This window comes from Variovorax paradoxus B4 (genome assembly GCF_000463015.1).
GTDB classification, from domain to species: domain Bacteria; phylum Pseudomonadota; class Gammaproteobacteria; order Burkholderiales; family Burkholderiaceae_C; genus Variovorax; species Variovorax paradoxus_E.
This window is the reverse complement of the sequence record NC_022247.1, coordinates 902,753-1,131,891: the sequence shown is the minus strand read 5'-3', so window position 1 is coordinate 1,131,891 and position 229,139 is coordinate 902,753. Positions and strand designations below refer to the sequence as shown.

Here is a 229,139-nt window from a genome sequence, read left to right as displayed (position 1 = left end):
ACCACCTGCTCGCCCGGCTCGACACCGCTCAGTGCCACCTTCGTGCCGAAGGTATGGAGCACCTGCACCTTGCGGCGCTTGGCATTCATGGCCTCATCGACCACGTAGAGCGAAGCGCCGTCGGACAGCATCATGAGCGCCGCGGCCGGCACCACCGTGGCGCCGGAGAGCGTGCGAACCGTGATCCGCGTGCCGACGAACTGGCCCGGCCAGAGGCTCTGGTCGGCGTTGTCGAACACCGCCTTGGCGCGCACGGTGCCGATCTGCGGATCGACCGTGTTGTCGACGAAATTCAACACACCGCTGAGCGGCTCCTTGCGCCCGGCGACGAGCGCCTCGACCTTGGCCCGGCTGCGCGCCGCCGCCAGCAAGTCCTGCAGGTTGGCCTCCGGCACCGGGAAACTCACCGCGATGGGGTCGAGTTGCGTGATGGTGACCAGCGACAGCGTGGGCTGCACCAGCGTGCCGGGGTAGATGTTGACGGCGCCGATGCGCCCCGCAATGGGCGCGCGCAGCGTGGCGTAGCCCAGCGCCACCTGCGCCGACTGCACCGCGGCGCGGTCGGCCGCCACCGCGGCGCGCTGCGCCTCGAGTTGCGACAGCGTGGCGTCCGCGGCGCTCTTGGCAATGAAGTTCTGCGCCACCAGTTCCTGGCTGCGCTTGTACTGGCGCTCGAGGTCGGCCATGGTGGCCTCGTCGCGCTTCTGCTGGGCGCGGGCGCGGGCCAGGTTGGCCTGGTCGTTGCGATCGTCGAGCGTGAAGAGCAGCTGGCCCGCCTTCACGAACTGCCCTTCCTTCACGTGCACCGCCTGGACCGTGTTGGTCACCTGCGGCCGCAGGTCGACGCTGTTGAGCGAGACCACGCTGCCGTTCACCTGCACAGTGACCGGCACGTCCTGCCGCTCGGCGGTGGCGAGCGTGACGAGCGCGGCCGGTGCACTGCCTGCGGGCGCGCCGCCGGCGGCGGCCGGCCTGGCGTTCTTTGCCGCGATGCGGTCGCCCGACCCGTTCCACCACCATCCCGCGACGGCTACGATCAACACACCTGCAAGGGCGAGGACGAGTTTTTTCTTCATGGGTTCTTGTGCACTTTGGGCTGACAGCGGCTATTGGAGCAGCCGTCGACTTGCAGTGTCCATGAGTGCCGTAAAGATAAGTAAAGCCGCAATGCCAGGGCCCATCTACAACCCGCTGTGGCAAGCGCCAGGGATGATTTCACCCCGCCGCTAAAATCGCCGCTCCACAGCCTCTGGATATACCCCATGAACCGCTGCAAGAAACCCACGAATGCTCTCACTTTCATAGCGCTTTGCACAGTGGCTGCAAGCCTTTTTTCCGTTGGCGCCGCAGCCCAGTCCGACGTGCCCCGGCCGCAGACCCAGAACGAGTCGCTGGTGGGCGGGCGCACCTTCCCGGTCGGCACGCTGCGCGGCAAGTTCATGGTCATCAATGCGCCCGACGTCGAACTCGACGGCCAGGTCGACCGCCTGGCGCCCGGGGCCCGCATCCGCAGCGAACAGAACATGCTGGTGATGGCGGGCAGCATCGTCGGCCAGAAATACCTGGTGAACTACACGCGGGATGCCGCCGGCCTGCTGCGCGAGGTGTGGATCCTCACGCCGAGCGAGGCCACGGCCAGCCGCGAGTCGCTGAACAAGCCGTTCCTGAACATCTGGCCGTTCACTTCGAACGACACCGTCAATACGCAATAAAGATGCCGGCGGGCCGCGCCCGCCGCGCTGCAGGACGCGACCGCCCTGCATCGGCCCTCCCGACGAGGAGGGCCAGGAAAGCACCCCATGAGCAAAAAAGTATTTATCAAGACCTTCGGCTGCCAGATGAACGAGTACGACTCGGACAAGATGGCCGATGTGCTGAACGCCGCGCAGGGCTACGAGCCGACGCAGAACGTGGACGAGGCCGACCTGATCCTGTTCAACACCTGCTCGGTGCGCGAGAAGGCCCAGGAAAAGGTGTTCTCCGACCTCGGCCGCGTGAAGCACCTGAAGGCCAAGGGCGTGAAGATCGGCGTGGGCGGCTGCGTGGCGAGCCAGGAAGGCGAGGCCATCATTGCGCGCGCGCCCTACGTCGACATCGTGTTCGGCCCGCAGACGCTGCACCGCCTGCCCGAGATGCTGAACGACCGCGAGCGCCTGAACCGCCCGCAGGTCGACATCAGCTTTCCCGAGATCGAGAAGTTCGACCACCTGCCGCCCGCGCGCGTCGAGGGCGCCACCGCCTTCGTGTCGATCATGGAGGGCTGCTCCAAGTACTGCAGCTACTGCGTGGTGCCCTACACCCGCGGCGAGGAAGTGAACCGTCCGCTCGACGACGTGCTGGTGGAAATTGCCGGCCTGGCAGACCAGGGCGTGCGCGAAGTCACGCTGCTGGGGCAGAACGTGAACGCCTACCGCGGCCGCATGGGAGACACGGCCGAGATCGCCGACTTCGCGCTCCTGATCGAATACGTCGCCGAAATTCCCGGCATCGAGCGCATCCGCTACACCACCAGCCATCCCAACGAGTTCACGCCGCGGCTCATCGAGGCCTACGCCAAGGTGCCGCAGCTGGTGAGCCACCTGCACCTGCCGGTGCAGCACGGCAGCGACCGCATCCTGATGGCCATGAAGCGCGGCTACACCGCCATGGAATACAAGAGCACCGTGCGCAAGCTGCGCGCCATCCGGCCCGAACTCGCGCTCTCCAGCGACTTCATCGTCGGCTTCCCGGGCGAGACCGACGAAGACTTCGCGAAGATGATGAAGCTGATCGACGACTGCCAGTTCGACAACAGCTTCAGCTTCATCTTCAGCCCGCGCCCCGGCACGCCCGCCGCGGCACTGCACGACGACACGCCCCATGCGGTGAAGCTGGCCCGCCTGCAGACGCTGCAGCGTGTGATCGACGGCAACGTGCGCCGCTTCGGCGATGCGCTGGTCGGCACCACGCAGCGCGTGCTGGTCGAAGGCGCCTCGCGCAAGGATGCGAACGAGCTGATGGGCCGCACCGCCTGCAACCGCGTCGTCAACTTCGAAGGCGACGCGCGTCTGGTCGGGCAGATGGCCGACCTGCGCATCACGCGCTCGCTCGCCTATACGCTGCGCGGCGAAGTGGCCACGCGCGAATCGTCGACGGCGCCGGTTCCCACCGCGCTCGCCGCCTGATGGCGAAGCGGCCGTCGAAACGGGGCTCGTTCCAGCAGCTCCTGCTTTTCGCATTCCTGCTGATCACCGCCCTCCTGGTGGGCGTGGCGCTGCGCTCGGTGTTCCAGTACGACGCGCTCATGACCCAGAGCCGCGATGCGGCGGCCCGTGCGCTGCGGCTCTCGGGAGCGGCCCAGTCGCTGGCCGAGCGCAGTGCCGCCATGGAGCGTGCCGGGCGCCAGTCGCTGGTGCTGAACGACGCCGTGCTGCGCCGCCGCTTCGACGACGCCGCGCGCGAAGCGCACCAGGTGCTCGAACGACTCGAGAGAAACGGCCTCGCACCCGCGGGCATCGAACTGTGGCGCACCCAGCTCGGCGTGATCGAGGGCCTGATGAGCGGCAGCGCCGACAGCGCGCTCTCGCGCGAAAGCGGCATGGCCATGCAGTTCCGCGAACTCGATTCGCTGAACACGAACCTTGCGCAGCAGGCCCAGTTCCTGATCGAGCTGCAGAACGATGCCCTGGCCAAGCGCATCGAGAACGCGCGCCGCCGCCTGATGCGCGAAGTGGTGGCCGCCAGCATCCTGGCGGTGTCGCTGGCGCTGGCTTTCGGCATCTGGCTCGCGCGCCCTTTCAAGCGGCTGGAGCATGCCATCGTCGGGCTGGGCCAGAACCGGCTCGACGAGCCCATCGACATCCGCGGGCCGGCCGACGTCCGGCGCCTGTCGCAGCAGCTCGAGTGGCTGCGCCTGCGCCTGACCGAACTCGATGCCGACAAGGCACGCTTCCTGCGCCACGTATCGCACGAACTCAAGACGCCGCTGGCGGCGCTGCGCGAAGGCGTTTCGCTGCTGGAAGACGGTGTGACGGGGCCGCTGAATCCGGCCCAGCTGGAAGTGGCGCAGATTCTGAACCAGAACACCGTTTCGCTGCAGGGCCAGATCGAGGCCCTGCTGCGCTTCAATGCCGCCGCCTTCGAGGCCCGCGAGCTGCGCCGCGAACGCACCGAACTGCTGCCGCTGGTCGAGGAGCAGATCGAAGCGCAGCGCCTGCAATGGCAGGCCCACGGCCTGCGCGTTCATGCCGAGGGCGAGTCGATCACGCTCGCGGTGGACCGCACCAAGCTCGGCACGGCGGTGGCCAACCTGCTGTCCAATGCGATCCGGTACTCGGCGAGCGGCGGCGTGATCACGATCGCGGTGTCCAGTACGCCGACCACGGCATGCATCGATATCAACGATGCCGGCCCGGGTATTGCCCAGGGCGACCGGGACCGGATTTTCGAGCCTTTCTACAGGGGCGAGCGCCAGCCCGAGCATGCCGTCAAGGGCACGGGCATCGGCCTTTCGATCGTGCAGGAGTACATTGCTGCCCACGGGGGCCGCATCACCCTGCTGCCAGAGGGGCCCGGCGCGCGCTTTCGCATCGAACTGCCGCGCACGGCCTGAACCCACCGCGAAGCCCCCGGCATCCACCTGAAAACAAACACCGCCTCTTGCCTTTTCTTCAATCCATGCTTTTTCCGTTCGTCCGCAGTTCGACCCTGTCCGGGGCGGTGGCCATGCCTTTCGTCCTGCTGCTGGCCGCCTGCGCGACGCAGCCCGCACCACCCGCCGAGGCCGAGGCCCTGCCGCCGCCGCCCGCCGTGCCGCGCGTGATGCCGGTGGAGGCCGAGCCCAAGGCGCCCGCCACGCAGCCCGCGTCGCTCTTCACGCTGATGACCCAGGGTCCGGTCGCGGCCATGCTGGCGTATGCCGACAAGATCCGCCCGCTGGGCGGCGCCGAGCTGACCGCCGAAATCACCCGCGCCGGCGACCCGGGCGATTCGCCCAATGCGCAGATGCAGCTCGCGCTGCTGCTCGCGCAGACCCGCGTCCCGGCCGACCTGGCGCGCGCGCTGGGCCTGCTGCAGCGCGTGATGTCCAACCCCTCGCCCGAGGCGCAGCCGCTGCATCCGCTGGCACGCGCGCTCGCCGCGCGCTACGTGGAGCAGCGCCGCGTCGAGGACGACCGCGACAAGCAGGCGCAGCAGGTGCGCGAAAGCCAGCGCCGCATCGACCAGCTGAACGACCGCATCGAAGCGCTGCGCGCCATCGAGCGCAGCTTCGCGCGCCCCAACAACGTGCCGGCGCCGACCCTGCCCGCGCCCGGCAGCACCAGGCCGAATCCATGAACCTCCAGCGATTGCGGAAAGTGTCCCCTCGATGAGCACGACCGGCGCGCGCCTGCTGGTGGTCGACGACGACCCGGACATGCTGCGGCTGCTCTCGATGCGGCTGAGCTCGGTGGGCTACCAGGTCACGGCCGTGACCTCGGCCGAAACCGCGCTCACGCAGCTCGAGATCGAGCACCCGCAGCTGGTGCTCAGCGACGTGCGGCTGCCCGGCCGCGACGGGCTCCAGCTGTTCGACGAAATCAGGAAGCGCCATCCCTCGCTGCCGGTGATCCTGCTCACCGCCCACGGCACCATTCCCGATGCGGTCGAAGCCACCGCGCGCGGCGTGTTCACCTACCTGACCAAGCCCTACGACGGCCGCGAACTGCTCGACAAGATCGCGCAGGCGCTGGCGCTGGGGGCACCCGCCAGCACGCCCGCCAAGGCCGGCGACGAAAGCTGGCGCGCCGAGATCGTGAGCCGCAGCAACCGCATGTCCGAGCTGCTGGCCGAGGCGCGCATGGTCGCCAAGTCGGACGCCTCGGTGCTGCTGCGCGGCGACAGTGGTGCCGGCAAGGAAATGCTGGCGCGCGCCATCCACCGCGCGAGCGCCCGCGCAGACAAGCCCTTCGTGGCCGTCAATTGCGGCGCCATCCCCGAGGCGCTGCTCGAGTCGGAACTGTTCGGCCACATGAAGGGCGCCTTCACCGATGCCCACGCCAACCACAAGGGCCTGTTCCAGCAGGCCGACGGCGGCACGCTGCTGCTCGACGAAATCGGGGACATGCCGCCCGCCCTGCAGGTCAAGCTGCTGCGCGTGCTGCAGGAGCGCGCAGTGCGCCCGCTCGGTGCCAGCCAGTCGATCGAGGTCGATGTGCGCATCATCTCGGCCACCCACCGCGACCTGGACGCGGCCATGGCGGCGGGCCAGTTTCGCGAAGACCTCTATTACCGGCTCAACGTGGTCACGCTCACGCTGCCGCCGTTGTCGGCCCGGCGCGAGGACATTCCGCTGCTGGCGAACCACTTCCTGCAGAAGCTGTCGACGAAATACGGCAAGCGGCTCTCCGGCTTCGCGCCCGAAGCGCTCAAGGCGCTGGCCACCGCGGCCTGGCCCGGCAACGTGCGCCAGCTCTACAACGTGGTGGAGCAGGTCTGCGCGCTGTCGAGCTCGCCGCTGATCCCGCTGGCACTCGTGCAGCGGGCGCTGCGCGTGCCCACGGTCGAGGTCCAGACCTATGCCGAGGCCAAGCAGCGGTTCGAACGCGATTACCTCGTGGGGCTGCTCAAGCTGACCGACGGCAACGTGGCCGATGCCGCCCGCCTGGCCGACCGCAACCGCACCGAGTTCTACCGCCTGCTGCAGAAGCACGAACTCACGCCGGGCCACTTCAAGGCCGACGCTGTCGCTCCCGGCAGCGAGCCTGTCGCCGACTAGCGACGCCCCTAAGCTGTTGATTTAAAAGGATCTTTTCCGCCAGCCCTCAAGGCTTGTCGGGATTCGGCGACAAAATCGGGGGTTTCGGAGCCCTTCCAACGGCTCCAGCCCCGAAAAACGCATCCAGATCGCTCCAAGTTGTTGATCTGAAAGCGTTTTTCCAGCCTGGCACAGGGTTTGCCCCTGTACAGGCATGACAGCACTTACCAGCCCATCTTTCGCACTGCGCCAGCAGCGCGACGGCCTGCGTCAAAAGCAGTTTTCCCCCGTGCGGCCCCGTGCCGCCGGTCATTCACTGGCCGCGCTCGCAAGCGCGGGCGGCGCCGAACCGGATTGCGTGGTCAAGCGCTTTCCTGCCATTGGCGACACCCCTTCTCTCGACAAGCAACGTTGGTAAATCACACATGAAGCCAAACGACTTCTCCCAACTGAACGTGCTGACCGAAGCCGACTTTTCGCACCGCAGCCCGGTGCGCGAAGAACGCCATCCCAATTCCGTGACCGCTCCGCCGGTCAACCGCGGTTCCATGGCGCCCCGCCCGTGGCGCGGCTTCTGGAACAGCCTTGGCACGGCCCTCCTGGTCAAGCTCGGCGCCGGCGGCAAGCCGGAAAGCCAAACCGCCGAAGCCGGCGCCCAGGTCAGGCAGCCTTGGCAGCGCGCCGCGGCGCAGCGCCGCTTCGCCTTCATGGCGCTCACGCTGCTGAGCACCGTGATCGCGTCCGCACTGTTTGCCGGCGTGCAGCCCGACTACGACAACGTCTGGCTCGAATACGGCCAGATCGGCCTGTACGGCCTGCTCTCGGGCTGGGTCGTCACCGGCTTCGTGACCGCGCTCATGGGCTTCTACGTCTCGGTGCGCGGTGACAAGCACGCGCTCTCGGTCAAGCAGGTGGCCCACCACCCGATGAACCCCGAGGCACGCACCGCGATCATCATGCCGATCTGCAACGAAGACGTTGCCACGGTGTTCGCCGGCCTGCGCGCCACCTGCGAATCGGTCGCGGCCACCGGCCACGCGAAGCAGTTCGACGTGTTCGTGCTGTCCGACAGCTACTCGCCCGAAACCGCTGCCGCCGAGCGCGCCGCCTGGGAAGACCTGCGCGCCGCGCTGGCCGACAGCCCCAACCAGCCGCAGGTCGAGGTGTACTACCGCCTGCGCACCCGCCGCACGCACCGCAAGGCCGGCAACGTGGCCGACTTCTGCCGCCGCTGGGGCAAGGACTACCGCTACATGGTCGTGCTCGACGCCGACTCCGTGATGAGCGGCGACTGCCTGGCCTCGATGGTCAAGCTGATGGAAGCCAACCCCACCGCCGGCATCATCCAGACCGCCACGCAGGCCATCGGCCACGTGACGCTGCATGCCCGCGCGCAGCAATTCGCTTCCCGCGTGACGGGCCGCCTGTTCACGCTGGGCATGCAGTTCTGGCAACTGGGCGAATCGCACTACTGGGGCCACAACGCGATCATCCGCGTCGAGCCCTTCATGAAGCACTGCGCGCTGGCCCCCATCAAGGGCACCGGCGGCATGTCGGGCGGCATCATGTCGCACGACTTCGTCGAAGCCGCGCTGATGCGCCGCGCCGGCTACAACGTGTGGCTCTGCGCCGACCTGGTCGGCAGCTACGAGCAGCAACCGCCGGACCTGCTGGCCGAACTGCAGCGCGATCGCCGCTGGTGCCAGGGCAACCTGCAGAACGCCCGCCTGATGGCCGAACCCGGCATCCACCCGGTGCACCGCGCAATGTTCGTGACCGGCACCATGGCCTACGTCTCGGCACCGCTGTGGCTCGCGTTCCTGACGCTGGGCACCGCACTGTGGCTGAGCGGCTCGAGCCTGATCTCCAGCTGGAGCGTGCTGCCGGCGGAACTGGCCGGCCTGTGGGTCTGGACCCTGTGCCTCTTGTTCCTGCCCCGCCTGCTCGGCATCGCAGCCGTGCTGATGCGCGGCGAGCAACGCCAGTACGGCGGCCTCTGGGGCCTGGTGAAGAGCTCGGTGCTCGAAAGCGGCCTGGCCATCGTGCAGGCGCCGGTTCGCATGCTGGCCCACTCGCTGTTCGTGCTGGTCGCCCTCACCGGCATCAAGCTCGACTGGAAGTCGCCCCCGCGCGAAGCCGCCGCCGTGCCGTGGAAGGTCGCCGTGTCGCAGCTCGCTCCCATGAGCCTGGTGGTCGGCGCGCTGGCCCTCGGCGTTGCAATGATCGATCCGAGCGCGCTGATCTGGCTCATGCCGGTTGGCCTGCCGCTGCTGCTGGCCATTCCGTTGACCGTGCTGACCAGCCAGATCGCACTGGGCACGTCGCTGCGCGACCGCGGCTTCCTGCTGATTCCCGAGGAATCGCGTTCGCCGGCCGTGCTGCGCCGCGCCTGGATGCATGCGCTGCGCCTTGCGCGCCCGGCAGCACTGGCGACTGCGTGATGCGCTGAAGACACCGCCTCGCAAAAAGCCGGCCTCAGGGTCGGCTTTTTTTTTGGCGCGTGGCTAGAATCGCGCCTTCCTTTTTCAACCCACGGATCCCTCGATCCCCTGGAGCGCCAAGTGCCCCGATTCGCAGTCATCACCCTCTGACGCCGACAACAACCACTTCACTGGTCATGTCGGGCGCCAAGCTGCGCATCCCGCTGACCAGACACGGCCCACCGGCCGCTGAAGTCGATCCTCTTTCCAGCTTCGCTCCCGCACGTTGTCGGTTCTTCCTGATTTGCATCTGGAGAACAACGTGTTCCCTCTCTCTTCTCTTTCATCGATTCCACTGCTCAAGTACCCGCGTACTGCGCACCTGGAAGGCTCGCGCCTGCAAGCGGGCGACACTGACGACGACCAGACGCCGTTGTCCACGCTGCACGGCACGCATGTGGTCATCGAGGAAAAACTCGATGGCGCCAATGCCGCCGTGTCGTTCACCTCGGCGGGCGAACTGCTGCTGCAGTCGCGCGGCCACTACCTCGCGGGCGGGGCTGGCGAGCGCCAGTTCAACCTGTTCAAGCACTGGGCCGCCGCGCATGAAGCCGTGTTGCTGGAGCGGCTCGAAGACCGCTACGTGATGTATGGCGAGTGGTGCTTTGCCAAGCACAGCTGCTGGTATGACCGCCTGCCCGCGTTCTTCCTGGAGTTCGATCTCTACGACCGGCAGGCGCGGTGCTTCCTGTCGACCCCCGCACGGCACGCGCTGCTCGACGGCAGCCCGGCCCTTTCGGTGCCGGTGCTCTACGACGGTGAGATGCCGCGCCACGCGAAAGCATTGCGCTCGCTCGTGCAACCGTCGCTCGCGCGCAGTGCCGACTGGAAGGCAGCTTTCGAACAGGCCGTGATGCAGGAAGGGCAACCGCTCGACCTCGTGCGGCAGCAGACCGACCTGTCAAACCTGGCCGAGGGCCTGTATCTCAAGACCGAGTCGCACGGCCAGGTGACGGGCCGATACAAGTGGGTGCGTCCGGATTTTGTTCAGACCATCCTCGACTCGGGCTCGCACCACAGCCGCCGGCCGGTGCTGCCCAACCAACTGGCGCCGGGCGTGGATCTCTACGCACCGACGCCAACGACGACATGGCGCGACCTGGGACTGTGCACGCTGCACCAGCCCGCCGAACTGACAACAGCAAGGAGGTCGCGATGAACTACGACGATCTGAACGCGCTGGTGCCCGCGCTCGGAAGAGGCACCGACTGGACGCAATGCTGCGAATTGCTGCCGGACCTGCGACGCCTCGAAGAAACGCCGCAAGATCCGTACTACCATGCCGAAGGCAACGTCGGCATCCACACGCGCATGGTGCTCGACGTACTGATGCAGGACGCGCACTATCAACGCGCCGACGCCGAGGGCCGCTTCGTGCTGTTCATGGCCTGCCTGCTGCACGATATCGCCAAGCCCGACACCACGGTGATCGACGAAACCAGCGGCCGCATCGGCCAGCCCGGTCATTCGCGCCGCGGATCGGTCGACGCGCGCGTGCTGATGTGGAAGGCCCGCGTGCCGTTTGCGCTGCGCGAAGCCGTGTGCCGGATCATCGCGGTGCACCAGGTGCCGTTCCATGCTTTTGCCTCGCGCAAGGGCGTGCGGCCCGCGTGGCTGGTGCACAAGCTCTCCTGGGAACTGAGCCTGCCCGACCTGTGCTGCGTGGCGCGCTGCGACATGCTCGGGCGCCACTATGAGAAACGCGCGGACAGCATGGCTGACATCGCCCTCTTCGAGGAACTGGCGCAGGAAGAAGGCTGCTGGGAAGGCCCGCGCCGAATGACCGACGCGCACACGCGCCTGGCCTATTTCCGCGGCGCCGACACCAGCCCCGACTACCCGCTGTTCCACGCCGCGGGCTCTCAGGTGACGGTGATGTGCGGCCTGCCGGCGAGCGGCAAGAACCACTGGGTGGCGCACCATCGCAAGGGCTGGCCGGTCGTGTCCTTCGACGATGCGCGCGCCGAACTCGGGTTGAGGCACGGCGAGAACGATGGACTCGCCGCGCACCATGCGGTCGATCAGGCCAAGGCGCTACTGCGCAAGCAGGACCGCTTCGTCTGGAACGCCACGCACCTGAGCCAGCAGATGCGCACCAAGACGCTGGACCTGCTCTGGGCGTACCACGCCCAGAGCGAGCTGGTGTACCTGGAAGTGCCGCATACCGAGCTGATGCGCCGCAACCGCGAGCGCGACACCACGTTGTCGAATGCGGGCATCGAGCGGATGCTGCATCGCTGGGAGCTGCCGACGCCGATCGAGGCGCACGACACGGTCTACGAAGTGCAGACCTGAAAACGACGAAGCCCGCCGAGGCATGCCCCGGCGGGCTTCTGTTCCTCTATCTATATATATGCACGAGGCCTAGAACGGCAGCTTGGGACCGCCCGGACCACCCATTCCGCCCATGCCCTTCATGCCGCCCATGCGCTTCATCATCTTCATGAGGCCGCCGCCCTTCATCTTCTTCATCATTCCCTGCATCTGCTCGAACTCGTTGAGCAGGCGGTTCACTTCCTGAACCTGCACGCCTGCGCCGGCCGCGATGCGGCGCTTGCGCGTGGCCTTGAGCAGCTCGGGCTTGCGGCGCTCGAGCGGCGTCATGCTCTGGATGATCCCTTCCTTGCGGCGGATGTCGCGCTCGGCACGGGTCATGTCGGCCTCGGTGGCCTTGGCGGCCATCTGCTGCGGCAGCTTGTCCATCAGGCTGGAGAGGCCGCCCATCTGCTTCATCTGCTGCAGCTGGCCGAGGAAGTCGTTCAGGTCGAAGCCCGCGCCGCTCTTGACCTTGGCCGCGAGCTTCTGCGCCGCCGCCACATCGACGCCGGCCGTGACCTGCTCGACCAGCGCGACGATGTCGCCCATGCCGAGAATGCGGCCCGCATGGCGCTCGGCGTCGAACACCTCGAGGCCGTCGATCTTCTCGCTGGTGCCCGCGAACTTGATCGGCACGCCCGTCACCTGCCGCACCGACAGCGCCGCGCCGCCGCGCGAATCGCCGTCGGTCTTGGTCAGGATGATGCCGGTGAGCGGCAGCGCGTCCTTGAAGGCCTTGGCGGTGTTGATCGCATCCTGGCCCTGCATCGCGTCGACCACGAACAGCGTTTCGACCGGATCGAGCGCGCCGTGCAGCTGCTTGATTTCGGTCATCAGCACTTCGTCGATGGCCAGGCGGCCTGCCGTGTCGACCAGCAGCACATCGAAGAAATGGCGCTTGGCGTGGTCGAGCGCGGCGCGTGCGATGTCGAGCGGCTTCTGGTCCGGCGTGCTCGGGAACCATTCGGCGCCGGCCTGCTTCGTGACCATCTTGAGCTGCTCGATGGCGGCGGGCCGGTAGACGTCGCCCGACACGGTGAGCACTTTTTTCTTGCGCTTCTCGATCAGGTGCTTGGCCAGCTTGGCGGTGGTGGTGGTCTTGCCCGCGCCCTGCAGGCCGGCCATCAGGATCACCGCGGGCGGCTGGGCCGCAAGGTTGATGTCCGACACGCCCTCGCCCATGGTGGCGGCGAGCTCGCGGTTCACGATGCCGACCAGCGCCTGCCCCGGCTTGAGCGAGCCCAGCACTTCCTGGCCGAGCGACTTTTCCTTCACCCGGGCCACGAAGTCGCGCACCACGGGGAGCGCCACGTCGGCCTCGAGCAAGGCCATGCGCACCTCGCGCAGCATGTCCTGCACGTTGCTTTCGGTGATGCGCGCCTGGCCGCTCATCGTCTTGACGAGGCGGGAGAACTTTTCTGTGAGGGCGGTGGCCATGAAGGAGATGCCTTGCTGCCCGCCGCGGCGGGTCATTGGAAAGTCGTGAACTGGTATCGGCCGCTTACTGCCCCTTCGCGAAACGAAACACCGGGAACCGGCTCTGCCGGGCCTCTGGTGTCGCCCCCCGGTTGAGGGGGTTGGCGCCGCGACAAGAAGTGCGCAGGCCTGGGGGAGATAAACTCCAGCAATGATTTTAGCGATCCCCTCCCCACTTGCCGTGGCGCTGGGCATCGCCACCGCGGCTGCCTATGGATTTGCCGCCGCCGCGGGTGCCCGGCTGAGCCGGAAAGCCACCCAGTGGGCCCTCGGGCTGGCGTGGCTTCTGCATGCCGCGGTGCTGGGCCATGGCCTCGTCGGCAGCGAGCCCAAATTCGGCTTCGCGCCGGCGCTATCGGTCACGGCCTGGCTGGTGCTCACGGTCTACGCGGTCGAAAGCCGCATGTACCCGCAACTGAAGGTGCGCCGCGCGCTGGCCTGGCTGGGTGCGGCCGCCGTCTTGCTGGCCATCCTGTTTCCCGGAACGCCGCTGCACGTGTCGGCATCGCCCTGGCTGCCGCTGCATCTTGCGCTGGGCATCGCCTCCTACGGCTTGTTCGGCGCCGCGGTGGTCCACGCCTGGCTGATCACGCGGGCCGAAAAGCAGATCCGCCTTGCCACCGAGCCGCAAGGCGGCGTGCCACTGCTCACGCTCGAGCGGCTCACCTTCCGCTTCGTGATGGCCGGCTTCGTGCTGCTTTCCGCCACGCTGCTCGCGGGCCTGCTGTTCAGCGAAACGCTGTACGGCGCAAGCGTGCGCGGCTGGAAGTGGGACCACAAGACGGTGTTCTCGGTGCTCGCCTGGCTCAGTTTCGCCGTGCTGCTGATCGGCCGGGCCCGCTTCGGATGGCGCGGGCGCACGGCGCGGCGGGTGCTGTATGCCGGTTCCGCCCTGCTGCTGCTGGCGTATGTGGGCTCGCGCTTCGTGCTCGAAGTGGTGCTGGCGCGCGGCGCGACATGAAATACCTGCTCGTTCTCGCAGTGCTCTGGGTGGCGATCTGGCTCTGGCGCAAGAACCGCCGGGAGGAAATGCGCGAGACCCTGCGCGAGCAGGCGGCCCGCGCCGCCCAGCGCCCCCCTGCCGCGCCGGCGCCGCCGCAGGCCATGCTGCGCTGCGCCCATTGCGGCTTGCACCTGCCCGCGAGCGATGCGCTCGCCGGACCGGGCGACGCGGTCTACTGCAGTGCTGCGCACCGCCAGGCCGCCGAGCGCGGCTGAGCGAGCACTGCACACCCATGAGCGCAGCGCCGGGCCGCCCCAAGCAAGCTCGCTCCCGCTTGGCGGGAAGGCGCGCAGCGCCAAGGGTGCGCCAGTGAACTCTTCCCTCTGGTCGCGCGGCGAGCCCGTCACCGACTGGAACACGCTCGAGCCGGGGCGCGGCGAGAGCGCCGCGCTGCTGCGGCTGTGGCGCGGCTTCATGGCGGCACGCTGCTTCGTTGCGCTGGTGCTCGTGCTGCTGCAGGGCGTGGCCATGGCGCTCGGCCAGACGATGCAGCCGCTGGCCATGGCGCTTTCGGCCGGCTACCTGGTTGCCACCTGGCTGGGCGCCCGCTACGCGCATTTCACGCCGCCGATCCGGGCCTTCGGCACGCTCTGGTTCCTCACCATCGGCATCGACCTCGGCACCTTCACCGCGCTCCAGGTGCTCCAGGGCGGCAACATCAACTACACGCCGCTGTTCGCGCTGCCGGTGCTCATGAGCGCCGTGCTGGGCACGGTGACCGTGGGCCTGGGCACCACGGCCACGGTCACGCTGCTGCTGCTGGCCGATGCCGGCTGGCATTGGCTGCAGCAGCCCGGCGATTCCTCCACCCGCTTCGTGCAGGCGGCGCTCACCGGCACCGGGCTCTTCGTGGTGGCCCTGCTGGCGCACGAACTGGCGCGCCGGCTGGCTCGCGAGGAAGAGACCGCGCTGCGCAACCGCAGCAGCGCGCAGATGCAGGCACAGGTCAACGATCTGGTGATCGAGACACTGAGCGAAGGCGTGCTGGTGATCGACGCCGAAGGCATGGTGCATGCGGCCAATCCGGCGGCCGACGCGATCCTCGGACAAGGACTGGCCCGGCTCAACCTGCCGTTTGCATTGCATGCGCAACCCGCCTGGCATGCGCTGGCGGCGCTGGCGCGCCAGACCTTTGCGCGCCGCGCGCCGCAAAGCGAGGAAATTCCCGTGGCGCAGGCCCGCGGGGCTGCGCGCGAGGTGCGTGTGCGCACGCGGCTCACGCCCACCAGCGACCGGCACGTCGACAGCCTTTGCGTGATGTTCCTGCAGGACCTGCGCGAACTCGAGGCCCGCATCCGCACCGAAAAGCTGGCCGCGATGGGCCGCATGTCGGCCGCCGTGGCGCATGAGATCCGCAACCCGCTGGCGGCCATCACGCAGGCCAGCGCCCTGCTCAACGAAGACCTCACCGATCCCGCGCACCGCAAGCTGACCAGCATGGTGCAGCACAACGCGCAGCGGCTCGCCCGCATCGTGGACGACGTGCTCGACGTCTCTCGCGCGCGCCAGCAGCGCGTGCTCTCGCTCGGCGAGCAGGTCGTGCTCGATCCCGCCGTACAGGTGCTGGCCGAAGAGTGGGGGCGCCAGACGCAGCGCCAGGGCGTGCTGATTGCGCTGGATGCCGCCGACATCGAGGTCCGCTTCGATGTCGAGCACCTGCGCCGCCTGCTCGTGAACCTGCTCGACAATGCGGCGCGCTACGCCAGCAGCCGAGCAGGCTCGATCCAGGTCGTCACCACCACGCAGCGCGGCAGTTCCGGCCGCCCCAGCCTGCAGGTGTGGAGCGACGGCGCGCCGCTGGAGCCGGCGGTGCAGCGCCACCTGTTCGAGCCCTTCTTCTCGTCCGAAAGCCGCTCCAGCGGGCTCGGCCTCTTCCTGTGCCGCGAGCTGTGCCGGCGCCATGGCGCCACCATCGGCTACGAGCGGCGCGCGCTGGTCGCGGGCGGCCCCGAGGGCAACGAATTCTTCGTCAGCTTTGCGCCAAGCGAAAACCGGCTGACACAATAGCGCCGTGAGCACTCCCCATCCTCCCATGCAGCGTCCGGCCAACATCCTGGTCATCGACGACGAACCCGACCTGCGCACGCTGTACGAACTGACCCTGCTGCGCGAAGGCTATCGCGTCGAGGCTGCCGGTAGCGTTTCGGAAGCCTGGCAGCACCTGGAGGCCGGGCAATTCGATGCGGTGATCACCGACATGCGGCTGCCCGATGGACAGGGCATGGAAATCATCCACCGCATCCAGAAGAACCAGCGCAGCGAGCGCTGCGTGGTGATGACGGCCTACGGCTCCGCCGAGAACGCGGTCGAGGCGCTGAAGGCCGGCGCATTCGACTACCTGACCAAGCCGGTCGACCTGAAGCAGTTCCGCGCCGTGGTCGCTTCCGCGGTGCAGGCGCAGCAGGCACTGCCGGCCAAGGCCTGGCAGGCGGCGCCCGCGGGCCAGCCGCGCGCCGACACCGCCGCCGTTCCAGGCAGCGGCGTCGCTGCGCTCGACCGGCTGGTGGGCGACTCGGAACCGATGCGCCTGGTCAAGTCGCGCATTGCCAAGGTCGCGCGCGGCATGGCGCCGGTGCTGGTGCGCGGCGAATCGGGCACCGGCAAGGAACTGGTGGCGCGCGCCGTGCACGCCTGCAGCCAGCGCAGCGAAGGTCCGTTCGTCGCGGTCAACTGCGGCGCCATTCCCGAGAACCTGCTCGAAGCCGAGTTCTTCGGCGCCCGCAAGGGCTCCTACACCGGCTCGTCGCAAGACCGCGACGGCTACTTCCAGGCCGCGCGCAGCGGCACGCTTTTTCTCGACGAAATCGGCGACCTGCCGCTGGCGATGCAGTCCAAGCTGCTGCGCGCGATCCAGGAGCGCAGCGTGCGCTCCATCGGCTCGACGCAGGAAGACGCGGTCGACGTGCGCATCGTGAGCGCCACGCACAAGGATCTTCACGCAGAAGTCCTGGCCGGCCGCTTCCGGCAGGACCTGTTCTACCGGCTCAACGTGATCGAGATTGCGGTGCCTGCGCTGCGCGAGCGGCGCGAAGACCTGCCCGCCCTTTGCGCCGCGCTGCTCGCGCGCATTGCGCAGGACGGCGGGCTGCCGGTGCCGCATCTTTCCGCCGAACTGCTGCGCCGCCTTGCCCAGCACCGGCTCGACGGCAACGTGCGGGAACTCGAAAACCTGCTGCACCGCGCAGTGGCGCTCAACGACGGGGACGAACTGCATCTGGACCTGATGGCGCCAGGGCCGGGCACTGCCACGGCGCCGGCCGAGACGGCCATTGCCGCATCCGCGCCTTCTGCTTCGGCGCTCGGCAGCGAGGCGCCTCCGGCGCCCGCTCCGATCGCCGCGATCGCCGCGGCCGTTGCGGAACCCAAGTCCCCGGCGCCCGCCCTTCCCTCCGACCTGCAGGCCTACCTCGATCAGCAGGAGCGCGAGATCCTCGTGCGCGCGCTGCATGAAAGCGGCTTCAATCGAACGGCCGCCGCCGCACGGCTCGGCATGAGCCTGCGCCAGATCCGCTACCGCATCGCGCGGCTGGGCATCACCACGCCCGGCGGCGACGAAGGTGCCAGCACCAGCCATGCCGACGACTGAGGCCCCCGCGGCGAATCCGGGCAACCACGACGGGCTCTGGCGCGCCGGCTGGTACCGCTTTGCCAAGGCGCTGCGCTCGCCGAATTTCGGACCTCGTCCCGCCGGCGCGCAGACCGACCTGATCGTGCTGCACTCCATCAGCCTGCCGCCCGGCGAATACTGCGGCGAGGCGGTGCAGCAGCTCTTCACCAACCAGCTCGACTGGGACGCGCATCCCTACTTCCAATCGATTCGCGGCCTCGAGGTTTCTTCGCATTTCTATGTGCGGCGCAACGGCGAACTCTGGCAGTTCGTGAGCTGCGACGAGCGCGCCTGGCATGCCGGCGTGTCGTCGTGGCGCGGCCGCGAGAACTGCAACGACGACTCCATCGGCATCGAGCTCGAAGGCCTGGAGGGCCAGCCGTTCGAAGAGGCGCAGTACGAGACGCTGGCCAGCCTCTGCCCCGCCATTGCGCAGCACTACGCCATCGCGCACATCGCCGGCCACGAGCACATCGCACCGGGCCGGAAGCAGGACCCCGGTGCCGGCTTCGATTGGCAATTGCTGCGCGGGCACCTCGGCTGGAATCCACACATGTTTCCTCCGCAGGTGGTGCAGCGCTAATTTTTTCAATCGCGCGGCGCCTCGCGATGCGCCGATCTCGCGGCGCAGCAATGAGAAAATTGCAACCGCCGTACGCAGCAACCATGCGCCCTGCAAGCCCAAATCGGCCTGCAAGCCACGGCCCATGCGGGTTGCGACAACATAGGCCAGTATTCATGCGGCATCGACGGCCGTGTCCCGGGCCGAAAGAAAAATCGGCAGGGTTGTATCCACAGGAAAACACTACATCTAGTGGGTTGTACACCCCTCAGACCCTAGATATAGTGTCCTCCGTCCGGTCAACAACGCCGGCGCGACGCCCAACCAAGGCGTCGCCATCCAACAAGAATTGCCAACCGAGAGGAAGCGAATGCAAACAGCCCTGAACACCCCATCGACCTCGCGTGCCGTTCCCTCCACGCCCACGCAGCAGCAGCGCGACACCGCTGGCTCGCCCGCCGGACAGAACCTCGCGCACTACCAGATCATCCGCCGCAACGGCGCCGTGGTTCCCTTCGAACCCAACAAGATCGCCATCGCGATGATGAAAGCCTTCCTGGCCGTGCATGGCACCCAGGGCGCGGCTTCGGCCAGCGTGCGCGAAACCGTCGACGCGCTCACGCAAGGCGTGATCCGCGCCATGGTGCGCTCGCGTCCGGGCGGCGGCACCTTCCACATCGAAGACGTGCAGGACCAGGTCGAACTCGGCCTGATGCGCGGCGGGCACCATGAAATCGCGCGCGCCTACGTGCTCTACCGCGAGCGCCGCACGCAGGAGCGTTCCAAGCAGGTCGAGCAGGAAGCGCCGGCCACGCCGACGCTGCACGTGCTGGACAACGGCGAACGCGTCGCGCTCGACCTGAACCAGCTCAAGGGCCTGATCGAATCGGCCTGCGAAAACCTGGGCGACAGCATCACCGCCGCGCCGATCGTCGCCGAGACCATGCGCAACCTGTACGACGGCGTGCCGCTCGACGAGGTCTACAAGGCCTCGATCCTGGCGGCCCGCACGCTGATCGAGAAAGACCCCGACTACACCTTCGCGACCGCCCGCCTGCTGCTGCACACGATCTTCAAGGAGATCGTCGGCCGCGAAGTGATGCCGGTCGACCGCGCCACCGCCTACGCCGACTACTTTCCGCAGTTCATCAAGAAGGGCGTCGAGAACGAGCTGCTCGACGAGAAGCTGCTGCAGTACGACCTGCCCCGCCTGGGCGCTGCGCTCAAGGCCGAGCGCGACCTGCAGTTCGACTACCTCGGCCTGCAAACGCTGTACGACCGCTACTTCCTGCACGTGCGCAAGACCCGCATCGAGCTGCCGCAGGCGTTCTTCATGCGCGTGGCCATGGGCCTGTCGCTCGGCGAAATCGACCGCGAAGCCCGCGCCATCGAGTTCTACGAAGTGCTGTCGTCCTTCGACTTCATGTCGAGCACGCCCACCCTCTTCAACGCCGGCACGCTGCGCTCGCAGCTGTCGAGCTGCTACCTGACCACGGTGCCCGACGACCTCGACGGCATCTACGAGTCGATCAAGGAAAACGCGCTGCTCTCGAAGTTTGCGGGCGGCCTGGGCAACGACTGGACCCGCGTGCGCGCGCTGGGCAGCCACATCAAGGGCACCAACGGCGAATCGCAGGGCGTGGTGCCGTTCCTCAAGGTGGTCAACGACACGGCCGTGGCGGTGAACCAGGGCGGCAAGCGCAAGGGCGCCGTCTGCACCTACCTCGAAACCTGGCACCTCGACATCGAGGAGTTCCTGGAGCTGCGCAAGAACACCGGCGACGACCGCCGCCGCACGCACGACATGAACACGGCCAACTGGATTCCCGACCTCTTCATGCGCCGCGTGATGGAAAAGGGCACCTGGACGCTGTTCTCGCCCTCCAACGTGCCCGACCTGCACGACCTGTTCGGCGCCGACTTCGAGAAGGCCTACACCGCCTACGAAGAAAAGGCCGCGCGCGGCGAGATCAAGCCCGCGCGCACCATCCAGGCCTCGGACCTGTGGCGCAAGATGCTCACGATGCTGTTCGAAACCGGGCATCCGTGGATCACGTTCAAGGACGCCTGCAACGTGCGCTCGCCGCAGCAGCACGCCGGTGTCGTGCACTCGTCGAACCTGTGCACCGAGATCACGCTCAACACCAGCGACACCGAAACGGCCGTCTGCAACCTCGGCTCGGTGAACCTGCTGCAGCACCTGAAGGACGGCAAGGTCGACCAGGAAAAGCTCAAGAAGACGATCTCCACGGCGATGCGCATGCTCGACAACGTGATCGACATCAACTACTACGCCGTGAAGAAGGCGCGCGACTCGAACCTGCGCCACCGTCCGGTCGGCCTGGGCCTGATGGGCTTCCAGGACGCACTCTACGAGCTGCGCATTCCCTACGCCTCGCAGGAAGCCGTGCAGTTCGCCGACGAGTCGATGGAAGCCATCTGCTACCACGCCTACTGGGCATCGACCGACCTGGCCCGCGAACGCGGCAAGTACTCGAGCTACAAGGGGTCGCTCTGGGACAAGGGCATCCTGCCGATCGACACGCTCGACCTGCTCGAGAAGGCGCGCGGCGGCTACGTCGAGGTCGACCGTTCGGCCACGCTCGACTGGGACGCCCTGCGCCAGAAGATCAAGGCCGACGGCATGCGCAATTCCAACTGCGTGGCCATCGCTCCGACCGCGACCATCTCGAACATCATCGGCGTCGACGCTTCCATCGAGCCCTGCTTCGGCAACCTCTCGGTCAAGTCGAACCTGTCGGGCGAATTCACCGTGATCAACCACTACCTGGTGCGCGACCTGAAGCGCCTGGGCCTGTGGGACGACGTCATGGTGATGGACCTGAAGCACTTCGACGGTTCGCTGCGTCCGATCGACCGCGTGCCGCAGGATGTGAAGGCGCTCTACGCCACCGCGTTCGAAGTCGAAACCACCTGGCTGGTCGAAGCCGCCTCGCGCCGCCAGAAGTGGATCGACCAGGCGCAGTCGCTCAACATCTACATGGCCGGCGCATCGGGCAAGAAGCTCGACGACACCTACAAGCTCGCATGGCTGCGCGGCTTGAAGACCACCTACTACCTGCGCACGCAGAGCGCGACGCACGCCGAGAAATCCACCGTGCAATCGGGCCGCCTCAATGCGGTGTCGTCGGGCAGCGATGCCTCTTCGGGCATGAGCGCACTCGAAGCCGCGGCTGCCGCAGCGAAGGCGCAGATGAGTGCGATGCCTGCCACCGACATCGCGTTCTGCGGCGTCGACGATCCGACTTGCGAAGCATGCCAATGACGCGCCGGTGAAGTCAGAGAGGTGCATGCACGACGCGCGAACTCTCAGTCGATCACGGCATCGACTGACATCGCGCGATGCATGAGAGCAACATAACAACCACATAAATGGAGCGCGATGTGAACGAGCACTTTGCAACTCACATCGTTGCTCCGATAATTGAGCATTGGATTTTTCTATGTTGACCTGGGACGAAGAAGTCAAGCCCTCCTTATCAAAGGATATGCAACAAGGATTGCAGCAACACCACGCATCGACCAGCGGCCTGCCCGCAGGCCGATCGGTGGACGCTCCGACCTCGTCGATTGCACAGCCCGCGGCGCCCGTCGCAGCGCAGCGCGTCAAGGCTTCCGACAAGCGCATCATCAACGGCCAGACCGACGTCAACCAGCTGGTGCCGTTCAAGTACAAGTGGGCCTGGGAAAAATACCTCGCCACCTGCGCCAACCACTGGATGCCGCAGGAAGTGAACATGACGCGCGACATCGCGCTCTGGAAAGACCCGAACGGCCTGACCGAAGACGAGCGCCGCATCGTCAAGCGCAACCTCGGCTTCTTCGTGACCGCCGACTCGCTGGCCGCCAACAACATCGTGCTGGGCACCTACCGCCACATCACGGCACCCGAATGCCGCCAGTTCCTGCTGCGCCAGGCGTTCGAGGAAGCGATCCACACGCACGCGTACCAGTACATCGTCGAGTCGCTCGGGCTGGACGAGAGCGAGATCTTCAACGCCTACAACGAAGTGCCCTCGATCCGCGAGAAGGACCAGTTCCTGATCCCGTTCATCGACGCCATCAGCGACCCGCTCTTCAAGACCGGCACGCACGAAACCGACCAGACGCTGCTCAAGTCGCTGATCGTGTTCGCCTGCCTGATGGAAGGTCTCTTCTTCTACGTCGGCTTCACGCAGATCCTCGCGCTGGGCCGTCAGAACAAGATGACCGGCGCCGCCGAGCAGTACCAGTACATCCTGCGCGACGAGTCGATGCACTGCAATTTCGGCATCGACCTGATCAACCAGCTCAAGCTCGAGAACCCCGGCCTCTGGACCAACGAGTTCAAGGCCGAGATCAAGGCCCTCTTCATGAAGGCCGTCGAGCTCGAGTACAAATACGCCGAAGACACCATGCCGCGCGGCGTGCTCGGCATGAACGCCTCCATGTTCAAGGGCTACCTGCGCTACATCGCCAACCGGCGTGCACAGCAGATCGGCCTCGAAACGCTCTTCCCGAACGAGGAAAACCCGTTCCCCTGGATGAGCGAAATGATTGACCTGAAGAAAGAGCGCAACTTTTTCGAGACCCGCGTGATCGAGTACCAATCGGGTGGCGCGCTCTCCTGGGATTGAATCTTTCCGACAAGAATTAATGAATTCAAGAATTGCCCTTGCCACCGATCGCGCCGAAGAGCGCGGCATGGACGAGGGCTCAGGTGTTCATGGTGCTGGAGCTCAGATTCCAACGCCATGAATCGCTTCACGCTACCAACGTGCGTGGAGTGCTTCAATAGGTTGATTTTTTCAACTTGATCAAGGAGAAATAGAAATGGCAACTGCAAAGAAAGCGCCGGCTAAGAAAGCCGCTGCAAAGAAGGCTCCGGCAAAGAAGGTCGCGGCCGCTAAGAAGGCTCCCGCCAAGAAGGTAGCTGCGAAGAAGGCTCCGGCCAAGAAGGTCGCAGCGAAGAAGGTAGCCGCCAAGAAGGCGCCTGCGAAGAAGGTAGCCGCCAAGAAGGCAGCTCCGGCAAAGAAGGCCGCTGCCAAGAAGGCCCCTGCGAAGAAGGCTGCCGCCAAGAAGGCTCCTGCGAAAAAGGCTGCGGCCAAGAAAGCCGCGAAAAAGCCCGCTGCCAAGCCTGCCGCTGCCGCCAAGAAGCCTGCTGCGAAGAAGGCTGCGAAGGCTCCCGCCAAGGCTGCCGTAGCGCCTGCTCCTGCTGCGCAAACGACGCTGAACCCCCAGGCAGCCTGGCCGTTTCCGACGGCCAGCAAGCCCTGAGTCTCCTCAGCGGCCTTGACGGCAAAAAAACCCGGTACCTCACGGTGCCGGGTTTTTTTTATGGGCGCCTACAAGCGGGCGGCTCAGAGGCCCAGCGCCTTCAGGTCGATCTGGTAGTTCTGCGGCCCGCGCTGCGCGATCTTGAGCGCACCGATGCGGTTGCCGAGTGCCGCGCACTGCGCGAGCGGCCATTCCTTCTCCAGACCGAACAACAGCGCGCCGCGCCAGGCATCGCCGCAACCGGTAGGCTCGACCACCGCGGTCGGGGTCACGCCTGGCACATGCTCGCGCTCGCCATCGATCCAGACCTCGCAGCCTTCGGCCGCCAGCGTGACGACCAGGCCGCGCACGCGCCTGGAGATCTCGGCCAGGCTCCAGCCGGTGCGCTGCGACAGCATCTTTCCTTCGTAGTCGTTGACGACGACCCAGCTCGCCAGGTCGACGAAGTGCTTGAGCGCCTCGCCGTCGAACATCGGCAGGCCCTGGCCCGGATCGAACACGAACGGGATGCCGGCTGCGGCAAACTGCTCCGCATGCTGCAGCATCGCCTCGCGGCCGTCGGGCGCGATGATGCCGACGCGGATGTCTTCGCGCGCGGCAACCTTCGTGAGGTGCGCCTGCTGCATCGCACCGGGATGGAACGCGGTGATCTGGTTGTTGTCGACGTCGTTCATGATCATCGCCTGCGCGGTGAAGGTGTCGTCGAGCTGGCGCACGAACTCGGTGCTGATGCCCAGCGCGCGCATGCGCTCGAGGTAGTCGGCGCCGTCGCTGCCGAGGGTGGCCATCGGCAAGGCGGCGCCGCCCAGCGCATTGAGGCTGTAGGCGATGTTGCCGGCACAGCCGCCGAAGTCGCGCCGCAGGCCCGGCACCAGGAACGACACATTGAGGATGTGCAACTGGTCCGGAAGGATCTGGTCGGCGAACCGGCCCTCGAAGGTCATGATGGTGTCGAACGCGAGGGAACCGCAAATCACTGCTGCCATGGGTGAGCCGTTGGGTAGGAATGGAGAATGGATGAGAAAAAGAGCGCGCGAGCCAGGCCTAAGGATAGAACGCTTCGACGCGGTAGCCGGCGATGGGCGGCAGCGCAGCCGCCTCCGCTGCCGACAAGCTCAGCGGCAATGACGCGGCCTGATCGGAGCGCGCCGGAAGCACCGCCGGTGCGCCATAGTCCGAGGCCATCAACACGCGGCGCACCACGGCGCGTTCCTGCGTGTCGAGCAGCGAAAGCTCGACGGCCGGCATGGCCAGAGGAACGGCCGCGCCATTGCGCAGCGTGAAGCTGAGCCGGTAGTCGTTGTTGCCGGTTTTCTCGCGCGCGAAGGCCGCGCCCTCGATCACGATGTCGCCGATCTGCCGCAGCGCCGTGAGTTCGCAGCCAGCCACACGGCACAGCGAAGCGAACGCGGGACGCAGGTTCGGCTGGCGGGCGACGATGCCATCGCGCTCGTGGCGCAAGACCTGCACGACGAGCAGCAGGACGGCGAGCACGGCCAGCAGCCAGAGCCCGCGCCGTGCGCCAGGGCGCTGCCAGAAACCCGCAATGCCGCGGCCTGCGTTCTCGCTGTTGTCGGAGAAAGGAAGCCGCTCCGAATCTTCCGCATCGTCGCGGACCGATGGCAGGGGCGAAGGACGCAAGCCCGGCTCGGGCTCGCTCGCCTCCCGCACCATCGAGGCCGACACCTTTGCGGCAGCGCGCTCGTCGCGCGCCTTGGCACTTGCGATCTTGGCCGACTTGATGCGGGCCCGGCGCAGCGCCTTTTGCATCTGCACCTGATCGCGGTCTTGCTCGGGCTCGTGCTTTTCGTCCTCTTCGCTGGCGGAGGCCGTCATTTCCCGCGCCTTGAGGCGCAGGGCCGGCAAGGGAGGCGGCGGGGGCGGCGGCGAAGGCGGGGCCGCCAGATTCAGGTCGATGTTCGGAAACGGCGGCAGCGAACTCGCCGGCGGCCGCCATTCAGGCTCGTTGGCCTCGAAGTCGGTCCACAGCTCGTCGGCGACGATGCCGTGCGCCGGCAAGGCGAAGGTGGGCGCAGGTGCGGGAGCAGGTGTTGACGCAGGCTCGGGCTCTGGTGCTGGCACCGGCTCGGCCTCGGAAGGCGCGGCAGCCTCCGGCGGCTCGCGATGCTCGGGTTCGTCGTCGAAGAAATCCGCGTCCTCGGTGGCATCGGAGGAGGACGGCTCGATCGGTGCGGCGGGTGCCGATACCGATGGAGACGCAGCGCTCGCAGCCGGCGGGCCATCGGGCGCCTCGTGCAGGTCGAGCGTGGCGTCGAACACGTGGCTGCAGCGCCCGCAGCGCACCCAGCCATCCGAAATGCGAAGCTGGTCGCGCACCACCTTGAAGGTGGTGGCACAGGCGGGGCAGCGCGTGACGAGGCTCATGACGGGGCGATTGTAGGGTTGGGCCCTCGCCGCGCCAGTGGGATCAAACGCGAAACGGCAGGCGCGTGCGTCCTCAGCAGCGCGCCGTCATGAGGATCCAGCCATCCTCGCTGTCGCTGACTTCGAGCGCGGCATAAGGCGCGTAGGCCTCTTTCAGCTCGTCGGCCTGGCGCTCGAGGATGCCGGCCAGCACCAGCGATCCACCGGGCGCCACGTGGCTGCGCAGCAATGGCGCAAGCACCTTGAGCGGCGTGGCCAGGATGTTGGCCAGCACGGTGCCGTAGCTGCCCCTGGCCGCTTCGGGCAGGCCGGCGTTCAGGCGCACGCCGTTGGCTTCGGCGTTGAGGCGGGTCGACGAAACGGCCGCCTCGTCGATGTCGACGGCATCGATGTCGGTCGCGCCGAACTTCGCCGCGCCAATGGCCAGGATGCCGGACCCGCAGCCGTAGTCGAGCACGCGCTGGCCGGCGAACGAACCCTGCCTTGCGATCCAGCGCAGGCACATGCGCGTGGTGGGATGGGTGCCGGTGCCAAAGGCAAGCCCCGGGTCGAGCCGCATCACCTGCCTTGCCTGCTCGGGCGGCTCATGCCAGGTGGGCACGATCCAGAATTCGGGCGTGATCTCGACCGGCGCGAACTGCGATTGCGTGAGCCGCACCCAGTCCTGCTCGGGCACCGGCGCCACGCCGAGCACCGCGCAGCCTTCGAAGAAGTCCTGCAGCGCGAGCACCGACGCCGCCTCTTTCGCAAGCGCTTCATCGGCAAACAGCGCAATCACGCGCGAACGCTGCCAGCCTTCCTTGGGCGGCGGCATGCCGGGCTCACCGAACAGCGCCTGCTCGGCATCGGTCTGCGCGTCGGCGTCTTCCACCGACACGCTCAGCGCATCGAGTGCGTCGAGCGCGTCGCTGACCATTTCGACCCGGTCTTCCGGCGCCATGAGACGAAGTTCAAACATGACAAAGCCCCTCTTCGCCAGGAACACCGAGGAACCGGCTTTGCCGGGCCTCTGGTGCTGCCCCCTGCAAGGGGGCTGGCGAAGCGACACGAAGTGCGCGCAGCCTGGGGGTGTTCATCGTTTATGCGCCGCCAGCCACTCTTCCAGGTAATGGATGTTGGTGCCGCCGCTCATGAACTTGGCATCGACCATCAGCTCGCGGTGAAGCGGGATGTTGGTCTGGATGCCTTCGATCACGGTTTCGTTCAGCGCCGTGCGCATGCGCGCCATGGCCTGCTCGCGCGTGTCGCCGTAGACGATGATCTTGCCGATCATCGAGTCGTAGTTCGGCGGCACGAAGTAGTTGGTGTACGCATGCGAATCGACGCGCACCCCCGGACCGCCCGGCGGGTGCCACATGGTGATGCGGCCCGGCGACGGCGTGAACTTCCAGGCGTCTTCGGCGTTGATGCGGCACTCGATGGCGTGGCCGCGCATCTCGATCTGGCGCTGCGTGAACGGCAGCTTCTCGCCGGCCGCCACCATGATCTGCGTCTTCACGATGTCGATGCCGGTGGTGAACTCGGTCACCGGGTGCTCCACCTGGACGCGCGTGTTCATCTCGATGAAATAGAACTCGCCGTTTTCGTAGAGGAACTCGAAGGTGCCGGCGCCGCGGTAGCCGATCTTCTTGCAGGCCGCGGCGCAACGCTCGCCGATCTTCTCGATCAGCTTGCGCGGAATGCCGGGTGCGGGCGATTCCTCGATCACCTTCTGGTGGCGCCGCTGCATGGAACAGTCGCGCTCGCCCAGATAGACCGCGTTCTTGTGCTTGTCGGCCAGGATCTGGATTTCAATATGGCGCGGGTTCTGGAGGAACTTCTCCATGTACACGGCCGGATTGTTGAAGGCCGCGCCGGCTTCCGCCTTGGTCATCTGGATCGCATTGATCAGCGCGGCCTCGGTGTGCACCACGCGCATGCCGCGGCCACCACCGCCGCCTGCCGCCTTGATGATGACCGGATAGCCGATGGCGCGGGCAATGCGCTTGTTGGTGGCAGCATCATCCGAGAGCTCGCCCTCGGAGCCCGGCACGCACGGCACGCCGGCCTTGATCATGGCCTGCTTGGCCGAGACCTTGTCGCCCATGGTGCGGATGTTGTCGGGCGTCGGGCCGATGAACTGGAAACCGCTCTGCTCGACGCGTTCGGCGAAATTGGCGTTCTCGCTCAGGAAGCCGTAGCCGGGATGGATGGCCTCGGCGTCGGTCACCTCGGCCGCCGAGATGATGGCCGGCATGTTGAGATAGCTCAGCGACGACGGCGCCGGGCCGATGCACACGGCCTCCTGCGCGAGCTTGACGTACTTCGCGTCGCGGTCCGCTTCGGAATAGACCATCACGGCCTTGATGCCGAGCTCGCTGCAGGCGCGCTGGATCCGGAGGGCGATTTCCCCCCGGTTTGCAACCAGGATCTTCTTGAACATGGTCACTCGATGATGAACAGTGGCTGGCCGTATTCGACCGCCTGACCGTTTTCGCCGAGGATCTGGGTGATCGTGCCGGACTTGTCAGCTTCGATTTCGTTGAGGATCTTCATCGCTTCGATGATGCAGACCGTGTCGCCCTCGTTGACCTTGCTGCCGATTTCGACGAAGGCCGGAGCGCCCGGGCTGGACGAGCGGTAGAAAGTACCCACCATCGGCGACTTGATGGCGTGGCCGGCAGGCGCGGCTTCGGGCGCGGGTGGGCTGGCAAGCGCGGGTGCCGCCGGCGCTCCGGCAGCAGGAGCCGCGGCAGGTGCTGCCGCCACAGTTTGTACATACTGCACCGGGGCAGCGCCACCGCCCTTGACGATGCGGACCTTGCCTTCGGTTTCGGTGATTTCCAGTTCGGAAATATTGGATTCCGACACCAAATCGATCAGTGTCTTGAGTTTGCGCAGATCCATGGAGCTCCAGTGCCGACTTTGCCGGTCAATAGGATGTAACTTGGCTAAAAATCGGTGATTTTTAGCGATTGGCGGCTAAATGCCGAGTGTGTATCTGATTCTAACCGTGAACCAGTTCACGCCGCCAAGCGTCCAGGTCGGCCGCTTCGAGCTTGCCCATTTTACGAGCCGCCACCGCGCCTGCGCCATTGAGGACCAGCGTGAAAGGCAATCCGCCCCCCGTGTTGCCCAGGTTCTTGACCAGTTCCGTCCCCTGCAGGCCCGCCAGGCCGGTGGGGTAGCTGACCGGCGTCTTCTGCAGGAATTTACGGACTGCGCTGGGCTGATCGATCGCCAAACCGACCACTTGCCAGCCGTTCGCGCCATGTTCGCGAAAGAAGCGATCGATCATCGGCATTTCTTCCACGCAGGGGGGACACCACGTGGCCCAGAAATTGAGCAGCAGCGGTTTGCCCCGCAAATCGGAAAGAAGCAGCTCACCGCCCTCCGGCCGCTCGAAACGCTGGCTCCAGAAGCTCGCGTCCAGCACTTCGCCCTTGGGGCCGCTGCTGCGCTCACGCCACCACGCGCCGCCCAGGCCGGCCGCAGCGGCCGCGACTGCCACGCCGCCATAGAGGAGGCCTCGCCGTGTGGGCGAAGAAGTCATTCACTTGTCCTTTTCACTTTCGATCAGCCGGCGCAGCGCCGCCAGGTCGCCACGCGGCGCCCGCCCCTGGGCGTCGGGCCGAAGCGCACCGCGCAGGTCGTCGAGGTCATACACCAGCAGGTGCACCCCGATTTCCTCGCCCAATGCACGGCTTGCGGCGTGAACGCTCAGGGCTTCCACCTGCTCGCCATGAAAACCGGTGACCATCCGCGGCTCGTAGTCCACGTGGTGATCGATCAGGGCGATCTCGGCCGACTTGGAATCATCGCAGAACAATTGAATATAAATGTCTGACAGCCGCGTGGCGGTGCCGTGCCAGACCGCGCCTCCCACATGCGGGCGGAACGCCGCCATGCGCTCCATCCATTCGAGCGCGAGCAGCCGCAGCGCACGCAGCTCCTGCGGCTGGGTGTCGGCGCAATAGAGCGCGATGTAGTCGCGGACCTCGGCCTCCACCTCGTCGTTGTTCGGCAGCGCCGTGCGCGACGACAGGCCCAGGTCCCGCTGCGCCCGGCGCTTGGCCGGACCATACTCCAGCCCCTCCTCGACGACGAGGCGGGCTGCTGCGGCGGCAATCTCGTGCTTGGTGGACGTGTCCATCGAGACATTTTGCCCGCAGTACGGCGCCCCTCGCACAAACATCGGTACAAAGGGCGAGGACCGGGACGCGAACACCGCTCGCCGCCTCCCTAGAATCGGCCGATGCACATTCATATTCTTGGCATCTGCGGCACGTTCATGGGCGGATTGGCCGCCCTGGCGCGCGAGGCAGGCCACCGGGTCACGGGCTGCGACGCCGGCGTGTACCCGCCCATGAGCGACCAGCTTCGATCGCTCGGCATCGATCTGATCGAGGGCTTCGGTGCGGACCAGCTCGCGCTTTCACCCGACGTTTTCGTGGTCGGCAACGTGGTTTCGAGGGCCCGGCTGCCCGACGGCACCCCCAAGTTTCCGCTGATGGAAGCCATCCTGGACGCCGGCAAGCCCTACACCAGCGGCCCGCAATGGCTGGCCGAGCACGTGCTGCTCGGGCGCCACGTGCTGGCGGTCGCCGGCACCCACGGCAAGACGACCACCACGTCGATGCTGGCCTGGGTGCTGGAGAAAGCCGGCAAGGCGCCGGGGTTCCTGATCGGCGGGGTTCCGCTCGACTTCGGCGTTTCGGCGCGGCTCGGCGAGGGCCCGGCCTTCGTCATCGAGGCGGACGAATACGACACCGCCTTTTTCGACAAGCGCAGCAAATTCGTGCACTACCGCCCGCGCACGGCGGTCCTCAACAATCTGGAATTCGACCACGCCGACATCTTCGATGACCTTGCCGCCATCGAACGGCAGTTCCATCATCTCGTGCGCACCGTCCCCAGCACCGGGCGGCTGGTGGTGAATGCCACGGAAGAAAGCCTGCAGCGCGTGCTGGCCCAGGGCTGCTGGAGCGAGGTCGCGCGCTTCGGCGCCGGCGGCCCGAACAGCGGATGGCAGGCTCGCGGTTCGCACGATGCCTTCGATGTGCTGCACCAAGGTGAAGCCGTCGGCCGGGTGGAGTGGGCGCTCTCGGGCCTGCACAACCAGATGAATGCACTGGCCGCCATCGCGGCGGCCGAGCATGTGGGCGTCGCGCCCGCCGATGCGGCGCGTGCGCTGGGCAGCTTCAGAAACGTTCGCCGCCGGATGGAACTGCGCGGCACCGTCGAACGCAGCGGCGGCGCAATCACTGTCTATGACGATTTCGCCCACCACCCCACCGCCATCCGCACCACGCTCGACGGGCTGCGCAAGAAGCTCGATGAGGCCGGCAGGCAAGGCGAGCGCATCCTCGCGGCCTTCGAGCCGCGCAGCAACACGATGAAACTGGGCGTCATGGCGGCGCAGCTGCCATGGAGCCTGGAGTCGGCCGAACTGTCGTTCTGCCACACGGCCGGGCTCGACTGGGATGCCGCAGCAGCCCTGGCCCCCATGGGCAAGCGCGCGCAGGTGGCCGGTGCCATCGAGCCGCTGGTCGCCCGGATCGTGGCGGCGGCCCGGCCGGGCGACCATATCGTGTGCATGAGCAACGGCGGCTTCGGCGGGGTGCACGAGAAGCTGCTCGCGGCGCTGCGCGCGGCCGCCGCGCCATGACGGCCATGCGCGCCCGCGAACTGATCGAGGCCCTCAAGCTGCAACCGCACCCCGAGGGCGGCTGGTACGGCGAGGTGTTCCGCTCGGCAGCGAGCGTCCTGCCCGCCGATGGCCGGGCTGCGCGCAGCGCGCTCACCAGCATCTACTTCCTGCTCGAGGCCGGGCAGCATTCGCGCTGGCACCGGGTGCTGTCGGACGAAGTGTGGGTGCATCTCGAAGGCGTGCCGCTGGCGCTCTGGACCTGCGACGCCGCGCTGCGCACGGCGCCGGCCCATGTGCGGCTGGGCCCGGTCGATGCGCACGGCACGCGCCCCCAGCACGTGGTGCCGGCCGGCCAGTGGCAGGCCGCCCGCCCGATCCAGGGCCATACCAGCGGCGACTACACGCTGGTCGCCTGCATGGTCGGCCCGGGCTTCGATTTCGCCGACTTTTCCCTGGTGCCGCCGGACAGCGATGAGGCCGCAGCGATGCGGCACCACTGGCCCGAACTGGCCGCAATGCTTTAACGCCGGCGCTGCTTCACGGCCTGCGACAGGGTGTCGAGCACCTGCACCGAATCGTCCCAGCCCAGGCAGGCGTCGGTGATGCTCTTGCCGTATTCGAGCCCCGAGAGCTGGTCCTTGCCCGGCGTGAACTTCTGCGCGCCGGCCTGCAGGTGGCTTTCGACCATCACGCCGAAGACACGGTTCGAACCCGCGGCGATCTGGTTGGCGATGTCCTTGGCCACGTCGATCTGCTTCTGGTGCTGCTTGGAACTGTTGGCATGGCTGCAGTCGACCATCAGCGTGGGGGGCAGCTTGGCGGCCTCGAGGTCCTTGCAGGCGGCCTCGACGCTGGCGGCGTCGTAGTTCGGCGCCTTGCCGCCGCGCAGGATCACGTGGCAGTCGCGGTTGCCGTTGGTCTGCACGATCGCGACCTGGCCGTTCTTGTGCACCGAGAGAAAGTGGTGGCCGCGCGCCGCCGCCTGGATGGCGTCGGTGGCGATGCGGATGTTGCCGTCGGTGCCGTTCTTGAAGCCGATGGGCGCCGAGAGGCCGGAGGCCAGTTCGCGGTGCACCTGGCTTTCGGTGGTGCGCGCGCCGATGGCGCCCCAGGCGATCAGGTCGCCGATGTACTGGGGCGAGATCACGTCGAGGAACTCGCTGCCTGCCGGCAGCCCGAGCCGGTTGATGTCGATCAGCAGCTGGCGCGCCATGCGCAGGCCCTCGTCGATGCGATAGCTCTCATCGAGGTACGGGTCGTTGATCAGGCCCTTCCAGCCGACCGTGGTGCGCGGCTTCTCGAAGTACACGCGCATCACGATCTCGAGCGTTCCGGCGTACTTTTCGCGCTCGACCTTCAGGCGGCGGGCGTATTCGAGCGCCGCGGCCGGGTCGTGGATCGAACAGGGGCCCATGACCACCAGCAGCCGGTCATCCTTGCCCGCCATGATGTTGTGGATGTTGCGGCGGGTGCCCTCGATCAGCGTTTCGACCGGCGTGCCGCGAATCGGAAAGAAGCGGATCAGATGTTCGGGAGGGGGCAGCACGTTGATGTCCTTGATGCGTTCGTCGTCGGTCTTGCTGGTTTTTTCGACGCTCGCATACCAGCTGTCGCCGGCGGGGGCAGTGTTCGTGCTCATGGTGCTTTCCTTGTTTGAGTGGATATCGTCAGGGCATAAAAAAACCGCCGGGGCTCGAGGCGCCGGCGGTTTTGGGAGGGTGTTCGTTTGCTTTACGCGCTCGCCTCTCGTCCGCCGGAAACCGGGAACCAAAAGTAGGCAAAGAAATAAGCGCGGAGGGCGGACATGTGGGCGAAATGTAGCACGGAAAACAAAAGGCCGGGCAAAGGCCCGGCTACGAACGGCTCAACGGTAGCCGGATTCGTTGGGGTTGTGAATGATCCAGATCAGGTTGCCGCTGGAGTAGTCGCCCATGCCGCCGCCCGCGAAGACCAGGCGGCCCTGGCCCTTGTAGGTCATCTCGTAGCGATGGCGGTCGCTGCCGAAATAGAACGGGATGAAGGCCTTGCCCGTCACGTAGGCGCCCTGGTCGGTCGGCGGGCCGGCAAGGTCGGTGACCTGCCTGGCGCTCATGCCGATCTGCAGCCGGGTGAACCTGCTGTTGCGCGCCGGATTGCCGGTGATCTCGCCTTCGTAGCCATTCAGGCCCTTGACGGTGCGCCCGCTGCCGGCTTCGACCTTGGAGGAATCGATCACATTGCCCTTGGCATCCATGCCGGCCTTGGCGCCGCCACGGGCCGATGCCGCCGGCGCGGCAGCGGGTGCCGCCGCGGGCTGGCCGCCGCCCGAACCGCCGCGGGATGCGCAGCCCGCCGTCGCCAACAATGCCACCGCGGCAGTCACGGCCCACAGGGCCGCAGACGAGTTGATCCTGATCCTCATCGAATGCTCCTCTTTGTAAAAATCGAGGAGCGGAGCTTAGCAAGCCCTCAGGCCGTTCCGCCTACGGTCAAACCATCGATCCGCAAGGTGGGCTGGCCGACGCCGACCGGCACGCTCTGGCCTTCCTTGCCGCAGGTGCCCACGCCCGAATCGAGCGCCATGTCGTTGCCCATCATGGTCACGCGGGTGAGCGCATCGGGGCCGTTGCCCACGATGGTCGCGCCCTTCACGGGATACTGGATCTTGCCGTTCTCGACCCAGAAAGCCTCGCTGGCCGAGAACACGAACTTGCCGCTCGTGATGTCGACCTGCCCGCCGCCGAAGTTGGTGGCATAGAGGCCCTTCTTGATGCTGGCCACGATTTCCTTCGGGTCCTTGTCGCCGCCGAGCATGTAGGTGTTGGTCATGCGCGGCATCGGCACGTGGGCATAGCTCTCGCGGCGGCCGTTGCCCGTGGGCTTGACCTTCATGAGGCGCGCGTTGAGCGAATCCTGGATGTAGCCCTTGAGGATGCCGTCCTCGATGAGCACGTTGCGCTGGCTGGCGTTGCCTTCGTCGTCGACGTTGAGCGAACCGCGGCGGTCGGCAATGGTGCCGTCGTCGAGCACCGTCACGCCCTTGGCCGCCACGCGCTGGCCGATGCGGCCCGAGAAGGCGCTGGAGCCCTTGCGGTTGAAGTCGCCTTCCAGGCCGTGGCCGATGGCTTCGTGCAGCAGGATGCCGGGCCAGCCGGAACCGAGCACCACGGTCATCTCGCCGGCGGGCGCCGGACGGGCATCGAGGTTGGTCAATGCGGCCTTCACGGCCTGGTCGACGTATTCGGCGATCTGCGCGTCGTTGAAGTAGGCGAGGCCGAAGCGCCCGCCGCCGCCGCCGGAGCCGACCTCGCGCCGGCCGTTCTGCTCGGCGATCACGGTGACCGACAGGCGCACCAGCGGGCGCACATCGGCCGCCAGCGTGCCGTCGGCACGCGCCACCAGCACCACGTCGTATTCGCTCGCGAGGCCCGCCATGACCTGCGCCACGCGCGGGTCACGCGAACGCGCCAGCTTCTCGACCTTTTCGAGCAGCTTGACCTTGGCCGTGCTGTCGAGGGTGGAAATGGGGTCGATGCCGTTGTAGAGCGACCGGCTCGAGGCGATCTTGCGGGTTGCGGTCTTCACGCGGCCGGTGCGGCCTGCGGAGGAAATCGAGCGCACCGTGCGGGCCGCGTCGAGCAGCGAAGCCTCGGAGATGTCGTCCGAATAGGCGAAGGCCGTCTTCTCGCCGCTGACCGCGCGCACGCCGACGCCCTGGTCGATGCTGAAGCTGCCGGTCTTGACGATGCCCTCTTCGAGGCTCCAGCCCTCGCTGCGCGTGTACTGGAAGTACAGATCGGCGTCATCCACCCTGTGCGCGGTGATCTCGGCCAGGGCCTTGCTCAGGTGCGATTCGTCGAGGCCGAAGGGCGTGAGCAGGAGCTGTTGCGCCGTGGCGAGGCGCTCGATGGTGGGTTCGCGAGAGATCATTCCGCCATTCTAGGCAGCCGCCCTCTTCCGTGCCGGGCCCAAGGGCACTAAGCGCTAGTTCTGGGCGAGCTTCCTGGCCCGGGCAATCGACATCAGGATGCCCAGCCCCAGCCCCAGCGTGACCATGGCAGTGCCGCCATAGCTGATGAACGGCAGCGGCACGCCCACCACCGGCAGGATGCCGCTCACCATGCCCATGTTGACGAAGGCATAGGTGAAGAAAATCATCGTGACCGCGCCCGCCAGCAGACGCGAGAACAGGGTCTGCGCCGTCGCGGCGATGGCCAGGCCGCGGAAGATCAGCAGGATGAAGGCCCCGATCAGCGCCAGGTTGCCGACGAGCCCGAACTCCTCGGAATAGGCGGCGAAGATGAAGTCGGTGGTGCGCTCGGGAATGAATTCGAGGTGCGTCTGCGTGCCCTGCATGAAGCCCTTGCCGCCGACTCCGCCCGAACCGATGGCGATCATTCCCTGGATGATGTGGAAGCCCTTGCCCAGCGGGTCCTTGCTCGGGTCGAGCAGTGTGCACACGCGCTGCTTCTGGTAGTCGTGCAGCACGCGCCAGTCGACGCCGTCGGCGCACAGCTGCGACTCGAAGCCCACGATCAGCGTGACCGCCACGGCGCCGATCACCACCGGCGGCACGATCAGCTTCCAGGGCAGCCCGGCAAAGAAGATCACTGCCAGCCCGGCCGCCAGCACCAGCAGCGAGGTGCCCAGGTCGGGCTGCTTCATGATGAGCCCGACCGGCACCGCCAGCAGCACCGTGGCCACCACGAAGTCGAGCGGCCGCAGCTGGCCCTCGCGGCGCTGGAACCACCAGGCGAGCATCAGCGGCATTGCGATCTTGAGGATTTCGCTGGGCTGGATCACCACGCCCACGTTGATCCAGCGCTGCGCGCCCTTCTTGGTGATGCCGAACAGCGCCACCGCCACCAGCAGCGCCACGCCCATCGTATAGAGCGGCACGGCGGCCACCATCAGCCGCTGCGGCGGCACCTGGGCCACCACGAACATGATGAAGCCTGCCAGCAGCATGTTGCGGCCGTGGTCGGCGAAGCGCGAGCCATGGTCGTAGCCCGACGAATACATGGTCAACAGCCCGGCAAAGACCAGCAACAGCACGGCGAAGGCCAGAAAGCCGTCGAACCCCTGGAAGATGGGTGCGACCCGGCGCGCCAGGGAAGGCTGGTTGAACACTGCGGACATGGGGGCGGATTATCCGCGCCCCGCGGGGCACCTCAGCCGAAGCCGAGCTGAACGACCGTGCGCCCCGGTCGGCTTTCGAGCGCCAGCCGGGCGCCGATGGCGGCGGCGCGCTCCGCAAGCGCCCTGGGCACGCGCTGCGCGTCGAATCCCCGGCCGTCGTCGATCACGCGCAGCTGCACGGTGCCGGCCACCGCTTCGGCTTCGATCCGGAGGGTCTTCGCCTGGGCATGCTGCAACACGTTGGAAATCGCCTCGAACAGCAGGAACTGCAATTGCCGCATGGCCTGCGCATCGAGCCGCTTCACGTCGGGCACCTCGTCCAACGCCCATTCGAACTGAATGCCCGCGGCCGCCAGGCGCGGCTCCAGCCGGTAGCGCAGCGCCGCCAACAGGGCGCCGACGTCGCCCGGCGGCAGGTGAATGGAGTCGATGGCCAGCTTGAGCTGGTCGAGCGAGTCGCACAGCGTCCGCAGCAGTTCCTCCGGGCTGGCCTGGCCCGACTGCAACTGCCGGATGGCCGAGCTGATGTGCGAGCCCACGCCATCGTGCATGTCGCGCAGGATGCGCTCGCGCTCGTGGGTGCGCGCCTGGTCGCGCGCCACCTGTTCCAGCGCGGCGAAGGTGGATGCGAGTTCGCGCTCGCGCTGCGCGACGCGTTCGGCCAGGGCGGCGACCGAGCCGCGCGCCTGGACGCTCGCGGCATGGAAGCGCCGCAAGACGATCAGGAGCAGCGCGATGCCGAAGAACACGGAGGAATAGCGCACCCAGGTGGTCTCGCCGTAGGCGTCGCTCAGGCGGATCACAAGCCAGTCGCGGGTGCCGAAGCCCAGCGTCACCAGCGCGGCGGCAGCCACGAGCAGGCGGCCCACGTTCGGCCGCCGGATGGTTGCCACGGCGAAGGCACCGACGAACAGCGCAACGAACCCGATCTCCAGCGCGAGCCAGCCGGTGAGCCAATAGGGCTCTTCGTGGTAAAGCGCCATTGCGCTCGCCCCGAAGGTTCCGGCCACCACGCCAGCCATCGGCCAGCGCAGCCAGCGCATGCGCGGGCGGCGGTCCCAGCCTGCGAGGCGATAGCAGAACATCATGGCGGACGCGGCCCAGCCCGCATAGCAGGTGGCCATGAGCACACCCCAGGCACCCCAGGGGAGAGGCGGTTCGGCAATCACGCCGTCGGCCACCCGGATCGCCCAGCAGAACTCGGCCAGCGCGGCCCAGAAATAGAGGCTGTCGCGCCGGCGCCATCCGATGGCGGCGGCGTCCACCTGGGTGAGCCACAGCGCCAGTGCGATGCTGCCGACGATCAGGCTGAAAGCGGTCAGGAGCACCGAGCCGGTAAAGCGCCAGGCATAGGCGCTCTCGAAGAGATCGGTGCGCACCGGCGTCGCGGCTCCGATGGTCACGCGCGAAAGCCCGGCCCTGCGGGCGCTGTCGGCGCGTATGCGAACCTGCAGGCGGTTCTCGCCGGCTTTCAGCAAGTGCCCCGGAACCGGCACGTACAGAGGCGCCTTGGCGTAGTCCGCCCCATTGCCGCGGGCCAGGTCGCCGTAGACCTGCAGCAGCGCGTCGTTGAGCCACACCTCGAGAACGCTGCCTGCGCGGGGAATGAAGATGCCCCAGGGCGCCTCGGGCGCAGCCTCGAGCGTGAACGGCAGTTCGAACGTCGCGTGGCCCGGGCGGCCTCCGTGCTGGCGGTCCCAGTGGTAGGAAAGCTCGACCGGCGCCTTGTGCGTCACGCCGTCGACAGTGGTCGACACGGTGCCGCGCCGAAGTTCGATCGGGCCCTGCGCCGGTGCGGCCATCGCGGCATCCGCCGCGACCATCAGGACTGCCGCGAGCCACAGCGCAAAAAATGCCCTCGCCGGCATTCCGAACATGCGCCCGGCCACGCGACTCACCCCGGGTGGGACAACAAGCCGAGGCGCGTGGCCTCGAACACGGCCTCGCTCTTGGAATGCACGGCCAGCTTGCCGTAGAGATTCTTGATGTGTGTCTGCACCGTGTGCACGCTCAGGCCCTTGAGGCGTGCAATTTCGGCGTAGGAAAAACCGCGCGCTATCAAGGTCAGCACCTCGTGCTCGCGAGCGGACAGCAGGCTGGGCGCGGTGTTGCCGATGGCCGCCTCGGGCGGGGCGGCGGCGAGCGTTCCCGCCAGCTGCAGGCTGCGGTACTTGGCCAGCACCCGCCGCGCAATCATGGGCGAGATGGGCGAGGCACCGGCCTTCATCTCCACGATGGTCTGTGCAATGTCCTCCGGCGCGGCGTCCTTGTGGATGTAGCCGACGGCGCCGGCCTCGATGCTGGCAAGCACGTTTTCCTCATCGCCGAAGACCGAGATCACCAGCGGCTCGCAACCGGGAAAGCGCGCCACGGCCTCGCGGATCACGTCGAGCCCGCTGCCGTCGGGCATGCCGAGATCGACGAGCAGCACGTCGGGAATGATGGTGGTCTGGGCCATCCACGCCAATGCTTCGTGCACCGTGCCGGCGCTTCCAAGCCAGAAAAGGCTGGCGCTGCGCTGCACGCTCGCCTCGAAGAAGGCGCGCGCGCGGCTGTCGTCCTCGACCACGAGCACGCCCCAGCGGTGCGTCTTCCCGGGATCCATGGCCTCGATATTCATGGGCTTGAGCATAAGCTTCGGCGCATGGCAAAAGGGCCGGTGGACCTCCCGTTTTCATGGGATGCGGACACCTGCGCGGGCCCTGAAACTCGCACTGACTTGCGAGTTCGGCTGCACGCCTCAGCTGAATACTTTTGGCCTCTCGATATGGCCCATGCCGAGTCTGAAACCAGGAATCCAGAGCTTCCTCAACCGTGGCAAACCAAGACCTGCGTGCAGGAAGTCCTCATATCGAAGCCCCGTGCGCCGGGGACTGCGTCGGGCGCACGGTCCTCATGCAAAATCGACCGGCTCCTTCAACGGAGCTGTGTCGTCGACCGCACCACTTCCAGTCTCCGCCCCGCATGGACCCGCAAGCCACTCATCTGTTGTACCTGCACGGATTCCGCTCCTCGCCCCGCTCCACCAAGGCGCGGCTGATGGCCGCGCGCGTGGCCCGGGAGCACCCCGACCTGCAGTGGTGGTGTCCGCAATTGCCGCCCTCTCCGCGCGAAGCCATCGACATGGTGATGAAGGGCATCGCGGACTGGCCGCGCAAGTCGATGGCCGTGGTCGGCTCCTCGCTGGGCGGCTTCTATGCCACCTACGTGGCCGGCATGACGCGCTGCCGCACCGTGCTGCTGAACCCGGCGGTGCACCCGGCGCGCGACCTCGCGCGCTACATCGGCGACCAGACCGCGTGGCACGACCCGGCCGAGCACTTCTATTTCCGGCCCGAGTACATCCAGGAGCTGCGCACCATGGAGGTCGGCGCACTCACCCGCCCCGAGCGCGTGCTGGCCATCATCGCCAAGGGCGATGAAGCGCTCGACTGGCACGAAACCTCGGCACGCTACCCCGACAGCAACATCAAGCTGCTCGAGGGCGGCGACCATGCGCTGTCCGATTTCGAGGAAAACCACCTCGACGACGTGATCGCGTTCATCAATCCCGTCTGAAGCCCGGCAAACATCGCGCGGCGGCCGGGGCTGGGCGCTTCCCCAAGTCTGGGACAATCCGGGCATGTTTGTATTGTTTGAAGAAGCCGGCAAGTACCTCGGCGGCCGCGTGCTGTCGGAGGCCGAAGCATCGGCGCAGGTCGAGCTCGACACCGGCAAGCGCGTCAAGGTCAAGGGCGCCAACATCGTTCTGCGTTTCGAGAAGCCGGCCCCGGCCGAACTGATCGGCGAGGCGCGCGCGCTCGCGGCCACGATGGACCTCGACCTGGCCTGGGAGTTCGCCTCGGAGGGCGAGTTCGGTTTTGCCGATCTCGCATCCGACTATTTCAGCGACAAACCCACGCTCGCGCAGCAGGCCGCCGCGCTGTTCGCGCTTTTCGAGGCGCCGCACTACTTCCGCCGCGCGGGCAAGGGGCGCTTCAAGAAGGCGCCGGCCGAGATCCTGCAGCAGGCGCTGGCCGCCATCGAGAAGAAGAAGGTGGTCCAGGCGCAGATCGTCGAGTGGGCCGGCCAGCTGGGCGAGGGCATCTGTCCGCAGCCGATCCGCGAGCAGCTCTACAAGATCCTGTTCAAGCCCGACAAGAACGCGCCCGAATACAAGGCCGTGGTCGATGCCTCGCGCGCCACGCAGCGCCCCCCGCTCGAGCTGCTGGAGCGCGCCGGCGCCATCGATTCGCCCTACCAGTTCCACTGGCGGCGCTTCCTGTTCGAGAACTTTCCCAAGGGCACGGGATTCCCGGCGCTCTCCGCGCCGGCCATCGTGGACGACCTGCCGCTGGCTGACGACGTGCAGGCGTTCTCGATCGACGACTCGCAGACCACCGAAATCGACGATGCGCTTTCGGTGCAGGGCTTGGGGAGCGGCACCGTCACCGTAGGCATCCACATTGCCGCGCCCGGCCTGGCGCTGACGCCGGGCAGCGCCATCGACCAGGTGGCGCGCGCGCGCATGTCCACGGTCTACATGCCGGGCCACAAGATCACCATGCTGCCCGACGATGTCGTGAGCACCTACACGCTGCTCGAAGGCGGCGACCGTCCGGCGGTGTCGCTCTATGCGCGCTTCGACGAGGCCACGCTGGAGCTGCAATCGACCGAGACCAAACTCGAACGCGTGCCGATCGTGGCCAACCTGCGGCACGACCAGCTCGACGCGGTGGTCACGCAGCCCTGGCTCGAAGACGCCGCGTTCACGAACGGGGACACGCCCGAAGCCGCTGCGAAGCTGCGCGCGCCGCTCTCCTTCCTGTTCCGCCTCGCGAAGCAGCTGAAGGCCCAGCGCGAAGTGGTGCGCGGCAAGCCCGAGAACTTCAACCGGCCCGACTACAACTTCCGCCTCGTCGGCAACGACGGCGAACCGAACGGCAGCGAGCAGGTGCAGATCACCACGCGCCAGCGCGGCGCGCCGCTCGACCTGATCGTGTCCGAAGCCATGATCCTGGCCAACAGCAGCTGGGGCGGCTGGCTCGGCGAACTCGGCGTGCCCGGGCTCTACCGCAGCCAGGCCAGCCTGGCGCCCGGCATCAAGGTGCGCATGGGCACGCGGGCCCTGCCGCATGCGGGCCTGGGCGTGAAGAGCTATGCCTGGAGCACCTCGCCGCTGCGCCGCTACACCGACCTCGTGAACCAGTGGCAGATCATTGCCGCCGCGCGCCACGGCAAGACCGCCGCGCTGGCGGCGCCGTTCAAGCCGAAGGATGCGGACCTGTTCTCCATTCTCTCGGGCTTCGACGCCGCCTACGCAACGTATAACGCCTACCAGGGCGGCATGGAGCGCTTCTGGACGCTCAAGTACCTGGAGCAGCAAGGCATCACCGAGCTCGAGGCGACCGCCATCAAGGACATTCCGAACGGCGCACTGGTGCGCGCGGACACCCTGCCGCTGGTGTTCCCGGTGGCGGGCCAGCAGGAACGCGGCGCACGCCTGCGCGTGAAGCTCGGTGAGATCGACGAAATCGCGCTCGACGTGCACGGTACCGTGCTCGAACGCCTCGACGCGCCCAAGGCGGATGTCGCGGCCGAGGAGGAAGGCGGCGACGAGGAAGAGGAAGAAGTCGCCGGCCCCATCGCCATTGCAGTCGACCTCACCGACAGCGAGGCGGCACCGGAGAACACGCCCGCATGAGCACCGGTCATCCAATGAGCGCCGAGGAGCGTCGTCCATGAACCTCAGGGATCTGAGCACGCTGCAGATCGCACTCGGCGTGTCGGTCATCGCGCATGCCGCACTTCTTGCGGTGCGTTTCGTCGATCCCGAATCGTTCAACCGGGTCTTCAGCGAAACGCCGCTCGAGGTGATCCTGGTCAACAGCAAGACCAACGACAAGCCCGACGCCAAGGCCCGCGTGATGGCGCAGACCTCGCTCGCGGGCGGCGGCGACCTCGAACGGGGCCGCGCCACCAGCCCCCTGCCGCCGTCGAGCTTCACTGCCGTCGGTGACTCGATCGAGGAGGCCCGGCGCCAGGTCGAGGCCATGCAGGCCCAGCAGATGCAGCTGCTCGCGCAGCTCAAGCGCGACCTGGCCGCCATGCCCGCGCCCGACCCGCGCGCCTCGGGCAACCCGAAGGAAGCCGTCGCCCGCGAGGAAAAGCGGCGCCAGATGGTGGAGCTGCTGGCCGAGATCGAACGGCGCGTGAACGAAGAAAACGCGCGCCCCAAGAAGCGCTACCTGAGCCCTTCCACCCGCGAGGCGGCCTACGCCATCTACGTGGACACGCTGCGCCGGCGCATCGAGTTGCGGGGCACCGAAAACTTCCCCACGGCCGCCGGCAGGAAGCTCTACGGCGAACTCAAGATGACGATCACCATCAACCACGACGGCAAGATCCTCGACACCGTGGTCGACGAAAGCTCGGGCGACACCATGCTCGACCGCCGCGCCAAGGCCATCGTGCACAGCATCGGCAGCTTCGGAAAATTCACCGACGCGATGCGAAAAGAGACCGACCAGATCGTGCTGCAGTCGCGCTTCAAGTTCACGCGCGACGAGACCATCGAGCTCTCCTCCCAATAGCCAACAGCGGATCTACGGCGCCATGGACCTGTACTGCGTAATGGGCAACCCCGTCGAGCACAGCCGCTCGCCGCGCATCCATGCCCGGTTTGCCGAACTCTGCGACCAGCAGATGGACTACAGCCGCCGGCTCGTTCCGGTCGGCGCCTTTGCCGAAGGCGTTGCCGCCTTCCGGCGAGAAGCCGCCGAGCATGGCGACACGGCGCGCGGCTGCAACGTGACCGTGCCCTTCAAGTTCGACGCCGCCGCGCTCGCGCAGCACACCAGCGAGCGCGCCGTGCTTGCGCAGGCGGTGAACACGCTGCGCTTCGAAGCCGACGGCAGCATCCATGCCGACAACACCGACGGCATCGGGCTCGTCAACGACATCGTGCGCAATGCCGCCGTGCCGCTGGCGGGCCGCGAGCTGCTGCTGATCGGCGCGGGCGGTGCCGCGGCAGGCGTGCTCGGGCCGCTGCTCGACGCCGGCGCCTCGCGCATCGTGGTGGCCAACCGCACGGTCGGCAAGGCCATGGCGCTGGTGCAGCGCCATGCGGCATTGGCGCTGCGCCATGGCGCAGCGCTCGAAGCCTGGGCGCTCGACGAGGTGCCGGGCAATTTCGACGTGGTGGTCAATGCCACGGCTTCCAGCCTCGCGGGCGACACGGTGCCGGTGCGCGCGCAGGTGCTGCGCCCCGGTGCGCTCGCGGTCGACCTGATGTACGGGCCCGCGGCCGCCGGCTTCATGGCCTGGGCCGAAGCGCACGGCGCCGTGCCGCGCGACGGGCTCGGCATGCTGGTCGAACAGGCGGCCGAGGCCTTCGAGATCTGGCGCGGCGTGCGGCCGCCGTCCGCGCAGGTGCTGGCCGAATTGCGCGCCTCGCTCGCCACCGGCCAATGAAGCGGCTGCTGCGGCTGGTGGCCTGCCTGCTGGTGGCGGGCGTGGCGATGGAGCTTTTCTTCGTGGCGCGCATCGCGGCCATGGCGGTGGTCGCTCCGCAGAGCACCGCGTTCCAGCGCACCGAAGCCTGGCAGATCGCCATTCACCAGGGCAGCAAGGGCGCATGGCGCCAGGAGTGGGTGCCCTATGCGCAGATCAGCGACAACCTCAAGCGCGCCGTCATCGCCAGCGAGGACGCCGACTTCATCGACCACAACGGCGTGGAATGGGAAGCCATCGAGCGGGCGCGCCAGCGCAATGCCAAGGCCGAAGAGCTCGCAGCCAAGCGCGCGGCGCGTGCCATCGCACGTGGCAAGCCGGTGCGACCGGTGCAGCTGCGCGGCGGCTCCACCATCACGCAGCAGCTTGCGAAGAACCTGCTGCTCTCCGGCGAGCGCACGCTGCTGCGCAAGGGCCAGGAGCTGATGCTCGCCATGGTGCTCGAGGTGCTGCTCGACAAGCGGCGCATCCTCGAGATCTACCTCAACAATGTCGAATGGGGCGAAGGCGTGTTCGGCGCCGAAGCGGCGGCCCAGCACTACTTCAGGAAGCCCGCCTCGCGCCTGAGCGCGGCCGAAGCCGCGCGCCTTGCCGTGATGCTGCCGAGCCCCAAGTTCTTCGAGCGCCGCATCGGCTCGTCCTACCTCAGCGGGCGGGCGTCGACGATCGTGGCGCGGATGCCGTCGGCCGAACTGCCCTGAGGGCTTCGCGCAGCGCTTCGATGGCCAGCACGGCCGCGAAGCCGATCACATAGGCCAGCACGTCCCACCAGTCGGCCGTGCTGCCGAGCACGATGCGCAGGGCGCGGTTCGGAATGTGCAGGTGCCAGGCCGCCGCCAGGAACTGCCCCAGCTCGACCGCCAGGCCCACGCCAAGCGCGGCCAGCGCCAGTGGCAGCACGCGCGCGGCAACGAAGGTCTTGAAGACGACGTAGACCCACGCCACGGCCAGCACGTCGCCGAAAAAACGCCGCAGCCAGCCCCAGCGCGCGCCGACGGTGGCCAGCAGCACGAGAACAAGGAACAGGGCCACCGCCCACACCAGAGAAAGAGGATCGAAACGCCATCGCATGCCCCGTATCATCGCGCCCATGCTGGCAAAGCTCACAGGTTGGTTGCTGTTGGGGATCGTCCGTCTGCTCACGGGCGCCCAGGCGCGTTGGTACGGCTGCCCGCCGAAGGCCGAACAGCGCATCTATTTCGCCAACCACCAGAGCCACGCCGACCTGGTGATGATCTGGGCGGCCCTGCCCGAGGAGCTGCGCACCATCACGCGGCCCATTGCGGCGCGCGACTACTGGGCCAACACGCCGTTCAAGCGCTGGATCACGACCGAGGTGTTCAATGCGGTGTACGTGGAGCGTGCAGCCACGGTGCCGGCCGCGGCCGGGCAACCGACAGCACCGGCAGAACCCGAGGCACCCCCACCGCCGCCCGCACGCGCCGCCGCTGCGCCGCAAGCCGAGCGCATCGAGCCTTCGATGGAGCCCTTGCTGCCGATGGCACCGCCTATCGTCGATGTCACACCCGAAGCGTTCGACGAGGTGCAAGGGCGGCTCGACCTCCCCGCTCCGCCGCCTCTGCCGCCGGTTGCGCCGCCAGCCATGGAACCGGAGCTGCCCTCACCCGCTGCAGCCCCCGCCTCCGACCCGCTGGCACCGCTGGTCGAGGCCCTGCGCAGCGGCGACTCGATCATCATCTTTCCCGAGGGAACGCGCGGCCACACGGGAGAGCCGCAGAAGTTCAAGTCGGGCCTCTACACGCTCGCGACGATGTTTCCCGAGGTGGTGCTGGTGCCGGCGTGGATCGACAACGTGCAGCGCGTCATGCCCAAGGGCGAGATCGTGCCGGTGCCGATTCTGTGCTCGGTCACCTTCGGCGCGCCGCTGCGCGTCGAAGAAGGCGAAGAGCGCCGCCCCTTCCTCGATCGCGCCCGTGCTGCGGTGATCGCATTGCGCGACGTCTGAGCGAAACCTTGCGATGAACCAGTTCCTGCGCAGCCTCACCCCGACCCAGCAGGTCGCGGCCCTGTTCCTCATCGTCTTCGGCCTGCTCGTGATCGCGAGCACCGCGGCCCTCTTCCTGAGCTTCAAGGAACGCCGCAACCCCGTGCACGACGCCGCCTGGCAGGCCGAGCTCGCGCACTACCGCAAGCTGCTGGGCACCACCTGGTTCATGGTGATCGTGTTCTGGGTCGGCTGGGCCCTTGGCGAGACGGTGGCCACCGTGCTGTTCGCGCTCATCGCGTTCTTCGCACTGCGCGAGTTCATCACGCTCTCGCCCACGCGGCGCGGCGACCATCGCAGCCTGATCCTGGCCTTCTTCGTCGTGCTGCCAATCCAGTTCTGGCTCGTCGCCACCGCGCGCTTCGACCTGTTCACCGTGTTCATTCCGGTCTACGTGTTCCTCGCGATCCCGGTCGCAAGTGCACTGGCCGACGACCCGAGCCATTTCCTCGAGCGCAACGCCAAGCTGCAGTGGGGCATCATGGTCTGCGTCTACGGCATGAGCCATGTGCCCGCACTGCTGCTGCTGAGCTTTCCGGGCTACGAGGGCAAGAGCGCCTTTCTCGTGTTCTTCCTGGTGTTCGTGGTGCAGACCTCGGTGCTGGTGCAGCACGTGATCTCGCGCCGCACCCAGCGCAAGCCGTTCGCGCCCAACGTGAGCCGCAGCTTCAACTGGACCAGCTGGGGCATCGGCATCGTGGTGGCCAGCCTGGTGGGCGCGCTGTTCTCGTTCATCACGCCCTTCAAGTTCGGCCAGGCCCTCGCGGTGTCCGTCATCGCCTGCATCTCGGGCTCCATGGGCCACCTCGTGATGAAGGCGCTCAAGCGCGATCGCGGCATTCCCAACTGGGGCAAGAAAGGCGTGGGCGTGACCGGCGCCAACGGCCTGCTCGACCGCGTCGATGCGCTGTGCTTCGCAGCCCCGATCTTCTTTCACTCGATCCGCTGGTACTTCAACCTCTGACATGCGCATTCTCGGCATCGACCCCGGCCTCCTGACCACCGGCTTCGGCGTGGTGGACGCGGACGGCCACGCGCTGCGCTACGTGGCCAGCGGCACCATCAGCACGCGCCACCTGGGCAGCGGCAACCTGCCGGCGCGGCTCAAGGTGCTGTTCGATGGCATCGCGGAAATCACCGCGCGCTACCAGCCCGATGCCTCGGCGGTCGAGATCATTTTCGTCAACGTCAATCCGCAGTCGACGCTGCTGCTGGGCCAGGCACGCGGCGCCTGCGTGACCTCGCTGGTCAACAGCAATCTCACGGTGGCCGAATACACAGCGCTGCAAATGAAGAAGGCGGTGGCGGGCCACGGCCAGGCCGCCAAGGCGCAGGTGCAGGAGATGGTGAAGCGGCTGCTCGACCTGCCGGGCCTGCCGGGCGCCGATGCGGCCGACGCGCTGGGCATTGCCATCACGCATGCGCAGGTGGGCCGGTCGATGGCGCGGCTGGCCGAGGCCGCCGAGCTGTCGAAGACGCACGCCGGCACGTACCGGCAGGGACGTTCGCGCTGACTCAGCGCACGATGTAGCGCAGGCTGCCCAGCCGCGTGCGGCGCTCGCGCACCTCGGCTGCCACGGACGCCGTATCGCCTTCCAGCGCACGCGCGATCCACGACGCAAGCTGCGGCATGTCGTCGGGCGTGAAGCCCAGCCGCACGATCTCCGGCACGCCGAGACGCAGGCCGTTGATGTCCCCTTCCACCGGTGCGATCGGAAGGCCGATGCCGCAGGCCAGCAAACCGCCTTGCGCCAGTTTCTTCGCAGCGCGCTGCCCACCGCCCCACCGCGCGGCCTCGAGCGCGAACTGGTGCGACTGCGTGAAGCCGCGCGCCTTCGCGAACACCGGCAAGCCCTCGGCGTCGAGGGCGCGTGCCAGCGCCTGCGCGGTCTCGCGCATTGCCGCGGCATAGGCCTTGCCGTGCACCTTCCAGTCGAGCAGGCCGCGGGCCAGCGCCGCGGTGCGTCCCGCATCGGAGTTGGCCGTGAGGCCGGGGTAGGCGATGGCGTCGATGCGCTCCATCAGCGCCGCGTCGTTCGACACGATCAACCCGCCCGCCGGACCGCCGAGGCTCTTGTAGGTGCTCATGGTGATCGCATGCGCCCCCTCCTCGAGCGGCTGCGGCCAGGCCTTGCCGGCCACCATGCCCGAGAGGTGCGCGGCGTCGAACAGCAGCCTGGCGCCCACGCTGTCCGCGATCTCGCGGATCGCCGGCACCGGGTGCGGAAAGAGATTCAGGCTGCCGCCGATGGTGATGAGCTTCGGCCTCACTTCGCGTGCGAGTCTCGCCAGCGCGGCCACGTCGACCGTGTAGCCGTCGGCATCCACCGGCGCAGGCACCGTCTTCAACCCATAGAGCCCGGCCGCGCCGGCCGCATGGTGCGTGACGTGGCCGCCGATGGCCGCCGATGGCCGGCGGCGGCGCAATGATCGTGTCGCCGGGCTGGCAGGTCGCCATGAACACGTAGAGATTCGACAGCGCGCCGGAACTCACGCGCACTTCGGCGAACTTCGAGCCGAACACCTCGGCGGCCAGTTCGGCCGCAATGACCTCGATGCGCTCGATGGCCTCCAGCCCCACTTCGTACTTGTCGCCCGGATAGCCCAGCGAGGCACGCGAGCCGAGGCCGCGCGAGAGCAGCGCCTCGGCGGCCGGGTTCATCACGTTGGTGGCGGGGTTGAGGTTCAGGCCCTCGCGGTCATGGATGCGGTGGTTGTCGTCGGCGAGCCTTTCGATCTCGGCGACGATGCCCGCCGCATCGCGCGCGGCCGCATCGCCGGCGATGGCGAGCACGTGGTCTTCGCTGGCAGCAGGAACCCAGGGACGGCGTTGGAGGGCGGCGGGCATGCGGCGGATCTCTCTGGAAGTGGTGGGTGGCTGGATGGTCGCCTGCACCATCACTGCGGGCAACACGGATAATCTGGGCCCGAGCCCTAGGAAAACTTGGGGTCCACATCGCATGCCGCTCGCACCACCCCGCCCTCGCCTGCCCCCGCACACGGCCGTTCGCGCCTTCGAGGCTGCGGCACGCCACGGCAGCTTCTCGCGCGCCGCCGAAGAGCTGTTCGTCACGCCGGCCGCCGTCGCGCAGCAGATCAAGACGCTGGAGACCTGGGCCGGTGGCGCGCTGTTCGAGCGGCACAGCCAGGGCATTCGGCTCAGCGCGCACGGACGGCGCGCACTGCCCGCCCTCAGCGCCGCGGTCGACCAGCTCGGCCTCGCGGTGCAGGCACTGCGGCACGAAACGCAAACCGCCGCGCGCCGCAGCACGCTGCAGGTCGCGGCCCTGCCGGCGATGGCGCAGCTGTGGCTGTCGCCGCGGCTTTCGCGGCTCAAGGCGGCGCTGCCCGGCGTGCAGGTGTCCGTGACGGCGCTCGAGCAGCCGCCGAACTTCCGCCGCGAACCTTTCGACCTCGGCCTCTTCTATGCACGCGCCGGCGATCGCATCGAAACGGCCGTCGGCGCGCAGGGCATGCTGCTCGCACGCGACCGGCTCGTGCCGGTGTGCAGCCCGCGCCTCCAGCAGGCGCTGCCAAGCGGCCGTCCGCGCCCGCTCGGCGACCTGATCGAAGTGCTGGCGCGCTGCGGCGGATTGCACGACACCGTGTGGCACGACGACTGGGCGCGCTGGCTGCGGGCCGTGCGCCCCGGCACCACCGCGGCGGAGGCCGATGCACTGGCGGCCGGCCCGGACTTCTCGCTCTACAGCCTTGCGCTGCAGGCGGCGCTCGACGGCGAAGGCGTGCTCATGGGCCGCGAACGGCTGGTGGCGCCGCTGCTCGCGCAAGGCAGGCTGCATGCGCCCTGGGGGCGGCCGAAGGCATTGGGCGACACGCTCATGCTGCTGGTGCCCGCGCACCGCAAGGGCGCGCTGCTGGCGCAGCAGGTGCAGGCGTTGCAGACCCTGGCCGACTGAGATCGATCACTGGCCACACGGTATTTTTCGTGAAACACCGAGGAACCGGCTTTGCCGGGCCTCTGGGGGCGAGCCAGATTACGCGACGCGTTCGGCGATCAGCACCGCGAAGAAGCCGAAGGCCGCAAGCAGCGTCCACTTGAGCACGATCCAACCGAAGCGCCGGTACTTGATCTGGCCCGTTCCCGCATAGAACGCGAACGACACGCCCGCCACCAGCAGAAGCAGCAGGATGGCCCAGCGGAAAAGAAGCATTGCCGAACGCGGCCTACCAGGCCCTCGCCACTTCGCCGAAACCGCGCGGTGCGCGCTTTTCGTCTTCGAAGGTGACGACCTCATAGGCATCGCTGTGGGCCAGCAGTTCGCGCAGCAGCTTGTTGTTGAGCGCGTGGCCCGAACGGAATGCGGTGTACGCCGCGAGCAGCGGCTTGCCGATGATGTACAGATCGCCCATGGCGTCGAGGATCTTGTGCTTCACGAACTCGTCGTCGTAGCGCAGGCCCCCGGCATTGAGCACCTTGGTGTCGTCCATCACGATGGCGTTGTCGAGACCGCCGCCGAGCGCCAGGCCCTTGCTGCGCATGTATTCCACTTCCTTGGTGAAGCCGAAGGTGCGCGCGCGTGCGATGTCGCGGCTGTAGGAATCGGTGCCGAGGTCGAACTCCACGCGCTGGCCGGTGGAATTGACCACGCGGTGGTCGAAGTCGATCTCGAAGCTCAGCTTGTAGCCGTGATAGGGCTCCAGGCTGGCCCACTTCTCGTTGGCGCCCTCGCCCTCGCGCACCTCGACCTTGCGCGTCACGCGGATGAAGCGGCGCGGCGCCTTCTGCAGCTCGATGCCTGCGCTTTGCAGCAGGAACACGAAGGACGAGGCCGACCCGTCGAGGATCGGCACTTCGTCGGCCGTGATGTCGATGTAGAGGTTGTCGATGCCCAGGCCCGCGCAGGCCGACATCAGGTGCTCGACCGTCTGCACCTTCGCGCCGCCGGTCGAGACGGTGGAGGCCAGGCGCGTGTCGGTCACCGCTTCGGCGGTCATGCGGATGTCGACCGGCTCGGGCAGGTCGACGCGCCGGAACACGATGCCGGTGTCCACCGGAGCGGGGCGCAGCGTCAGCTCCACGCGTTGTCCACTGTGGAGTCCCACGCCCACGGCGCGGCTGATCGACTTGAGGGTTCGTTGTTGCAGCACGCCGACGATTTTAGGCGCGTGGCGGCCGTGCCGCCCTATTCCCCTCGCTATGGCAGCGATAGACATGGGTTCTATGCCAGGCGACCGACGATGGACGCAAAGGGCACGAAGCGAACGCAGCGCCTAGAGCCGGCAGAAGTCCCTTTCAGGTCTTCCCCGTACCCCTTGCGAACCTTCGTGCCCTCTGCGTTCGGTTGCCTTGCCGTCAATCGGCTTGACGGCGCAGGAATGCCGGAATCTCGAAGTCGTCCATGCCGCCCGACGACAGCGCATCCACCTTGGCCGCGGCCATGGTGCGGTTCGTGCGCCACACGCTGGGAACGGCCATGCCGTCGTAGTTCGGCTGGTTGCCACCGCCGTGGCCGGCGTGGCCCGCATGGCCGGCGCCGAGCGTGGGCACGTTGAACGGGATGTTGTCGGTGCCGGTGCGGATCACTTCGAGCGTCGGTGCCTGGCGGCGCGCATCAGCGCGCGAGAGGCCGGTGGCGACCACCGTCACGCGCATCTGGTCGCCCAGGCTTTCGTCGTAGGCCGCACCGTAGATCACGTGCGCATCGGGCGAGGCGTAGGCGCGGATGGTGTTCATCGCGAGCTTCGACTCGTTCAGCTTCAGCGAACCCTTCGATGCGGTCACCAGCACCAGCACGCCCTTGGCGCCCGAGAGGTCGATGCCTTCGAGCAGCGGGCAGGCCACGGCCTGCTCGGCGGCGATGCGCGCGCGGTCCGGGCCAGCAGCGGCGGCCGTGCCCATCATGGCCTTGCCGGGCTCGCCCATCACGGTGCGCACGTCTTCGAAGTCGACGTTCACGCCGCCGTACTCGTTGATGATTTCCGAGATGCCGCCCACCGCGTTCTTGAGCACGTCGTTGGCATGCGCGAAGGCTTCGTCCTGGGTGATGTCCTCGCCCAGCACGTCGAGCAGCTTCTCGTTGAGCACCACGATCAGCGAGTCGACGTTCGCCTCGAGCTCGGCCAGGCCGGCGTCGGCGTTGGTCATGCGGCGACCGCCCTCCCAGTCGAAGGGCTTGGTCACCACGCCCACCGTGAGGATGCCCATTTCCTTGGCCACGCGCGCGATCACGGGTGCCGCGCCGGTGCCGGTGCCGCCGCCCATGCCGGCCGTGATGAAGAGCATGTGCGCGCCGTCGATGGCGGCGCGGATGTCGTCCACCGCGGCTTCGGCTGCATCACGGCCCTTGTCGGGCTTGCTGCCCGCGCCCAGTCCGCTGGTGCCCAGCTGGATGATCTTGTGCGCGTTGCTGCGCTGCAGTGCCTGCGCGTCGGTGTTGGCGCAGACGAACTGCACGCCCTGCACGCCACGCTCCATCATGTGCGCCACGGCATTGCCGCCGCCGCCGCCGACTCCGATCACCTTGATCTGAGTGCCTTGGTTGAATTCTTCGACTTCGATCATTTCGATGGTCATTTCTAACTCCTTGAATTTGCAGTTGCCGTTGTGTATCTATGAATTTTTCTGGTGTCTTGACGAGTTCAACGAAGCTGTCGTCGCGGCGGTGGACCTGTGCGCCGCCATCGCTCGTTGAAATGCAAGGGCGGACCGCCGCGTGCGAGCCAGAGTGGGGAGTGGTTCATGGTCAGAAGTTCCCCACGATGAAGTCCTTGAAACGTCCGAACGCAGTCTTTACGGATCCGTTCTTCTGCGCGACCTTGAAGCCGCGCATGCGTGCGAAGCGGGCTTCCTCGAGCAGGCCCATCACGGTGGCGGCGCGCGGCTGCGCCACCATGTCGGAGAGCGCGCTCGAATACTTCGGAATGCCTCGCCGCACCGGCTTCAGGAAAATGTCTTCGCCGAGTTCGACCATGCCCGGCATCACCGCGCTGCCGCCCGTGAGCACCACACCCGAGGACAGCACCTCTTCGTAGCCCGACTCGCGCACCACCTGCTGCACCAGCGAGAAGATTTCCTCGATGCGCGGCTCGATCACGCCGGCCAGCGCCTGCTTGCTCAGCATGCGCGGCCCGCGGTCGCCCAGGCCCGGCACTTCAACCTGAGTGTCGGGGTCGGCCAGGAGCTGCTTGGCGTACCCGTTCTCGACCTTGATGTCTTCCGCGTCCTTGGTGGGCGTGCGCAGCGCCATCGCGATGTCGCTGGTGATCAGGTCGCCGGCGATCGGGATCACGGCGGTGTGGCGGATCGCGCCGTTGGTGAAGATGGCCACGTCGGTGGTGCCCGCGCCAATGTCCACCAGCACCACGCCGAGCTCGCGCTCGTCCTCTGTCAACACCGCCTGGCTCGAGGCCAGCGGGTTCAGCATCAGCTGGTCGACCTCGAGGCCGCAGCGGCGCACGCACTTGATGATGTTCTCGGCCGCGCTCTGCGCGCCGGTCACGATGTGCACCTTGGCCTCCAGCCGCATGCCGCTCATGCCGATCGGCTCCTTCACGTCCTGGCCGTCGATCACGAACTCCTGCGGCTCCACCAGCAGGAGGCGCTGGTCGCTCGAGATGTTGATGGCGCGCGCGGTTTCCACCACGCGGGCCACGTCGGCGGGCGTGACTTCCTTGTCCTTCACTGCCACCATGCCGCTCGAATTGATGCCGCGGATGTGGCTGCCGGTGATGCCGGTGTAGACGCGGCTGATCTTGCAGTCGGCCATCAGCTCGGCCTCCTTCAAGGCCTGCTGGATGCTCTGCACCGTGGCGTCGATGTTGACCACCACGCCGCGCTTGAGGCCATTGCTCGGCGCAATGCCGAGTCCCGCCAGCTTGAGTTCGCCGCCAGGCAGCACCTCGGCGACGACCACCATCACCTTGGCGGTTCCGATGTCGAGTCCGACAACCAGGTCTTTGTATTCTTTGGGCATTGAATGTCCTCGGTATTCGCTATCTATTTCTTCTTGGTCTTGGGGTCGGCAACGACCGTGGTGACGCCGCGAAGACGCAGCGCATAGGCGTCGTTGTGCCGCAGGTCGGCCCCCTCGACGTCCGCCGCGGTGCGGCGGTACTGGCCCGCGACCTGGGTCACGGTCTTCAGGAAACGCTGCGTGCGGGCCGTCACTTCCTCGGCCTGGCCGCGGCCCAGCTCGATCTCGGCGCCGGTGTCCAGCACCACCTTCCAGCTGCCCCGGCTCGACAGCGTGAGTTCTTCCACGCTGAAGTCATAGGGCTGGAACAGCGGTGCAATCACGCGGTACATGCCGAGCACCTGCCCGGCCTGCTCGATGGGACCGTCGAGCCGCGGCAGCCGGTCGTCCACCTCGGCCACGTTGGCTTCGAACACCTCGCCGAAGCCGTTGATCAGCTTCGAGGCGGCCTCGTCGCCCCAGTTGGCCACCGGCACCTGCTCGGTCAGCGTCACGCGCAGCTTGTTCGGGAACTCGCGCCGCACCACCGCCTTGCGCACCCAGGGCACCGACTCGAAGGCGGTTCTCGCGCGCGCCAGGTCGACGGTGAAGAAGTTGCCCGCGAGCTGCGGCGCGACGTTGGCGCGCAGCGTCACGGCGTTGTTGTGCGTCACGTCGCCATCGACCTTGATGCCGCCGATGGGAAAGAACGGCTGGCGCAGCACCCACCATGCGCCCGCCGCCAGCAGCATGAGCGCCACCACCACGAACGCAAGGTTCGAGACGATGTTCATGAGCTTGACGTCGAAGGGCACGGGAATGCTGTCGGCCATGGCTATTGCGCTCCCCCCGCGGCATCCAGCGAAGCCGAGGCCAGCACGCGCAGGCACAGGTCTTCGTAGGCAATGCCCGCCGCGCGCGCCGACATGGGCACCAGCGAATGGCTGGTCATGCCGGGCGAAGTGTTCATCTCGAGCAGGAAAGGCTTGCGGTCGCTCGCGCGGATCATCACGTCGGCGCGGCCCCAGCCGCGGCAGCCGAGCGTGTGGTACGCGGCCAGCGTGATGCGCTGGATCTCGTGCTCCTCGGCTTCGGGCAGGCCGCTCGGGCAGTGGTACTTCACGTCGTCGGTGAAGTACTTGTTCTGGTAGTCGTAGGCGCCTTCGGGTGCGGCAATGCGCACCACCGGCAGCGCATGCGCGTCGAGGCCGCTGCCGAGCACGGCGCAGGTCACTTCCTCGCCTTCGATGAATTCCTCGCACAGCACGTCGGCGTCGTACTTCGCCGAAAGCGCCACCGCGTCCTGCATCTGCGAATAGCCCTCGACCTTGGTCACGCCGATCGACGAGCCCTCGCGCGGCGGCTTCACGATCAGCGGCAAGCCGAGCACGTCGGGCACGGCGCGGATCTGCTCGCGGCTTTGCTGGTCGAAAGCCAGGCGCACGTACTTGGGCGTCGGCAGTCCATCGGCCTGCCAGATGCGCTTGGTCATGACCTTGTCCATGGCCACGCTCGAAGCCATCACGCCCGAGCCGGTGTAGGGAATGCCGAGCAGTTCGAGCGCGCCCTGCACCGTGCCGTCCTCGCCATGCCGGCCGTGCAGCGCGATGAAGCAGCGCGCGAACCCCTCGCGCCGCAACTCGACCAGGTCGCGCTCGGCGGGATCGAAGGCATGCGCATCGACGCCGCGCGAGCGCAGCGCCTCGAGCACGCCGTTGCCGGACAGCAGCGAGATTTCGCGCTCGGCGGAGCTTCCGCCGAACAGCACGGCAACCTTGCCGAATTGCTTTGGATCCTGAAGGCTCACGATGCCTCCCCCTTGCGCTTGGTGCGCGTTGTTGGCGGCAGCGATGCCGCGGCTGCAATTTCAACCACCTTGCCCGGCACGGCGCCAATGGAGCCTGCGCCCATGCAAAGCACCACGTCGCCGGCGCGCGCGTTGTCCAGGATGGCCTGCGGCATCGCGCCGATGTCGTCGACGAACACCGGCTCCACCTTGCCCGCCACGCGGAGGGCGCGCGCCAGCGTGCGGCCGTCGGCCGCCACGATGGGCGGCTCACCCGCGGCATACACCTCGCCCAGCAGCACCGCATCGGCGTTGCCGATGACCTTGACGAAATCCTCGAAGCAGTCGCGCGTGCGGGTGTAGCGGTGCGGCTGGAAGGCCAGCACCAGCCGGCGTCCCGGGAACGCGCCGCGCGCGGCGGCAATGGTTGCGGCCATCTCGACCGGGTGATGTCCGTAGTCGTCGATCACGGTGAAGCTGCCCGCCTGCTGCCCCTGCACGGCCACGTCGCCATAGCTCTGGAAGCGGCGGCCCACGCCCTTGAAGCCGGCCAGGCCGCGCTGCACCGCTTCGTCGGGAATGCCGAGTTCCACCGCCACCGCGATCACCGAGAGCGCATTGCGCACGTTGTGCTCGCCCGGCAGGTTCAGCACGATGGGCAGGTCGGGCAGCGTGACGCCGTTGCGCCGCTGCGCCGTGAAATGCATCTGGCCGCCCACCGCGCGCACGTCGATCGCGCGCACCTGGGCGTCCTCGCCGAAGCCGTAGCTCGTCACCGGGCAGGTGACTTCGGCCACGATGTCGCGCACCGCCGGATCGTCGGTGCACAGGATGGCCACGCCATAGAACGGCATGCGGTGCAGGAAGTCGACAAAGGCCTTCTTGAGCTTTGCGAAGTCGTGCCCGTAGGTTTCCATGTGGTCGGCGTCGATGTTCGTGACCACCGCCATGATGGGCAGCAGATTCAGGAACGAGGCGTCCGACTCGTCGGCTTCCACCACGATGTAGTCGCCGCTGCCGAGCTGCGCATTGGCGCCGGCGCTGTTGAGACGCCCGCCGATCACGAAGGTCGGATCGAGCCCGGCCGCATCGAGCACGCTCGCCACCAGGCTGGTGGTGGTGGTCTTGCCGTGCGTGCCCGCGATCGCGATGCCCTGCTTGAGGCGCATCAGTTCGGCCAGCATCAGCGCGCGCGGCACCACCGGAATGCGCTTCTCGCGCGCGGCCAGAACCTCGGGGTTGTCCGACTGCACCGCCGTGGAGGTGACGACCGCATCCGCGCCGTCGATGTGCGCGGCGGCGTGGCCCACGAAGGTACCGATGCCCAGGCCCGCGAGCCGGCGCAAGGTGGCGCTGTCGGCCAGGTCGGAACCGGTGATGCGGTAGCCCAGGTTGAACAGCACCTCGGCGATGCCGCTCATGCCCGAGCCGCCGATGCCCACGAAATGGATGTGACGAATCGCGTGCTTCATCTGGCAAGCTCCTCGCAGGCGCGGACGACGGCCTCTACGGCTTCGGTCTTCTGCATGGTTTTGGCCTTGGCGGCCTTGTCGATCAGCGCAGTGCGCCCGGTTTTCTGTAGCAAATCAGCCAGCAATTCAGGAGTGAGGTCGGCCTGCTGCACCAGCCAGCCGCCGCCCGCATCGACGAGGAAGCGCGCGTTGGTGGTCTGGTGGTCGTCGACCGCCGAGGGAAAAGGCACGAACAGCGCTGCTGCGCCGACGGCCGCGATTTCTGTGACGGTGCTGGCCCCGGCGCGCGCGACGATGATGTCGGCGTCGGCATAGGCCTGCGCAGTGTCTTCGATGAAGGGCGTGAGCTCGCCTTCGACGCCGGCTGCCGCATAGTTGGCGCGCAGCTCGTCGATCTGCCTGGCGCCGCTCTGGTGCAGCACCTGCGGGCGCGTGGCCGGCTCGATGCGGGCCAGCGCCTGTGGCACCACGGCGTTGAGTGCCTTGGCTCCCAGGCTGCCGCCAACCACCAGCAGTCGCAGCGGTCCGCTGCGGCCCGCGAAGCGCACGGCCGGCTCGGGTTGCGAGGTGAACGCCGCGCGCAGCGGATTGCCCACCCACTGCGCCTTCTTCAGCACATTGGGGAACGCCGTGAACACGCGATCGGCCACACCCGCCAGCACCTTGTTGGCAAGGCCGGCCACCGAGTTCTGCTCATGCAGCACCAGCGGCTTGTTGAGCAGCACGCTCATCATTCCGCCCGGAAAGGTGATGTAGCCGCCCAGGCCGACGACGACGTCGGGCTTGACGCGGCGCACCACGCCGATGCTCTGCCAGAACGCGCGCAGGAGCCGCAGCGGCAGCAGGAACAGCGTGAGCGGCCCCTTGCCGCGCACGCCGCCGAACTGGACCGGCTCGAAGGCAAAGCCGCGCGGCGGCACGAGCTTTTCTTCCATGCTGCCGGGCGCGCCCAGCCAGTGCACGCGCCAGCCGCGCTCGCGCAGCGCCTCTGCCACCGCGAGCCCCGGGAAGATGTGGCCACCGGTGCCGCCGGCCATGACGAGTGCGGTGCGCCCGGTCATATACGGCCTCCGCGCATCAGCACACGATTCTCGTAATCAATGCGAAGCACCACCGCCAGCGCCACCAGGTTCATCAGGATGGCCGAGCCGCCGAAGCTCATCAGCGGCAAGGTCAGGCCCTTGGTCGGCAGCGCGCCGAGGTTCACGCCCATGTTGATGAAGGCCTGGAAGCCGATCCACACGCCCACGCCCTGCGCCACGAGGCCCGAGAACACGCGGTCGAGCGCAATGGCCTGACGGCCGATGTGCATGATGCGGCGCGTCAGCCAAAGGAACATGCCGATGATCAGCAGCACGCCGACCAGGCCGAACTCCTCGCCGATCACCGCGAGCAGGAAGTCGGTGTGTGCCTCGGGCAGCCAGTGCAGCTTCTCGACGCTGCCGCCCAGGCCAACGCCGAAGATCTCGCCGCGGCCGATGGCGATCAGCGAATGCGACAGCTGGTAGCCCTTGCCCAGCGCATGCTCCTCGCTCCACGGATCGAGGTACGCAAAGATGCGCTCGCGGCGCCACGAACTTGTGGCGACGATGGTGCCGAAGGCCACCACCACCAGCGCCGCGATCACGAAGAACATGCGCGCGTTCACGCCGCCCAGGAACAGGATGCCCATGGCAATCACGGCAATCACCATGAATGCGCCCATATCGGGCTCGGCCATCACCAGCATGCCGACCACCACCACCGCGACGCCCATCGGCAGCACGGCGCGGAAGAAGCGCTCCTTGATCTCCATCTTGCGCACCATGTAGCTGGCGGCATAGAGCACCATCGCCAGCTTGGCGAGCTCGGACGGCTGGAAGCGCATGAAGCCCAGCGGCAGCCAGCGCCGCGCGCCATTGACGTTGATGCCGATGTGCGGAATGAGCACCGCCACCAGCAGCAGCAGCGAGGCCACGAAGAGCCAGGGCGCGGCGCGCTCCCAGGTCTTCATGGGAATCTGGAAGGCCAGGAGCGCCGCGACGAACGCGAACACCACCGAGGCCGCGTGTCGCGTGAGGAAGAACGACGCGCTGTAGCCCGCGCGGGCGAAGCGCGGGTTGTCCGGCAGCGCGATGGAGGCCGAATACACCATCACCAGGCCCCAGGTGAGCAGCGCGACGGTGACCCAGACCAGCGCCTGGTCGAAGCCCAGCACGCGCATCGGCGCGGCCTTGGTCTGCGTGACGCCGGCGCCGCCCAGCCGCACCGGCAGGTGCACCGGCAGCGAATCGATGCCGCTGCGCGCGCGCCTGAACCAGCCGCCGAAACGGCTGGTCTTTGCGTTGGGCGTGGCGCCGGCGGCTGTGGTGCTCACACCGGGTCTCCCGAAGAAAAATCGGAATCGTTCGACGAGGCCGCCTCGCTCGGGTCGTCCGCAAGCGCCTGCACGGCGTCGCGGAACACGGCCGCGCGGTGCTCGTAGTCCTTGAACATGTCGAAGCTCGCACAGGCCGGCGACAGCAGCACGGCATCGCCGGGATTGGCGCGCGCGGCGGCCAGCTTGACGGCCTCCTCCATCGAGCCCGCATGCATCAGCGAAGCGCCGGTGGCGGCCAGCGCCTGTTCGATCAGCGGCGCATCGCGGCCGATGAGCACCACGGCGCGCGCGTACTGCGCCACGGGCGCGGCGAGCGGTTCGAAGTCCTGGCCCTTGCCCTCGCCACCGAGGATGACGACCACGCGGCGGTCTTCGCCGAGGCCGTTGAGGGCGGCGACCGTCGCGCCGACGTTGGTGCCCTTGCTGTCGTCGAAGTACTCGACCTCGTCGATCAGCGCGATCGGCTCCACGCGGTGCGGCTCGCCGCGATATTCGCGCAGGCCGTAGAGCATGGGACCGAGCGGGCAACCGGCGGCACTGGCCAGCGCGAGCGCCGCCAGCGCGTTCATGGCGTTGTGGCGGCCGCGGATGCGCAGCACGTCGGCCGGCAGCAGGCGCTGCAGGAAGATTTCTTCCTCGACCACCGCGCCGCGCTTGCGCTTCTGCGTCTCGTCGGCTTCGAGCGCGCGCACCAGCCAGGCCATGCCGTTGACGCGCTCGATGCCGTAGTCCCCGGGACGCAGCGGCATCGCGGCGCCAAAGGTGACGTGGGCGCGGATCTGTGGACGCTGCAGTTTCACCTTGACGGGCGGGGGCAGCATGGCCATCACGCCGGGGTCGTCGCGGTTGAGCACCATGAGCCCCTGCGTGCCGAAGATGCGCGCCTTGGCCGATGCGTAATTCGGCATGTCGCCATGCCAGTCGAGATGGTCCTGCGTGAGGTTGAGTACGGTGGCGGCGGTCGGCTCGAAGCCCTGCACGCCGTCGAGCTGGAAGCTCGAGAGTTCGAGCACCCAGACATCGGGCAGCGTCTCGGCATCGATGTGCGCAGCCAGGGTGTCGAGCAGCGTCGGGCCGATGTTGCCCGCCACGGCCACGCTCTTTCCTGCGCGCTCGACCAGCTGGCCGGTGAGCGCGGTGACGGTGGTCTTGCCGTTGGTGCCGGTGATGGCGAGCACCGCGGGTGTGTAGCCCTTGGGCGCTGGCGGCTCCTCGATCGGCACGAGCTTGAGCTGCGGCGTTTCCTCTTCCTCGACCGCGGCGGAGGCCGGGTTGGTGGCGGAGAGTTCGGCGATCTTGGCGACGAACTCGGCGGCCTCCCTGGCGGCCGTGGGGACGTAGGGCTGGCCGGGGGGCGGCAGACGCGACACGGTGGCGGAGGCCGGCACTGGCGTCGGCGAGGGGACATCCTGCGTCTCGGCCGCGGGCGCCTCTTCCTGCGATGGTTGTTGTTCTTCTTCGGGCGGCGCGGCGGGAACGCTCAGCGACGGGTCGCGCGGCATGGCTTCGGTCTGCGCGGAGGGCGCGGGTTCGGCGACGGGTTCGGCCATTTCCGGGGTCTCGGGCGTTTCCGGCACTTCGACCGCCTCGACCGTCGTCCCGTCCGCAGCTTCCGCCGGTTCGCCGCCCAACGGCAATTCGCCTTGCGCTTCAGGTTCGACCACGGATTCCGCCGGCGTCTCCACCGAAGGCTCGGCCTGCACTTCAGGCTCTGCTTCCACCACCGGCACTTCGACGGTCCGCAGGTCCAGCAGCGCGCGCGCAAACAGATCCAGCTCGCCGCCGACCGCGAGCCCCACGGCCCGCGCCGCATCGACGACCGGTGCGATGGTGGCGGGCGACAGGCCCGGCGAGCGGTACACGGCGCGGATCGGCGTGCCTTCGACCAGCGCGGCCGAGAACGGCCCGCCGACGAACGCCACATCGGGCAGCTCCGCCCGCAGCGTTGCAAGCAGGGCGGGTGCATCGCGCGTATCGGCCACCGTGACGACCGCACCGTGGCGCGCGCACCAGCGCACCATCGCCAGCCCGGACGCACCGAGGCCGAGGATCAGGACGGGGAGGTCTTTCAGATGCCGCATGTGCTTTCTCTTCTCACCGCAGCTTCAGCGTCGAAAGGCCCACGAGGCACAGCAGCATCGTGATGATCCAGAAGCGCACCACGACCTGCGTCTCGCGCCAGCCGCTTTTCTCGAAGTGGTGGTGCAGCGGCGCCATCTTGAGCACGCGGCGGCCTTCGCCGTAGCGCTTCTTGGTGTACTTGAAGTACATGACCTGCGCCATCACCGAGATCGCCTCGACCACGAAGATGCCGCCCATGATGAAGAACACGATCTCCTGCCGCACGATGACTGCGATGGTGCCCAGCGCGCCGCCGAGCGCCAGCGCGCCCACGTCGCCCATGAAGACCTGTGCCGGATGGGTGTTGAACCAGAGGAACGCGAGGCCCGCGCCGGCCATGGCCGAGCAGAACACCAGCAGCTCGCCCGAACCCGGAATGTTGGGGAACAGCAGGTACTTGGAATACACCGCGCTGCCCGTGACGTAGGCGAACACCCCCAGCGCCGAGCCCACCATCACCACCGGCATGATCGCCAGGCCGTCGAGGCCGTCGGTCAGGTTGACCGCGTTGCTCGCGCCCACGATCACCAGGTAAGTGAGGATCACGAAGCCGATGCCGCCCAGCGGATAGCTCACTTCCTTGAAGAAAGGCACCAGGAGGTTGATCTTGGGCGGAAAGTCGAGGTCGAAGCCCGACTGCACCCAGGCGAAGAACAGCTGCAGCACGCGCCAGTTCGAGCTTTCCGAGATGCTGAAGAGCAGGTAGAAGCCGGCGATCAGGCCCACCACCGACTGCCAGAAATACTTCTCGCGCGAGCGCATGCCTTCCGGGTCCTTGCGCACCACCTTGCGCCAGTCGTCGACCCAGCCGATGGCGCCGAAGCCCAGCGTGACCCACAGCACGATCCAGACGAAGCGGTTGGAAGGGTCGAACCACATCAGCGTGGCGAAGGCGATCGCGAACAGCACCAGCACGCCGCCCATGGTGGGCGTGCCGCTCTTGGTCAGGTGCGTTTCCATGCCGTAGCCGCGCACCGGCTGGCCGATCTTGAGCGCGGCCAGGCGGCGGATCACGTAGGGGCCGGCCACCAGACCGACCACCAGCGCCGTCAGCGCAGCCATCAGCGCACGGAACGTGAGGTACTGGAAAACGCGCAGGAACCCGAACTCGGGCGAAATCGTTTGCAGCCATTGGGCCAGGCTCATCAGCATGTCGTGTCGCGCGGCTCATGCGTCATGACCGGCCTCCTTTTGTTGTTGTGATTGCTCGATCGCTTGCACCACGCGCTCCATCTTCATGAAGCGCGAGCCCTTGACGAGCACGCTCCCCACCTGGGGCAGCCGCGCCAGCACCGCTGCGCCGAGCGCCTCGATGTCCGGGAAATGGCGGCCGCTGTCGCCGCCATTGAAGGCGGCAATGCTGTGCGCGGTTTCGGCGCCCAGCGCGTACACGGCCTCGATGCCGCGCTGCCGCGCCCAGTCGCCGACCTCGGCATGGAATTCGGGTGCCCGGTCGCCGACCTCGCCCATGTCGCCGAGCACCAGCAGGCGCGGGCCGGGCAAGGCCGCGAGCACGTCGATGGCCGCGCGCACGGAATCGGGATTGGCGTTGTAGCTGTCGTCCACCAGCGTGAGCGAATGCCCGCCGGGCAGGACCACCTCACTCGCCTTGGAGCGGCCCTTCACAGGCACGAAGGCCGTGAGGCCGCGGGCAATGACCTCGGGCGGAATGCCGGCAGCGAGCGCACACGCGGTGGCCGCCAGCGCGTTGACGACGTTGTGCCGGCCCGCGATGTGCAGCTGCGCATCGAAGTCGCCCAACGGCGTGCGGATGCGGACTTGCCATGCGCCCTGCTGCCACTCGGCGCCAAGCAGCGAGATGTCGGCGTCTTCATGCTCGCCGAAGGTCATGCTGCGGCGCGTGGCACCGTCGCGTGCCATGTCGTTCCACAGCGGGGTGAACTCGTCGCCGTACGGGAACACCGCGGTGCCCCCCTCCGGCACGAAGGAAAACACCGCGCCGTTCTCGAGCGCCACCGCCTCGACGGTGGCCATGAACTCCAGGTGTTCGCGCTGGGCGTTGTTGACCAGCGCAATCGTCGGACGTGCGATGGCCGCCAGCCGGGCGATCTCGCCCGGGTGGTTCATGCCCAGCTCGACCACCGCATGCTGGTGCTTCGCGCGCAGGCGCAGCAGCGTCAGCGGAACGCCGATCTCGTTGTTGAAATTGCCGGCCGTCGCGAGTGCGCGGTCGCCCCTGAAGGCAACCAGCACGGCCGCGATCATCTGCGTGACTGTCGTCTTGCCGTTGCTGCCGGTCACGGCGATCAGCGGCAGATCGAACTGCGCACGCCAGCCTGCGGCAAGCGCACCGAGCGCGGCCAGCGAATCGGATACCTCCAGGCCGGCCAGGCCGGCCGCTTCCAGGCCGCCGTGGGCAATGGCGGCGACGGCGCCACGCGCCTTGGCATCGGCCAGGAACTCGTTGGCATCGAAGCGTTCGCCCTTGAGCGCCACGAACAGGTCGCCCGCGGCGAGCGTGCGGGTGTCCGTATGGACGCGGGCAATGGTGGTTGCGCCGTCGCCCACCAGGCGTGCGCCGGGAATCCATTGCTGCGCCTGGGCCAGTGTGAACATCAGCGGCGAATTGCTCATGCGGCACCTCGCTTCGAGAGCGCACCGAGCGCATGAGTCCGGTCGGAGAACGGGATGCGCTGGCCGGCAATTTCCTGCCAGGCTTCATGGCCCTTGCCGGCGAGGAGCACCACGTCCTGCGGCGCGGCCTGCGCAATGGCCTCGGCAATGGCGGCCGCGCGGTCGGGCTGCACCTGGGCCGCTTCGGGGCGCGACAGGCCGAGCAGCACCTGGCTGATGATCGCGTCGGGGTTCTCGCTGCGCGGGTTGTCGCTGGTCACGACCACGCGGTCGGCCTGGCGCTCGGCCACGGCCGCCATCATCGGGCGCTTGATCGGGTCGCGGTCGCCGCCGCAGCCGAACACGCACCAGAGCACGCCGCCGCGCTGCTGGGCGAGCGGACGCAGGCCGGCCAGCGCCTTGTCGAGGGCGTCGGGCGTATGGGCATAGTCGACCACCGCCAGCGGCGCATTGGCAGCGGCGCCCACGCGCTCCATGCGGCCCGGCACGCTGGTGAGGTTGGCGCAGGCCGCCACGGCCTGCGCGAGCGACAGCCCCAGCGCCCGCAATGTGCCGAGCACGCCCAGCAGATTGGCCACGTTGTACTGGCCGATCAGGCCGGTCGAAATGCGCTCCACCGTGGCCCCATCGTGTTCGGCCACCGAGAACTGCAGGCCCTGCGCGTCGTAGCCGACGTCGCGCGCCATGAGCCGCGCCGGCGCGCCGGCGGCCGACACGGTCCAGACGTCGAGCGCGCCGATGCCGGCTTCGAGCAGGTTCGCGCACAGGCTGGTGCCGTGCACGTCGTCGATGTTGATCACCGCGGCGCGCAGCCCGGGCCAGCGGAACAGCTCGGCCTTGGCCTGCCAGTAGGCCTCCATGCTGCCGTGGTAGTCGAGATGGTCCTGCGTGAAGTTGGTGAACACCGCCACCGCGATGCGCGCACCGTCGAGCCGGCGTTCGGCGATGCCGATCGACGAGGCCTCGATGGCGCAGGCGCCGAAGCCGCGCTCCACGAGCGCGCGCAGCTCGCGCTGCATCATCACCGGATCGGGCGTGGTGAGGCCGGTGTAGGTGAGCTCCGGCGGCACGCCGATGCCCAGCGTGCCCATGACCGCGCACGGCGAGGGCACGGCGCGTTCGGCGCTGCCGTCGAGCCGCGGCGCGCGAACGCCGCCGGGCACGGCCAGCGTGGAGAGCGATTCGGCGAGCCACCATGCGGTGGAGGTCTTGCCGTTGGTGCCGGTCACGGCCAGCACCTCAAGCGCAGCCGAGGGGTTGTCGTAGAAGGCCGATGCGATCGGCCCGGTGGCGGCCTTGAGGCCAGGGTAGCTTGCAATGCGGCCGTCGCCTTCGAAACCGAAGGCGTCGACGCCCTCGTGTTCGACCAGGCAGGCCGCCGCCCCCTGCGCCAGCGCCGAAGCCACGTGCCTGCGCCCGTCGGTGGCGGCACCGGGCCAGGCGATGAAGCCGTCGCCCGCGCCCACCGGCCGGCTGTCCGCATGCAGCGCGCCTTGTACGCGCTCCTTGAGCCAGCGCGCGGCGAGTGGGGGGGAAGTGAGTGTCAGCATGCTCAGAAACTCTCGTCGACGCCCTGCGTCACCACCAGAGGTTTGACCGCGAGGTCGGGCGGAACGTTCATCATGCGCAGGGTCTGCTGCACGACTTCGCTGAAAACGGGCGCGGCGGCCACGCCGCCGAAATACTGGCCGTCGCTCGGCTCGTCGATCATCACGCCGACGATGATCCGCGGCTTCTCGATCGGCGCCATGCCGGTGAACCAGGCGCGATATTTGTTGCTGGCGTAACCTTTGCCAACCTGCTTGTGCGCGGTGCCCGACTTGCCGCCGACCGAATAGCCGATGGTCTGCGCGCGCGTGCCGGTGCCGCCCGGGCCTGCCGCCATCTGCAGCATCTTGCGCACCGCCAGCGCATTCGAGGGCGAGAACACCCGCACGCCCACGGGCGACTCCGTGTTCTTGAGGATGGTGACGGGAATGATCGCGCCGTCATGCGCGAAGGCGGTGTACGAATGCGCCATCTGGAACAGCGACGCCGACAGGCCGTAACCATAGGCCATGGTGGCCTGCTCGACCGGCTTCCAGGTCTTCCAGGGGCGCAGGCGCCCCGTGACGGCGCCGGGGAACTGGATCTGCGGCTTCTGACCGTAGCCCAGCGCGGTGTAGGTGTCCCACATCTCGTGCGGGGTCATCTTTTGGGCGATCTTGAGCGCGCCCACGTTGCTCGACTTCTGGATCACGCCCTCGACCGTGAGCGTGCCGTAGTTGTGCGTGTCGCTGATGGTGAAGCCGCCCAGCTGGAAGCGGCCCGGCGAGGTCTCGATCAGCGTCGAGGGCTTCACGCGGCCGGCCTCCAGCGCCATGGCCACGGTGATCGGCTTCATGGTCGAGCCCGGCTCGAAGGTGTCGGTGAGCGCGCGGTTGCGCAGCTGTTCGCCGGTGAGGTTCTGGCGCTTGTCGGGCACGTAGCTCGGGTAGTTGGCCAGCGCCAGCACCTCGCCGGTGACCGCGTCGAGCACCACCACGCTGCCCGCCTTGGCCCTGCGGGCGGTCACGGCGTCGCGCAGCTTCTGGTAGGCGAAGAACTGCACCTTGCTGTCGACGCTGAGCTGGATGTCCTTGCCATCGACCGGCGGCACCTGTTCGCCCACGCCCTCGACCACGCGGCCCAGGCGGTCCTTGATGACGCGGCGCGATCCGGCCTTGCCGGCCAGGTCCTTGTTGAAGGAGAGCTCGATGCCTTCCTGCCCGTTGTCCTCGACGTTGGTGAAACCCACCACGTGCGCCGCGGCCTCGCCCTCGGGGTACTGGCGCTTGTATTCCTTGCGCTGGTAGAGGCCCTTGAGGTTGAGCGCGGCAATCTGCTTGGCAATGGGCTCGTCCACCTGGCGCTTGATCCAGACGAAGGTCTTGTCCTCGTCCTCGAGCTTCTTGTCGAAGTCCTTCTGCGGCATCTCGAGCAGCTTGGCCACCTGCTTGAGCTTGGCCCGCACCTCAGGGTCGTCGCGCTCGATGTCTTCCGGAATGGCCCAGATGCTCGGCGCCACCACGCTGGATGCCAGGATGAGGCCGTTGCGGTCGAGGATGCGTCCGCGGTTGGCCGGCAGCTCGAGCGTGCGCGCAAAGCGCACTTCGCCCTGCCGCTGGAAGAAGCTGTTGTTGAAGACCTGCACGTAGGCAGCGCGGCCCGCCAGCACCACGAAGCCGAAGGCGATGCCGGCGACGATGAACTTGCTGCGCCAGACCGGCGTCTTGCTCGCGAGCAAGGGACTGGTGGTGTAGCGGACGCTGCGGCGGCTCATCGCTGGGTCCTCGCGACGGGTTTCGGCGCCGGAGACGCGGGCGGCGCGGGCGGCGGCGCCACCACGGCCGGGATCACCGTGCCGTCGGGCCGCACGTACTGCGTGATGGCCGGCGTGGTGGTGCGCATCTGCAGCTGCTCCTTGGCCAGCTTCTCCACGCGCAACGGCGTGGCCTGCGCGCGCTTCTCCACCTGCAGCCGGTCGTGGTCGAGCTCGAGCCGCCGGGCTTCCTGCTGGGTGCGGTCGAGCTCGGTGTAGAGCTGGCGCGACAGGTACTGCGTGTGCACGAGGTAGAGCGCGGAGGCGACCACCGCGAGCAGCAGGAGCAGGTTCAAGCGCGCCACGTCAAACTTCCTGGGTGCGCTCGGCCACGCGCAGGATCGCGCTGCGCGAGCGCGGGTTGCCGTGCACTTCGGCGGCGGAGGGCTTGATGCGCTCGAGCGCGCGCAGCTTCATCGCCTTGGGGGCGGCGAACGGCGCGCGGCGGTCGTACACCTCCTTCGAGTGCCTGGCGATGAACTGCTTCACGATGCGGTCTTCCAGCGAATGGAAGCTGATCACCGCGAGCCGGCCCCGGGGCTGCAGCACGGAGAGGCTCGCCTCTAGCGCCTGTTGCAGCTCTTCAAGCTCGGCGTTGATGAAAATCCGAAAAGCCTGAAATGTGCGCGTTGCAGGGTTCTGGCCCGGCTCGCGGGTTTTGACCGCGCCAGCCACGAGCTCGGCCAGTTCGGTGGTGGTTGAAATTGCGCCCCGTTCTTGTCTGCGAGCAACAATCGCCTTTGCAATCTGAACAGCAAACCGTTCTTCGCCATAGTCACGGATCACCTCTGCAATCTGCTGAAGTTCGGCCGTTGCCAGCCAATCGGCCACGCTCTCGCCGCGCGTGGTGTCCATGCGCATGTCGAGCGGACCGTCGAAACGAAAACTGAAGCCGCGCACCGGGTTGTCGATTTGCGGCGAACTCACGCCCAGGTCCATCAGCACGCCCGCCACGCTGGCATCGGGCAATTCGCCCAGCGAACGGAATCCCTGGTGCCGGATGGAAAAACGCGCATCCGAGATGCGCGCTGCTTCGGCCACCGCTTCCGCATCCTTGTCGAATGCGATCAGCCTGCCTTCCGGTGCCAGCCGCGCGAGGATCGCGCGCGCATGCCCTCCGCGCCCGAAGGTCGCATCCACGTAGGTGCCGGTGGCTGCCGTGCTGCCGGAAAGAAGGGCTTCCACCGCTTCGTTCAGCAAGACGGTCGTATGGGTCCATGGAGTGTTCACGTGGGTCCTCAGAACGCGAAGTCCTGAAACACATCCGGCATCTCGCCCTGGGTGGCCTCGGCCTCCTTGGCCTCGTAGGTGGCCTTGTCCCAGAGCTCGAAGTGGTTGCCCATGCCCAGGAGCAGCGTTTCGCGCACGATGCCCGTGGCGGCGCGCAGTTCGGGCGACACCAGGACGCGCCCGGTGCCGTCCATCTCCACGTCCATGGCGTTGCCGAGGAAGACGCGCTTCCACCACTGTGCCGACATCGGCAGCGCAGCGATGCGCTCCCTGAATTTCTCCCACTCGGGACGCGGGAACACCATGAGGCAGCCGTGCGGATGCTTGGTGATCGTGAGCTGGCCGCCCGCCGTGGCGCTCAGGACGTCGCGATGCCGGGTCGGCACGGAGAGCCGCCCCTTGGCATCCAGACTGAGCGATGAAGCGCCTTGAAACACGACCAGAACCCCTGTATTGGGAATGCCGCGGCACCCGAAAGAGGCACCATCCGCACTTTTTCCCACTTAACTGCACTTTTTTGCACTGTAGCAGGAAACACTTCAGACGCAACTGGCCGTTGGTGGTATTTTTTGTAATGGAATCAACGACTTAGCGCCGATTTCCAAAGCTGGAAATCGGCGAATTTCGTTGAAAATTAAGCACTTAGCTCACGCAATGAATGTGATGCGTGAAGCACGACCGCCGTTACAGGGGCCGCAAAGCGGGCTTCAGAGGATGAAGCGCGAAAGATCTTCGTCGTGACTTAGTGCCGCAAGGCGCTCGTCGACATAAGCGGCATCGATGCGGATGGTCTGCCCCTCGATGCGGGTCGCGTCGAAGCTTACCTCATCCAGCAGACGCTCCATCACGGTCGACAAACGGCGCGCGCCGATGTTCTCCGTGCGCTCGTTGACCTCGAAGGCGATGCTGGCCAGCCGCGTGACGCCCTCGGGCGTGAATTCGAGCGTGACACCCTCGGTGGCGAGCAGCGCCTGGTACTGCTTCACGAGCGAGGCGCGGGTCTGCGTGAGGATGCTCTCGAAATCGGACACCGAGAGCGACTGCAACTCGACGCGGATCGGAAAACGCCCCTGCATCTCGGGAATCAGGTCGCTCGGCTTGCTGAGGTGGAAAGCACCGCTCGCGATGAACAGTATGTGGTCGGTGCGCACCACGCCGTACTTGGTGCTCACGGCCGTGCCCTCGACCAGCGGCAGCAGGTCGCGCTGCACGCCCTGGCGCGACACGTCGGAGCCTTGCGCCTCGCTGCGCGTGGCGACCTTGTCGATCTCGTCGATGAAGACGATGCCGTTCTGCTCGGCGTTGGTGATGGCCTGCGTGCGGATCTCGTCCTCGTTGACGAGCTTGGCCGCTTCCTCGTCGATCAGCAGGCGCAGCGCCTCGGCGATCTTGAGCTTGCGCGTCTTGCGCTTGCCGCCGCCGAGCTGGCCGAACATGCCGCGCAGCTGCTCGGTCATTTCCTCCATGCCGGCCGGGCCCATGATCTCGAGCGGGGCGCGGGTTTCGGCCAGGTCGAGCTCGATTTCCTTGTCGTCGAGCTGGTGCTCGCGCAGCTTCTTGCGGAAGGCCTGCCGGGTGGGGTTGGGGCCGTCCAGCGCGGGGGTTGCGCCGTCGGCGCCGCGCGCGGGCGGCAGCAGCACGTCGAGGATGCGGTCTTCGGCGGCGTCCTCGGCGCGCGCGCGCACCTTGGCGCTTTCGGATTCGCGCGTCTGCTTGACGGCAATTTCGGCCAGGTCGCGGATGATCGAATCGACGTCCTTGCCGACGTAGCCCACCTCGGTGAACTTGGTGGCCTCCACCTTGATGAAGGGCGCATCCGCCAGCCGGGCGAGGCGGCGCGCGATCTCGGTCTTGCCCACGCCCGTGGGGCCGATCATGAGGATGTTCTTGGGCGTGATCTCGGCGCGCAGCTTCTCTTCGACCTGCTGGCGGCGCCAGCGGTTGCGCAGCGCAATGGCCACGGCCCGCTTGGCTCCCGGCTGGCCGACGATGTGATTGTCGAGCTCGGAGACGATTTCCTGCGGAGTCATGGACATGGTCAGAGCGCTTCCACCGTGTGGTTCATGTTCGTGTAAATGCAGATTTCACCCGCTATCGTGAGCGATTTGCGCACAATTTGCTCGGCCGTGAGGTCGGTGTTGTCGATCAGCGCCTTGGCTGCCGACTGCGCATAGGCGCCGCCCGAGCCGATGGCGATCACGCCGTCTTCGGGCTCCAGCACGTCGCCGTTGCCGGTGATGATGAGCGAGGTGGTGGCGTCGGCCACGGCCAGCATGGCCTCGAGCTTGCGCAGCACGCGGTCGGTGCGCCAGTCCTTGGTGAGCTCGACGGCGGCGCGGGTGAGGTGCCCCTGATGCTTTTCGAGCTTGGCCTCGAAGCGCTCGAAGAGCGTGAAGGCGTCGGCCGTGGCGCCGGCAAAGCCTGCGAGCACCTTGCCGTGATAGAGCCGGCGCACCTTGCGCGCGGTGCCCTTGATGACGATATTGCCGAGAGTGACCTGCCCGTCCCCGCCAATGGCGACCTGATCGCCCTGGGGGGTCTTGCGGCGCACGCTCACGATGGTGGTGCCGTGAAACTGTTCCATCGAAGCCATCTGGGGATGCCACAAGGCAATGCAACCCCGCGCCTGCTACCGAATGTGGCCAGGGCCTGTAACAGGCCTAGTTCTTCCGGATGGCCACCGTCGCGTGGTCGGCGATGCCAACCAGATCGAACATCGCCGCGATCAGGCGGTGGGCGTCCACGAACTGGACCCGCTCGCCCTGGGCGTCCCGCGCCCGCACCCAGCCGAGCAGCGTGCTGGCGGCGGCCAGGTCCATGCGCAGCAGTGCGGCGCACGAGATGACGGGCGCCGTGGTGTTGCGCAGGTCCGCATCCAGCCGCTGCAGGCTCGAATGCGCTTCGCCGCGCAGATCGCCGGCCAGCGCAGCAAAGCCGGTGTCGGTGGAGGGAAAGCTCTCCGATTCGCCATGGACCGAGAGCAGCGACCACACGGAGCCCGAATGGCCTGCCGCCGGTGCGGCCACCGAGGCGCAGGCGCCCTTCGGGTCTTGCCAGGCCGGCGGCGACACCTCGTAGGTGATGCAGTAGTTGAGCGCCACCAGTTCGAAATCGTCGGGCATGTTCATCATGCGCAACGCAGCCAGGTGCAGCTGCCACCAGACGTCCTGCGTGCCGCGCTCGTTGCTGGGCGTTGCCTCGGCCAGCACGGCCAGCAGTTTCGCGGCCCCGATGAAGCGCAGCTGAACCGGCGAATCGGCCCAATGGGCAAACAGCACGCGCAGGGGCGCGGCGGCATCGGCCTCGATGGCGAGCAGCGCACGCCAGTCGAGCGTCCAGACCGAGCCGGCCTGCGACAACGCCCGCGTGAGCTGGATCAATCCGTCGCGCGCCAGGCGTGCCGGGCTGACCCAGTCGGCGCCGACCGGCGCCAGTTCGGCAAGCTCGCTGGCGGCCACCGCCTTCACGTTGCGCGCCAGTTCGTCGAGCGAGACCCAGTCGGGCCCCATGCGCTTCATGCGCTGTGCATAGCGCATGCGGGCGGCGGCAAACCTGGCGGCGTCGCCGGTGGCGCGGTACAGGTCGAACAACGCGCGCCAGCGCGCATCGTCGCGCTCGGTGGTGGCGTGGTCGGCCTCGCCCGCAGTGGCTGCACCCTCGGAGGCCAGGGCCTGAAGAAGAATGGCCTCGGCGCCGGCATCGTCGCCGTGCGCGAAGCGGATCACGGCTTCTTCGAGCGCGCCGTCGCGCGCGAGCCGCGCCGACAGCAGCGATGCGCCGCTGACCGCCGGACTCCCCGCAGCAGGCGCGGCAGGCGCGGGCGCAGGGCCGTAGGTCGGCGCGGCAAGCAGGCTGGCCAGCTCGTCCGCATCCACGGGCGGCGGCAGGGTTTCGGCGCCAGCGTCGGGCGGCGCATTGGACAGCACCTCGCCGTTGGGGCCGCGGCCCTTCCACCACTGCTGCGACATCTGCTCCTCGATCTCGTCGATCTTCTTGAGCGTGAGCGCGCGCCCCTCGGACTTTTCCGTGGTGCTGTTCAGGTTGAAGGAAGACGGCGTGACCGTTCCTTCGAATGCGTGGGCGGCGGCTTCGCGCTGGCGAAGCTTGCGCAGCATGTCGAACTCGCGCCGGCGAACGAAATCGTTGCGCTGGCGCCGCTCGATCATCTCCTTGAGCATTTCCCGGCTGTAGGCCTGCTCGGGCAGCGTGGAATCCGCAGTTGCATTCAGCTCGGACCAATCCTTGAGCGGATTGCGGACGAATTTCGCCACCTTGGAAAAAAGGCGGCCCGACTCTTCCTTTGGCATCGACGAGATTTCGAGGCGAACAGTTCTCTTCGGCCGCTCAGTCCCCGAACATCTTCTGCTTGAGCTCGCGGCGCTGCTGCGCTTCGAGCGACAGCGTGGCGGTGGGACGCGCCAGCAGCCGGCCGACGCCGATGGGCTCGCCGGTCTCGTCGCAGTAGCCGTAGTCGCCGGCGTCGATGCGCTGGATCGATTGCTCGATCTTCTTCAGCAGCTTGCGCTCGCGGTCGCGCGTGCGCAGTTCGAGCGCGTGCTCTTCCTCGATGGTCGCGCGGTCGGCCGGATCCGGCACCACCACGGTGTCTTCACGCAGATGCTCGGTGGTTTCGCCGGCGTTTTCGAGGATGCCGCGCTTGAGTTCCACGAGCTTCAGGCGGAAGAACGCCATCTGCTTTTCGTTCATGTACTCGGTATCGGGCATGGCGATCACCTCGGCGTCGGTCAACTCGGCAGCCGACTTGGCCTTCCAGTTGTTGGCGAGCTTCGGGTCTTTTTTCACCGCGATGGGGGGCGGCGGCACCAGCGCATGGGAAGGCGCCTGCGAGAAGGAAGACTTGGCAGCGGTGGAAGCCACCGATTGCGGCATGGAAGGCACGGTCAGCTGCGACAGCCGGGACACGCGGCCACCTCGCGCGGGGGCGGGTGCAGCGGTCTGAGCGGGCATCGAAGGTGTCGCCGTGGCGGAAGAAGAGGCGGCAGCCGTTTTTTTCATTGGGATCGGAGGGGCAGAAGGAACGGCAGCAGTGCGGCCGACGGTTTTGGATGGCGGTTGACCCGCAACTGCAGTTTTGGTTGCACTCCTGGCCGGGGCGGATGCCACCGGCGGCGCAGCAGACTTTGCAGGCTTGACGGGCTTCTTTGCAACGGTCCCGGCCTTGGCCGATGGCGTTGCTGGCTTCTTTGGAGCGCTTTTTGGTTTCGTGGCCGGGGCCTTTGCAGCGGAAGAACTCTTTTTTGCCGCGGGTACAGCCGGCTTTGCAGCCGCCGCTTTCTTGGCGGCGGGCTTGGTTGCTGGCGTAGCCTTGGCGGCGGGTTTCTTCACGGTGACTGGCTCCTTGAACGAACTGGAACGCGCTTTCACTGGGTGTCTCCTCCCAAGGGAACCACCGCGGTTTCAAGCCGCGCGGGCTCCACTCGTCGGAGTGCTCGCAGTGGCGAACCCCGGGGTTATACCCCCGAAAGCCCGCCAGGAACCTGCGGCGCCCCGCGCCGTAAGCCACATCTCGTCCATCGGACGAAGGCGTGGCTGCCGGAACAGGCGCGCGATTGTATAGAGAACTCGAAACGAAGGGTGATGTGGTTGCAGCCCCCTTGCCTCCAGTAGCATCGCCGCGTTGCCGGAGGGGGCAGCAAGACCTGCCGAAATCGCCGAGGGAGCGGCGCGGGTCGATCCCATTCATACAAGAGAGAAATCAATCTTGAGCAAAAATGCAGTTTTGGGCACGCTGGCTGCGGCCATCGCGCTTGCCTATGGTGGCGGCACGTGGTTGGCCGGCTCGAAAGTAAAGTCCAGCTACGAGGCCGCGCTGGACCAGGTGCCGAAGCAGACCGCGCTGGTGCGCGTGGTCGAACGCAGCTACGAACGCGGCTTCTTCGGCGCCGTCAGCACCGTGACGCTCGAGCTCGGCTGCGCAGCCGATGCCGCGGCGCAGGTGCCTGCCATCAGGCCCGCCGAGGAGGAGGACGAAGAGGAAGAAGCCGCCACGCCGTTCAAGGCGGTGCGCTTCACCTTCCGCGACACCATCCGCCATGGCCCGTTCGCCGGCGGCACGCTGGCGGCAGCCACCATCGACAGCGAACTGGTGCTGGACGTGAAGGGCCAGGCCAAGGCCGAACAGATCTTCGGCAAGGCCAAGCCCCTGACGGCGCGCACCAAGGTGGCGTTCGACGGCGCCTACACCACCGACCTGGCGGTGGCGCCCGCCAGGCTGGCCGAAGAAGGCAAGGCCCAGTTCGCCTGGCAAGGCGCGCAGGCCCGCATCGAGATGAACGGCGCCCGGACCCACGTGCACTACGACCTGACGATGCCGGGGCTGGATGTCAGCGATGCGCGCACCGGCGCCACGCTGAAGATGGGCAAGCTGGCCGGCAAGGCCGACATGGACAAGAGCGCCGGCTGGATCCTGGCCACGGGCAAGACCGAAGCCCGGCTCGACAGCCTCGAGTTCGCAGCCCCCAAGGGCCTGGGCGGCGCCGCGGGCAGCGAAGGCAAGGCCCTGCCGGCCGTGCTGCTGCAGAACATCGACATGTTCGCCGAAGCCACCATCGCGGACGGGCTCTACGCATCGACCGGCACGGTCAAGGGCGCCGGCAGGATCGGCGACACGAAGATTGACAAGTTCGAGATGAGCAGCGGCGGGCGCCGCATTCACGCCGCCGGCTACAAGAAGCTGGCCGATGCCTGGATGCAGTCGAGCGCCGCGAACGGCTGCGGCAAGGGCGGCAACAAGGCCTCGCAGGCGGCGATGAAGGTGCTGTTCGACCAATTGGCGCCCGACCTCAAGGCCATGGCCAAGTACAGCCCCGAGATCGGGCTCGACAGGATGCTGGTCGAAATCGGCGGCAAGCGCGGCGAAATCAGCTACACGGCCGGCATGGCCGGCGTGACCGACGAAGACCTGCAGGCTCCCGGCATGGCGCTGCTCATGAAGCGCGGCGTGCTCAAGGCCAGCGCGCGGCTGCCGATGCAATGGCTGGAGCAGATTGCCGCCACCGGCGCCGACAGCGGCCAGACGCCGCCGCCCGAAATGATGGCGGGGCTGGTCGAGCAAGGCGAGGAAAAGGGCTTCGTCAAGCGCGAGGGCGATGACGTCACCGCGCAGCTCGAATACGCCGAAGGCAGCCTGAGGCTCAACGGCAAGCCGCTGGGCGCTCCGGGCAAGTAAGCCCAGGCAATAAAAAAGGCGTTGCCCCTTCCGGGGGCAGCGCCTTTTTGTTTATGCGGGCAATGCTTCGTCAGACCAGGCACTGCTCGAGCCCCTGCTCGAGAATTTCGCGCGGCAGCTCGATGCCGATGAACACCATGCGGCTCTGGCGCGCTTCGTCCTTGCCCCACTCCGGGCCCAAATCGCTGCCCATCAGCTGGTGCACGCCCTGGAAGATCACCTTGCGCTCGGTGCCCTTCATGTTCAGCACGCCCTTGTAGCGCAGCATGCGCGGGCCGTAGATGTTGACGATGGCGCCCAGGAAGTCTTCCAGCTTGGCCGGGTCGAAGGGACGGTCGGCCTTGTAGACGAAGCTCTTGACGTCGTCGTCGGTGTGGTGATGGTGGCCGTGCCCCTCGTGCTTGTGCGAGGGGTGGTCGCAATTTTCGCCATGCGCGTGGTCATGGTCGTGATGGTCCTCTTCTTCCTTGAGGAAGTCGGGGTCGATGTCGAGCTTGGCGTTCAGGTTGAAGCCGCGCAGGTCGAAGATGTCCTTCAGCGGCACGTCGCCGAAATGCGCCTTCTGCTGCGGCGCGCGCGGGTTCATGTGCTTCAGGCGATGAATGAGCGCATCGGTCTCCTCCGCCGACACCAGCTCGCTCTTGCTGATGAAGATCTGGTCGGCAAAGCCCACCTGGCGGCGCGCCTCCTGGCGGTCGTTGAGCTGCTGCGGCGCATGCTTGGCGTCGACCAGCGTCAGGATGGAGTCGAGCAGGTAGCTCTCGGCGATCTCGTCGTCCATGAAGAAGGTCTGCGCCACGGGGCCGGGGTCGGCCAGGCCGGTGGTCTCGATCACCACGCGGTCGAAGTCGAGCAGGCCCTTGCGCTTCTTGGCGGCCAGCAACTGCAGCGCCTCGCGCAGGTCTTCGCGGATGGTGCAGCAGACACAGCCGTTGCTCATCTGCACGATCTGCTCCTTCGATTCGGTCACGAGGATGTCGCTGTCGATGTTCTCTTCGCCGAACTCGTTTTCGATCACCGCGATCTTCTGGCCATGGGCCTCGGTCAGGATGCGCTTGAGCAGCGTGGTCTTGCCCGAGCCCAGGAAGCCGGTGAGGATGGTGGCGGGAATGAGGGCCATGGTGTGCTCCGGAAACGGAAAACAGGAAGAAAGGGGATGGGCCGGCAGTTTAGCCAATGCCACTCAGTTGCGTTGGCGCAGGGTCAAGGCAGCGGCAGGAACGAGCTTCAGGCCAGCTTTTTCACCACCACCAGCCCCTTGAGGTATTCGCCCTCGGGGAACTCGATGGTCATGGGGTGGTCGGGCGCGGCGCCCAGGCGCTCGCTGATGTAGCCGTCCACTTGTGCATCGATGCCGGCCGAAGCCACGATCTTGTGGAAAAGATCGGCGCTGATGCCGCCCGAGCAGGAAAAGGTCAGCAGCACGCCGCCGGGCTCCAGCAGCTTGAGCGCGAGGCGGTTGATGTCCTTGTAGGCGCGGGCGGCGCGCTCGGCATGGGCCGCCGTGGGTGCGAACTTGGGCGGATCGAGCACGATGGCATCGAAGGTTCGGCCCTGCTCGATGAACTCGCGCAGCACGGTGTTGACGTTGGCATCCAGGAATTCCGTCTTCAGGCCCGACCCCTCGCCGCCGAAGCCGTTCAGCGCCAGGTGCGCCCGCGCCCGCTCGAGCGCCGGCTGCGATGAATCGACCGACACCAGCTCGGCGCCCTCCACCGCATCCGCCGCCCGCAGGCCCGCGAGCGCGGCCACCGTGAAGCCGCCGGTGTAGCAGAAGCAGTTGAGCACGCGCCGAAAGCGACGATGCTGCGCCAGTTCGGCAAAGCGCTGGCGGCTGTCGCGCTGGTCGAGGTAGAAGCCGGTCTTGTGGCCGGTGGCGATGTCGAGCGAGAGCTTCCAGCCGTGCTCGCGGATCGTGATCTCGGTGGCGCCCTCCCCGCGCAGCCAGCCGGTGACCGGCTTCAGGCCTTCGCGTTCGCGGCCGCTGGCATCGGAGCGCTCGTAGAGCTTGTGCAGGCCGGTCGCCGCGAGCAGCGCATCGGCAATCGCGGCCTTCCAGCGCTCGACGCCGGCCGACAGGAACTGCGCCACCAGCGTGTCGCCGTACCGGTCGACGATCAGGCCCGGCAGCCCGTCGGCCTCGCCGTGGATCAGCCGGACCCCGTCGCTCTGCAGGTCGAAAAGCGCCCTGGCCGCCACTGCGCGGGCGCACACCGACGCCAGGAATGCGGCATCGATGCGCTGCGTTTCGACAAAGCTCCAGGCCCGCGCGCGAATCTTGGAAACCGGGCTGAAGGCGGCCCAGGCCAGGAAGGCGCCGTCGTGGGATTCGACGCGCACCGTCTCGCCCGAATCGGCACCGCCGCGTGCAATGGCGGATTCGAAGATCCAGGGATGGCGGCGCTGCAGCGAGCGCTCCTTGCCGGGCTTGAGGCGGAGGGTTTTCATTTTGTTTGCTTGTTGTCGTTCTTTGGCTTGGCCCGCACGCCTTCGGGGCGTGCTTGCGCGCGCGTGCCCTCGGGGCGCGCCTGCGCGCGCGGGTGTGCCGCGTCATACACTTTGGCCAGATGCTGGAAGTCCAGCCGCGTATAGACCTGCGTGGTGGCGATGTTGGCGTGGCCCAGCAGTTCCTGCACCGCGCGCAGGTCGCTGCTCGACTGCAGCACATGGCTGGCGAACGAATGCCGCAGCATGTGCGGATGCACCGGCGCCGCAAGGCCGGCCTTGAGGCTGCGCTCGCGCAGCAGCTTCCACACCGCCTGCGAGGACATGCGCACGCCCTTGGCGCTGATGAAAAGCGCCGCCGCGCCCGCCGGGTCGCGCAGCGCGGCCGTCGACAGCGCCGCGCAATCGCCGCGCACCGCGAACCAGTCGCGCAGCGCCTCGGCCGCCTTGCTGCCGATGGGCACGATGCGCCGCTTGCTGCCCTTGCCGAGCACGTTGGCTTCCAGCGCATCGAGATCGACCCAGCCGCGGGCCGTGGTGCTGGCGCGCGCATCGAGGCCGGTGAGCTCGCTCACGCGCAGGCCGCAGCCGTAGAGCACCTCGACGATCGCGCTGTCGCGCGCCTCGGTCCAGGGGTCGGCCTCGGGGTCGTACATTTCGGCGAGCCGCACCGCATCGTCGACCGCCAGCGCCTTGGGCAGCGGCCGCGCGGCCTTGGGCGCATGCACGTCCTTCACGGGGTTGAAGCCCACCAGCCCCTCGTTGCCGAGCCAGCGGTAGAAACTGCGCCAGCACGAGAGCACCAGCGCAATGCCGCGCGGCTCGCGCCCCGCGCCGTGCAGCTGGGCCATCCAGCGCCGGACGTGCGCGGTCTGCACGCGGTCGAGCGAAAGACCGGCCTCCGCGGCATTGGCCGCGAGCGCCTGCAGATGGATGGCGTAGAGCTCGACCGTGCGCGCCGCCAGCCGGCGCTCGACGCGCACGTGCTCCAGGTACTTGTCGACCCAGCCGGTCCCCGCCGTCTCAGTGGAGGTAGCCATTGAACGCATTGTTCACGACAGCCAGAGGCTCGCGCAACGCACCCTTGAAAACCATGCCCCAGCGGCGCCAGCAGCGCGTGCTCGCAGCCGCGTACTGAACGTCGAAGTCCTTGTCGAAACCGCTGGCCCGCGCGAGGCGCTCCACGCGCCACAGGTGATAGGGCTCCGACACCACGATCACGCCGTGGATGCCCGCCGCCTTCAGCAGCGGGCGCGACATCGCGAGGTTCAGGCGGGTCGAAGTCGATGCCGGCTCCAGCAGCAGCGGCCCTGCATAGCCCTGGGCCCGCGCATGCCGCTGCATCACCTCGGCCTCGATGCGGCCGTCTTCCTTGTCGACGCCGCCCGACAGCACGAGCTGCTTCGCGAGGCCCGCATTGGCCAGCGCGATGGCGGCATCGACCCGGCCCGTCAGGCATGGGTTGGGCTTGCCATCGAGAAAGGCACGGTTGCCCAGGATCAGCGCGGCGTCGGCCGGCCGTTGCGGCGGATTGGCCAGCGCCTCGACCGCGCGCCGCCAGATGACGGCGGCAATGACCAGGTAGGCCAGCAGTCCGGCCAGCAGCACCGTCCACAGCACGGGCCACGCGGCCCGCCAGGACCGGCGCCGCCCGCTCAAGGCCGCAGCCGCGACAGCGCGCCCGACGCCAGTTCGGCGATGCGTTCGAGAAAGTCGGTGCCCATTTCGGCGTTGAAGCGCTGCGCGTCCGGCGAGGCCAGCACCAGCAGGCCGAAGGCCGGCGACTCGGCATCGGGCCGCAGCGGGATCAGCGCGATCGACATCGCGCCGGCCGGCTCGGGCAGCCAGTTGGCCGCCTCGAAGCCCGAATTGAGCCCGCAGTAGGGCGAGGTCAGCGAGGTGGCCAGCGCCTTCACGTCGTCGCTTACCCACTGCGCATAGGCCTCGTTGAGGTAGTCGGCACCGCAGTCCCACACCTTGATGGCGGTCTGCGGCACCAGGAACAGCGACTGCAGGTCGACCGCGATGCGGTACGGCAGGCTGCGCGGGTCGCGCGTGGTCAGCAAGCCGCTGGTCCAGCGCTGCAGGCGGTCGGCGATGACCACGTTCTCGGTGCCGTGGCGCACCATGTCCATCAGGCGATGCTCCAGCGCCTTGATCTTCTCGCGCAGCATCTCGGCCTGGCGCTCCTGCAGGCTCACGGCGCGGTTGCCGTGCGGGCTGGTGAGCTGCACCTGCGCCAGCAGCTGTGCGTGCCGCTCGAAGAAGTCGGGCGTGTTCGCCAGGTAATTGGCGATGTCGTCTTCGGTGATCGGGTTCATGGCGTCGTCTTTGTTGTTTCTGAAGTGGGTCATGGCAGCTCGGGCACCTCGATGTCTCCCTCGAAAACCGTGGTGGCCGGGCCGGTCATGAGCACCGGATGGCCCTCGCCTTCCCAGCCGATCGTGAGCACGCCGCCATGCGTCTGCACATCGACCCGGCGCTCCAGCAGGCCGAGCCGGATGCCCGCCACCACCGCCGCGCAGGCGCCGGTGCCGCAGGCCAGCGTTTCGCCGGCGCCGCGCTCGAACACGCGCAGCTTGACGTGCGTGCGGTCGACCACCTGCATGAAGCCGGCATTCACCCGCTGCGGAAAGCGCGGATGGTGCTCGATCTGCGGGCCCTGCCGGGCCACGGGCGCGGTGTCGACGTTGTCGACCACCTGTACCGCATGCGGGTTGCCCATCGACAGCACCGCGAGCGAAACAATGGCCGAGTCGGCATGCGTGCCGAGGGCCAGGTGCCAGGTGTGCCAGGAGCCGTCGGGCTGCGGATCGAGGCCGGCGGTATCGAAGGGCACGCGCGCGGGCTCGAAGATGGGCGGCCCCATGTCGACCGTGACCCGCCCGTCCTCGCTCATGCGCGGCTCGATGATGCCGGCCAGCGTTTCGACGCGCACCGTGTCCTTGTCGGTCAGGTGGTGCTCGCGCACGAAGCGCATGAAGCAGCGCGCGCCGTTGCCGCACTGCTCCACCTCGCCACCGTCGGCGTTGTGGATCACGTACTGGAAATCGACGCCCTCGGCCGCCCCCTGGGAGGGGGGCCGCACCGTGAGGATCTGGTCGGCGCCGACGCCGAAATGGCGGTCGGCCAGGAAGCGGTACTGCGCGGCCGTGAGGCCCAGCGTGCCGCGCGTTTCGTCCAGCACGACGAAATCGTTGCCGGCACCCTGCATCTTGGTAAAGCGGATTCGCATCGGGCGATTATCCGCCCGAGGATTGGCGGCGCTTGTCGAGCGCCCGGTCGAGAAAGGCCAACCGGTCCTGGCCCCAGAAGCGCTCGCCGTCCAGCACGAAGGTCGGTGCGCCGAACACGCCGGCCTGGACGGCGTCGGCGCTGTTGGCGCGGTAGACCGCCAGCGTCTCGCCCGCCTGCTCCAGCGCCTGCAGCGAGGCGCCGTCGTAGCCGTTTTCCTCGGCCACCGCGATGCGCACCTCGGCCTCGGAGGTGTCGCGTTCCTCGGCCCACAGCGCGCGCAGCAGCGCATGCGAGAGCGGCTGGGCATCGAGCCCCTGCAATTGCGCGGCAATCACCATCCAGCCCGGGTACTTGTTCCAGTTCGGATCGACCGGCGCGCCCTTCGGGTAGTACGCGGGCTCCAGGTTGAGCGGCATGCCGAGGTAGTCGCGCCAGCGCGCCAGTTCGAGCGCGTGGTAGGTGCGGCGCGGTTCGGGCCGCGTCTTCAGCGGAATGCCGCCGGTCTGCGGCACGACGGCCTGGAAGTCGTAGGGCTTCAGCGTGAGCCGCACATGGTGGCGCCGCACGATGTCCTGCAGCTGCGGGCCGCCCAGGTAGGCCCAGGGCGAGGAAAGGCTGTAGTAGCAGTCGAGCGCGATGGTGGGGGTCGGATGGGTGGTCATCGCGGAATTATTGATAACTTCCTTCAGCCGCAGCGCGCGGCGGTGATGCGGCCCTGCGGATCGACGTCGACATTGAGCCGCCCCGGATCGGCCGGCACCGGCAGCGGCGCGCCGACGGCCGAGGTGCGCGCGGACCTGGAACCGGTGCGCGTGCGCATCTGCTCCAGCAGCAGCGGATCGAGGGCCTGGCCGAGTGCATAGCGCGCCTGCGCGGCCTGGCAGGTTTCTTCGCTGGGCACGGTCACGAAGGTCGGCGGCGGCGGCACCTCGGAGGTGAGCGGACGGAATTCGGGCTTTGTCTCGCAGCCCGCCATGAAGAGCGAAGCCGCGCACAGGGCGGCCGCCACGACGCCGCGCGCAGGCGGGGAAAAGATGAAACCGGGTTGATGGAGGATGGGCATGGTGTCTGTCTTGCGTCTTTCAATGGATCGTAGCGTCGGCGGTGGTCAAATCCACCCGCCATGATCAATCTGAATCGTTTCGATCTCATCTCCCTGCGCCTTTTCGTCGCAGTCGTCGATGGAGGAAGCCTGACCGCGGGCGCAGATCGATTCGGCGTTTCGCTCCCGGCGGCAAGCAAGCGCATCACCGATCTCGAACAGCATTGCGGCATGGCGCTGCTCCAGCGCGGGCAGCGCGGCGTGGTCGCCACGCCGGAGGGACAGACCTTGCACCGGCATGCGATCGAGGTGATCGCGCGCCTGGAACAGCTCGTGCAGGCCGTCGACGATCTTCAATCAGGTGCCACCGGCCACCTGCGGCTGTGCGCCAACCCTTCCGCTTTCGGCGGCTTCCTGCCCAGCGTGCTGGCCGAGTACGCCCGCCGCTATCCCCACGTGGTGATCGACATGGAAGATGCCTTGAGCGAAGACGGCATTCGCGCCGTGCTGAAAGGCACGGCGGAGCTTGCCGTCATTGGCGACAACGTGCCGCACGAGGGCCTGGAGACCATCGTCTGCAATGTCGACCAGCTGGTGCTGCTGGTGCCGGCAGGCCACGCGCTGGACAACCGGCAGAACGCCTGCCTCGCGGACGTGCTCGACCATGACCTGGTCACGCTGGCACGAAGCGCATCGCTCACGCGCAAGGTGATGGCGGCGGCCGACGCGGTCAAGCGCACGCCCCGCATACGGGTGCAGGTGCGCAGCTTCGATTCGATGTGCCGCATGGTCTCGTTCGGGCTCGGCCTGGCGATCCTGCCACGCGCGGCTGCCGCTCTCTATGCCCAGGCCCTCGGCCTCGTGCAGGTTGGCCTCGAAGGCATCGAGATGGAACGCGTGCTGCTGCTGGCCATGCGCAGCCGCCCGGAGCTCTCTGCGCCGGCGGCCGCGCTGGTGGAAATGATCGAGAGCACGGCCGCGTTCAGCGGAGCACGGCACTCTCCGAGGCCTGCCGGATAAGGCGGTCGCGGTCCGCGGGGAGAAGAAAGCCCTCGGCGGCCGCCTTCTCGGCGGCGGCTCGCGCTGCGGCGACGTAGCCCTCGTGGCTGCCGTAGCGTTCCTCGAGCGACAGGCGCGGGTCGCCACTCGCGATCCGCTCGGCACGCGTGCGTGCGAACGGCACATAGCCGCCCACATAGTTGCACACCTGGCCTCGATGGAAACCCCCAGCGGTGACATTGAACCCCAGGTAAGTGCCCAACGGCGCCATCACGAGCACCGTGGGAACGCCGCCGATCTCGTTGCCGTCGGCATCGACCTTCGGCACTTTCATCGGGATCACCTTCTTGATGGACGGTGGCACATTGGTGGGCACGCCGGAGGCTTCCGCGTGATTGAATTGCGGGCCCCAGTCGTAGTCGAACACCGGAAACGCAAAGTTCTCCGGCAGGAAGATCGAGTCCGGGATGCCGGGCACCCCGCTCGGAAAGCCCATCGCCTTCCTGTTGGCGTCGACCAGCGTCTTGGCCGCAAGCGTGGGCCATCGGCTGGGCGGCGGCGGCGTTCCGTTCAGCACCCAGTCGCGCATGGCCAGGCGCAGCACATTGGTGATCTCGGTGTGCGGCACCGGGTTGGCTGCCAACGTGCCGCGGCCGAAATTGTTGCCGGGGCAGCTCGGGCCGGCGCTGGCCGCAGGCATGTGCGTGAAGCCGCCCGCGCCGCCGCCGTGGTGGCTGCTCGGCACGTAGTAGCGCCGAACGTTGCGCGGCAGCGGAATGTCCGCGTCGCCGGCCGTGCCGATCCACTCGGGCGTCAGCTTCAGCGCGTACACCTCGGCCGATCCGAAATGCTCGATCACCTTCGGGCAGGTGTCGTTGGTGTCGCAGCGCGAGAAGATGCTGCCGGTGGGTTGCTTGCGCACCGGATCCGGCCAGTCCACCCACCACTGCGGGCCTTCGCTGCCCTGCTGGTAGAGCTCCAGCACACCGTCCGGCTGGGCCCAGCGTGAGTTGGCCGCCACCCGGCGGCCCGCGATGATCGGCCAGGCCCCGTCGTAGACCTTGCGGTTGCGCTCGTCCTGGTTCAGACCCATGAAGATGAACTGCCGCACCATGTTTCCGGACTGCGACACACCCCGCACCGCCGTGCCCTTGACAAAGCCGGCCACCGGATTGCGCGTGCCGAAGTCGTCGGCCGTCTCGTAGCGGAAGAAGGCGCCCACGTCGCGGAACGCCGCCATGCCCACGCCCAGGATGTAGGCGTTGTGTGCCGGGTACACCACCTGGTACAGCAGCTTGGGATCGAAGCCGTTTCGCAAGCAGATGTGCACTGGCAGATTGCCGGGCGCGTTGGCGGGGTTGTTGTCGATCGGCGTGCCGGGAAACGGGTTGCCGGCGTCGCACTTCGCAAACGCCCAGTCGCCTGGGGCGATGCCCGGGCCCTCGGTGACGACACCATCGACGGTCTCCCTGGTGTGCGTCTTCAGCGTTGCCCTGGCCGTGTCCAGCGTTGCCGGAAGGTAGGGCACGGGGTTCGCTTGCACCATCAGCGGCTGGGAGGCCGCGCCGCCCTGGTTGACGATCCGCGCGAAGACCTTGCCTGTGACGGCCAGCCCGTCGACCTTTGCGATGGGCGCCGCCACCCAGTGATTGGTACCTGCGGCGCGGTTGGCGGGAATGCCCGTGTTGCCGGCGTTGTCCGCCTGCCAGCCGCTGCGCAGGCCGACATCGCCCAGCTCGCGTTCTTCGACGACAAGGGTTCCGGCGCCGCCGCGATTGGGCACGTCATGCCAGAGGAAGCCGCTCGCGCGGTTCATCTCGACCGGCTTCACCAGATTGAACGAGGTTTCGTACCGCACCTTGCCATCGGCGTCCGCTCCCAGCTTGATGTCGGTGACGATGCTGTTGTGCGGATCGTTCGGGTCGAGCTCACCGAAGGCGCGACCGCGGATCTGCTCGTACGGGATCGCCTGCCCCGCGAGGGGCGCGACGCTGTCGATCACGATGCGAGTGACGCGCGCTTCGGCCGGCGCGGCAGCAACGATCGCCGCCGTGGCCGCCGCCGCCGCGAGCCGGTGCAGGCGCGACTGGTGCCCGATCGGATTTCTGGGGGGCATGCTCTCTCCTGTTTCTTTGTGCGGGTCCGACGGCGCCGGCGCTGTGCATCCTCACGATTCGGAGGTGTGCCGACAATTCGCGTCTTGTTTAGCCGGTCTTAACCGATGGTTAAGGACTGGCAGTCCCGCCCTGATCTGACGCATCAGAGTTCAGGTCCACTGCATATATTGTTGATTTCATAGCAACTATCTTCTGCCACAACCCCCATTTATCCGCAAAGGTATCCACAAGACACTCCTCCCATCCATTCAGGAGTGCCCTCATGCCAATCGCCTTGCTCGCGCTGACCCTCAGCGCCTTCGCCATCGGGACGACCGAGTTCGTCATCGTTGGCCTCATCCCCACCGTGGCCGCCGACCTCGGCATCGGCCTTCCCTCGGCGGGCCTTTTGGTCAGCCTCTATGCGCTGGGCGTCGCCATCGGCGCGCCGGTGCTCACCGCGCTCACGGGGAAACTGCCGCGCAAGGCGCTGCTGCTCGGGCTGATGGCGCTGTTCACGGTCGGCAACCTGCTGGCGTGGCAGGCGCCGAGCTATGAATCGCTGATTGCCGCCCGCGTGCTCACGGGCCTGGCGCACGGCGTGTTCTTCTCGATCGGCTCGACCATCGCCACCGGGCTGGTGCCGAAGGAAAAGGCCGCCAGCGCCATCGCGATCATGTTCACGGGCCTCACGGTGGCGCTGGTCACGGGCGTGCCGCTGGGCACGTTCATCGGGCAGCACTTCGGCTGGCGCGAGACCTTCCTGGCTGTTTCCGCGCTGGGCGTGATCGCCTTCATCGGCAGCTGGATCTTCATTCCCAACAACATCCGCCACACGCCGCCGGCCTCGCTGGCACAGCAGGCCAAGGTGCTGGCCGAGCCGCGCCTGTTGCTGGTGTATGCCAAGACCGCGATCGGCTACGGCGGTTCGTTCATTCCCTTCACGTTCCTCGCGCCGATCCTCACCGACGTGTCGGGCTTCAGCGCCGGCGCGGTGGGCTGGGTGATGCTGGTGTACGGCGTGTCGGTGGCGGTGGGCAACATCTGGGGCGGCAAGCTGGCCGACCGGATGGGGCCGATTCCAGCGCTGAAGATCATCTTCGCGTTGCTGGCCGCGGTGCTGCTGGTGTTCAACTTCGCGGCGCCGCACAAGTGGCTGGCGCTGGCGGCGGTGCTGATGTGGGGCGCGGTCGCCTTCGGCAACGTACCGGGCCTGCAGGTGTATGTGGTGAAGCAGGCCGAGCGCTTCACGCCGCAGGCGGTGGACGTGGCCTCGGGCCTGAACATCGCGGCTTTCAACCTGGGCATTGCCGGCGCGGCCTGGGCCGGTGGGCTGATCGTGACGCACCTGGGGCTGATGCACACGCCATGGATTGGCGCAGGGGTTGTGCTGGTGTCGCTGGCCCTCACGCAGTGGAGCGGCACGCTCGACCGCCGTGCCGGCATTCCGGTGCGCGCTTCGCGGCCGGTGCCGGTCGGACACTGATCGCCCTCCTGCTTCTCTCTATTTTCAAACTCGCAAGGACAACACCATGACAACCAGCAACACCATTCCCGCCTTCGGCCTCGGCACCTTCCGCCTCAAGGGCCAGGTGGTGATCGACTCGGTGAAGAACGGCCTCGACGTGGGCTACCGCGTGATCGACACGGCGCAGATCTACGGCAACGAGGCCGAGGTGGGCCAAGCCATCGCCGAAAGCGGCGTGGCGCGCAAGGACCTGTTCATCACCACCAAGGTCTGGACCGACAACTACGCCAAGGACAAGCTGGTGCCCAGCCTGAAGGACAGCCTTGCCAAGCTGCGCACGGACCATGTGGACCTGACGCTGATCCACTGGCCCTCGCCTGGCAGCGCAGTGCCGGTGGCCGAGTTCATGGGCGCGCTGGCCGAAGCCAAGGCGCAGGGGCTCACGAAGCAGATCGGCGTGTCAAACTTCAACATCGCGCTGATGAAGGAAGCCATTGCGGCCGTGGGCGCGAAGGAAATCGCCACCAACCAGATCGAGCTGCACCCGTACCTGCACAACCGCAAGGTGGCCGAGTTCGCGAAGAGCCAGGGCATCCGCATCACGTCTTACATGACGCTGGCGTACGGCAAAGTGCTCAACGACCCGGTGATCGAGGCGATGGCCAAGGCGCACGGCGCGACCACGGCGCAGGTGGTGCTGGCGTGGGCGATGCAGCTGGGCTACGCGGTGATTCCGTCGTCGACGAAGCGGGCGAACCTGGAGGGCAACCTGAAGGCGCAGCAGCTGAGGCTGACGGATGCGGAGATGGCGCAGATCGCGGCACTCGACCGTGGCGAGCGGCTCACCGACCCGGCGGGTCTCTCGCCGGCCTGGGACTGAGCGGCCGCGAGCTCACGGGCCGTTGGTTTCCGGTGCGGCGGCACCAGGCAGGATGGCACTCGCTACCGCGTCGCAAGTGACCTTCAATGCAGCCGCAACCTCCTGCGGCTCCCGGCGCAACTCGACGACGTCGCGCTCCCCGACGCAGTAGCCGTCAAGACGCACGTAGATGCGCTTGAAGTCACCACCGAGCGCCCGCGCCACGTCGAGCAGGCAATCGGCCAGTGTCGCGAAGCCGCCGTTGCTGTACGAGCTGGGCGGGACCACACCTTTCGACCGTGGCGCGCGAACCGAATAAGCGTACGACGCAGCCTCTTTCCGCAGCTCCACCACGGGCTGCAGGCCGCATTGAACTTCCCCGGTTCTTCTCATGGCCGGAGTGTAAGTGCATCCAAAAGCAGGAACGGCGTGTTTGCGAGATCAGCGGGGGCTCTCGACTCCTGCCTGCAATCCATCGGATCGAGGGGCTTGGAACTGATACGACTGTTTCGATTTTCATCTACCCCGGACGCGCCAGTTCCGGCTTCGTCAGAAGCGGTCTTGCAGCCCCATGGCCGGATCGCTCACCGAGTGCCGGCCCGTCTCGATCCGGCCGGCAAGGCGCCGGTAGAACGAAGGGTCGGCATCGCAGGTCACCACGAAGTCGTACCACTGGCCGCTGGCGTCCAGGCTCCAGCGCATGCCGGTTTCGCCGCCGCCCTTGACGCGGATGCTCCACGAGCCGTCGGGGTTGTTGCCGTAGACGCCCTTGTCGTCATTGCCGTGCCCGTTGTTGCCGTTGCGGTCCCTGCCGCCGGCCTGGTAGGCGTCGGGGCGCGGGTAGGCCTTGTTGGGCTGCACGGTGAAGCGGCAATCGCGCCGGCCATCGTTGCGCATCTGCAGGTAGAGATCGCCACGGCGCGTGTCATAGCCCACGCGGATCTCGGGCGCGGGCGCACTTCCGGCGCGCAGCCGGTTCAGGTCGCCCTTGAACTGTCGATGAAAGCCGTTGGGGCCGAGCACCCACAGGTCGTACAGGCCGGCATCGTCGGTCATGGCGTTCCAGTAGCCGTCGAGCTGCTTGCCGGGCTCCACCACGTAGCGGCGCGGCAGGCGGTCCGACAGGTGCAGCTTGTCGTAGACGTGGAACACGGCGGCGGCCTGGCCGCTGTTGGCGAACAGCAGCTGGACGCGGCCGTTGAGCGCGTCGCTGCGCGCGCTGATGTGCAGTTCGTAAGGGAGGGCGCGCGAGGGACGCACGCCGGTGGCCTGCACCGGCAGGTCGGCATCGGCGGCCGGCACGATCTTGGGCAGCGCCTCCTGCGCGGCGGTCAGCGCATCGGCCTCGGCCTTGGTCTTGCGCCCGGGCAGCGCGGGCAGCGGCTCGTCGTTGGGACGCTCGAAGTTGAAGGCGCTGGTGAGGTCGCTGCAGACGGCGCGGCGGTGCTTGCTGATCTGCGGCTCGGCCACGCCGAAGCACTTCTCCAGGAACATGAGCGTCGAGGTGTGGTCGCAGACCTGCGAGTTGACCCAGCCGCCGCGGCTCCAGGGCGAGACCACCCACATCGGCACGCGCGGTCCGGGGCCGTAGGGGCGGCCGTCCATGGCGGGCTGCTTGGAGGTGGCCGGCGTGTAGTTGTGGTACTCGACGGCCACGTCGGCCTCGGCCATCGTGGTGGCGCCGGCCAGCGAGCCGTCGGGGTTGCGCGAAGGCGCCGCGGGCGACGGCAGGTGGTCGAAGAAGCCGTCGTTCTCGTCGAAGTTGATGAGCAGCACGGTCTTGCTCCAGACCTCGGGATTGGAGGTCAGCGCGTCCAGCACTTCCTGCACGTACCAGCCACCCTTGGCCGGGCTCGATGGTCCGGGATGCTCGCTGTAGGCCGAGGGCGAAATGATCCACGACACCGCGGGCAAGGTGCCGTTGCGGATGTCCTCGCGAAAGGTTTCGAGGAAGCCTTGCGGCATGGTGTTGCCGAAGCCCTTGGCGAGCGGGCTGAGCGCATCGTCGATGGCCGGGTCGTAGAACGGGCCCGCGGCGGTCACCGGCTGCGTGATGTCGGTCGCGGGAACGTACACGGGGCGGCGTGCCGCCGGCATCTGCTCGATGGCCGTGCGCCAGTGGCGAAAGCTCATCATCTCGTTGCAGCCGAAGTTGTCGATCAGGCTCTGGTAGACCTTCCACTTCACGCCGGCCTTCTCGAGCCGGTCGGCATAGGTGGTCCAGGTCCAGCCTTCGGTGGATACGCCGATGTCGTTGCCGGCGTTGAACTGGTTGTTCAGAACCGCAAGCTGCACCTTGCTGCCATCGACGGGGCTGATGCCGTTCGGGCCATTGGTGCCGCTCCAGTAGAACAAGCGGTTCGCAATGGTGCCGGTGTGCATGCCGCAGTGGTAGTGGTCGCACAGCGTGAAGGCCTCGGCCAGCGCGCGCTGGAACGGCACTTCCGCGGTGTCGTAGTAGCCCATCGACAGCAGGTTCTTGACGTCGGGCCACTTGAACATGCGGCCGTGGTCCCATGCGGCCTGCGAATCGGACCAACCGTGCGGCGTGCTGCCTGCGCGCTGCGCGTTGCCCTTGCTCTCGTCGAGGCGGTAGGGCGTGTAGGTGCTGGGCGGCGTGGTCTTGGTGTAGGTCTGGTGAAAGATGGTCTTGCCGTTGGGCGCCGGCACGGCAAAGCGGTCGCCGTAGCCGCGCACACCCTTGAAGGTGCCGAAATAGCTGTCGAAGGAGCGGTTCTCCTGCATCAGCAGCACGACGTGCTTGACGTCCTTGATGGTGCCGGTCTCGTGATGCGCGGGGATGGCCAGCGCGCGGCGGATGCTGGGGGGAAAGGTGGCCAGCGTGGCGGCGGCAATGCCGGTGCCGGTGGTGGTCTGGAGAAACTTGCGGCGTGTGGTCATGGCGGGGTTTGTTTTGAAAATACGGGGAAGCGTCGAGCCTCAGGGGGCGTAGCTCACGCTGGGGTCGGTGCCCGCGCCGGACGGGGCTGCATCGGTCTTGCCGGCCGTGTCTGCAGGGGTCTGGTCCGAGCCGAGCGCATTGCCCGTCGCAGCGGCGCTGCCGCTGAAGCTCCCACCGCCTCCACCATCACCGCCGCCGCAGGCGGTCAATGCAAAGGCCAGTACCGACAGCGCGAAGGGCGCGCGCAAGATGAATCGTGGATGCATGGATGGAGACACTCCTTTTTTCTCGAGGCGGTTGAATGGCCTCCAGCGTAAGAAGGAGCTGTGACATCGCGATGTAGCGGCGATGACGGCGTGCAGGCCTGCTCTTCGTACGTGCGGGCGCAGTCTCTTCGCTTGGCGCTTGCATCGTCTACAAGGAAAACCCGCCGAGTCCGAACGGTCTACAGCTCGCGCGGAATGACTACGAAAAGCTGCAGTCGAACTCGCGCTGGCGGGGCGCGTGATGGCGTGATGCTCAGCCGGCCCGGCGCCACTCGCCGGAGGCCGGGCACACGCTGGCCGGTTCGCCGTTCATCCGGACCTGCTCTTCATCCACTTGCGATGCGGTCGGCGCGTCGATGTCGAAGGCGATACGAAGCGTGCGCCCCACATGCGCATCTTCAATGGGGAGCTCCCAGGTCAGGAACACCTGGGTGCAATCCTGGCCGGGCGCGAAGTCGGCCGCATCGAAGCCGCTGCTGCGGCGCCGGATCACGGCGTGCGGCTGGCCTGTATCGAATATCACGACCGTGCCCCGGGCAAGGGGAATTCGCTGACCCGTAGAGGGAAAGTGCACATCCAGTTCCTTGTCCTCGCTCAGGAACAGATTGCAGAACGCCGCGCCGCCGTATTGCGCGCCGTCGTGGTGGTACCTCGCGCCGCGGCAGGCCATGAGGGCGACCTCGCTGGACGCAAGCACCTCGGGCAATCCGAGCGTGCGCGTCCAGTCGGACACCGCCTGCACGCAGTGCCTGTAGTCCGGCCAGCGCGCACGCGCACGCGCCAGGGGCAATGGCTCGACGTCCCCGGGCTCCAGCGCCAGGCGCGAAGAAATCTCGCGTTCCCAATCCGCAGTCAGGCGTGCGGGAGGCACGGGCACATCGACCGCGCCCGAGAGCACGACACCGCTCACGCTGCGGCTGCGCATGGCGTCGCCGCTTCGGAAATAGGAAACAAGACGGTCTTCTCGCGCGCGATGCGGTGGAGGGGGAAGGCTCATCCGCAGCAGTGTAGTGATGCACGTTCGCCTTCACCGCCGGCGGCGTCAAGGCCTGAGCGTGGGCCCCCGCTTCGCATAGGCCAGCGCCGCGAGCAGGCCCAGGCCCGTCACCGCCGCAGCACCCCAGGCCACCGCGGGGCTGCACAGGACGCGGCCCAGCGACGAGCGTTGTCCGGTGCCCGTTCCCATGCCCGTGGCGGCCTGCTCCAACGGCGTGAGCGGCCGTGCGATGTTCGGGTTTTCTTCGCCCTGGAGGACGGCCTGGGAAATTTCCAGCGGCGTCAGTTCGTCGGCCACGGGTCCGGAATGCGATTTGTCGTTGGCGCGCATGAGAGGCCTTTCGTTTGGAGATGGAATCTTGCGGCGAAGCGTCCCCTGGCTCCGGGCCGGACCTCTACAGCCGGGAGCGGGCTTTTGCGTAGGTCGAAGGCGCACATGGCGGCGCCCTGCCGCGTTCCTGCTTGAAGACGCGGGCTACAGGGACGCCACGTCGGCCTGCAGCACGCCGTTGCGGCCCACGACACGGCCGCCCGCCACCACCAGCTTGCGCACCGGCCGCGAGACCACGGCCTGCGCCGGCGTCTGCGCATCGACCAGAACCAGGTCGGCGCGGCAGCCCGCTTCCAGGCCATAGGCCTCGAAGCCGCAGCCGCGTGCGCCGGCGTGGGTGACGGTGTGGAGCGCCACGTCGATCTCGTCGTCGCGGCGCAGGTTGTAGCGCATGCCGATCAGCATGGCGCGTTCCAGCATGTCGGGGTTGCCGTACGGCGACCAGGTGTCGCGGATGCCGTCGTTGCCGCCGAGCACCGTCACGCCGGCCTTGCGGCAGGCCATGAGCGGCGGCACGCTGCGCGATGGCGGCGCGCTGGTGATCAGCACCACGCCGAGCCTGGCCATGCGCGCGAGCAGTGCGTCGCGCTCGCGTTCGCCCACGTCGCCAAGGCAGAAGCCGTGGCTGATCGCGACCCTGCCCTGCATGCCCAGCGCTTCGGTGCGCTGCAGGATCAGGTCGAGCGAGAACGCGCCCATTGCGCCTGGTTCGTGCAGGTGGATGTCGAGCGGGCGCTGGTGCCTGTCGGCGATGCCGAAGAGCACGTCGAGCGAGCGCACCGGGTCGCCGTCGATGGCGCAGGGGTCGAGGCCGCCGAGCAGGTCGGCCCCCTGTGCCAGCGCCTGCTCGAGCAGCTCGGCCGTGCCCGGCCGGCCCAGCAGGCCGGACTGCGGGAATGCGACAACCTGGATCTGCTGCACGTCGCGCAGCGCCTGCCGCGTGCGCAGCGTGCCTTCGAGATGGCGCAGGCCCGCTTGCGTGTCGACGTCGACGTGCGTGCGCAGCCGCGTGGTGCCGAGCGCGAGGAAGGCCTTGGCCAGCACCAGCGACTGCGCGGCCGCGTCGTGTCCGCTCGCATGCCGGAAGGCGCGTTCGTTCTCGATCTTGTCGACGAGGTTGACGCCGACCTCGTTGCGGTACCAGTTCATGCCCCACAGCGTCTTGTCGAGATGGGTGTGGCCTTCGACCAGGCCGGGCAGCAGCAATGCGCCGGCGCCCTCCTCGACGGTGGCATCGGCGGGCGCGGAAAGCGCGGCGCCGGTTTCCGCAATGCAGCCATCGCGTACCAGCAGGTCGACAGGGGAAGCGCCCAGGGGGCGCACGTTGCGGATCAGGAGCGAAGGCATGGAATTCGTTCGATCTTCGATGAATGCGTCAGGAGCAGGGCCGTGTGCAGCGTACCCAGATTCGGGCCCCTGGTCATCACGCGCACGTTTCGTTGCAGGCCGAAGTGTCCGTCCCGCGAATTCTCGATGATCGGCGCACCATGCAAACGATCCCACTCGCCACGGCCGGCAAGCCCCCTTCCCGCATCGCCTTCGAATGGTCATTGCTCGCGGTGCTCGCCACCTGCTGGGGCGCCTCGTACACCTTCATCAAGATCGGCGTCCAGACGCTGCCGCCCGTGACGCTGATCGCGGCGCGCACGCTGATTGCCGGCCTGCTGCTGCTCGCGTTGCTGCGCCTGCGCGGCGTGCAACTGCCGAGGGAGCCCGCGATGTGGGGACGTTTCGCGCTGCAGGCCTGCTTGAACAGCGTGCTGCCGTTCACGCTCATCGCGTGGGCGGAGCGCAGCGTGGATGCCGGGCTCGCAACCATCCTCAATTCGACCTCGCCGATCTTCATCTTCCTGCTGGGCCTGGGCATGGGCGGCGCGGAGAAGCCGACGCTGCGCCGGCTCTTCGGCGTGGGCGCGGGGCTGGCGGGCATCTGCCTGATCGTCGGCTTCGAGGCGCTGAACGGGCTCGGGCATTCGCTGCTCGCGCAGCTCGGGCTGGTGGCGGCGGCCGTCTGCTACGGCTGCGCGGCGATGTTCGGCCGCGTGTTCAAGGGGCTCGACCCGATGGTGCCGGCCGCGGGCTCGCTGCTCTGCGGCGCGGCGATGCTGCTGCCCGCGAGCCTCGCGATCGACCGGCCGTGGACGCTCGCTCCTTCGGCCGCGTCGATGGTGGCCGTGCTGGCGCTGGCGGTGCTCTCCACGGCTCTCGCCTTCACGATCTACTTCCGGCTGATCAAGACGCTCGGGCCGATGTCGACCGCCGCGCAAGCCTACCTGCGCGTGCCCGTCGGCGTGATGATCGGCGTGGTTTTCCTGGGCGAGGCGCTCTCGCCCACCGCGTGGCTCGGGCTCGCATGCATCATGGCCGGCGTGGTCGCGATGACGATGCCCGCGCGCGGCAGAACCGCAACGCGCCGCGGATGAGCGACCTGCCGGAACGCCTGCCCCACTGCGCCGGCGGCGACATCCCCGCTCAAGAATTTTGCGCCCGGCCCCGCATTTTTTACGCGGCTTTTAGACGCGCGCTCCTACGCTGCCGGCTTCTCCATCCGTCAGCACTTTTTTCGATGAAACACTTTTTTCGCATCGCCCTGCCGGTGCTCGTTCTTCCCACCCTCGCCGCCCTGCCGATGCTTGCGAGCGCACAGCTCACGGGGAATGTGGCACTGACGAGCAACTACAAGTTCCGCGGCCAGGACCAGGACATGATCGGGAAGAACGACTACGCCAAGACCAAGGGCTTCAAGCCCGCCATCCAGGGCGGCTTCGACTATGCCTTCGGCGAGAGCGGCTTCTACTTGGGCAACTGGAACTCCAGCGTCAACTGGCTGCAGGGCAACAGCATCGAGAGCGACCTCTACGGCGGCTACAAGTTCAAGGCCGGCCCCTTCGACCTGGACATGGGCGCACTCACCTACATCTACCCGGGCAACTCCATCGGCAACACCACCGAGCTGTACGGCGCCGGCACCTGGGCCGACGAGGCGATCGGCTCGTTCACCCTGAAGTACTCGCACACGGTCTCCAAGGACTACTTCGGCTATGCCGGCTACAAGTCGGGCTCGGGCCTGAAGGGCCGCAACACCGGCTACCTGAACCTGGCCTACAGCAAGGAAATCGTGCCCAAGCTCACGCTGAAGGCCGCCGTGGGCTACACCCACATGTCCAGCGACATCCGCAGCCTGGGCTACAAGAGCTACGTGGACTACAACGTGGGCGTGTCGTACGACTTCGGCAACGGCCTGGCACTGGCCGGCTCGGTGCAGGGCGCCAACAAGAAGAGCTCGTACCTCGCGCTGAGCAACCCGGGCTACGACTTCGGCTTCGGCCCCATCGGCGAGCAGTATTACTCGCCCAACAAGGCGCGTTTCATTCTCACGCTGACCAAGACGCTCTGATCCCGGTCAGCGCACCGGCATCGCTCAGTCGATGCTGATGTTCGCGGCCTTGGCCACCTCGGCCCACTTCACGCGGTTGTCGTGCACCGTCTTCCTGAACTGCGCGGGCGATTCGATGCGCACGGTGTTGCCCTGGCTTTCGAAACGCTCGCGGATCTCGGGCTGCTCGAGCACCGCCTTCACGGCGGCGTTGAGCTTGTCGACGATCTGCGCGTCGGTGCCCTTGGGCGCGAAGATGCCGAACCAGATCGAGCTGTCGAAGCCCTTCGTTCCCGCAAGGCCGCTGGAGGCGATGGTGGGCACCTCCTTGACCGCGGCCACCGGCGCGGCGGTGGTCACGCCCAGGAGGCGCACCTTGCCGGCCTTGTAGTGCGGCAGCACCGTCTGCACCTGGTTCATGATGCAGCAGGTCTCGCCGCGCACCACGGACGTGATGGCCTCGGGTCCGCCCTTGTAGGGCACGTGCACCATCTGGAGGCCGAGGCGCGAATTGAATTCGGCAAAGGCCATGTGCGTGCCGGCGCCGTTGCCTGTAGACGCATAGTTGTACTTTCCGGGGTTGGCCTTGACGAGATCGACGAACTCCTTCAAGGTCTTGGCGTTGATCACGTCCGGGTTGATGGTGAGCACGTTCGATACGTCGAGCACCGGCGCCACGGGCACGAAGTCGGCCTCCACGTCGAACGGCAGCTTCTTGTAGAGCGCGGCGTTGCTGCCATGCGTGGCGGCGGTGCCGAAGGAAAGCGTGTAGCCATCGGGCTTGGCATGGGCCACGTACTCGCTCGCGATGTTGCCGGCCGCGCCCGACTTGTAGTCGATGATCACGGGCTTTCCGAGTTGCCGGGCGAGCGGCTCCTGGATGGCACGGGCCACCACGTCGACGCCCGAGCCGGCCGGAAAACCCATGATCAGCGTCACCGGCTGCTGCGGCCAGTCGCCCTGCGCAAAGGCAGCGGATGACGCGGCCGCACCCAGGGAGGCGCCCGCCAGCAGCAGGATCGGGCGGAAACGCCGCGCGAAGGACGACGCCGAGAACTGGAAGTAGTGAGAGAAGGGAGAATGAGCCATGACTGTCTTTCCTCGATGCGGGCGGTGCAGCCCGGGATTGTGGCGCGCGGTTCATGCCCGATCCGGTATGAGCTTATGCAGCACACAACCGCATCGAACTACCTCTCCATAATCGCCGCATGGTCCGCCCCACCCAACAACTCCACCCGGCACGCGAGCCCGTGCCCGTGCGCGCGGCAGCCACCGTGATGCTGCTGCGCGATTCCGAGGCCGGCATCGAAGTGCTGATGACGCGTCGCTCCGGCACTGCAAGCTTCGCGCCAGGCGCCTATGTGTTCCCCGGCGGGCAGATCGATGCAGCCGACGAAGCCGCCAAACGCATCGCCGCGCAGCGGCCCACCCAAAACGGCACGCAGCTGACGCAGGCCATTGCGGCCATCCGCGAAGGCTTCGAGGAGCTCGGCGTGCTGCTCGCGCGCCATGCCGACGGCCGGCCCGTGGCCGCGCAGGACATCGCGTCGATGGACCGCAGCACCATGTCGCCCGTTTCCTTTGCCGAGCAGTGCGCCGCGCGCGGGCTGGTGCTCGCGTCCGACCAGGTGTTCAGCTTTGCGCACTGGATCACCGACCGCGACCTGCCCAAGCGCTTCGACGTGCCGTTCCTGGTGGCGCGCATGCCCGAGGGCCAGACGCCCACGGCCGACGAGAGCGAGCAGTTCGAGCCCTGCTGGGTGCGGCCGGCCGATGCGCTGGCGCGCCATGCGGCGGGCGGCTTCTTCATGATCTTTCCGACGGTGCGCACGCTGCAGCGGCTCGCGGCCTATGCCAATGTCGACGCGGTGCTGCAAGCCTGCGCCCCCCGGGACGCCGCCGAAAAACCGCTGTGGACCAGTTGCCCGCGCGCGGGCCTGCTCGGCGGCCAGGACGCGCGCTACATGGAAAGCGACTCGCCCTATGGCGAACTCGCGCTGGTGTGCCCCGACGGACAGCTGCTGCATGCGCTCGACTGGCAGACCGAACGCGCCGTGCCTCTGCTCAGGAACGTGCAGCGCCTGACCGCGCCCAACCCCAGCGCCATGACCGGTCCGGGCACCAACAGCTACATCGTGGGCGACCCGGCCGCGGGCTACATCGTGATCGACCCGGGCCCGAACGACGCGGGCCACGTCGACCGGCTCTGGCGCGCCACCGAGGGGAACATCCGCATGATCGTGTGCACCCATTCGCATGCCGATCATTCGCCCGGCGCGGCACTGCTGCAGGCGCTGTGCAAGGTGAAGCCACCCGTCCTCGGGCTGTCTTCGGCCCCCACGGCGCGCGCGTCGGCGCGCTTTGCCGCGGAGCGCGAACTGCTCGACGGCGAGCGCCTGCAGCTCTGCGGCACCACGGCCGAAGGCCGGCGCATCGAGCACACGCTGCGGGCCGTCCACACGCCGGGCCATGCGGCCAACCACCTGTGCCTGGTGCTGGAGGAAGACGGACTGCTGTTCTCCGGCGACCACATCCTGAACGGCAGCACCACGGTGGTCGATCCGCCCGACGGCGACATGAACGCGTACCTCGATTCGCTCGACAAGCTCGATGCGGCCTGCGAGGCCGGCGGCATCGACTTCATCCTGCCGGCGCACGGCTACGTCATTGGCAGTGCACGCACCGCCATCGCGCAACTGAAGGCGCACCGCCTGAAACGCGAAGCCAAGATCGCCGCGGCCATGCGCAGGCTCCCCCAGGGCACACCGGAAGACTGGCTGCCGCTGGCCTACGACGACGTGCCCGAACGCATGTGGCCGGTGGCGGCCCGATCGCTGGCCGCGCACGTGGCGCGCATCCGGCAACTGGCATCCACGCCATGAGCGGCGCTTCCGAAGAGGGCATCCGCCTTGCCAAGCGCGTGGCTGCACTCGCGGGCTGCTCACGGCGCGAGGCCGAGCTGCTGATCGAGAACGGCGCGGTGCGCGTCGACGGCGTGCCGGCGCTGCTGCCGCAGTCGCGCGTGCACGACCACCAGAAGGTCGAGATCGAGGCCGGCGCCAAGCCCGAGCCGGTGGTGCCCGTCACCCTGCTGCTGCACAAGCCGGCGGGCATGGCGACCGACACCGCGCACCGGCTGCTGGTGGCCGCCAATCACCACGAGCCCGAGCGCGCAGGCGTGCGCTTCCTGCCGGCGCACGCCAAGGCGCAGCGCTGCATGACGCCACTGGAAACCGGCGCCAGCGGGCTCGTGGTCTACACGCAGGAATGGCGCATCGAGCGCAAGCTGCAAGAGGATGCGGGCGTGCTCGAGCACGAGGTGATGGTCGACGTGGCCGGCAAGGTCAGCCCCGAGCAGCTCGTGCGCTTCGAGCGTTCGCCTGCGCGCGTGAGCATCGGCCGCCAGGCCGACGACCAGACCGGCCTGCGCTTTGCACTCAAGGGTGCGCGGCCCGGACAGATCGCACACCTGTGCGACGAAGCCGGCCTGCGCATCCTGGCCATGCGGCGCATCCGCATCGGCCGCGTGCCGCTGGCCGGGCTGGAGCCCGGACAGTGGCGCTATCTTTCGCCGCACGAGCGCTTTTGACATCGAAGAAGAGGCACGAAAGAGGCCCGAAGAGGAATCGACGACAGGAGACCCACCCATGAAGTTCGGAACCCGGACCGCCGCACTCGCCAGCACCGCCCCGCTGGTGCTGGCGGGCTGCAGCTATCTGGCGCCATTGCTGCCCTCGTTCACGCCCTCTCCACCACCAGCTCCGCCGCCGGTCGTGTCGCCCAGCGGGCTGGCGCCGATCACCGAGGAGCAGGTGGAGCGCATCCGCGAGGCCATCGTCACCAAGCCGCCCACGCCGGCCGTGGCCAGGGTGGTGCAAAGCGCAGCGCCCACCATCGAGTCCTTCGTGCGGACCGAAGGCTGCATCACCGCACGCAACGGCGCCGTGCTCAACCCGTTCGCGGCGCCGGGCCGGCTGTTCGACGGCACCGGTTTCCAGGGCGGGCCGATGGCGGAGATGCAGTACCACGACAAGACCGCCTGCGTGACCGTCAAGCGCATCCAGAACTGGAAGATGGTCTCGCCGAAACGGCTGCGCTTCGAGGTGGTGTACGTGGGCGACGACGGCGAGGAACGCTCAGTCCGGCGGCATGAACTGACGCGCCAGCCCAGGGGCGGCTGGCTCTTCACGCGCTGACGGGTAGCGGCCGCACTCGACTACGCGGCTGCCTCCGCCGCCTCCGCCCTCTTCTGCGCGCGCAGCGCCACCGCAAACGAGGCCTGCGCCACGATGCTGGCCCCGGCCAGCACCAGCGCGGCCGCCAGTGCGGGGTTGCGGTGCCCCAGCCCCGCCAGCGCGGTGCACACGGCGCCCACGGCCATCTGCGTGGCGCCGTAGAGCCCCGAGGCCGAGCCGATCACGCGGGGGTTGACGCCGATGGCGCGCGTGAGTGCGGCCGGCGAAGCCATGCCCGCGCCAACGGTGTAGAGGAACATCGTCGCCACGATCAGCGGCACCGACAGCCGCTGTGTGAGTGCCGCGCCCAGCAGCACGAAGGCCGCGGCGCTGCTCAGCAGGCTCGCGCGCGTCATGAGCCGGTCGAGGTCCACGCGCGCGATCAGGTGGCTGGTGAGAAAGCTGCCGAGCCATACGCCCGACACCAGTATCGCAAGGTAGATGCCGGCCTCGTGCGCGGGGCGATGCAGCTGGTCGACAAAGATGAAAGGTGCCGACGCGATGAACGCGTACATCGACGTGGTGGCACAGCCGCCGCCGACCGAGAAGCCGAGGAACGCGGGCGACGCGAGCAGCGAACCGTAGTTGCGTGCCAGCTCCCGGCCTTCGACGCGCGTGCCCGGCGTGCCGGTCTCGGGCAACAGCTTCCATGCGAACAGGAGGCCCGTGAGGCCGAGGCCGAACAGCGCATGGAAGATCGAGCGCCAGCCGAAGGCGCTGGCCAGCGCGCTGCCGACCAGCGGCGCGACGCTCGGCCCGACAGTGACCATGAGGTTCATGAGCGCGAGGCGCTTCGTGGCCTCTTGCGGCTCTGCAGTGTCGCGCACCATGCTGCGCCCGAGCACCAGCCCCGCGCAGCCGCCCATGGCCTGGAACAGCCGCGCGGCGATGAGTGCATGGACATCGGGTGCGAGCGCGGCAGCAAGCCCCGCGGCCGAATACAGCGCGAGCCCGAACAGCAGCACCGGGCGGCGGCCGTAGCGGTCGGCCAGCGGGCCGTAGGCGAGCTGCCCCACGGCCAGGCCGAGGATGTAGAGGCTCACCGTCATCTGCATCGCGCCCATGCCGGCGCCCAGGCTCTGCGCGGCAATCGGCAACGCGGGCACGAAGATGTGCATGGCGACCGTGCCGCTGAAGGTGACGAGCGCCAGCAGCCACAGCGGCGCATGCCGGCGCGGCGTGGAGGAAAGTGCGGCGGCGGCCATGGTCAGCGAACCTTGACGGAGGTGGACACGGGCGCGGCCCCGTTGGCCGCCAGGCCGGTGCCATCGTCAGGCTCCCAGCCACCGCCGAGCGCCATGAACAGCACCACCTGGTCGTCGGCCAGCTGCGCCTCGCTGGCCGCCAGGGCCGCGTCGCTCGCAGCCAGCGAGCGTTCGGCATCGAGCGCGTCGAGATACGCCGTGCGGCCGCTCTGGTAGAGCTGGCGCGCCTGCGCGGCCACCTTGGCGCTTTCGTCGCGCGAGGCCTGCAGCGCGGCGCGGCGGTCGAGTTCACGCGCGTAGGTGCCAAGCGCGGTTTCCGTTTCGCGCAGCGCGGTCAGCACCGTGCCGTCGAACTTCGCGAGCGCGGCGCGCGTGCTGGCTTCGGCCTCGGCGATGCGGGCCTGCGCGATGCCGGTATTGGGAAGGGTCCAGGAGATCAGCGGGCCCATGCTCCAGCCGAAGGTGTCCTTGCGGCCGAAATCGCTGGCCGGTCCGGCCGACGAGGCCGAAAGCCCCAGCGTCACCTTCGGATAGAGATCGGCCGTGGCCACGCCGATGCGCGCGGTGGACGCCGCGAGGCTGCGTTCGGCCTGGCGGATGTCCGGGCGGCGGCGCAGCAGGGCCGCGCCATCGCCCACCGGCAGCATGCCGGCCACGCGCGGGGGCGCGGTGCAGCCGGCCACCTCGCGCGGGAAGTCCTGCGGCAGCGCACCGGTCAGCGTGGCCAGGCGGTAGAGCGCGCCCTGGCGCCCGGCCTGGAGCGGCGGCAGCGCGGCATTCAGCTGCTCCAGCTGCGCACGCGCGCGGTTGGCGTCGATCGCGCCCGCACGGCCCGCGCGTTGCAGGCGCTCGGTGACGTTCAGGGCGTCCTGTTGCAGTGCGACGGATTTCTCCGCGATCTGCAGGCGCAGTCCGGTCGAGCAGGCCTCGGCGTAGGCGCGCGCGGTGCCCGCGGCCACGTTCACACGCACGAGGTCGAGCGCGGCCCCGGCGGCGTCGGTGTTGGCACCTGCCGCTTCGATGCTGCGGCGGATCTGGCCGAACAGGTCGACCTGGTAGGACAGGGAGGCGCCCGCGCTGTAGTTGAAGCGGCTCGGCGGCTCATAGCCCTTCTGCAGCATCGACAGGCCCGACACATGGCCGAACGAAGGGCCGCCGCTCACGCCGAGCGTGGGGCGCTGGGCGCCGGCGACCTCGGCCTCGACGGCGCGCTCGCGCTCCAGGTTCGCAACGGCCTGCCGCAGGTCGGTGTTGTGTGCGAGGGCCTGCGTGACGAGCCGGTCGAGCAGCGGGTCGTGGTACAGCCGCCACCAGTGCGCGGGCAGCGGCGCGGCGTTGGCGGGCGCCTCGGCGAAGGGACGTGCGGCGCCAGGCTGGCTGGCCAGCGCCTCGGGTGGCTGGCGGTAGTCGGGGCCGACCGCCGCGCAGGCCGCGAGCCCGGCCGCAACCGTCAGCGCAGCCATGCGAAAGGCAAGACGGGACATGGCGTTCATCCCTTCCTCGGTTCGGCCGCAGGTGCAGCGGGGGCCGCGCCGACACTGCGCGCTGCCTGGCCTTCGAGCACCTGCACGGTGACGGTCTGGCCGGCGACGAGCCGTGCGCCCTGCGGCAGCGGATCGAGCTTGATGCGCACCGGAATGCGCTGCGCGAGCCGCACCCAGTTGAAGGTGGGGTTCACGCTGGGCAGCAGGTTGGCGCTGGTCGAGCGGTCGTGGTCGGCAATGCCGGCAGCCACGCTGTCGACCGCGCCTTCGAGGACCGCGCCGCCGCCCATCGGCGTCACGCGCACGCGGTCGCCCAGGTGGATGCGCGGCAGCTTGGTTTCCTCGAAGTAGCCCTCGACGAAGAAGGAACGCGCATCGACCAGCGCCAGCACCGGCCGCCCGGCCGATGCATAGCTGCCGGTGCGCAGGTCGAGGTTGGTCACCAGGCCGTCGGCCGGCGCGCGCACTTCGGCGCGCTGCAGGTTGAGGCGCGCCGAATCGAGCGCCACCTCGGCCTGCGCGACGGCGGCGCGCGCCTGCTCGGCGCGGGCGCGGGTCTGTTCGCGGGCCTCCTGCGACACCAGCGCATCGAGCCCCGCGTTGCGCGCGTTCTCGCGCTGCGCCTGCGCGCTGGCGGCACGCTGCGCCGCCAGCGCGGCCCGGGCCTGGCGCACGGCAAGGTCGTAGCGCGCACGGTCCACTTCGAACAGCAGGGCCCCGGCCTGCACGGCCTGGTTGTCCTGCACCGGCACGGCGGTGACCAGGCCGGAAACGTCCGGCGCAATCTGGACCACGTTGGCGCGCACGCGGCCGTCGCGCGTCCAGGGGGCGAGTTCGTAGTGGTCCCAGAGCCGGAAGCCGGCCCATGCGGCGGCCGCCACCACGGCCACGGTGACAAGGATGCGCCCGAGGCGCATCGGCCAGGAGCTGTCGGCGGAAAGAGGGGCTTTCATCGGAATCTCGTCATTGAAGGAAGGAGGCCGCGCGGCTGAGGCCGTAAAGCAGCAGGAGATAGAGCGCCATGTCGAACAGCGCGGGGTGCCACACCCAGCGGTAGAGGCCGGTCACGGCCAGCAGGCGGCGCACGCCCCAGAGGGCCACCAGCGCAACGCCGGCCAGCACCAGGAGCCATGGCACGTAGAGGCCGTAGAAACTTGCCTCGCCAATCATGTGGGGGCTCCCTGGCCGGGCACCGCGAGGCGGGGCGGTGCATCGGGAAAAAGATTGCGGCGCAGCCCCACCAGCGCGGTCACCGCGGAGCGCGATGCGGGCGATGGCGCACGCCGCGCGTCGAGCACGGCCGACAGCGCCTCGTCGATCTGCGGCAGCAGGTTGGCGGGGCGCGCCGCATCCATGCGCCCCCTGCCGCGCTGGCGGAAGAACTGCGAAATGCCGCCCAGCAGCGCGGCGGCCGAGGCCGGCGGCAATTGCACGCGCACGCGCTGCAGCACGTCGATGTCGGCGCCCATGCGCAAATCGCGCAGCGCATCGTTGGCGGCCACGCCCTCGATGGTGCCGCCGGCCTGCGCGATGCGCGGTGCGAGCAGGCCGATGCGGTCGAGCATGCGCACGGCATAGGCGTCGCCCTGCGCGCCCTGGCGCTGCGCAGCGCCGGCCATCTCGCCGAGCTCGCGCCAGGTGGCGCGCTGGATGCGCCGCGCGCTCCAGTCGGCACCCACGGAGCGCACCAGCCGCGTGACGCGCGCGGCAACCACCACGCCGATGACCTGGCCGAGCATGCTGTTGATGAAGCTCACCAGGTCGGCATTGGCGGTGTCGTGCATGGCCAGCGTGCCGGCCACGCCGAACAGCAGCGCCATGGCCGCCATGAAATGCGCCGGCCGCGCCATGTAGAGGCCCAGCAGCAGGAACGCCGGCGCGCACACCACCACCAGCATGCCGAAGTCCTGCACCAGGGGCATCAGCACCAGCACATAGAGCGCGGAAACCGGAATCGACCACAGCGTGTACTTCAGGAAACCGTGGATCGCGGGCACCGGGTCGTCCATGGTCGCGAAGAAGCAGCAGAAGACCGCGGCCATCATGGTGGCGGCGGAGCCCATGGGCCAGCCGGTCACGATCCAGAAGGCACCGCACAGGCAGATGGCGAGCACCGCGGCCAGCGCCGACAGCAGCGCCATGCCGTAGTCGCGGTGCAGCACGCGGCTGCCGAGCGCGGCCGTGCGGCGCGGCGGCAGCGCGCCCTTGAGACCCTCGTCGATGTCCATGCGCAACCGCGCGCAGGCGCGCCATCCCTCGACCAGGTCTTCGAGCCGGCCCGCGAGCCCGATGCGCAGGGCGCGGCCCCAGGGGGTGTGCCGCGCGGAAGGCGGCGTGGCGCCCAGGGCCTCGATCGAGCGGCACAGCAATTGCAAAGACTGCAGCCGGGCGGCATCGCCCTCGGGATCGCTCCCCGGCGCGGATTCTTCCTGCAGCCATTGCGCAGCCTGCGCGAGCACCGCCGTGACGTCCGGCGCGAGCGTGCCTTCGGCCTGCTCCAGCGCCAGCAGCCGGTCCTCCACGGCCGAAAGCGCGGGCGTGAGCGCCGCCACGCGGTCCTGCATGGCGCGGATGGCGCCGGCGGTCCACCGCAGGTGGGTGGTGTCGAACGGCACGTGGGTGGACAGCAGCCGCAGCTGGGTGATGTCGCCGGCCAGGCGGCGGCGGTCGGCTGCGAGCGGTTGCGCGTCGGCGTCGGCGCGGCGGCCGGCGGGCTGCAGCAGGTCGCCGAGCCACTTGCGCGCGTCCTGCAGCGTGCGGTCGAGCAAACCGAGCACGGTCGGCGCCAGTCCCGTGGGCCACGCGATGCTGTGGACCAGCGTGGCGCACAGGATGCCCAGGCCGATTTCCTCCACCCGCGCCACCGCGGTGTCGAACAGGGCGAGCGGTGTCTGCACCGAGGGAAAACCGATCAGCGCGGCGGTATAGCCCGCCAGCATGAAGACATACGAGCGCGGTGTGCGGTCGAACAGCGAAATGCACAGGCACAAGCCGACCCACAGCGCGAGCACCAGCGTGAGCAGCTCCGGCGCGTTCGACAGCGCAGGCACCAGCAGCACCGTGGCCACGCTGCCGATCAAGGTGCCGCAGAAGCGGTAGAGCGCCTTCGAGCGCACCGCGCCGGCCAGCGGATGGGCCACGACGTACGTGGTCATCAAGGCCCAGAACGGGCGCGGCAGGCCGGCGCGGCTGGCCAGGTACATGGCCAGCATCGCGGCCGCGAAGCTCTTGGAAGAAAAGAGAAGCTCCGCGCGGCTGAAGCGCGGCAGCTGGAAGGCGGCCACCTACCTGCGCCCTTCCTGCGGCGCCGGCGCGGCGCGGCCGAGCCGCTCTCCCAGCACCGCGAACACGCGCAGGCAGGCGGCAATGTCGTCGTCCGGCACGCCGTCGAACAGCGTGGCGCGCAAGCCGCGCAGCGCGGCCTCGATGGGCTGGCAGGCGGCCTCGCCGGCCGGCGTGAGATGCAGCGTCTTGGCCCGGCGGTCGGCCGGGTCTTCGCGGCGCTCGACGAAGCCCGCCTCCACCAGCTGGTCGATCGAGCGCACCAGCGAAGGCCCCTCGATGCCCAGCGCCTCGGCGAGCACGCCCTGGCGCACCCCGCCGTGCATGCGGCCGATCACCACGATCGGCCACGCCAGCGACTGCGAAAGGCCCACGTGCGCCACCGCCTTGTCGGCCGCGGCCCGATAGCCGCGCTGCAGCGGCGAGAGCGCCGTGCCGAGCGACATCAGCGCGGCTTCGCGCGTCTTCGAGATGTGGGACATGGCTCCCTCCAATTAGTTAGCTTGCTATCTATTGTAGGGAAAAACCCGCAACGATGCACGGACGCGCCGCAGCAACCCGCGCAACGCCGCGGGCGCGCCCCATGGAGGAAGAACTCCACGGAAGAAATCAGGGAGAAGAAAGAAAAGTGTGAAGCCCGCCGATAAGCCGGATTCTGTGCGTTGGAGTTGCCCCCAACGTGACCGCCATTACTCTGGGCCGCTTGTCGCCAAACGGCTCGATGCCACCTACCCGCCAGCTCAGCGGAACCACCTCGATACTGGCCTACTTGGTGTTGCTGCGCGCAGAGATTGCCCGTTTCACCCGAACTCAATCGGCTCGTCTCTGTTGCTCTGATCCTCACCTCACGGTGGAGAGTCGTTAACTCCTGCGCTGTCCTGTGCAGTCCGGACGTTCCTCCAGTGCGGTCTTTCGACGCGGCGCCTTGCGGCGTCGCCCCTTTCGGGCTTGCACCAGCGGCGGTCTGGCGTGCTTCACGCATGGGATTATCGCTCCTTGCCCTCGCATGCGGGCGCGGTCCATCACACAATGGCGCTTCGACCGAGCTGACCTGTCCCCCAACAATGCCCAAGGAGATCCAATGAAGGCCCAGAACATCCTCCAGACCATCGGCAACACGCCGCACATCCGCATCAACCGCCTGTTCGGCAATGCGAAGCAGCAGGTGTGGATCAAGTCCGAACGCGCGAACCCCGGCGGCTCCATCAAGGACCGCATCGCGCTGTCGATGGTGGAAGACGCCGAGAAATCCGGCGCACTGAAGCCCGGCGGCACCATCGTGGAGCCCACCTCGGGCAACACCGGCATCGGCCTGGCGATGGTCGCGGCCGTCAAGGGCTACAAGCTGATCCTCGTGATGCCCGACAGCATGTCGGTGGAGCGCCGCCGCCTCATGCTCGCCTACGGCGCCACTTTCGACCTGACGCCGCGCGCCGGCGGCATGAAGGCCTCCATTGCGCGTGCCGAGGAAATCGTGGCCGGCACGCCGGGCGCGTGGATGCCGCAGCAGTTCAACAACCCCGCCAACGTCGACGTGCACATGCGCACCACGGCCGAGGAGATCGCGGCCGACTTCCCCGACGGCATCGACGTGCTGATCACCGGCGTGGGCACCGGCGGCCACATCACGGGCGTGGCGCGGGTGCTCAAGAAGAAGTGGCCGAAGCTGCAGGTGTTCGCGGTGGAGCCGGTGGCCTCGCCGGTGATCTCGGGCGGCCAGCCCTCGCCGCACCCGATCCAGGGCATTGGCGCGGGCTTCATCCCGAAGAACCTCGACACCTCGCTGCTCGACGGCGTGCTGCAGGTCGACGCCGAACCGGCGCGCGAAATGGCCCGCCGCTGCGCGGTCGAGGAAGGCATGCTGGTGGGCATTTCCTCCGGCGCCACGCTCGCGGCCATCGCGCAGAAGCTGCCCACGCTGGCACCCGATGCGGTGGTGTTGGGCTTCAACTACGACACCGGCGAGCGCTACCTCTCGGTCGAAGGCTTCCTCCCGAGCTGACAGCTATCTCTTTCATAGCGCCCCGGGCGCGTAAAATCTGCGGCCTGCTTGATAACCACAAGCCACACCGACATGCTGAGACTCTCCGAAATCAAACTGCCGCTCGACCACGACGACGCGGCCCTCCCCCAAGCCATTGCCACCGCCCTCGACACGCCGGTTTCCAGCGTGCGCGAGTTCAAGGTGTTCAAGCGCAGCTTCGACGCGCGCAAGCCGCAGCTGCTGCAGGTCTACATCGTCGACGTGCAGCTGGCCGACGCCGGGCTCGAAGCCGCGCTGCTCGCCAGGCATGCCGGCCATCCGCACATCCAGGCCGCGCCCGACATGCGCTACACGCCGCCCGCGCAGGCACCCGAAGGCGCGCCCCGGCCGGTGGTGATCGGTTTCGGCCCCTGCGGCATCTTTGCGGCGCTGATGCTCGCGAAGATGGGCTTCAAACCCATCGTGCTCGAGCGCGGCAAGACCGTGCGCCAGCGCACCCGCGACACCTGGGGCCTGTGGCGCAAGAGCGTGCTCAACCCCGAGTCGAACGTGCAGTTCGGCGAAGGCGGGGCCGGCACCTTCTCCGACGGCAAGCTCTACAGCCAGATCAAGGACCCGCGCTTCCTCGGCCGCAAGGTGATGGAAGAGTTCGTGAAGGCCGGCGCACCGCCCGAGATCCTTTACGTCGCGCATCCGCACATCGGCACCTTCAAGCTGGTGAAGGTGGTGGAGAACATCCGCGAGCAGATCGTCGCGCTCGGCGGCGAGATCCGCTTCGAGCAGCGCGTGACCGACGTGCAGATCGAAGGCGGCCCCGGCGGCAAGCAGCTTCGCGGCCTCACCGTGCTCGACCAGGCCACCGGCACCAGCAGCGAGCTGCGCGCCGACCACGTGGTGATGGCGCTCGGCCACAGCTCGCGCGACACCTTCGCCATGCTGCACGCGCGCGGCGTGCACATCGAGGCCAAGCCGTTTTCCATCGGCTTTCGCGTCGAGCATCCGCAGGGCCTGATCGACCGCGCGCGCTGGGGCCGCCATGCGGGCCATCCGCTGCTCGGCGCGGCCGACTACAAGCTGGTGCACCACGCGAGCAACGGCCGCTCGGTCTACAGCTTCTGCATGTGCCCCGGCGGCACCGTGGTGGCGGCCACCAGCGAGCCCGGCCGCGTGGTCACCAACGGCATGAGCCAGTATTCGCGCAACGAGCGCAACGCCAACGCGGGCATCGTGGTGGGCATCGACCCGCGCGACTTTCCCGGCTGGACGCCCGAGACCGCGGGCGACGCGCTCGCCGGCATCGCGCTGCAGCGCGAACTCGAATCGAACGCCTTCGTGCTCGGCGGCGGCGACTACCGCGCGCCCGGCCAGCTGGTGGGCGACTTCATCGCCGGCAAGCCATCGACCGCGCTCGGCAGCGTGGTGCCATCGTACAAGCCCGGCGTCACGCCCACCGACCTGCACCAGGCGCTGCCGGCCTATGCCATCGAGGCGATGCGCGAGGCCTTCCCCGCCTTCGGCCGCAAGATCAAGGGCTTCGACCTGCACGACGCAGTGCTCACCGGCGTGGAAACGCGCACCTCCTCGCCGATCCGCATCACGCGCGGCGACGATTTCCAGAGCCTCAACGTGCGCGGCCTGTACCCCGCCGGCGAAGGCGCAAGCTATGCGGGCGGCATCCTGTCGGCCGGCGTCGACGGCATCAAGGTGGCCGAAGCGGTGGCGCGCAGCGTCACCGGGACATGAGCAAGGAACCACGGCCGTGACGAACGACGATTTCCACTTCTACGAGCCTGCCAAGGGCCACGGCCTGCCGCACGATCCGTTCAATGCCATGGTCGGTCCGCGGCCGATCGGATGGATCTCGTCGCAGGACGAGAACGGCATGCTCAATCTCGCGCCCTACAGCTTCTTCAACGCCTTCAACTACACGCCGCCCATCGTGGGCTTCGCGAGCATCGGCGCCAAGGACAGCCTGCACAACATCCGCCAGACGCGCGAGTTCGGCTGGAACCTGGCCACGCGGCCGCTGGCCGAACAGATGAACCAGTCGTGCGCCGCCGTGCCGCCCGAGGTGAACGAGTTCGAGCTCGCCGGCCTCACGCCCGCGGCTTCGCGCCGCATCGCGGTGCCGCGCGTGGCCGAGAGTCCGGTGTCCTTCGAATGCCGGCTCACGCAGCTGCTGCAGCTCGAGGGCGTGGACGGCGTGCCGGTGCCCACCTGGCTGATCCTCGGCGAAGTGGTGGGCGTGCACATCGCGCGGCACCTGCTGAAGAACGGCATCTACGACACCGCGGCGGCGCAGCCCATCCTGCGCGGCGGCGGCCCGGCCGACTATTTCGAGATCAGCCCCGACAATCTCTTCAAGATGTTCCGCCCGCGCTGAATGCGCGGCATCCATTTTTCCCGCCGCTGCCAACCTGACAAGAACCGACCGATGACCGACACCGCCACGCCCCAAGAAGAAATCCAGGAAGTCCAGCCGGCGGAAGCCGAGGGCACCGCCGCGCAGCAGCAGCAGCCGAACGCCGATGGACGCCCGCCCCGGCCACCGCGCGCGCCGCGCCAGCAACGGCAGCAGCAGCAGCAGCAAAAGCAGAAGCCGAAGCAGGCGGCACAGCAGCAACAGCCGCAGCGCGCGCGCAAGGTGCACCCCGCGCTGGAGAAATTGTTCGAGCTGTATCCCAACATGTTCGGCGCGCGCTTCCTGCCGCTCAAGCTCGGCGTGTTCCAGGACCTGCTCGAGAAGCACCCCGACGATTTCAAGAAGGACGACCTGAAGGTTGCCCTGGGCCTGCACGCACGCTCCACGCGCTACCTCGAGGCGGTGGCCGCGGGCCTTGCGCGCCACGATCTCGACGGCAACGCGGTGGAGCCGGTCGCGCCCGAGCATGTGCACCACGCGATCCTCGAACTGCACCGCCGCCGCGTGCAGCGCAACCCCGGCGAGGACCTGCGCCCCCAGCTGGTGGCACGCATCGCGCGCGCCGTGGAGACCTCGGGCCTCGACCGCGAAGCCTATGCCGTGCTGGTGCGCTCGCGCGACGAGGAAACCAATGCCGTGCTCGATGAGGCACTGGCCGAACTGGCGCAGCAGGCCGCCAAGCGCGAGGCGCTGCTGCGCGCCTTCGAGGCCAGCGGCCGCAGCAGCGAGCACGAGTTCGCCGAGATGTACGGCATGAACCCCGACGAGGTGGGCCGCATGCTCGCACGTGCGCGGGCCGACCGGCAGCCGGCGCCTCCGGCGGCCTGATCGGCCCGGCCGTTGCCGCGGTGGCCGTGACCGATTTCGCGAACTTTGTCGCACCTGCGGCGTCCGGGAGCGCGGCAGAGGCCGACGCGATCCGCGAAGCCTCCGCCTGCCTCGACCGCTTCACGGAGCGCTTCAATGCCCGCGACACCGCGGGCATGGATGGCGAGCTTCATTTTCCGCATGTGATGCTCTCCGGCGCCGACCGCCTCGAGTGGCGGGCGCCCGGCAACCATCCGGCCGATTTTTTCGAGAAGCTCGAGGCTTCGGGCTGGCGCCGCACGTGCTACCAGTCGAAGGAAGCGGTGCTGGCAAGTGCCGACAAGGTGCATTTCGTCGTCACCTACACGCGCGAGGACGCGGCCGGCACGGTGCTCAGCACGCACCGAAATCTCTGGATTGCCACGCGCGTGGCGGGGCGCTGGGGCATTTCGCTGCGTTCGTATTGAAGCTGCCCTGCGCCGGCCGCAATGAAAAAGCCGCCACGGCAACCCGTGGCGGCTTTTCTTTTTTTGCTGTTGCAGCGGATCGATCGCTCAGCCGCGTGCGTTCTGCAGCGCCGCAATGCGCTCCTCGATCGGCGGGTGCGTGGCAAAGAGCTTGCCGATGCTGCCCGTGATGCCCATGGCTTCCACCGCCTTGGGCAGTTCGCCGGCCGGCAGGCCGCCGAGGCGGGCCAGCGCGTTCATCATCGGCTGCTTCTGGCCCATGAGCGCGGCCGAGCCGGCGTCGGCACGGAACTCGCGGTGGCGCGAGAACCAGGCCACCACGATGGCAGCGGCAAAGCCCAGCACGATGTCCAGCACGATGGTGCTCACGTAGTAGCCGATGCCGGGGCCCGACGAACGGTCGTCGCCGCGGCGCAGGAAGCTGTCGACCGCATAGCCGATCACGCGCGAGAGGAACACGACGAAGGTGTTCATCACGCCCTGGATCAGCGTCATGGTGACCATGTCGCCGTTGGCGATGTGCGCCACCTCGTGGCCGATCACGGCCTCGACTTCTTCGCGCGTCATGCCCTGCAGCAGGCCGGTGGACACCGCCACCAGCGACGAGTTCTTGAAGGCGCCGGTGGCGAAGGCATTGGGCTCGCCCTCGAAGATGCCGACCTCGGGCATGCCGATGCCGGCCTTGTCGGCGAACTTGCGCACGGTGCCGACGATCCAGGCCTCGTCGGGAGACTGGGGGTTGTCGATCATGTGCAGCTTCGTCGTCCACTTGGCCATGGGCTTGCTGATCAAGAGCGAAATGATCGCGCCGCCGAAGCCCATGATGAGCGCAAAGCCGAGCAGCGCCGTGAGGTTCAGCCCGTTGGCCGTGAGATAGCGGTTGACGCCGAGCAGGCTGGCGACGATGCCGAGCACTGCAACGACCATCACATTGGTCAAAACGAACAGAAGGATACGTTTCAAGTTGAATTCTCCGTGGGGAATGCTGCCGCATAGATGAGGACCGGATGGCCCTCTTCAAGCCGTGCAGAAAATGGTGCTCTTCCTGTGTTGTCTGGGTTCTGGAGGAGCCGCACCGCGGCTTGCGGGTAGAGCGATGATAGGAGCAAAAGTTCTACGGACCGGGCCTGAAGACCTTGGAATCGTCGTAGAAATGCGCCGTCGCGTTGCCGGCCCACCAGCCCGGCACGCCAAGCACCGGCAGCGGAACAAAGGGCTTTTGCGCCAGGTATTCCGGTGCGAGGCTGCGTGCCAGCGCCCGGTCGTCGAGCGCCGCCGGTTCGCCGCCATCGGGCGGCGGCGGCAGCAGCACATGCGCGGTGAGCGCCTTGCGCGGGGTGGTGAGTTTCTCGAGCAGCGCATGGCCGAATACCCGCAGGCGCGCCTGGGACCACAGCGCGCGCTGCGTCACGAAAAGGGTGTGCCAGTCCCGCGCGGCCAGCGCCTTCCACAACGGCTCGGGCGCATCGAGGACGGCGCCGTTCTCGTCGAACAGCGTGAGCGCGTCGCGCAGCGGGCCGCGCGTGGCACCGATGCCCGCGCGGGCGATCTCCGCGGCCTGCAGTTCGTTGAGGCGGCGCTTGGCCTCTGGAAAGGCGAGCCAGACGAGGCCGTTGAAGAAGTCGTGCAGGTTGTCGCGCGTCGGCACGGTGCCGGTCTGGAAGATGTGGGCCTCATAGGCCTGCCCTGCGGGCAGGTCCGACTGCGGCACGAAGGTGGGCGTGAAACCCGGCGCTGCTTCCCGCTGCAGTGCGGCTGCGACCGAGGTGTGGAGCGCCGTCTGCGTCGCAGCTTCGCCCATGGCGCGATAAGGCGCGAGCCAGGGCTGCGCCCAGTCGACCGCCGCCAGGCTCAAGACGTGGGGGCTCCGGTCCAGCGGATGCGGTCGGGGTGCTGCAGCACGGCGAACTCCGCCGGGAGCTTGTCGAACAGCTTGAGCGAACTGCCGTGCTTGCCGAGCAGCCCGGCCGCGCGCAGGGCCTGGGCCACGTCGTTGAGCGGCACGTCGGCACCGCTGCGCAGCGCGGGCGCTGCCTGCAGGATGAATTCGGCGGCCTCGGAGGGCGGCTGCGCCTGTGGCGGCTTCGCTGCTGCCTTGGCGGTCTTTCGGGCCGGCGCCCTGGCGGGCGTCTTGGCCGCGGCCTTGCGGGCCGGCACGGCCGCACTCTTCCCGGCCTCGGTCTTGGCCGGCGCACGCTTCGCGGCCACCTTGGCCGCGGCCTTCCTTGCCGGCGCGGTGCGGGGCGCGATCGGCGCACCGTGGTGCTGCAGGTCGGTGAACTCGTCGTAGACCGCCACGGTCTCTTCGCCGGTCTTGCCCTGCTGGCCCAGGCCGCAGACGCGGCAGCCCTTCTCGCGCAGCCGGATCACGAGCGGCGCAAAGTCGGAATCGGAAGACACCAGCACCACCACGTCGGGGCGCTCGGCAATCACGAGGTCGAGGGCATCGACCGCGAGCGCGATGTCGGTGCTGTTCTTGCCGGCCGAGAGATTGACCATCGGCCGCACCGACAGCCGCTTGAAGAGGGCCTGCTGCTTGAGCGCGGTTTCGGCGTTGCAGTAGGCGCGGCGCACATGAACCGCGCCGTGCTCGGCCATGGTCCGCTGCACGGCCTGCTCGATCACGTCGGCCGAGACGTTGTCGGCATCGATCAGCAGCATCACGCGCAGCGTGGGTGTCATGCGAGTCTCCAGGCCACCGTTTCACCGCCACGCAAAGGCTTGAGCGTGGCGTCGCCGTAGGGCACCGTCTCCGGCACGGTCCAGCTTTCGCGCTTCAGCGTGATGGTGCCGCTGTTGCGCGGCAGGCCGTAGAAGTCGGCGCCGTGGAAGCTCGCGAAGCCCTCGAGCTTGTCGAGTGCGCCGGCATTGTCGAAGGCCTCGGCATAGAGCTCGATGGCGGTCAGCGCGGTGTAGCAGCCGGCACAGCCGAGCGCATGCTCCTTCAGGTGGGCCGGGTGCGGTGCGCTGTCGGTGCCCAGGAAGAAGCGGTCGCTGCCGCTCGTGGCCGCCTCGACCAGCGCCACGCGGTGCGTCTCGCGCTTGAGCACGGGCAGGCAGTAGTAGTGCGGGCGGATGCCGCCGGTGAAGATGGCGTTGCGGTTGTACAGCAGGTGGTGCGCGGTGATGGTGGCTGCGGTGAAGCGGCCGGCGTCGCGCACGTAGTGGGCGCCTTCTTTGGTGGTGAGGTGTTCGAACACCACCTTGAGTTCGGGGAAGTCGCGGCGCAGCGGGATCATCACGCGGTCGATGAAGACGGCCTCGCGGTCGAACAGGTCGACGGCCGGATCGGTGACCTCGCCGTGCACCAGCAGCAGCAGGCCGTGCTTCTGCATGGCTTCGAGCGTCTTGTAGGTGTGGCGGATGTCGGTCACGCCGGCATCGCTGTTGGTGGTGGCACCGGCCGGGTAGAGCTTGAGCGCGCGCACGCCGGCAGCGGCGGCCAGGGCGACTTCCTCGGGAGGAAGCTTGTCGGTCAGGTAGAGCGCCATCACGGGCTCGAAGTCCGTGCCCGGCGGCACTGCTGCGCGGATGCGGTCGCGGTAGGCCATGGCCTGCGCCGCGGTGGTGACCGGAGGCCGCAGGTTGGGCATGATCAGCGCGCGGCCGAACTGGCGCGCACTGTGCGGCACCACGGCTTCGAGGGCGGCGCCGTCGCGCACATGCAGGTGCCAGTCGTCCGGGCGGGTGATGGTGAGGATGTCTGTCATGGGAAGGCAATTGTCGCATCGCCTCCGCCCCGGCGCCCTCGCGGGCGCCGCCCACGAGGCACGCCCGTTGCTTGACGTCCGGGGCCGATCGGCCCAAGGTTCGGCCGGCACAGGCCACCCGCAAGACAAAGAGGACCCCCCGCGATGCTGTCCACAGCGATGCTCTACTTTCGCGAGACCGCCAAGGCCGGCTCGCTGCGCCGCGCCGCAGAACAGCTGGGCGTGGCGCCGAGCGCCATCAGCCGCCAGATCGCCAAGCTCGAAGGCGAGCTTCAAACCGCCCTGCTCGACCGCCGCGCCAACCGCACCACGCTCACGCCGGCCGGCGAACTGGTGCTGGCACATGCCGACCAGGCGCTGCAGAACAGCGAGGCGCTGCGCGGTGCCTTGCAGGAACTGACTGGCCAACCGGCCGGCACCGTGCGCGTCGGCAGCATCGAAGGCATGGTCGGCCACTTCCTGGCGAACAGCCTGGCGCGCTTCCAGAAACGGCATCCGCAGGTGAAGGTGCAGGCCTCGGTGGTGGGCTCGCGTGCGGTGCTCGAAGCGCTGCAGGAAGGCCGTATCGACATTGCGCTGGCCTTCAACCTGCCCGAACGCCATGCCTTTCGCGAGCATGCGCGGCTGGAGCAGCCGCTGTGCGCCATCGTCGCGCCCACGCATGCGCTGGCGCGGCGGCGCAGCGTGTCGTTCCGCGAACTCGAAGGCCACCGCGTGGCGCTGCCCGACCGCTCGTTCCAGATCCGCCACCTGGTCGACCGCATCGCGTCGAAGACGCAGGTGTTGCTCGAGCTGGTGATCGAGACCAGCACGCTCGACATGGCCAAGGGCGTGGTGCGCAACAGCGACCTCATCACCTTCCTGCCGCGCTATGCGGCGCTGCACGAGGTGTCGAACGGCGACCTGTGCGCCGTGCCGCTGCAGGAGCGCGACTTTGCCGCCACCGCGACCAGCCTGCTCACCCTGCCGGGGCAGCGCCAATCGCCGGCGGCCCGCGCGCTGCTCGAAATGCTGGCCACCAGCATGGGGCGCTACGGCGGCAACGCCACGCCGCGTTCTGATTCCAGCAACACGCGCGTGCAGAAATGAGACTTCCCGCCGGCCCCGGCACTCCCTACATTGGGCGCTGACCAAGAAGGACGGCATGACCACCCCCACCACCGAAGCCATTGTGTTCCCCGAAGGCGGCTACCGCTACGCGAAGGGCGTGTTCCAGTACTCCGCCGGCGTGGCGGCGCTGCCCGGCTTTGCCATCGAGCGCGTGCGCTTCCAGCAGGCCGTGCCGCTGGCCGACGGCTTCGGCGCCATCGCGGCGCACCTGGGCGCCATCGGCCGGCCGCTCACCGCGCTGTGCGCCTGCGAACTGCGCTCACCCGCACCGTTCTCGGAGCGTGGCTTTCACGACTTCAATCGCCTCTATGCCGGCACGCTCGAACGCTGGCAGCTGGTGCGCGGCGACCGCAACCCGGTGGCGCGCACCAACGTGTGCCCGCGCGTCGGCACACCGGCCACGCCGGCCTTCCAGGCCTTCTCGTACACCGTGCCGGCCGACGACGATGCCGGCCCGCCTAGCTTCGTGGTCTCGGGCGGCGGCGAGGCGCCCGACGGCCATGCGAGCTACCGCGACGTGATGGTCCGCCTGGGCGACACCAGCCCCGACGGCCTGCGCGCCAAGCTCGGCTACGTGATGACCGAAATGGAGCGCCGCCTGGCCATGCTGGGCTTCGGCTGGCGCGATGCCGCCGCAGTGCAGGCCTACACGGTGCATGACATCGGCGCGCTGGTGTTCGACGAGATCGTGCAGCGCGGCGGGCTCACCACCGGCTTGACCTGGCACCTGGCACGGCCGCCGATCGTGGACATGGAAGTCGAGATGGACCTGCGCTGCGCGCGACGGGAGATTGCGCTGTCATGGCCCTGAATCGGCCAGGGGCTGCCCACCGGCTGGCACATGTCGTGCTTGAGAGGTTCTTTCGTCCCTTTTGTCATCCCACACCGGAGTTCCATGTGAAGCGTGCTGCCCCCGCCCTGTCCCTGAAACCCCTGGCCGCCTGCGTGGCGCTGGTCACCCTGGTTCTTGCCGCGCCCGCTGCGCTCGCGCAGGAGAAGACGCTGCGCATCGCCATGACCGCGGCCGACATTCCACGCACGTTGGGCCAGCCCGACCAGGGCTTCGAGGGCAACCGCTTCACCGGCATCCCGATCTACGACTCCCTCACGCAGTGGGACCTGTCGAAGGCCGATGCACCGAGCGTGCTGATTCCCGGCCTCGCCGCCTCGTGGGCGGTCGACGCCAAGGACAAGACCAAGTGGGTCTTCAAGCTGCGCCCCGGCGTCAAGTTCCATGACGGCTCGGCCTTCAACGCCGATGCCGTGGTGTGGAACGTGCAGAAGGTGCTCGACAAGGACGCCCCGCAGTTCGACCCGAGCCAGGTCGGCGTGACCGCTTCGCGCATGCCCACGCTGCGCACCGCGCGCAAGATCGACGACATGACGGTCGAGCTCACCACCAGCGAGCCCGATGCCTTCCTGCCGATCAACCTGACGAACCTGTTCATGGCCTCGCCCGCGCAGTGGCAGAAGAAGTTCGACGCTGCGGCCGGCGCCACCCCCGCCGACAAGGCCAAGGCCGCCTGGACCGCCTTCGCCGCCGACCCCGCCGGCTCGGGCCCGTTCAAGGTCACGCGCTTCGTGGCCCGCGAGCGCCTCGAACTCGCCGCCAACAAGGCCTACTGGGATCCCAAGCGCGTGCCGAAGATCGACAAGGTCGTGATGCTGCCGATGCCCGAGGCCAATGCGCGCACCGCCGCGCTGCTGGGCGGCCAGGTCGACTGGATCGAGGCCCCCGCGCCCGACGCCATGCCGCAGATCACGCAGCGCGGCTTCAAGATCTATTCGAACGCGCAGCCGCACGTGTGGCCCTGGCAGCTGTCGTTCGTCGAAGGCTCGCCCTGGCTCGACAAGCGCGTGCGCCAGGCCGCCAACCTGTGCATCGACCGCGGCGGCATGAAGCAGCTTCTGGGCGGCATGATGGCCGAGCCCAAGGGCACGGTGCCGCCGGGCCATCCGTGGTTCGGCAAGCCCGGCTTCGACATCCGGTACGACGTGAAGGCCGCGCAGGCGCTGATGACGCAGGCCGGCTACTCGGCGGCCAAGCCCATCAAGGTGAAGGTGCAGATCTCGGCCTCGGGCTCGGGCCAGATGCAGCCGCTGCCGATGAACGAGTTCGCGCAGCAGTCACTCAAGCAGTGCTTCTTCGACGTGCAGTTCGACGTGATCGAGTGGAACACGCTCTTCACCAACTGGCGCAAGGGCGCGAAGGACCCGTCGGCCAACGGCGCCAACGCGGTCAACATCAGCTTCGCGGCGATGGACCCGTTCTTCGCGATGGTGCGCTTCGTGAGCACCAAGGCCTTCCCGCCGGTGTCGAACAACTGGGGCTACTACGGCAACGCCGAGGTCGACAAGCTGGTGGCCGACGCGCGCACGAGCTTCGACGACAAGGCGCGCGATGCCGCGCTGGCCAGGCTGCATACGCACATCGTGGACGACGCGCCGTTCGTCTGGATCGCGCACGACGTGGGTCCGCGCGCCATGTCGGCCAAGGTGAAGAACGTGGTGCAGCCCAAGAGCTGGTTCATCGACATCGCGACGATGACGATGGACTGACCGCTTCGTTCCAGCCAGCCACAAGCCAGCCGCCATGCTCGCCTACCTTTTGCGCCGCGTGATGTACGCCGTGCCGATCATGATCGGCGTGGCGCTCGTGTGCTTCCTGCTGGTGCACATTGCGCCCGGCGATCCGCTGGTGTCGATCCTGCCGCCCGACGCCTCGGCCGACCTGCAGGCGCAGCTGCGGGAGCTCTATGGCTTCAACCGCTCGTTGCCCGAGCAGTTCGCGATGTGGGTCTGGCGCGCGCTGCACGGCGACCTGGGCGTGTCCATCGCCAGCAACCGCGCGGTGGCGGGCGAGGTGTTCACGGCCGTGGGCAACACGCTGCGGCTCGCAGTGGTGGCCACCTTCATCGGCTTCGTGCTGGGCTGCCTGTTCGGCTTCGTGGCCGGCTACTTCCGCAACTCGTGGCTCGACCGCTTCGCCTCGATGCTGTCGGTGCTGGGCGTGAGCGTGCCGCACTACTGGCTGGGCATGGTGATGGTGATCGTGTTCTCGTCGCAGCTCATGTGGCTGCCCGCCACCGGTGCCGGCCCGGGCGGCTCCAGCGACTGGGCCTGGGACTGGGAGCATGTGCAGTTCCTGATCCTGCCGGCCCTCACGATGTCGGTGATCCCGATGGGCATCATCGCGCGCACCGTGCGTGCGCTGGTGGCCGACATCCTCGACCAGGAATTCATCGTCGGGCTGCGCGCCAAGGGCCTCACGCACTTCGGCGTGTTCCGCCACATGGTGAAAAACGCGGCGCCCACGGCGCTGGCCGTGATGGGCCTGCAGCTGGGCTACCTGCTCGGCGGCTCGATCCTGATCGAGACCGTGTTCTCGTGGCCCGGCACCGGCTTTCTATTGAACTCCGCGATCTTCCAGCGCGACCTGCCGCTGCTGCAGGGAACCATCCTGGTGCTGGCGTTGTTCTTCGTACTGCTCAACCTGCTGGTCGACGTGCTGCAAACCATGCTCGACCCGCGGATTGCACGGGCCTGACGACCATGAGCGCACTGCCCATCCCCTCCTCCTCTTCTTCCTCCGCCGCCGCCGACGTGAGGCCGCTGCCGATGCAGCGCTCGCGCGGCTACTGGACCTCGGCGCTGCTGCGCTTCACGCGCGATCCGGTCGCCATGGGTGCCGCCTTGGTGGTGCTGCTGCTGATCGGCCTGGCCGTGTTCGGCCCGTGGCTCGCGCCGGCCGATCCTTATGCCTCGTCGATGCTCAAGCGGCTCAAGCCCATCGGCACCGAAGGCCTGCCGCTGGGCAGCGACGAGCTGGGCCGCGACATGCTGTCGCGCCTGATCGTCGGCGCGCGGCTGTCGCTGTTCATCGGCATCACGCCGGTGATCTGCGCCTTCGTGTTCGGCACGGTGATCGGCATCGTCGCGGGCTACGCGGGCGGCTTCGCCAACACGCTGATCATGCGCACCATCGACGTGTTCTACGCTTTTCCCTCGGTGCTGCTGGCGATCGCGCTGTCGGGCACGCTGGGCGCGGGCGTGGTCAATTCGCTGATCTCGCTGACCATCGTCTTCATTCCGCAGATCGCGCGCGTGGCCGAGAGCGTGACCACGCAGGTGCGCACGCGCGACTATGTGGAGGCGGCGCGCGCCTCGGGCGCGAACCCGTTCACGATCGTGCGGGTGCATGTGCTGGGCAACGTGCTCGGTCCGATCTTCGTCTACGCGACGAGCCTGATCGCGGTGTCGATGATCCTGGCCTCGGGCCTGTCGTTCCTGGGCTTGGGCGTGAAGCCACCGGAGCCGGAGTGGGGCCTGATGCTCAACACGCTGCGCACCGCGATCTACGTGCAGCCGTGGGTCGCCGCATTGCCGGGCGCGATGATCTTCATCACGTCGATCTCTTTCAATCTTCTGTCCGATGGGTTGCGTTCGGCGATGGACAACAAGGGATGAGGATGCTTCGCGTTGCGTTTGAAGTTCTTCGTTCAGGGCGCGCTCCCGCCGACGGGGTACGCGGCGAAGCGAATGTCCTCCGACCTGCGGCCTCCCCCTTGATTTCGCTGCGCAAGGCACCCCATCGACGGGAGCGTTATGCGCAGCGGTCGTTGATCAGCGGTGCACCCAGAGCGTGCCCCTGTGCACAGGGCATCGGGTGCTCCCCGCAGCGAAATCAAGGAGGAGGCCGCAGGCCGGGGGACATTCGCGGAGGGGCGTACCCGGTGGCCTGTGCACGCGCCCTGAAACAACAGCGCCCAGAACAAAAGCCACAGAGGAGCATGACAGCATGGACGCACTGAAAGACATCGGCGGCCCCGCACAACCGCTGCTCACCATCACCGGGCTGGTCAAGCACTTCCCGCTCAAGAAGGACCCTCTGGGCCGCGGCGGCGGCATGGTGCGCGCGGTCGACGGCGTCGATTTCGAAGTGCTCAAGGGCGAGACGCTCGGCGTCGTCGGCGAATCGGGCTGCGGCAAGTCGACCACCGCGCGGCTGCTGATGCAGCTGATTGCACCAACGCGGGGCGAAGTGGTGTTCGACGGCCGCGAGGTCGGCGGGCGCGAGCTGCCGCTCAAGGAGTTTCGGCGCCAGGTGCAGATGGTGTTCCAGGACAGCTACGCCTCGCTCAACCCGCGCCTCACGATCGAGGACTCGGTCGCCTTCGGCCCGCAGGTGCACGGCGTCGGCCGGCGCGAGGCCGTGGCGCGTGCGCGCGACCTGCTCGCGCGCGTCGGGCTCGAGCCGCAGCGCTTTGCCGAACGCTATCCGCACGAGCTGTCGGGCGGCCAGCGCCAGCGCGTCAACATCGCGCGCGCGCTCGCGCTGCAGCCGCGCATGGTGATTCTCGACGAGGCCGTGTCGGCGCTCGACAAGTCGGTGGAAGCGCAGGTCATCAACCTGCTGCTCGACCTCAAGGCCGAGTTCGGCCTGACCTATCTCTTCATCAGCCACGACCTCAACGTGGTGCGCTACGTGAGCGACCGCGTGATGGTCATGTACCTGGGCCAGGTGGCCGAGATCGGGCCCGCCGACGCGCTCTACGACGCGCCGGCGCATCCCTACACCCGCGCGCTGCTCTCGTCGATGCCCTCGATGGACCCCGACCACCGCACCGAGGAAGCGGCGCTGGCCGGCGACCCGCCGAACCCGATCAATCCGCCCACGGGCTGCCGCTTCCATCCGCGCTGCGCGCTGGCCGCACCGGTGTGCAGCCAGGTGGTGCCCGAGCCCATTGCCACCGGCGCGCGGCATGCGGCGAGCTGCCTGGTCCACGAGGCCGGCAGCGGACACCCGATGGCCGTGCCGCTGGCCAGGACGGCGTGAACGCATGACGACGATGAACAACCCGACTTCTTCTCCCTCCGAGCCGATGGTCCGCCTGCGCGACCTCAGCGTCACCTTCAGCGGCGGCCGCAAGCCCGTGCACGCGGTCAGCGGCGTGAGCCTGGACGTGCAGCGCGGCGAGGTGGTGGCGCTGATCGGCGAATCGGGCTCCGGCAAGAGCGTGACCATGCGCACGCTGCTGCGCCTGCATCCCGAGCGCCGCACGCGCATCGGCGGGCAGGTGCAGGTGGCCGGGCGCGACGTGCTCGCGATGCCCGCGCGCGAGCTCGACGACTTCCGCGGCAAGGTCGCCTCGATGATCTTCCAGGAGCCTCTGCTCGCGCTCGATCCGGTGTATTCGGTCGGCGCGCAGATCGTCGAGTCGATCCGCCGGCATGACAGAAAGGTCACGGCAGCCGAGGCGCAGCAGCGTGCGCTCGCGCTGTTCGAGCGCGTGCGCATCCCGAGTCCCGAGCGGCGCCTGGCGGCCTACCCGCACGAGATGTCGGGCGGCATGCGGCAGCGCGCGATGATCGCGCTGGCGCTGGCCTGCCGGCCTCAGCTGCTGCTGGCCGACGAGCCGACCACCGCGCTCGACGCCACGGTGCAGATCCAGATCCTGCTGCTGCTGCGCGAACTGCAGCGCGACCTGGGCCTGTCGGTGATCTTCGTCACGCACGACATCGGCGCCGCGGTCGAGGTGGCCGACCGCATCGCCGTGATGTATGCGGGCCGCATCGTCGAGGAAGGCACGGCGCGCGAGCTGATCCGCTCGCCGCGCCACCCCTACACCATTGCGCTGCTCAAGAGCCGTGCACACGGCGCGCTGGCGCGCGGCGCACGGCTCGAGACCATCGGCGGCGCGCCTCCCGATCTCTCGGCGCTGCCGCCCGGCTGTGCCTTTGCCGAACGCTGCGCGCTCGCCACCGATGCCTGCCGCGCCGCGCAGCCGCCGGTGGTCGAGCTCGCGCCGAACCACCGCGCGCGCTGCATCCATACCGATGCTGCCGCCGCCATCGCACCCACGCTGATCGCCTGACCCGCACCTGTACACACACGACAAGACGCCATGCCCCTGCACGACCCCGCCCACGCCTTCGTTCCCTATCCCGACGCGCCGGTGCCGCATGCGCCCACCGGTCCGCTGGCCGACCTGAGCTTTGCAGCGAAAGACCTGTTCGACGTGGCCGGCTATCCCACCGGCGGCGGCAGCCCGATCGTGCTCGCGATGTCGGGCATCAAGACCCGCACCGCGCCCACCGTGCAGAAGCTGCTCGATGCAGGCGCGCGCTTCGTGGGCAAGACCGTGACCGACGAACTCGCGTTCTCGATGAACGGCAACAACGCGCACTTCGGCGCGCCGATCAACGGCGCCGCGAAGGACCGCATCACCGGCGGATCGTCGTCCGGATCGGCCTCGGCCGTGTCATCGGGCCTGTGCGACTTCGCGCTCGGCACCGACACCGGCGGCTCGGTGCGCGCGCCGGCCAACCACTGCGGCCTGTACGGCCTGCGCCCCACGCACGGCCGCGTGAGCCTCGAAGGCGCGCTGGACCTCGCGCCCAGCCTCGACACCTGCGGCTGGTTCGCACGCGACATCGGAACCTTCGCGCGCGTCGCCGACGTGCTGCTGGGCGCCGACACGGCCGCGCTGCCCGCACGCGTGCGGCTGCTGCGTCCCGAGGACGTGTGGTCGCTGGCCGTGCCGGCCGCGGCCGCCGCGCTGGCGGATGCCACGGCGCGTGTGCAGGGCGTGCTCGGCGATGCGCAGGGCATCGACGTGGCGCTCGACTCGTTCGATGCGATGTACTGGAACTTCCGCTACGTGCAGGCACACGAGGCCTGGCTCACCGACGGTCCGCTGATCGAGCGCTACGCGCCGCCGCTGGGCCCGGGCGTGGCCGAGCGCTTTGCCTGGTCGCGCGACGTGACCGATGCGCAGATCGTTGCCGGCCGCGCCTTCCGCACCGCCTTCCGCAGCCACCTTGCCGAACTGCTCGGCAGCGACGGCGTGCTGCTGATGCCGACCATGCCCGACATCGCGCCGCTGCGCAGCGAGGGCGAAGCCGGCCTGGAGGACTACCGCAACCGCGCGATCCAGATGCTGTGCATCGCGGGCCTCAGCGGCTTTCCGCAACTGTCGATGCCGCTCGCGCAGCGCGAGGAGGCGCCGCTCGGCATCTCGCTGCTCGGGCCGGCGGGTTCTGATCGTTCATTGATTGCGCTGGCGCAAGCTATCGCCATCTGAGGCCGGTTCCAATCCGGTGATGAACAGAAGGCGACTCATCACCGCTGCCACGATCGCAGCCGCAGCCGCAGGCGCGGGCGGCGTGCTTTCGTTCCATGCCTTGCGCAGGGACAACCAGGCCTACGAACAGGCCGTGCAGGCGCTCTGGCGCCGTGCCCCCGACGGTACGCCCGGCCCCTCGGGCCTGGTGCAGGAACTGGTGCGCCATGCGACCCTGGCGCCATCGAGCCACAACACGCAGTGCTGGAAGTTCGGCGGCGACGAGAAATCCATCTCGATCCGGCCCGACTTCGGCCGGCGCTGTCCGGTCGTCGATCCCGACGACCACCATCTGTTCGTCAGCCTCGGCTGCGCCGCCGAGAACCTCGTGCAGGCCGCGGCGGCGATGGGCTTTCGCGGCGATGCCTCGTTCCGGGACGGCCCGCAGGAGGCGCTGGACATCGCGCTCGAGCCCGCGAAGCCCGTCGACTCCGCGCTGTTCCAGGCGATCACGCGCCGGCAATCGACCCGCGCCGAGTTCGACGGCCGGCCGCTTTCGAACGAGGAACTGAAGACCCTCGAGATCGCAGGCACCGGCAACGGCGTGCGGGTTCTGCTGCTCACCGGCCAGCAGGCGCTGGAGAGCGTGCTCGACTACGTGGTCCAGTGCAACACCGCCCAGATGCGCGACCCGGCCTTCGTGCGGGAACTGAAGGCGTGGATCCGCTTCAACGGCGCGCAAGCGGTGGACACCGGAGACGGCCTGTTCGCGAAATCATCCGGCAACCCCGCGATGCCCGGCTGGCTGGGCCCGCGGGCGTTCGACCTCTTCTTCACGGAGAAGGCCGAGAACGACAAGTACGCGCGGCACATCCGGAGTTCGGCGGGCATCGCGGTCTTCGTTTCGGAGGCGGACGACAAGCGCCATTGGCTCGAGGCGGGCCGTGCCTTCGAGCGCTTCGCGCTGCAGGCCACCGCGCTCGGCGTCCGGACCGCGCACCTGAACCAGCCGGTGGAGGTCTCGCGCCTCAGGCCGCGGTTCGCCGAGTCACTGGGCATTGCGAGCGGAAGGCCCGATCTGGTCGTGCGCTTCGGCCGGGGGCCGGAAACGCCCCGCTCGCTGCGCCGCCCGGTCGACGCGGTCTGGGCGTGAGCCGCCGGGCCGGTGCCCGGCTCAATCGCTGCAGCGGGCGATCGTCACGGACGCGGCGCGGCTTCGCTGGAGTCGGCGACACTGCGTTCTTTCCATCCGGCGCCTGACGCCAGCACATCATGTCGGAAGCCTCGTCGCAGTTCGTCGATTTCATCGTGGACCGGCTCTCCGCAATCCCGCGCATCGCCAGGACCCGCTTCTTCGGTGGCACGGGGCTGTCGGCCGATGCCACGCAGTTCGCGATGATCATGGGCAGCACCGTGTACTTCGTCGTGGACAAGAACACGCGGCCCAAGTACGAGGAGCTGGGCAGCAAGTGCTTTGCCTACGACACGAAGGCGCGGCGCGTCCAGGTCAGGAAGTACTTCGAAGTTCCCATCGATATCATCGAAGACCATGAGGCGTTGGCGGCCTTGGCAAGGGAATCCGTTCTGGTCGCGCAAAGCCTGAAGAAGAAGCCGGCCGGCAAGCGCGCCTAGCCGCGCCAGTTGACGATCATGGGCGCTTCCAGCGCGCAGGTATCGCAATCGACTGCGTCGCCGCCGCGCTCCACCACCACGAAGTCGCCCGGATCCACCGCGAGCAGCGCGTGGTGCCAGGTGCCGGGCGCGAGCGTCACGCCCTGCAGCCCGTCGGTGACGAACGCAGCGAGCGCGCCGGCCGCGGGCGCCTCGCCGGCCGGCGCCACGACGATGACGAAGCGCCTTTCTCCCAAAGGCACGAAAGTCTGGCTGCCGAGCGCGTGGCGCTCCATCTCCGCGACCTCATGCGGAAAACGCCGCGCCTGCGCGCGGAACAGCGCGAGCATCGGCCGGCCGCCCTGCGCGCCGAGCTGCAGGTCGCCGACGAGATCGAAGCGTTCGGCATTGCCGCCATTGATCGGACGGCCCGTGCCGGCGGGCGCGGCCAGTACCGTTCCGTAGGGCGCGAAAGCCTCTGGCGTCAGCGGTTGCACCGCGAGCGGAACCGGGGCGGGGGGAGCAGCATCGTTCATGCGGCGAAGTACAGCAGAAAACATGCCGATGGCCGATGGTCACCCGGCCCACGTGCGGTTCGCGAGAACAGGCTCAGGCGCTACAGTCGCGGGCTCCCTCTTTTTCTCTCTCACCTGCGCAGCCTGCGCTTCCCGATGCGACGCCCCCTCACCCTCTGCCTCCTCGTTCCGGCCGCTCTTCTTGTCGCAGCATGCGCATCGGGCCCCGCACCGCGCGTCAGCTGGCTCGGCGACGGTGTATTCAAGTCGCCCACCGTGCAGGAGGCCGAAGCCTACTGCCGCAACTTCGGTGCGCCGATGCGCTTTCTCGACCCGAAGGCGGCAGCCGGCGCGCCGGCCGGCGAAGTCAGCTACCGCTGCGACTGATCCTCCGGCTCCGCGCCGGGCGCCCGCACCCGCTCCAGGATGAAATCGATGAAGGTGCGGATCGCCCGCGTGTGCTGCCGGTTGGGCATGTAGAGCATGAACATCTGTGTGCCGAAGATGCTGAGGCGCCAGTCGTCGAGCGTGGTCACCACGTCGCCCTTGCGCACGTCCTCCTGCACCACGTAGTCGGGCACGAGGCCGATGCCCAGGCCCGCGAGGATGGCCTGGCGCAGGAACAGGAAGTTCTCCGAGATCAGCGTCGGCTCCAGGATCACCTCGCGCCGCACCTCTCCCAGATTCTGGCCCTGGTAGGCCGACACGCGCAGTTGCCGGCCGATGACGGCGGCGGTGACCACCGGTGCGCCCTGCAGTTCGTCGAGCTGCACCGGCAGCGGGTGCTTCTCTGCATAGCCGCTTGACGCGCAGGCCACGTAGCGCACCGGCCCCATCTCGCGCGCCACCAGGTTCTGCGGCGGCTCGGGCACCACGCGAATGGCAATGTCGACCTCGTCGCGCAACAGGTCCTCGATGCGGTTCTCGAACACCACGTCGAGCACGATGCCGGGGTATTGCCGCTTGAAGTCGATCAGCCAGCCGGCCATCACCAGCTGGCCGTAGCCGCTGGGCACGCTCAGGCGCACGCGGCCCTGCAGCCCCTGGCCCAGCGTGGTGACCGATTCCTTCGCGGCCAGAAGCTCGCTCTGGATGGCCACGCCGTGCTGGTACAGGCGCAGGCCGATCTCGGTCGGTTCGGCGCGGCGGGTGGTACGCCGCACCAGCTGCGCGCCGACCGAGCGCTCCAGCTGGTTCAGGTGGTAGCTGACGTTGGCGCGGCTCATCTTGAGCCGGCGGGCCGCCGCGCTCAGGTTGCCGGCGTCAAGGATTTCCACCAGCAGGGTCAGCGATTGGAGGTCCATGCCCCCGATTGTGTCAAAAATTCTTTGACAGTCTGTCAATGATCTATGCAATTGTCAAAGCACCGGCGCGGGCCAAGAATGCGGGGTTCACCCCCCAGAGCCTCGGGCCCCTCGCGTTTGCAGGGCTCGCCACGCAAGAGACAAAGCACATGGCCACCACACCCTCCAGCCCTTCCACGTCTTCCGGTCCCGTCACCTTCGAGCGTCTTGGCGACGTGTTCGTGGTGACCATCGACAACCCGCCCGTCAATGCCCTGGGCGTGGATGTGCGCCGCGGCCTCGTGGCCGCCATCGACGCGGCCGAGGCCGACAGCGCGGCTGCCGCGGTGCTGATCGTCGGTGCGGGCCGCAACTTCATCGCCGGAGCCGATATCCGCGAATTCGGCAAGACGCCGCAGCCGCCGTCGCTGCCCGAGGTGTGCCTGAAGATCGAGAACTGCAGCAAGCCGGTGGTCGCCGCCATCCATGGCGCCGCGCTCGGCGGCGGGCTCGAAGTGGCGCTGTCGGCGCACTACCGCCTCGCCTCGCCCACCGCCAGGCTCGGCCTGCCCGAAGTGCAGCTCGGCCTCTTGCCCGGTTCGGGCGGCACGCAGCGCGCACCGCGCCTGATCGGCGTGCAGCCCGCGCTCGAACTGATGCTCAGCGGCCGCCATGCGGGCGCGAAGGAAGCGCTGTCGCTCGGCCTGGTGGACCGGCTCGGCAACGACGCCGACGCGCGCGCCGAAGGCCTCGCCTACGCGCAGGAACTGGTGGCCGCCAAGGCGCCGGTGCGCCGCACGCGCGAGGCTGGCGGCCTGGCCGACAAGGAAGCCAGCCGCGCCGCCCTCGAAGCCGCGCGCACCGAAACCGCGAAGAAAAGCCGCGGCCTGTTCTCGCCGATGAAGATCATCGAAGCCGTCGAAGCCGCGCTCACGCTGCCTTTCGACGAAGGCATGGCGCTGGAGCGCAAGCTGTTCCTGCAATGCATCGACAGCCCGCAGCGCGCCGGCCTGATCCACGCCTTCTTCGCCGAGCGCGAAGTGCTGAAGGCGCCCGAGACCCGGTCCGCCGCGCCGCGTGCGCTCGAATCGGCCGGCATCGTCGGCGGCGGCACCATGGGCGCGGGCATCGCGGTGGCGATGCTCGACGCGGGCCTGCCCGTGACCATGATCGAGCGCGACGAGCCCAGCCTCGCGCGCGGCCGCCAGCACGTCGAGAAGGTGTACGACGGCCTGATCAAGAAGGGCCGCATGACGCCCGAAGCCAAGGCCGCGGTGATGGCGCGCTTCTCGGGTTCCACGTCTTATGACGCGCTCGCACAGGTCGACATCGTGGTCGAAGCCGTGTTCGAGGACATGGGCGTCAAGAAGGCCGTGTTCGCCGAGCTCGACCGCGTGTGCAAGCGCGGCGCGGTGCTCGCCACCAACACCTCGTACCTCGACATCGACGAGATCGCCGCCAGCATCTCGCGTCCGCAGGACGTGGTGGGCCTGCACTTCTTCTCGCCGGCCAACATCATGAAGCTGCTCGAGATCGTGGTGCCCGACAAGGTCAGCGCCGACGTGGTCGCGACCGGCTTCGAGCTCGCGAAGAAGCTCAAGAAGGTGCCGGTGCGCGCGGGCGTGTGCGACGGCTTCATCGGCAACCGCATCCTCGCGGTGTACCGCCAGGCCGCCGACCACATGATGGAAGACGGCGCGTCTCCGTACCAGATCGACGAGGCCGTGCGCAACTTCGGCTATCCGATGGGGCCGTTCCAGGTGTCCGACCTGGCCGGTGGCGACATCGGCTGGGCCACGCGCAAGCGCAAGGCCGCCACGCGCGACCCGCAGGCGCGCTACGTGCAGGTGGCCGACCGCATCTGCGAGCGCGGCTGGTTCGGCCAGAAGACGCAGCGCGGCTTCTACCTGTACCCCGAAGGCGCGCGCACCGGCCAGCCCGACCCCGAGGTGCTGGCCATCATCGACGCCGAGCGCGAGCGCGCAGGCATCACGCCGCGCACCTTCACCGAGGAAGAAATCGTGCGCCGCTACATGGCCGCGATGATCAACGAGGGCGCCAACGTCGTGCTCCAGCGCATCGCACTGCGCCCGCTCGACGTGGACGTGACCTTTCTCTATGGCTACGGCTTTCCGCGGCACCGCGGCGGCCCGATGAAGTACGCCGACACCGTGGGCCTGCCGAAGGTGCTGGCCGACATCCGCGAGTTCGCGAAGGAGGACCCGATCTTCTGGAAGCCCTCGCCGCTCCTGGTGGAGCTGGTCGAGCGCGGTGCCGATTTCGCCAGCCTCAATCAATCCGAATAAGGAGAACTCCCATGCGCGAAGCCGTCATCGTTTCCACCGCCCGCACCCCGCTCACCAAGGCGCACCGCGGCGAGTTCAACATCACCCCGGGGCCCACGCTGGCGGCCTTTGCGGTCAAGGCCGCGGTCGAGCGCTCGGGCCTGGACCCCGCGCTGATCGAGGACGCCATCCTCGGCTGCGGCTACCCCGAAGGCACGACCGGGCGCAACATCGCGCGCCAGAGCATCATCCGCGCGGGCCTGCCGATCAGCATCGCCGGAACGACGGTCAACCGCTTCTGTGCCTCGGGCCTGCAGGCCATCGCCATGGCCGCGGGCCGCATCGTGGTGGACGGCGCGCCGGCCATGATCGCGGGCGGCGTCGAGAGCATCTCGCAGATCCGCAGCCGCAGCGCCACCGATGCCGGCGACAGCGGCATGGACCCGTGGATCGTCGAGCACAAGCCTGCGCTCTACATGGCGATGATCGAGACCGCCGACATCGTGGCCCAGCGCTACAACATCAGCCGCGAGGCGCAGGACCGCTTCTCGGCCGAGAGCCAGCGCCGCACCGAAGAGGCCCAGCTGGCCGGGCGCTACAGGGACGAGATCGTGGCCTGCACCACCACCATGGCCGTGACCGACAAGGAGACGAAGGAAGTCAGCTACCGCGAAGTCACCGCCACGGAAGACAACTGCAACCGCCGCGGCACCACCTACGACGCGCTCGCCAAGCTGAAGCCGGTGATGGGCGACGACAAGTTCATCACCGCCGGCAACGCCTCGCAACTGTCCGATGGCGCCTCGGCCTGCGTGCTGATGGAAGCGAAGGACGCGCAGCGCGCCAACCTCAAGCCGCTGGGCGCCTTCCGCGGCCTCGCGGTGGCCGGCTGCGAGCCCGACGAGATGGGCATCGGCCCGGTCTTCGCCGTGCCCAAGCTGCTCGCGCGGCATGGCCTCAAGGTCGAGGACATTGGCCTCTGGGAACTCAACGAAGCCTTCGCCTCGCAGTCGATCTATTGCCAGGACAAGCTGGGCATTCCATCGGAGCTTCTCAACGTGAACGGCGGCGCGATCTCCATCGGCCACCCCTTCGGCATGACCGGCGCGCGCCTCACGGGCCACGTGCTGATCGAAGGCAAGCGCCGCGGCGCGAAGTACGCGGTAGTCACGATGTGCATTGCCGGCGGCATGGGCGCGGCGGGCCTGTTCGAAATCTATTGAAAAAACCTTGCGGGACAGACCAAGAAATTGCGCAGCAATTTTTGCTCTGTCCCCAACTGATTGGAACGCCATGGACCTGAACTTCACCCTCGAAGAAGAAGCCTTCCGCGCGGAAGTGCGCGCCTTCCTCGCCGACAAGCTGCCCGCGCGCCTCTCGGCGAAGGTCAGCGGCGGCAAGATCCTCGCCAAGGCCGACATGGAGGAATGGCACGCCATCCTCAACGAGCGCGGCTGGCTCGCCAACCACTGGCCCGAGCAGTACGGCGGCCCGGGCTGGACGGCGGTGGAGAAGTTCATCTTCGAACACGAATGCGCGCTGGCCTTCGCGCCGCGCATCGTGCCCTTCGGCGTGAACATGCTGGGGCCGGTGCTCATCAAGTACGGCAACGAGGCGCAAAAGCGCCACTGGCTGCCGCGCATCCTGAACGGCGCCGACTGGTGGTGCCAGGGCTATTCGGAACCCGGCGCGGGCTCCGACCTGGCCGCGGTGAAGACCTCGGCCGTGCGCGGCATCGACGCGCAGGGCGACCACTACATCGTGAACGGCCAGAAGACCTGGACCACGCTGGGCCAGCACGCCAACATGATCTTCTGCCTGGTGCGCACCAACCGCGAGGCGAAGAAGCAGGAAGGCATCAGCTTCCTGCTGATCGACATGCGCTCGCCCGGCGTCGAAGTGCGGCCGATCATCACGCTCGACGGCGAGCATGAAGTGAACGAAGTGTTCTTCTCCGACGTGCGCGTGCCGGCCGAGAACCTCGTGGGCGAAGAGAACAAGGGCTGGACCTGCGCCAAGTACCTGCTGACCTACGAGCGCACCAACATCGCGGGCGTGGGCTTCTCGGTGGCGGCGCTGGAACAGCTCAAGGGCATTGCGGCGGCGCAGACGAAGAACGGCAAGCCGCTGGCCGAAGACCCGGCGTTCGCTGCGCGCATGGCGCGTGTCGAGATCGACCTGGAAAACATGAAGACCACCAACCTGCGCGTGATCGCCGCGGTGGCCGGCGGCGGCGTGCCGGGTGCGGAAAGTTCGATGCTGAAGATCCGTGGCACCGAGATCCGCCAGGAGATCTCTTCGCTGGCGCGCCGTGCGATGGGCGTCTACGGGCGGCCTTTCGTCGAGGAAGCACTGCACGACGGCTTCGACGGAGAGACCTTCGGCCCGCCCTACGCATCGGCCGCCGCCGCGCGCTACTTCAACAACCGCAAGCTGTCGATCTTCGGCGGCTCGAACGAAATCCAGAAGAACATCATCTCCAAGATGATCCTCGGGCTGTAAAGGAGACACGCACATGAACTTCGAACACACCGAAGACCGGCGCATGCTCGCCGACAGCCTGAACCGCTTCATCGCCGAGCAGTACGCCTTCGATGCGCGTGACCGCATCGCAAAGTCCGCGCACGGATTCAGCAAGGAAATCTTTCAACAGTTCGCCGAGCTCGGCGTGATCGGCGCGCTGTTCAGCGAGGCCGATGGCGGCTTCGGCGGCGGCGGCTTCGATGTCGCCGTGGTCTTCGAGGCACTGGGTCGCGGGCTCGTGGTCGAGCCGCTGCTGGGCGCGGTGATGGTCGGCGAGGCGCTCAGCGCCGCCGGCAGCGATGCGCAGAAGCAAAAGCTCGGCGACATCATCAACGGCGTGACCGTCGCGGCCTTCGCGCACGACGAGGCCGACACGCACTACGAACGCACGCGTGTCTCGACCCGTGCCGAGCGCAGCGGCGGCGGCTGGGTACTCAAGGGCGCCAAGGCCGTGGTGCCGCAAGGCGAGCAGGCCGACCTGTTCCTGGTTTCGGCCCGCACCTCGGGCGGCGTCGACGACGAAGCCGGCATCTCGCTGTTCCTCGTGCCCGCCAAGACCGCAGGCCTTTCGGTGCGCGGCTGCCCCGCCATCGACGGTGGCCGTGTCGCCGAACTCACGCTCGACGGTGTGAAGCCCGGCGTCGACGCGCTGCTGGGCACCGAAGGCCAGGGCCATGCAACGCTCGAGCGCGCCATCGGCCGCGGCGTGCTCGCGCTCTGCGCCGAAGCACTGGGCGCGATGGAAGCCGCCAAGACCGCCACGCTCGACTACCTGCGCACGCGCAAGCAGTTCGGCACGCTGATCGGCAGCTTCCAGGCGCTGCAGCACCGCATGGCCGACCTGCTGCTCGAGATCGAACAGGCCCGCTCGGCCGTGATCAACGCCGCGGCCGCCATCGACGGCACCGACCGCGTGGCGCGCGAGCGTGCGCTGTCGGCTGCCAAGTTCAGCATCGGCCGCATCGGCGCGCTGGTGGCGCAAGAGAGCATCCAGATGCACGGCGGCATCGGCATGACCTGGGAGCTGCCGCTGCCGCACTACGCCAAGCGCCTCGTGATGATCGACCACCAGCTGGGCGACGAAGACCACCACCTGCAGCGCTACATCGCGCTGGGCCAGGAGGCTGTGCAATGAGCGATGAAAAGACCGTCCTGATCTCGCAGCAAGGCGCCGTCCGCATCCTGACCAACAGCAACACCGGCGCGCGCAACGCGATCACGCCGACGCTGTATGCGGAGCTGAGCGCCGCGCTCGCCGATGCGGCGAACGACCCCGAAGTCGGCGCCGTCGTGTTCACCGGCGCGGGCGATTTCTTCTGCTCCGGCGGCGACCTCAACCTTTTGGCCAAGCGCCGCGAGCTGCCCGCCTCGGAACGGCGCGAAAAGCTCGAAGGCCTGCACGACCTGATCCGCGACATCCGCGATTTCGGCAAGCCGGTCATCGCGGCCGTCGAAGGCGGCGCGGCGGGCGCGGGCCTGTCGATGGCGCTGGCCTGCGACATGCTGGTGTCGGCGCGCGACGCGTTCTACACGGTCGCCTACGTCAAGGTCGGCCTCACGCCCGACGGCGGCGCCACGGCCTTCCTCGCGGAGTTCGTCTCGCGCCAGGTGCTGACCGAGATGTGCCTGACCGGCGACCGCATGCCGGCCGAGCGCCTGCATGCGCTGGGCGCGGTCAACCGGCTGACCGACAAGGGCGCCGCGCTGGCCGAGGCCATCGCGCTCGCGGCCAAGGTGGCCGACGGTCCGCAGCGCGCGAGCGCACGCATCAAGGCGCTGTGCCGCCAGGCGCACCGCGCCACGCTCGAGGAACAGCTCGAAGCCGAGGCCGTGTACATGGTCGAGTCGCAGGCCGACGCCGAAGCCGCCGAAGGCATCGGTGCCTTCCTCGGCAAGCGCCGCGCAGATTTCGCCGCGCTGCGCCGCAAGAATCAGGACGCGCCCTGACGCCGGCCGCACGAACCCACCTTCACGCCTCGACGCCGCGGGGCTTTCTCGTTTCAAGGGAGTTGCTCTCATGCCCATGCTGAATTCCTCGCTGCCGCTGGCCGGCGTTCGCGTCCTCGATCTGTCCCGCATCCTCGCCGGCCCCTGGTGCGGCATGGTGCTGGCCGACATGGGCGCCGAAGTCATCAAGGTCGAGCACCCGGGCCGCGGCGACGACACGCGCGACTGGGGCCTGCGCGTCGGCAAGACCGAGACCGCCTACTTCAACAGCGTGAACCGCAACAAGCGCTCGGTCACGCTCGACCTGCAGACGCCCGAGGGCCAGCAGATCGCGCGCGACCTCGCGAAGCAGTGCGACGTGGTGATCCAGAACTTCAAGTTCGGCGGCATCGACAAGCTGGGCCTCGGCTACGAGCAGCTGAGCAAGGAGCAGCCGGGGCTCATCTACTGCTCGATCTCGGGCTACGACCGCACCGGCCCCGAGGCCGCGCGCCCCGGCTACGACCTCGTGGTGCAGGGCGAGGCCGGCCTGATGGCGCTCAACGGCGAAGCCAGCCAGCCGCCGCTGAAGTTCGGCGTGGCCATGGTCGACCTGTTCACCGGCATGTACTCGGCGCAGGCCGTGCTCGCGGCGCTCTACCAGCGCGAGAAGACCGGCAAGGGCCGGCACGTCGAAATGGCGCTGTTCGACTGCGGCCTGATGATCACGGCCTACTACGGCCTCGAGGCGCTGCTGATGGGCGAGGACCCGCCGCGCTACGGCAACTCGCATCCGTCGATCGTGCCCTACGGCGTGTTCGACGCGGCCGACGGCCCGCTCGTCATCACGGTGGGCAACAACGCGCAGTTCGCGCGCTTCTGCACCGAGGTGATCGAGCGGCCCGACCTTGCGGCCGACGAGCGCTTCAAGACCAACATCCTGCGCTCGGCGAACCGCGCGGTTCTGCTGCCCGAGCTGCACGCCGAGCTGGCCAAGCGCCAGCGCGCCGACCTGCTGGCCAGGCTCAGCGCCTCGGGCATTCCCTGCGGCGAAGTGCTGGGCCTGCTCGAGGCACTCAACTCCAGGCGCGCGGCCGATGCCGGCCTGGTCACCGAGCAGCCGCATCCGGTGGCCGGCAAGGTCAACGTGCTGGCGCCGCCCTACCGCTTCGACGGCGAACGCCTGCCCGTGCGCAGCGCACCGCCGCAACTGGGCGAAGGCACGCACGAGGTGCTGCAGTCCCTGCTCGGCCTGTCGGACGACAGGCTGGCGCAACTGAAAACGAACGGCGTCGTCTGAAGGCGCGCCCATCTCCCGATCTCTTGAACAAGTCCATGGCATTTCCTTCTCCCCGCTCCCTTCGCAATCCCGCACGCCGCGCGCTCCTTGCCCTGGCCCTTCCGCTCGTGGCCGGTGCCGCCTTCGCGCAGGCCTGGCCGGCCAAGCCGATCACCTTCGTCGTGCCCTTTCCGCCCGGCGGCCCGACCGACGTCGCGACGCGCATCGTGGCGCAGAAGATGTCGCAGGGCCTGAAGCAGAACATCCTCGTCGACAACCGCAGCGGCGCCTCGGGCACCATCGGCGCGGCGGTGGCCGCCAAGTCCGCTCCCGACGGCTACACCTTCGTGATGCTGGCCACGCCCACGCTGCTGGCCGCGCACCTGTACGGCCAGACGCCCTACGACATCTTCAAGAGCTTCACGCCCGTGGGCACGGTGTACGACCTGCCGATCGTGATGGTGGTGAACCCGAAGGCACTGCCCGGCGTGAACGGCCTGCAAGACCTGATCGCCAAGGCCAAGGCCGAGGGCGGCAAGCTCAACTACACGACCGCCGGCGCGGGCAGCTTCGGCCACCTGACGACCGAGCAGCTCAAGAACATCGGCAAGTTCGAGATGCAGCACGTGCCCTACCGCGGCAGCGCGCCGGCCGTGACCGACCTGATCGGCGGGCAGGTGCCTGCGATGTTCTCGGACCTGGTGGCGGTGATGCCGCACATCCGCTCGGGCACGCTGCGCGCCATCGCGGTCGGCTCGGGCAAGCGCGTGAGCCTGCTGCCCGACGTGAAGACCGTCGCCGAGCAGGGCTTCCCGGGCTTCGATGCGACCTCGTGGGGTGGCCTGCTGGCACCGGCGGGCACGCCCAAGGACGTGGTCGAACGCATGAGCGCCGAGCTGAAGACCGCGCTCGCCGACAAGGAAGTGCAGGACAAGCTCGAGAGCGTCGGCTCCTTCGCGGCCTACCGCACGGGCGAGCAGACCGGCGCGCGCATGCGCCAGGACTTCGAGCGCTGGGGCAAGGTCATTCGCGACAACAAGATCACGAACCAGTAAAACAGCGCTTCGCGCGCGGCCGGCAAGACAACATCCAGGAGACGACATGACAGGCAGCGACAAGAAGATCCATGCGAGCGGTGCGCCGTTCCGCCCCCTGTTGCCGGTCCGCAGCCTTGCCGACATCCGCAAGCTCGAAGAGACGCCACTCGAAGAAGCGCTGACGGTTCGCAGCACGTACGAGATCTTCCGCAACGCGGGCGCGGCCTTCGGCGGCAAGACCGCGCTGACCTTCCTGCGCACCGGCAACCCGGCCGACGCGCCGATCCGCTGGTCGTACGCCGAACTGCTGGCGCGCATCCACCAGACCGCGAACATGCTGCACGCCTTGGGCGTGGGCCCGCAGGACGCGGTGGCGGTGCTGCTGCCGGGCTGCCTCGAATACCACCTCGCGCTCTGGGGCGGCGAGGCGGCGGGCATCGTGCAGCCGCTCAATCCACTGCTGACCGACGAGAAGCTGGTGGCGCTGATGACCGCCGGCCGGGCCAAGGTACTGATTGCCTACGGCTCGGACAGCGAATCGGGCATGTGGTCGAAGGCGATGCGCCTGCGCGGCCAGGTGCCCACGCTCACCACCGTGCTGCGCGTGGCGCCGCACGACGAGGCACCGGGCGCAGCCGGCGCCCTGCCTGGAGGCGTGGCCGACTTCGACGCGCTGCGCGCCGCGCAACCCAGCGACCGCCTCGTGAGCGGCCGCGACATCGCGCCCACCGACATCGCCGCCTACTTCCACACCGGCGGCACCACCGGCGCCCCGAAGCTGGCGCGCCACAGCCACGGCGCGCAGGTGTTCACGGCCTGGGCCAGCGTGCAGGTCGCGGGCATGAACGAACAGGGCATCTCGATCAACGGCTATCCGCTGTTCCACGTGGCGGGCGTGCTGCCGGCCTCGCTGGCCTCGCTCTCGGCGGGCATGGAAGTGATCATTCCGACGACCTCGCTGCTGCGCAACAAGGAGGTGCTGGCCAACTACTGGAAGCTGGTCGAGAAATACCGGCCGACCTCGCTCTCGGCCGTGCCCACGGTGCTGGCGGCGCTGGCGAACGTGCCGCTCAACGGCGCCGACATCTCGTCGATCGGCTACTGCCGCACGGGCGCCGCCGTGCTCTCGCCGGAACTGGCCGCGCGCTTCGAGCGCCTGTTCGGCCTGCACGTGCACGAGAGCCTGGGCATGACCGAGATGGCCGGCATCTCGACCATCACGCCGCCGGGCGTGGACGGGCCCGCGGGCTGCGTCGGTTTTCCGCTGCCCTACATGCGGATGCGCATCGTGGCGCTCGACGAGAACGGCAATGCCAGCAACCGCGACCTGCCGAGCGGCGAGCAGGGCATGGTGCTGTTCAAGTCGCCCAACCTGTTCTCGGGCTTCGTCGATCCGGCCGACAACGCCAAGGCCTTCACCGCCGACGGCTGGCTCGCCACCGGCGACCTGGGCTGGATCGACGGCGACGGCAGGCTCAACCTCAGCGGCCGCTCGAAGGACCTGATCATCCGCAGCGGCCACAACATCGACCCCAAGGTGATCGAGGATGCGCTGGGTGCGCATCCCGCGGTGCAGCTGTGCGCCGCGGTGGGTGCGCCCGATGCGTATGCGGGCGAGCTGCCGGTGGTCTTCGCGACGCTGGTGCCGGGCGCCTCGGCCACCGAGGACGAGCTGCTGGTCTTCACCGCCGCGCGCGTCGACGAGGCGCCCGCCAAGCCCCGGTCGGTGATCGTCATCGAGCACATGCCGATGACCAACGTCGGCAAGATCTACAAACCCGAGCTTCGGGCCATGGCGGCGAGCCGCGTGGTGGCGGCCACGGTGGCGCGGGTCTGCGGCGAGCTCGGCGTAGCGCCGGCCGCCCGGCCGCGCGTGCGCAGCGAGGGCGAAAACCTGGTGCAGGTGCGCATCGATGCAGAGGCCGCAGGCGCGCTCGCGGCGCCGCTGCAGGCGCAGATCCGCACGGCCCTCGAGGCGCTTCCCTTCAAGACGCAGGTCCTGGCCGAATAGCCGCGCGCCCGTTTCTTTTTTCGACAGACAACAACGACCGCCGGAGACATCGGACATGAGCGCAACTTTCGTTACCACCCGCGGAATCACCCGCCGCGCCCTGCACTGCGGCATTGCCTCGCTGGCGCTCGCGGCCACCACCACGGCCGCCTGGGCGCAGGCCTATCCGAGCAAACCGATCCGCATGGTGGTGCCTTTTGCCGCGGGCGGCGCCACCGATGTGCTGGCCCGCGTGGTGGGCGAGAAGATGGCGGCGGGCCTGGGCCAGCCGGTCATCGTCGACAACAAGCCGGGCGCCGCCGGCATCATCGGCACCGATGCGGTGGCCAAGGCGCCGGCCGACGGCTACACCCTGGTGCTGGCGCTGAGCAATTCGCTTCTCACCAACCAGTTCCTCTACCAGAAGCTGCCCTACGACACGCAGCGCGACCTCACGCTGGTCTACCAGATCGCCACCGCGCCGCTGGTGCTGGTGGTGCACCCCAGCGTGCCGGTGAAGAGCGGGCCCGAGCTGCTGAAGTACGTGGCCGCCAACAAGGGCAAGGTGGCCTACGGCTCGTACGGCGTGGGCGCCTACCCGCACCTGGCCGGCGCGCACATGAGCCTCACGCAGAAGGCCGAGATGAACCACGTCGCCTACAAGGGAGAGGCGCCGATGCTGCAGGACCTGATCGGCGGCCAGATCCAGATGGCCTTTGCGAGCGCGCTGGTGGCCAAGCCCCACATCGAGGCCGGCAAGCTCAAGGCCATCGGCGTGAGCGGCGAGCGCCGCATGGCCACGCTCGCCAACGTGCCCACGCTGGCCGAGCAGGGCCTGGACGACGAGGCCTACCGCGTGGCCGGCTGGCTCGCCATTGCCATGCCGGCCGGCACGCCCAAGCCGATCGTGCAGCGCATCGCCGAGGAAGTGGGCAGGGCCTCGCGCCAGCCCGACGTGCAGGCGCGCGTGGCGGCGATGGGCTTCGACCTGAAGGAGAGCTCGCCCGAGGCCTTTGCCGCCGTCTACAAGAAGGAGAGCCCGGTCTGGGAGCGCCTGATCAAGGATTCGGGCGCCAAGCTCGAGTAGCCCGCTTCGAGAGGGCCGGGAGGGGCGCGGAACAGGGCCGCAGCTTAGGAAAACCCCGATGAACGGATGGACATGGATCGTTACCATCCATGGCTGCTTCCCCCTTCCCCCTCGATGACCACTCCCAACGAGTCCGGCCCCATGCTGGACGCCGCCAGCCCCCTCCCCCCAGACATCGAAGCCGCCGACGAGCCCACCCGGGTGCCGCTCGCCATCGAGGACTGGCTCACCGTCATCATCATGGGCGCGCTGGCGCTCATCACCTTCGCCAACGTGCTGGTGCGCTACTTCACCGACTCTTCGTTCGCGTGGACGGAAGAGTTCTCCGTCTTCCTGATGATCATGCTGGCGCTGGTGGCCGGCTCGGCCGCGGTGGCGCGCGACCGGCACATCCGCATCGAATATTTTTCCGAGAGCGGCTCCATGGCGCGGCGCAAGCGGCTGGCGCAGTTCGGCGCGCTCATGATCGCCATCCTGTTCACGCTGATCGGCGCGCTCAGCATCCGCATGGTGTGGGACGACTACCGCTTCGACGAGACCACGCCGGGCATCGGCCTGCCTGCGTGGTGGTATTCGATCTGGCTGCCGATCGTGTCGTTTGCCATCGCGCTGCGCGCCGTGGGCCTGATGATCCGCCGCGGCCGCAAGGAATACGGCGGCAGCAACGAGAACCGCAGCGGCAAGGGCGACGCATCGTGATCCCCACCCTGCTCTTCGTCGCCTTCGTCGCGATGATGCTGGTGGGCGTGCCCATCGGCGCCGCGCTGGGCCTGGCCGGCGCCGCCTGCATCGCGCTGGCCAACAGCGACGCCCAGTGGTTCGGCCTGCTGGCCGTGCCGCAGAACTTCTATGCCGGCCTCGGCAAGTACCCGCTGCTGGCCATTCCGATGTTCGTGCTGGTGGGCTCCATCTTCGACCGCTCGGGCGTGGCGCTGCGGCTCGTGAACTTTGCGGTGGCGATCGTCGGGCGCGGGCCCGGCATGCTGCCGCTGGTGGCGATTGCGGTGGCGATGTTCCTCGGCGGCATCTCGGGCTCGGGACCGGCCAATGCCGCCGCCGTGGGCGCGGTGATGATCGCCGCCATGTCGCGCGCGGGCTACCCGGCCGCCTTCTCGGCCAGCGTGGTGGGTGCCGCGGCGGCCACCGACATCCTGATTCCGCCTTCGGTCGCGTTCATCGTCTACTCGGTGCTGGTGCCCGGCGCCTCGGTGCCGGCGCTGTTCGCGGCCGGCATGATTCCGGGCGTGATGGCCGGCCTGGCGCTGATGATCCCGGCCGTGCTGCTGGCCCGCCAGCACAAGATGGGCGCGCTCGAAGCGACGCTGCCGCGCCCGCCGTTCTGGAAGAGCTTTCGCGACGCGATCTGGGGCCTGGCGGCGCCGGTGCTCATCCTGGGCGGCATGCGCGCGGGCTGGTTCACGCCGACCGAAGCCGCGGTGGTGGCGGTGTTCTACGGCCTCTTCGTGGGCATGTGCGTGCACCGGACCATCAAGGTGCGCGACCTGTTCGTCATCCTGCGCGAATCGGGCGAGCTCTCGGCCGTGATCCTGCTCGTGGTGTCGCTCGCGGGCATCTTCGCGTACTCGCTCTCGACGCTCGGCATCATCGACCCGGTGACGCGCGCCATCGTGGATTCGGGCCTGGGCGAATACGGCATCCTGGCGTTGCTGATCCTGTTGCTCATCACGGTGGGCATGTTCCTGGACGGCGTGTCGATCTTCCTGATCTTCGTGCCGCTGCTGCTGCCCATCGTGCAGTACTACAAGTGGGATCCGGTGTGGTTCGGCGTGATCCTCACGCTCAAGGTGGCGCTCGGCCAGTTCACGCCGCCGCTCGCGGTCAACCTCATGGTGTCCTGCCGCATCGCCAAGGTGCGGATGGAAGAGACCGTTCAGTGGGTCGGCTGGATGCTGTTCTCGATGTTCCTGGTGATGGTGCTGGTGATCGCGTTTCCGGAACTTGCGCTGTGGCTTCCGCGCAAGCTGGGGTACTGAAATGCAACGCTGCTTCTGCTTGCGTCGCGTTGTGTTCAATGCTTGTTGTTCAGGGCGCGCTCCCGCCGACAGGGTACCTTGCTCCACGAATGTCCTCCGGCCTTCGGCCTCCCCCTTGATTTCGCTGCGCAAGGCACCCCATCGACGAGAGCGTTGGACAGAGCGCTGGTTGATCGGCGGTACACCACGAGCGTGCCCAGTGCACAGGGCATCGGGTGCTCCCCGCAGCGAAATCAAGGAGGAGGCCGCAGGCCGGGGGACATTCGCGGAGGGGGAGTACCCGGTGGCCTGTGCACGCGCCCTGAACAGCATCGCCCCGAACGTTCCCAAAAACATTCATCGCTCAGTTGTGTTCAGAAAACAGTAGGAGTAGGAATGCCAGTCACCCAGCACCCCCTCCACAGATCCGTACGTGCGGAGCTACCGCATACGGCTCCTGCCTTGGGTCATGACGATCAGACGCTGGTTCGGGTACGGGTGGCAGATGTTCGCAACAGGCAGCCAATGCGCCATCAATCGATACATTCGACGCCACGTCAGGCCATGGCTCTGACTGCGGCGGCACAGCGTGCGATGCCACAGCCCGGCGACCTGGAAGCGGAATGTCCTCAGCCGCGCGCCGTTGCACGGCACGCCGAAGTAGCGCGCATGCCCGGCCACCACCGCCCGCAGGTACTGGCCCTGCTCCGGGATGGGTTGGTGCATGCGCCTTCTGAGTTCGAGCTTGACCACCTGCAGTTTGGCTCGCAGGCGTTTGGCACTGGTGAGCCGCAGGACCATGAAGTGGCCCTTCCTCGTCGTCCCGCAGCAATGCGTGAACCCCAGGAAGTCGAAGGTCTGCGGCTTGCCTTGTCCTCGGCGGCGTCGATTCTCCCGGGCGAAGCGCCCGAACTCGATCAGCCGCGTCTTCTCGGGGTGCAGCTTCAGCCCGAATTGGCCCAGCCGCTCGGCCACCGCGCGCTGGAAGCGCTCGGCATCGTCGCGGAACTGGAACCCGGCTACCCAATCGTCGGCGTAACGCACGACGATCACGTCGCCTCGGGCATGGCGCCCCCTCCACTGCTTCACCCACAGGTCGAACGCATAGTGCAGGTAGATGTTGGCCAGCAGCGGACTGATGCTCCCACCCTGAACCGTACCCACCTCACTTTGCCTCAGCCTGCCTTCTTCCAGCACGCCCGCGTGCAGCCATTTCTTGATCAGCCGCACCACGCGCGTGTCCGCCACGCGGTGTTCGATGAACTTCACCAGCCAGTCCCTTTCGATTGTGTCGAAGAACTTGGCAATGTCCGCATCGAGAATCCAGCTCACTCGTCTGCTGTGCACACCTACCGCCACGGCATCCAGCGCGTTGTGCGCACTCTTGCCGGGCCTGAAGCCGTAGCTGAACCCGAGGAAGTCCTGCTCATAGATGGCGTTCAACACTTCGACCGTGGCGCGCTGGACGAGCTTGTCCTCCAGCGCCGGCACGCCCAGCGGGCGCTTGCTGCCGTCGGCCTTGTCGATGTACACCCGCTTCACAGGCTGGGGCCGGTAGCCCCCTCGGGCCAACCGTTCGGACAGATCCAGGAGGTTGCCCTCCAGGTCCTGCCCGTACGCCTGCCAGGTCTGGCCGTCCACCCCAGCGGCCGCGTCGCGCTTGAGCGCAAGGTAGGCCGCCTCAAGGCGTTCGACCGCGTAGATGTGGTGCAGCAGTCCAGTGAACCTCGCACCACGACGGCCCTTTGCCGTCTGTCGTATGCCATCGAGCGCGGTTCCCATGTCATAGACCCGCACCGATCTGCGGGACATGCGCGCCGCGATGGCATTTCCCTTGGCCTGCCGCCTTCCCTCCACCGCCTCCGCCGCCGCAGGAGCTTCCCCCGCAGCCTTGTTCGGCAGCTTCTTCGGTACTACGCAGCAGTCCGACTTCCCGCTCCTATCGCTCATCGTCGTACGCCCTTGGGCTTCACGATGCGCTCTGCACTCGACGCTTCCCAGCGCGTTGCAGAAGGACGCGGGATCTCCCGGTTTCCGTGCAAGGTGTTTCCGCGCGTGCGCGGGGTCTCTGACCGCGCGGGGTCCCATGCCACCTCGCCAAAGCGGCAGCATCGGTGTGGCCTTCGGCAATCTCCTACTGCCTCGGCACCCCGGACCACCCGCAGCTCTCGCCGCGGGGCATGTATTACGCGGCTCGATACCCGGCCCGCGCGTACCCCTGTCAACGCTTCGCCCACACCCTCACGAATGTGCACGCATGACTCGGGGCCGCCGTAGCTGGCTAAGCCTTCAACGTATGACTCTTTCATTCACAACACCTCGCCGGCTTTGACCGGCGCACAGGAGACCTCTCATGAAATTCCGCCGCACCCTGCTGGGCCTTGCCGCCGCAGCAACCGCCCTGGGCATGTTCTCGACCGGCGCCATGGCGCAGGCCGCCTACAAGCCCGAATACAAGATGTCCCTGGTGCTCGGCCCGCCCACACCCTGGGGCCAGGCCGGGAAGATCTGGGCCGACCTCGTCAAGGAGCGCACCCAGGGCCGCATCAACATCAAGCTGTACCCTGGCGTGTCGCTCATCCAGGGCGACCAGACGCGCGAATTCAGCGCGCTGCGCCAGGGCGTGATCGACATGGCCGTCGGCTCGACCATCAACTGGTCGCCGCAGGTCAAGCAGCTCAACCTTTTTTCCATGCCTTTCCTGATGCCCGACTATGCGGCCATTGACGCCCTCACCCAGGGCGAAGTCGGCAAGGAAATGTTCAAGACCCTCGACAAGGCCGGCGTCGTGCCGCTCGCCTGGGGCGAGAACGGCTACCGTGAGATCACCAACTCGAAGAAGCCGATCAAGTCGCCCGCCGACCTGAAGGGCATGAAGATCCGCGTGGTCGGTTCGCCGATCTATTCCGACATGTTCACCGCGCTCGGCGCCAACCCCACGCAGATGAGCTGGGCCGACGCCCAGCCCGCGCTCGCCAGCGGTGCGGTCGACGGCCAGGAGAACCCGCTCTTCCTGTTCACCGTGCTCAAGATGCAGAACGTGGGCCAGAAGTTCGTGACCACCTGGGGCTACGTGGCCGACCCGCTGGTGTTCGTGGTCAACAAGGAAATCTGGGCCTCGTGGACGCCGGCCGACCAGGCCATCGTGCGCCAGGCCGCCGCCGATGCCGGCAAGCAGGAAATCGCCCTCGCGCGCAAGGGCCTGGTGGAAGCCGACAAGCCGGTGCTCAAGGAGATTGCTGCCATGGGCGTCACCGTGACCCAGCTCACGCCCGCAGAGCGCGAAGCCTTCGTGAAGGCCACGCGGCCGGTGTACGACAAGTGGAAGTCGACCGTGGGCGCGGACCTTGTGGCCAAGGCCGAGAAGGCCATCGCAGCGCGCCAGAAGTAAAGCTGGCTACTCGCGTCCCTGTGGATCGGGGTGGAGGCCGCGACAATGCGGCCATGCACACCCTGATCATCGACACGGACCCCGGCGCGGACGACGTGATCGCGCTGCTGTTCGCCCTGGCGGCGCCGGAATCTCTCGCGGTCCAGGCGCTGACCACGGTGGCCGGCAACGTGCCGCTGGCCAAGACCTCGCGCAACGCGCGCCTCGCCTGCGAATGGGCCGACCGGCCGGAGATTCCGGTGTACGCTGGCGCGGACCGGCCCCTGCAACGCACGCCGATCTACGCGGCCAACATCCACGGCAGCGAAGGCATCACCGGCGTGAAGGTGCATGAACCCGCGGTACCACTGGCCGAAGGCCATGCGGTCGACTATCTGGTCCGCACGCTGCGCGCCGCACCCGAAAAAAGCGTGACGCTCGCGATGCTCGGCCCGCAGACCAACCTGGCGCTCGCCCTTGAACAGGCGCCCGACATCGTGCGCGGCCTGCGCGAACTGGTGCTCATGGCCGGCGCGCACTTCAACGGCGGCAACATCACGCCCACGGCGGAGTTCAACCTGTTCGCCGATCCGCATGCGGCCGAGGCCGTGCTGAAGTGCGGCGTGCCGATCACCATGCTGCCGCTCGACGTGACGCACAAGATCCTCACGAGCGACGAGCGCATCGCGCGGCTGCGCGGCCTCGGCAACCGGGCCGGCGTGATCGTCGCCGACATCCTCGACGCCTATGCGCCGCAGGAGATGAAGCACTACCAAATGCCCGGCGGGCCGGTGCACGATGCCACCGTCACAGCCTACCTGCTGCGGCCCTCGCTCTTCCAGGGCAGGCGCATCCACGTCGAGGTCGACAGCCGCGAGGGCATGGGCTTCGGCCAGACGGCGGCCGACTGGCACGGCAGTTTGAATCGCTCCGCCAACGTGAACTGGATCGCCGATGGCGATGCGCAGGGCTTCTTCGACCTGCTGACGGAGCACATCGCGCGGCTGCCGTAGGCAAATAAAAAAAGCCACGCTGCAAAACAGCGTGGCTCTTGTCCTTGCGCCGCAGCGGATCAGTGCTGGAGGATCTTGTTCAAGAAGTCCTTGGTGCGCGGCTGGCGGTTTTCGGGGTGGCTGAAGAACTCGTCCTTCGGGCAGTCTTCGAGGATCTTGCCGCCCACGTCGATGAAGATCACGCGGCTCGCGACCTTGCGCGCAAAGGCCATTTCGTGCGTGACCACCATCATGGTCATGCCGTCCTTGGCCAGGCTCACCATCACGTCGAGCACTTCGCCGACCATTTCGGGGTCGAGCGCCGAGGTGGGCTCGTCGAACAGCATCACGATCGGGTCCATGCTGAGCGCACGGGCAATGGCCACGCGCTGCTGCTGGCCGCCCGAGAGCTGGCCCGGGAACTTGTCCTTGTGCGCCATCAGGCCCACGCGGTCGAGCATCTTGAGGCCGCGGATCTTGGCTTCCTCGGGGCTGCGGCCCAGCACCTTGATCTGGGCGATCGTGAGGTTCTCGGTGACCGACAGGTGCGGGAACAGCTCGAAGTGCTGGAACACCATGCCGACCTTGGAGCGCAACTTGGGCAGGTTGGTCTTGGGGTCGTGCAGCGGAATGCCGTTGACGGTGATCTCGCCCTTCTGGAAGGGTTCGAGCGCGTTCACGGTCTTGATGAGCGTGGACTTGCCCGAGCCCGACGGCCCGCACACCACCACCACGTCGCCCTTGGAGATGCTCACCGAACAATCGTTGAGCACCTGCACCGGGCCATACCACTTCGATACGTTCTTGATTTCAATCATTTTTTCGGACATTTCTTTCTCCGGTTCAGCCACTCAGCGAATGATGGCAATCTTCTTGTGGAGGCGCTTGACGAGCCACGACAAGGCATAGCACATGATGAAGTAGACGACGGCCGCGAGCAGGTAGGCCTCGATCGGGCGGCCGAAGTTCTTGCCCGCGGTCTCGAAGCCCTTGAGCATGTCGTAGGCGCCGATCGCATAGACCAGCGAGGTGTCCTGGAACAGGATGATGGTCTGCGTGAGCAGCACCGGCAGCATGTTGCGGAAGGCCTGCGGCAGCACCACCAGGCGCATGTTCTGGCCGTAGGTCATGCCGACCGCCTGGCCCGCATGCACCTGGCCGCGCGGGATCGACTGGATGCCCGCGCGCATGATCTCGCTGAAGTAGGCCGCCTCGAACGCGATGAAGGTGATCACGGCCGAGATTTCCGAGCGGTAGTTCGAGCCGATGGAACCGAAGGCCGCATAGAACGAGGCCGGCACCAAGAGGAAGAACCACAGGATCACCATCACCAGCGGAATGCTGCGCATGCCGTTGACGTAGATGGCGGCGGGCGCGTCGAGCCACTTCTTGCCCGACAGCCGCATGAGCGCCAGCACGGTGCCGAAGAGCACGCCGCCGATGGTGGCCACGATCGTCAGCATGATGCTGAAGTAGAAGCCCTTGACGACGAAGTTGCTGATGACGTCCCAGTTGTAGAACGACAGGTCGAGATTCATCATGTCAGTGTCCCCCGCCGCCGCTGGCCGAGACAATGAAGCCCGGCACGCGCGTCTTCTTCTCGATGTACGCCATGATGCGGTTGATCGCAAAGGCCGAGATCACGTAGAGCCCCGTCACCGCCAGGTACACCTCGATGCCGCGCGAGGTTTCTTCCTGCGCCTGCATGGCGAACATCGTGAGTTCGGTCACCGACACGGCAAACGCCACCGACGAGTTCTTGAAGATGTTCATCGTCTCGCTCGTGAGCGGCGGAATGATGATGCGGTAGGCCATCGGCAAAATGACGTAGCGGTAGTACTGCGGCGTGGTGAAACCCACCGCCATGCCCGCATAGCGCTGGCCCTTGGGCAGCGCCTGGATGCCCGAGCGCACCTGTTCGGCGATCCGCGCCGAGGTGAAGAAGCCCAGCGCCAGCACCACCAGCACGAAGCTCGGCACGCTCTTCATGACCGGCACCAGCGCCGGAATGACGTGGTACCAGAGGAAGATCTGCACCAGCAGGGGGATGTTGCGGAACAGCTCGACCCAGGCATTGCCCAGGCGCACGAGCCACGGGCTGTTGGGCAAGGTGCGGATGATGCCGATCAGCGAACCCAGCACCAGCGCGACGACGAGCGCCAGCAGGGCCACGGACACGGTCCAGCCCCATGCGGACAGCATCCACTGCCAATAGGTCGGGTACTTCCCGCCCGGGTCTTGCAAGAAGACCTGCCAATCCCAGTTTGATCCCATCGGGGACTCTCCTTCTTTCAGATTTCCAGACTGCTAGCTAGCTTGCAGAGGCCGTGCCCACGCGCCGCATTTGCGAAAACAAACGCCCGCCGGGGGCGGCGGGCGTTGCGCAGATGACCTTGCCGTGTTTACTTCTTGGCGGCGTAGTCTTCCATCGGCTTGTCGTTCGGGTTGGCCCAGGCGGCCTTCGTGGCTTCGGACAGCGGCAAGTTCACCGTGACGTTTGCCGGCGGGATCGGCTTCAGGAACCACTTGTCCCAGAGCTTGGCGAGGTCGCCGTTCTTGATCTGTGCCTTGATGCTGTCGTCCACCACCTTCTTGAAGGCGGCGTCGTCCTTGCGGATCATGATGGCGATGGGCTCGACGCTGAGCACTTCGCCGACGATCTTGTAGTCGGCAGGCGACTTCGACTTGGCGATGTTCGAGGCCAGGATGGAGCCGTCCATCACGAAGGCGTCGGCGCGGCCCGATTCGAGCAGCAGGAAGCTGTCGGAGTGGTCCTTGCCGTAGAGTTCCTTGAAGTCGATGCCGCCGGCGCGCTCGTTCTTGCGCAGGGTCTGCACCGAGGTGGTGCCGGTGGTGGTGGCCACGGTCTTGCCGTTGAGGTCCTTGATGCCGTTGATGCCCGAGTTGGCCTTGACCGCGATGCGCACTTCCTCGACGTAGGTGGTCACCGCGAAGGAAACGTCCTTCTGGCGCGTGGCGTTGTTGGTGGTGGAGCCGCACTCGAGGTCGACGGTGCCGTTCTGCACCAGCGGCACGCGGTTCTGCGAGGTCACGGGCTGGTACTTGGTTTCCAGCTTGGCAAGGCCCAGGTTCTTCTGGATGTCCTTGATGATGTTGGCGCAGACGTCGTAATGGAAACCGGTGTACTGGCCGTTGCCCAGCGTGTACGAGAGGCCGGAAGATTCCCGTACGCCTTCGGTGATGCTGCCCGAGGCCTTGATCTTGGCCAGGGTGTCATTGGCCTGTGCAAAAGCGCCGCCGGCAGCCAGGGCTGCAATTGCCAATGCCAATACTTGCTTGTTCATACGGAAAACTCCTGAGGTGACTGGAAGATACAGATACAACGAAATTCTAGACATTCACGTCATGGGGAATACCCGGGCCAACCCGGTGCATTCTCGATGACAGCCGCACCGGCCGCGCGCATTCGAGCGCTGTGGTGGTGCAGGTGAAACCATTGGCATTGTCCGACTTTCACTAAGCAGCCTTTGTGCCCGAGGGCTCGGCAGCCGGCGGCACCGGCGCGGACAGGCGCACGGGCTGGGTCAGGTTCTCGGGCACGAGCAGCGCCTCCATCTCGGCGCGCGTCATGATGCCGAGCGATTCGGCCACCAGGTCGATGGGCCCGCCGGTGGCCAGCGCGGTCTTGGCGATCAGCGCTGCCTTTTCATAGCCAATCAGCGGATTGAGCGCGGTGACCAGCGTGACCGATTCGCGCACCCGCTTGGCCAGGAACTCGCGGTTCGCCTCGATGCCTTCGACGCAGTTGTGCTGCAGCGTGTTGCAGGCGTTGCTCAGGTGCTTGATGCTCTTGAACAGGCTCCAGCCCATGATCGGTTCGAAAGCATTCAGCTGCAGCTGGCCGGCCTCCGAGGCCATCGTGACCGTGATGTCGTTGCCGATGACCTCGAAGGCCACCTGGTTCATGACTTCCGGAATCACGGGGTTGACCTTGCCCGGCATGATCGACGAGCCGGCCTGCCGCGCCGGCAGCCGGATCTCGCCGAAGCCGGCCTGCGGGCCGCTGGAGAGCAGGCGCAGGTCGTTGCAGGTCTTGCTGAGCTTGGTCGCCACGCGCTTGAGCACGCCCGACAGCTGCACGAAGGCGCCGGTGTCCTGCGTGGCCTCGATGAGGTTGGCCGACTGCTTGAGCGGCACGCCGGTCTGCTCGGCCAGGTACTGGCAGGCCAGGTTGGCATAGCCGTGCGGCGCGTTGATACCGGTGCCGATGGCGGTGGCGCCCAGGTTGATTTCCTCGATGAGTGCGCGCGCCTCGCCGAGCCGGGCCTCGTCTTCGCCGATCATGATGGCGTAGGTCAGGAACTCCTGGCCCAGCGTCATGGGCACGGCGTCCTGCAGCTGGGTGCGGCCGATCTTCAGGATGTCCTTGAACTCGAGCGCCTTGGCCTCGAAGCTGCGCCGCAGCGCGGCCATGGATTCGAGCAGCCGGCCGATGGCGAACCACAGCGCCAGCCGCACCGCCGTCGGATAGACGTCGTTGGTGCTTTGCGAGGCGTTGACGTGGTCGTTGGGATGCAGAACGTCGTAGCGGCCCTTTTCATGCCCGAGCTTCTCGAGCGCGAGGTTGCAGATCACCTCGTTGGCGTTCATGTTGGTGGAGGTGCCGGCACCGCCCTGGATCACGTCGACCACGAACTCGTCGAGCAATTTGCCCTCGATGAGATCCTCGCAGGCCAGGATGATGGCGGCCGCGCGGTCGCGGTCGATGGCGCCGAGGTCGGCATTGGCGCGGGTGGCGGCCTTCTTCACGAAGGCCAGCGCGCGGACCAGGTCGGGCATGGCCGACACCCGGGTGCCGGAGATGGCGAAGTTCTCGACCGCGCGCGCCGTGTGCACGCCCCAGTAGGCAATGGCAGGAATCTGCTTCTCGCCGAGAAAGTCGTGTTCGGTCCTGAAATTGGGGCTCATACAGGTTCCTCGGCTAAAAAAAAGCACGCGGATGGCGCGTGCCGGAAAGATTGCTGTGTGACAGCGGCAAAAAACTGCCGCGACTGTAGTGCCGCCCGGCCCGTGGCGCCAATGCCGTTTGCGGGGAGTGTTATGCGCGGCATTTATAGATTGTGCAGCGCACAAATTCCGCGCGTCAATCGATGGATGTCAGCGGCCGGGCTGGGCGCCGACCAGATACGACCACAGCGCATCAGCGGTGCGCTTGGGCTGCAGGCCCTCGGAGGCCGCAGCCTTCGCGGCGCGGCCTGTGCCGGTCTTCACCGGCGCGGGCGCGCCGGGCCGCTCGCGGTAGGCGCGGATCTCCATCGTCGCCTCCAGGCTGTCGATCTCGGGCGGCAGCGCGCTCACGAGCTTGCGCGCCTTGATCTCCTTGCGCACCGCGCTCTGCGGCAGAAAGGCGATGCCGTGGCCTTCGAGCGCCATGACCTTCAGGCCTTCGGCCATGTCGGTTTCATAGACCCGGTCGAGGTGGATGGCGGTGCCCGACTCCTTCAGCAGCTGGTCGACCACCCGCCCCAGGTAGGCACCTGGCGCGTAGCCCAGGTACGGCAGCGGCTGGCCCGGCCGGCCGGGCAGCCGGAAACGCGGCGCGCCGTCGGCGTCGGCCTTGACCCAGGGCGCCACCGTTTCCTCGCCCAGGCTGACCATCTCGTACTTGTTGGCGTCGAGCTGCAGCGGCTGGGAAGGATGGTGGTAGGCGATCAGCAGGTCGCAGCTGCCCTCGACCAGGCGCAGCACGGCGTCATGCACGTTGAGCGCGATGAGCCGGCTCTTGATGGGGCCGAAGTGTTCGCGCAGGCTGGTCACCCAGGAGGGAAAGAAGGTGAAGGCCAGCGTATGCGGCACCGCGATCTCGATCACGTCCTGCCCGGCGGCCGAATGGCCGCGCAGCATGGCGCGGGTGCTCTGCAGCGATTGCAGCATCTCGATGGCCTGGCTGTAGAGCGTCTGGCCCGCGGGCGTGAGGCGCGTGGGGTAGGAGCTGCGGTCGACCAGGTCGGTGCCGGCCCAGCCTTCGAGCGCCTGGATGCGGCGGGAAAACGCGGGCTGGGTCACGTGCCTCAACTGGGCCGAGCGGCTGAAGCTGCGGGTCTCCGCCAAACTGATGAAGTCTTCTAGCCACTTTGTTTCCATACGCGGCGATTATGCGAGCGCCGCGCCATACTGGGCTCCCCCTCCTTTACCCGCATTCGCCATGGCTTCAGCCGAATTGCTCGACCTCACCGCCACCGAACTCTCGCGCCGCATCGCGTCCCGCAGCGTGTCCTGCCACGAGCTGATGCAGGCCTCGCTGGCCCGCATCGAGGCGCTCAACCCGCGCTTCAACGCGATCGTCTCGCTGCGGGAGCCCGAACGGCTGCTGGCCGAAGCCGACGAACGCGACGCCGAACTGGCGCGCGGCGAACGGCGCGGCTGGATGCATGGTTTTCCGCTCGCTGTGAAAGACCTGAGCCACGCCGCCGGCCTGCCGACCTCCATGGGCTCGCCGCTGTCGCCACGCTCGCCGGCGCGCACCGACAGCCTCCATGTCGCCCGCATGCGCGCAGCCGGCGCCATCGTGATCGGCAAGACCAACACGCCCGAATTCGGCCTGGGCTCGCACACCTACAACACGGTGTTCGGCATCACCCGCAACGCCTATGCGCCCGGGCGCAGCGCGGGCGGCAGCAGCGGCGGCGCGGCCGTGGCGCTGGCCCTGGGCATGCTGCCGGTGGCCGACGGCAGCGACATGATGGGTTCGCTGCGCAACCCGGCCGCGTTCAACAACGTGATCGGCATGCGGCCCTCGCGCGGACGCGTGCCCGGCGATCCCGAGCAGGAGCTCTTCTTCCAGCAACTGGGCACCGAAGGCCCGATGGGCCGCACGGTGGAAGACACCGCGCGGCTGCTCGCGGTGCAGGCGGGCTTCGATGCGCGTGTGCCGCTGTCGTCGCCGCAGGCGCTGCCATCGCCCGATGCGCTGCAGCTCGAGGGCGATGTGCAGGGCCTTCGCATCGGCTGGCTCGGCAGCATCTGGCCCGAGCTGCCGCTGGCGCCCGGCATCCGCGAACTGGGCGAACGCGCGCTGGACACCTTCCGCGCCATCGGCTGCGAGGTCGAGCCCTGCACGCTCGACGTGCCGCGCGAGCACAACTGGAGCGCCTGGCTGCGGCTGCGCCAGTTGCTGGTCGGCGGCAAGCTCGGCGCCTATCTGAGCGACCCCAAGCTGTTCGCGCAGCTCAAGCCGGAAGCACAGTGGGAAATCGAGCAGAGCCGGCATCTCGATGCGGCGTCGCTCTACCAGGCCTCGCTCTACCGCTCGAACGTGTACCGCGCGTTCCTCAAGCTGTTCGAGCACTTCGATTTCGTCGCGGCGCCGACGGCGCAGGTGTTCCCCTTCGATGCCGAACTGCACTGGCCCGCCGAAGTGGCCGGCGTGCAGAGCGACACATACCACCGGTGGATGGAGATCGTCACGCCGTTCACGCTGGCAGGGTTGCCCACGCTCAATGTGCGCGCAGGTTTCGGCGAGGGTGGACTGCCGATGGGCCTGCAACTGGCCGGGCCGATCCATGCGGACCTCGACGTGCTGCGGCTCGGGCATGCCTATGACCAGGCCTGCGGCTGGGCCTCTCATCGCCCCTCGGTCTTGGTGTGACTCCCTCCCCTGCCGGGGGAGGAGCAAGACCTTCAGATCGGTGTCACCACGCCGCGCCCCGCAAAGTGCCCTTCGGCATTCGCAAGGAAATGGTCGACCGACTTCTGCGTGGCCTCGGGCGACCAGCCCGCCATGTGCGGCGTGAGCAGCACGTTGTCGAGTCCGATCAGCGGTTCGGGCCGCCTGGGCTCGCTCTCGTACACGTCGAGGCCCGCGCCCGCGATGCGGTTCTCGCGCAGCGCTGCGGCCAGCGCCTCGGTGTCGACCACGCTGCCGCGCCCGATGCTGACCAGATAGCCCTGCGGCCCGAGCGCGTCGAGTACCTCGGCATTCACGAGGTGGCGCGTGGCAGGCCCGCCCGGCGCGGCCAGCACCAGGAAGTCGGCCCAGGCGGCCAGCGGCTTCAGGTCGTCGAAGTAGCGGTGCGCTGCGCCTTCGCGCGGCTTGCGGTTGTGATAGCCGATCTCCATGTCGAACGCGGCCGCGCGCTTGGCGATCTTCTGGCCGATGGTGCCGAGCCCCAGGATGCCGAGCTTCTTGCCCGACACGTTCGGCGGCTGCGGGATTTCCTCGCGCCACACGCCCTCGCGGCACAGCCGGTCGAGCTGGCGGAAGCCGCGAACGATGCCGATCAGGAGGCCGAAGGCATGGTCGGCCACGCAGTCGTCGTTGGTGCCCGCGCCATTGGCGGTGGCGATGCCGCGCGCACGGGTCACTTCGAGCGGCACGCCCTCGTAGCCCGCGCCCATGCAGCAGACCAGCTCGAGCGCCGGCATGGCCGCAATCTCTTCGGGCGTGATGCCGATCACGCCGATGGTCAGCACCGCGCGGAATTTCCGGCCGTGCTCGGCAATGGCGGCGGCGCGCGCGGCGGGATCGAAGGCATAGGTCATGTCATAGACCTCGGCAATCTGGGCCTGGTGGGCGCTCGAAAGGCTGTTGAGCACCAGCAGGGGAATCTTGGTCGACACGTCTGAACTCCTGGATCGAATTGAAAAAATGAATGATCGAGCTACATCAGCGGTGTTGCTTCGCTCTTCTGCAAAGCCCACATCTGCGCATAGCGGCCCTGTTTGGCGAGCAGCTCGGCATGCGTGCCGCGCTCGACGATCACGCCGGCTTCGAGCACCAGGATCTCGTGCGCGTCGACCACCGTCGACAGGCGGTGCGCGATGACCAGCGTGGTCTTGTCCTGCGCGGCGCTCCTGAGCTCCGACTGGATGGCGCGCTCGTTGGCCGAGTCGAGCGCCGAGGTGGCCTCGTCGAAGATCACGATCGGCGGGTTCTTGAGCAACGTGCGTGCAATGGCCACGCGCTGCTTCTCTCCACCCGACAACTTGAGGCCGCGCTCGCCCACGGTGGTTTCATAGCCCTTGGGCGTGGCCGAGATGAAGTCGTGGATGCGCGCTGCGCGGGCCGCGCCTTCCACCTCTTCGCGGGTCGCACCGGGGCGGCCGTAGGCAATGTTGTATTCGACCGTGTCGTTGAACAGCACCGTGTCCTGGGGCACGATGCCGATCGCGCGGCGCACGCTCGACTGCTGCACGTCGCGGATGTCCTGGCCGCCGATGGTGATGCGGCCCTGCTGTATGTCGTAGAAGCGATAGAGCAGCCGCGCGAGCGTCGACTTGCCCGAACCCGAGGGGCCGACCACGGCCACCGTCTTGCCGGCCGGGATCTCGAAGCTCACGTGCTTGAGGATGGGCCGGTCGGGCTCGTAGGCAAAGCTCACGTCCTCGAAGCGGACCGTGGAGTCGACGCCCGCGAGCGGCTGCGCCCCGGGCGCATCGCGCACCTCGCGCTCCTTTTCCATCAGCACGAACATCTTGTCGAGGTCGGTCAGGCTCTGCTTGATCTCGCGGTAGATCACGCCCAGGAAGTTGAGCGGAATGTAGAGCTGGATCATGAAGGCGTTGACCATCACCAGGTCGCCCAGCGTCATGCGCCCCTCGACCACACCCGAGGTGGCGCGCCAGAGCATCAGCACCAGGCTGGCTGCGATGATCAGCTGCTGGCCGGTGTTGAGCATGCTCAGCGTGCGCTGGCTCTTGATGGCGGCCTTGCGGTAGCGGTCCAGGCTGGCGTCGTAGCGCTTCGCCTCGAACTCCTCGTTGTTGAAGTACTTGACGGTTTCGTAGTTCAGCAGCGAGTCGACCGCGCGGCTCTGGGCCATCGAGTCGAGCTCGTTCATGGTCTTGCGGAACTGGGTGCGCCACTCGGTCACCGTGACCGTGAAGGTGATGTAGAGCACCAGCGCCACGCCCGTGATCCAGACGAACAGCGAATCGAACTTCACGCCCAGGATGGTGAGCACCAGCGCCAGCTCGATGATGGTCGGCACGATGCTGTAGAGCGACATCGAAATGAGCGAATGCACGCCGCGCGTGCCGCGCTCGATGTCGCGCGTCATGCCGCCGGTCTGGCGCTCCAGGTGGAAGCGCAGGCTCAGCGAATGCAGGTGGCCGAACACCTCCAGCGCGATCTGCCGCGCCGTGCCCTCGGTGGCCTTGGCGAAGATCAGCTCGCGCAGCTCGCCGAAGAGCGCGGTCGAAAAACGCAGCAGCCCGTAGGCCAGCAGGAGCCCGATGGGCACGATCAGCAGCGCCTGGGCCATGTCCGGCTTGGGCGTCATCGTGTCGATCAGGTTCTTGAGCAGCACCGGCACGCCCACGTTGGCCACCTTGGCGCCCACCATGAAGCCGAGCGCGGCGATCACCCGCCACTTGTACTGCCAGAGATAGGGAAAAAGGCGGCGCAGCGTCGCCCAGTCGGAGCGGTCGCTGCGCGCCGGCGCATGGCCGGTGGCGGTGTGGGAGGGGGGAGGTAGGGCTTCGCCGCTGCGGCGCATGAGGGACAATCGTGGTTGCTTTGTTTGTTCCAGATTGTGCCCATGTCCGATATTTCCAGCACCGCCGCTGCCGCAACCCTCAAGAGCCTGCCCACCGACATGGAGCTGGTGCTCAAGGTCATTCCGATGCCGGCCGACTGCAACGCCAATGGCGACATCTTCGGCGGCTGGGTCATGGCGCAGTGCGACCTGGCGGGTTCGGTCATTCCGGCGCGCTATGCCAAGGGCCGCCAGGCCACCGTGGCGGTCAACGAATTCATCTTCAAGCAGCCGGTGCGGCTGGGCGACATCCTCTCGTTCTATTCGAAGCTGGTGCGCATCGGCCGCACCTCGGTCACGGTCACGGTCGAGGTCTTTGCCGAGCGCTTCCGGGCCCAGGGCGAATACATCAAGGTGACGCAGGCCACCTTCACCTACGTGGCCATCGACGACAACGGCCGGCCCCGGCCCATCGAGCAGCAGCCCTGAGCGCGCTCACAGCGCCGGGTCGCGCACCCGCTCGAAGCGTTCGAACTCGCGGTTGATCCAGCGCCCGTCGAGCCTTTCGGTGCGGCGGATGTAGACGGCCTGCACGATGTCCCGGGTGTGGGCGTCGATCTCGATCGGGCCGCGCGGACTCTCGAGCCGGAGGCCCCGGAAAGCATTCACCAGCTGTTCTGCGCTCGCGCCGCCGCGCGCGGCCGGCGAACTCATCGCGGCGTCGGCGGCCGCGAGCGCATCGTGCGCCGCCACCGCGAAATAGCCGGGCCGCAGATGGCTGCCGTACTCGGTCTCGAAGACGCCGGTGAAGCGGCGGTTGGCCGCCGACTCGTGGGCAAACGAGTAGTGGTGGCTGGTCACCAGGCCATCGGCCAGCTCGCCGATGCCTTCGAGGTAGTGGTCGTCGGTGGCGTCGCCGGTCGCGAGCAGGCGGATGCCGGTGTCGGCCATGCCGCGGTCGCGCCAGAACTTGAGGAAGGTCGCCGGCATCTGGCCCGAAGGCAGGAAGAAGAACACCGCCTGCGGCCTGAGCTGGCGCAGCCGCAGCATGTAGGCCGAATAGTCCAGCGTATTGAGCGGCACGCGCAGCATCGCGCCGATGCGGCCACCGCCTGCGGTGATGGCCGAGACGAAAGCGCTTTCGGCATCGACGCCCGAGGCGTAGTCGGCCACCACCGTGCAGACATCGCGCAGTCCTTGCTGGATCGCCCAGCGCGCCAGCGGCATCGTGACCTGCGCGATGGTGAAGGACACCCGCACCGCGAACGGGCAGCGCGCCGTGATGCCCGAGGAAGCCGCATTCATCACCAGGAGAGGCACCTTGGCCTGCGTGGCCACGGCGCCCACGGCATAGGCGTTGGAGCTGAAGTCCAGCCCCGCGAGCAGGTCCACGCGCTCGCCCTCCACCAGGTCCTGGGCCTGGCGGCGCGCCTGCTCGGGCGCGCTGCCGGGCACGTCGCGGCGCAGCAGCTCGACCGGGCGCCCCGCGATGCGCTGGCTGTGGGCGGCAAGCCAGACCGACATGCCGGCATCGAACTGCCGCCCACCGGCGGCATAGGGGCCGGACCAGGAACCGATGATGCCGATGCGCAGCGGCCGCACACGGGAAAAAGCCAGCGAAGGCGCGGCCAGAGTGCCTGCAAGCAGGCCTAAAGTACGCCTGCGCGCCGCGTCGATTGCTACTTTTTCAGTAGCATCATTCGCGCACTGGGTGGGCATTGCCGGCGATCTTGTCTCGAAAACTTGCACGGCAGCAGTGTACGCATGCACCGTCTGCGGGCAAGCGTGCAGCGCGCCTCAGACCTTCGAGAAATCGGGCTTGCGTTTCTCCATGAAGGCGCCGAAGGCCTCGCGCGCAGCGGGTTCGCGCAGCATGCGGCCGAAGCTCGCGCCTTCTTCGTCCATGCGTTCGAGCACCGCGGGCATCTGCGCCTTCTTCAGCAGGCGCTTGGTCTCGACCAGCGCGCTCAGCGGCTTGGCCGCGAGCTTGCGGGCCTGCACCTGCGCGATGGCATTGGCTTCGGTCGGCGGCACGATGCGGTTGACCAAGCCCACTTCGAGCGCGGCCTCGGCCATGAAGGGCTCGCCCAGCAGCAGCGCCTCGGCCGCGCGGTGGTAGCCCAGCATCTGCGGCACCAGCAGGCTCGATGCCGCCTCGGGGCACAGGCCCAGGTTCACGAAGGGCATCGAGAACGCCGCGTTGTCGCCCGCGTAGACCAGGTCGCAATGGAACAGCATCGTGGTGCCGATGCCCACGGCCGGGCCGCAGACGGCTGCGACGACGGGCTTCGGAAAGGTCGCGATGCCGCGCAGGAAGCGGAACACCGGCGAGTCCTTGCCGGCGGGCGGCGCGTTGAGGAAGTCGCCGATGTCGTTGCCCGCGCTGAAGATGGTGGGGTCGCCCTGGATCAGCACGCAGCGCACGGCCGCATCGCCCTCGGCCGCGGCCAGTGCATCGGCGAGCTCGCCGTACATGGCGCTGGTGATCGAATTCTTCTTGTCGACGCGGTTGAAGGTGAGGGTCATCACACCGGCTTCGGTGTGGACGAGGATGTCGCTCATGGGAATGGTCCTTGGATGAAACGGTTTATTTGGATGGCGGCGCAGTAGTCAGGCGTCGAGGGCTTCGCGCACGAAATCCAGGCGGTCCTGGCCCCAGAACATCTGGTCGCCGACGAACATGGTGGGCGCGCCGAACACACCGCGCGCCACCGCTTCCTGCGTGACGGCCCTCAGCCGGTCTTTCACTTCCTGCGTGCCGGCCAGTGCGAGCAAGGCGGTGGCGTCGAAGCCCGCATTTTGCAAGACGGCGGCCACGGTGGCCGGGTCGTTCATGTTCTTCGGCTCGACCCACATCGCGTGGAAGACTGCATCGACATACGCGCCGAGGCGCGCCGGCTCCTTCATCTGGAGGCCTGTCGCACCGCGCATCAGCAGCAGCGTGTTGATGGGGAAGTGCGGGTTGTGCACAAAGGGCACGCCGTAGCGCCTGGCGAAGCGCTTCAGGTCGATGGTCATGTAGGGGCCCTTGGGGACGACCTCGGCCGGCGAACGGTTGCCAGTGGCCTGGAACACGCCGCCGAGCAGCATGGGTTTCCACACCAGCTCGGCGCCGGTGTCGGCGCACACGTGTGGCAACTGCGTGGCGGCGAGGTAGGCGGCGGGGCTGCCGAAGTCGAAATAGAACTCGACTGTCTTTGTCATTGGGGTCTCCTTATGGGGTGCTGTCGTTCTTGGCGCTGTTGTTCAGGGCGCGTGCACAGGGCACGCTGCTATTGATCTTGCGATCAACGACCGCGCTGTCCAACGCGCCCGTCGATGGGGTGCCTTGCGCAGCGAAATCAAGGGGGAGGCCGCAAGCCGGAGGACATTCGCTTCGCCGCGTACCCCGTCGGCGGGAGCGCGCCCTGGATCAGCAGGCACCACACGACGAATCGAAGAACAGTACGAAGTCATCTCAGAACTTCTCGGACCACGGCCGCAGATCGAGCTCATGCGTCCAGGCGTCGCGCGGCTGCGAGTGCAGCATCCAGTAGCTGTCGGCGATGTGCTCGGGGTTCAGGATGCCGTCGCTGTCCTTCAGCGCATAGCGCTCGGGGAAATTGCTGCGGATGAACTCGGTGTCGATGGCGCCGTCGACCACCACGTGCGCCACGTGAATGCCCTGTGGCCCGAGCTCGCGCGCCATCGACTGGGCCAGCGCGCGCAACGCCATCTTGGCACCCGAAAACGCGCCGAAGTTGGCCGCGCCGCGCAGCGACGCCGTGGCGCCCGTGAAGATGATCGTGCCGCGATGCCCGCTCTTCGGCATCTCGCGCGCTACCATGCGCCTGGCCACCTCGCGCCCGTTGAGAAAGCCCGAGAAGCAGGCCATCTCCCACACCTTGAAGTACTTGCGCGCGGTCTCGGCCAGGATGCTCTCGGGCACGTTGGCACCGATGTTGAACACCATCACCTCGATCGGCCCGATGGTCGATTCGATCTGCTCGACGAGCGCCACCACTTCCTCTTCCTTGCGCGCATCGCAGGCAAAGGCATGGGCGCGGCCGCCCGTGGCCTCGATCTGCGCGACCAGTGGCTGCAGCTTGTCGAGGCTGCGGCGCGTGACGCAGGCGGCATAGCCCTCGCGCGCGAAACGGCGGGCGATGGCGCCGCCGGTGGCGTCGCCGGCGCCGACGATGAGTGCGGTCTTTTGCATGGAAGTCATCGATCGCTATTCTTTGTAGTAGACGATCTGGTTCGAGGTGGCGAGCAACACGCCCTGCTCGCTCCACAGATGCGCCGTCTGGTCGAAGAAGCCGTTGAAGAACTGCTGCCCCACCGCGCGGCCCAGCAGGTAGCCCGTGCCGACCTCGGCCAACTGCGCCGGGCCGGCATGGAAATACGTGGTGATCGACACCGTGCCCGCCGGCACATGCTTGGCGCGCCGCAGCCAGACGCGTGGATAGAACACGTCGCTCATGGCGGCCAGCGAAGCAAGGTCGAGCGGCCGCGCCTGCGCGTCGCGCAGCCAGAGCCGGCTTTCGCTGTGGTGCAGGCTCGCGTCCCACTTCGCGGGAATGCTGCCGCCGAACAGGCGCATCTCGTACTGGTCGAGCCAGGCCACGCCGGCCGGGCCGACGCTCAGGCGCTCGACCGTCCCGGGCCTGGGCGCCTCGGGCATCGGCATGTCGCTCTGGCTCCAGGTCTCGCGGCGCGCGGCCGTCACCACGGTGGCAGTGGTGGTCATGTTCGGCGCGCCGCCTGCGCCAGGCTGCGTGATCTGCACGGTCCAGTGCTGCGTCGAGCGGTTGGTGCGTACCGCCGTGGCCTGCACGTCGAATGCGCCGGCCTCCAGCGCGGCCGCAAAGTTGACGGTCAGCGCGATCGGCGTGCCCAGCACATCCGGATGCTGCATCACCGACTGCAGTGCAATGGCTGCGGTGGCGCCGCCGAACGGGCCCACCATGTTCCAGTAGTCCGGGCTCGTGGCACCGGTGAAGTGGCCCACGCGGATGTCGCTGTGGTGCAGGGCCAGGGCTTTGTCGAAGGGGTGTTGCGTGCTCATGGTGCTTGCAGTGTGCCTCCGGAGGATGGCGTCACGCAGTCGTGTGCGGGACGTCGGCGTGCTGCACTGCGGTAAGCGCGGCCAGCCGGTGCAGTTTGTCGACCGTGCTCGGCCACAGGCTCCGGCTGAACTGTTCTCGGAAGAAGCCGAAGTGCCCGATGCGCCGCGCCTGCACGTCGGCGGGCGCAATGCGCTCCACGGCGCGCGGCGCGCCGGCATAGAGGCTCAGCAGGCTTTCGGTGCCGGCGAGCGTCATGAGTTCGTCGTCGGTGATGGACAGCGCGAGCACCGGGAAGCGCACGCGCCCGTAGCTCTGCAGGGCGATTTCGCCTTCGGCACCCACGCTGTAGCGCGGATGGAGGCACCAGCGCCGCCACTGCAGGATCACGCCGCGCGGCAAGTCGCCGACCTTCTTCAGCCGGCGGCCCGGAAAGTAGCCGCACAGCCGCGTGGCCAGCGGCACGAGAACGAACCAGAAGTAAAGGATGCTGCGCCGGAGCTTCGGCGCGTTCTCGCGCCAGTAGCCGCTGCCGGCTGCGATGCTGACGAGGCCGTCCACCTGCTCGGGCCGCTGCAGGAAACCCGGCAGCTGTGCGCCCAGGCTGTGGCCGAGGAGATAGAGCGGCTGCGCGGGCTGCGCGGCCTTGGCGGCGTCGATCACCGCTTCGTAGTCGCGCGCCCAGTCGAACAGGTCGGCCTCGAAGCCGCGCAGCGAGGCGCCGTTGCGCGAATCGCCCGAGCCGCGGTAGTCGAAGGTCCAGACGCGCAGGCCCTGCTGCGCGAGCCACTGCGCGAAGGGTTCGTAGAACGACTGGCGCACGCCCATCGCGCCGCCGATCACGATGCTGGCGCGCGGTGCGCCGGCGGGCTCGTAGCGGCGAACCGCCAGTTGCACGCCGTTGTCGACCGGGATCTGCTGCGTCTGCATGAAGTTGTCTCCTTCGTTTTCTTGAACCATCGACCGCAACCTTGCCGGCGTAGCGAGCGGGATGAGATGCAAGGCGCGGGTGGCGGGAAACCGGAGCGACCTTCAAGGTCGTGAGGGTTTCCCGACGGGCCCCGCAACGCCGCAGATCGCCCGCGCAGTAGCCGCGCCGCTAGACGCGCTCGAAGATGCCTGCGGCGCCCTGCCCCATGCCTACGCACATCGTGACCATGCCGTACTTCAGGTTCTCGCGACGCAGCGCATGCACCACCGTGGCCGCGCGGATCGCGCCCGTCGCGCCGAGCGGATGACCCAGCGCAATCGCGCCGCCCATCGGGTTGACCTTGCTCGGGTCGAGCCCCAGCGTGTTGATCACCGCGAGCGACTGCGCGGCGAAGGCTTCGTTGAGCTCGAACCAGTCGATGTCCTCGTGCTTGAGGCCTGCATAGCGCAGCGCGGCCGGAATGGCTTCGATCGGGCCGATGCCCATGATGTGCGGCGGCACGCCCTTGCTCGCGAAACTCACGAAGCGTGCGAGCGGCGTGAGGCCGTATTGCTTCACGGCCTTCTCGCTCGCGAGGATCAGCGCGCCCGCGCCGTCGGAAGTCTGCGAGCTGTTGCCGGCCGTGACGGTGCCGCGCGCGGCGAACACGGTGCGCAGCTTCGCCAGGCCTTCGAGGCTGGTGTCGGGGCGCGCGCCTTCGTCGAGGTTGACGGTGCGGGTCTTGGCAATCGATTCGCCGGTGGTGAGGTCCGGCGTGCGGTCGGTCACCTCGATGGGCGTGATCTCATCCGCGAACTTGCCGGCCTTCTGCGCGGCCAGCGCCTTCTGGTGCGAGGCGAGCGCGAATTCGTCCTGCGCCTCGCGGCTCACCTTCCACTGCTGCGCGACCTTCTCGGCCGTGAGGCCCATGCCGTAGGCAATGCCGACATCGCCTTCGCGTTCGAAGATGGAGGGCGACAGCGAAGGCGAGTTGCCCATCATGGGCACCATGCTCATGCTCTCGACGCCGGCCGCGATCATCACGTCGGCCTCGCCCACGCGGATGCGGTCCGCCGCCATCTGCACGGCCGAAAGCCCCGAGGCGCAGAAGCGGTTCACGGTGATGCCGCCGATGCTGGTCGGCAGGCCCGCGAGCACCGCGCCGATGCGCGCGACGTTCAGGCCCTGCTGCGATTCGGGGATCGCGCAGCCGCAGATGATGTCCTCGATGGCCTTGGGGTCGAGGCCCGGCACGGCGGCGAGCGCGGCCTTCAGCGTGGTCGCGAGCAGGTCGTCGGGACGGTAGTTGCGGAAGTAGCCGCGGTGCGACTTGCCGATGGGGGTGCGGGTGGCGGAGACGATGTAGGCGTCTTGGACTTGTTTCATGGCTTGAGATTCCTGGTGTCTTGTCTTGCTCCCTCTCCCGCTTGCGGGAGAGGGCTGGGGTGAGGGTTGTCTTCCTGCAGCGCCTGCAGAGTCCGTTCGCGAACAGCATCCGTCTGCGTCAGCACTTCGTTGTTCCAGAACCGGAGGACGCGGTAGCCCTGGGCTTCGATGAAGCGAGTCCGGTTCTCGTCGCAGCCAGCAGCTTCCACGTGCTGCCCGCCGTCCAGTTCAACGACCAGCTTCGCTTCGAGGCATGCAAAGTCTGCGAAGTACGGACCGATCGGACGTTGACGACGAAACTTGAAATTGGCAAGGCGGCGGTCGCGCAGGTGGTACCGGAGGAGGGACTCGGCGTCTGTGGGGGCTTCGCGCAATGCTCTCGCCCTCACCCGAGCCCTCTCCCGCTCGCGGGAGAGGGGACCAGACATGCCGGCGTCCTCTTTCATGCTCTGGGCCTGGTCAGTTGCGCACCGGCTTCCCCGTGCTCAGCATCCCCATGATCCGCTCCTGCGTCTTGGGATGCACGATGAGCGAGCAGAACGCCTTGCGCTCCAGCGCCATCAGGTATTCCTCGGTCACGAGCGAACCCGCGTCCACGTCGCCGCCGGTCACCACGCTCGCGATCAGGCTCGCGATGTGGAAGTCGTGCGCGCTGATGAGGCCGCCGTCGCGCATGTTCACGAGCTGGCCCTTGATCGTTGCGGCGCCGCTGCGACCCGCCACGCGGAATGTGCGGCGCAGCGGCGGGCGGTAGCCGGCGTCGGCCATGGCCTTGGCCTGCTGCAGCGCCACGTAGAGCAGCTCGTCCTTGTTCGGCACGATCAGGTCGCTGTCCTGCAGATAGCCGAGCTTCTTCGAATCGAGCGCGCCGGTGCCGACCTTGGCCATCGCCGCGGCGGTGAAGCCTTCCGTCAGGAAAGGCAGCAGGTCGCTGCCTGTGGAGGCCGCTGCGTTCTCCGCGGCGCGGCGAGCGATGTACGTCAGGCCGCCCGCGCCAGGGATCAGGCCCACGCCGACTTCGACCAGGCCGATGTAGCTTTCCATTGCCGCGACACGCTTGGCCGAATGCACAGCCAGCTCGCAGCCGCCGCCCAGCGCCATGCCGCGCACGGCGGAAACCACCGGCACGCTCGCGTAGCGGATCTTGAGCATCACGTTCTGCAGTTCTTCTTCCGCGCCTTCGACCGCACCGATGCCCGCGACCACGAAGGCCGGCAGCATTGCCTGCAGGTCGGCGCCGACCGAGAACATCTCGTCGGGCGACCAGATCACCAGGCCCTTGTATTCAGCCTCGGCCAGGTCGACCGCGGCGCCCAGCGCTTCGGCCACATCGGGGCTGATCGCATGCATCTTCGAATGGATGCTCGCGATGAGCACCTCGCCATCGAGCGTCCACACGCGCACATCGCCTTCGTCGCTGATCGTCGTGCCCGCGGTGTTGGCATCGGCCGCGTCCGCGCCGAGCACGCTCTCGGGGAAGAGCTGGCGCTCATGCACCGGCAGCTTGCGCTGCGGAACGAACTGGCCTTGCGACGCGCTCCACGAACCTTCAGGCGTGTGCACGCCGCCGGCCTTGGCCACGGCGCCCTCGAACACCCACTTGGGCAGCGGCACCGTACTCAACGCCTTGCCGGCGTCGATGTCTTCCTGCACCCACTTGGCAACCTGCGCCCAGCCGGCTTCCTGCCAGAGTTCGAATGGACCCTGCTTCATGCCGAAGCCCCAGCGCATCGCGAAATCCACGTCGCGCGCGCTTTCGGCAATGGTCGCCAGGTGCACGGCCGCGTAGTGGAAGCTGTCGCGCAAGATCGCCCAGAGGAACTGGCCTTGCGGCCCTTCGCTCTCGCGCAAGAGCTTCAGGCGCTCGCCCGCGGGCTTCTTCAACATGCGGCCGTACACCTCGTCGGCCTTGGCGCCGGCGGGCACGTACTCGCCGCTCTTCAGGTCGAAGCGCAGGATGTCGCGGCCGACCTTCTTGAAGAAACCGGCCTTGGTCTTCTGGCCGAGGTTGCCCATCTCGAGCAGCTTCGCGAGCACCGGCGGCGTCGCGAAGTTGGCGTAGAACGGATCGGTCTCTGCATTCAGGTTGTCCTGCAGCGTCTTCACGACGTGCGCCATGGTGTCCAGGCCCACCACGTCGGCGGTGCGGAAGGTGCCCGAGCTCGCGCGGCCCAGCTTCTTGCCGGTGAGGTCGTCCACCACGTCGGGCGTGAGGCCGAACTTTTCGACTTCCTTCAGCGTGGCCAGCATGCCGGCAATGCCGACGCGGTTGGCGATGAAGTTGGGCGTGTCGTGCGCGCGCACCACGCCCTTGCCGAGCGTGCTGGTGACGAAGGCCTCGAGATCGTCGAGCACCTGCGGCTCGGTGGTGGGCGTGTTGATCAGCTCCACCAGGAACATGTAGCGCGGCGGGTTGAAGAAGTGAATGCCGCAGAAGCGCGGCTTCAGCGCTTCGGGCAACGCCTCGCTCAGCTTGGTGATCGACAGGCCCGAGGTGTTCGACGCCAGGATCGAATGCCTGGCCACGTGCGGCGCAATCTTCTTGTAGAGATCGAGCTTCCAGTCCATGCGCTCGGCAATGGCCTCGATGACGAGGTCGCACTCGCCGAGTTTGGCGAGGTCGTCGTCGTAGTTGGCTTGCTCGATGAGCACCGCATCGGCCACGTCCCCGAGCGGCGCGGGCTTGAGCTTTTTGAGGTTGTCGATGGCGCGCGAGACGATGCCGTTCTTCGGCCCTTCCTTGGCCGCCAGGTCGAACAGCACGACAGGCACGCGCACGTTGACGAGGTGGGCCGCAATCTGCGCACCCATCACGCCGGCGCCGAGCACGGCGACTTTCTTCACTTGGAATCGGGACATGTTGATTGGTATTTCTTGGATTGAAAACGCGGCGGTCTACTGGGCACGATTCCAGGTCTGGGTGCGCCAGAAAGGGCCCAGGTAGCCGCGCACTTCGAGCTTCTTGCCACCGTCGATCGGCGTGAAGCTCGCGCGGTATTCCTTGCCGTTCTCGGGGTCGAGGATCTTGCCGCCTTCCCAGACGTCCTTGCCTTCGGCCTTCTTGCCGCCGCGGATGATGTCGAGCCCGGTGATGGGCTTGCCCTTGCGGTCATCGCTGCATTCGTCGCAGATCGCATCGGGCTTGGCGTCCTTCTTCAGCGACTTCTCGATGCGGCCGATGAGCGCGCCGTTGGTTTCACCGATGCGGATCTCGGCCTTGGCCTCGCCCGTCTTGTCGTCGACGTTGCGCCACAGCCCCACCGGCGTGGTCTGGGCCGTGGCCATGACGGCGGTGGCGGCGAGAACGATGGCTGCAAGCGTCGATTTCATGGGCGGCTTCCGGTTGGACGGTGAAGAAGAAGGACAGCGGCCTCAGGCCAGCGCCGCATCGGTATCCATCAGCACCTTGCTGCCGGCACGTGCGGTGCGCATCAGCGTCGCGGTCTCGGGGAACAGCTTGGCGAAGTAGAAGCGCGCGGTCTGCAGCTTGGCGACGTAGAACGGATCGGTGTTGCCGCTCGCGATCTCGCGCAGCGCGACCTGCGCCATGCGGGCGAACAGGTAGCCGAACACGAAGTGGCCGGCCACGCGCAGGTAGTCGACCGCGGCGGCGCCCACTTCGTCCGGGTTCTGGAAGCCCTTGAAGCCGATCTCGGTCGTGAACTTGGTGAGCTGGTCGCCCAGGCCCGCGATGGGGTTGATGAACTCGGCCATCTTCTCGTTCACGCCCTCTTCCTCCACCAGCTTCGCAACCAGTTTGCCGAACTTCTTGAGCGACGCGCCGTTGTTGCCCAGCACCTTGCGGCCCAGCAGGTCCAGCGACTGGATGGTGTTGGTGCCTTCGTAGATCATGTTGATGCGGTTGTCGCGCACGAACTGCTCCATGCCCCATTCCTTGATGAAGCCATGGCCGCCGAACACCTGCATGCAGGCGTTGGTCGCGATGTGGCCGTTGTCGGTGATGAAGGCCTTGACGATGGGCGTGAGCAGCGCCACCAGTTCGCCCGAGTCCTTGCGCACCTTCTCATCCGGGTGGTGGTGTTCCTTGTCGAGCAGCAGCGTGCAGAAGATCTGCAGCGCGCGGCCGCCTTCGGCGTACGCCTTGGCCGTGAGCAGCATCTTGCGCACGTCGGGGTGCACGATGATGGGGTCGGCTTCCTTGTCCTTGGCCTTCACGCCCGAGAGCGAACGCATCTGGATGCGGTCCTTGGCGTAGGCCAGCGCATTCTGGTAAGCCACTTCGGTCAGACCGAGCGACTGATTGCCCACGCCCAGGCGCGCGGCATTCATCATCACGAACATGGCCTGCAGGCCCTTGTTGGGCTCGCCCACCAGCGAGCCGATGGCGCCTTCGATCACGATCTGCGCGGTGGCGTTGCCGTGGATGCCCATCTTGTGCTCGAGGCCGGCGCAGAAGATCGGGTTGCGCTCGCCGAGCGAGCCGTCGGCCTTGACCTTGTACTTCGGCACCACGAACAGGCTGATGCCCTTGCTGCCCTTGGGCGCATCGGGCAGGCGGGCCAGCACCAGGTGAATGATGTTGTCCGTCATGTCGTGCTCGCCGGCCGAGATGAAGATCTTGCTGCCGGTGATGCGGTAACTGCCGTCGGGCTGGGGTTCGGCCTTGGTGCGCAGGAGGCCCAGGTCGGTGCCGCAGTGCGGTTCGGTCAGGCACATGGTGCCGGTCCATTCGCCGCTCGTGAGCTTGGGCAGGTAGGTCTTCTTTTGTTCTTCGGTGCCGTGGGCCACCAGCGCCTCGTAGGCGCCGTGCGAGAGGCCGGGGTACATGGTCCAGGCCTGGTTGGCGCTGTTGAGCATTTCGAACAGGCACTGGTTCACCACGAAGGGCAGGCCCTGGCCGCCGAAGGCCGGGTCGCACGACAGCGCGGGCCAGCCGCCTTCGACGTACCTGGCATAGGCGTCCTTGAAGCCCTTGGGCGTCTTGACTTCGTGCGTGGTCTTGTCGAGTGTGCAGCCCTCTTCGTCGCCGCTGATGTTGAGCGGAAAAGTCACCTCGGCGGCGAACTTGCCGGCTTCTTCGATCACCGCGTTGATCGTGTCGGCATCGGTCTCGGCATGGGCCGGCAGCGCCTTGAGTTCGTCGGCGACGTTGAGCACTTCGTGCAGCACGAACTGCATGTCGCGTACGGGTGGGTTGTAGGTAGGCATCCGGGACTCTCCTGGTCGAAAACTGAAAGGGAAAAAGAAAAAAGGGGCCGCTCAGCGCACCGGCTTGAGCCGGCGGGAAGCGGCGGGCTTGGCCGCCGCCGCGGCTTCGGCGGGCGGCGCGTCGGGCGTGGCGCTGCGCGCAAGGATGTTGTCGAAGCCGACGTTGGCGCGGCCGATCGAGCCCGGCACCTGCAGGAAGCGCGCTTCGTAGTGCAGCGCGAGGATCAGGCCGTGGATCTCGAAGGCGAGCTGGCGCTCGTCGGCATCGGCGCGCAGATGGCCTTCGCTCTTGGACTGCACGATGGCGCGCAGCACGGCCGCCTGCCAGATGCTGACCGACTCCACGAGCGCATCGCGCACCGGGCCGGGACGGTCGTCGAATTCGGAAGCGCCGCTGATGTAGATGCAGCCCGAGTCGATCTCGGCCGAGGTGCGCTTCATCCAGTTGGCGAACATGGCGCGCAGGCGCGGCAGGCCGCGCGGCGCCTCGAGCGCGGGAAAAAACACTTCCTGCTCGAAACGCGCGTGATACTCGCGCACCACGGAAATCTGCAGCTCCTCACGCGAGCCGAAGTGGGCGAACACGCCCGACTTGCTCATCCTGGTGAGCTCGGCCACGGCGCCGATCGACAGGCCCTCGAGCCCGATCTGCGCCGCCAGCGCCAGGGCGGCGTCGACGATGACGGCCTTGGTCTGCTGGCCCTTCTGGGCGGCGCGGACCGGCTTGGCGGGAACGGCATTGACAGACATGGTGGAAGCTCCGGAATAAAACGAACGGTCGTTCTATTTTGCAGGGGCTTTGCACTTTTGGCTGTCAATGACCTTCTGCGGTTGAAGGTTAATGGGTGCGGAGCGGGACCGCCATGGCCCGCCCTCCCGGATCAGAACTCCTGCGAGACCGGCCGCAGCACCACCTCGTTGATGTCCACGTCCGCGGGCTGCTCCACGGCATAGACCACGGCGCGCGCCACGGAATCGGCGGGGATCTGGTTGGCCTCGTAGAACGCCTTCACGCCGGCCGCGCTCTCGGCATCGGTGCTGCCGAACTTCAGCTCCGACTCCACCGCGCCGGGCGAGACGATGGTCACGCGCACGCCGTTGTTGCCCATTTCGACGCGCAGCCCTTCGGAGATGGCGCGCACCGCATGCTTGGTTGCGCTGTAGACCGTGCCGATCGGCGTGAACACCTTGAGCCCCGCGATCGACGCGACGTTGACGATGTGGCCGCTGCCCTGCGCCTGCATGCGCGGCAGCACCGCGGCAATGCCGTAGAGCACGCCCTTGATGTTGACGTCGATGGTGCGGTCCCACTCGTCGACCAAGAGCCGGTCGAGTGGCGACAGCGGCATCACGCCCGCGTTGTTGACCAGCACGTCGATGCGGCCGAAGGCCTCGACCGTCGCTGCGGCGAGCTTCTCGAGATCGGCGCGCTTGGCCACGTCGGTGGCCACGGCAATGGCCTCGCCGCCGGCCTCGCGGATGTCGGCGACCACCTTGTCGAGCCTGTCGGTGCGGCGCGCCGCGAGCACCACCTTGGCGCCGCGCGCGGCCAGGTGGCGCGCGGTCGATTCGCCGAGCCCGCTGCTCGCGCCGGTGACGATGGCGACCTTGCCTTTGATGTTGTCTTGAACGGATGTCATGGGAATTCCTTTCGGGTGTGTTGAAGAAGAACAAGTGCATGCAGTGTGGAAAATCCACGCATTCCCGTAAATGAAACTCTTGCGAGTTCAGAATTCCTCAATCTGGAATACACCGCCTCTTGAAAGCACCCCATGGCCAACCGTCTCGAAGCCCTGCGCGTGTTCTGCACCGCCGCCGCTGCCGCCAACTTCCGCGAGGCGGCCGCGCGCCTGTCCGTCTCGCCGCAGGTCGTGACGCGTGCGGTGCGCGAGCTGGAAGAAGAACTGGGCGAGCCGCTGTTCCACCGCAGCACGCGCGGCGTGCAGCTCACCGACTTCGGCCGGCAGCTCGCCGAGCGCGCCCGCGTGGCGGTGGGCAGCGTCGACGAACTGTTCCACCAGATCGACCGGCGCGCGCTGTCGCAGCATGCGGGCACGGTGCGGGTCACGGCGCCGCACGTGTATGCCCGGCTCATCCCGCAGGCGCTGGCGCCGCTGCTGGCGGCGCACCCCGGGCTGGTGCTCGACCTGCGCCTGTCGGAGCAGCATGCCGACGTGGTCGACGAGCAGATCGACATCGGCGTGCGCGTGGGGCCGATGCGCGACGCGCGCTTCGTGGCGCGCGCCGTCGGCAAGATGGCGCTGCATGTGGTGGCGGCGCCGGCGCTCATCGAAAGAGTGGGCCGGCCGCAGGGCCTCGATGCGCTGTCGGCGCTGCCGCTCACTGCGCTGATCGACCGCAGCTCGGGCCGCCCCTGGCCGTGGGCCTTCAGCAGGCGGCGGGTGGTGACGGTGTCCTCGCCCGCCTTCGTGACCGACAGCATCGATGCCGAATGCGCCGCCGTGCTCGCGGGCGTGGGCTTCGGGCAATTGATCGGGCCGCTGGCCGAACCGTGGCTGCGCACAGGCGCGATGCTGCCCGTGCTGGAGGCCGAGGCGCCCGAGCCCTGGCCGATCCACGTCTACCGCCCGCAGCGCGCGCCGGTGCCGGCGCGCGTGCGGCTGGTGTACGACGAGCTGGTGCGGGTGCTGCGCTGAGGACGCCGCGCCCGCGATGCCTCAGTCGTACTTCTGGCCGGTGCGCATCAGCTCCGGCGTGCCGATCACCTCGTTGAGCGCGTCGAAGTCCAGCATCTGCGGCCGCCAGGGCTGCGTGCTGCGGTGCCGGTGCAGGCTCGCGTAGTAGCCCTGCAGCGTGTGCACCACGGCGCGCGCGGTGCCGCCCGGAAAGATCGCGATGCGAAAGCCATGGGCCTGCAGCGCATCCGCATCCTGGATCGGCGTCTTGCCGCCTTCGACCATGTTGGCGAGCAGCGGCACGCGGTCGCCGAAGCGTTGGCAGGCGGCATCCATCTGCTCGGGCGAGCGCAGCGCCTCGATGAAAAGCGCGTCCACGCCGCAGGCGAGGTAGGCCTCGGCGCGGTCGAGCGCGGCCTCCAGGCCTTCGACCGCCACCGCATCGGTACGCGCGAGGATCAGCGTGTCGCTCGAGGTGCGCGCGTCCAGCGCGGCCTTGAGCTTGCCGACCATCTCGCGCTCGGGCACCACGGCCTTGCCGTCGAGATGGCCGCAGCGCTTGGGAAAGGTCTGGTCCTCGATCTGCACCATCGCCGCGCCCGCGCGCTCGAAGCCGCGCACGGTGCGCTGCGTGTTGAGCGCGTTGCCGAAGCCGGTGTCGGCATCGACGATCACCGGCAGGCTCACGCGTTCGGTGATGCGCGCCAGCGTGTCGGCCACCTCGGTGAAGGTGGTGAGGCCGACGTCGGAGCGGCCCAGGCGCGTGTAGGCGATGGAGGCGCCCGAGAGGTACAGCGCCTCGAAGCCGGCCTGCTCGGCCACGAGGGCGCTGAGCGCGTCGTACACGCCGGGCGCGAGCACGATGTCGTTGCGCGCGAGCCGTGTCTTGAAGGAGGGATACGTCATGCGGACGCTTTCGTCGAATGGATCAGTGCAGCGGCCGTGCGCGCCGCGATGTAGCCGCCGGCCACGGCGCTCAGCAGGCCGTTGCCGGAAAGATAGCCCCACACCGCATCGCCCGAGACGCCGCCGGCCGCGCCACCGGCGGCGAGCAGGTTGGCGAAGGGCGTGCCGTCGTGCCGCAGCACACGCATGTCGGGCGCGGTGTCGAGGCCGCCTTGGGTGTGGAACAACGCACCCGTGACCTTCACTGCGAAGTACGGCGCTTCGAGTGCGCGTGCGAACACGCGGCCATCGGGCGGTGGCGTGCCGGCGCGCATGGCGTCGAGCGTGCCTTGCAGCACGGAAGGCTCGCAGCCGATGCAGTCCGCCAGCGCAGCCACCGATTCGCAGCGGCGCAACGCACCTGCCGCTTCGGCCTCGCAGAAGTCGGGAAAGCCCCGCGCCAGTGCAAGCAGTGGCGCGTCGAACACGTTCCACGCAATGCCGCCCGGTTGCGCGAGCACGTGCACGGCAGCTTCCGAATAGCCCTGCGTCTCGTCGTGAAAGCGCCGGCCCTCGCAGTCGAGCTGCACGCCGCCTTCCATCATCACGGCCCACGACATCAGCGCGCCTTGCGGCGTGACCCACGAGCCGTGGCCCTGGTAGCCGCCGAGGTCGCGCAGGCGTGCGCCCAGCGCTTCGCCCCAGAGGATCGCGCTGCCGTCGTTGCCGGCGTGGCCGCCGAAGGTGGCTTCGGCCATCTCGGGCAGCAGCGTGCGCACCATTTCCGAATTTCCGCCGAAGCCGTTGCAGGCGAGCAGCAGTGCGTCGCAGCCCAGCGTTTCGCTGCTGCCGTCGGGGCGCAAGTAATCGACGCCGATCACGCGGTCTTCGGCATCGAGCACCAGCGTGTCGACCAACGCTTGTGTCAGCACGGGAATGCCCGCCGCCTCGACGGCGGCCTGCAAGGCAGCCATCAGCGACGCGCCTGTTCTCTGCGGCAGCGAATGCATGCGATGCACGCTGTGCCCCGGATAGAGAAAGCCGTCGAGCAGCATCCACTGCAGCCCATGCCGTTCCTGCAGCGCATCGAGCGCCGGGCCGATGGAAGCCGCATAGGCCTCGACCAGCGCAGGCGCCGCACGGCCGTGGGCCTTGGCCTGGATGTCGGCGGCGAAGCGCTCGGCGCTGTCGCCCTGCACGCCATGCGCCCGCTGCGTGCGGGTGCCGGGTGCGGGGATGAAGCCCGAGGACAGCGCAGTCGAGCCGCTGGGCAGCGCGTCGCGCTCGAGCACTGCGCAGTCCACGCCCGCGTCGCTGAGCATCAACGCGGCCGTGAGCCCGCAGGCGCCGCCGCCGACGATCGCCACCGGCACGTGCACCTCGGCCTCGACCGATGCCGCGCGGCGGATGAGGCGCAAAGGGCTTGCCGTCATGCGAGCGACGCGATGAAGGCCGCGCAGTCGGTCACCTCGGCCACGTTGCGCATGTCGGCCAGCGAGGTCTGGTGGCGCTCTTCGCCGAAGGCCGCGCAGCCGTCGGCCAGCACCAGCGTGCGGTAGTCGCGCATGTGGGCATCGCGCACGGTGCTGGCCACGCCGCCGTTGGTCACGATGCCGCACACGGCCACGGTGTCGATGCCCGCACGGCGCAGCACCCAGTCGAGCTGGGTGTTGAAGAAGGCCGAATAGGCAACCTTGCTGACCGTCACGTCGACAAGCCCCGCCAGCGCATCGACGTTGGCCTGGCCCCAGCTGCCGGGCGCGAAGTCGCCCTTCTTCAGGTAGGGGCGCAGCGCCTTGAGGTGCGGCGACACCATCGGCTCGCCGGCCGCATCGGGCCACAGCGTGAATTGGCTGGCGACCACGAGGCCGCCCGCGGCCTTGAGCGCGCGCGCCACCCCGGCCACGCGCGCCGGCAGCAGCAGCGCGGGCGGGTTGGTGTCGCCGCCGCGCGCATAGGCGCCCTTGGCATCGAGAAAGTCGTTCTGCAGGTCGATGATGACCAGCGCCGTCTTCGCCGCGACAGGCTTCGTTTCCGCGCTCATGACAGCCTCACCAGCAGGTTGCCGTGCGCGTCGACCTCGGCGTGGAAGCCGGGTTCGAGCCACACGGTGGTGTCGGCCTGCTCGAGGATCGCAGGCCCTTCGATGCGCGCGGCCACCGGCAGCTCGAGCCGTGCGTAGCGCACAGCCTCGTGCCACTGGCCGTGGTGGAACACGCGCTGCGTGCCCAGCGGCGCGGTGCTGCCCTGCCCTTCGGGTGCCAGCACCTTCAGGTCGAACTTGGGCCGCACGCCGATGCGCGCATAGCGCAGGTTCATCACGCGGATGGGGATGCCGTCGAGCACGCGGCCGAAGGCGGCCGTGTAGGCGGCCTCGAACGCGGCGCGGATCGATGCGGCCGTGATCGGCGCCTTGCCCGCATCGGCCAGCACCACGGGCAGCGTGTGCGTCTGGCCGGCATAGAGCATGTCGAGCGCGATCACCTCGCGCACGTCGTCGAAGCGCACGCCCGAGGAGTCGAGGCGCTGCTGGCAAGCCGCCGAGAGTTCGTCGATGCGGCGCTGCAGGTCGGCCACGTCGAGTTCGGCGAGCGGCCTGTTGAGGGTCTGCACCGCGTCGTGGCGCATGTCGGCGATCACGCAGCCGAGGGCGGAGGTCACGCCGGGATAGCGCGGCACGATGCCGGTGGCCACGCCCACCTCGCGCATCATCGCGCACACATGCAGCGCACCGCCGCCGCCGAAGGGCATGTAGGCGAAGCGGCGCGGATCGTGCCCGCGTTCGATCGACACGAGGCGGATCGCGCCCGCCATGCGCGCATTGGCCACCGTGAGAATGGCTTCCGCAGCCGCATGCACGTCGAGACCGAGCGGGCGTGCAACGTGTTCTTCGATGGCCTGTCGCGACTTCTCTGCGTCCAACGCCGCAAGCAGCCCGCCGCCCAGCGGACGATCGGCGGCGATGCGGCCGAGCAGCACGTTCGCATCCGTCACGGTCGGGCGCATGTTGCCGCGCCCGTAGCACGCCGGTCCCGGCACGCTGCCGGCGGACTCGGGGCCGACCTGCAGCATGCCGCTCGCATCCACGGAAGCGATGGAGCCGCCACCGGCGCCGATGGTCTCGATCTGGATCATCGGCGAGCGGATCACCATGCCGAACTCGATGGCGGTCTGCGCGGCCAGCGCGGCCTCGCCGTTGGCCACCAGCGACACGTCGAACGAGGTGCCGCCCATGTCGCCGGTGATCGCGTTCGGGAAACCCGCCGCGCGTGCAATGGCTGCGCAGGCGATCACGCCGGCCGCGGGGCCCGAGAGCGCGGTGCGCACCGGCAGGTCGCTCGCGGTCTGGCGCGACATCACGCCGCCGTTGCTCTGCACCACCAGCAGCTCGCCCGCGAAGCCCTGCGCGCGCAGGTCGGCTTCGAGGCGGCCGAGGTAGCTGCCGACCACCGGCTGCAGCGCCGCATTGAGCGTGGCCGTCGAGCAGCGCTCGAACTCGCGGATCTCGGGCAGCACCTCGCTGGCCGAGGTGACGTGCGGGTTGGGCCAGAGTTCGCGCACGGCCGCCGCGGCGAGCCGTTCGTTCTCTGGGTTGGCGTAGGTGTTGATGAAGAACACGCACACCGCTTCGCAGCCCGCTTCGAGCAGCGAGCGCGCCTCGGCGCGCACCTGGTCCAGGTCGACCGGCGTGTGCAGCGTGCCGTCGGCCAGCACGCGCTCGTCGACTTCGCGGCGCAGGTCGCGCGGCACCACGGGCACGAAGCTGCCGCGCAGGCCCCAGGTCTGGGGCCGGTCACGGCGGCGCATCTCGAGCACGTCGCGAAAGCCGCGCGTGGTGATGATGCCGGTGCGCGCCACCTTGCGTTCGAGCAGCGCGTTGGTGCCGACGGTGGTGCCGTGCACGATGGTGGCGATGGCCGCGGCCGAATCGGCCACGCGCGCCACGCCGTTCATGAAGCCGCGCGCTTCCTCGCCGCGCGTGGAGGGCACCTTGACGATGCGTGCGCTGCCATGGGCCTCGTCGAGCACGAACAGGTCGGTGAAGGTGCCGCCGACATCGACGCCGACGACCAGGGATTTGCTTGTGGAGCTCATTCGGATGCTTTCTGCTTGCTGCCGGTAGCGGCCGTGACGTAGCCCATCGCGGCATCGGCTTCGCGCTGCGAAGCGGGACGCTCGCCGGCACGGCCCCAGCCGCCGCCGCCGGGCGTTTCGAGCCGCACGCGCTCGCCGCGCGCGAGCTGGATGCCGCGCATCTTCGACACCATGGGCGGCGTGTGCCACTCGCCCGCGTTCTCGTAGCGGAACACGTTGAGGGCGCCCGAACCGCCGCCCGCGATGCCCTTGGGCGGCGAGGTGCCGCGCTCGCCGAAGACGAACACCTCGGCGTCCTTCTCGAGCAGTTCGATCTCGTAGACGGCGCCCAGACCGCCGCGATGCCGCCCGTCGCCGCCCGAATCGGCGCGCAGCGACCACTCGGTGAAGCGCACGGGGTACGCGGCCTCGAGGATTTCGAGCGGCGGGATCGTCGCGGTCGAGATCGGCGCGTTGCCGTGCGACAGGCCGTCGCCGCCCGAATGGCCGCCGTGCCCGCCGCCGAAGAAGCTGAACATCACCCAGCGCTGGCCTTCGCGGCCCTTGTCGCTGCGGTGGCCCGCGATCGACAGCGCGTTGATGGTGCCGTAGGCCTGCGCCACGGCGCGCGTGGGGTCGGCCTGCGCGGCGGCGCTGAAGATCACGTCGATCATGCGCAGGATGGTCTCGGTGTAGCCGCCGACCGGGCGCGGGCGCTCGGCGCTGATCACCAGCTTGTCGGGAATGACGAAGTCGACCGCGTCGAGCACGCCGGCGTTCGCGGGCACATCGGGGAACAGGTGCTTGAGCGCGACGTAGCAGGCTGCGACCGCCGTGGCGCGCGAGATGTTCACCGGGCCGGCGCATTGCGGCGAGGTGCGCGAGAAGTCGAGCGAGAGCCGGTCGCCGGCCACCGTCATGTCGAGCGCGATGGTGAGCGGCCGGTTGACGATGCCGTCGTTGTCGAGCACGTCCTCGAAGCTGTAGCGGCCGTCGGGCAGCGAGGCGATGTGCGAGCGCATGAGGCGCAGCGCGCGGCCGCGCAGCTCACCGAGTGCATTCAGCACCAGGTCGTCGCCGTATTCGTCGAGCAGGCCGTGCAGGCGCTTCGCACCGAGCTCCAGCGCGGCGAGCTGGCCGTTGAGGTCGCCCCAGAGGCTGTCGGGCAGGCGCGTGTTGGCCTGCAGGATGGCGAGCACGTCGGCATCGAGCACGCCGCCCTGCACGATGCGCACGGGCGGAATCTGCACCGCTTCCTGCCAGCACTCGGTGGCCGCGGGGTTGTAGTTGCCGGGCACCGCGCCGCCCACGTCGTGCCAATGCGCGGCCGAGGCCATGTAGCAGTAGAGCCTGCCATTGCGGAAGAAGGGCTTGACCAGCTTGAAGTCGTTGGCGTGCGTGCCGCCGTCGTAGGCGTCGTTGCTGATCCAGATGTCGCCTTCCTTCATGCCGCCGCGCGGCGTGGCCGCCTTGGCGGTGGCGCGCACCGCGAAGGCCATGGCGCCCACGAACACCGGCAGGCCCGACTTGCCCTGCACCAGCGTGTCACCGGTCGTGGCGTCGTACAGGCCGTGGCAGGCGTCGTGCGCCTCGGCAATGATGGGATTGAACGCGCTGCGGTAGAGCGTCGCGTCCATCTCGTCGGCCACCTGTTCGAGGCGGCCGCGCAGCACGGCGAGCGTGACGGGGTCGAGGGTGTCGTTCATGTTCAGTCCACTTTCGCGCCGCTGGTCTTGACGACCTTGGCCCATTTGTCGATCTCGCGCTTCACGTGCGCGGCGAATTCCGCCTGGGTGGAGCCCACGGGCTCGGCGCCCAGCGCCGTGAGCTTCTCGCGCACGTCGGGCAGCTTCAGGATGCGCTGCACCTCGGCCGAGAGCTTGTCCACCACGGGCTGCGGCGTGCCCCTGGGCGCGAACAGGCCCGACCATGCATCGGCGTAGAAGCCCGGGTAGGTCTCTGCGATGGTCGGCAAGTCGGGCAGCGACGGCGCGCGGCGCAGGCTGGTGAGCGCGATGGCGCGCAGCTTGCCGGCCTTGACGTGCGGCAGCGCCGAAGGCAGGCCGTCGACCATCATCTGCACCTGCCCTGCGAGCAGGTCCGACACCGCCGGCGCGCTGCCCTTGTAGGGCACGTGCGCGATGTCGACGCCGGCCTCGGACTTGAGCATTTCCATGCCCAGGTGCGCGGCCGTGCCGTTGCCGAGCGAGGCGTAGTTGAGCTTGCCGGGCTCCTTCTTCGCGAGCGCCACGAGCTCGGCCAGGTTCTTCGCGGGCACCGAGGGATGCACCACCAGCACGTTGGGCACCACCGCCACCTGGCTGATGGCGACGAAGTCGGCCACCGGGTCGTAGGGCATCTTGCTGTAGAGCGAGGTGTTGATCGCATGCGAGCCGGTCACGCCCATCACCAGCGTGTAGCCGTCGGCCGGCGCCTTGGCGACGAGGTCGGAGCCGACGTTGCCGCCCGCGCCCGCGCGGTTGTCGACCACCACCGGCTGGCCCCAGTGCTCGCCCATCTTCACGGCGACCAGCCGCGCCGCCGCATCGGTGGCGCCGCCCGGCGGGAACGGCACGACGATGCGGATCGCCTTGTTCGGAAAGTCGCCCGCCTGCGCGGCGGCGACCAGCGGCAGGCAGACGAGGAGCGTGCTCGCGAGATGGCGCAGGAGTTTCATGGTGGGTAGGTGGTGAGAGTGATGGATGGTTCAGGCGGCGGCAAGCTGCTGCCACAGCGCGCGGAGGCTGATGCCGGCGGGCGCGTCCAGCACGCCCTCGCAGAAGCGCACGGCCTTCGGGCCCGGCACGCTGTGCGCGGCGTAGTGCGCGAACTTGGCGACGAGCGCCGCGCGGTCGAGCGGGTGGGCGGCATCGCCGGCGATGGTGCCGACGGTTTCCTCGAGCGTGCCACCCGCGTGGGACACCTGGAGCGTGGCGCCGCGCTGCCTGCGCGCCGTCAGGCCGGCATCGGTTTCGAGCACGACCAGGGCTTCGAGCCGCCGCAGCTCGGCATCGTCGAAACGCGGCGCGGCATAGGCCGAGGGATCGACATCGCCGAAGCGCAGCATCGCCGCGACGCCGAAAGACAGGCTGAACTGCGCCTGGATCGGCGTGCGCGGCGCGCGGTTGCCGCAGTAGACGACCGCCTCTTCGTATATCTTGAGCACGACGCCCTGGATGCCGGTGGTGTCCTGGGCCAGCTGCTCGCGGATCCGGCGCGCGGCAGTGGCGCCGTAGTGCACGTGGCGCACGGCCGCGAGGGGCTTGAGGTAGGCATCGCGCAGCAGCAAGGTCGCCGCATCGGGCAGCGGCTGCGCGGTCGCGGCCGACTGCGTGTGCGCGTAGTGAGCCAGCGCACCGTCCGGCGCGTCGATGCCCGCTGCGCTGGCAAAGGCCGCCTGCAGCCCCAGCGATGCGCTGTGGCCGAGGTAGGTGTTGCGCGCGGTGCGGCCCTGCTGCACCGGCAGGTAGAGGCTGGTCGCGAGCTGGCAGGCCGCGATGTCGATGGCCTGCACGATGCCCGCCGGCGGCAGCGCGAGCAGGCGCGCCACGCCGGCCGCCACGCCCAGCGCGGGCCAGTTCGCATCGACATGCATGCCGGGCCTGATGCGCAGCCAGGCGCCGCAGCGCGCGCCGACCTCGTAGCCGAGCACGAAGGCATCGATGAACTCGCCAAAGCTGGCACCGCGCCGCAGTGCGAGCGGCAGCAGCGCCGCCACCAGCGGCACGCCGGGCCGGCCGTGCGCGAGGGCATGGCCTTCGCAGGCCTCGTCCCAGGTCGCGGCCATGGCCAGCACCTGCGCGGCGGCCTGCACCGCCATCGGCGGGCCGCCGGGAAAGGAAAAGTCGCCGGGTTCGCAGGCCGCAAGCGCGGCTTCGAGGCGCTGCACTTCGCTCGCATGCCGGCCCGCGAGCGCGCAGCCGGCCGTGTCGACCAACAGGCGCCGCGCCTGCAAGGCGGCCTCGGCGGTGGCCGGCTGCGCCGCGTGCAGCGCCACCGTGGCCTGCAGCACGGCGCGTTGCGGATCGCGTTCAGTGCTGTGCATCGGCTTCCTTCTTCGCGGCCATGCGCTGGCGCAGCAGTCGCAGCAGGCCGCCGGCATCGACCATTTCCATCAGGAAGCCCGGCACGGGCTCGCAGGCGAGCGTGCGCGCGCCGGCGGTGCGCACCGCGGGCGTGCGGGTGTCGAGCGCAATGCGTTCGCCGTCCTGCAACGACTCGGCTTCGGCGCAGGTCAAGAGCAGCAGGCCCACGTTGAAGGCATTGCGAAAATACAGGCCGCTGTACGAAGGCGCGATCACCGCGGCCACGCCCAGCTGCACGAGCACGGCCGCGGCCTGCTCGCGCGACGAGCCGATGCCGAAGTTCGGGCCGGCCGCGATCACGTCGCCGGGGCGCACGTCGCGCGCGAAATCGGGGCGGATGGCTTCGAGGCAATGCTTCGCGATGACGTCGATGCCGTGCTTCATCGCATGGCCGGGCGCGAGCGCATCGGTGTCGATGTCGGCGCCCAGGCGCCACACCCGGTGCGGGCGGTGCAGGGTATCGGCAGTCATGCGAGCACCTCGCGCGGGTCGGTCACGCAGCCGCGCAGTGCGGCCGCCGCCACCGTGTAGGGCGAGCCCAGGTACACCTGCGCGGTCGGCGAGCCCATGCGGCCCTTGAAGTTGCGTGCCGTGGTCGAGATCACCGTGATGTCGTCGCCCATCGGATCGCCGTAGCCCGAGCAGGCGCCGCAGGCGGTCGGGAAGAGTTCGGCGCCGGCGTCCATCAGCACCTGCAGCACGCCCTCTTCGCGCGCCCGCTCCTGGTCGTGCAGGCTGGCCGGCGCCACGATCAGGCGGATGCCCGCCGCCACCTTGTGGCCGCGCAGCACCTGGGCCGCGGCGCGCAGGTCGTCGAGCTTGGCGCCGGTGCAGGCGCCGATGTAGGCCACGTCGACATGCGTGCCCAGGTACCGGCTCACGCCGTGCGCGTTGGCCGGGCTGTGCGGCGCGGCGACGTAGGGCTCGAGCGTGGCGGCGTCGAAGCAGTGGTGCGTGAGCACGGTGCCTTCGTCGGTGAACCAGGGTGCCATGTCGACCTGCGGGGCGCCGGCTTGTGCGAGGAACGCGGCGGTGGTGGCGTCGGGTGCGATCAGGCCGGCCTGCGCACCCAGCTCGGCGCTCATGTTGGAGAGCGTCATGCGCTCCTGCATCGACAGCGCGGTGACGGCCGGGCCGGCGAACTCCACCGCCTGGTAGCGCCCGCCGTTCATGCCGAAGCGGCCGACCATGTGAAGCATCATGTCCTTGGCGGTCACGCCGGCGGGCAGCGCGCCGTCCCACCACATGCGGATGGTTTCCGGCACGCGCAGCCAGATCTCGCCGGTGACCATCACGCCCAGCATCTCGGTGCTGCCGATGCCGAACATGTAGGCGCCGAATGCGCCGCCCGTGGGCGAATGCGAATCGCCACCCACGCACAGCATGCCGGGGCGGATGTGGCCGTGCTGCGGCACCACCACGTGGCAGATGCCCTGGCTGTCGTACACGTGTGGCAGCTGCTGGTCGCGCGCCCAGTCGCGCGCAATGCGCACGATGCGGCGCGAGTCGTCGTCACGCTCGGGCACGTAGTGGTCCATGACGAGCACCACGCGGGAGCGGTCCCAGATCTGCGCGCCGAGCTCCTCGAGCATCGGCTGCAGCCGGCGCGGACCGGAGGAGTCGTGGAACATGGCCATGTCGACGCCGCAGGTCACGATCTCGCCCACCGCCACCTGCGCGCGGCCGCTGGCGCGCGCGATGAGCTTCTGCGCCAGCGTCTGCGCCGGCGCGCGGTCTGGAGCGTTGGAGGTCATTCCGGCTTGGCTCCCGAGAACTTGACGACCTTGGCCCAGCGCGTGATCTCGCTCTGCACGAAGGCGGCGAACTGTTCGGACGAATTGCCCACCGGGATCGCACCCTCGGTGTCGAGGCGCTGGCGCATGTCGGCCTGCTGCAGCGCATGGCGCGCGGCATCGCCGATCTGCTTCACGCGCTCGGCCGGCATGCGGGCCGGGCCGAAGAGGCCGAACCATGCGCTCGACTCGTAGCCCGGCAGCGCCTCGGCAATGGCCGGCACCTCGGGAAAGGCCGGCAGCCGCCTGGCCGTGGTCACGCCCAGCGCCCCGAGCTTGCCGGCCTGGATGTGCGCCTTGACGTTGCCCACGGCCGCGAACATCAGCTGCACCTGGCCGGCGAGCACGTCCTGCACGGCGGGCGAGGTGCCCTTGTAGGGGATGTTCACGATGTCGACGCCCGACTGCATCTTGAAGGCTTCGCCCGCCATGTGCAGCGACGAGCCCACCGCGCCGATCGCGAAGTTGAGCTGGCCCGGCTTCGCCTTGGCGAGTGCGATGAGTTCGCGCACGTCCTTCGCGGGCACCGACGGATGCGCGACGAGAATCGAGGGCGACGTCGCCACGCAGGTGAGCGCGGTGAAATCCTTCACCGGATCGAAAGGCAGCGCCGGGTAGAGCGTGGCATTGATCGCATGGCTGGTGAAGCTCATCAGCAGCGTGTTGCCGTCGGGTGCGGCCTTGGCCACGGCATCGGCCGCGATGTTGCCGCCCGCGCCGGGCCGGTTCTCGACAATCACGGTGCGGCCGAGCGCCGGACCCATGCTGACGGCCAGCGAACGGGCCAGCGTGTCGGTCGAGCCGCCCGCGGGCGCACCGACGAGGATGCGCACCGGCGCATTGCCGATCTGCGCGAAGGCGCTGCCGGCCCAGGCGGCGGCCAGTGGGAAAAGAAGGGTGTCGCGTCTCTTCATATGTCTTGTCTCCGGGGAAATCGGGGGTATCCCAATGGGTATGCGGGCTTCAGAGCCCCAGGTAGGCACGCCGCAGTTCGTCGCTGCCGAGCAGTTCGCCGGGCAGGCCCGAAAAGCGAACGCTGCCGTTCTCCAGCACGTAGGCGCGGTCGGCGATCTCGAGCGACTGGCCCACGTTCTGCTCCACCAGCAGCACCGCGAGGCCGCCGTCGCGCAGTTCGCGGATCAGCGTGAACATCTCTTCCACCAGCCGCGGCGAAAGCCCGAGCGAGGGCTCGTCGAGGATCAGCAGCACGGGCTCGGCCATGAGCCCGCGCGCGATGGCCAGCATCTGCTGCTCGCCGCCGCTCATGGTGCCGGCGTGCTGCGCCATGCGTTCCCTGAGCCGCGGGAAGATGTGGAACATCTTCTCGACGTTGGCCGCGCGGCGCTCGCGCGCCCGCGTGAAGGAGCCGAGCTCCAGGTTCTCCAGCACGCTGAGGTTGGGAAACACCTTGCGGCCCTCGGGCACCTGGATCAGGCCGGCCTTCACCACGTCGCGGTAGTGCGCGCCACTCAGGTCCTTGCCGTCGAAGCGCACACTGCCGCTCCAGGCGGGGCACAGGCCGCAGACCATCTTGTTGAGGGTGGACTTGCCCGCGCCGTTGCTGCCGAGCAGCGCGACCATTTCGCCGGCGTTCACCTGCAGGTCGACGCCGCGCAGCACCTCGACGCGGCCGTAGCCGCCGCGCAGGCCTTGAATCTCCAGAAGCGCGGTCATGCCGTGGCTCCCGATGCGGCCTTGCGCAGCCGCGCCGCGGTGCCGTGGCCCAGGTAGGCCTCGACGACCTTGTCGTCGGAGGTCACTTGCGCCGGGCTGCCTTCGGCAATCAGCTGGCCCTGCGCCAGCACCCACACATGCTCGGCCAGGTGCATCACCGCCTGCATCACGTGCTCGATCATCAGCACCGTGACGCCGCCGTCGGCAATGCCGCGCACCACCGGCATCATCTCGGCGATCTCCTGCGGGTTGAGGCCGGCAAGCACTTCGTCGAGCAGCAGCAGGCGCGGGCGCGTGGCCAGAGCACGCGCCAGTTCGAGCCGCTTGCGGCCGGCCACCGTGAGGTCCGACGCGGGTTTGTCGAGCTGGGGCACGAGGCCCACGCGCAGCGCGATGGCCTCGGCATGCGCCAGCGCCTCGCGGCGGCCGCGCAGGTGCAGGTGCGCACCGACCGCGATGTTCTCGCGCACCGTCTGCGCCGCAAAGGGCTTGACGATCTGGAAGGTGCGCGTCATGCCGAGCAGCGCATTGCGGTGCGGCTCGCGGCCCGTGATGTCCTGGCCCGCGAAGCGCACGGTGCCGCTGTCGGGCTTGAGGAAGCCCGACATCAGCGCGAAGAGCGTGGTCTTGCCGGCACCGTTGGGGCCGATCAGCGCGCTCAGGCTGCCCTCCTTCACCGACAGGCTGACGTCCTGCACGGCCTTCAGTCCGCCGAAGGAACGCGAGAGTCCGCCCACGGCCAGCAGCGCCTCAGTCATGGCGGCCTCCCTGCTTCGCATTCCACAGCTGCCGCACCGACAGCCCCAGCCCGGCGACGCCGCGCGGCAGGAAGATCACGATCACGACCAGCACCGTGCCGTAGATCACCATGTTGATGCCCGGCAGCTCGCCGAACAGGTTGCGCGTGAGGTCCGACAGCAGGTGCAGCACGACCGCACCCAGCACCGGGCCCCACAGCGTGCCCATGCCGCCCACGATGGCGGCCACCAGGGCTTCGACCGACACGGCCGGGCCGTAGGCGATGCCGGCGTCGATGTACTGGAACACCTGCACGTAGAAGGCACCGGCCGCGCCCATGAAGGCGGCCGAGAGGCCGATGGCCGCGAGCTTGATGCGAAATGGGTTCACGCCCACGGCGCGCGCCGCATCCTCGTTGTCGCGCACGGCCTGGAGGTAGGCACCGAAGCGGCCGTTGCGCAGCCACCAGGTCACGAGCAGCGCCAGCACCACCATGGCCAGCACCACCCACAGGTAGCCGGCGCGCGAGGCGAACTGCAGGTTGGCCACCGATTCGCGCAGCGGCACCATCAGCCCGACGCCGCCACCCGTGAAGTTCACCGACAGCGCGAGGATGCGGAACACCTCCGCGAAGGCCAGCGTGACGAGCGCGAAGTAGGAGCCCTTGAGGCCATAGCGGAAGCTGAGCGCGCCCACGAAGAGACCGACCAGCGCAGCGCCGGCCACGGCCAGCGGCAGCGCCACCCAGGCGTTGATGCCGCCCTGCAGCTGGGCGATGGCCTGGACGTAGGCGCCCGTGCCGAAGAACAGCGCATGCCCGAACGAGAACTGCCCGCCGAAGCCGCCGAGGATGTTCCAGGCCTGCGCGATGAGCGTGGCGTAGAGCGCCATCATCACGAAGTTCAGCGTCACGCCCGACTTCGTGACGAGCGGCACGCAGCCGACCAGCACGGCAAAGAGCGCAATGCCGGCGAGTTGCCTGTTGCCCGCGCTCATGCCTTGGCTCCGAACATGCCTTGCGGACGAAAGAGCACCACGCCGATGAAGATCGCGAAGATGCCGATCTGCCCCAGCGACTCGCCAAGATAAAGTCCGCCGAGCGACTCGACCACGCCGACCAGGAGGCCGCCGATGAGCGCGCCGACGAAGCTGCCCATGCCGCCGAGCACGACGATGGTGAAGGCCACGAGCACGAAGCCGCCGCCCACCTGCGGGTTGACGTAGTAGGCCGGCAGCAGGAAGCAGGCGGCTGCGCCGAGACAGGCCAGGCCGATGCCGAAGCTCATGGCGTAGACGTGGTCGACGTCGATGCCCATGAGCTTGGCGCCTTCCTTCTCCTTGGCGACGGCGCGGATGGCGCGGCCGAGGTCGGTGCGGCCCATGATCCAGAACAGGATGCCAGACACCACCAGCGCCCCCGCGAAGGCCACGAGCTTGGGCACGGCGATCATCGCGGGGCCGATGGCGACGGTGCTGAGCGAATAGGCGGTGTCGATGTTGCGCGTGTCCGACTTGAAGAACAGCAGCGCGAGGTTCTCCATGACGATGGCGATGCCGAGCGTGGCGAGCAGGATGTTCTCGTCCTTGCCGTGGCCCGCGCGGTTGATGACGCTGCGCTGCAGCGCATAGCCGAGCGCGAACATGCCGAGCACGACGATGGGCAGTGCGAGGTACGGGTCGATGCCCAGCCGCTCCTTGAGGAAGTACACCGCATACAGCGCCAGCATCAGGCTGGCGCCGTGCGCGAAGTTGATGATGTGCAGGACGCCGTAGATCAGCGTGAGCCCCAGTGCGATCAGTGCGTACACCGCGCCCGTCGTCAGCCCGTTCAGGACCGACGGGAAAAGAATGCCGAAATCGAACATCCCGCCTTCCGTTTCAGGCTGCGCGCAGCGGGAACACGGGATCGACCTCGCGGTAGTCGCGCGGAATGATCACCTTGATGTCGTTCTTCACCACCTGAGTCATCAGCGGCTGCGCCCCCTCGTTCTGCCCATTGACGAATTTCGTGGGGCCGTACGGCATGATGTGATTCGAGAAGGTGCTCTTCTCCAGCGCATCGATGATCGCGGCGCGCCCGGCCGACTTCGCGCGTTCCAGCGCATCGGCCAGCAGCCACATCGAGGTGTAGGTCATGAAGACCTCGTAGCTGAAGAACTGGCCCTTGGCCTCCACGCGCTTGCGCAGCTCCTGCGAGCGCTTGTCCTTCGGGTTGAACCAGTGGTTGCAGTCGATGATGCCGTTGGCCGCGTCCGGGAACTCCTTCACGAACTTGTAGCTCGATGCGGCGCCGCCCAGCACCGAGAAGATCGCCTTGGGCACCACCTTCTGCTGCTGCATGGTGCGCACCAGCAGCGCGTATTCGTTGTAGTAGTTGGCCGGGATCACGATGTCCGGGTTGATCGACTTCATGCGCAGCACGATGTTGTTGAAGTCGCGCGTCGGGTTGGCGTGCTTCACCACCTCCTTCACCTCGAAGCCGTAGCCCGGCAGCTCGCGCGAGAGCAGCTGCGCGGTGCCGGCGCCGAACAGCGACTCTTCGTGAATGATCATCACGGTCTTGGCCGGGTTGCCTGCGGCCTTGTTGAGCACCAGCAGGTTGGCCATGGCCACCTCGGTCGACTTCTTGTAGCCGGGGCCGAAGCGGAAAGTGTTCTTCAGGCCGCGCTCGACGATCTGGTCGGCCACGCCCACGTCGACCACGTGCGGCAGGTTGTACTTGGCCGCCGCCTGCGTGGTCGCCAGGCAGATGGCCGAGGCGTAGGCGCCCACGATGGCGGACACGCCGGCCTCGTTCATCTTCTCGACCTCGGCCGCGCCGGCCTGCGGCTGCGATTGCGCGTCGCCCAGCAGGGCCTCGAGCTTCGCACCGCCGAGCGCCTTGATGCCGCCGGCGGCGTTGATGTCTTCGATGGCCATCAGCGCGCCGAGGCGGCATTGCTGGCCCGAATAGGCCAGCGCCCCGGTGACCGGATGCAGCACGCCGACCTTGACGGTCTTGGGCTGCGCGCCGGCCACGAGCGGGAAGGCGACGGCGGTGGCCAGGGCGGCGGACTGCGACACGAAACTGCGGCGGTTCTGCATGGGGCTTTCCTTTTTCTTCAGTTGAACTTGGCTGACACGTCTTTGCTGACCCACACCTTCGCGTCGATGCCGCCCACGCGGGAGAGCTGCATTTCGTAGGTGTAGCGGTCGGGGCGGTAGAGGCCGTGCAGCCACTGCACGGGCCGCTCGTCCTCGTCGTAGATCAGGCGGCGCACCGCAAGCAGGGCCGAGCCGACCGACACGTCGAGGTGCTGCGCGATCAGGTTGTCGGCCAGGCGCGCGGAGATGGTCTGGTGCGCACGCCCCACCTTGACGCCCGATTCCTCGAGCAGCACGAGGATGGGCTTCTTCGACAGCTCGCGGCGGCCGAAGCGGCGCGCGATCGTGTCGGGCACGTAGGTGGTGATGTGCGAGAGCGGACCTTCCTTGGTGGAGCGCACGCGCACCGCCTTCTGCACCGGGTCGCCCAGCTGCAGCTGCAGCGCCTCGGCCACCTGGGTGGAGGCCGTGATGGTGGCCACCTCGATCACTTTCACCGAGGTGTGCAGGCCCATCGTCACCAGGTTCTCGAGCAGGCCGCGCAGATTGGCGCGCTCCATGCTGTTGCCGTTGTTCGCTTCGCCCGCGAGCACGGGCGGCAGCGCGCGCGTGCGGCGCCCCGGGTTGCGCGCGATCAGGCCTTCGGAAGACAGCTGCTCGAGCGCGCGCCGCACCGTGACGCGCGCCACGTTGAACTGCGCCATGAGCGCGAGCTCGCCGGGCAGCCCCTCCGCGAAACGGCCTTCGTGCAACTGCTCACGCAGGACCAGGTAGATCTGGTGGTACTTCGGCAAAGGCATCTGCGACATGCCTTTGATGTTTTTGCAGTTTCAATGTTCTGTCAATGGGACATTTAAAACCGACGCCGCACAAACAAGAACGGCGCGCCGGGACATCGCCCGCCGCGCCGTTTCCTGGCTGTTCGCTTGTTGGCTTACAGCTTGAACGGAATCACTTCCTGCCGCTGATCGCCCAGGCCTTCGATGCCCAGCGTCATCACGTCGCCCTTCTTCAGGTAGAGCGGCGGCTTCATGCCCAGGCCCACGCCGGGCGGCGTGCCGGTGGTGATGACGTCGCCGGGCAGAAGCGTCATGAACTGGCTCAGGTAGCTCACGATCTTGGCGATGCTGAAGATCATGGTCCTGGTGCTGCCGGTCTGCATGCGCTTGCCGTTGAGGTCAAGCCACATCGACAGCTTCTGCGGGTTGGGCACTTCGTCGCGCGTCACGAGCCAGGGGCCGATGGGCCCGAAGGTGTCGCATCCCTTGCCCTTGTCCCAGGTGCCGCCGCGCTCGATCTGGAACTCGCGCTCGCTCACGTCGTTGATGGTGCAGTAGCCGGCCACGAAGTTGAGCGCATCCTTCTGCGAGACGTAGCGCGCGCGCGCGCCGATGACCACGCCGAGCTCGACTTCCCAGTCGCTCTTGACCGAGTTCTTGGGCAGCATGACCGGATCGTTCGGGCCCTGGATGCAGCTGGTGGCCTTCATGAAGACCACCGGCTCCTTCGGAATCGGCAGGCCGGACTCGGCCGCATGGTCGGCGTAGTTCAGGCCGATGGCAATGAACTTGCCGACGTTGGCCACCGGGCTGCCGAAGCGCGGCTTGCCCTTGACCAGCGGCAGCTTGTCGACCTTGTGCTTGCGCAGCTTGGCAAGCGCGGCGTCGCCGAGCTGCTCGGGCCCGATGTCCTTGACCAGCGCGCTCAGGTCGCGCAGCTGGCCGTTGTCGTCGATGAGGCCGGGCTTTTCCTTGCCGGGATTGCCATAGCGAACGAGTTTCATGTGATCCTTTCTTTGGGAGACTGATTAATAGGTGGAGCGGCCGCCGGAGAGGTCGAACACGGCGCCGGTGGAGAACGAGCAATCTTCGGTGCAGAGCCAGCCGACCATCGCGGCCACCTCCTCCACCGTGCCGAAGCGGCCCATCGGGATTTTTGAGAGCATGAACGCGATGTGCTCCGGTGTCATCTGGTCGAAGATGGCGGTCTTCACCGCCGCGGGCGTCACGCAGTTGACGCGGATGCCGGTGTCGGCCAGTTCCTTGCCCAGCGACTTGGTGAGCGCGATCACCGCGGCCTTGCTCGCACTGTAGGCGCTGGCGTTCGGGTTGCCCTCTTTTCCGGCCACGGAAGCGATGTTCACGATGCGGCCGTAGCCTTGTGTTCGCATCTGCACCACCACTTCGCGGCAGCACAGGAACACGCCGTTGATGTTGACGTCCATCACCTGCCGCCAATCGTCCACCGGGTAATCCCACAGCTTGGTGTTGGGGCCGGTGATGCCCGCGCTGTTGACCAGCGCATCGATGCGCGGCGAATGCGCCAGCGTGGCCGCCACGGCCGCGGCCACGGAAGACTGCTGCGCCACGTTGACCTTCACCGCGAAGGCCTTGGGGCCGAGCGACGCTGCGGCCTTGGCGGCCGCGGCCTCGTCGCGGTCCCACAGGGTGACGCTGCCGCCCGAGGCGATCAGCCGCCCGGCGATGCCGTAGCCCAGTCCCGCCGCGCCGCCGGTCACCACCGCATGGCGGCCCGCGAAGTCGAGCTGGTTCATATGGTGATGCCGCCGTCGACCGTGAAGGCCTGGCCGGTGGCGAACACCGATTCGTCGCTGGCCAGGAACACCACCACGGGCGCGATTTCCTCGGCTTGCGCGAGCCGGCCCATGGGCTGGCGCGCAATGAAGGCCTTGCGCGCTGCGTCAGGGTCCTCGTTGGCGTTGATGCGCTCGCCGAGCGAAGGCGTGTCGACCGTGCCCGGGCAGACGGCATTGCAGCGGATGCCGCGCGCCACGAAGTCGGCCGCCACGCTCTTGGTCAGGCCCAGCACCGCGGCCTTGGTGGTGCCGTAGACGAAGCGGTTGGGCAGGCCCTTCATGCTCGAGCACACGCTCGCCATGTTGATGATGCTGCCGCTTCCTGCGGCCAGCATGCCGGGCAGCGCAGCCTGGATAGTCCAGAACTGCGCGCGCACGTTCAGGTTGAACGCGAACTCCAGATCCTTGTCCGTGGCGTCGAGTGCGGTGCCGTTGTGCACCACGCCGGCGCAGTTGAACAGTACGTCGAGCGCGGGAAGACTCTTGAAGAAGGCGCCGATCGCTTCCTTGTCGAGCACGTCGAGCTTCGCCGTGCGCACGTTGGCGACGCCGGCGTAGCGCTCGAGCAGCTTCTCGTTCACGTCGGTCGCCCACACCTGCGCGCCTTCGGCGGCCATGGCGAGCACGCTCGCGTGGCCGATGCCTTGTCCGGCGGCCGTCACGAGCACGGTCTTGCCCTTGAGTCTCATGCATGTCTCCTTGAAAGATGGAAGCGGCCGTTCAGGGTTTGGCCCGATGGCGACGGCGCGGTACGGATCGTATTCTGAATTGGCCTTACCACTTGTCCAATTCAGGACAACCCTTAACCATCGCCATCGTGCCGCTCCAGACCGTCGAACCCCAGCGCCTGTACCGCCAGATTGCCGACCAGCTCCGAGGGCTGATCCGCAAGGGCGAGTTCGCGGTCGGCGCGCGGCTGCCGGCCGAGCGCGACCTGGCCAAGCAGCTCGGCGTGAGCCGGCCCTCGGTGCGCGAGGCGCTGATCGCGCTCGAGGTCGAGGGCTGGGTCGAGGTTCGCACGGGCTCGGGCGTGTATGTGCTCGACCGGTCGCATCGCGCGAGCAAGCCGGTGGCGCCTACCGAATGGGGCCCGCTGGAACTGATTCGCGCACGCCGCGTGATCGAGGGCGAAACCGCGGCCATCGCGGCCACCGTGGGCAAGCGCAAGGACATCGACGCCATGAGCCGCGCCATCGAAACGATGCGCGGGCTCGCCGACCGCGAAATACTGCCGCTCGAAGGCGACCGCGAATTCCACGTGGCCATCGTCAACGCCGGCGGCAACGCCGTGCTGGTGGAAACGGTGCAGAACTTCTGGGATTCCCGCAACGGACCGATCTTCACGCGCCTGGGCGGCTACTTCGAAACGGTGGCCTCCTGGCGCTCGGCCATCGCCGAGCACGAGGCCATCCGCGACGCCGTGGCGGCGCGCGATGCCGAGGCCGCGCGCGCCGCCATGCACGCCCACATGGACAACTCGCACCAACGATTCAGCGCGAGCTGGCGCCGCGCGAAAAAAGCCTCGTCCTGAACCGCCAGCGACTTCTTCACCCCATCACTACAACGGAGACAAACCGATGAACAGCAAACGCCATATCCTCAAAGCCATCGCCGCCTGCGCCCTGACGGCCACCGCGCTGGGCACGGCTGGCATCGCCGGCGCGCAGACCAAGCTCAAGTGGGCGCACGTCTACGAAACCTCCGAGCCGTTCCACAAGTACTCGGTGTGGGCTGCGGAAGAAATCAAGAAGCGCACCAACGGCAAGTACGACATCCAGGTGTTCCCGGCCTCCAGCCTGGGCAAGGAGTCGGACATCAACCAGGGCCTGACGCTCGGCACGGTCGACATCGTCCTGACCGGCGCCAGCTTTGCAGGCAACACCTACAAGCCGCTGGCCGTGACCTACTTTCCGTTCATCTTCCGCGATGCGGAGCATCTGCTGAAGTACGCCAAGAGCGACGTCTTCCAGGAGCTTGCCAAGGGCTACGACGAAAAGAGCGGTAACCACATCACCGCGCTCAACTACTACGGCGCGCGCCATGTCACATCGAGCGCCGCCAGGCCGGTGACCAAGCCCGAAGACATGAAAGGCCTGAAGATCCGCGTGCCCGACGCACCAGCGTACCTGGCCTTCCCCAAGGCCCTGGGCGCCAACGCCACGCCCATCGCGTTCGCCGAGGTCTATCTTGCGCTGCAGAACAACACGGTCGATGCGCAGGAGAATCCGCTGCCCACCATCGAGGCCAAGAAGTTCTTCGAGGTGCAGAAGAACATCTCGCTCACGGGCCACATCGTCGACTCGCTGCTGACCGTGGTCTCCGGCCAGCTGTGGGGCAAGCTCTCGGCCGACGAGAAGAAGATCTTCGCCGACGTGATGCAGGAGGCCGCCGAAAAGACCGGCCGCGACATCATCGCCTCGGAAATCCGCCTGACCGAGGAGTTCAAGAAGCGCGGCAACAACGTGATCACCGTGGACAAGACCGCGTTCCGCGAAGCTGTGCTGAAGAACACCAAGCCCACGGACCACGGCTACCGCCAGCAGGACTACGACCGCATCGTTGCGATCAAGTAACCCCCCAGGCGCCGGCATGACTGAACCGAAGATCATCGACGACGAAGGGCATTTCCACGCGGAAGACGAGGTCGTCGACCTTTCCCACACCATCGCCGAAGGCTGGATCGCGCTCGCGATCTTCTGGATGCTCGCGCTCACGGTGTTCTACCAGTTCGTCACGCGCTACGTGATGAACGACTCGGCCGCGTGGACCGAGGAGGTGGCGCGCTACATGCTGATCGCGGTGGTCTTCATCGGCGCCGCCATCGGGGTCGCGAAGAACAACCAGATCCAGGTCGACTTCTTCTATCGCCACATGCCGGCGGCCATGGGCCGCTGGATGTCGCGCGCGGTCGACGTGCTGCGCACCGTGTTCTTTGCCGCGGCCGTGGTCATGACGGTGCAGATGATGCTGAAGATCGGCAACACCACGCGCATGACCATCGTCGATGCGCCGATGAACATCGTCTACGGCCTGTGCCTGTTCGGCTTCATCGCGATGACCTGGCGCTCGGTCCAGGTGGCGCGCATCCACTGGAAGCGCGGCTACAGCGTGCTCGAACGTCCCGAGTCCACGCTGGCCGACCGCTGATGAGCCCGAAGAGAACAACTGCATGCTGAAAATATTCTTCCTTGTCTTCATGGCCGGCGGCATTCCGGTGGCCGTGGCCATGGCCGGCGCCTCGCTGGCCTACATCGTGGTGAGCGGCAGCCTGCCGCCCTTCGTCGTGATCCACCGCATGGTGAGCGGCATCGACAGCTTTCCGCTGCTGGCGGTGCCCTTCTTCATCCTGGCCGGCAACCTGATGAACAACGCGGGCATCACCACCCGCATCTACAACTTCGCGCTCGCGCTGGTGGGCTGGCTCAAGGGCGGGCTGGGCCATGTGAACGTGCTCGGCTCGGTGATCTTCGCGGGCATGAGCGGCACCGCCATTGCCGATGCCGCGGGCCTGGGCACCATCGAGATCAAGGCGATGAAGGAGCACGGCTATTCGACCGAGTTTGCCGTGGGCGTGACGGCTGCGTCGGCCACGCTGGGCCCGATCATTCCGCCCAGCCTGCCCTTCGTGATCTACGGGATGATGGCCAACGTGTCGGTGGGGGCGCTGTTCCTCGCGGGCATCCTGCCTGGCGCGCTGCTGGCCATCCTGATGATGCTCACGGTGGCCTACTTCGCGCATCGCAACGGCTGGGGCGGCGACGTCAAGTTCTCGAGCACGCGCTTCTTCAAGGCCATGTGCGAGCTTGCCGTGGTGATCGGCTGGCCGCTCATGCTGTGGCTGCTGGTTTCGAAGCTGGGCGCGCCGCCGCAACTCACGGTGTTTGCGGGGCTGGCGTCGCTGTTCGTGCTGGACAGGATCTTCAAGTTCGAAGCGCTGCTGCCGATCATGACGCCGGTGCTGCTGATCGGCGGCATGAGCACGGGCCTGTTCACACCCACCGAGGGCGCGATTGCCGCCTGCGTGTGGGCGATGATCCTGGGCTTCGGCTGGTACAAGACGCTGTCGTGGAAAATGTTCGTCAAGGTCTGCCTCGACACCATCGAGACCACGTCCACCGTGCTGTTCATCGTGGCAGCCGCGTCGATCTTCGGCTGGATGCTCACCGCCACCGGCGTGACCACCGACATCGCGAGCTGGGTGCTGGGCTTCACCAAGGAAGCCTGGGTGTTCCTGCTGCTGGCCAACCTGCTGATGCTGTTCGTGGGTTGCTTCCTGGAGCCCACGGCCGCCATCACCATCCTGGTGCCGATCCTGCTGCCGATTGCCACGCAGCTGGGCGTGAACCCGATCCACTTCGGCCTGGTGATGGTGCTGAACCTGATGATCGGCCTGCTGCATCCGCCGATGGGCATGGTGCTGTTCGTGCTGGCGCGCGTGGCGGGCCTGAGTTTCGAGCGCACGACGATGGCGATCCTGCCGTGGCTCATTCCGCTGCTGCTGGCGCTGGTCGTGATCACCTATGTACCTTCATTGGTACTCTGGCTCCCGAAAATGTTCTTCTGATCCCAACACAACACGAGTTCCACGATGAATCCCTTCATTCGCCTGCATCCGGCCGACGACGTCGTGATCGCGCGCAGCCAGCTGGTCGGCGGCGCCAAGGTCGAAGACTTCGCCGTGCGCGGCCTGATTCCCGCCGGGCACAAGGTGGCGACGCACGCCATTGCCGTCGGCGAACCGGTGCGCCGCTACAACCAGATCATCGGCTTCGCGAGCAAGCCCATTGCGGCCGGCGAGCACGTGCACACGCACAACCTCGACATGGGCCCCGACAAGGGCGACTTCGAACGCGACTACGCCTTCGGCGCCGACGTGAAGCCGGCGCCCGCGAAGCGCGAGGCCACGTTCATGGGCATCAGGCGGGCCGACGGCCGCGTGGCCACGCGCAACTACATCGGCGTGCTCACGAGCGTGAACTGCTCGGCCACCGCGGCGCGCGCCATTGCCGACCACTTCTCGCGCAAGACCAATCCGTCGGCGCTGGCCGACTACCCGAACGTCGACGGCATCGTCGCTCTCACCCATGGCACGGGCTGCGGCATGGACACGCAGGGCATGGGCATGCAGATCCTGGAGCGCACGCTCACGGGCTATGCCACGCACCCGAACTTCGCGGGCGTGCTGGTGGTGGGCCTGGGCTGCGAGGCGAACCAGATCAACGCCTGGCTCGCGACCGGCCACCTGGCCGAGGGCGAGAACTTCCGCACCTTCAACATCCAGGACACCGGCGGCACGCGCAAGACGGTGGAGAAAGGCATTGCGCTGATCAACGAGATGCTGCCGCGCGCCAATGCGGTCAAGCGCGAGCCGTGCAGCGCGGCGCACATCACGATCGGGCTGCAGTGCGGCGGCTCGGACGGGTACTCCGGCATCAGCGCCAACCCTGCCCTCGGTGCAGCAGTCGACCTGCTGGTGGCGCACGGCGGCACAGCCATCCTGAGCGAGACGCCCGAGGTCTATGGCGCCGAGCATCTGCTCACGCGCCGCGCCGTCAGGCGCGAGGTCGGCCAGAAGCTGGTGGACCGCATCAAGTGGTGGGAGCACTACACCGAGATCAACGAAGGCGAGATGAACAACAACCCCTCGCCGGGCAACAAGGCGGGCGGCCTGACGACCATCCTCGAAAAGTCGCTCGGCGCGGTGGCCAAGGGCGGCACCAGCAACCTCGAGGCGGTGTACGAATACGCCGAGCCGGTCACGGCGCACGGCTTCGTCTACATGGACACGCCGGGCTACGACCCGGTGAGCGCCACCGGGCAGGTCGCGGGCGGCGCGAACGTCATCTGCTTCACGACCGGGCGCGGCTCGGCCTACGGCTGCGCGCCCTCTCCTTCGCTCAAGCTCGCGACCAACTCGGCGCTGTGGCAGCGGCAGGAAGAGGACATGGACATCAACTGCGGAGCGATCGTGGACGGCACGTCGTCGATCCAGGAGATGGGCCAGCGCATCTTCGAGCTGGTGCTGGCCACCGCGTCGGGCGAGCCGTCGAAGAGCGAAAAGCATGGCTACGGCCAGAACGAATTCGTGCCGTGGCAAGTCGGCGCGGTGATGTAAGGAACCTATGCCCCAAACCCTTTCCTCCTCCGTTCTGCGATCGCAATGCGCCCGCATCCTCGAAGCCGCCGGCAGCACGCCGGCCGAGGCCGCGCAGGTGGCCGCCAACCTGGTGCTGGCCAACCTGAGCGGCCATGACTCGCACGGCGTGGGCATGCTGCCGCGCTATGTCGATGCGGTGGCCGAGGGCGGCCTCGTGCCCAATGCGTCGGTCAAGGTCAATGCCGACATCGGCACGCTGCTCGCGCTCGACGGCCAGCATGGCTATGGCCAGATCGTCGGCGTGCAGGCCATGGCGCTCGGCATCGAGCGGGCGAAGCAGCACGGCAGCTGCATCTTCACGCTCGCGAATGCGCACCACCTGGGCCGCATCGGGCACTTCGCCGAGATGGCGACGGCCGAAGGCCTGGTCTCGATGCACTTCGTCAACGTGCTGTCGCGGCCCGTGGTGGCGCCGTGGGGCGGCGGCGACGGGCGCTTCGGCACCAACCCGTGCTGCATCGGCATTCCGCTGGCGGGGGCCGAGCCTTTCCTGCTCGATTTCGCGACCAGCCGCGTGGCCCAGGGCAAGATGCGCGTCGCCCACAACAAGGGCGAGCGGGTGCCCGACGGCTACCTGATCGACGAGCGCGGCGCGCCCACCAACGACCCGGGCGTGGTGGTGGTGCCGCAGGCCAACGGCCTGTTCGGCGCGCTCATGACCTTCGGCGAGCACAAGGGCTATGGCATGGCGATGGCCTGCGAGCTGCTGGGCGGCGCGCTCACCGGCGGCGGGACCTGGCACCGCCCGGCCGACACCGCCCGCACGGTGCTCAACGGCATGCTGACCATCCTGATCGACCCCGCCAAACTGGGAACCCAGGACAGCTTCGCCCGGGAAGCGACCGCCTTCGTCGACTGGCTGCGCCAAAGCCCACCGGGCGCCGGCTTCGACCGGGTGCAGATCGCCGGCGAACCGGAGCGCGCTGCACGCGCGGCGCGCGAGCGCGACGGCATCTGGCTGGACGATGCGACCTGGGGCGAGATCGTCGCGGCCGGAACGAAGGTGGGCGTGGCTGTTGCCGTCGCGTAAAGGCCGGCGCTTCTAGCGGCGCGCGTTGCGCGACTTCTGGCTCAGCACGATCGCAATGCCGCCCAGAATGGCCACCGAGGCGGCGGCCAGCCGCGGCGTGATCGCCTCCGACAGCAGCAGCACGCCGCCGAACGCAGCCAGGAGCGGCACCGACAGCTGCACGGTGGCCGCCTGCATCGCCGAAAGACGGGCCAGCGCCGCATACCAGACGACATAGCCCAGGCCCGAGGTCAATGCGCCGGAAGCCACGGCCAGCGCGACGCCGGTCGCATCCGCATGGGCGCGCATCACGAAGGCAAGGCTCAGCGCCAGGGCCAGCGGCACGGCCCGCGCGAAGTTGCGGCCCGTGGCGGCCAGCGGATCGGGCACGCCACGGCCGCGCAGCGAATACACGCCCCACGCCACGCCGGCGATGGCCATCAGCACGGCGCCGAGCAGCGGCGGCGCCGCGACGCCCGGCAGCACCAGGTAGACGAGCCCGCCGGCCGCCAGCACGAAGCCGAGCCATGCCACGGGCCCGAAGCGCTCGCCGGAGCCCAGGCCTGCGCCCAGCATCGTGAGCTGCACCGCGCCGAACAGGATCAGCGCGCCCGTGCCCGCGGAGAGGCTGAGGTACGCGAAGGAAAAGAAGGCCACGTAGGCGAACAGCATGGCCGCCGCGAGCCAGTCGGCATGGCCGGGCAAAGCAGGCCGTGCCCGGAACTGCACGACCAGCGCGAGCGTGAGCGCACCGGAAACCAGCCGGATGCTGCCGAAACTGGCCGGATCGATGCCCCGCTGCTGCAACGCCAGCCGGCACAGCAGCGAATTGGCCGCGAACGCGACCATGGCCACCGCGGTGAGGGCCACGGTCTGCAGGGTGGACGGCGCGCGGCGCGCTTCGGAAATGGCTTCAGACATGCGTTGCCACCATGAAGACGGCCCAGCCCAGCAGCGCGAACCCGAGCGGTGCGCTCAGGCGGTGGCCCCAGGGAACGTTCTTTTCCAGCGCCATGACGGCGGCCAGCAGAAGCATCCAGCCGAGGCTGCCGGTGCCGAGCGCGAACATCAGCAGCATCAGCGCCCAGCAGCAGCCGACGCAGAACAGGCCGTGGTGCGTGCCCAGCGCGAACGCATGGCGGGCTTGCGCGTGGCCCCGCCAGTGCTCGATGACAAAGCTGAGCGGCGTGCGGCACTTTTCCAGGCAGCGGTGCTTGAGGCGGCTGAACTGGAAGGCGCCGGCCAGCGCAATGGTCGCGGCGCCGATCACCCAGCCGTGCCAGGCCAGCGTGGGCGCGCTGGCGAGCAGCGCCAGCACCGCGCTGTGGAGGCCGTGCGCCAGCAGCCCGAAGGCACCCCACACGGCCACATAGCCGAGCCCCAGCAGCACGAGCAGGCGCGCATGGTCCGGCCGCCCCGCGGTCAGGCGGTCGAAGGCGTTGAACAGCGGCAGCGTGGTCGGCAGCATCATGGCCATTGTCATGAGGATCCACGCCACCGCATAGAGGACCGCGGGCACGATCACGCCGCCGGCGGGAATGGCCTGGCACAGGAACGCGGCCGGCCCCGAGACGGTCCAGTCGCCGTGCTCGAGATAGCGTCCATAAGGGCTGCGCGCCCAGGCCCACAACGCCAGCCACGCGAGCGTGACCAGCGCGACGAGAACCGGCAGGAACACGCGGCGGTGGCGGGTGACATTGCGCGGCGGCGAGCCGGCCGTCGGGTTCATGCGTCGAAGACGAAGGTGCTCTGCAGGGCGTTGTGGTTCTTGATGTCGAGATCGATACCGAGGGCGGGGTTCTTCGACCGGTAGGTGGGGGCCTTGCCGACGAACACCGGCGCGCCCGGAACCGTCGAGAACACGGTGTCCGACAGCGTGGTCTGGCCGCCGGTCGCGCCGCGGTAGGGTTCGAGTTCGGCGTAGTAGTCCTTGCCGATTTCCAACTCGCCCTTGCCTTCGTTCACGGTGAAGCGGATGGGCGCCCGCTCGACCGACACCACCTGGCCGATGAGAGCGGCCAGATCGGCGATCGGCCCGCCGGCCTTCCCGGTGTAGACCTTGAGCAGCGCCTCTTCCTGCGCCTTGGAGGCGTTGTCGTCGACGAAGATCGCCGCCGTCCAGTTGCCTTCGAGGATGTTTCCGGGCACATGCGCCACGGCCGCGATGGTGTTGCCGCCGACGTCGACGCCGTCGATGGTTCCCTTGTCGATGCGCCACGCGACGATGGTGTCGCAGGTGCCGTTGTCAGGGTCCTCGCCGATCCAGCAGGGACACAGGACGTTGCAGTTGCATACCTCGAGCAGGCGACCTTCCAGGTGATAGCTCATACGAACCTCCGTTCAGAAGCCACACGAACACGGAACTTGTCGCCGCGACTTGGCGGCAAGGGGGCGCTGATCCTACGCTTCGCAACCGGGCAAGTCGAGTGCGTTGCCCGGCCCCGTGGGGTACCCTGGGTACCCCATTGCCGCCGCGGATCAGCTGCGGCTTGCGTCGTGCGCCGTAGTCGGCATCGGTCTGGCGGAAGTGGCTCACCGAACGGTCGGTGATGTCCTGCCGCCCTAGACGATCAGCGCGATCGTGGCTTCGAGGTGTTCCGACGGCGCCCGGCGGAAGCCCGAGCGCGTGAAGCGCTGCAGCTGCCCGACCACGAAGGCCGTGAGCGCGGCGGCGCGCACCTGCGCATCCACGCTCGGGGTGGCCGAGCCGTCCGCGGCGGCCGCCCCGCGCAGCACCTGGCGCAGGGTGGCTTCGATCTTGTCGAAGAACTGGTTCATGCGCTGCTGGAGCCGCTCGTTCTCGAACACCAGCGCGTCGCCCACCATGACGCGCGTCATGCCGGGGTTGCGCTCGGCAAACTGCACGAGCAGCGTGAGAATTTTTGCGGCCTGCTGGGCCCCCGTCGCGCCTTCGCGCTCGAGAATCTGGTTGACCAGCGTGAAGACGCTCTGCTCGATGAAGTCGATCAGGCCCTCGAACATCTGGGCCTTGCTCGCGAAGTGGCGGTAGAGCGCGGCTTCGCTGACGTCGAGCCGCGCAGCCAGTGCCGCGGTCGTTACCCGCTCGGCGCCGGGCTGCTCGAGCATGGCGGCCAGCGCCTGCAGGATCTGCACGCGCCGCTCCCCGGGCTTGGGGCGTTTTCGGACCGGCGCGACGGGTGTCAGCGTCTCGGTCTGGGTTTCTATGCCGGGATAGCTTGTCTCTTCGTTCTGCATGGAAGCGCGTGCAAAGATGTAATCAATTGATTCTCGCACAGGGCCGCGCAGTGAGCGCGCGCAAACCAGCCCCGGGAAAGCTCGTACAGAATCGGCTCATTCAACCAAGCAAGAGTTCTCATGGCCCCAAAAAGCGTTCTGGTGACGGGTGGTGCAGGTTTCATTGGCAGCCACACCTGCGTCGCGCTGGCCACCGCCGGATACACACCGGTGATTCTCGACAATCTGGGCAACAGCGACATCCGGGTATTGGAGCGGTTGCAGCAGATCACCGGCAGCGCCCCGCGGCTGATCGAGGGCGACGTGCGCGACCGGGCCCTGCTCGACCGCGTGCTGGGCGAAGAAAACTTTTCGGCCGTAATTCACTTTGCGGGCCTCAAGGCCGTCGGCGACTCGGTGGCCGACCCGCTCACCTACTACGACAACAACGTGCACGGCAGCCTCGTGCTCGCCTCGGCCATGGAGCAGGCGGGCGTGCGGACACTGATCTTTTCATCGTCGGCCACCGTGTACGGCGAACCCGACCACTCGCCCATTCCGGAACACGCGCCCTGCAGGCCGGCCAACCCTTACGGGCGCTCCAAGCGCATGGTGGAAGAAGCGCTGGCCGACCTGCATCGCGCCCAGCCCGGCTGGCGCATTGCGCTCTTGCGGTATTTCAACCCGGTCGGCGCCCATGAAAGCGGGCTCATCGGCGAACACCCGCAGGGCAAGCCGAACAACCTGATGCCATTCGTGTGCCAGGTGGCCGTGGGGCAGCGCGAGAAGCTGCTCATCCACGGCAACGACTACCCCACGCCCGACGGCACCGGCGTGCGCGATTACGTGCATGTGATGGACCTCGCCGAAGGGCATGTGGCAGCCCTGCGCCATGCGCAAGGCCATGCCGGGCTGGTCACGCTGAACCTCGGCACAGGCCGCGGCGCCTCCGTGCTGGAGGTGGTGCATGCCTTCGAGCGCGCGAGCGGGCGTCCGCTGCCTTACGAGATCGGTCCGCGCCGGCCCGGCGACGTGCCCGCGTACTGGGGCGATCCGTCGCTTGCAGAGGCCACGTTGGGCTGGCGCGCGCACCGCGGGCTCGACCAGATGTGCACTGACAGCTGGCGGTGGCAGCAAGGCAATCCGAACGGATACGAAAGGCCACAGGCCGCTCGCTGACCGCTCCGGCAGAGCCTCCGGAAAGACGCCCCGGGGGCTTCTGGTCAGGTAACGAATGCACACGCGAGAACCGGCTCGCAACAAATGTTAATCGGATCGTTACCCAACCGATCTTTCCCATCGCTATTCTGAATTGATGGGGGCTCTGCATGCCGGCAGCCCCATGGTTTGTGCCATCTCTTGCAGAGTAGGGGGAATGATTTGCCTATCGATCAAGCGCGATACGCTCAATGGGCCGCGGCGTGCCGGTTCTCACCGTTCACCGATGCCGCCTACCGTGCGTGGACACACGCAGAAGCATCCCGCCACGAGGCAGAACAGCCGACGCTTCGCGCGGAGCTGGAGAATCTTCCGTACCGCGACGGCGTCACCTTCGCCATCGCGGACAGCGGCAGCGACAACGCATTGCGCAGCACGCTGGCTTCGCTCTCGGCACAGTTGTGCCAGCGGTTCGACGTGGTGGTGGCATGCACCCCGTCGCGCGCGGAAGCGGTCACCCACGCGCTCTCGTTCGTTCGCGATTCGATCCACGTGCGCCTCGTGGCCGCGAGTGCGCCGGCAAGCCTGCGCGAGCTGCAGCAGCTCGCGCTCGAGCACACGGCCGAGACCTGGTTCGGCGTGATCCTCGCGGGCGACCGGCTCGCGCCGCAGGCCGTGTCGTCCATCCAGTTCACGCTCGCGAAATGGCCGGATGCGGCCGTCATCTATGCGGACGAGGATTGGATCGCCCAGGACGAGACGCGATGCAAGCCGCGCTTCAAGTCGGCATGGGATCCGGAAGCGCAGCTCGGCTTCGACCTGCTGGACGGCCTGTGCGTGATGAAGCGCGCCAACGTCCTGGAGGCGGGAGGCTTTCGTGCCGGATTCGAGCCGGCCGCCAGCTACGACCTGCACTGCAGGGTGGCCATGTCGCTGCACTGCAGCCAGGTCCTCCATATTCCATCGGTGCTGTATCACCGGCAGGTCCCGCCGATCATGGACGCGGGCGACACCCGGCACGCCGTCGAGGCCCATGCGGCGGCGGCCAGGCGGGTGGCGGCAGAAGCAGCCTTCCGGCAATCGGGTGTGGCGGTCGATGTGCTGCCGTCGCCGATCGCGGAGTTCGTCAACCATGTCCGCCGCCCGCTGCCCAGCCCCGCCCCGCGGGTGAGCATCCTGGTGCCGACGCGGGACCGTGCCAATCTGGTGAAGACCTGCCTGGACGGGCTGCTGCAGAAAACCGACTATCCGGATTTCGAAGTCCTCATCCTCGACAACGACAGCATCGAGCCGGCAACCCTGTCCCTCTTCGCCGAGCTGCGCGCAGACCCCCGCGTCAGCGTGCTCCGCGTGCCTGGCCCGTTCAATTTCTCGACCATCAACAACGTGGGCGTGCAAGCCTCGACCGGAGAGGTGCTGCTCTTCCTGAACAACGACATCGAGATACTGGATGGCGGATGGCTGAGGGAGATGGTCGGCGAAGTCATGCGGCCGGACATCGGCTGCGTCGGCGCCAAGCTCCTGTACGGCGACGGCACGGTCCAGCACGCCGGCGTCATCCTGCAGCGCGGGCCGTTGGCGATGCATGTCTGCCGCACCGATGGCGCCACCGATACCGGCGTGGACGGGCGGCTTGCGGGCACGCGCGACTATCTGGCGGTCACGGGAGCCTGCCTGGCGGTTCGCCGTTCGGTGTTCGAGCAGGTGGGCGGATTCGACAGCGAGCACCTGCCGGTGGCCTACAACGACGTCGACCTGTGCCTGAAGGTGAACGATGCGGGCTACCGCAACATCTGCACGCCGTTTGCCTCCCTGCTGCACCTCGAAAGCGCCTCGCGCGGACATGACCACGTTTCCGAAGAGAAGCAGGAACGGGCGCAGCGCGAGCAGACGCACGCCAGCACCAAGTGGATCGATCGCTTCGAGCACGACCCCTATCACAACCCGAATGTCCTGCTGGACTGGCTCACCGGCGCGCACCTGGCCCCCAACGTCGGCCGGCAATGGCAGCTCGCGCGCTGACGCCGCGGTTTCATCGACTCTCTAGCGGAGGCCCGGACTCGTCCGGGCAGGAACACACAATGAAAGAACCCACCCTCATTCTTCCGACGGTCGACAAGTCGCTCGACGTGCTGACGCACCCGGTGCTGGACCCCCTCTTCTGGACGCCGCACCTGCTCGGCAAGGCGAGCGCCTGGTGGACCCACACGCCGTTCGCGTTCTGGATCGTGGCCGCATGCAGGCCAGGCCTGCTGGTGGAGCTGGGCACGCACAACGGCGTGTCGTATGCGGCGTTCTGCGAGGCCGTCGCCCGGCTCAAGTCGGCGACGCGCTGCTACGCCGTGGACACCTGGGCCGGAGACGAGCATGCGGGGCATTTCGACGCGCAGGTCTATCACGAGCTTCGCGACTTCCACGACAAGCACTTCAGCGCCTTCTCCGAGCTCCTCAAGTCCACCTTCGACGACGCCCTGCCGTACTTCGCCGACGGCTCCATCGACTTGCTGCACATCGACGGCTTCCATACCTACGAGGCGGTCAAGCACGACTTCGAGACCTGGCTTCCCAAGCTGTCGGACAAGGCCGTGGTCCTGTTCCACGACACCAACGTGCGCAGCGGCAATTTCGGCGTCTTCCGGTTCTTTGCCGAGCAGGCGCGGCACTATCCCTCCTTCGAGTTCCTGCACGGCCACGGGCTCGGCGTGCTGGCCGTGGGAGACCGCGCGCCTGCCGCCGCCATGGCGTTGTGCAACCTCGAACCCGAACGGGCGGATGCCGCCAGGGCGCGCTTTGCGCATCTCGGAACGCGCTGGTTCGTCACCACGCGCGAACAGCTCGGGTCGGCCGAACTGCATCAGCGCATCCATGAGGCCAATGCCCTGCGCGCGCCGGTGGAAGCGGAACTGGCCCAGGTGGCGGCAGCACGCGCCGCCGAGGCCGAGGCCCGCGCCAACGCCGAAGGCAGGGTGGACGCCTTGTCCCAGGAGGTGGCCCACAAGGCCGCCCAGCTGGAAGACCTGAACAAGCAAGCCGGCGATGCGCAGGCGAAGGCCGCCCAGGCCGAAGCCGCCGCCCGCGCGACGGGCTTCGCCCACGAGCAGGCGAACAGGCGCGTGGCCGAGCTTCGGAATGTCGTGACGCAATTGGCCACCGACCTGAACAAGGCCCGCGACGACCTGAACGAGACCAGCGAAGCCAAGAGCCTGCAGCAGCGCACCGCGCTGGCCTGGAAAAGTCTTGCCGACCGGAAGGAAGACCGGGTCGAATCGCTGATGGAGCGCTTCACGCGCCTGCGGGTCGATCCGTCCCTGAGCGTGAAGGCCAAGGTGCGCAGGCGGCTGCGGCTGCTCGCTTCGCGCTTTTCCGGCAGGCCCATCGACCTGGCGGCCGTGGAGACCGTCCGGTTCTCGCCCTACTTCGACCGCGACTGGTATCTGAAGACCTATCCCGACGTCGCGTCGGCCGGCACGGACCCCGCGGAACACTACGTCACCCACGGCGCGGCCGAAGGGCGCGAACCCGGCCCGTGGTTTTCCGGCACCGACTACGCGGCGCGCTACGCGGACGCGGCGGGCTTCAATCCGCTGCTTCACTACACGCTGGTCGGCGCGAGAGAGGGCCGGCGCGCCGGCCTGCTCGGAAGCGACGACGCAGAAGAACCGCTCCCCGTTCCTGCGTTGCCGAGCCGGGTGTTCTCGATCTTCTACGTTTCCGGCGAGGCGGATACGCCCGGCCATCTGTACCGGGTCGCGCGCTACATCGAAGCGGCAAAGATGAACGGCGTCCCGGCGGAGTGGATCCGGCAGGAAGAACTCGAGGCGCGGCTCGAGCTGACCTCGCGGCACGACGTGATGATTCTCTGGCGCACCCAGTGGAGCCCCGCCCTCGAAAAAGCCATCGGGCTGATGCATGCACTAGGCAAGAAGGTGGTGTTCGACATCGACGACCTGATGATCGAGCCGGACCTGGCCGACACCAAGGTGATCGACGGCATCCGGTCCAACGCCCATCCGGAAGCGGCGGTGCGGGAGCTCTTCGCCAGCGTGCGCCGCGCCATGCTCGCGGCCGACGTGTGCATTGCCAGCACCCAGGAGCTGGCCTACCACATGCGCTGGGCGGGCAAGTCCACCCATGTGCTGTTCAACGGCTTCGACGACCAGACCTTCGAGCTCTCCAGGCGCAGCGCGAGACAGTGGCGCAGCGCGCGGACCGACAACCTGGTGCGGATCGGCTATGCCGGCGGATCGCGAACGCACCAGCGCGACCTGGGGCTCGCCATCGAGGCGATTGCGCGCGTGCTGCGGGAAAACGAACTGTGCCGGCTGGTGCTCTTCCAGACCGAATCCGGCATGCGCCTGGTCGACGTGGAGGAATACCCGGCGATGGCCGGCCTGGAGCACCGCATCGAATGGCGGCCCTTCCAGACCCTGGAAACGCTGCCGCGCGAAATAGCGCGCTTCGACATCAACATCGCGCCGCTGGAATTCGGCAACCCGTTCTGCGAGGCCAAGAGCGAACTGAAATTCTTCGAAGCCGCGCTGGTCGACGTTCCCACCATCGCTTCCCCGACCGGCCCGTTCAGGCGGGCGATCGAGCACGGCGTTTCAGGCTTTCTGGCCACCAGCGCCGACGACTGGTACCACTACCTTTGGACCCTTGTGTCGGACCCCGAGCGCAGAGCCAGCCTCGGCTCGGCCGCCTTTTGGCGCGCCATGGCCTCGTATGGCCCGCTGAAGCGGGCCACGCAGTTCGGCCGGGTGCTCGACCAGCTGCAAGGCGACGCCCTGGCCGCGCGGGCCTTCGCGCTCGATGCGCGCGTACGCTCGGCGCCGGTTCCCCGCCCCAGCCTGATGCCGCTGAAAGTGCTGTTCGAACACAGGGCCGACGCGGGCGAGTCTTCGGACGTCTCGGTCGTCATTCCGCTCTACAACTACGAGCACTTCATCGTCGAGGCGCTGGAATCCGTTCGCGCCCAGACGCTGGCGGTACTGGACCTGGTGGTGGTGGACGACTGTTCGACCGATGGTTCGCTGAATACCGTGCTGGCATGGGTCCGTCAGCACGCCAGCCGCTTCAACCGCGTCGTGGTCGCCCGGCACGAGTCGAACTGCGGCCTGGGCCTGACGCGGAATGCGGCCTTCAACCTGGCGGACAGTCCCTACGTGCTGCCCCTGGATGCGGACAACCGGCTGCGCCCGAAATGCTGCGAGGAACTGCGCCGCGCCATCCGTGCCGAGCGCGTGGCATTCGTCTACCCGACCATCCAGCACTTCGGCGCCTCCAGCGCGATGCTCGGCGACGCCCGCTACGAGCCGCAGCGCTTCGTGGCCGGCAACTACGTCGATGCGATGGCGCTGGTCTCGAAGGAGGCGTGGGCGATCGTCGGCGGCTACAACCACGTTCGCCACGGTTGGGAGGACTACGACTTCTGGTGCCGGCTCGCGGAGCAGGGCCAGCGCGGATTCTGGGAAGCGCAAACGCTCGCGGACTACCGCGTGCATGCGGGCTCGATGATCAAGGCCGAGACGACGGTTCCACAGAACTATCGCCGCCTGATCGAGAACTTCAAGGCCCAGCATCCCTGGGTGTCGCTGATCGACGAGCGGCTTGCCCGCAAACCGCCGGCCCTGCAAGTGGCCCTGGGCGACGACGGCGCGAAATCGCGGCTTCAAACGCTGCTGCCGATACTTCGCTGTCCCAAGACCGGGCTCAAGCTGGCGGCCGACGCGGAACGCGGCGCCCTGGTGACCGTGGACGGCTGGAGGAGCTGGCCCATCGTCCAGGGCCGGCCGGTTCTTTGCGAGGAACTCGGCGAGCCCGAGGTGAAGCCCGCCGACCACGTCAGCAACGCGTTGCCGCCCGAAGCCCTGAAGCTCGCAAGGAGCACCAGGGGATGGGTCCTGAATCTCAGCGGCGGAGGCTCGCAGGAGAAGATCGAGAACGTGGTCGAGGTCGAATACAGCCTGTTCAGGCATACGGACGTGGTTGCGGACGCCCACGTGCTCCCGTTCGACGACGAGGTCTTCGACGCCGCGATCGTCATGAACGCCTTCGAGCACTATCGCGAACCGCAGAAGGTGGCGGCGGAGCTCCTGCGGGTGCTGAAGCCCGGTGGCCGCATCCTGGTTCGCACCGCCTTCATGCAGCCGCTGCACGAGAGGCCGTGGCACTTCTTCAATTGCACCCGCTACGGGCTGGAGCAGTGGTTCCGGGAGTTCGAAGCCGAGCGCGTCCGGGTGTCGGAGAATTTCTGCCCCAACCACACCGTCAGCTGGCTCGCGTCGGAGTGCGAGCAGGCGCTGCGCACCAACGTGTCCGACGAAGCCGCCGAGCGCTTCCGGGATGCCTCCACGGGCGAGCTCGTGGACCTGTGGCGCGATCCGTCGCTGCGCGGCACACCGCTCTGGACCGATTTCGAGAAGCTGCCCCAGTCGGTGCAGGAGGTTGGGGCCGCGGGCTTCGAGTTCCTGGGCCGGAAACCCGCGGTTGCCCGGGTGAACGGCTAGGCCGCTGGCTGGCCACCAGCGGCCAGACGCGGCCTCAGCGCGCGCGAATCATCGTGCCGTAGGCCTGGTCGGTCAGGATCTCGAGCAGCATGGCGTGCGGCACGCGGCCGTCGATGATGTGCACCGCGTTCACGCCGCTCTTGGCCGCATCGAGCGCGCCCTCGATCTTCGGCAGCATGCCGCCCGAGATGGTGCCGTCGGCAAACAGCTCGTCGATCTCGCGCGCGCTCAGGTTGGTGAGCAGCTTGCCGTCCTTGTCGAGCACGCCGGGGGTGTTGGTCAGGAGCATGAGCTTCTCGGCCTTGAGCACGGTGGCGAGCTTGCCGGCGACCACGTCGGCATTGATGTTGTAGCTCTCGTTCTCCTCGCCGAAGCCGATCGGGCTGACCACGGGAATGAAGGCGTCGTCCTGCAGGGCCTTGACCACGCTGGGGTCGATGGAGACGATGTCGCCCACCTGGCCCACGTCGTGGTGCAAGTTGGGGTCGGTACGGTCCGCCATCTTGAGCTTCTGCGCGCGGATCATGCCGCCGTCGCGCCCGGTCAGGCCCACGGCCTTGCCGCCGGCCTGGTTGATCAGGCCCACGATGTCCTGCTGCACCTCGCCGGCCAGCACCCATTCGACCACCTCCATGGTCTCGGCGTCAGTCACGCGCATGCCCTGGATGAAGCTGCCCTTCTTGCCCAGGCGGTTGAGCGCCGCCTCGATCTGCGGGCCGCCGCCATGCACCACCACCGGGTTCATGCCGACCAGCTTCAGCAGCACCACGTCTTCCGCGAAGTCGGCCTGCAGGGCCGGATCGGTCATGGCATTGCCGCCGTACTTGATGACGATGGTCTTGCCGTGGAACTTGCGGATGTACGGCAGCGCCTGGGCCAGGATCTCGGCCTTGTCGCGCGGGGGGATGTTGAGGACGGGGTCGGTCATGGGCGGGCAGGCTCCAAAACGGTGAGGACGATGGAAAGAAGGAATTCTTGCAAGGAAGCCGTCACGGGCGCAGCCAGCGCGGCACCTTGAATCGCACGATCATCAGGTAGGCGCCCACGTAGGTCGTGACGAACAGCAGGCAGAACAGCATCAGCACGATGGTGTTGTTCCAGAACAGCACCGCCGGCACCACCGACAGCGCGGCGAACATCCAGAGGTACGGCGAGGTCCGGTTGTTGCGGGCGAGCAATTGGCGCGCCTCGTCATCCGCGAACGCCACGCGCACGATGCGCCGAAAGATCAGTTGGTGGAAGTGCAACGCGTCGGCGGTGCCGGGCGACTGCCCCCGAGCGAGCTTGCGGTAGATGGAGAACAGCGTCTCCCAGACCGGGTAGATCAGCAGCAGCATCGGGAACCACGGCGAGACGACGCGGTGCCGCTGGACCAGCGTCACGCACGCCAGGGCAATCACCATGCCCCACACGTAAGCGCCGCCGTCGCCGGCAAAGATCTTGCCGCGCGGATAGTTCCAGATGAGAAAACCGATGGTGGCGCCGACCAGGCAGACCATCATGGCCGCGAGCTGGCGGTCGCCCACCTGCAGCGCCACGTGCGAAATGGCAAGGCAGACCAGCACCGCCACCGTGCCGGCCAGCCCGTTGTAGCCGTCGATGATGTTGAAGGCATGCGGCAGCCCGCCGATGGCCAGGGCCGCGAACAGCACGGCGCCATACGGCACCATGGCCAGCCAGCCGTCGACCGCCTCGATGCCGGTGCGCGACAGGCTCAGGCCCAGCACCCAGCACGCCAGCAGGGCGGAGCCGATGGTCAGCGCCAGCCGGTAGCGCACCTTGACGTTCTGCGTCACGTCTTCGACGATGCCGCCGATGACCGCCGGCGCAATGCACAGCAGCGTGAGCATCGACGTCTTGAGCGGCCAGGACACATTGAACGGGTCGGTGCCGGTGATGCCGGAGGCCAGCCAGGCCACGCCCATGCCGAGCAGGATGCCCGCCCCCCCGAGCCGCGGCACGTGGCCCTTGTGGAAGCGCTGGGGCATGTCCGCGCCATAGAGCCGGGCGTGCCTGCGCGCGCGGCGCATGAACACCTGGACCCCGAAGGCGGAGACGAAGAAACTGATGACGATCAGAGCAATCATGTGTGGGTGTTGGGGAACCCTAGAATTCCCGAGCGAAATTAGACCATGCCAGCGCCCCCTCCCCCTTCTACCCCTCCGATCACCATTTCGATCGTCAGCCACGGCCAGCTCGCGCTGGTGCGCCCGCTGCTCGAGCAACTGGACCGTTTCTGCCGGAATTCGACCGCCAGGGTCGTGCTCACGCTGAACATCCCCGAACCCGACGTGCTGGCGGGCCTGGAATGGGGTTTTGCGGTCGAGCGGATCGAAAACCCGAGCCCCAAGGGCTTTGGCGCCAACCACAACCAGGCTTTCGAACGCTGCGATACGCCCTGGTTCCTGGTGCTCAACCCCGACATCCGCCTCGACGGCGACGTGCTGGCGCCGCTGATGGCCCAGGCCGCGCCCGACGCCGGTCTGCTGACGCCGCGCATCCTCGAACCGGGCCGCAGCACCCCCGAGCAGCACCGCGCCATCATCACGCCGCTCGAGATCCTCACGCGCCGCAAGCCGGGGTACGTGCGCCCGGCGGTGCCGGACTGGATTCCGGGCTTGTTCATGCTGTTTCGCAGCCAGGCCTACCGCCAGATCGGGGGCTTCGACGAGCGCTTCTTCATGTACGGCGAAGACTTCGACATCTGCGCCCGGACCCGGCTGGCGGGCTGGAAGCTGCAGGTGGGGGAAGACCTGCTCGCGCGCCACGAGGCCCAGCGCGCCAGCCGCAGCAGCAGGAAGCATCTCTACTGGCACGTGACCAGCCTGCTCAAGGTGTGGACCTCGGGCGCGTTCTGGCGCTACCTGCGGGCCCGCTCCCGCCGGGCCTGAAAAAGGCGCTTTTGCGTTTGCGAAGACAATCCGGGGCCGGGAAGCCAGCAGAGACCGCAGGCGCCTTCCCCTCCCCAACGACGACGATGACGACAACGAGCAGCCCGACAGCCCCGCAGGAACACGCCCACCTGCTCCACCCCAAGTACCGACCCGACATCGACGGCCTGCGCGCCGTCGCCGTGCTCTCCGTGCTCGGCTACCACGCGTTCCCGCAGTGGATCAAGGGCGGCTTCATCGGGGTCGACATCTTCTTCGTCATCTCGGGCTTCCTGATCACCACGATCATCCTGGGCAGCTTCGAGGGCGACGGATTCAGCTACCGGGAGTTCTACGCGCGGCGGGTGAAGCGCATCTTTCCGGCGCTGGTGCTCGTGCTGGCGGCGACCTTTGCCTTCGGCTGGTATGCGCTGCTGCCGCACGAGTGGGAGCAGCTCGGCAAGCACGTGGCGGCGGGCGCCGGCTTCGTCTCGAACTTCGCCTTCTGGAGCGAAGCCGGCTACTTCGACAACGCGGCCGAGACCAAGCCGCTGCTGCACCTGTGGTCGCTGGCCATCGAAGAACAGTTCTACATCTTCTGGCCCGTGCTGCTGGGCCTGGCGTGGAAGCGCAAGTGGCGCGTGCTCACGGTGGTGGGCGCGGTGGCGGGCCTGTCGTTCCTGCTCAACGTCACGACCATCCACAGCCACCGGGAGGCCGCGTTCTACTCGCCGCTGTCGCGCTTCTGGGAGCTGATGATCGGCGGCATGCTGGCGTACATGCGGCTGCACCGGCCCCTGCCCAAGCCGGGCTGGGGCCGCCATGCACAGTCGATTGCCGGGCTGGTGCTGATCGGCCTCGGCCTCGCATACATCCGCGGCGGCAAGGCTTTTCCGGGATTCTGGGCCATCCTGCCCACGCTGGGCGCCTTCTATTGCATTGCGGCCGGCCCGACCGGCGTGCTCAACCGCTACGTGCTCGCCTCCAGGCCGATGGTGTGGGTCGGTCTGATCAGCTATCCGCTGTATCTCTGGCACTGGCCGCTGCTGGTCTACGCGCGCATCGTCGAGGGCGACGTGCCGTCCAACGGCCTGCGCGCGCTGATGCTGCTGGCGGCCGTTGTGCTGGCCTGGCTGACCTACCGTTTCGTCGAGCGCGGCACGCGCCGCAGCGAGAACGACACCGTGATCTCGGTGCTGGTGGCGCTGATGGTGGGCTTCGTGGTGCTGGGCACGCTGGCGGCCTCGCGCTACTACGTGGGACGGCACAGCGACCCCTACTTCAACAAGACGGCCGCGGCCGCCAAGGACTGGGGCTACCCGGACGGGCTGAGCCCCATCAAGGTCGATGGCGAGGTGCTCCAGCAGATCGGCCATGGCAAGCGCAGGGTGCTCCTTTTCGGCGACAGCCACATCGAGCAATACGGCCCGCGCGCCGTGGAGTTGAGCAAGATCGCGCCCGACACCCTCGATTCGCTCTCGTTCGCCACCTGGGGCGCCTGTCCGCCCATTCCCAACGTGGTCGACGAAAAGAACAACCTGTGCGGCGAGCGCCGCGACGGCGCCATGCGCCTGGCCATCAGCGACAAGTTCGACGCAGTGGTGTTCGGCGGCTGCTGGAACTGCTACTTCTCGGAAACCGGCAAGCCCAACGCCGCGAACGCCGATGCGGACCGCTACTACTACTTCGACGGCAAGACCAGGCGCCGCTTCATGGGCGGCGGCGGCGCGGACTTTGCGCTCAACATGCTCGAAGCGGTGATGACGAACCTTGCCAGGCACAAGCAGGTGTACCTGGTGCTGGACAACCCGGTGGGGGAAGGGTATGGGCCTGAGGAGTTCATCAAAGGCGGGCGGCTCGGGGACATGAAGGTGGCTCGCATGTCGCCTACTGCGCCTTGGGCATCGGTGCAGAAGGAACTGCACGAACGCATGCGCCAGATCGCCAAGCGCAGCGGTGCGATCGTGATCGATCCGATCCCGACACTCTGCAAGAGCGACCAGTGCACTCGGGCGGACGCGGACGCAACGCCGATCTACAAGGACTCCGGCCACCTGCGGGCCGAATATGTGCGCCAGTTCGCCACCTACATCGATGTGGCGATGACGACGCAAAAGCAGCCCGCGGCGGTCGGGCGCTAGCTGGCTGGCCCTGCGGCGACCCGCCGCGTCAGCTCTTGTAGATGCGGCGCAGGCTGCGGATGCCCGGCAGCCGGGTGAGCGCGCCCACGAAGCGGACCATGCCCGGCGTGCTGTGGCGCAGCAGGAAGAGCGTGATCCAGAGGCGCAGCTTCTTCTTGCGTCCCACATAAGGGTTCGCAAAGACGATGGCACCGTACTCGGCCAGCACCGCGCTCATCTCCCCACGGTACTGGTCGTCCTTCTTGATCGCTTCGATCGCTTCATTCACGAAGAACAGCTGGAAGCGCGGCATCAGATATTCGCGAAGGTAGTAGCGGCCGCGCTGATGCTCGTCGGGGAACATCTGCAACAGCTTCTTGAAATACTTGAAGCGGCTGCGGACCATCCGGATGCCAAACGACGTGCTCGCCGTGTGGATGCACCAGACCGTCACCGCCTTGTCCACGAAATGATTGCTGTAGCCCTTGCGAAAGATGCGCAGGAAGAGGTCGTCATCCTCGTAGCCCATGAACTGCGAGTCGAAACCGCCCACCGCTTCGAAGGCCTTGCGGCTCACGAGCGTGGCCGAGGGCAGCACGAACATGTCGTAGCGCAACAGGTCGAAGATGCTGCGCTTGGGGTGCTGGGCATGGTCCTTGATGACGCCCGTGCGGATCACGTTGCCGTCGCCATCGGCCTCGTACAGGTCGGCGTAGATATAGCCGAAGAGCCGGTCGTCCGGAGGGATCGAGGTGACGAGCGTCTCGATGTGGTTCGGCAGGTAGAAATCGTCCTGGTCGAGGAAGCAGATGTATTCGGAGGTGGAGGCAGCCACCCCGGCGTTGCGCGCCGAGCCCTGGCCGCCGTTCTCCTTGTCCAGGATGCGGAAGGGATAACGGGCCGCGAGTGTGTCGAGCGCCGCGCGCTCTTCGGGCCGGGAGCCGTCGTTGACCACGATCACTTCGTTCGCGGGCACCGATTGCTCGAACACGCTGCGGACCGAGCGCTCGATGAAGTCGGCACCGTTGTAGAACGGGATGATCACCACCACGCTGGGTGACGCGCCTGGGGCGCCGGCGATGGTTGCTGGTGGAGAGGGATTCGTGGTGGTCATTGTTTTTTTGGAGTGACGCGATTCGCTTGGGCGCAAGCCTACACAGATTCGAAGAGGTCGCGGACCACGCCCCGGAAACCACGGCCGAACTTGTCGTAGCGGCCCGTCATGGCTTCGCGGAAGATCGGCAGGCAACGGGCGAGCCGGGATGCCGGCAAGGCTGCGCGGAAGCGCTGGTGCTCGATCTTGCTGCGCACCTTGTCGAGAATCTGCGGTGCGACACGGCCGCCCAATTGCTCCAGCCGAGCCAGAAGCAACTCGGCCTTGAAGGCTCGCTCCACGTGCGTATTGCCCCTGGAGGCAAGCGCCTTGCGAACCTTGCCCGCAAAGGTGTCCCGGCGTGCGCCGATCTGATTCGACTGGTGCTGGCGATAGTCGATGAGCGGCTGCTCCAGCAGCTCCACCCGGCCGATGGCCGATGCGATGATGCCCAGCCACTCGTCATGCACCCATTCGACGGGCAGAGGCAGGGCGTGTTCAAGCAGCGAGCGGCGAAACACCGTGGTCGCACCCGTCACGAGGTTGCGCCGCAGGAACACATCGAAAGCATTGCCGCCGTGGATGCGCTCGATCTCCGAGGGGGTGACTTCAAGCGCATGGAACAGCGTATCGCCGATGTCGCGCCGCTCGGCGTCGACAAGACGCGCATCGGTATGCAAAAGGAAAAGATTCGGATCGCTCTCGAAAAGCGGCACCATCTGCTCGAGGCGCTCGGGGAGCCAGATGTCGTCCTGGTCGCTGAGCGCAATCAGTTCGCTGGTGCAGGCCCCGATGGCCTGTTCGAAGTTCTTGACGACGCGCAGCGCGGGCCTGTTCTCGAAGATGCGCAGGGCCACGGGGTACTCCGGTCGTTCGGCCGCGCACTCGGCCACTGCAGCGCGCACCACGTCCACCGAACCGTCGGTCGATGCATCGTCGGACAGCACGATTTCCACAGGCGGCAAGGTCTGGAGGCAGATGCTGCGCACCTGCTCGCGCAGGAAACGCGCGCCATTGTGGGTGCAGAGGGCGACGGAGATTTTGGGGGAATGGGGGATGCTCATGGCTTGCTCGCCTTGCGAGCGGGTTGTGGATGCGGCGAAACGAGGGGGACCACGCGCGGTGGCCACGCCAGGTCGAAGTCCTCGAAATTCAGCGTCAGGTTCGGGTTGTAGGCCGGGTCGTTCGCAATCAGCGCGCCCCAGCGGGTCTGCATCCATCCGGCCTCGCGCGCCAGGCGATGGCGGGACGCATTGGCCACTTCGAGTCCGCGCGTGGCCGATTCGTGATGCAGCAGTTCCGCGTAAGGCGTCCACACGTTGCGAAAACCCGCCTCGCCCAGCCGAAGGCAAAAGTCGACATCGTTGTAAGCCACGCCCAGACGCTCTTCGTCGAGGCCGCCCACCTGTTCATAGAGCGACTTGCGCACGACCAGGCATGCGGCGGTCACCGCGCTGAAGGACTGCACGAGCTGGGCCCGCCCCCCATGGCCCAGTGCGGTCGAAGGCAGGTGCTTGTGGGCATGCCCCGCGATGCCGCCCACACCGAGAATCACGCCGCCATGCTGGATGGTCATGTCGGGGTAAAGCAGCTTGGCGCCGACCGCGCCTACGCCAGGCTGCAGCGCGAGGGACACCATTTCGTCAAGCCAGCCGGGCGAAATTGCCTCGATATCGTTGTTGACGAGGCCGATGAGCTCTCCGCGCGCTCTTGCCACGGCCGCATTGTTCAGCGCCGAGTAGTTGAACGGGCGTTCGTCGCGGATCACCGTGATGTTCTGCTGCGCGCCCAGCGCTGCAAAGTAGGCCAGGGCTTCGGGATCGTCCGAGTCGTTGTCGACCAGCAGGATTTCGTAGTTCGGATAGGCCGTCTCCATGACGATGCTCTCGATGCACTGGCGCACGAGGTCCAGGGCATTGCGCGTAGGAATGATCAGCGAGACGAAGGGGCGCTGCGGTGGCAGGGCATAGCGGGTGCGAAAGCCGAAAGGCGTGGCTTTGGCGGTAGCGGCAACGCCGATCCGCTCGAAGTGCCGATTCAGGGCCCGCTCACCGGCGCCCCGGTCTTCTGCAGGGGACGTCGAGCCGAAGACACTCGCAAGCACGCGGGGAATGTGTCGAATCGACTCTGCGCTCGCGCGCTCGATGCAGCGCAGCGCCAGATCGAGGCCTGGGGCCTTGTCGAATGGTTGGCGCAAACCGCCGACGTCTTCGAACAGCGAAGCCCGGATACAGGCCAGCGGGGAAAAGAGATTGCGGCCGAGAAAAAGATCGGGATTCCAGTCGGGCTTGAAGAAGGGATCGCTGCGCCTTCCTTCGGCGTCGATCCGGTCTTCGTCGGCGTAGATCATGGAGGCCGCGGGATGCTCGACGATCTCCCTAGCCACGCAGAACAGCGCGTGGGCCGGCAGCGTACAGGCCTTGTCGAGCCACACGACCCAGTCGGCGGGACCGGAGGTGGGGGCTACTTCGACGGCATTGATCGCAAGGCGCTGGATACGGGAATCGGTTGTGCCAAGATTGTCGAGCAGGCTCCGGATTTCCTCGCCTGCTGCGTCCTCCCGCACCAGGCAGAGCCGCCATTCAGCGTAGGTCTGCGCCAAAAGCGAACCGATCACGCCCTTCAGCACCGACGCGCCGGCGGCATCGCCATTCACCAGGATCAAGAAGCGCGGGCGCATCGCCCAACTGCCGGTTTCGAGCCGGACAGCGTCGAACGAAGTTGCGTCCGGGGCGTCGTAGTGTGCAACCCATTCCGAGTAGGGCCCGCCCTGGGCGGGCTCGTTTGCCCGGACGCCGGTGCCCCTCGCGATTCGCCTGAGACAATCGGTCGCCCAGCGCAGCGGTGCCGTCACACGCCAACTGGTGGACCGCGTCAGCGTGCGGATCTGCTCCTGCAAGGCCCCGATCCGGCCCTCCAGCACATCGATCTGGCGTTGCAACTGAGCGTTGCTCAAGCGTCCATCGAGCCCGCGCCGCCGCTGTCGGGGCTGCGCGGCTGGAAGCGTAGGCTTACTGAACATTGCTCGATATCACGAAAATAGATGCTTCCACTGGTTACGGGCCCCTCGGAGCTGGGCCGGTAAAATTATCCCCTTCTTCACACCCACAAGAAAAATGCACGTTCTATCAGTTGTGCTCTCAGGGGGAGCGGGTTCCCGGCTCTGGCCGGCATCGCGGCAAGCATTTCCCAAACCTTTCATGAAGCTCGGCGGTTCGACGCTGCTGCAGCAGGCCATCGAACGCGGCCAAGCCTGTGGAACTGGCGATCTGATGATCGTTACCAACAAGGATCATCTGTTCCTCACCAAGGACGTGTTGGACCAGATGGCCGATCCGCCCGATGCCACCCTGCTGCTCGAGCCCAAGGGCCGTAATACCGGCCCGGCCATTGCGCTCGCGGCGCTGCAATGTATCGAGCAATTCGGCGGCGACACCGTGATGCTCGTGCTGTCTGCCGACCACCTTGTGCCCGATGTCGAGGCCTTCGTCGCGAGTGCCAGCCAGGCCTTCAAGCTCGCCACGCAGGGCGCGCTGGTGGTCTTCGGCATCAGCCCGACGAGTCCCGACACCGGCTTCGGCTATATCGAAGTGGCCCAGGTCTCGCGCTCGAGCCAACCAGCCAAGCGCTTCGTCGAGAAGCCTGATCTGCAGACCGCGCAGGAATATCTGGCAACAGGACGCTACTACTGGAACAGCGGCATGTTCTGCTTTACAGCAGACGCAATTGTGGCCGCCTTCGAGAAGTACGCGCCGGAACTGCTGGTCGCCGCCAGAAAGGCACTGCGGACATCGGAACACGAGGGAAACATGATCCAGTTCGACCTGCATGCCTTCGGACTCCAGCCCGACATCAGCATCGACTATGCAGTGATGGAACCTGCCGACAACGTGCACGTCGTGCCGGCCAAGTTCCATTGGAGCGACGTTGGCTCCTGGCCTGCGGTCGCAAAAGCCCAGCCGCCCGATGCGAGCGGCAACACGATGCCATCGGACGTCGTGGCGATCGACACCACCGACACCCATGTGCAGGTCGACAGCCACATCCCGAAGCTGGTGGCGACGCTGGGTGTTCACAACCTCGTCATCGTCGACACTCCCGACGCGCTTCTCGTTGCCCACAAAGACAGCGCACAGGAAGTCAAAAAGGTCGTCGACACACTGAAGGCGCGAAAGCATGAGGCGGTTCACCTGCCCTCCGTAGTGCACCGCCCATGGGGCACCTATGCAACCCTGAAAGAAGAGGACGATTACAAAGTCAAGCGGATCACGGTCAAACCCGGAGAATCGCTGTCTTTGCAATATCACCACCAGCGATCCGAACATTGGGTCGTGGTGCAAGGGCGAGGCATCGTCCAGATCGGCGACGCCGAACATGTCACGAAACCGGGCGAGTATCGCTACATCCCATTGAAGGAGAAACATCGTTTGACCAACATCGGCGAAGAACTATTGGTGCTCATCGAAGTCCAGTGCGGTGTGTATCTTGGAGAGGACGACATCGTCCGACTCGCAGACACCTACGGACGCACATGACCCAAGAAATTCACTCCAACCTCCACCGCAGCGCCTTGTCCGACTGGTGGGAAGGCACCCGCCGGACCGACATATGGTGGACCCTGGCCTGGTTCGACATCGTGCTGCGCTATCGGCGCTCGATGCTGGGGCCGCTCTGGCTCACGCTGAGCATGGGCGCGATGATCGGCGGCATGGGCCCGCTCTACAGCTCGCTCTTCGGCACGGAACTGTCCAAGTTCTTTCCGCACCTCGCACTCGGGATCATCTTCTGGGGCTTCTTCTCCAGCGTGGTATCCGAGGCGTGCAACGCGTTTGTGGGCTCGTCCAATTACCTGAAGCAGGGCTACTTCCCAATCAGCCTGTTCGTCTGGCGCAGCATCGCGCGCAACCTGATTCAGTTCGCGCACCAGATCGTGCTGTATATCCCGGTGGCGCTCTGGGCCGGCATTTCACTGTCGTGGTCGGCACTGCTCGTACTGCCGGCCCTCGCGATCCTGGTCATCAACGCGCATGCTCTCGGCCTGCTGCTCGGCCTGATCTGCACGCGCTACCGGGACGTGACCCAGATCGTGACCAGCGTGATGCAGATGTTGATGTTCCTGACGCCCGTTTTCTGGCTTCCCGAGAGCCTTCCGGGGCGTGCTCAGTACATCCTGTGGAATCCCTTTGCACAGATGCTCGACCTGCTGCGCACTCCGCTGATGGGCGGCGTGGCGGAAATGCATAGCTGGCTGGGCATCCTGGCCTGGACGGTCGTGAGCGTTGTCGCCTCCACGCTGCTCTTCATCAAATACCGCCGGCGCGTCGTTTACTGGCTCTGATAGATATATGGCATCCATCTCACTCAAGAACGTCGCAGTCAATTTTCCCATCTACGGTGCGGGTGCGGCCTCGCTGAAGAAAACGCTTGCAGCATCCGTCACAGGGGGGCGCTTCGGCAAGGAGACCGGCGTTACCGTCGTCCAGGCGCTGAGCGACATCAACCTCGAACTTCGCAGCGGTGATCGATTGGGACTCATCGGCCACAACGGTGCCGGCAAGTCGACCTTGCTGCGCACCCTGGCTGGTGTATACGAACCCTCGGCAGGTGAGTTCCGGCGTGAAGGAAGCGTGTCGAGCCTTATCGATCCATCACTGGGCATCGAGATGGACGCGACGGGTGTAGAGAACATCATGCTGCGCGGCCTGGTAATGGGCATGAGCAAGAAAGAGATCGACCAGCGTACGCCCGATATCTGCGAATTCAGCGGGCTCGGCCAGTATGTGGACATGCCTGTGCGCACCTACTCCACAGGGATGATGATGCGCCTGGCTTTCTCGATCTCAACCAGCGTCGAGGCGGACATCCTGCTCATGGACGAGTGGCTGTCGGTGGGCGACGCGGAATTCACCGAGAAGGCCGAGAAGCGGATGCGCGATGTGGTGTCCAAGTCGGGCGTTCTGGTGCTCGCCTCGCATTCGCCCGACTTGATCGCGAAAGAATGCAACAAGGTCGTGAAACTCAACCATGGCCGTCTCGAGGCGGTGGATATGGAAGAGTACATGGCCGAACTGGCCGAGCGCCGATTGGCTGTCTGATCGATTGATCAGATCAGCCTTTGCGCGCCGCGGGCATCAACCCGGGCGCCCTTTGGCTCAGCCCTTCGAAACGGTCCGAAGCGATGCCCGGATCTCGGCCAGCCGGGCAGCGGCCCTGTGGCCCGCCGTTTCCAGGGACAGGTCGATCGCCGCGCGGGCCTTGCCGCGCGCACCGATCTGCTTCGCCCATTCGCGGTCTTCGTAGAGGCGCCGCATGAATTGGGCCGCATGCTCTGTCGACGGTTCCGCCCACTCGAGCTTCTCGTCGTAAGGCGGGATCGGACGACCGAGCTTCACCAACTTGTAGGGCACCAACAGGCTGTCTTCCTCGCCCATGAAGTCGACGTTGCCGGAGTAGTTGGTGGCGATGACCGGTTTTCCCATCAGCATGGCCTCGGCCATCGTGAGGCCCAATCCTTCGCTGCGATGCAGGGACACATAAGCGTCGCACGCGTCCATCAGCGACAGCACTTCGTCGGGGCTGTAGACCTGATCGATCACCACGATGTTGTGGCCTTCTGCGGCGGCGCGCAGCTCCTGCAGCTGCGCCGGATGACGGTCCCCGAACGACGTCTTCAGCACCAGTGTCGCATCGTCCTGCGCAGAGAACGCCGTCTTGAATGCCTGGATAAGGCCAAGCGGATTCTTGCGTTCCATCACACTCATCATGTGGAATGTGAACAGAAATGTGAAGCTGTCGTCCTTCAGGCCAAAGTACTTGCGTTCTCGTTGCTGATAGGTGCCGAGCGCGACGCCAGGGAATATCGTCCGCACAGGAATCGAGAGCCGCTCTCGCAGGCCCTTGGCCACGAATTCGGTGGCCGTCCAGACTTCGTCGACCTTGGCAGCCGCGTCGAGCCATGAGTCGGGAATCGAGTCGAATTCCCAGTACCAGTAAGCAATCCGATAGGTGCGCGGCATGTGTTCGCTCACATCGCTGCGCCTGTAGGCCTCGTTGAAAAACGGTTCGGGCTGTGTGTGGACGATGGTTGTTTCGAAGTCTTCGAAATCGCGGAACTGCGCATGGACCGGGTCGTCTTTCCTGTCCGTGCGAAGGTCGCGCAGTGCAGTCTGCACGCCCACATTGCGCAAGCCCTTCACCAGCGCCTCCACGGAAACCCGCAGGCCAGACGGATACGAGAAGTGACCGATGACGTTGACGCCGAGCGTCGTCATCTCGGCCGCCACGGCCTCCTTGTCGAGACCCGCGCACCAGGCCCGCGCCGTCTCGGGCTGCATGGCTTCGGGCAACTGGAGCCATTCGATCAACGCCTTGGCGGCCTCGATCCGGTCGAGCGCTTCGGGATGTGCGCGCCGCCATTGCTCGCGCGCGCGATAGGCCGATCGAAGCTGCCGGGCGGGCGGGATGTCGACCGGCCAGCGCGCCGGGTCGGCCCACAGTTCCGCCACGCGGTAATTTGCGCAGAACCAGGAGGCAAACGCGCGGCGGCCGAAAACCGTCAGCCCGTCGGGGTAGAGCTTTTGCCAGTCAGGCGTGAATTCGTAGGCCTTGACCAGTTCGGCCTCGGGTGTTTCCGCGGCCGTCCAGAACAGCCACCAGACTTCCTCGAGCCTCAGGCCCGCATTGCGCCGACCGTGCTGCATGAACCAGTAGAACAGTTCGCGCCTGCCAATGGGCAGCAAGCCATAAGGCAGCGCGGCCCTGACTTCCGAGTGAAAGAGAAACACCTGTCGCGCACGAGCCGCGAGATCTTCCGACCACAGCATGCGGATCGAGGCGAGCGCGTCCTGGCTGAGTCCGAAACGGTCCGCACCTTCAGTTTCGAGCCAGCGGCAGAACGCGCCATCGGGGCCTTCGGACAGCGCAGCGGGAAAACGCAGGCGAACATCGGCGCGCGTACGCAAGAGATCCAGGCACCACCTGGCCGCAGACCAGACGTCGCGCACGCCGTGCGCAGGCTGGGGCACCCAGATCACGCTCTCGCGCGGCAGCATGGCAACGGCCAGGCATGCACCGTCATTCGACAGATCGAGGGTCTGTGGCTGCGGCCTTGGCGAACCGAACTCGCGAAGGCTGGCCTTGAGCTTCTCGCGGACGGCGGGCGCCGCGCCGACTCGAAGGACCGGAATCGCGTGGTTCGCATCCAGCTCGGGATGAAGATAAGGGTCGTCGTCGATACCCAGCGCACGAATGTCGTCAGCCACCCGGCACATGTCGACCCCGGGGTTGCTGTTGCCTCGCGTCGCGCCTTCGTGATGCACGAGACGGGCCTGCGGTACGTAGGCAGTCCGGTAGCCGGCGCGCCAGATATTCAGGCAGAGTGCGACGTCGCTCATTGCGATCAGGTACGACTCGTCGAAGCCGCCGACGCGTTCGAAGGCATCGCGCCGCACCATCTGGCATGCGCCCATGATTGCGAGCCAGTTGCGCGCGTGGTCCGGCGAACCGAACACACCCCAGCCGCGCCCCTCGGCGCTGCGATACATCAGGCCACACAGGTGAATGCCAACGCCCACGCCGCCATGCTGCAGTTCGCCCGAGGGAAACACCAGCTTGGCACCAACCACTCCGACGCCCGGGCGCATCGCGACGCGCACCATTTCGTGCAGCCAGTCGGGAGAGGTGACCTCGATGTCGTTGTTCAGGAACAGCAGGATCTCGCCTTGCGAGAACGCAGCCCCGTAGTTGCACGCCGCGGAATAGTTGAAGGTCTTGTTGAAATGAACGACGCGAACGCTTGGCTCCGATGCGAGCTCGGCGTAATACGCCAGCGTTTCCGGCTCGGTAGAGCCGGTGTCCACAATGATGATTTCCTTGTTCGCGTATGCGGTGCCCCGCAGCAACCCGCCGACAGACATGCGCAGCAGGTGGTCCTTGTTCTTGGACGGAATCACGATCGAGACGAGCGGGGGCTGGTCGATCGCCCAGGTCGCGTGCTGGGTGCCATCGGGTTGCGTCTGAACGGAGGCGTCAATGCTCTTTTGCGCCCAGAACTTGCGCAATGCCGCGCGCTGCGCCGCAGCCTCCGCCGAATCGGCGGCTGGCCTGTCTCGGTGGCCATCGGCCGCACGGTGGCACAGCACCTTGGGAATGCGGGTGATGGTTTGCGCGATGTCGCTCGCGCGCAGATTCAGATCCCATTCGAAGCCTGCGCCCGCTTCGGGGTCGATGCCGCCCGCGGCCTCGACGAGTTGCCGACGCAGCAGCGTCAAGCGTCCGAAGTAGTTGAAGGCATAGAGCAGTTCCGGCGACCAACTCGGCTTGAAGTAGGGCCGAATTCGGCCGCCCTCGACTGACAGCTCGTCCTCATCGCAATAAAGAATATCGCTGGCCGGCGCCTCGGCCAGCGCATTTGCGATTTCGATTGCAGCGCCCGGCGCAATGACATCGCCGGCGTCCAGCACCGCGATGAAATCGCCGTCGGCATGCGAAAGGCAGGCGGCCAGCGCTTCGGCGCGGCTCTGGCCATGAGCGGGTACCGGGGTGAAGCGCGGCTCTTCATCCTGCAACGCACGAAGGGACTCATCAAGCGCGTCGGCATGATCACTCGTGTTGGCGACGAGGAGTTGCCACTGGGGCAAGTCTTGCGTACGGATCGACTTCACCGTCTCGCTCAGCGTCTCAAGCTGCGCACCACTTGCACAAAGCAGGAAACTCAGCCGCGGACTCGCAGCCCCCTCCACAAGCGCGGTCGAGCGACGCTCGTTCTCGGCGATCCATTGGCGATAGGCGTTCTGGCTGTCACAGCCCGCATCAATGCCGGCGGCGGGCACGACGCGAGAGGCATTCGCGTCAACCGTTCGGCGACGCTCCTCGAGAAACTGCAGCCGCTGCTGCATGCGCCAGGGCGTCGCGACCCACCACGTTGCCTTCGCTGCGCGACGCAGATACCCGCGCCAGGACGAAGGAATCGCCGCCGACACCCTCCGCAACGGAGCTGTCAGGCGCCAGGATGCCGATCGGAGCAGCTCGTTCTGCTGCTGCAGCGCGAGCGCCACGCGCTGATTTGCCGATTCGATCTGGGCCTCAAAGGAGTCGTCGCTGCTTAGTACGAGTCGCTCCTGCAACTCCAACCGTAGTTTAAGTGCGGCGATCTGCCGCTCCGCTTCGGCGAGTTTTTCTGCGTCCCGTGGTGTGTCACTCATACTTGCTTTGTATATCTGGAGCATTTGGCGGGCCTGCCCCGTTCGATGCCAGTCCTTGCTCCCTGCGTCGGGCACGCCCCTTGGTGCATATGTCCGGCGCTCTTCACATTTATTATCCCCATTGACTGTTGGCTTTCAGCCACGCGAATCTTGATCGATGTTGCAGGTGGGGGCCTTGCGCGTGCCTCGCCCTACTACAACGAGTCGAAAACCCTGCCGTTGATCGCTGTAACCCCTGAATACCCAGCCATAGGCAAGTTACGTAACCAAATATGCCGTGAATCAGGACTCTCCGATTTGGCAAAATCGGGGTTCGACGGCCTATCCATTCGCGGCGCCTCCCCATGAATGGCACAAGCCACCGCGTCACGCGATCTTTAGACAATACAGAGAAGGTTCTCATGAAGAAACATGCCGTTGTAACGGGCATTACCGGCCAGGACGGCGCTTATCTTGCCGAGTTGCTGCTCGCCAAGGGATACGTCGTCTATGGCACCTATCGGCGCACCAGTTCGGTCAACTTCTGGCGCATCGAGGAACTGGGCATTCAGAACAACCCCGACCTGCATCTGGTCGAGTACGACCTGACCGACCTGGGAAATTCGATCGAGTTGATTCGCCAAGCGGAGCCGGTCGAGGTCTACAACCTTGCGGCCCAGAGCTTCGTGGGCGTGAGCTTCAACCAGCCCGTCGCGACCGCCCAGATCACGGGCGTGGGTGCCCTGCATCTGCTCGAGGCCATCCGCCTCGTCAACCCCAAAATCCGCTTCTATCAAGCCTCTACCTCCGAGATGTTCGGCAAGGTGCAGGCCATTCCGCAGGTGGAAGACACACCTTTCTATCCGCGCAGTCCCTACGGCGTAGCCAAGCTCTATGCCCACTGGATGACCATCAATTACCGCGAGAGCTACGACATCTTCGGCTGCAGCGGCATCCTGTTCAATCACGAAAGCCCATTGCGCGGACGCGAATTCGTGACCCGCAAGATCACGGACAGCGTTGCCAAGATCAAGCTTGGCAAGCTCGACGTCCTCGAGCTCGGCAACCTCGACGCCAAGCGCGATTGGGGCTTTGCGAAGGAATACGTCGAGGGCATGTGGCGCATGCTCCAGATTGACACGCCCGACACATACGTGCTGGCAACCAACCGCACCGAAACCGTCCGAGACTTCGTGCACATGGCGTTCAAGGGCGCGGGCATCGCAGTGGATTTCAAGGGCAGCGGCGAAGGCGAGTCCGCCGTGGACACGGCCACCGGAAAGACCGTCATGCGCATCAACCCGAAGTTCTATCGACCCGCAGAAGTCGAACTGCTGATCGGGAACCCGGCCAAGGCCAAGGCCAAACTCGGCTGGGAGCCGAAGACCACGCTCGAGGAACTTTGCCAGATGATGGTCGAGGCAGACCTGCGGCGCAATCGCCAGGGCTTCTCGTTTTGAGGATCCTGCTAACCGGCGCCGAGGGTTTTACTGGTCGGCATTTCACCGAACGCGCATCGGCCGAGGGGCATTCGGTCATCGCATTGCGGTCTGACCTGACGGACAGTGATGCGCTTCGCCAGGAAGTGCTCGAGGCGTCACCTGATGCGGTGGTTCACCTGGCAGCGATCAGCTTCGTCGGGCATGCGGACGAAAAAGCGTTCTATGCCGTCAACGTGGTGGGCACCACGAACCTGCTCGATGCGCTCGCTAGGCTGCCTGCGCGGCCCCAACGCGTGCTTCTGGCCAGCAGCGCCAACATCTACGGCAACACGGCGCATTCGCCGATCAGCGAGGCCCAGCCGCCCGCGCCAGTCAATCATTACGCCATGAGCAAGCTCGCCATGGAGTACATGGCGCGTACCTATGAAGGCCGCCTCGACCTGGTGACCGCGCGGCCTTTCAACTACACAGGCCCCGGGCAGAGTCCGAGCTTCCTGATTCCCAAGCTCGCACTTCACTTCGCACAGCGCGCGCCGGCCATCGAGCTCGGAAACCTCGACGTGGAACGTGAGTTCAACGACGTGCGCATGCTGTGCGACGCCTACCTTCTGCTCCTTGCTCACGGAGAGCCGGGCGAAAGCTACAACATTTGCACCGGACGCCCCTACACGCTTCGCCACGTGCTCGATACCTTCATGCGTATGACGAGCCACACTCCACGCATCGAGGTCAACCCGGCCTTCGTGAGGGCGAACGAGGTGCACAGGCTCTGCGGCAATCCGTCCAAGCTCGACACGCTGCTGGAGCGCCATGGCGCCACGCTCGAAATACCACGTCTCGAGGACACTCTAAAGCGCATGCTGGCCGCCGCCGCAGTCAGCGCGCTGAAGACCTAGGATCGGGCAGGCCCGTCGGCGGTTTGTTGTGCTGTCTGCGGGGTCGCCGCCTCGAGCGAGAGAATCCCAGCGTGAATGCTGAAGCAATGTGAGCGCGGTATCCTTCTGCGGATGATGAACAGCGATGCACTCCGCGTCATCCAGGCCGCGCCATCTCGCAGGGACTCCCACGAAATAGCCGCTCTGGGCGTCCCCTATTTAGCTCACCTGATCGACGATCTTGAAGAAAAGCAGGCCAAACACGGGGAGCGCATCGGTCGCTGGTATCAGCGAGACTTGCTGCGAAAAGGCCGTTTTGTCGTTCGCTCTGTCTGGGACAACGAGCCGGTGCAGGCTACGCAGTCCGTACTGCTGGAAGACAAGACCATCGCCTACGGCTTCGGGCCTGCACTGAACTTCTGGCTGTTCGCCGGCTCCTTCGGGGAGGGCGCGCCAATTCAGGGCATCTACCTTCCCCAGAGGGCGATCCTGGTGAATCTTGGGCATGAAGCCTGGGGTGTGACCGAGACCCACGTCCGCAAGGCCATGACGATCTTCAACAGTCTGCCGCTCGACATGGATCGGATCAGTGGTCCGACCCCGTCTCTAGTGACGGGCGACGCCAGCTTTGCACATCACATCTGGAATCAGCTCGGCGCATTGGACCGGCTGATCGCAGACGAGCCTGAGTTCGCGTTAGAGAGAACGAATGTGGTGGTGATGCAGGAGCCGCTCGGCCCGCTGGCGGAATTGTTCGACGACTGCCCGAACTGGAAGATCAGGTACGTGCACTCATCTCGGGTTCAGCAACTGAACTGTCGTGACACCCTGTTCGTGCAGCTCGCCGGAATGCTGGTCACGGAAGGCGCCAAAGCTCGTGTATTCAAGTACGTCGAGCGCGCAGTCGACCTCCCCGAAGCCGTAGTTCGGCGCAACCCAGCCGGCCGCTTCTGGCTGAGTATTCGCACACGCAACCGCACCATCACCAATCAAGTGCAGTTTCTCACCGAACTGGCGAACTCTTTGATCGAAGAGTACCCGGGTTGCGACATCGTGCTCGATGGACATTCGCTGTCCGAAGACGACTACCGTTTAGTTGAACTCGGCGACAGTTCCAACCACGCAATTGCGGCCGCTGATGCAGACGTGGCGGCAAAGGTGATCAAGCGCCTCGTGCAACGGGATTCAAAGATCTATCAGACGGCGGGGCGTCCTCTGTCCGAGGCCTTGGCGTTGGCGCGAACCTGTGATTTCTACGTTTGCCATCACGGCACTGTGCAGCACAAGATCGGATGG

The 229,139-nt window shown here is 67.6% G+C and carries 202 protein-coding genes, 1 other RNA gene and 2 pseudogenes (2 of these 205 running past the window's edge); 86 read left to right on the top strand and 119 right to left on the bottom strand.

What is annotated here, in order from left to right:
• Positions 1–992 carry the 5' portion of an efflux RND transporter periplasmic adaptor subunit gene (locus VAPA_RS05060; protein WP_041946342.1) on the bottom strand. The gene continues 139 nt to the left of window position 1, outside the view, so 992 of the gene's 1,131 nt are visible here — the first part of the coding sequence; its start codon is at positions 990–992; its stop codon lies beyond the left edge, outside the window.
• A 324-nt stretch (positions 993–1,316) separates the two neighbouring features.
• Between VAPA_RS05060 and VAPA_RS05055 the strand changes: the two genes are divergently transcribed.
• The 8 genes from VAPA_RS05055 to VAPA_RS05020 all read left to right on the top strand — a co-directional run bounded on the left by VAPA_RS05055 (position 1,317) and on the right by VAPA_RS05020 (position 11,490).
• Entirely contained in the window at positions 1,317–1,712 is a 396-nt protein-coding gene (locus tag VAPA_RS05055) for a hypothetical protein (RefSeq protein ID WP_230558969.1), read from the top strand.
• A gap of 87 nt (positions 1,713–1,799) precedes the next feature.
• Positions 1,800–3,164: a tRNA (N6-isopentenyl adenosine(37)-C2)-methylthiotransferase MiaB gene (gene miaB, locus VAPA_RS05050; RefSeq protein ID WP_021005687.1), complete on the top strand. Its 1,365-nt coding sequence runs from the start codon at positions 1,800–1,802 to the stop codon at positions 3,162–3,164.
• Positions 3,164–4,591: a sensor histidine kinase gene (locus VAPA_RS05045; RefSeq protein ID WP_021005686.1), complete on the top strand. Its 1,428-nt coding sequence runs from the start codon at positions 3,164–3,166 to the stop codon at positions 4,589–4,591. The genes miaB and VAPA_RS05045 overlap by 1 nt, the downstream gene beginning before the upstream one ends.
• A 113-nt stretch (positions 4,592–4,704) precedes the next feature.
• A complete protein-coding gene (locus tag VAPA_RS05040; protein ID WP_230558968.1) occupies positions 4,705–5,316 on the top strand; it encodes a hypothetical protein in 612 nt (203 codons plus the stop codon).
• A gap of 31 nt (positions 5,317–5,347) precedes the next feature.
• Positions 5,348–6,736, top strand: coding sequence for a sigma 54-interacting transcriptional regulator (locus VAPA_RS05035; protein WP_021005684.1), 1,389 nt, complete (start codon positions 5,348–5,350; stop codon positions 6,734–6,736).
• 404 nt (positions 6,737–7,140) lie between these two features.
• Positions 7,141–9,156, top strand: coding sequence for a glucans biosynthesis glucosyltransferase MdoH (mdoH, locus tag VAPA_RS05030; RefSeq protein WP_021005682.1), 2,016 nt, complete (start codon positions 7,141–7,143; stop codon positions 9,154–9,156).
• A gap of 301 nt (positions 9,157–9,457) precedes the next feature.
• Complete coding sequence (locus VAPA_RS05025) at positions 9,458–10,354, top strand: RNA ligase family protein (protein WP_021005681.1); 897 nt, start codon at positions 9,458–9,460, stop codon at positions 10,352–10,354.
• Positions 10,351–11,490 (top strand): AAA family ATPase, encoded by a 1,140-nt coding sequence (locus VAPA_RS05020; protein ID WP_021005680.1) that lies wholly within the window; start codon positions 10,351–10,353, stop codon positions 11,488–11,490. The genes VAPA_RS05025 and VAPA_RS05020 overlap by 4 nt, the downstream gene beginning before the upstream one ends.
• 69 nt (positions 11,491–11,559) lie before the next feature.
• Here the strand turns inward: VAPA_RS05020 and ffh are convergent, their stop codons facing one another.
• Positions 11,560–12,948: a signal recognition particle protein gene (gene ffh, locus VAPA_RS05015; RefSeq protein ID WP_021005679.1), complete on the bottom strand. Its 1,389-nt coding sequence runs from the start codon at positions 12,946–12,948 to the stop codon at positions 11,560–11,562.
• 190 nt (positions 12,949–13,138) lie between these two features.
• Between ffh and VAPA_RS05010 the strand changes: the two genes are divergently transcribed.
• The 8 genes from VAPA_RS05010 (at position 13,139) to VAPA_RS33760 (ending at position 23,436) form a co-directional block, all read left to right on the top strand.
• A complete protein-coding gene (locus VAPA_RS05010) occupies positions 13,139–13,948 on the top strand; it encodes a cytochrome C assembly family protein (protein WP_021005678.1) in 810 nt (269 codons plus the stop codon).
• Positions 13,945–14,205, top strand: a complete 261-nt coding sequence (locus VAPA_RS05005; protein WP_021005677.1) for a PP0621 family protein — start codon at positions 13,945–13,947, stop codon at positions 14,203–14,205. Before VAPA_RS05010 ends, VAPA_RS05005 begins: the two co-directional genes overlap by 4 nt.
• 94 nt (positions 14,206–14,299) lie before the next feature.
• On the top strand, positions 14,300–15,997 hold the full coding sequence (locus VAPA_RS05000; protein ID WP_021005676.1) for a two-component system sensor histidine kinase NtrB: 1,698 nt from the start codon (positions 14,300–14,302) through the stop codon (positions 15,995–15,997).
• Between the two features lie 25 nt (positions 15,998–16,022).
• Entirely contained in the window at positions 16,023–17,576 is a 1,554-nt protein-coding gene (locus tag VAPA_RS04995; RefSeq protein WP_021005675.1) for a sigma-54-dependent transcriptional regulator, read from the top strand.
• Positions 17,563–18,180, top strand: coding sequence for a 1,6-anhydro-N-acetylmuramyl-L-alanine amidase AmpD (ampD, locus tag VAPA_RS04990; RefSeq protein ID WP_021005674.1), 618 nt, complete (start codon positions 17,563–17,565; stop codon positions 18,178–18,180). Before VAPA_RS04995 ends, ampD begins: the two co-directional genes overlap by 14 nt.
• Before the next feature lie 349 nt (positions 18,181–18,529).
• Positions 18,530–21,445 (top strand): ribonucleoside-diphosphate reductase subunit alpha, encoded by a 2,916-nt coding sequence (locus VAPA_RS04985; RefSeq protein ID WP_021005673.1) that lies wholly within the window; start codon positions 18,530–18,532, stop codon positions 21,443–21,445.
• 178 nt (positions 21,446–21,623) lie between these two features.
• On the top strand, positions 21,624–22,796 hold the full coding sequence (locus tag VAPA_RS04980) for a ribonucleotide-diphosphate reductase subunit beta (protein ID WP_021005672.1): 1,173 nt from the start codon (positions 21,624–21,626) through the stop codon (positions 22,794–22,796).
• A gap of 196 nt (positions 22,797–22,992) precedes the next feature.
• Positions 22,993–23,436, top strand: coding sequence for a histone H1-like DNA-binding protein (locus tag VAPA_RS33760; RefSeq protein ID WP_021005671.1), 444 nt, complete (start codon positions 22,993–22,995; stop codon positions 23,434–23,436).
• Between the two features lie 83 nt (positions 23,437–23,519).
• Here the strand turns inward: VAPA_RS33760 and VAPA_RS04970 are convergent, their stop codons facing one another.
• From VAPA_RS04970 to VAPA_RS04940, 7 genes are all read right to left on the bottom strand, one after another.
• The gene (locus tag VAPA_RS04970; protein ID WP_021005670.1) at positions 23,520–24,422 is read right to left on the bottom strand and encodes a carbohydrate kinase family protein; all 903 of its coding nucleotides are present in this window, start codon (positions 24,420–24,422) and stop codon (positions 23,520–23,522) included.
• A gap of 58 nt (positions 24,423–24,480) precedes the next feature.
• The gene (locus VAPA_RS04965; RefSeq protein ID WP_021005669.1) at positions 24,481–25,821 is read right to left on the bottom strand and encodes a zinc-ribbon and DUF3426 domain-containing protein; all 1,341 of its coding nucleotides are present in this window, start codon (positions 25,819–25,821) and stop codon (positions 24,481–24,483) included.
• 73 nt (positions 25,822–25,894) lie between these two features.
• Positions 25,895–26,779, bottom strand: a complete 885-nt coding sequence (prmA, locus tag VAPA_RS04960; RefSeq protein ID WP_021005668.1) for a 50S ribosomal protein L11 methyltransferase — start codon at positions 26,777–26,779, stop codon at positions 25,895–25,897.
• A gap of 114 nt (positions 26,780–26,893) precedes the next feature.
• Complete coding sequence (gene accC, locus VAPA_RS04955) at positions 26,894–28,243, bottom strand: acetyl-CoA carboxylase biotin carboxylase subunit (RefSeq protein WP_021005667.1); 1,350 nt, start codon at positions 28,241–28,243, stop codon at positions 26,894–26,896.
• Between the two features lie 2 nt (positions 28,244–28,245).
• The gene (gene accB / locus VAPA_RS04950) at positions 28,246–28,707 is read right to left on the bottom strand and encodes an acetyl-CoA carboxylase biotin carboxyl carrier protein (RefSeq protein ID WP_021005666.1); all 462 of its coding nucleotides are present in this window, start codon (positions 28,705–28,707) and stop codon (positions 28,246–28,248) included.
• A 100-nt stretch (positions 28,708–28,807) separates the two neighbouring features.
• Complete coding sequence (locus VAPA_RS04945; protein ID WP_021005665.1) at positions 28,808–29,353, bottom strand: TlpA family protein disulfide reductase; 546 nt, start codon at positions 29,351–29,353, stop codon at positions 28,808–28,810.
• The gene (locus VAPA_RS04940; RefSeq protein WP_021005664.1) at positions 29,354–29,953 is read right to left on the bottom strand and encodes a hypothetical protein; all 600 of its coding nucleotides are present in this window, start codon (positions 29,951–29,953) and stop codon (positions 29,354–29,356) included. It lies immediately after the preceding gene.
• A gap of 102 nt (positions 29,954–30,055) precedes the next feature.
• Here VAPA_RS04940 and mpl point away from each other — a divergent pair, with 102 nt between their 5' ends.
• Complete coding sequence (gene mpl / locus VAPA_RS04935) at positions 30,056–31,468, top strand: UDP-N-acetylmuramate:L-alanyl-gamma-D-glutamyl-meso-diaminopimelate ligase (RefSeq protein WP_021005663.1); 1,413 nt, start codon at positions 30,056–30,058, stop codon at positions 31,466–31,468.
• Complete coding sequence (locus VAPA_RS04930; protein WP_021005662.1) at positions 31,465–31,974, top strand: cupin domain-containing protein; 510 nt, start codon at positions 31,465–31,467, stop codon at positions 31,972–31,974. Before mpl ends, VAPA_RS04930 begins: the two co-directional genes overlap by 4 nt.
• On the opposite strand, the gene VAPA_RS04925 is transcribed toward VAPA_RS04930, so the two are convergent.
• The 6 genes from VAPA_RS04925 to VAPA_RS04900 all read right to left on the bottom strand — a co-directional run bounded on the left by VAPA_RS04925 (position 31,971) and on the right by VAPA_RS04900 (position 39,200).
• On the bottom strand, positions 31,971–33,089 hold the full coding sequence (locus tag VAPA_RS04925; protein ID WP_021005661.1) for a 3-deoxy-7-phosphoheptulonate synthase: 1,119 nt from the start codon (positions 33,087–33,089) through the stop codon (positions 31,971–31,973). The genes VAPA_RS04930 and VAPA_RS04925 overlap by 4 nt on opposite strands.
• A gap of 225 nt (positions 33,090–33,314) precedes the next feature.
• Positions 33,315–33,851 carry a hypothetical protein gene (locus VAPA_RS04920; RefSeq protein WP_021005660.1) on the bottom strand — a complete coding sequence of 179 codons (537 nt, stop codon included), beginning with the start codon at positions 33,849–33,851 and terminating at the stop codon, positions 33,315–33,317.
• 47 nt (positions 33,852–33,898) lie between these two features.
• Complete coding sequence (gene tldD, locus VAPA_RS04915) at positions 33,899–35,359, bottom strand: metalloprotease TldD (RefSeq protein ID WP_021005659.1); 1,461 nt, start codon at positions 35,357–35,359, stop codon at positions 33,899–33,901.
• Positions 35,360–35,413: 54 nt separating this feature from the next.
• Positions 35,414–36,568 (bottom strand): rod shape-determining protein RodA, encoded by a 1,155-nt coding sequence (rodA, locus tag VAPA_RS04910; protein WP_021005658.1) that lies wholly within the window; start codon positions 36,566–36,568, stop codon positions 35,414–35,416.
• A 32-nt stretch (positions 36,569–36,600) separates the two neighbouring features.
• The gene (locus tag VAPA_RS04905) at positions 36,601–38,436 is read right to left on the bottom strand and encodes a sensor histidine kinase (RefSeq protein ID WP_230558967.1); all 1,836 of its coding nucleotides are present in this window, start codon (positions 38,434–38,436) and stop codon (positions 36,601–36,603) included.
• Positions 38,437–38,462: 26 nt separating this feature from the next.
• The gene (locus tag VAPA_RS04900) at positions 38,463–39,200 is read right to left on the bottom strand and encodes a response regulator transcription factor (protein WP_021005656.1); all 738 of its coding nucleotides are present in this window, start codon (positions 39,198–39,200) and stop codon (positions 38,463–38,465) included.
• A 332-nt stretch (positions 39,201–39,532) separates the two neighbouring features.
• Here VAPA_RS04900 and VAPA_RS04895 point away from each other — a divergent pair, with 332 nt between their 5' ends.
• The 5 genes from VAPA_RS04895 (at position 39,533) to mtgA (ending at position 44,760) form a co-directional block, all read left to right on the top strand.
• The gene (locus tag VAPA_RS04895; protein WP_021005655.1) at positions 39,533–40,126 is read left to right on the top strand and encodes a YqiA/YcfP family alpha/beta fold hydrolase; all 594 of its coding nucleotides are present in this window, start codon (positions 39,533–39,535) and stop codon (positions 40,124–40,126) included.
• A 64-nt stretch (positions 40,127–40,190) separates the two neighbouring features.
• A complete protein-coding gene (locus tag VAPA_RS04890) occupies positions 40,191–42,251 on the top strand; it encodes a ribonuclease catalytic domain-containing protein (RefSeq protein ID WP_021005654.1) in 2,061 nt (686 codons plus the stop codon).
• A gap of 37 nt (positions 42,252–42,288) precedes the next feature.
• Complete coding sequence (locus tag VAPA_RS04885; RefSeq protein WP_021005653.1) at positions 42,289–43,140, top strand: energy transducer TonB; 852 nt, start codon at positions 42,289–42,291, stop codon at positions 43,138–43,140.
• Between the two features lie 22 nt (positions 43,141–43,162).
• Entirely contained in the window at positions 43,163–44,020 is an 858-nt protein-coding gene (gene aroE / locus VAPA_RS04880) for a shikimate dehydrogenase (protein ID WP_021005652.1), read from the top strand.
• Complete coding sequence (gene mtgA, locus VAPA_RS04875) at positions 44,017–44,760, top strand: monofunctional biosynthetic peptidoglycan transglycosylase (RefSeq protein WP_021005651.1); 744 nt, start codon at positions 44,017–44,019, stop codon at positions 44,758–44,760. Before aroE ends, mtgA begins: the two co-directional genes overlap by 4 nt.
• On the opposite strand, the gene VAPA_RS04870 is transcribed toward mtgA, so the two are convergent.
• Positions 44,705–45,142, bottom strand: a complete 438-nt coding sequence (locus VAPA_RS04870) for a ribosomal maturation YjgA family protein (RefSeq protein WP_041946341.1) — start codon at positions 45,140–45,142, stop codon at positions 44,705–44,707. The two genes, mtgA and VAPA_RS04870, sit on opposite strands and share 56 nt — an antisense overlap.
• A gap of 7 nt (positions 45,143–45,149) precedes the next feature.
• Between VAPA_RS04870 and VAPA_RS04865 the strand changes: the two genes are divergently transcribed.
• The 3 genes from VAPA_RS04865 to ruvC are packed head-to-tail and all read left to right on the top strand — an operon-like array spanning position 45,150 to position 47,578.
• On the top strand, positions 45,150–46,025 hold the full coding sequence (locus tag VAPA_RS04865) for a lysophospholipid acyltransferase family protein (RefSeq protein WP_021005649.1): 876 nt from the start codon (positions 45,150–45,152) through the stop codon (positions 46,023–46,025).
• A gap of 13 nt (positions 46,026–46,038) precedes the next feature.
• Positions 46,039–47,028 carry a phosphatidate cytidylyltransferase gene (locus VAPA_RS04860; RefSeq protein WP_021005648.1) on the top strand — a complete coding sequence of 330 codons (990 nt, stop codon included), beginning with the start codon at positions 46,039–46,041 and terminating at the stop codon, positions 47,026–47,028.
• 1 nt (position 47,029) lies between these two features.
• A complete protein-coding gene (ruvC, locus tag VAPA_RS04855; protein WP_013539450.1) occupies positions 47,030–47,578 on the top strand; it encodes a crossover junction endodeoxyribonuclease RuvC in 549 nt (182 codons plus the stop codon).
• 1 nt (position 47,579) lies between these two features.
• On the opposite strand, the gene VAPA_RS04850 is transcribed toward ruvC, so the two are convergent.
• Both VAPA_RS04850 and VAPA_RS35395 read right to left on the bottom strand, forming a co-directional pair.
• Positions 47,580–48,491 carry an aminotransferase class I/II-fold pyridoxal phosphate-dependent enzyme gene (locus VAPA_RS04850; RefSeq protein WP_268977793.1) on the bottom strand — a complete coding sequence of 304 codons (912 nt, stop codon included), beginning with the start codon at positions 48,489–48,491 and terminating at the stop codon, positions 47,580–47,582.
• Positions 48,492–48,534: 43 nt separating this feature from the next.
• Positions 48,535–48,726: pseudogene (locus tag VAPA_RS35395) on the bottom strand (serine hydroxymethyltransferase); the annotation flags it as partial.
• Between the two features lie 298 nt (positions 48,727–49,024).
• On the opposite strand from VAPA_RS35395, the gene VAPA_RS04845 reads away from it, so the two are divergent.
• Positions 49,025–49,981 (top strand): LysR family transcriptional regulator, encoded by a 957-nt coding sequence (locus VAPA_RS04845; RefSeq protein WP_041946018.1) that lies wholly within the window; start codon positions 49,025–49,027, stop codon positions 49,979–49,981.
• Between the two features lie 78 nt (positions 49,982–50,059).
• On the opposite strand, the gene VAPA_RS34810 is transcribed toward VAPA_RS04845, so the two are convergent.
• From VAPA_RS34810 to dksA, 21 genes are all read right to left on the bottom strand, one after another.
• Positions 50,060–50,236, bottom strand: coding sequence for a hypothetical protein (locus VAPA_RS34810; RefSeq protein ID WP_021005646.1), 177 nt, complete (start codon positions 50,234–50,236; stop codon positions 50,060–50,062).
• Positions 50,237–50,249: 13 nt separating this feature from the next.
• The gene (lpxC, locus tag VAPA_RS04840; protein ID WP_012746074.1) at positions 50,250–51,173 is read right to left on the bottom strand and encodes a UDP-3-O-acyl-N-acetylglucosamine deacetylase; all 924 of its coding nucleotides are present in this window, start codon (positions 51,171–51,173) and stop codon (positions 50,250–50,252) included.
• 205 nt (positions 51,174–51,378) lie between these two features.
• Entirely contained in the window at positions 51,379–52,599 is a 1,221-nt protein-coding gene (ftsZ, locus tag VAPA_RS04835) for a cell division protein FtsZ (protein ID WP_012746073.1), read from the bottom strand.
• A 169-nt stretch (positions 52,600–52,768) separates the two neighbouring features.
• Positions 52,769–53,998: a cell division protein FtsA gene (gene ftsA, locus VAPA_RS04830; RefSeq protein WP_007832444.1), complete on the bottom strand. Its 1,230-nt coding sequence runs from the start codon at positions 53,996–53,998 to the stop codon at positions 52,769–52,771.
• 23 nt (positions 53,999–54,021) lie between these two features.
• Entirely contained in the window at positions 54,022–54,810 is a 789-nt protein-coding gene (locus VAPA_RS04825; protein ID WP_021005644.1) for a cell division protein FtsQ/DivIB, read from the bottom strand.
• A 2-nt stretch (positions 54,811–54,812) separates the two neighbouring features.
• Positions 54,813–55,784 (bottom strand): D-alanine--D-alanine ligase, encoded by a 972-nt coding sequence (locus tag VAPA_RS04820; protein WP_021005643.1) that lies wholly within the window; start codon positions 55,782–55,784, stop codon positions 54,813–54,815.
• Positions 55,781–57,235 (bottom strand): UDP-N-acetylmuramate--L-alanine ligase, encoded by a 1,455-nt coding sequence (murC, locus tag VAPA_RS04815; RefSeq protein ID WP_021005642.1) that lies wholly within the window; start codon positions 57,233–57,235, stop codon positions 55,781–55,783. Before murC ends, VAPA_RS04820 begins: the two co-directional genes overlap by 4 nt.
• Positions 57,232–58,296 (bottom strand): undecaprenyldiphospho-muramoylpentapeptide beta-N-acetylglucosaminyltransferase, encoded by a 1,065-nt coding sequence (gene murG, locus VAPA_RS04810; protein WP_021005641.1) that lies wholly within the window; start codon positions 58,294–58,296, stop codon positions 57,232–57,234. Before murG ends, murC begins: the two co-directional genes overlap by 4 nt.
• Positions 58,293–59,591 carry a putative lipid II flippase FtsW gene (gene ftsW, locus VAPA_RS04805; protein ID WP_021005640.1) on the bottom strand — a complete coding sequence of 433 codons (1,299 nt, stop codon included), beginning with the start codon at positions 59,589–59,591 and terminating at the stop codon, positions 58,293–58,295. The genes murG and ftsW overlap by 4 nt, the downstream gene beginning before the upstream one ends.
• Entirely contained in the window at positions 59,588–61,675 is a 2,088-nt protein-coding gene (gene murD / locus VAPA_RS04800) for a UDP-N-acetylmuramoyl-L-alanine--D-glutamate ligase (protein WP_021005639.1), read from the bottom strand. Before murD ends, ftsW begins: the two co-directional genes overlap by 4 nt.
• A gap of 13 nt (positions 61,676–61,688) precedes the next feature.
• Complete coding sequence (gene mraY, locus VAPA_RS04795; RefSeq protein WP_021005638.1) at positions 61,689–62,867, bottom strand: phospho-N-acetylmuramoyl-pentapeptide-transferase; 1,179 nt, start codon at positions 62,865–62,867, stop codon at positions 61,689–61,691.
• Between the two features lie 15 nt (positions 62,868–62,882).
• Entirely contained in the window at positions 62,883–64,310 is a 1,428-nt protein-coding gene (locus tag VAPA_RS04790; RefSeq protein WP_021005637.1) for a UDP-N-acetylmuramoyl-tripeptide--D-alanyl-D-alanine ligase, read from the bottom strand.
• Entirely contained in the window at positions 64,307–65,860 is a 1,554-nt protein-coding gene (locus tag VAPA_RS04785; protein ID WP_021005636.1) for a Mur ligase family protein, read from the bottom strand. The genes VAPA_RS04790 and VAPA_RS04785 overlap by 4 nt, the downstream gene beginning before the upstream one ends.
• A gap of 2 nt (positions 65,861–65,862) precedes the next feature.
• On the bottom strand, positions 65,863–67,611 hold the full coding sequence (locus tag VAPA_RS04780; protein ID WP_021005635.1) for a peptidoglycan D,D-transpeptidase FtsI family protein: 1,749 nt from the start codon (positions 67,609–67,611) through the stop codon (positions 65,863–65,865).
• Positions 67,608–67,955, bottom strand: a complete 348-nt coding sequence (gene ftsL, locus VAPA_RS04775) for a cell division protein FtsL (protein ID WP_021005634.1) — start codon at positions 67,953–67,955, stop codon at positions 67,608–67,610. Before ftsL ends, VAPA_RS04780 begins: the two co-directional genes overlap by 4 nt.
• Position 67,956: 1 nt before the next feature.
• Complete coding sequence (gene rsmH, locus VAPA_RS04770; RefSeq protein ID WP_021005633.1) at positions 67,957–68,880, bottom strand: 16S rRNA (cytosine(1402)-N(4))-methyltransferase RsmH; 924 nt, start codon at positions 68,878–68,880, stop codon at positions 67,957–67,959.
• Between the two features lie 8 nt (positions 68,881–68,888).
• The gene (gene mraZ / locus VAPA_RS04765; protein ID WP_021005632.1) at positions 68,889–69,317 is read right to left on the bottom strand and encodes a division/cell wall cluster transcriptional repressor MraZ; all 429 of its coding nucleotides are present in this window, start codon (positions 69,315–69,317) and stop codon (positions 68,889–68,891) included.
• A gap of 270 nt (positions 69,318–69,587) precedes the next feature.
• Positions 69,588–70,916, bottom strand: coding sequence for an ATP-dependent protease ATPase subunit HslU (gene hslU, locus VAPA_RS04760; RefSeq protein ID WP_021005631.1), 1,329 nt, complete (start codon positions 70,914–70,916; stop codon positions 69,588–69,590).
• A gap of 2 nt (positions 70,917–70,918) precedes the next feature.
• On the bottom strand, positions 70,919–71,464 hold the full coding sequence (hslV, locus tag VAPA_RS04755) for an ATP-dependent protease subunit HslV (protein WP_021005630.1): 546 nt from the start codon (positions 71,462–71,464) through the stop codon (positions 70,919–70,921).
• A 76-nt stretch (positions 71,465–71,540) separates the two neighbouring features.
• The gene (locus VAPA_RS04750) at positions 71,541–73,187 is read right to left on the bottom strand and encodes an STAS domain-containing protein (protein ID WP_021005629.1); all 1,647 of its coding nucleotides are present in this window, start codon (positions 73,185–73,187) and stop codon (positions 71,541–71,543) included.
• 37 nt (positions 73,188–73,224) lie between these two features.
• On the bottom strand, positions 73,225–74,226 hold the full coding sequence (gene dksA, locus VAPA_RS35585) for an RNA polymerase-binding protein DksA (RefSeq protein ID WP_230559008.1): 1,002 nt from the start codon (positions 74,224–74,226) through the stop codon (positions 73,225–73,227).
• 376 nt (positions 74,227–74,602) lie between these two features.
• On the opposite strand from dksA, the gene VAPA_RS04740 reads away from it, so the two are divergent.
• Entirely contained in the window at positions 74,603–76,069 is a 1,467-nt protein-coding gene (locus VAPA_RS04740; RefSeq protein WP_021005627.1) for a YdgA family protein, read from the top strand.
• A 70-nt stretch (positions 76,070–76,139) separates the two neighbouring features.
• On the opposite strand, the gene VAPA_RS04735 is transcribed toward VAPA_RS04740, so the two are convergent.
• The 8 genes from VAPA_RS04735 to VAPA_RS04700 all read right to left on the bottom strand — a co-directional run bounded on the left by VAPA_RS04735 (position 76,140) and on the right by VAPA_RS04700 (position 82,814).
• Positions 76,140–77,189 (bottom strand): CobW family GTP-binding protein, encoded by a 1,050-nt coding sequence (locus VAPA_RS04735; RefSeq protein ID WP_021005626.1) that lies wholly within the window; start codon positions 77,187–77,189, stop codon positions 76,140–76,142.
• 107 nt (positions 77,190–77,296) lie between these two features.
• Positions 77,297–78,517: a class I SAM-dependent rRNA methyltransferase gene (locus VAPA_RS04730; RefSeq protein WP_021005625.1), complete on the bottom strand. Its 1,221-nt coding sequence runs from the start codon at positions 78,515–78,517 to the stop codon at positions 77,297–77,299.
• On the bottom strand, positions 78,514–79,554 hold the full coding sequence (locus tag VAPA_RS04725; protein ID WP_021005624.1) for a tyrosine recombinase XerC: 1,041 nt from the start codon (positions 79,552–79,554) through the stop codon (positions 78,514–78,516). The genes VAPA_RS04730 and VAPA_RS04725 overlap by 4 nt, the downstream gene beginning before the upstream one ends.
• On the bottom strand, positions 79,538–80,173 hold the full coding sequence (locus VAPA_RS04720; protein ID WP_051255302.1) for a YdcF family protein: 636 nt from the start codon (positions 80,171–80,173) through the stop codon (positions 79,538–79,540). The genes VAPA_RS04725 and VAPA_RS04720 overlap by 17 nt, the downstream gene beginning before the upstream one ends.
• Positions 80,170–80,868: a DUF484 family protein gene (locus VAPA_RS04715; RefSeq protein WP_021005622.1), complete on the bottom strand. Its 699-nt coding sequence runs from the start codon at positions 80,866–80,868 to the stop codon at positions 80,170–80,172. Before VAPA_RS04715 ends, VAPA_RS04720 begins: the two co-directional genes overlap by 4 nt.
• On the bottom strand, positions 80,865–81,749 hold the full coding sequence (dapF, locus tag VAPA_RS04710) for a diaminopimelate epimerase (protein ID WP_021005621.1): 885 nt from the start codon (positions 81,747–81,749) through the stop codon (positions 80,865–80,867). The genes VAPA_RS04715 and dapF overlap by 4 nt, the downstream gene beginning before the upstream one ends.
• Positions 81,750–81,756: 7 nt before the next feature.
• Entirely contained in the window at positions 81,757–82,413 is a 657-nt protein-coding gene (locus VAPA_RS04705) for a 2-hydroxychromene-2-carboxylate isomerase (protein ID WP_021005620.1), read from the bottom strand.
• 23 nt (positions 82,414–82,436) lie between these two features.
• The gene (locus VAPA_RS04700; RefSeq protein WP_021005619.1) at positions 82,437–82,814 is read right to left on the bottom strand and encodes an I78 family peptidase inhibitor; all 378 of its coding nucleotides are present in this window, start codon (positions 82,812–82,814) and stop codon (positions 82,437–82,439) included.
• Between the two features lie 60 nt (positions 82,815–82,874).
• Here VAPA_RS04700 and VAPA_RS35065 point away from each other — a divergent pair.
• Both VAPA_RS35065 and VAPA_RS04695 read left to right on the top strand, forming a co-directional pair.
• Positions 82,875–83,018, top strand: a pseudogene (locus tag VAPA_RS35065) (helix-turn-helix domain-containing protein); the annotation flags it as partial.
• A gap of 108 nt (positions 83,019–83,126) precedes the next feature.
• A complete protein-coding gene (locus VAPA_RS04695) occupies positions 83,127–83,813 on the top strand; it encodes a LysR substrate-binding domain-containing protein (protein ID WP_230559007.1) in 687 nt (228 codons plus the stop codon).
• Here VAPA_RS04695 and VAPA_RS04690 read toward each other — a convergent pair.
• Positions 83,776–85,908, bottom strand: a complete 2,133-nt coding sequence (locus VAPA_RS04690; protein ID WP_021005617.1) for an alpha/beta hydrolase domain-containing protein — start codon at positions 85,906–85,908, stop codon at positions 83,776–83,778. The genes VAPA_RS04695 and VAPA_RS04690 overlap by 38 nt on opposite strands.
• A gap of 263 nt (positions 85,909–86,171) precedes the next feature.
• On the opposite strand from VAPA_RS04690, the gene VAPA_RS04685 reads away from it, so the two are divergent.
• Both VAPA_RS04685 and dkgB read left to right on the top strand, forming a co-directional pair.
• Positions 86,172–87,374 carry an MFS transporter gene (locus VAPA_RS04685; protein ID WP_021005616.1) on the top strand — a complete coding sequence of 401 codons (1,203 nt, stop codon included), beginning with the start codon at positions 86,172–86,174 and terminating at the stop codon, positions 87,372–87,374.
• A 46-nt stretch (positions 87,375–87,420) separates the two neighbouring features.
• Positions 87,421–88,236: a 2,5-didehydrogluconate reductase DkgB gene (gene dkgB / locus VAPA_RS04680; protein WP_021005615.1), complete on the top strand. Its 816-nt coding sequence runs from the start codon at positions 87,421–87,423 to the stop codon at positions 88,234–88,236.
• Positions 88,237–88,248: 12 nt separating this feature from the next.
• Here dkgB and VAPA_RS04675 read toward each other — a convergent pair whose 3' ends face one another.
• From VAPA_RS04675 to VAPA_RS04650, 6 genes are all read right to left on the bottom strand, one after another.
• Positions 88,249–88,503, bottom strand: coding sequence for a hypothetical protein (locus tag VAPA_RS04675; protein WP_230558966.1), 255 nt, complete (start codon positions 88,501–88,503; stop codon positions 88,249–88,251).
• 261 nt (positions 88,504–88,764) lie between these two features.
• Entirely contained in the window at positions 88,765–91,116 is a 2,352-nt protein-coding gene (locus VAPA_RS04670; RefSeq protein ID WP_021005613.1) for a phosphocholine-specific phospholipase C, read from the bottom strand.
• Between the two features lie 39 nt (positions 91,117–91,155).
• Positions 91,156–91,383, bottom strand: coding sequence for a hypothetical protein (locus tag VAPA_RS04665; RefSeq protein WP_021005612.1), 228 nt, complete (start codon positions 91,381–91,383; stop codon positions 91,156–91,158).
• A gap of 253 nt (positions 91,384–91,636) precedes the next feature.
• Entirely contained in the window at positions 91,637–92,380 is a 744-nt protein-coding gene (locus tag VAPA_RS04660; protein ID WP_021005611.1) for a hypothetical protein, read from the bottom strand.
• A gap of 45 nt (positions 92,381–92,425) precedes the next feature.
• Complete coding sequence (locus tag VAPA_RS04655; protein WP_021005610.1) at positions 92,426–92,710, bottom strand: hypothetical protein; 285 nt, start codon at positions 92,708–92,710, stop codon at positions 92,426–92,428.
• Between the two features lie 144 nt (positions 92,711–92,854).
• On the bottom strand, positions 92,855–94,057 hold the full coding sequence (locus VAPA_RS04650; protein ID WP_021005609.1) for an amidohydrolase family protein: 1,203 nt from the start codon (positions 94,055–94,057) through the stop codon (positions 92,855–92,857).
• 140 nt (positions 94,058–94,197) lie between these two features.
• Between VAPA_RS04650 and VAPA_RS04645 the strand changes: the two genes are divergently transcribed.
• The gene (locus VAPA_RS04645) at positions 94,198–95,133 is read left to right on the top strand and encodes a DMT family transporter (protein ID WP_021005608.1); all 936 of its coding nucleotides are present in this window, start codon (positions 94,198–94,200) and stop codon (positions 95,131–95,133) included.
• A 143-nt stretch (positions 95,134–95,276) separates the two neighbouring features.
• Complete coding sequence (locus VAPA_RS04640; protein WP_021005607.1) at positions 95,277–96,107, top strand: TorF family putative porin; 831 nt, start codon at positions 95,277–95,279, stop codon at positions 96,105–96,107.
• A gap of 24 nt (positions 96,108–96,131) precedes the next feature.
• Here the strand turns inward: VAPA_RS04640 and VAPA_RS04635 are convergent, their stop codons facing one another.
• Positions 96,132–97,175, bottom strand: a complete 1,044-nt coding sequence (locus tag VAPA_RS04635) for a Bug family tripartite tricarboxylate transporter substrate binding protein (RefSeq protein ID WP_021005606.1) — start codon at positions 97,173–97,175, stop codon at positions 96,132–96,134.
• 119 nt (positions 97,176–97,294) lie between these two features.
• On the opposite strand from VAPA_RS04635, the gene VAPA_RS04630 reads away from it, so the two are divergent.
• From VAPA_RS04630 to VAPA_RS04620, 3 genes are read left to right on the top strand one after another with little or no spacing between them, the layout of a single operon-like run.
• A complete protein-coding gene (locus VAPA_RS04630; protein WP_021005605.1) occupies positions 97,295–98,968 on the top strand; it encodes an MBL fold metallo-hydrolase in 1,674 nt (557 codons plus the stop codon).
• The gene (locus VAPA_RS04625; RefSeq protein WP_021005604.1) at positions 98,965–99,675 is read left to right on the top strand and encodes an RNA pseudouridine synthase; all 711 of its coding nucleotides are present in this window, start codon (positions 98,965–98,967) and stop codon (positions 99,673–99,675) included. Before VAPA_RS04630 ends, VAPA_RS04625 begins: the two co-directional genes overlap by 4 nt.
• Positions 99,676–99,733: 58 nt before the next feature.
• Complete coding sequence (locus tag VAPA_RS04620; RefSeq protein WP_021005603.1) at positions 99,734–100,282, top strand: hypothetical protein; 549 nt, start codon at positions 99,734–99,736, stop codon at positions 100,280–100,282.
• A 20-nt stretch (positions 100,283–100,302) separates the two neighbouring features.
• Here VAPA_RS04620 and VAPA_RS04615 read toward each other — a convergent pair whose 3' ends face one another.
• From VAPA_RS04615 to rnpB, 7 genes are all read right to left on the bottom strand, one after another.
• Complete coding sequence (locus tag VAPA_RS04615) at positions 100,303–101,526, bottom strand: multidrug effflux MFS transporter (protein WP_021005602.1); 1,224 nt, start codon at positions 101,524–101,526, stop codon at positions 100,303–100,305.
• 2 nt (positions 101,527–101,528) lie between these two features.
• A complete protein-coding gene (locus VAPA_RS04610) occupies positions 101,529–103,019 on the bottom strand; it encodes an efflux transporter outer membrane subunit (RefSeq protein ID WP_155248051.1) in 1,491 nt (496 codons plus the stop codon).
• Entirely contained in the window at positions 103,016–103,963 is a 948-nt protein-coding gene (locus VAPA_RS04605) for an efflux RND transporter periplasmic adaptor subunit (RefSeq protein ID WP_021005600.1), read from the bottom strand. The genes VAPA_RS04610 and VAPA_RS04605 overlap by 4 nt, the downstream gene beginning before the upstream one ends.
• A 10-nt stretch (positions 103,964–103,973) precedes the next feature.
• The gene (locus VAPA_RS04600; protein ID WP_021005599.1) at positions 103,974–104,180 is read right to left on the bottom strand and encodes a DUF1656 domain-containing protein; all 207 of its coding nucleotides are present in this window, start codon (positions 104,178–104,180) and stop codon (positions 103,974–103,976) included.
• Complete coding sequence (locus VAPA_RS04595; RefSeq protein WP_021005598.1) at positions 104,177–106,294, bottom strand: FUSC family protein; 2,118 nt, start codon at positions 106,292–106,294, stop codon at positions 104,177–104,179. Before VAPA_RS04595 ends, VAPA_RS04600 begins: the two co-directional genes overlap by 4 nt.
• Positions 106,295–106,774, bottom strand: coding sequence for a MarR family winged helix-turn-helix transcriptional regulator (locus tag VAPA_RS04590; protein ID WP_021005597.1), 480 nt, complete (start codon positions 106,772–106,774; stop codon positions 106,295–106,297).
• Positions 106,775–106,920: 146 nt separating this feature from the next.
• Positions 106,921–107,268: RNase P RNA component class A (gene rnpB / locus VAPA_RS33635), an RNA gene on the bottom strand.
• A 105-nt stretch (positions 107,269–107,373) separates the two neighbouring features.
• On the opposite strand from rnpB, the gene cysK reads away from it, so the two are divergent.
• The 5 genes from cysK to VAPA_RS04565 all read left to right on the top strand — a co-directional run bounded on the left by cysK (position 107,374) and on the right by VAPA_RS04565 (position 111,972).
• Positions 107,374–108,294 carry a cysteine synthase A gene (gene cysK / locus VAPA_RS04585; RefSeq protein WP_021005596.1) on the top strand — a complete coding sequence of 307 codons (921 nt, stop codon included), beginning with the start codon at positions 107,374–107,376 and terminating at the stop codon, positions 108,292–108,294.
• A 72-nt stretch (positions 108,295–108,366) separates the two neighbouring features.
• Positions 108,367–110,019: an NAD(P)/FAD-dependent oxidoreductase gene (locus tag VAPA_RS04580; RefSeq protein WP_041946017.1), complete on the top strand. Its 1,653-nt coding sequence runs from the start codon at positions 108,367–108,369 to the stop codon at positions 110,017–110,019.
• Positions 110,020–110,035: 16 nt separating this feature from the next.
• Entirely contained in the window at positions 110,036–110,659 is a 624-nt protein-coding gene (locus VAPA_RS04575; RefSeq protein ID WP_021005594.1) for a flavin reductase family protein, read from the top strand.
• Between the two features lie 51 nt (positions 110,660–110,710).
• The gene (locus VAPA_RS04570) at positions 110,711–111,526 is read left to right on the top strand and encodes a ProQ/FINO family protein (protein WP_021005593.1); all 816 of its coding nucleotides are present in this window, start codon (positions 110,711–110,713) and stop codon (positions 111,524–111,526) included.
• A 26-nt stretch (positions 111,527–111,552) separates the two neighbouring features.
• Positions 111,553–111,972: a hypothetical protein gene (locus VAPA_RS04565; RefSeq protein WP_155248050.1), complete on the top strand. Its 420-nt coding sequence runs from the start codon at positions 111,553–111,555 to the stop codon at positions 111,970–111,972.
• 87 nt (positions 111,973–112,059) lie between these two features.
• Here VAPA_RS04565 and htpX read toward each other — a convergent pair whose 3' ends face one another.
• The 4 genes from htpX to pyrC all read right to left on the bottom strand — a co-directional run bounded on the left by htpX (position 112,060) and on the right by pyrC (position 115,682).
• On the bottom strand, positions 112,060–112,935 hold the full coding sequence (gene htpX, locus VAPA_RS04560; RefSeq protein WP_021005591.1) for a protease HtpX: 876 nt from the start codon (positions 112,933–112,935) through the stop codon (positions 112,060–112,062).
• Between the two features lie 151 nt (positions 112,936–113,086).
• The gene (locus VAPA_RS04555; protein ID WP_021005590.1) at positions 113,087–113,827 is read right to left on the bottom strand and encodes a DUF3025 domain-containing protein; all 741 of its coding nucleotides are present in this window, start codon (positions 113,825–113,827) and stop codon (positions 113,087–113,089) included.
• Positions 113,824–114,654: an NYN domain-containing protein gene (locus VAPA_RS04550; RefSeq protein WP_021005589.1), complete on the bottom strand. Its 831-nt coding sequence runs from the start codon at positions 114,652–114,654 to the stop codon at positions 113,824–113,826. The genes VAPA_RS04555 and VAPA_RS04550 overlap by 4 nt, the downstream gene beginning before the upstream one ends.
• Positions 114,651–115,682 (bottom strand): dihydroorotase, encoded by a 1,032-nt coding sequence (gene pyrC, locus VAPA_RS04545; protein WP_021005588.1) that lies wholly within the window; start codon positions 115,680–115,682, stop codon positions 114,651–114,653. The genes VAPA_RS04550 and pyrC overlap by 4 nt, the downstream gene beginning before the upstream one ends.
• Positions 115,683–115,826: 144 nt before the next feature.
• On the opposite strand from pyrC, the gene VAPA_RS04540 reads away from it, so the two are divergent.
• The 10 genes from VAPA_RS04540 to VAPA_RS04495 all read left to right on the top strand — a co-directional run bounded on the left by VAPA_RS04540 (position 115,827) and on the right by VAPA_RS04495 (position 126,487).
• The gene (locus VAPA_RS04540) at positions 115,827–116,771 is read left to right on the top strand and encodes a LysR family transcriptional regulator (protein WP_021005587.1); all 945 of its coding nucleotides are present in this window, start codon (positions 115,827–115,829) and stop codon (positions 116,769–116,771) included.
• A 55-nt stretch (positions 116,772–116,826) separates the two neighbouring features.
• Positions 116,827–117,603: a 2-amino-5-chloromuconate deaminase CnbZ gene (gene cnbZ, locus VAPA_RS04535; RefSeq protein ID WP_021005586.1), complete on the top strand. Its 777-nt coding sequence runs from the start codon at positions 116,827–116,829 to the stop codon at positions 117,601–117,603.
• An 86-nt stretch (positions 117,604–117,689) separates the two neighbouring features.
• Positions 117,690–119,351, top strand: a complete 1,662-nt coding sequence (locus VAPA_RS04530; protein ID WP_041946016.1) for an ABC transporter substrate-binding protein — start codon at positions 117,690–117,692, stop codon at positions 119,349–119,351.
• 34 nt (positions 119,352–119,385) lie between these two features.
• Complete coding sequence (locus VAPA_RS04525) at positions 119,386–120,339, top strand: ABC transporter permease (protein ID WP_021005584.1); 954 nt, start codon at positions 119,386–119,388, stop codon at positions 120,337–120,339.
• A 5-nt stretch (positions 120,340–120,344) separates the two neighbouring features.
• Positions 120,345–121,259 carry an ABC transporter permease gene (locus VAPA_RS04520; RefSeq protein ID WP_021005583.1) on the top strand — a complete coding sequence of 305 codons (915 nt, stop codon included), beginning with the start codon at positions 120,345–120,347 and terminating at the stop codon, positions 121,257–121,259.
• A 331-nt stretch (positions 121,260–121,590) separates the two neighbouring features.
• Positions 121,591–122,628, top strand: coding sequence for an ABC transporter ATP-binding protein (locus tag VAPA_RS04515; RefSeq protein WP_021005582.1), 1,038 nt, complete (start codon positions 121,591–121,593; stop codon positions 122,626–122,628).
• A gap of 46 nt (positions 122,629–122,674) precedes the next feature.
• Entirely contained in the window at positions 122,675–123,667 is a 993-nt protein-coding gene (locus VAPA_RS04510) for an ABC transporter ATP-binding protein (RefSeq protein WP_051255301.1), read from the top strand.
• A 30-nt stretch (positions 123,668–123,697) separates the two neighbouring features.
• A complete protein-coding gene (locus tag VAPA_RS04505) occupies positions 123,698–124,876 on the top strand; it encodes an amidase (protein ID WP_021005580.1) in 1,179 nt (392 codons plus the stop codon).
• Positions 124,877–124,895: 19 nt separating this feature from the next.
• A complete protein-coding gene (locus VAPA_RS04500) occupies positions 124,896–126,008 on the top strand; it encodes an Acg family FMN-binding oxidoreductase (protein WP_021005579.1) in 1,113 nt (370 codons plus the stop codon).
• A gap of 119 nt (positions 126,009–126,127) precedes the next feature.
• Positions 126,128–126,487 (top strand): TfoX/Sxy family protein, encoded by a 360-nt coding sequence (locus tag VAPA_RS04495; protein ID WP_021005578.1) that lies wholly within the window; start codon positions 126,128–126,130, stop codon positions 126,485–126,487.
• On the opposite strand, the gene VAPA_RS04490 is transcribed toward VAPA_RS04495, so the two are convergent.
• Positions 126,484–127,002 (bottom strand): ureidoglycolate lyase, encoded by a 519-nt coding sequence (locus tag VAPA_RS04490; RefSeq protein WP_021005577.1) that lies wholly within the window; start codon positions 127,000–127,002, stop codon positions 126,484–126,486. The genes VAPA_RS04495 and VAPA_RS04490 overlap by 4 nt on opposite strands.
• 135 nt (positions 127,003–127,137) lie before the next feature.
• Between VAPA_RS04490 and VAPA_RS04485 the strand changes: the two genes are divergently transcribed.
• Positions 127,138–127,368: a hypothetical protein gene (locus tag VAPA_RS04485; RefSeq protein WP_021005576.1), complete on the top strand. Its 231-nt coding sequence runs from the start codon at positions 127,138–127,140 to the stop codon at positions 127,366–127,368.
• On the opposite strand, the gene VAPA_RS04480 is transcribed toward VAPA_RS04485, so the two are convergent.
• Positions 127,353–128,285, bottom strand: a complete 933-nt coding sequence (locus tag VAPA_RS04480) for a LysR family transcriptional regulator (RefSeq protein ID WP_021005575.1) — start codon at positions 128,283–128,285, stop codon at positions 127,353–127,355. The two genes, VAPA_RS04485 and VAPA_RS04480, sit on opposite strands and share 16 nt — an antisense overlap.
• 149 nt (positions 128,286–128,434) lie before the next feature.
• On the opposite strand from VAPA_RS04480, the gene VAPA_RS04475 reads away from it, so the two are divergent.
• The 11 genes from VAPA_RS04475 (at position 128,435) to VAPA_RS04425 (ending at position 142,385) form a co-directional block, all read left to right on the top strand.
• Positions 128,435–130,570, top strand: a complete 2,136-nt coding sequence (locus VAPA_RS04475; protein WP_021005574.1) for a 3-hydroxyacyl-CoA dehydrogenase NAD-binding domain-containing protein — start codon at positions 128,435–128,437, stop codon at positions 130,568–130,570.
• An 11-nt stretch (positions 130,571–130,581) separates the two neighbouring features.
• Positions 130,582–131,772 carry an acetyl-CoA C-acyltransferase gene (locus tag VAPA_RS04470; RefSeq protein WP_021005573.1) on the top strand — a complete coding sequence of 397 codons (1,191 nt, stop codon included), beginning with the start codon at positions 130,582–130,584 and terminating at the stop codon, positions 131,770–131,772.
• Positions 131,773–131,842: 70 nt separating this feature from the next.
• Complete coding sequence (locus VAPA_RS04465; RefSeq protein ID WP_021005572.1) at positions 131,843–133,051, top strand: acyl-CoA dehydrogenase family protein; 1,209 nt, start codon at positions 131,843–131,845, stop codon at positions 133,049–133,051.
• A 13-nt stretch (positions 133,052–133,064) separates the two neighbouring features.
• Positions 133,065–134,207: an acyl-CoA dehydrogenase family protein gene (locus VAPA_RS04460; RefSeq protein ID WP_021005571.1), complete on the top strand. Its 1,143-nt coding sequence runs from the start codon at positions 133,065–133,067 to the stop codon at positions 134,205–134,207.
• Positions 134,204–135,019 (top strand): oxepin-CoA hydrolase, alternative type, encoded by an 816-nt coding sequence (locus VAPA_RS04455; protein ID WP_021005570.1) that lies wholly within the window; start codon positions 134,204–134,206, stop codon positions 135,017–135,019. Before VAPA_RS04460 ends, VAPA_RS04455 begins: the two co-directional genes overlap by 4 nt.
• A 70-nt stretch (positions 135,020–135,089) precedes the next feature.
• On the top strand, positions 135,090–136,298 hold the full coding sequence (locus tag VAPA_RS04450; protein WP_021005569.1) for a CaiB/BaiF CoA transferase family protein: 1,209 nt from the start codon (positions 135,090–135,092) through the stop codon (positions 136,296–136,298).
• Between the two features lie 35 nt (positions 136,299–136,333).
• Positions 136,334–137,332 (top strand): Bug family tripartite tricarboxylate transporter substrate binding protein, encoded by a 999-nt coding sequence (locus VAPA_RS04445; RefSeq protein ID WP_021005568.1) that lies wholly within the window; start codon positions 136,334–136,336, stop codon positions 137,330–137,332.
• A 46-nt stretch (positions 137,333–137,378) separates the two neighbouring features.
• Positions 137,379–139,325 carry an acyl-CoA synthetase gene (locus VAPA_RS04440; RefSeq protein ID WP_021005567.1) on the top strand — a complete coding sequence of 649 codons (1,947 nt, stop codon included), beginning with the start codon at positions 137,379–137,381 and terminating at the stop codon, positions 139,323–139,325.
• Positions 139,326–139,380: 55 nt separating this feature from the next.
• The gene (locus VAPA_RS04435) at positions 139,381–140,391 is read left to right on the top strand and encodes a Bug family tripartite tricarboxylate transporter substrate binding protein (RefSeq protein ID WP_021005566.1); all 1,011 of its coding nucleotides are present in this window, start codon (positions 139,381–139,383) and stop codon (positions 140,389–140,391) included.
• A 114-nt stretch (positions 140,392–140,505) separates the two neighbouring features.
• Complete coding sequence (locus tag VAPA_RS04430) at positions 140,506–141,090, top strand: TRAP transporter small permease (RefSeq protein WP_021005565.1); 585 nt, start codon at positions 140,506–140,508, stop codon at positions 141,088–141,090.
• On the top strand, positions 141,087–142,385 hold the full coding sequence (locus VAPA_RS04425; RefSeq protein ID WP_021005564.1) for a TRAP transporter large permease: 1,299 nt from the start codon (positions 141,087–141,089) through the stop codon (positions 142,383–142,385). Before VAPA_RS04430 ends, VAPA_RS04425 begins: the two co-directional genes overlap by 4 nt.
• A 420-nt stretch (positions 142,386–142,805) precedes the next feature.
• On the opposite strand, the gene ltrA is transcribed toward VAPA_RS04425, so the two are convergent.
• Complete coding sequence (ltrA, locus tag VAPA_RS04420) at positions 142,806–144,314, bottom strand: group II intron reverse transcriptase/maturase (protein WP_041946173.1); 1,509 nt, start codon at positions 144,312–144,314, stop codon at positions 142,806–142,808.
• A gap of 403 nt (positions 144,315–144,717) precedes the next feature.
• On the opposite strand from ltrA, the gene VAPA_RS04415 reads away from it, so the two are divergent.
• Both VAPA_RS04415 and VAPA_RS04410 read left to right on the top strand, forming a co-directional pair.
• On the top strand, positions 144,718–145,755 hold the full coding sequence (locus VAPA_RS04415; protein WP_021005562.1) for a DctP family TRAP transporter solute-binding subunit: 1,038 nt from the start codon (positions 144,718–144,720) through the stop codon (positions 145,753–145,755).
• 53 nt (positions 145,756–145,808) lie between these two features.
• Positions 145,809–146,747, top strand: a complete 939-nt coding sequence (locus VAPA_RS04410; protein ID WP_021005561.1) for a nucleoside hydrolase — start codon at positions 145,809–145,811, stop codon at positions 146,745–146,747.
• Positions 146,748–146,806: 59 nt separating this feature from the next.
• Here VAPA_RS04410 and VAPA_RS04405 read toward each other — a convergent pair whose 3' ends face one another.
• The 6 genes from VAPA_RS04405 to VAPA_RS04380 form a co-directional block, all read right to left on the bottom strand.
• On the bottom strand, positions 146,807–147,544 hold the full coding sequence (locus VAPA_RS04405; protein WP_041946336.1) for an amino acid ABC transporter ATP-binding protein: 738 nt from the start codon (positions 147,542–147,544) through the stop codon (positions 146,807–146,809).
• A 33-nt stretch (positions 147,545–147,577) separates the two neighbouring features.
• Positions 147,578–148,267: an amino acid ABC transporter permease gene (locus tag VAPA_RS04400; RefSeq protein ID WP_021005559.1), complete on the bottom strand. Its 690-nt coding sequence runs from the start codon at positions 148,265–148,267 to the stop codon at positions 147,578–147,580.
• Between the two features lies 1 nt (position 148,268).
• Positions 148,269–149,000, bottom strand: a complete 732-nt coding sequence (locus VAPA_RS04395) for an amino acid ABC transporter permease (protein WP_021005558.1) — start codon at positions 148,998–149,000, stop codon at positions 148,269–148,271.
• A 128-nt stretch (positions 149,001–149,128) separates the two neighbouring features.
• The gene (locus VAPA_RS04390) at positions 149,129–150,031 is read right to left on the bottom strand and encodes an amino acid ABC transporter substrate-binding protein (RefSeq protein WP_021005557.1); all 903 of its coding nucleotides are present in this window, start codon (positions 150,029–150,031) and stop codon (positions 149,129–149,131) included.
• 172 nt (positions 150,032–150,203) lie between these two features.
• Positions 150,204–151,655, bottom strand: coding sequence for an aspartate ammonia-lyase (locus VAPA_RS04385; RefSeq protein ID WP_021005556.1), 1,452 nt, complete (start codon positions 151,653–151,655; stop codon positions 150,204–150,206).
• A gap of 189 nt (positions 151,656–151,844) precedes the next feature.
• Entirely contained in the window at positions 151,845–152,831 is a 987-nt protein-coding gene (locus VAPA_RS04380; protein WP_021005555.1) for a LysR substrate-binding domain-containing protein, read from the bottom strand.
• Positions 152,832–152,892: 61 nt separating this feature from the next.
• Between VAPA_RS04380 and VAPA_RS04375 the strand changes: the two genes are divergently transcribed.
• Positions 152,893–154,335 (top strand): amidase, encoded by a 1,443-nt coding sequence (locus tag VAPA_RS04375; RefSeq protein ID WP_021005554.1) that lies wholly within the window; start codon positions 152,893–152,895, stop codon positions 154,333–154,335.
• Between the two features lie 32 nt (positions 154,336–154,367).
• Here the strand turns inward: VAPA_RS04375 and VAPA_RS04370 are convergent, their stop codons facing one another.
• Together VAPA_RS04370 and VAPA_RS04365 are read right to left on the bottom strand one after the other, a co-directional pair.
• Complete coding sequence (locus tag VAPA_RS04370) at positions 154,368–155,306, bottom strand: 2-hydroxyacid dehydrogenase (RefSeq protein ID WP_021005553.1); 939 nt, start codon at positions 155,304–155,306, stop codon at positions 154,368–154,370.
• A 41-nt stretch (positions 155,307–155,347) separates the two neighbouring features.
• Positions 155,348–157,183, bottom strand: a complete 1,836-nt coding sequence (locus VAPA_RS04365; RefSeq protein ID WP_021005552.1) for an ABCB family ABC transporter ATP-binding protein/permease — start codon at positions 157,181–157,183, stop codon at positions 155,348–155,350.
• A gap of 42 nt (positions 157,184–157,225) precedes the next feature.
• Between VAPA_RS04365 and VAPA_RS04360 the strand changes: the two genes are divergently transcribed.
• Complete coding sequence (locus tag VAPA_RS04360) at positions 157,226–157,651, top strand: acyl-CoA thioesterase (protein WP_012745975.1); 426 nt, start codon at positions 157,226–157,228, stop codon at positions 157,649–157,651.
• A gap of 6 nt (positions 157,652–157,657) precedes the next feature.
• On the opposite strand, the gene VAPA_RS04355 is transcribed toward VAPA_RS04360, so the two are convergent.
• The 13 genes from VAPA_RS04355 to VAPA_RS04295 form a co-directional block, all read right to left on the bottom strand.
• The gene (locus VAPA_RS04355; RefSeq protein ID WP_021005551.1) at positions 157,658–158,764 is read right to left on the bottom strand and encodes an ABC transporter substrate-binding protein; all 1,107 of its coding nucleotides are present in this window, start codon (positions 158,762–158,764) and stop codon (positions 157,658–157,660) included.
• Between the two features lie 195 nt (positions 158,765–158,959).
• Positions 158,960–159,724: an enoyl-CoA hydratase gene (locus VAPA_RS04350; protein ID WP_021005550.1), complete on the bottom strand. Its 765-nt coding sequence runs from the start codon at positions 159,722–159,724 to the stop codon at positions 158,960–158,962.
• A 48-nt stretch (positions 159,725–159,772) separates the two neighbouring features.
• On the bottom strand, positions 159,773–160,366 hold the full coding sequence (locus VAPA_RS04345) for a 2-hydroxychromene-2-carboxylate isomerase (RefSeq protein ID WP_021005549.1): 594 nt from the start codon (positions 160,364–160,366) through the stop codon (positions 159,773–159,775).
• Positions 160,367–160,619: 253 nt separating this feature from the next.
• Entirely contained in the window at positions 160,620–161,369 is a 750-nt protein-coding gene (locus tag VAPA_RS04340) for an SDR family oxidoreductase (RefSeq protein WP_021005548.1), read from the bottom strand.
• Positions 161,370–161,375: 6 nt separating this feature from the next.
• Positions 161,376–162,209, bottom strand: a complete 834-nt coding sequence (locus VAPA_RS04335) for an acyl-CoA thioesterase (protein ID WP_021005547.1) — start codon at positions 162,207–162,209, stop codon at positions 161,376–161,378.
• A gap of 31 nt (positions 162,210–162,240) precedes the next feature.
• Positions 162,241–163,137 (bottom strand): alpha/beta hydrolase family protein, encoded by an 897-nt coding sequence (locus VAPA_RS04330; protein ID WP_021005546.1) that lies wholly within the window; start codon positions 163,135–163,137, stop codon positions 162,241–162,243.
• A gap of 169 nt (positions 163,138–163,306) precedes the next feature.
• Entirely contained in the window at positions 163,307–164,503 is a 1,197-nt protein-coding gene (locus VAPA_RS04325; protein WP_021005545.1) for an acetyl-CoA C-acyltransferase, read from the bottom strand.
• Complete coding sequence (locus VAPA_RS04320) at positions 164,500–164,949, bottom strand: endonuclease domain-containing protein (protein ID WP_230558964.1); 450 nt, start codon at positions 164,947–164,949, stop codon at positions 164,500–164,502. The genes VAPA_RS04325 and VAPA_RS04320 overlap by 4 nt, the downstream gene beginning before the upstream one ends.
• 13 nt (positions 164,950–164,962) lie before the next feature.
• Complete coding sequence (locus VAPA_RS04315) at positions 164,963–167,362, bottom strand: 3-hydroxyacyl-CoA dehydrogenase/enoyl-CoA hydratase family protein (protein ID WP_021005543.1); 2,400 nt, start codon at positions 167,360–167,362, stop codon at positions 164,963–164,965.
• A 36-nt stretch (positions 167,363–167,398) separates the two neighbouring features.
• Positions 167,399–167,833, bottom strand: a complete 435-nt coding sequence (locus tag VAPA_RS04310; protein WP_021005542.1) for a DUF2147 domain-containing protein — start codon at positions 167,831–167,833, stop codon at positions 167,399–167,401.
• Between the two features lie 42 nt (positions 167,834–167,875).
• Complete coding sequence (locus VAPA_RS04305) at positions 167,876–169,672, bottom strand: acyl-CoA dehydrogenase C-terminal domain-containing protein (RefSeq protein WP_021005541.1); 1,797 nt, start codon at positions 169,670–169,672, stop codon at positions 167,876–167,878.
• Positions 169,673–169,723: 51 nt separating this feature from the next.
• Positions 169,724–170,422, bottom strand: coding sequence for a TetR/AcrR family transcriptional regulator (locus VAPA_RS04300; protein WP_021005540.1), 699 nt, complete (start codon positions 170,420–170,422; stop codon positions 169,724–169,726).
• A gap of 131 nt (positions 170,423–170,553) precedes the next feature.
• Positions 170,554–171,312, bottom strand: a complete 759-nt coding sequence (locus VAPA_RS04295; RefSeq protein ID WP_021005539.1) for an SDR family oxidoreductase — start codon at positions 171,310–171,312, stop codon at positions 170,554–170,556.
• Positions 171,313–171,444: 132 nt separating this feature from the next.
• Between VAPA_RS04295 and VAPA_RS04290 the strand changes: the two genes are divergently transcribed.
• Positions 171,445–172,329: a LysR family transcriptional regulator gene (locus VAPA_RS04290; protein ID WP_021005538.1), complete on the top strand. Its 885-nt coding sequence runs from the start codon at positions 171,445–171,447 to the stop codon at positions 172,327–172,329.
• Between the two features lie 21 nt (positions 172,330–172,350).
• Here the strand turns inward: VAPA_RS04290 and VAPA_RS04285 are convergent, their stop codons facing one another.
• The 19 genes from VAPA_RS04285 to VAPA_RS04195 all read right to left on the bottom strand — a co-directional run bounded on the left by VAPA_RS04285 (position 172,351) and on the right by VAPA_RS04195 (position 191,926).
• Positions 172,351–173,214 carry an isocitrate lyase/PEP mutase family protein gene (locus tag VAPA_RS04285; RefSeq protein WP_021005537.1) on the bottom strand — a complete coding sequence of 288 codons (864 nt, stop codon included), beginning with the start codon at positions 173,212–173,214 and terminating at the stop codon, positions 172,351–172,353.
• On the bottom strand, positions 173,211–174,626 hold the full coding sequence (locus VAPA_RS04280; RefSeq protein WP_021005536.1) for an FAD-dependent oxidoreductase: 1,416 nt from the start codon (positions 174,624–174,626) through the stop codon (positions 173,211–173,213). Before VAPA_RS04280 ends, VAPA_RS04285 begins: the two co-directional genes overlap by 4 nt.
• A complete protein-coding gene (locus tag VAPA_RS04275) occupies positions 174,623–175,237 on the bottom strand; it encodes a cysteine hydrolase family protein (protein ID WP_021005535.1) in 615 nt (204 codons plus the stop codon). Before VAPA_RS04275 ends, VAPA_RS04280 begins: the two co-directional genes overlap by 4 nt.
• Complete coding sequence (locus VAPA_RS04270; RefSeq protein ID WP_021005534.1) at positions 175,234–177,288, bottom strand: hydantoinase/oxoprolinase family protein; 2,055 nt, start codon at positions 177,286–177,288, stop codon at positions 175,234–175,236. Before VAPA_RS04270 ends, VAPA_RS04275 begins: the two co-directional genes overlap by 4 nt.
• The gene (locus VAPA_RS04265; RefSeq protein ID WP_021005533.1) at positions 177,285–178,973 is read right to left on the bottom strand and encodes a hydantoinase B/oxoprolinase family protein; all 1,689 of its coding nucleotides are present in this window, start codon (positions 178,971–178,973) and stop codon (positions 177,285–177,287) included. Before VAPA_RS04265 ends, VAPA_RS04270 begins: the two co-directional genes overlap by 4 nt.
• A gap of 2 nt (positions 178,974–178,975) precedes the next feature.
• Positions 178,976–179,944 carry a tripartite tricarboxylate transporter substrate binding protein gene (locus VAPA_RS04260; RefSeq protein WP_021005532.1) on the bottom strand — a complete coding sequence of 323 codons (969 nt, stop codon included), beginning with the start codon at positions 179,942–179,944 and terminating at the stop codon, positions 178,976–178,978.
• Positions 179,945–179,974: 30 nt separating this feature from the next.
• Positions 179,975–181,312: an MmgE/PrpD family protein gene (locus tag VAPA_RS04255; protein ID WP_021005531.1), complete on the bottom strand. Its 1,338-nt coding sequence runs from the start codon at positions 181,310–181,312 to the stop codon at positions 179,975–179,977.
• The gene (locus VAPA_RS04250; protein WP_021005530.1) at positions 181,299–181,823 is read right to left on the bottom strand and encodes a LeuD/DmdB family oxidoreductase small subunit; all 525 of its coding nucleotides are present in this window, start codon (positions 181,821–181,823) and stop codon (positions 181,299–181,301) included. The genes VAPA_RS04255 and VAPA_RS04250 overlap by 14 nt, the downstream gene beginning before the upstream one ends.
• Positions 181,820–183,106 carry a 3-isopropylmalate dehydratase large subunit gene (locus tag VAPA_RS04245; protein ID WP_021005529.1) on the bottom strand — a complete coding sequence of 429 codons (1,287 nt, stop codon included), beginning with the start codon at positions 183,104–183,106 and terminating at the stop codon, positions 181,820–181,822. Before VAPA_RS04245 ends, VAPA_RS04250 begins: the two co-directional genes overlap by 4 nt.
• The gene (locus VAPA_RS04240; protein WP_021005528.1) at positions 183,103–184,059 is read right to left on the bottom strand and encodes a tripartite tricarboxylate transporter substrate binding protein; all 957 of its coding nucleotides are present in this window, start codon (positions 184,057–184,059) and stop codon (positions 183,103–183,105) included. Before VAPA_RS04240 ends, VAPA_RS04245 begins: the two co-directional genes overlap by 4 nt.
• A 49-nt stretch (positions 184,060–184,108) precedes the next feature.
• Positions 184,109–184,819: an ABC transporter ATP-binding protein gene (locus VAPA_RS04235; protein ID WP_021005527.1), complete on the bottom strand. Its 711-nt coding sequence runs from the start codon at positions 184,817–184,819 to the stop codon at positions 184,109–184,111.
• Positions 184,816–185,577, bottom strand: coding sequence for an ABC transporter ATP-binding protein (locus VAPA_RS04230; RefSeq protein WP_021005526.1), 762 nt, complete (start codon positions 185,575–185,577; stop codon positions 184,816–184,818). The genes VAPA_RS04235 and VAPA_RS04230 overlap by 4 nt, the downstream gene beginning before the upstream one ends.
• Positions 185,570–186,553, bottom strand: a complete 984-nt coding sequence (locus VAPA_RS04225; protein WP_021005525.1) for a branched-chain amino acid ABC transporter permease — start codon at positions 186,551–186,553, stop codon at positions 185,570–185,572. Before VAPA_RS04225 ends, VAPA_RS04230 begins: the two co-directional genes overlap by 8 nt.
• A complete protein-coding gene (locus tag VAPA_RS04220) occupies positions 186,550–187,422 on the bottom strand; it encodes a branched-chain amino acid ABC transporter permease (protein ID WP_021005524.1) in 873 nt (290 codons plus the stop codon). The genes VAPA_RS04225 and VAPA_RS04220 overlap by 4 nt, the downstream gene beginning before the upstream one ends.
• Positions 187,423–187,435: 13 nt before the next feature.
• Positions 187,436–188,641 (bottom strand): ABC transporter substrate-binding protein, encoded by a 1,206-nt coding sequence (locus VAPA_RS04215; protein ID WP_021005523.1) that lies wholly within the window; start codon positions 188,639–188,641, stop codon positions 187,436–187,438.
• A 17-nt stretch (positions 188,642–188,658) separates the two neighbouring features.
• The gene (locus VAPA_RS04210) at positions 188,659–189,441 is read right to left on the bottom strand and encodes a GntR family transcriptional regulator (RefSeq protein WP_021005522.1); all 783 of its coding nucleotides are present in this window, start codon (positions 189,439–189,441) and stop codon (positions 188,659–188,661) included.
• A gap of 134 nt (positions 189,442–189,575) precedes the next feature.
• Positions 189,576–190,424 (bottom strand): fumarylacetoacetate hydrolase family protein, encoded by an 849-nt coding sequence (locus VAPA_RS04205; protein WP_021005521.1) that lies wholly within the window; start codon positions 190,422–190,424, stop codon positions 189,576–189,578.
• 24 nt (positions 190,425–190,448) lie between these two features.
• Positions 190,449–191,195, bottom strand: a complete 747-nt coding sequence (locus VAPA_RS04200) for an SDR family NAD(P)-dependent oxidoreductase (RefSeq protein ID WP_021005520.1) — start codon at positions 191,193–191,195, stop codon at positions 190,449–190,451.
• Positions 191,192–191,926, bottom strand: coding sequence for an SDR family oxidoreductase (locus VAPA_RS04195; RefSeq protein ID WP_021005519.1), 735 nt, complete (start codon positions 191,924–191,926; stop codon positions 191,192–191,194). The genes VAPA_RS04200 and VAPA_RS04195 overlap by 4 nt, the downstream gene beginning before the upstream one ends.
• A 128-nt stretch (positions 191,927–192,054) precedes the next feature.
• Here VAPA_RS04195 and VAPA_RS04190 point away from each other — a divergent pair, with 128 nt between their 5' ends.
• Genes VAPA_RS04190 through VAPA_RS04165 form a run of 6 tightly spaced genes read left to right on the top strand, consistent with a single transcriptional unit; the run spans position 192,055 to position 198,424 of the window.
• Positions 192,055–192,768, top strand: a complete 714-nt coding sequence (locus tag VAPA_RS04190) for a FadR/GntR family transcriptional regulator (protein ID WP_021005518.1) — start codon at positions 192,055–192,057, stop codon at positions 192,766–192,768.
• Between the two features lie 46 nt (positions 192,769–192,814).
• Positions 192,815–193,810, top strand: coding sequence for a sialic acid TRAP transporter substrate-binding protein SiaP (locus VAPA_RS04185; protein WP_021005517.1), 996 nt, complete (start codon positions 192,815–192,817; stop codon positions 193,808–193,810).
• Between the two features lie 16 nt (positions 193,811–193,826).
• On the top strand, positions 193,827–194,384 hold the full coding sequence (locus VAPA_RS04180) for a TRAP transporter small permease (protein ID WP_021005516.1): 558 nt from the start codon (positions 193,827–193,829) through the stop codon (positions 194,382–194,384).
• A gap of 22 nt (positions 194,385–194,406) precedes the next feature.
• Positions 194,407–195,801: a TRAP transporter large permease gene (locus tag VAPA_RS04175; protein WP_021005515.1), complete on the top strand. Its 1,395-nt coding sequence runs from the start codon at positions 194,407–194,409 to the stop codon at positions 195,799–195,801.
• A gap of 24 nt (positions 195,802–195,825) precedes the next feature.
• Positions 195,826–197,352 (top strand): UxaA family hydrolase, encoded by a 1,527-nt coding sequence (locus VAPA_RS04170; RefSeq protein ID WP_021005514.1) that lies wholly within the window; start codon positions 195,826–195,828, stop codon positions 197,350–197,352.
• 7 nt (positions 197,353–197,359) lie between these two features.
• Complete coding sequence (locus tag VAPA_RS04165) at positions 197,360–198,424, top strand: malate/lactate/ureidoglycolate dehydrogenase (protein ID WP_021005513.1); 1,065 nt, start codon at positions 197,360–197,362, stop codon at positions 198,422–198,424.
• 12 nt (positions 198,425–198,436) lie between these two features.
• Here VAPA_RS04165 and VAPA_RS04160 read toward each other — a convergent pair whose 3' ends face one another.
• The 4 genes from VAPA_RS04160 to slmA all read right to left on the bottom strand — a co-directional run bounded on the left by VAPA_RS04160 (position 198,437) and on the right by slmA (position 201,619).
• Positions 198,437–199,324: a DMT family transporter gene (locus tag VAPA_RS04160; protein ID WP_021005512.1), complete on the bottom strand. Its 888-nt coding sequence runs from the start codon at positions 199,322–199,324 to the stop codon at positions 198,437–198,439.
• Entirely contained in the window at positions 199,317–200,132 is an 816-nt protein-coding gene (locus tag VAPA_RS04155) for a DUF2182 domain-containing protein (protein ID WP_021005511.1), read from the bottom strand. The genes VAPA_RS04160 and VAPA_RS04155 overlap by 8 nt, the downstream gene beginning before the upstream one ends.
• The gene (locus VAPA_RS04150) at positions 200,129–200,731 is read right to left on the bottom strand and encodes a DUF1326 domain-containing protein (RefSeq protein ID WP_021005510.1); all 603 of its coding nucleotides are present in this window, start codon (positions 200,729–200,731) and stop codon (positions 200,129–200,131) included. Before VAPA_RS04150 ends, VAPA_RS04155 begins: the two co-directional genes overlap by 4 nt.
• Before the next feature lie 234 nt (positions 200,732–200,965).
• A complete protein-coding gene (slmA, locus tag VAPA_RS04145) occupies positions 200,966–201,619 on the bottom strand; it encodes a nucleoid occlusion factor SlmA (protein ID WP_012745930.1) in 654 nt (217 codons plus the stop codon).
• A 120-nt stretch (positions 201,620–201,739) separates the two neighbouring features.
• Here slmA and galE point away from each other — a divergent pair, with 120 nt between their 5' ends.
• The 3 genes from galE (at position 201,740) to VAPA_RS04130 (ending at position 209,262) form a co-directional block, all read left to right on the top strand.
• Positions 201,740–202,777 carry a UDP-glucose 4-epimerase GalE gene (galE, locus tag VAPA_RS04140; protein ID WP_021005509.1) on the top strand — a complete coding sequence of 346 codons (1,038 nt, stop codon included), beginning with the start codon at positions 201,740–201,742 and terminating at the stop codon, positions 202,775–202,777.
• A 201-nt stretch (positions 202,778–202,978) separates the two neighbouring features.
• Positions 202,979–204,778 carry a glycosyltransferase family 2 protein gene (locus tag VAPA_RS04135; RefSeq protein WP_021005508.1) on the top strand — a complete coding sequence of 600 codons (1,800 nt, stop codon included), beginning with the start codon at positions 202,979–202,981 and terminating at the stop codon, positions 204,776–204,778.
• A 59-nt stretch (positions 204,779–204,837) separates the two neighbouring features.
• A complete protein-coding gene (locus tag VAPA_RS04130) occupies positions 204,838–209,262 on the top strand; it encodes a class I SAM-dependent methyltransferase (protein ID WP_021005507.1) in 4,425 nt (1,474 codons plus the stop codon).
• Between the two features lie 34 nt (positions 209,263–209,296).
• On the opposite strand, the gene argB is transcribed toward VAPA_RS04130, so the two are convergent.
• Positions 209,297–210,190, bottom strand: a complete 894-nt coding sequence (argB, locus tag VAPA_RS04125) for an acetylglutamate kinase (RefSeq protein ID WP_021005506.1) — start codon at positions 210,188–210,190, stop codon at positions 209,297–209,299.
• A gap of 61 nt (positions 210,191–210,251) precedes the next feature.
• Positions 210,252–211,349: a glycosyltransferase family 4 protein gene (locus VAPA_RS04120; protein ID WP_021005505.1), complete on the bottom strand. Its 1,098-nt coding sequence runs from the start codon at positions 211,347–211,349 to the stop codon at positions 210,252–210,254.
• Between the two features lie 45 nt (positions 211,350–211,394).
• Between VAPA_RS04120 and VAPA_RS04115 the strand changes: the two genes are divergently transcribed.
• Both VAPA_RS04115 and VAPA_RS04110 read left to right on the top strand, forming a co-directional pair.
• On the top strand, positions 211,395–212,153 hold the full coding sequence (locus VAPA_RS04115; RefSeq protein WP_021005504.1) for a glycosyltransferase: 759 nt from the start codon (positions 211,395–211,397) through the stop codon (positions 212,151–212,153).
• A gap of 86 nt (positions 212,154–212,239) precedes the next feature.
• The gene (locus tag VAPA_RS04110; protein ID WP_021005503.1) at positions 212,240–214,273 is read left to right on the top strand and encodes an acyltransferase family protein; all 2,034 of its coding nucleotides are present in this window, start codon (positions 212,240–212,242) and stop codon (positions 214,271–214,273) included.
• Between the two features lie 28 nt (positions 214,274–214,301).
• Here the strand turns inward: VAPA_RS04110 and VAPA_RS04105 are convergent, their stop codons facing one another.
• From VAPA_RS04105 to VAPA_RS04095, 3 genes are read right to left on the bottom strand one after another with little or no spacing between them, the layout of a single operon-like run.
• Positions 214,302–215,366 (bottom strand): glycosyltransferase family 2 protein, encoded by a 1,065-nt coding sequence (locus VAPA_RS04105; RefSeq protein WP_021005502.1) that lies wholly within the window; start codon positions 215,364–215,366, stop codon positions 214,302–214,304.
• Between the two features lie 38 nt (positions 215,367–215,404).
• Positions 215,405–216,475, bottom strand: coding sequence for a glycosyltransferase family 2 protein (locus VAPA_RS04100; protein ID WP_230558963.1), 1,071 nt, complete (start codon positions 216,473–216,475; stop codon positions 215,405–215,407).
• Positions 216,406–218,301 carry a glycosyltransferase family 2 protein gene (locus tag VAPA_RS04095; RefSeq protein ID WP_230558962.1) on the bottom strand — a complete coding sequence of 632 codons (1,896 nt, stop codon included), beginning with the start codon at positions 218,299–218,301 and terminating at the stop codon, positions 216,406–216,408. The genes VAPA_RS04100 and VAPA_RS04095 overlap by 70 nt, the downstream gene beginning before the upstream one ends.
• A gap of 160 nt (positions 218,302–218,461) precedes the next feature.
• Here VAPA_RS04095 and VAPA_RS04090 point away from each other — a divergent pair, with 160 nt between their 5' ends.
• From VAPA_RS04090 to VAPA_RS04080, 3 genes are read left to right on the top strand one after another with little or no spacing between them, the layout of a single operon-like run.
• Complete coding sequence (locus VAPA_RS04090) at positions 218,462–219,880, top strand: mannose-1-phosphate guanylyltransferase/mannose-6-phosphate isomerase (protein ID WP_021005499.1); 1,419 nt, start codon at positions 218,462–218,464, stop codon at positions 219,878–219,880.
• The gene (locus VAPA_RS04085; protein WP_021005498.1) at positions 219,877–220,683 is read left to right on the top strand and encodes an ABC transporter permease; all 807 of its coding nucleotides are present in this window, start codon (positions 219,877–219,879) and stop codon (positions 220,681–220,683) included. Before VAPA_RS04090 ends, VAPA_RS04085 begins: the two co-directional genes overlap by 4 nt.
• Before the next feature lie 7 nt (positions 220,684–220,690).
• The gene (locus VAPA_RS04080) at positions 220,691–221,440 is read left to right on the top strand and encodes an ABC transporter ATP-binding protein (RefSeq protein ID WP_021005497.1); all 750 of its coding nucleotides are present in this window, start codon (positions 220,691–220,693) and stop codon (positions 221,438–221,440) included.
• 57 nt (positions 221,441–221,497) lie between these two features.
• On the opposite strand, the gene VAPA_RS04075 is transcribed toward VAPA_RS04080, so the two are convergent.
• Entirely contained in the window at positions 221,498–225,547 is a 4,050-nt protein-coding gene (locus tag VAPA_RS04075; protein WP_230558961.1) for a glycosyltransferase, read from the bottom strand.
• 401 nt (positions 225,548–225,948) lie between these two features.
• Between VAPA_RS04075 and gmd the strand changes: the two genes are divergently transcribed.
• The 3 genes from gmd to VAPA_RS04060 all read left to right on the top strand — a co-directional run.
• Positions 225,949–226,986, top strand: coding sequence for a GDP-mannose 4,6-dehydratase (gene gmd / locus VAPA_RS04070; RefSeq protein WP_021005495.1), 1,038 nt, complete (start codon positions 225,949–225,951; stop codon positions 226,984–226,986).
• A complete protein-coding gene (locus tag VAPA_RS04065) occupies positions 226,983–227,864 on the top strand; it encodes an NAD-dependent epimerase/dehydratase family protein (RefSeq protein ID WP_021005494.1) in 882 nt (293 codons plus the stop codon). Before gmd ends, VAPA_RS04065 begins: the two co-directional genes overlap by 4 nt.
• Positions 227,865–227,939: 75 nt before the next feature.
• On the top strand, positions 227,940–229,139 hold the 5' portion of the coding sequence (locus tag VAPA_RS04060; RefSeq protein WP_021005493.1) for a hypothetical protein. The gene runs 258 nt beyond the window's last position; only the first 1,200 of its 1,458 coding nucleotides appear in the window; it begins with the start codon at positions 227,940–227,942; the stop codon falls past the right edge of the window.

Coding starts and splice junctions, on each gene's coding strand:
- miaB (WP_021005687.1), top strand. CDS start 1,800: ATGAGCAAAAAAGTATTTATCAAGACCTTCGGCTGCCAGATGAACGAG.
- VAPA_RS05045 (WP_021005686.1), top strand. CDS start 3,164: ATGGCGAAGCGGCCGTCGAAACGGGGCTCGTTCCAGCAGCTCCTGCTT.
- VAPA_RS05040 (WP_230558968.1), top strand. CDS start 4,705: ATGCCTTTCGTCCTGCTGCTGGCCGCCTGCGCGACGCAGCCCGCACCA.
- VAPA_RS05035 (WP_021005684.1), top strand. CDS start 5,348: ATGAGCACGACCGGCGCGCGCCTGCTGGTGGTCGACGACGACCCGGAC.
- mdoH (WP_021005682.1), top strand. CDS start 7,141: ATGAAGCCAAACGACTTCTCCCAACTGAACGTGCTGACCGAAGCCGAC.
- VAPA_RS05020 (WP_021005680.1), top strand. CDS start 10,351: ATGAACTACGACGATCTGAACGCGCTGGTGCCCGCGCTCGGAAGAGGC.
- ffh (WP_021005679.1), bottom strand. CDS start 12,948: ATGGCCACCGCCCTCACAGAAAAGTTCTCCCGCCTCGTCAAGACGATG.
- VAPA_RS05010 (WP_021005678.1), top strand. CDS start 13,139: ATGATTTTAGCGATCCCCTCCCCACTTGCCGTGGCGCTGGGCATCGCC.
- VAPA_RS05005 (WP_021005677.1), top strand. CDS start 13,945: ATGAAATACCTGCTCGTTCTCGCAGTGCTCTGGGTGGCGATCTGGCTC.
- VAPA_RS04995 (WP_021005675.1), top strand. CDS start 16,023: ATGCAGCGTCCGGCCAACATCCTGGTCATCGACGACGAACCCGACCTG.
- ampD (WP_021005674.1), top strand. CDS start 17,563: ATGCCGACGACTGAGGCCCCCGCGGCGAATCCGGGCAACCACGACGGG.
- VAPA_RS04985 (WP_021005673.1), top strand. CDS start 18,530: ATGCAAACAGCCCTGAACACCCCATCGACCTCGCGTGCCGTTCCCTCC.
- VAPA_RS04980 (WP_021005672.1), top strand. CDS start 21,624: ATGTTGACCTGGGACGAAGAAGTCAAGCCCTCCTTATCAAAGGATATG.
- VAPA_RS33760 (WP_021005671.1), top strand. CDS start 22,993: ATGGCAACTGCAAAGAAAGCGCCGGCTAAGAAAGCCGCTGCAAAGAAG.
- VAPA_RS04970 (WP_021005670.1), bottom strand. CDS start 24,422: ATGGCAGCAGTGATTTGCGGTTCCCTCGCGTTCGACACCATCATGACC.
- VAPA_RS04965 (WP_021005669.1), bottom strand. CDS start 25,821: ATGAGCCTCGTCACGCGCTGCCCCGCCTGTGCCACCACCTTCAAGGTG.
- prmA (WP_021005668.1), bottom strand. CDS start 26,779: ATGTTTGAACTTCGTCTCATGGCGCCGGAAGACCGGGTCGAAATGGTC.
- accC (WP_021005667.1), bottom strand. CDS start 28,243: ATGTTCAAGAAGATCCTGGTTGCAAACCGGGGGGAAATCGCCCTCCGG.
- accB (WP_021005666.1), bottom strand. CDS start 28,707: ATGGATCTGCGCAAACTCAAGACACTGATCGATTTGGTGTCGGAATCC.
- VAPA_RS04945 (WP_021005665.1), bottom strand. CDS start 29,353: ATGACTTCTTCGCCCACACGGCGAGGCCTCCTCTATGGCGGCGTGGCA.
- VAPA_RS04940 (WP_021005664.1), bottom strand. CDS start 29,953: ATGGACACGTCCACCAAGCACGAGATTGCCGCCGCAGCAGCCCGCCTC.
- mpl (WP_021005663.1), top strand. CDS start 30,056: ATGCACATTCATATTCTTGGCATCTGCGGCACGTTCATGGGCGGATTG.
- VAPA_RS04930 (WP_021005662.1), top strand. CDS start 31,465: ATGACGGCCATGCGCGCCCGCGAACTGATCGAGGCCCTCAAGCTGCAA.
- VAPA_RS04925 (WP_021005661.1), bottom strand. CDS start 33,089: ATGAGCACGAACACTGCCCCCGCCGGCGACAGCTGGTATGCGAGCGTC.
- VAPA_RS04920 (WP_021005660.1), bottom strand. CDS start 33,851: ATGAGGATCAGGATCAACTCGTCTGCGGCCCTGTGGGCCGTGACTGCC.
- tldD (WP_021005659.1), bottom strand. CDS start 35,359: ATGATCTCTCGCGAACCCACCATCGAGCGCCTCGCCACGGCGCAACAG.
- rodA (WP_021005658.1), bottom strand. CDS start 36,568: ATGTCCGCAGTGTTCAACCAGCCTTCCCTGGCGCGCCGGGTCGCACCC.
- VAPA_RS04905 (WP_230558967.1), bottom strand. CDS start 38,436: ATGCCGGCGAGGGCATTTTTTGCGCTGTGGCTCGCGGCAGTCCTGATG.
- VAPA_RS04900 (WP_021005656.1), bottom strand. CDS start 39,200: ATGCTCAAGCCCATGAATATCGAGGCCATGGATCCCGGGAAGACGCAC.
- VAPA_RS04895 (WP_021005655.1), top strand. CDS start 39,533: ATGGACCCGCAAGCCACTCATCTGTTGTACCTGCACGGATTCCGCTCC.
- VAPA_RS04890 (WP_021005654.1), top strand. CDS start 40,191: ATGTTTGTATTGTTTGAAGAAGCCGGCAAGTACCTCGGCGGCCGCGTG.
- VAPA_RS04885 (WP_021005653.1), top strand. CDS start 42,289: ATGAACCTCAGGGATCTGAGCACGCTGCAGATCGCACTCGGCGTGTCG.
- aroE (WP_021005652.1), top strand. CDS start 43,163: ATGGACCTGTACTGCGTAATGGGCAACCCCGTCGAGCACAGCCGCTCG.
- mtgA (WP_021005651.1), top strand. CDS start 44,017: ATGAAGCGGCTGCTGCGGCTGGTGGCCTGCCTGCTGGTGGCGGGCGTG.
- VAPA_RS04870 (WP_041946341.1), bottom strand. CDS start 45,142: ATGATACGGGGCATGCGATGGCGTTTCGATCCTCTTTCTCTGGTGTGG.
- VAPA_RS04865 (WP_021005649.1), top strand. CDS start 45,150: ATGCTGGCAAAGCTCACAGGTTGGTTGCTGTTGGGGATCGTCCGTCTG.
- VAPA_RS04860 (WP_021005648.1), top strand. CDS start 46,039: ATGAACCAGTTCCTGCGCAGCCTCACCCCGACCCAGCAGGTCGCGGCC.
- ruvC (WP_013539450.1), top strand. CDS start 47,030: ATGCGCATTCTCGGCATCGACCCCGGCCTCCTGACCACCGGCTTCGGC.
- VAPA_RS04845 (WP_041946018.1), top strand. CDS start 49,025: ATGCCGCTCGCACCACCCCGCCCTCGCCTGCCCCCGCACACGGCCGTT.
- VAPA_RS34810 (WP_021005646.1), bottom strand. CDS start 50,236: ATGCTTCTTTTCCGCTGGGCCATCCTGCTGCTTCTGCTGGTGGCGGGC.
- ftsZ (WP_012746073.1), bottom strand. CDS start 52,599: ATGACCATCGAAATGATCGAAGTCGAAGAATTCAACCAAGGCACTCAG.
- ftsA (WP_007832444.1), bottom strand. CDS start 53,998: ATGCCCAAAGAATACAAAGACCTGGTTGTCGGACTCGACATCGGAACC.
- VAPA_RS04825 (WP_021005644.1), bottom strand. CDS start 54,810: ATGGCCGACAGCATTCCCGTGCCCTTCGACGTCAAGCTCATGAACATC.
- murC (WP_021005642.1), bottom strand. CDS start 57,235: ATGAAGCACGCGATTCGTCACATCCATTTCGTGGGCATCGGCGGCTCG.
- murG (WP_021005641.1), bottom strand. CDS start 58,296: ATGACCGGGCGCACCGCACTCGTCATGGCCGGCGGCACCGGTGGCCAC.
- murD (WP_021005639.1), bottom strand. CDS start 61,675: ATGCGGCATCTGAAAGACCTCCCCGTCCTGATCCTCGGCCTCGGTGCG.
- mraY (WP_021005638.1), bottom strand. CDS start 62,867: ATGCTGATGAGCCTGGCCCAATGGCTGCAAACGATTTCGCCCGAGTTC.
- VAPA_RS04790 (WP_021005637.1), bottom strand. CDS start 64,310: ATGAGCAATTCGCCGCTGATGTTCACACTGGCCCAGGCGCAGCAATGG.
- VAPA_RS04785 (WP_021005636.1), bottom strand. CDS start 65,860: ATGCTGACACTCACTTCCCCCCCACTCGCCGCGCGCTGGCTCAAGGAG.
- VAPA_RS04780 (WP_021005635.1), bottom strand. CDS start 67,611: ATGAGCCGCCGCAGCGTCCGCTACACCACCAGTCCCTTGCTCGCGAGC.
- hslU (WP_021005631.1), bottom strand. CDS start 70,916: ATGTCCATGACTCCGCAGGAAATCGTCTCCGAGCTCGACAATCACATC.
- hslV (WP_021005630.1), bottom strand. CDS start 71,464: ATGGAACAGTTTCACGGCACCACCATCGTGAGCGTGCGCCGCAAGACC.
- VAPA_RS04750 (WP_021005629.1), bottom strand. CDS start 73,187: ATGCCAAAGGAAGAGTCGGGCCGCCTTTTTTCCAAGGTGGCGAAATTC.
- VAPA_RS04735 (WP_021005626.1), bottom strand. CDS start 77,189: ATGGCCCTCATTCCCGCCACCATCCTCACCGGCTTCCTGGGCTCGGGC.
- VAPA_RS04730 (WP_021005625.1), bottom strand. CDS start 78,517: ATGAAAACCCTCCGCCTCAAGCCCGGCAAGGAGCGCTCGCTGCAGCGC.
- VAPA_RS04725 (WP_021005624.1), bottom strand. CDS start 79,554: ATGGCTACCTCCACTGAGACGGCGGGGACCGGCTGGGTCGACAAGTAC.
- VAPA_RS04715 (WP_021005622.1), bottom strand. CDS start 80,868: ATGACCCACTTCAGAAACAACAAAGACGACGCCATGAACCCGATCACC.
- dapF (WP_021005621.1), bottom strand. CDS start 81,749: ATGCGAATCCGCTTTACCAAGATGCAGGGTGCCGGCAACGATTTCGTC.
- VAPA_RS04705 (WP_021005620.1), bottom strand. CDS start 82,413: ATGACCACCCATCCGACCCCCACCATCGCGCTCGACTGCTACTACAGC.
- VAPA_RS04700 (WP_021005619.1), bottom strand. CDS start 82,814: ATGCCCATCCTCCATCAACCCGGTTTCATCTTTTCCCCGCCTGCGCGC.
- VAPA_RS04690 (WP_021005617.1), bottom strand. CDS start 85,908: ATGCCCCCCAGAAATCCGATCGGGCACCAGTCGCGCCTGCACCGGCTC.
- VAPA_RS04685 (WP_021005616.1), top strand. CDS start 86,172: ATGCCAATCGCCTTGCTCGCGCTGACCCTCAGCGCCTTCGCCATCGGG.
- dkgB (WP_021005615.1), top strand. CDS start 87,421: ATGACAACCAGCAACACCATTCCCGCCTTCGGCCTCGGCACCTTCCGC.
- VAPA_RS04670 (WP_021005613.1), bottom strand. CDS start 91,116: ATGACCACACGCCGCAAGTTTCTCCAGACCACCACCGGCACCGGCATT.
- VAPA_RS04665 (WP_021005612.1), bottom strand. CDS start 91,383: ATGCATCCACGATTCATCTTGCGCGCGCCCTTCGCGCTGTCGGTACTG.
- VAPA_RS04660 (WP_021005611.1), bottom strand. CDS start 92,380: ATGAGCCTTCCCCCTCCACCGCATCGCGCGCGAGAAGACCGTCTTGTT.
- VAPA_RS04655 (WP_021005610.1), bottom strand. CDS start 92,710: ATGCGCGCCAACGACAAATCGCATTCCGGACCCGTGGCCGACGAACTG.
- VAPA_RS04650 (WP_021005609.1), bottom strand. CDS start 94,057: ATGCCTTCGCTCCTGATCCGCAACGTGCGCCCCCTGGGCGCTTCCCCT.
- VAPA_RS04645 (WP_021005608.1), top strand. CDS start 94,198: ATGCAAACGATCCCACTCGCCACGGCCGGCAAGCCCCCTTCCCGCATC.
- VAPA_RS04640 (WP_021005607.1), top strand. CDS start 95,277: ATGAAACACTTTTTTCGCATCGCCCTGCCGGTGCTCGTTCTTCCCACC.
- VAPA_RS04635 (WP_021005606.1), bottom strand. CDS start 97,175: ATGGCTCATTCTCCCTTCTCTCACTACTTCCAGTTCTCGGCGTCGTCC.
- VAPA_RS04630 (WP_021005605.1), top strand. CDS start 97,295: ATGGTCCGCCCCACCCAACAACTCCACCCGGCACGCGAGCCCGTGCCC.
- VAPA_RS04625 (WP_021005604.1), top strand. CDS start 98,965: ATGAGCGGCGCTTCCGAAGAGGGCATCCGCCTTGCCAAGCGCGTGGCT.
- VAPA_RS04620 (WP_021005603.1), top strand. CDS start 99,734: ATGAAGTTCGGAACCCGGACCGCCGCACTCGCCAGCACCGCCCCGCTG.
- VAPA_RS04615 (WP_021005602.1), bottom strand. CDS start 101,526: ATGGCCGCCGCCGCACTTTCCTCCACGCCGCGCCGGCATGCGCCGCTG.
- VAPA_RS04610 (WP_155248051.1), bottom strand. CDS start 103,019: ATGAACGCCATGTCCCGTCTTGCCTTTCGCATGGCTGCGCTGACGGTT.
- VAPA_RS04605 (WP_021005600.1), bottom strand. CDS start 103,963: ATGAAAGCCCCTCTTTCCGCCGACAGCTCCTGGCCGATGCGCCTCGGG.
- VAPA_RS04600 (WP_021005599.1), bottom strand. CDS start 104,180: ATGATTGGCGAGGCAAGTTTCTACGGCCTCTACGTGCCATGGCTCCTG.
- VAPA_RS04590 (WP_021005597.1), bottom strand. CDS start 106,774: ATGTCCCACATCTCGAAGACGCGCGAAGCCGCGCTGATGTCGCTCGGC.
- cysK (WP_021005596.1), top strand. CDS start 107,374: ATGAAGGCCCAGAACATCCTCCAGACCATCGGCAACACGCCGCACATC.
- VAPA_RS04580 (WP_041946017.1), top strand. CDS start 108,367: ATGCTGAGACTCTCCGAAATCAAACTGCCGCTCGACCACGACGACGCG.
- VAPA_RS04570 (WP_021005593.1), top strand. CDS start 110,711: ATGACCGACACCGCCACGCCCCAAGAAGAAATCCAGGAAGTCCAGCCG.
- VAPA_RS04550 (WP_021005589.1), bottom strand. CDS start 114,654: ATGACACCCACGCTGCGCGTGATGCTGCTGATCGATGCCGACAACGTC.
- pyrC (WP_021005588.1), bottom strand. CDS start 115,682: ATGACAGACATCCTCACCATCACCCGCCCGGACGACTGGCACCTGCAT.
- VAPA_RS04540 (WP_021005587.1), top strand. CDS start 115,827: ATGCTGTCCACAGCGATGCTCTACTTTCGCGAGACCGCCAAGGCCGGC.
- cnbZ (WP_021005586.1), top strand. CDS start 116,827: ATGACCACCCCCACCACCGAAGCCATTGTGTTCCCCGAAGGCGGCTAC.
- VAPA_RS04525 (WP_021005584.1), top strand. CDS start 119,386: ATGCTCGCCTACCTTTTGCGCCGCGTGATGTACGCCGTGCCGATCATG.
- VAPA_RS04520 (WP_021005583.1), top strand. CDS start 120,345: ATGAGCGCACTGCCCATCCCCTCCTCCTCTTCTTCCTCCGCCGCCGCC.
- VAPA_RS04515 (WP_021005582.1), top strand. CDS start 121,591: ATGGACGCACTGAAAGACATCGGCGGCCCCGCACAACCGCTGCTCACC.
- VAPA_RS04510 (WP_051255301.1), top strand. CDS start 122,675: ATGGTCCGCCTGCGCGACCTCAGCGTCACCTTCAGCGGCGGCCGCAAG.
- VAPA_RS04505 (WP_021005580.1), top strand. CDS start 123,698: ATGCCCCTGCACGACCCCGCCCACGCCTTCGTTCCCTATCCCGACGCG.
- VAPA_RS04500 (WP_021005579.1), top strand. CDS start 124,896: ATGAACAGAAGGCGACTCATCACCGCTGCCACGATCGCAGCCGCAGCC.
- VAPA_RS04495 (WP_021005578.1), top strand. CDS start 126,128: ATGTCGGAAGCCTCGTCGCAGTTCGTCGATTTCATCGTGGACCGGCTC.
- VAPA_RS04490 (WP_021005577.1), bottom strand. CDS start 127,002: ATGAACGATGCTGCTCCCCCCGCCCCGGTTCCGCTCGCGGTGCAACCG.
- VAPA_RS04485 (WP_021005576.1), top strand. CDS start 127,138: ATGCGACGCCCCCTCACCCTCTGCCTCCTCGTTCCGGCCGCTCTTCTT.
- VAPA_RS04480 (WP_021005575.1), bottom strand. CDS start 128,285: ATGGACCTCCAATCGCTGACCCTGCTGGTGGAAATCCTTGACGCCGGC.
- VAPA_RS04475 (WP_021005574.1), top strand. CDS start 128,435: ATGGCCACCACACCCTCCAGCCCTTCCACGTCTTCCGGTCCCGTCACC.
- VAPA_RS04470 (WP_021005573.1), top strand. CDS start 130,582: ATGCGCGAAGCCGTCATCGTTTCCACCGCCCGCACCCCGCTCACCAAG.
- VAPA_RS04465 (WP_021005572.1), top strand. CDS start 131,843: ATGGACCTGAACTTCACCCTCGAAGAAGAAGCCTTCCGCGCGGAAGTG.
- VAPA_RS04460 (WP_021005571.1), top strand. CDS start 133,065: ATGAACTTCGAACACACCGAAGACCGGCGCATGCTCGCCGACAGCCTG.
- VAPA_RS04455 (WP_021005570.1), top strand. CDS start 134,204: ATGAGCGATGAAAAGACCGTCCTGATCTCGCAGCAAGGCGCCGTCCGC.
- VAPA_RS04450 (WP_021005569.1), top strand. CDS start 135,090: ATGCCCATGCTGAATTCCTCGCTGCCGCTGGCCGGCGTTCGCGTCCTC.
- VAPA_RS04445 (WP_021005568.1), top strand. CDS start 136,334: ATGGCATTTCCTTCTCCCCGCTCCCTTCGCAATCCCGCACGCCGCGCG.
- VAPA_RS04440 (WP_021005567.1), top strand. CDS start 137,379: ATGACAGGCAGCGACAAGAAGATCCATGCGAGCGGTGCGCCGTTCCGC.
- VAPA_RS04435 (WP_021005566.1), top strand. CDS start 139,381: ATGAGCGCAACTTTCGTTACCACCCGCGGAATCACCCGCCGCGCCCTG.
- VAPA_RS04430 (WP_021005565.1), top strand. CDS start 140,506: ATGACCACTCCCAACGAGTCCGGCCCCATGCTGGACGCCGCCAGCCCC.
- ltrA (WP_041946173.1), bottom strand. CDS start 144,314: ATGAGCGATAGGAGCGGGAAGTCGGACTGCTGCGTAGTACCGAAGAAG.
- VAPA_RS04415 (WP_021005562.1), top strand. CDS start 144,718: ATGAAATTCCGCCGCACCCTGCTGGGCCTTGCCGCCGCAGCAACCGCC.
- VAPA_RS04410 (WP_021005561.1), top strand. CDS start 145,809: ATGCACACCCTGATCATCGACACGGACCCCGGCGCGGACGACGTGATC.
- VAPA_RS04405 (WP_041946336.1), bottom strand. CDS start 147,544: ATGATTGAAATCAAGAACGTATCGAAGTGGTATGGCCCGGTGCAGGTG.
- VAPA_RS04400 (WP_021005559.1), bottom strand. CDS start 148,267: ATGATGAATCTCGACCTGTCGTTCTACAACTGGGACGTCATCAGCAAC.
- VAPA_RS04395 (WP_021005558.1), bottom strand. CDS start 149,000: ATGGGATCAAACTGGGATTGGCAGGTCTTCTTGCAAGACCCGGGCGGG.
- VAPA_RS04390 (WP_021005557.1), bottom strand. CDS start 150,031: ATGAACAAGCAAGTATTGGCATTGGCAATTGCAGCCCTGGCTGCCGGC.
- VAPA_RS04385 (WP_021005556.1), bottom strand. CDS start 151,655: ATGAGCCCCAATTTCAGGACCGAACACGACTTTCTCGGCGAGAAGCAG.
- VAPA_RS04380 (WP_021005555.1), bottom strand. CDS start 152,831: ATGGAAACAAAGTGGCTAGAAGACTTCATCAGTTTGGCGGAGACCCGC.
- VAPA_RS04375 (WP_021005554.1), top strand. CDS start 152,893: ATGGCTTCAGCCGAATTGCTCGACCTCACCGCCACCGAACTCTCGCGC.
- VAPA_RS04365 (WP_021005552.1), bottom strand. CDS start 157,183: ATGCGCCGCAGCGGCGAAGCCCTACCTCCCCCCTCCCACACCGCCACC.
- VAPA_RS04360 (WP_012745975.1), top strand. CDS start 157,226: ATGTCCGATATTTCCAGCACCGCCGCTGCCGCAACCCTCAAGAGCCTG.
- VAPA_RS04350 (WP_021005550.1), bottom strand. CDS start 159,724: ATGAGCGACATCCTCGTCCACACCGAAGCCGGTGTGATGACCCTCACC.
- VAPA_RS04345 (WP_021005549.1), bottom strand. CDS start 160,366: ATGACAAAGACAGTCGAGTTCTATTTCGACTTCGGCAGCCCCGCCGCC.
- VAPA_RS04340 (WP_021005548.1), bottom strand. CDS start 161,369: ATGACTTCCATGCAAAAGACCGCACTCATCGTCGGCGCCGGCGACGCC.
- VAPA_RS04335 (WP_021005547.1), bottom strand. CDS start 162,209: ATGAGCACGCAACACCCCTTCGACAAAGCCCTGGCCCTGCACCACAGC.
- VAPA_RS04330 (WP_021005546.1), bottom strand. CDS start 163,137: ATGCAGACGCAGCAGATCCCGGTCGACAACGGCGTGCAACTGGCGGTT.
- VAPA_RS04325 (WP_021005545.1), bottom strand. CDS start 164,503: ATGAAACAAGTCCAAGACGCCTACATCGTCTCCGCCACCCGCACCCCC.
- VAPA_RS04320 (WP_230558964.1), bottom strand. CDS start 164,949: ATGAAAGAGGACGCCGGCATGTCTGGTCCCCTCTCCCGCGAGCGGGAG.
- VAPA_RS04315 (WP_021005543.1), bottom strand. CDS start 167,362: ATGTCCCGATTCCAAGTGAAGAAAGTCGCCGTGCTCGGCGCCGGCGTG.
- VAPA_RS04310 (WP_021005542.1), bottom strand. CDS start 167,833: ATGAAATCGACGCTTGCAGCCATCGTTCTCGCCGCCACCGCCGTCATG.
- VAPA_RS04305 (WP_021005541.1), bottom strand. CDS start 169,672: ATGCCTACCTACAACCCACCCGTACGCGACATGCAGTTCGTGCTGCAC.
- VAPA_RS04300 (WP_021005540.1), bottom strand. CDS start 170,422: ATGTCTGTCAATGCCGTTCCCGCCAAGCCGGTCCGCGCCGCCCAGAAG.
- VAPA_RS04295 (WP_021005539.1), bottom strand. CDS start 171,312: ATGACATCCGTTCAAGACAACATCAAAGGCAAGGTCGCCATCGTCACC.
- VAPA_RS04290 (WP_021005538.1), top strand. CDS start 171,445: ATGGCCAACCGTCTCGAAGCCCTGCGCGTGTTCTGCACCGCCGCCGCT.
- VAPA_RS04285 (WP_021005537.1), bottom strand. CDS start 173,214: ATGACGTATCCCTCCTTCAAGACACGGCTCGCGCGCAACGACATCGTG.
- VAPA_RS04280 (WP_021005536.1), bottom strand. CDS start 174,626: ATGACGGCAAGCCCTTTGCGCCTCATCCGCCGCGCGGCATCGGTCGAG.
- VAPA_RS04275 (WP_021005535.1), bottom strand. CDS start 175,237: ATGAGCGCGGAAACGAAGCCTGTCGCGGCGAAGACGGCGCTGGTCATC.
- VAPA_RS04270 (WP_021005534.1), bottom strand. CDS start 177,288: ATGAGCTCCACAAGCAAATCCCTGGTCGTCGGCGTCGATGTCGGCGGC.
- VAPA_RS04265 (WP_021005533.1), bottom strand. CDS start 178,973: ATGAACGACACCCTCGACCCCGTCACGCTCGCCGTGCTGCGCGGCCGC.
- VAPA_RS04260 (WP_021005532.1), bottom strand. CDS start 179,944: ATGAAACTCCTGCGCCATCTCGCGAGCACGCTCCTCGTCTGCCTGCCG.
- VAPA_RS04255 (WP_021005531.1), bottom strand. CDS start 181,312: ATGCACAGCACTGAACGCGATCCGCAACGCGCCGTGCTGCAGGCCACG.
- VAPA_RS04250 (WP_021005530.1), bottom strand. CDS start 181,823: ATGACTGCCGATACCCTGCACCGCCCGCACCGGGTGTGGCGCCTGGGC.
- VAPA_RS04245 (WP_021005529.1), bottom strand. CDS start 183,106: ATGACCTCCAACGCTCCAGACCGCGCGCCGGCGCAGACGCTGGCGCAG.
- VAPA_RS04240 (WP_021005528.1), bottom strand. CDS start 184,059: ATGAAGAGACGCGACACCCTTCTTTTCCCACTGGCCGCCGCCTGGGCC.
- VAPA_RS04235 (WP_021005527.1), bottom strand. CDS start 184,819: ATGACCGCGCTTCTGGAGATTCAAGGCCTGCGCGGCGGCTACGGCCGC.
- VAPA_RS04230 (WP_021005526.1), bottom strand. CDS start 185,577: ATGACTGAGGCGCTGCTGGCCGTGGGCGGACTCTCGCGTTCCTTCGGC.
- VAPA_RS04225 (WP_021005525.1), bottom strand. CDS start 186,553: ATGAGCGCGGGCAACAGGCAACTCGCCGGCATTGCGCTCTTTGCCGTG.
- VAPA_RS04220 (WP_021005524.1), bottom strand. CDS start 187,422: ATGTTCGATTTCGGCATTCTTTTCCCGTCGGTCCTGAACGGGCTGACG.
- VAPA_RS04215 (WP_021005523.1), bottom strand. CDS start 188,641: ATGCAGAACCGCCGCAGTTTCGTGTCGCAGTCCGCCGCCCTGGCCACC.
- VAPA_RS04210 (WP_021005522.1), bottom strand. CDS start 189,441: ATGCCTTTGCCGAAGTACCACCAGATCTACCTGGTCCTGCGTGAGCAG.
- VAPA_RS04205 (WP_021005521.1), bottom strand. CDS start 190,424: ATGAAACTCGTTCGCTATGGCAATCCCGGCAAGGAAAAGCCCGGCCTC.
- VAPA_RS04200 (WP_021005520.1), bottom strand. CDS start 191,195: ATGAACCAGCTCGACTTCGCGGGCCGCCATGCGGTGGTGACCGGCGGC.
- VAPA_RS04195 (WP_021005519.1), bottom strand. CDS start 191,926: ATGAGACTCAAGGGCAAGACCGTGCTCGTGACGGCCGCCGGACAAGGC.
- VAPA_RS04185 (WP_021005517.1), top strand. CDS start 192,815: ATGAACAGCAAACGCCATATCCTCAAAGCCATCGCCGCCTGCGCCCTG.
- VAPA_RS04180 (WP_021005516.1), top strand. CDS start 193,827: ATGACTGAACCGAAGATCATCGACGACGAAGGGCATTTCCACGCGGAA.
- VAPA_RS04175 (WP_021005515.1), top strand. CDS start 194,407: ATGCTGAAAATATTCTTCCTTGTCTTCATGGCCGGCGGCATTCCGGTG.
- VAPA_RS04170 (WP_021005514.1), top strand. CDS start 195,826: ATGAATCCCTTCATTCGCCTGCATCCGGCCGACGACGTCGTGATCGCG.
- VAPA_RS04165 (WP_021005513.1), top strand. CDS start 197,360: ATGCCCCAAACCCTTTCCTCCTCCGTTCTGCGATCGCAATGCGCCCGC.
- VAPA_RS04160 (WP_021005512.1), bottom strand. CDS start 199,324: ATGTCTGAAGCCATTTCCGAAGCGCGCCGCGCGCCGTCCACCCTGCAG.
- VAPA_RS04155 (WP_021005511.1), bottom strand. CDS start 200,132: ATGAACCCGACGGCCGGCTCGCCGCCGCGCAATGTCACCCGCCACCGC.
- VAPA_RS04150 (WP_021005510.1), bottom strand. CDS start 200,731: ATGAGCTATCACCTGGAAGGTCGCCTGCTCGAGGTATGCAACTGCAAC.
- slmA (WP_012745930.1), bottom strand. CDS start 201,619: ATGCAGAACGAAGAGACAAGCTATCCCGGCATAGAAACCCAGACCGAG.
- galE (WP_021005509.1), top strand. CDS start 201,740: ATGGCCCCAAAAAGCGTTCTGGTGACGGGTGGTGCAGGTTTCATTGGC.
- VAPA_RS04130 (WP_021005507.1), top strand. CDS start 204,838: ATGAAAGAACCCACCCTCATTCTTCCGACGGTCGACAAGTCGCTCGAC.
- argB (WP_021005506.1), bottom strand. CDS start 210,190: ATGACCGACCCCGTCCTCAACATCCCCCCGCGCGACAAGGCCGAGATC.
- VAPA_RS04120 (WP_021005505.1), bottom strand. CDS start 211,349: ATGATTGCTCTGATCGTCATCAGTTTCTTCGTCTCCGCCTTCGGGGTC.
- VAPA_RS04115 (WP_021005504.1), top strand. CDS start 211,395: ATGCCAGCGCCCCCTCCCCCTTCTACCCCTCCGATCACCATTTCGATC.
- VAPA_RS04110 (WP_021005503.1), top strand. CDS start 212,240: ATGACGACAACGAGCAGCCCGACAGCCCCGCAGGAACACGCCCACCTG.
- VAPA_RS04105 (WP_021005502.1), bottom strand. CDS start 215,366: ATGACCACCACGAATCCCTCTCCACCAGCAACCATCGCCGGCGCCCCA.
- VAPA_RS04090 (WP_021005499.1), top strand. CDS start 218,462: ATGCACGTTCTATCAGTTGTGCTCTCAGGGGGAGCGGGTTCCCGGCTC.
- VAPA_RS04085 (WP_021005498.1), top strand. CDS start 219,877: ATGACCCAAGAAATTCACTCCAACCTCCACCGCAGCGCCTTGTCCGAC.
- VAPA_RS04080 (WP_021005497.1), top strand. CDS start 220,691: ATGGCATCCATCTCACTCAAGAACGTCGCAGTCAATTTTCCCATCTAC.
- VAPA_RS04075 (WP_230558961.1), bottom strand. CDS start 225,547: ATGAGTGACACACCACGGGACGCAGAAAAACTCGCCGAAGCGGAGCGG.
- gmd (WP_021005495.1), top strand. CDS start 225,949: ATGAAGAAACATGCCGTTGTAACGGGCATTACCGGCCAGGACGGCGCT.